The following is a 226,469-nucleotide window of genomic DNA, read 5'->3' on the forward strand; positions in this document are numbered from 1 at the left end:
GATGTTGGTGTAGACGAGTTGGCTGGAGAAATCGAGCAGCCGGTTGCCGTCACCGTCGATGAGGTAGCTGCCCTCGGCGCCGGTGAAGACCAGCGGGTCGAGCTTCCCCTGGGCCGACCACGAGTGGAATACGCGGCTGCGCTCCAGGTCATAGATCCGGCGGGCGTCAGCGTTGGCGGGCGCAGGCATGCATTCCTCCTCGAAAATGAATCAGCGGGCCGGTGTGCGGCACGGCGGCATCGCCGCTACCGATCGGTAACATTACTCGCTTCCCTGGCCGCCTCCGTCACGATGGCGCACGATGAGGACATGCAGATTCCGCAATCGGTCGCCCGTTTCAACCGTCGGGTCACCAATCCCATCCAACGGCTGTGGGCCGGCCGCGCGCCGACGTTCGGCATCCTCGAGCACGTCGGACGTAAGTCCGGCAAGACGTTCCGCACGCCGCTGACGGTGTTCACCACCGCCGACGGCTTCGCCATCCTGCTGACCTACGGCCCCGACCGCGACTGGCTCAAGAACATCACCACGTCCGGTGGCGGCCGGATAACCCGGCGCGGTCATACGGTCGACGTGGTCGACCCGCGTGTGGTGAGCAAGGAGGAGGCCGCCCCGCTCATCACCGGGTCTTTACGTAAGGTGTTTCCGCGCTTGCCTTTTGAGCAGGCGGTGCTGCTGCGGCGTGCATAGCTAACCGCCGGACACACCTCGGCGACGATGGCCGTCTGGTACGCGGATCATTCTGCCGGTCCGCCGGCGGCAACGGCAGCTGCGTTGATCTTGGTGAGCACAGCGTGCAGGTGCTCCAGTTCGGTCAGATCAACGCCCAGTTGCTTGACGACTGCCGGCGGGATTTTCAGTGCGCGGCGTCGTAGCGCGACCCCTTTGGGCGTCAGGGTTATGTGCGTGGCGCGTTCGTCGGCGGCACTGCGGGTGCGGTGGATCAGCTCAAGGGTTTCGAGGCGTTTGAGCATCGGCGAAACGGTGGCCGAATCCATCTGCAGCAACGCGGCGATCTGTTTGACGGTCAACGGGTCTTGCTTGGATTTTGCGTTGTCCCACAACGCCAGCAAGACCAGGTATTGCGGATGCGTCAGCCCGAGCGGTTCGAGTAGCGGCCGGTAGATGGCAAGTACCGCACGGTTGGTGATAGCCAGCGCGAAGCAGACCTGACGTTCCAGGGCGAGCGGGTCGACGTCTTCGGAGACAGTGGACATGCTGCCCAGTTTATTACCAGTTAGGGCCCTAACATTTTGTGCCCGCCGCGTCTGCCGAAGGCCGTTATCGGCGGCGCCCCCTCTGGCGGAATAATGGGCTAACAGATAGTGTACTAACCATTAGGGCACGAATCAGGTGGTGTCCCCTCGATCTGATCAGTCAAAGGAGTCGTCATGGCCGCCGATCGTCCGACGTTCTGGCAGCACATCACCTACGCCTACGGGCGCCGCTTGCCGGACCACCTGCAGGACTGGGTTCGTCGCGACCTCACCGACGACGGGGCGGTACGCCGGCACATGATCCGATACGCAATCCCACCGGTCTTTGTGCTGGCTCCGCTGTGGCTGCTACCGGCATCGGTGTATGTCCACTCCGAGATGACGCTGCCGATCTACTTCTGGGCCTTGGTGATGGCGTTCGTCCTCAACAAAGTGTGGCGCCGATACCGCCTCGCCCAACATGGCATGGACCCCAATCTGATCGACGAGATTCAGCGGCAGCAGCAGGCACAGATGCACGAGCGCTACATCGAGCGCTACGGCCAGCGACCGGAATCGGCCAAATGGCAGGCCAACAGCCGGCCGTTCTGACGCCATCGCGGCATCGGCCGCCCATCAGGTGATGGGCGGCCGATGCGTTTTGCGTTCGGCCGCTTATCTTTTGAGTACGTGGCGCCGCTGCGCCGGGCCTAGGAAGTCTCGTCCAGCACCTGCTGGACCACCCGCATCGCGCTCAGCGCCGCGGGCGCCCCGCAGTACCCCGTCGCGTGGATGATCGCTTCGACGATCTCCTCGCGGGTGAGTCCGTTGTTCAGACCGCCCCGGACGTGGCCGGCGAGTTCCTCGTGGGCGCGCAGGGCCGTCAGCATGCCGAGGTTGAGCAGGCTGCGGTCACGCCGGCTCAGACCCGGCCGGTTCCACACCGCGTCCCACACGTGTTCGGTGACGAAGCGCTGGATCGGTTCCGATTCGGTGCCGCTGGTGCGGGCCAGCGCCCGGTCGACGAACTCGTCGCCCATCACCTGACGGCGGGTGGTGATTCCGGAATCGAATGCCGAAGCTGTCTCGCTGCTCATCCTTGGACCGTACTTCCATCTGTTCATGCAGCGGTCCGGCGATACCGGTCGCGAGTGACCCAGCTCTCAATTAGGTTCTGCGCTATCTACTCACAGTCAACCGTCAGGAGCCCTCGGTGCCAGAAACCGACCGTCCCGAGAGGGTTGCCCCCACCGGGGAGCAGTTTCTCGCCATGCAGGCCAGCCCCGAATTCCAGGAGCTGCGTACGCGGTTGCGCCGCTTCGTGTTTCCGATGACCGCGTTCTTCCTGCTCTGGTATGCCCTCTACGTCGCGCTCGGGGCCTTCGCCCACGACTTCATGGCCATCCGGGTGTTCGGCAACATCAACGTCGGCCTGTTGATCGGGTTGGGCCAGTTCCTCACCACATTCGTGATCACCGGGCTGTACGTGCGCTTCGCCAACCGGGAACTCGACCCGCGGGCCACCGCCATTCGCGAAGAACTCGAGGGCGCCTGATGACCACCACCGTCCTGGCCGCCCAGACCGTCGGCAATCCGGCCGCCAACATCGGCATCTTCAGCGTGTTCGTCGTCGTCACGATGATCGTGGTGATCAAGGCCAGCAAGCGCAATGCCACCGCCGACGAGTTCTTCACCGGTGGCCGCGGCTTCTCGGGCCCGCAGAACGGCATCGCCATCGCCGGCGACTACCTGTCCGCGGCCAGCTTCCTCGGGATCGCGGGCGCCATCGCGGTCTACGGCTACGACGGCTTCCTGTACTCCATCGGCTTCCTGGTCGCCTGGCTGGTGGCCCTGCTCCTGGTGGCCGAATTACTGCGCAACACAGGCAAATTCACCATGGCCGACGTGCTGAGCTTCCGGCTCAGGCAGCGGCCGGTCCGCCTGGCCGCAGCCACCTCGACGCTGACGGTGTCGCTGTTCTACCTGCTGGCCCAGATGGCCGGTGCCGGCGGCCTGGTGGCCCTACTGCTCGACGTCAACAGCCGCGCCGGGCAGTCGCTGGTGATCGCCGTCGTCGGCGTCCTGATGATCGTCTACGTCCTGGTCGGCGGCATGAAGGGCACCACCTGGGTGCAGATCATCAAGGCCGTGCTGCTGATCGTCGGCGCCGCGTGCATGACGGTCGTGGTGCTGGCCAAGTTCGGCTTGAACTTCTCCGACATCCTGGGCTCGGCCCAGTCGGCGATCTCCCACGCCACCACCAAGGGCGTCTCCAGCCGCGACGTCTTGGCGCCCGGCGCGCAGTACGGCGGGTCGCTCACCTCGAAGATCAACTTCATCTCGCTGGCGCTGGCGCTGGTGCTCGGCACCGCGGGCCTGCCGCATGTGCTGATGCGCTTCTACACCGTGCCGACGGCGAAAGAGGCGCGGCGATCGGTGGTGTGGGCCATCGCGCTGATCGGCGCCTTCTACCTGTTCACCCTGGTGCTCGGGTACGGCGCGGCCGCGCTGGTCGGCCCGGACCGGATTCTCAAGGCGGCCGGTGGCGTGAACTCCGCAGCCCCACTGCTGGCCTTCGAACTCGGCGGCGTCATCCTGCTCGGCGTCATCTCGGCGGTCGCGTTCGCGACGATCCTCGCGGTCGTCGCCGGCCTGACCATCACGGCGTCGGCCTCGTTCGCGCACGACATCTACGCCTCAGTTCTCAAGTCCCACAAGGTGACCGAGCAGGAACAGGTGCGGGTCTCGCGCATCACCGCGGTCGTGCTCGGGGTGTTCGCGATCGGGCTCGGCATCCTGGCCAACGGTCAGAACGTGGCGTTCCTGGTGGCTCTGGCGTTCGCCGTGGCGGCCGCGGCCAACCTGCCGACGATCCTGTACTCGCTGTACTGGAAGCGGTTCAACACCCGCGGCGCACTGTGGAGCATGTACGGCGGCCTGATCTCGACCATCGTGCTGATCGTGTTCTCCCCCGCGGTGTCCGGCACGAAGACCTCGATGATCCCCGGCGCCGACTTCGCGTTCTTCCCGCTGGCCAACCCGGGCATCGTGTCCATCCCGCTGGCCTTCGCGCTCGGCATCATCGGCACGCTCACCTCGTCCGACACCGGGGACCCCGAGCGCACCGCCGAGATGGAGGTGCGGTCGCTGACCGGGGTGGGCGCCGAGAAGGCGGTCGCGCACTGACGGCACACAGGTCAGACGAGAGCCTGCTCAACCTGTCGGGACGCCGCCGTTCCGCCTTCTGACTCCCAACGATCTTGAGCGCCCGCCGCCTGGGTGCGCCGTTCGCGGTCGCGTGGACTGATCATGAGCAGCCCGTCGGCGGAGGCAGCGTTGCCGGACTGGGCCGCCGCCATCATCGTGACGTGGGCGTCGTCGGGATCGGTGCGTGGCGGGATCACCAGCAGTATCAGCCGGTCCCGGTCGTCGTCGAGGCCGCGAACTTCGATGGTGTTGAGCGGCTGACGCCGATACCCGTCGAGGCGTACCGCGCGACCACCGATGGTGAGCTTGCGGGGCGCATTCGCCCAGGCGTTGAGGCGATACGACACGCGGTCGATCCGGCCCAGCCGCACCGACAGCACCGCCAACAGGTCCGGCAGCTCGACGGCGAGGTCATCGCTGTGCGGCCACCATGCCCCGTCGACGTATCCGCCATGCGGCGCTTTGGCTTTCAACCGCAGCCGCGGTGTGTTCGCCGGCACGGTGCCGTTCTGGTCATTCTTGCGAGTCGGTTGTGGCGTCATGGCGACGCTCCCTTCGTTACTTCTCTGGTGTCAGCGCGATCCCATTGGGTCGTTGAGCTGTCGAGCGCGGACCGGCGCCTCGGTGTGGCGACTGCCGGCCGGTCATCTCCGGCGTCAGCCGGAGTCGGTACCGGCAGCTGGATGGGTGGCGCAGCGCGGTGCTGGTTGCGGTTGTTGCCCGCCGCCCACGCGAAAACCGCGGTGAGCGCCATCGCCAGGAAGACCACGATGGACAGGAAAACTGTGTTGCTGGTAGCCATTTCGGCTCCTAGGGGTTATCGGACGAGACGTGAATGCGTCCCCGCATCACCGCCTACCGGCCGTTGACCGCGCCGGACCCCTCGGCCAGCGCGACGAGCACAGTGGCCGATCCGACGATCACGATCATGACGGCGCCTCTATCCGGTGCTACAACTCCAGTAAACTCCCAGATCAGAGCTATGTCAACATCGTAGACCTACGATATAGGGCTACACTGAAGCGATGTCGGAGAGACGCGCACGAAGGGCGGTGCTTCACCCATGACCCCACCCTCGAGAGGGCCATCACGTCCGGGGCGAGACGCGCCCGGCGCCGACTCGATCGCAGGGGACGGCGCGAGCCGGCCGATTACTCGCGCGGCGGTCCTGACCAGCGCACTGGAGATCATCGACCGCGAGGGCGTGGACGCGCTGTCGATGCGCCGTCTCGGCGAGGCGGTGGGTCGCGACCCGATGGCGCTCTACCGGCATGTGCCCAACAAGGCGGCCGTGCTCGACGGGGTGGTCGAGATGGTCTTCGAGCAGCTTGCGCTCGACACCCTGGCGACGGACTGGGCCGCCGCATTGCGCAAACTCGGCCACGGCTTCCGCGAATTGGCGCGCGCGCATCCCCACGTGGTGCCGCTGCTGGTCACCCGTCCCCTTGCCACACCACTCGGGATGCGGCCGCCCGGCATCCTGCGACACCTCGAACAGGTGCTCGCGCTCCTGACCAGAGCCGGGTTCAGCGGAGACGACGCGCTCCACGTGTACCGGACGTTGTTCGGGTTCCTCTACGGCCACGTCCTGACCGAACTGCAGGAGATCGTCGAACGTCCCGAGGAAACCGATCACGTGCTGCGGCTCGGGCTGTACCGGCTGCCGCTCGACCAGTTCCCGCACTTGCGTGACCTCGCCCCGATCTGGGCCAGCTACGACGGGCGCGCCGAACTCGACCGGGGACTCGACATCCTGCTCAGTGGCCTGGGCACCCGATTCGGCGTGCCCGCGGCCGGACCCCCATAAATCACCACGAACGGAGGTGATCCCATGGCGATCACCGATGTAGCCGAATATGCCCATCTCAGTGAGTCGGACCTGGACGCGCTAGGAACCGCCCTGGAGGCCATCCGCCACGACGTCGAGAATTCGCGCGGCGCGTCAGACAGGGCATACATCCAGCGCACCATCATGTTTCAGCGCTGCCTCGAGATCACCGCCCGGCTGGTCATCGCGGCCACCCGAGGCAAGCTGGGGTGCGCGCTCGGCACCACCGCGCTGGCCACCGCCAAGTCCATCGAGAACATGGAACTCGGCCACAACATCTGCCACGGTCAATGGGATTGGATGAACGACCCGGAGATCCACTCCAGCACCTGGGAGTGGGACATGGCCGGCGTGTCCTCGCAATGGCGGTATGCGCACAACTACCGCCACCACGTTTTCACCAACGTCATCGGGATGGACGACGATCTCGGGTACGGCATCATGCGGGTCACCCCGGACCAGCCGTGGGGCGCCGGCAATCTGCTGCAGCCGCTACGAAATGTCTTGCTGGGCATCATGTTCGAATGGGGCATTGCGCTGCAGGGCTGGGAGTCCGAGCAGCGGGGTGCGGCGACTCTCGGCGAGAAGTCCGCCCTGACCCGGGCAATGGTCCGCAAGATGGCCCGGCAGGCCGGCAAGGACTATGTGTTCTTCCCCGCGCTGAGCATTCGCCGATGGCGCCGCACCCTCACTGCGAATGCGGTCGCAAACGTGGTCCGGAACGTTTGGGCCTACGTGGTGATCTGTTGTGGTCATTTCGCCGACGGCACACAAAAGTTCACCCCCGCGGCCTTGGACGCCGAGACCAAATCCGAATGGTATCTACGACAAATGTTGGGCACTTCGAACTTCCGCGCAGGGCCGGTACTGGCGTTTCTCAGCGGCAACCTCTGCTACCAGATCGAGCACCACCTGTTTCCCGACCTGCCGAGTAACCGCTACGCCCAGATCGCCGTAGAGGTCCAGGCCGTGTGCGCTCGCTTCGGCCTGCCGTACACGACCGGTCCGCTCGCGCGCCAGTATCTCCGCACCCTGCGCACCATCGTCACACTCGCGCTGCCGGATCATGTTGCGTCCGAACGCCATTGCGCGTACGCCGGCGCGCCGGGCTAACTCGCCAGAGGGTCGGTGCGATGCACATCGCACTCGGCGTGATCGCACCGGCGTTGGTGTGCCAGTCGGTTGTCCCAGCAGCAGTCGGCGAATCGTGCGCGGCGGCGAATCCTGTCGGTCACCCGGCGGCCGTCGGCGGCGCGGCTCGCCGCGGGCTCTCCGGTGGTCAGGAACTGCTTTATCGCCGAGCACAGCATCATCGCGGACATCAGAGCCCCGCAAGTGCGGCAGCCGAAACGTCGATCACATCATCGACACCGTGGACGGTCATTGTCCGACCTCATCAATCCCCCGATGTCCAGTACACGCCCGCCGCCACGACACTGTCAACGCCGGAGCGGCTAGCGCGCACCCAGGTTCCGGCGTAACCGGTCCACACCGGGGCCGGTGAGATCAGCGAGCGCACAAGGCCGCGCGACCATCACCATCAGGAGGGCTTCCCCGGGCCCGGACGCTTCCGGCCCGCGGCCGAACGACCAGTCCAGATCAGTGGCGACCAACCGCACTCCCCTGGCCCGCCAGGCGCCGCGCAGCAGCGCGGCGTAGCGCGCGAAGTCCAGCACCGCCACCAGCCGGTCGTGCGGTATTTCCCGGGGCAGACCCAACGGTCGACGGATGTCCTGCTGGTGAATCATCCCGTCCGACAAGGCGATCCGGCCGCCGAAGCCGGTCGTCAGACCACGTGGGACGACATGCTCAGCCAACGTGGCACACAGTTCGTCGGCGCTGCGGCCCGCATTCCGCGCCAGCACGGCGGCATTGATCCGGGGCGGGTACAGCCCACCGCGCAGGAACTCCCGGACAGTCTCCGCACCGCTCAGCTCGTCGTAGCCGATGAGGTGGCCGACGACGTCGCGCACCCGCCACCCGGTGCACAACGACGGTTGTTCCCACTGCTCGGGCGTCAGCTGCGCCAGGAACTCGACGAGGTCCTCGCGCTCGGCACGGGCCAGCTCCATTGTCGACACGATTTACCCACTTCCCAGCGAAGGACCGGCCGAAACTGATCCAAGCATGAGATCCCGCGGGCTCCTACCGCCTGCGCTACCGCATCGACCCCGCGGCCGATTTGCCCGCCTGGCCCTGCAGCGCCGGCGGCAGACTCGGCACGAAATGCCGTGCGGCAAAAGCGCGGATCTCCTCAGCACTCTCCAGCGCCTCGACACTCGGCAACAGCAGCACCATCGCGGCGTAGCGCAGGATGGTGTCGGCCAGGTCGTTGACCGCCTGCTCGCCGATCCGGTCGGCGAACCCGTCCGGGAAGATGACGCGCAGCGCCGCCGCCATCCGGCCCACCGCCGCGCCGTAGTGCTGCTGCATGAGTTCGATCACGAGCGACGGTTCATCGGTCATCATCCGGTTCAGCACCCGGTGCCGGCGGAACCGCAGGATCGACAGCGTGAACGCCTCGACATACAAATCAGATTGCGGCCCAGCATTTTTCAGCTCGCCGGCGATATCGTCGAACAGCACGACGTTCTCGCGCTCGACGACCGCGGCCACCAGCTCGTCGCGGCTCGCGAACCGCCGGTAGATCGTGGTGCGGCTGACGCCGGCCCGGCGCGCCACGTCGTCGAGCGCAACGCGGCGGAAGCCGTGCTGCTCGAACTCGATGAGCGCCGCGTCGAGGATCGCTTGCGTCGCGTCAGCGGGCACGTGCGTAACCGTTTTGCGCAAAGCTGTTGTATCGCACCGACATCGGCAATCGGTCCCACACCCAGTTCACCGGCTTGGTACGCCAGGCGGCGGCGAACAACTGGTAGGCGCGTTCCTGCCGGTCGGTCCAGGGCAGCTCCAGCAGGTCCCGCGTCCGCGGCGGCATGCCACCGGTGGTCAGGAACGCCGCGACCGGGTTGAACGCCACCGCGATGACGCGCCACACCGCCGGGTTGACGCCCTTGGGCGCCGGAAAGCCTTTGGTCACATAGCCGACGCCGTACCGAGCCGTCTTGTGCGGCACCGCGACGTCGTTGATCATCCGGTCCCAGTACTCCTCGAATTCGGCATAGGTGGCCGGCATCGGCCGGTCACTGACGCCATAGCGGCGGTACCACGTCTTGGACTCGAGGTAGATCTGTTCCTTCTCGGCGTAGCTCAGGCGCTTGACGAACGTGTCCGCGAAGTACAGCACCTGGTCGACGAACGTCGCGTGCGCCCAGTAGTAGGTGTCGGGGTCGAGCGCGTGGTAGCGGCTGCCGTCGGGCATGTCGCCCTTGATCTCGCGGTGGTAGTCGCGGACCTGCGTTCCGGTATTGGCGTCATCGGTGCCGTACACGGTGCGGAAGATCGGCGGCAGCGACCGCTTGATCCGCGCCGAGGTGTCGGCGAAGAACACCGAATGGTCCAGCACACCCTGGCCGAGCTGGGCCAGCATGTTCTGCAGGACCGCAGGCCGGGGGCCGATCAGGTACATCCGGTTGTCGCCGAAGTACTTCCACACCAACGAGTCGGGCCCCAGTGGCAGGGCATCAACCGGCTCCGAGACCAGCTCGGACTGTTCCGCAAGTTCGGTCATATGGAACAGTGTTACAAATTTTGCACTCTGTAACAAGAGCTACTTGAGCGGCAGCCCCGTGATCGCGCGGGACATCACGAGCCGCTGGATCTCACTGGTGCCCTCGAAAATCGTGAAGATCTTGGCGTCGCGGTGCCACCGCTCCACCGGATAGTCGCGGGTGTAGCCGTTACCGCCCAGAATCTGGATGGCCTCGTCGGTCACGTAGACCGCCGTCTCACTGGCGACCAGCTTGGCCATGGAGCCTTCGGCGTTCTCGAACGGCATGTTGTTGCGCGCCATCCAGCCGGCCCGCCACACCAGCAGCCGCGCCGCGTCGACGCGCGCCTTCATATCGGCCAGCTTGAAAGCGACGGCCTGGAAGTCACCGATCTTGCGGCCGAACTGCTCGCGCTCCTGCGCGTATCCCAGCGCGTACTCGTAGGCCGCGCGGGAGACGCCCAACGCCATCGCCCCCACCGTCGGCCGCGTCCGCTCGAACGTCTTCATGGCCACCTGGCCCGCAGAACTCTTGCCTTCGCGGGTGCGGGCGATCCGCTCCTCGAACTTCTCCCGGCCGCCGACGATCAGCCGGCCCGGCAGCCGGACGTCGTCGAGCACTACCTCAGCGGTGTGCGACGCCCGGATGCCGTGCTTCTTGAACTTCTGGCCCTGGCTGAAACCCTTTGTGCCAGGCGGGATGATGAAGCTGGCCTGGCCGCGCGAGCCGAGCTCCGGGTACACCGAGGCGACGACGATGTGCACGTTGGCGATGCCGCCATTGGAGGCCCAGGTCTTGGTGCCGTTGAGCACCCATTCGTCGGTGGCCTCGTCGTACCGCGCCCGGGTGATGATCGACGAAACATCCGATCCCGCACCGGGTTCCGACGAACAGAACGCGGCCAGCTTGGGCTCGTTGATGTCGCCGTACATCTGCGGCAGCCACTCGCCCAGCTGTTCCATGGTGCCGTTGGCCGCCAGTGACGCGGCGGCCAGACCGGTTCCCATGATGGACATCGAGATGCCGGCGTCTCCCCAGAACAGCTCTTCGACGGCGACGGGCATGCCGAGCCCGGTCTCCTCGGCAGTCTGAGCAGCAAAGAACTCCATGGAGTACAGACCGACCTTGGCCGCCTCCTGAAGGATCGGCCAGGGCGTCTCTTCGCGCTCGTCCCACTCCTCGGCGGCCGGACGGATCACGTCAGCAGCGAACTCGTGGACCCAGTCCCGGACCTGTACGACGTCAGCGGACAGTTCAAGCGAAAAAGACATGGGCGACACACTACTGGGCGCGCCGCCACCTCGCCGTGCCTACTACGGCGAGCACCCCGGCCAGGGTCGCCAGCAACAGCGACAACGTGATGAACGACGGGTCATAGAGCACCGACGTCTTCACCGGCTCGCCGGGAATCACCGGCGCCACGTCGGCGATCGACGATGCGGCCAGCCAACTCAGCACCGAGCCGACGGCCGCCAGCACCGCCACTACCAGCGCGCCCGCCGCCACGATCCTGCCGGTGCTCATTCGTCGTCGTCCTCGCCGAATTCGCGTACACCCAGCGCCTCCAGCTGGGCACGCAGCCCGCGATGGCGCCGCGCCCAAGCCTGCGCGGTCCGGTCACCGGTCATCTTGAGCCCGATCCCGGTGCGTCCCCGCGGAACACCGGTCAGCTCTCCGAGCGCCCGGTCGGACTGCCAGCGCGGCGCCTCGGCGCCCCGCGCCTCCGGGTAGATCCCGAGCATGTCCGCGACGCGGACCGACTCAGTGCCCTGGCGCAGGTATTCCGGCGTCAGCTCGACCGAGGTGTGCAGGCGTGCGGCCTTGATCTGCAGCCCGATGAACCCCGTCACCAGCACCAGGAACACCAGCGGCACCAGCGGGTCCAGCCGGTGGGCCGACCACAACTGCATCGCGGCGATGGAACCGCCGGAGAACGGCCCCAGCAGCAGCCACCACCAGCTGGCACCGACCTCGTGGAAGAGGACCTGTTCGGCGTCAGTGCCTGTCGGCGCGTCTGTCATGCGTTGGCCTTTCCATCGAACCAGGACTGCGCCGCAGGCCGGGTGATCGAGACCGTCCCACCGATCGCCAACGCCATGACAATCGTCAGCACCAGGAATCCCAGCGGATCCGCCCCGAACACCAGCAGCAAAAACGCAATCAGCAGAACGATCGCCATCGCCAGCGCGGTGGCGGCCCGGCGAAACCGGGCATCGCCGCGTCGCGCCCGGCCGGCGAGAAAGCCCAGAGCGAGTCCGACCGCCGCCAGCAGCCCACCGATGGCCCGGAACGAACCGGGCAGGCTCAGGCTGAGCTGCCAGGTACCGATCGCGGTGAGGAGACCCCCGGCCACCACCCAGCACCAGAAAGCAACGGTCACGGCCTGCGGTCGGGCGGGTGAGGGCGTGGGCTCAGTCATATCCGGGCCAGCCTAGCGGGCGACGTGTGCATCGACGTCGACCTGGGCGCGGCTCAGCGGACGAAGTAGGCGTTCGAGTCGGGGCGGTGCAGGAGGTACACGCCGCCGCCGATCAGTACCGTGCCGCCGATGCCGCACACCGCGTAGCCCAGCGCCGCGGCCGCGCCGTGGTAGTCGGCGAAGAGATTGGTGGTCAGGTACAGAATCGTCGCCGCGGACCCACCGGTGAGGATGCTGCGCGCCCACCGGTAGCCCTGCCGCAGCAACACCAGGAACGTGGCCACCAGGACCGCGATGATGAACAGCATCAGACCGGACACCGCGTAGGCGTAGCCCGACACCGAGCGCTCGGGCGTGGTCAGCAGGTTGATGACGTAGCCGATCACCGACACCGGCAGCGCGGCCGTCCACAGCCAGAAGCCGGTGACGACGTCCTGCGGCATCTCGTGCGGCTCGGCACCGGACCCGTCCGGGGCCGCGCCCTGATACGGCGGGTACTGCGGATGCGGGTTCTGCGGGTTTTGGGGGTTCACCGGAGCCAGCCCGCGACGTCCGTCGCCCAGTACGTGAGCACGATGTCGGCACCGGCGCGCCGAATGCTGACGAGCGACTCCAGGACCGAGGCCCGCAGGTCGATCCAGCCGTTGGCCGCGGCCGCGCTGATCATCGCGTACTCACCCGAAATCTGGTACGCCGCAACGGGGACCGGCGAGATGTCGGCGGCGGCGCGCACCACGTCCAGGTAGCTCATCGCCGGCTTGACCATCACCATGTCGGCGCCTTCGGCGAGATCGAGTTCGATCTCGCGGACCGCTTCACGGGCGTTGCCCGGATCCTGTTGGTAGGTACGACGATCACCCTGCAGGCTCGAGCCCACCGCCTCGCGGAACGGGCCGTAGAACGCCGACGCGAATTTGGCGGCGTAGGCCAGGATCGCGACATCGCTGTGCCCGGCATGGTCCAGCCCATCGCGGATCGCGGCCACCTGACCGTCCATCATGCCGCTCGGACTGACCACGTGCGCACCCGAATGCGCTTGGGCCACAGCAAGTTTGATGTACTGCTCGTTGGTGGCGTCGTTATCTACCCGGCCGTGCACGTCGAGCACGCCGCAGTGCCCGTGATCGGTGAACTCGTCCAGGCAGGTGTCGGCCATCAGCACGGTCGCGTCGCCGAGGTCCGAATTCAGGTCGCGCAGTGCCACATTGAGGATGCCGTCGGGGTTGACCCCCTCGGAGCCGGTCGCGTCCTTGTCACCGTCGCACGGAACGCCGAACAGCATCAGCCCACCGACACCGGCCTCGACGGCTTCCGCGGCGGCACGGCGCACCGACTCCCGGGTGTGCTGGACGACCCCGGGCATCGAGCTGATGGGGCGCGGCTCGGCGAGCCCGTCCGCGACGAACAGCGGCAGCACCAGATGCCGTGGCTCCAGCGAGGTTTCGGACACCAGACGCCGCAGCGCCGGGGTCGTACGCAGTCGCCGCGGCCGATGCCTCGGATACGACACAGCAATGCCTCCTAGTTCGCCGAAACCGCATCCCGGCAGACAAAGTGCGAGTGCACGCCTGCTGGAATGCCGTTTCGATCGAGTTTAGCGGCGCCGGCTCTTCTTACGCGGCGGCGGCAGGGCACCCTCGGCGCGCAGGCGAGCGGCGTGCTCGGCCAGCGCCTCGACCAGCGGGCCCACCGCGGCGGTCTCCGGCTGCACGTCCACGCGCAGGCCGAATTCGGCTGCGGTCTCAGCGGTTTTCGGGCCGATGCAGGCGACGATGGTCCGGGCGTGCGGCTTGCCGGCGATGCCGACCAGGTTGCGCACCGTGGAGCTCGAGGTGAAGCAGACGGCGTCGAAACCACCGGTCTTGATCATCTCGCGGGTGTGCGCCGGCGGCGGAGCGGCGCGGACGGTGCGGTAGGCCGTGACGTCCTCGATCTCCCAGCCCCGCTCGCGCAGGCCCTCGGCCAGCGTCTCGGTGGCGATGTCGGCGCGCGGCAGCAGCACCCGGTTCACCGGGTCGAAAATCTCGTCGTAGTCCGGGAATTCGTCGAGCAGGCCCAGCGACGACTGCTCACCGGCAGGCACCAGCTCGGGGTTGATACCGAACGCGCGCACCTTGTCCGCGGTGGCCTGACCGACGCACGCGATCTTCACACCGGAGAACGCGCGGGCGTCCAGACCGAACTCGTTGAACTTCTCCCACACCGCACGCACCGCGTTGGTGGAGGTGAACACGACCCACTGGAAGCGGCCGTCGACCAGACCCTTGACCGCACGCTCCATCTGGGCGGGGCTGCGCGGCGGCTCGACGGCGATGGTCGGCACCTCGATGGGCAGCGCGCCGTGGCCCACGAGGCGATCGCTCATCTCGCCGGCCTGGTCCTTGGTGCGCGGCACCAGCACGGTCCAGCCGTACAGCGAGCGGCTCTCCCACCAGTTCAGCTTGGCGCGGTGCGCCACCGTCTTGCCGATGGTGACGACCAGCGGGCCCGCCAGCGGTCCGACCGGCTCGGGGCCGACCGGCTTCTCCAGCACGGCCTTGTCCAGCAGCCCGGCCAGCGTGGTCTCGATGGACCGCTGCTGGCAGGTGGTGCCGTTGGCGGTCACGACGCACGGGGTGCTTTCGGTGAGGCCGTATTCGATCAGGGTGCGGGCGGCGTCCGGCAGGTGCGACACCGTCGCGTGCAGGATCAGTGGCCCGGGGGCGGCGGCCAGCGCGGCCCAGTCCACGTCACCGCGGACGTCGGCCACGGTGTGCGAGGACCCGACGGGCAGGCCCGCGTAGGTCGGCACGGCCGTCGACGATGGCAGGCCCGGCACCAACTCGAAGTGCGCCGCGGTCTTGGCCAGCGCGTTCACCTCGGTGATGACGGAGTCGACCGACAGCGGGTCGCCGGCGACCAGGCGCACCACGTCGACACCGGTCTTGGCCTCGGCCATCAGCAGCTTGGCCACCTCGGTCGGGTCACCCAGCGCGGGGCGCACGTCGACGCCATGCGGGAACGTCATCGTGGGCGCGGCAGCCGGCGCCTTTTCGGGCGTGGCCTCATCGGTCTTGGTCTCGGCAGCCGGCTCCGCCTCGGCCGGGTGCGGCCCGGACGTCGGCGGCAGATCGGTACCGATCAGCGCCAGCACCGCCTCGGGCACGTCAGGATCGGTGAAAACCAATGCCGCATGCGCCAAAACGTTCCGCGCACGCGTCGTCAACAGGCCCGGGTCACCGGGGCCGGAACCGACAAAGGTGATGCGGCCGGGCTTGTGCTTACGCACTCGGGTCGTCATCTCTCACTCCCGCTCTACAGTCCGCTGATCCAACACGTCGCGCGCCCCCAGGTCGAACAACTCCGCGGCCAGCGAGAGCCCCAGCTCTCGTGCCCGTTCGGGTGTCCCGATCCCGGACGCCCGGATCACGTCGGATCCGTCCAGCGCCGCCACGCAACCGCGCAACGACAGCTCTTCGAAGACTCGGCCGTCCTCGTCGATGGACTCGACCACTTCAGCGATCGCACCCACCGGCGCGGAACAACCCGCCTCCAGTTCGGCCAACAGGACTCGTTCGGCAGTGACCGCGGCACGCGTGTCGGGATGGTCCAGCTTTCCCAACAGCGTCGCCAACTCGGTGTCCCCCACTCGGCACTCGACCGCGAGGGCGCCCTGCGCCGGCGCTGGCAACATCTGCACCGGCTCGAGGCTCTCGGTGACGACATCGAGCCGTCCGATACGGGCCAGACCCGCTCGGGCGACGACAACAGCGTCGAGATCACCACTACTTACCCTGTTCAACCTGGTATCTAGGTTGCCTCGTAGGGGGCGGATTTCCAAACCGAGACCCAGTGCTCTAAGCTGCGCCGCCCGTCGCGGGCTCGACGTGCCGATAACCGAGCCGGCCGGCAACTCCCCCAGCACCATTCCGTCGCGCGCCACCAACGCATCCCGCGGGTCTTCGCGCGGCGGGACGGCGGCGATGACGAAGCGCTCGTCGGGCGCCGTCGGCAAATCCTTGTACGAGTGCACCGCGACGTCGATGCGGCCGTCGGCCATGGCGTGCCGCAGCTCGGCGGTGAACACACCGATGCCGATCTCGGCGACGGGCGCCTGGGAGCGGTCGCCGTCGGTGCTGATGATGACCAGCTCCGCGGGCTGCCCCAGAGCTACCAGGGCGTCGCGGATGGTGCCGGCCTGCGTGGTAGCCAAAAGGCTGCCCCTGGTGCCGATCCGGACAACGTTATCGAGGGTAGTTACCAAGTGAGATTACTCAGCCTTGTCGTGGTGGGAATGCGGCTCGCCTGCCGCCAAATCTGGTGCCATCAAGGGCAGTTCGCCGGCGGACACGGCGTCGATGGCCTGCGGGTCGAGCTCGAACAGCTCCCGCAGCGCCTCGGCGTAGGTGTCGCCGCCGGGCGCGCTGGCCAACTGTTTGACCCGCACCGTCGGTGCGTGCAGCAACTTGTCCACGACCCGTCGGACGGTCTTGGCGACCTCGTCGCGGTGGGCGGCGTCGAGCCCGGGAACCCGGTTGTCGAGCCGCAGCAGCTCCGCCTCGACGACGTCGGCGGCGCGCTGACGCAGGGCGGTGACGGTCGGGGTGACCTCGGCCATCCGCTGGCCGGCCAGGTAGCTGGCGACCTCCGCGGCGACGATCGAACGGGCCGCTTCGGCGTCCGAGGCAGCGGCCCGGGCCGACGGCTCCCGCTGGATGCGGTCCATGTCGATCATGTGCACGCCGGGTAGGCCAGCAATCGCGCTGTCCACATCGCGGGGCATGCCCAGGTCGCAGATCACCAGTTGGTGATGCTCCGGGCGGTTCATCAGTCCACGGTGCGCGTCGGCCAACGACACCACCGGACGCACCGCGCCGGTACACGCGACGACGACGTCTGAGTTGCCCAGCGCGACGGCGATGTCGTCCAGGGTGTGCGCAGCCGCGTCGACGCCCTGTGCCTTCAAATTCTCGACCATGCGCTCGGCTCTCGGCAGCGAGCGGTTGACCACCTCGATGCGGGCGATCCCGGCGCGCGTCAGATGCGCGGCGGCCAGGGCACCCATGGAGCCGGCGCCGATCACGGCGGCCGTCAGCCCGGTCAGCGACGTCAGCTTGGACGTGGCCATGTCCAACGCCACCGACACCACCGAGGCACCCGCCGAATCGATCCCGGTCTCGGAATGGACCCGCTTACCGACCGACAGTGCCCGCTGCGACAGTTCGTGCAAGGTGCGGCCGACGGTCTGGTGCGCTTCCGCGGAGGTGTAGGCCCGGCGCACCTGGCCCAGCACCTGCGCCTCGCCGATGACCGCCGAATCCAGGCCGCTGGCCACGGCGAACAGATGCTCGACAGCCGCCTCGGCGTACCGCACGTAGGCGTACTTCGTGAGGTCGTGCAGCGACATGCCCGACCGCTCGGAGAGCACCGAACCGATCACGGAGAGCCCGCCGTGGAAGGCGTCGACCACCGCATACACCTCGACCCGGTTACAGGTGGAGAGCACCATCGCCTCGGTGACCAGAGAGGACTGCAGCAGCAGCTCGATGATCTTGGCCTGTTCGGCCTCGTCGGTGCTGAGTTGTTCCAGCACGGAAACCGGTGCACTGCGGTGCGAAACCCCGAACAGCAGTACGCTCACGGCCTCTTCACCTCGTCGCACCTCCGTCGCGCAGGCATGTTTCCCGGGCCTCGAGTGGCCGCAGGAACGCATTCAAAGCTAGCCGCTCACCAGCCCGCCGACCAAATTTGCTATACGCACACCGGATCCCCGGGCACGCGCCCTGAGCGCCCTGGCCCAGCGGTCAACCCACTGCGTCAACCTGCCAAGTCGGCCCGCAGCTGCTCCTCGTCGACCTCCCAGTAGCTGTGCTCAACGTCATCAAGGAGCACCACGGGCAGCCGATCGCCGAACTCCGCGCGCAGGGCGGTATCCCCGGCAGCAGCCAGAACATCGACATCCGTGCTCGTCAGGGTGAAGCCGAGCTCGTCGGACAGCTCCGCGAGCTGAGCCGCCGCGCGCGCACACATGCTGCAGCCGGTACGGGTGAGCAACGTCACGCGGTGGCTGTTCCCTGATCGATCCACGCGCAACAGTATGGCGTGACCTACTGTTGAACCGTGTCCGAATCCAGCCCCGTGACTGCCGACGAGCCCGTGCCCGCCGACGCTGTCGACGGCCAGGATTCCGGAGCCGACGAACCCGCTGCCCCGGCGCTCCCGCCGCCGCCCGACCTCACCGCGGCCGCGTTCTTCGACGTCGACAACACGCTGGTGCACGGCTCATCGCTGGTGCACTTCGCCCGTGGCCTCGCCGCCCGCGACTACTTCAAGTACTCCGACCTGGCCCGCTTCGCCTACGCGCAGGCCAAGTTCCAGGTGACCGGCAAGGAGAACAGCGACGACGTCGCCGCCGGCCGGCGCAAGGCCCTGTCGTTCATCGAGGGCCGGCAGACCGCGGAACTGGAAGCCCTCGGCGACGAGATCTATGACGAGATCATCGCCGACAAGATCTGGCAGGGCACCCGGGCGCTGGCACAGATGCACCTCGACGCGGGCCAGCAGGTCTGGCTCGTCACCGCCACGCCCATGGAGCTGGCCCAGACCATCGCCAACAAGCTGGGGCTGACCGGGGCGCTGGGCACCGTCGCCGAGTCCGTCGACGGGGTCTTCACCGGCCGCCTGGTGGGCGACATCCTGCACGGGGTCGGTAAGGCGCACGCGGTGCGGCAACTCGCCATCCGTGAGGGCCTGAACCTGCGCCGCTGCACCGCGTACTCGGACAGCTTCAACGACGTGCCGATGCTGTCGCTGGTCGGCACGGCCGTCGCGATCAATCCAGACGCCGCGCTGCGCGACGTGGCCCGCGAACGGGGTTGGGAAATCCGCGATTTCCGGACCGCCCGCAAGGCCGCCCGCATCGGCGTGCCGTCCGCACTGGCCCTGGGGGCCGTCGGCGGAGCGCTGGCCGCCATGGCGTCCCGCAAGGGCAACTAGCTTCGCCGCGCCGGTCAGAGGCGCGGACGCTGATAGGCTCACGCGCCATGGGCATCGCGGACAACATCATCGGCACCCACTACCGGTACCCCGATTACTTCGAGGTCGGCCGCGAGAAGGTCAAGGAATTCGCGCTGGCGGTGCAGGACGATCACCCCGCCCATTTCACTGACGAAGCCGCAGCTGAGTGCGGTTCGGACACCCTGATCGCGTCGCTGACGTTCATCGCGGTGGCGGGCCGACGCGTGCAGCTCGAGATCTTCAACCAGTTCGACGTGCCGATCAATCTGGAACGCGTGCTGCACCGCGACCAGAAGCTGATCTTCCACCGCCCGATCAAGGTCGGCGACCGGCTGTGGTTCGACTCGTACCTGGATTCGGTCATCGAGTCGCACGGCACCGTGATCAGCGAAGTCCGCGCCGAGGTCACCGACGACGACGGCCAGCCGGTGATGACGAGCGTCGTCACCATGCTCGGCGAGGCGCAGCACGACGGCGAGACTGATGAGATCAGCGCGCAGATCGCGGCCGCCCGCGACGCCGCCATCGCGAAAATGGTTGCGGCACAAAAGGGTTGATGCACCCTCGCGGGGATTGAACTACAGGAACGTGCCGCGGCGATTCGCCAGCAGCTGGTACAGCGTCTGCTGAATGGTGGCGCGCACCTGGTCGGTCAGCTCGAAGGTGACCATCGGGTCGTCGGCCGCGCCATCCTCGTAGTCGGCCGTCGAGATGGGCTCACCGAACTGGATGTACCACTTCGACGGCAACGGCAGCAGTCCGAGCGGCCCGGCGAGCGGGAACAGCGGCGTCAGCGGGAAGTACGGCAACCCGAGCAGCCGGGCGAGCAGCTTCACGTCGCCGATCTTCGGGTAAATCTCCTCGGAGCCGACGATCGAGCACGGCACGATGGGCGCTCCGGTGCGCAGCGCCGCCGAGACGAAGCCACCACGGCCGAACCGCTGCAGCTTGTACCGGTCCTTGAACGGCTTGCCCAGACCCTTGTACCCCTCGGGGAACACGGCGGTCAGCTCGCCGGCCTCGAGCAGCCGGTGCGCGTCGGCGGTGCAGGCCATGGTGTGCCCGGCCTTGCGGGCGGCCTGGCCGACCACCGGCAGGTCGAAGACGAGGTCGGCAGCCAGCAACCGCAAGTCGCGGTGCTTCGGGTGCTTGTCGTGCACGGCGACCGACGTCATCAGCCCGTCGAACGGCAACACACCCGCATGATTTGCCACGACCAAGGCGGCGCCGTCATCCGGGAGGTGCTCGATACCGGACACCTCGACGCGGAACCAGGAATTGAAAAGCGTTCGGAGCAAAGGAAGAAACACCGCGTCGTTGAGATGCGGGTCGAAACCGAATTCGTCGACGACGTAATCGCCGGTCATCCGCTTACGAATGAAATCCGAAGCGGCACCGATACGTTGGGCCAGTTCATTGGGACCGTCAGCGGCCGGGGAGCCGGACGCAGCAAACCTATGCTGGTCGATCTCGCGGACCACCGCGGCAATCTGTTCAGCCGATGCGCGGGTCCCGGGGTCGGTCAACAGCGAAGGATGTCGCAGCGCCGCATCCCGTCTCGACGCGCGACGTTGCGCACCAGCGCGTGTCGAATTCGAATGTAGCGGAATGACTTTGGCTTTAGATTCGCCCGCCACGTCAATATCTCCCACCATCAAAAACTTGCGAAATCAGCGTCCCCACCGCTGCGCTGCGGCCACTGCACGACGCTCCACTGAGCCTACCCACCCTGGACTGATAATGGGCGTCAGCGCGCGGCCTGAAACGTAATCGTCAAAAGCCTCCATGGTCGTCCACTTTGGGGTATAGCCGAGTTCCCTCGTCATCCGTGTGGTGTCCATGACCCGGCCGTAGCGCATGTAGTCGGACTGTTCGCGGTCCAATTCGACACCCGCGGTCGCTCGTCGCCACGCGTCCAGGGCCCACATCGTGGGTCCGGCGAGCGGCAGCCCGATCCGGCCAGACCGGCGAATGGCCTGGCTCATCAGGATGACGCCCGACGCCCCGATGTTGAAGGTGCCGGCCCGTCCGACCAAGGTGGCGCGTTCCAGCGCCCCGAGAGCGTCCTGCTCATGCAGGAGCTGCAACCGTGCGTCGTGCCCGAAGGCGGTCGGCACCAACGGACCCGCCAGGTACCGCGACAGCGCGGTGTCCATGGCCGGACCGATCATGTTGGCGAGCCGCAGGATGGTGACCGCGATGTCGGGCCGCCGTCGCGCGAGACCGCGGACGTAGCCCTCGATGTCGATGCTGTCCCGGGCGAAGCCCTCCCCCGGTGGCCGGCGGGCGCTGCTGTCCTCGGTGAACATCACCGGATCCCGTGGGCTGGCCCCGTAGATCTCCGATGTCGACTTGAGGATCACCCGACGCACCGACGGCGCCTTCTGACAGGCGGCGAACAACTGCATCGCACCCATCACGTTGAGCTCTTTGAGCGCAGCGCGACCGGATTGCGGCACGTAAGACGCCGCCGCCGCGTGGACGACGGTGTCGACGTTGCCGTTCCGGATCACCTTGGCGATGAAGGGATTGCGGATGTCCGCGCGGACGAACTCCGCGCGGCCCATGCGTCGCAGCATGTCCTTGCTCGGCGTGATCGCGTCGACCGCGATCACGTGCTCGATGAGCTGGTTCTGCGCGAGCCTGGCTGTGAGATAGCCGCCCAGGAACCGGCACGCCCCCGTGACCAGCACCACCTTGGGGTGGTGCAGGGTCTCCGGGATGTCCGGGCCGGAATCGCTTCCGCCCGGCGCGGTGGGCCGGCTTCCAGGGCGTCCGTCGGCATCCATTTGGTCAGCCTAGAGGGCGTCGATGGATGACACAGGTCGGCGTCGCGGTTACTTACCGAGTTTTCTGCGCTGAACCCGGGTGCGACGAAGCAGCTTGCGGTGCTTCTTCTTCGACATGCGCTTGCGCCGCTTCTTGATGACTGAACCCATAGACTTTGAAGTCTCCGCTACTAGACGTCGATCCGTGAAGATCGGTGTGAAACCAACCCCGCCACTTTACCCGGCGGGGTTTCCGGTCACGAAAACGCCTGCTGGATACGCCCGCTCATCAGCGATTTCGGAGTGCCCGGTAGCGCTGACCGATACCAATCACACCGAATACGCGGATTCGGTGCTGCGCACCCAAGGTGCGCAGCACTCAGCCGGGCGCGCGGTGACTAACCCGCGTCGTGGTACGAGGACTCGAGGAGGTCGTGCACCGCCTTGGCGTGCACCCGAAATGATCGGCCGACACGCACCGCGGGCAACTCCCCGTTGTGCACCAGCCGGTATACCGTCATCTTGCTTACTCGCATCAGACTCGCAACCTCGGCAACAGTCAGGAACTGCGTTCGTGGCTGATCGCCACCGTCACGCGCCGATGGCCCGTTCATAGACGTCATCGCAACCCAATCAATCAGGCACGGCCAGCTCCAGCGGCTTCCCCTCCGCTGGCACCAACGCGTGCTTACGAGAAGGAGAATAGCGTGGCCAATGTGGTTATTGCGACGGGTGTGGGGTAATCAATCTGAAATCTTAGAACTACTCAGATGTAATTCTTAGCTGCTCAGACCGTGTTTTTGCGGCTTCGACCGCACTTGCGACCGCGGAGCGCAGCCCGCCCCGTTCGAGTTCCCGCAGCCCAGCGGCGGTAGTGCCGCCCGGAGAGGTCACAGAGGCCCGCAATTCGGCGGCGCTGGTATCCAGCGGACCGACCGTAGAACCGGTTCCCGAATCAGCCATCCGATTGAGCAACATGGCCGCCGAACCGGCCATCGTCTGGACCGCCAACTCGGTCGCCACGGCCCGCGGCAGGCCCGCCGCGACGCCCGCGTCCACCACGGCCTCGACCATCAGGAAGAAGTACGCGGGGCCCGAACCGGACACCGCGGTCACCGCGTCCATCTGCTTCTCCGGCACCGTCAGTACCGCGCCGACGGCCGAGAAGATCTCCGACACCTCGGCGAGTTGGGCCTCGTTCGCGAACCGGCCCCGCGACAGCGCGGTGATGCCCGCGCCCACCAGCATCGGCGTATTCGGCATGGCCCGCACCACCGGTGCACCGGCCGGCAGCTTGGCCTCGTAGAAGGACGTCGGGACGCCCGCGGCCACCGACACCACGACCTGCTCGACGCTGCTGCTGTCGGCGTCGGAGGCCAGTTCGGCCAGCACCTCGACGACACCCTCGACGGCATCGGGTTTGACGGCCACGATCACGTAGGCCGCGTTCTCGGCGGCGTCGGCGACATCGGTGACCCGGACGGAGTACTTCTCGGCGAGCTGCGCGGCACGCGCCGGATAAGCCTCGGCTACGACCAGATCCTTGACCTGCCGGCCTGCCTGCAACAGCCCCGCCAGCAGGGCCTCTCCGATATTTCCGCCACCGATGATCGCAATTCTCGCCACGGGAGACAGCATGCCAGGACGGCGCAGGGTCAGCGCAGCAGGTGCCGACGGGCGAATTCGAGCGACTCGACGAGCAGCGCCTCGCGCTCGGCGTTGTTGCGCGCCGCCGACGTGGTGACCTCCAGGATCACGTGCCCGGAGAATTCACTGGCGGCGAGCATCTGACAGACCTGTACCGTCGGCTGGCTGCCGCGCCCCGGCACCAGATGTTCGTCGGTGGACGCACCGTTGCCGTCACACAGATGCAGGTGCACCAGCCCCTTGCCCATCCGGCGGGCCATGTCGATCGCATCGGTCCCGGCCGTCGCCGAATGCGACAGGTCCAGGGTGTAGTGCGCGTGATTGCCGTCCAGCGGGTCGTAGGACGGCGCGAACGCCGAGATCCCAGGTCCCGGGGCCCCGCCACGCTTGCGCATCCGCTCGATGGACGGCTGGCCGGTGCCGAAGAACCGGTCCGTGCGGAACGGGAACATGTTCTCGACCGCGACCAGCACGTCGCTGGACGCCTCCAGCTCGAGCACCTGATCCGAGAAACCCTCGGCGTAGCGGCGCTGCCACCGGAACGGCGGGTGCACGACGACCGTCTGCGCACCCAGCTGCTCAGCGGCCCGCACGCTGCGTTCCAGCTTCGGGATGGGGTTGGAGCCCCACACCCGCTGCGAGATCAGCAGACACGGCGCGTGCACGCTGAGCACCGGCACGCCCCAGCGCTCCGACATCCGCTCGATGGCGTCGATATCCTGGCTGACGGGCTCGGCCCACACCATCAGCTCGACACCGTCGTAACCCAGGCGTGCGGCGTACTCGAAGGCAGCCTCGGTCCGCAGTGGATAGACCGAAGCGGTGGACAGACCTACCTTGATGGCGGGACGCACAGGGCTCCGGCTCAGGCCGAGTAGAGCAGTGCCAGGGGCCCGAACGTGACCAGGCCGCCGACCAGGATCGCGATCAGCGTGCTGGCCAGGTCGTGGTCCTTGCGGATCACCCGGATACCGGCGACCAGGCCGAGGATGACCAGCATCGACAGCATCAGCGCCACGATCTGGTTCCAGCGCCACAGCTGGTCGAAAGCGAAGAACATGCCGGCACCGAACGCCACGGCCAACAGGCTCTGGCCGACCACCCAGGCGCCGCGCTTCAGGCCCGAACCGGACTCTTCGTCCTCGTGGTCGGCTTCGTCGCGGTCGTAGTCGTGGTCGTCGCGTTCCGCTTCGTCATGGAACGCGGCCTCGACGTCGTCGCGGCGGGTGTCCTCGTCGGCGGCGAAGCCACCGAACAGGGCGTCGTAGCGCGAACTCCGGCCTTCCCGCGACGTGTCGCGCACGCCGGCGGCGTCGTCAGTGGCGTCAGCAGCCGCGGCAGCGTCGGTGTCGTCGACGACGGGGAGCTTGGCGACGGGCTCCGCGTCCTTGAGCGACAGCAGATCGTCGTCGACGTCCGCGTCGGCGGACACGTCCTCGTCGACCAGGTCGGGGCTCATCTCCTCGGCGCCGCGAACCGGCTTGAACGACCAGCGGAACGCGGGCTTGCGCGACGACGGCGCCACGAACTCCAGTGGATCGGCCTCGGCGTCGCGGCGGCGCAGGTGGTCCTCGTAGTCGTCGGCCGCGGCGTCTGCGGGCGCCGGATCGACGAGATCGGTGTGCAGCATCGTGTCGTCGACGACGTAGTGGGCGCCGGTGTCGTCGGGCTCCATCTCGTCGGCAGCCGACGGCGTCTCGTCCTCGACGGCGACGTCGTCAGCCGGGGCCTCAGGCTCGGCGACGGCTTCGGGCTCGGGCTCGGGCTCGGGCTCGGCTGCAGGCTCCGCGATGGGCTCCGGAACCGTCTCCTCCGGGGCCTGCGCCGGCTCCGCGTGCAGCGTCTCCGGCCGGATGATCGGGATTTCGCCGGTCAGTTCGGCGACCGTCACCGCGTCGCTGTTCCCCCGCCTCCGGCGCCGGCGGCCGCCGACGGGCGGCGCACCGATGGTGCCGTTCTTGGCCAGCAGCTCGGCGACCGAGATCGGTCGCGTCGCGGAGAAGTCGTCTGAATCTGTCATCGTGTCTCGCCTTTGGCGGGAGCTAAGCCCGCGAACGTTTCCACCAAGTCGGTTCCATCGGCTTCACTGTCGAGTTTCCGCAGAATGACACCCTCCCGCAATGCCCACGGGCAGATGTCCACCGCGTCGAGCGACAGCGCCCTCATGGTCGCCTCGGCCACCAACGCACCGGCCACGATCTGTGGCGCGCGGTCGGCACTCACCCCTTCCAACTCGGCTCTGTCAGCCGTGGTCATCCTAGAGATGAAAGATATGAGCTGTCTGAGGCCAGCGGCGGTCAATGTGCGCTTCACGCGCGGCCCCGCCCCGGACGGCGCCGCACCGGTGAGCCGGGCCAGCGACCGGAACGTCTTCGAGGTCGCGACCGCCAGCTCCGGGGTGCCCGCAGAAAGCACCTTGGCCGCCGAGGCGGACAGCTCGTTGTCCAGCCAGTCCCGCAGCACGGCCACGCGCCGACGGCCCGGCGGATCCTCCTGCAGCCATTCCCGCGTCAATCGGCCCGCACCCAGCGGCATTGAGAGCGCGACGTCGGGTTCTTCGTCGATACCGCCCGACAGTTCCAGCGAACCCCCGCCGATGTCGAGGTTGATGATGCGGCCCGCGCTCCAGCCGTACCAGCGGCGCACCGCCAGGAAGGTGAGCCGGGATTCGTCGACCCCGGACAGGACCTGCAGCTGGACGCCGGTCTCGGCCCGGACCCGGGCCAGCACCGCTTCGGAGTTCGTGGCGTCACGAACCGCGGATGTGGCGAACGCCATAAACTCCGCACAGCCCGAGCTGGTGGCGATCTTGGCGAACTCGTCGACGGTCGCGACCAGGCTGTCAGCGCCCTTGCGGGTCAATTTGCCGGTGTCGTCAATGGCCTCCGCAAGGCGCAGTGAGGCCTTGGTCGAACTCATCGGTGTCGGGTGCCCGCCGCGGCGCGCGTCGACTACCAACAGATGAACGGTGTTACTGCCCACGTCGAGGACGCCCAATCGCACGGAAACCACGGTAACGGGTCTACGGTTGCGTGCTGTGACCGCATCACAGATCAGTGCCGGTGGCACTGGTGCGCCCAAGAACGAGGCGCCGCCGAAGCCCGGTTCCCACGAGGTCGGACTGGACTTTGCCCGCGAGTGGGTGGAGTTCTTCGATCCGGACAATTCGGAGCATCTGATCGCCGCGGATATGACGTGGCTGCTGTCGAAATGGACCTGTGTCTTCGGGACACCGGCGTGCCAGGGCACCGTCGAGGGACGGCCCGACGACGGCTGCTGCAGCCATGGCGCCTTCATGGCCGATGACGACGACGTCGCGCAGCTCGAGGAGTCGGTCAAGCTGCTGACCGACGAGGACTGGCAGTTCCGGGAGAAGGGCCTGGGCCGCAAGGGCTACCTCGAGATGGACGAGTACGACGACAAGCCCAACCTGCGGACCCGCAAGTACAAGGGTGCGTGCATCTTCCTGAACCGCCCTGGGTTCGCCGGCGGCGTCGGCTGCGCGCTGCACAGCAAGGCCCTCAAGCTCGGTGTCGAACCGCTGACCATGAAGCCCGAGGTGTGCTGGCAGCTGCCGATCCGCCGCACCCAGGACTGGGTGACCCGCCCGGACGGCACCGAAATCCTGCGGACCGTCGTCACCGAGTACGACCGGCGCGGCTGGGGCGAGGGCGGCCACGACCTCGTCTGGTACTGCACCGGCGACCCGGCCGCGCACGTCGGCGCCAAGGCCGTGTGGGAGTCCTACGGGCCCGAGCTGACCGAGCTGCTGGGCAAGAAGGTGTACGCCGAGCTGGCGGCCCTGTGCAAGCGCAGGGCCGGGCTGGGGCTCATCGCCGTCCACCCGGCCACCGAGGCTGCCAAGGCCGCCAAGAAGTAACCGCGAGCGCGGGAACTAGCCCTCGAGCTTGTAGCCCAACCCACGAACGGTGACGAGGTGCACCGGGTTGGCCGGGTCCGCCTCGATCTTGGAGCGCAGCCGCTTCACGTGGACGTCCAGCGTCTTGGTGTCACCGACGTAGTCGGCACCCCACACGCGGTCGATCAACTGGCCACGGGTCAGCACGCGCCCGCTGTTGCGCATCAGGTACTCGAGCAGGTCGAACTCCTTGAGCGGCAGCGTGATGGCGTCGCCGTTGACCGACACGATGTGCCGCTCGACGTCCATCCGGACCGGTCCGGCCTCCAGCACCCCGTCGGCACCGACGACGTCGTCGGACTCGCCGCCGCGGCGCAGCACGGCCCGGATCCGCGCGATGAGTTCGCGGGCCGAGTAGGGCTTAGTGACGTAGTCGTCGGCGCCCAGTTCCAGGCCGACGACCTTGTCGATCTCGCTGTCGCGCGCGGTCACCATGATGACCGGGACGCCGGACCGCGAGCGCAGCTGCTTACACACGTCGGTGCCACTCATACCGGGCAACATCAGGTCCAAGAGGACGATGTCGGCACCGGCCCGGTCGAACTCGGCCAACGCCGACGGACCATCGGTCACGACGGTGGCTTCGAAACCTTCCTTGCGCAACAAGAACGCCAAGGGATCGGCCAGGGACTCCTCGTCCTCCACGATCAGCACACTGGTCATTGGTTCGGTCGCCCTCCTTGTGATGGCATCGAGTGATCATCCCCCTCGTCGACGTCAGCGTCGTCCGAATCGAGATAAGCCGGAATCGACAACGTGAACGTCGATCCCGTTCCCGGCTGACTCCACAGCCGGATGGTTCCGTTGTGGTTGGCCGCCACATGCTTGACGATGGCCAACCCAAGCCCGGTGCCGCCCGTGGCCCGGGACCGCGCCTTGTCGACGCGGAAGAATCGTTCGAAAACCCGCTCCTGGTCGGCTTTTTCGATGCCGATACCGCGGTCGGTCACCGCGATCTCGATGTTGTCGCCGTAGCAGCGCCGGCTGATCGACACCTGAGAACCCTTGGGCGAGTACGAGATTGCGTTGGACACCAGATTCGCCAGCGCGGTCGCCAACAGGGTCTCACTGCCCAGCACCTGGTAACCGCGGGGCGCGTCGGTGGTGATCGCGATGTCGGCGTTGTCGGCAGCCACCTTGTGCCGGGAAACCACTTCGGCGACAACCGAATCCACGTCCACCGCATCCAGATGAGGTAGCGGCTCGGCGCCCTGCAGCCGGGACAGCTCGATCAGTTCGCCGACCATGTTGGCCAGCCGGGTGGATTCGGTGACGATCTTCTCGGCGAAGCGGTTGACCATCTCCTGGTCCTCGGAGGACGCCAGCAGCGCCTCGGCCAGCAGCCCCATGGCGCCGACCGGGGTCTTGAGCTCGTGGCTGACGTTGGCGACGAAGTCGCGGCGACTGGCCTCCATGCGGGCCTGTTCGGACTGGTCGTTGACGTAGACCACCGCGAAGCGGCCGTCCTCCTCGGTCAGCTGACGGGCCAGGCCGCGCACGGCCACTCGGGACCGGCCCGGGTTCGCTCGTTTGGCCGGGGACAGGTCGAACTCGACGTCTTCCCCGGTGGCCAGGGTCCGCTGCGCCGCCTCCCAGGCCCGGTCGTCCAGCAGCCGGTCGCTCACCAGACCGAGATCTTTGGCCAGGGCGTTGGTGTAGACGACGTCGCGGTAGGTGTCGACCACCGCCATCCCCAGCGGGGACATGGACACGATGTGGGCGAACATCTCCGACACCGTGAGGCCGGACTGCTCCGCGGTGCGACGTTCGCGGCGGTCGTTCAGCCGCGGCACCCACCGCATGCCGATCGCGATGCCCAGGGCCAACGCGAGCAGCGCCGTGGCGGCCACCAAAGGCAGCGCTGACGACAAGCTCACGCAGAAATCGTACGCATCAGGTGAACGTCATCCCAGCAGCGAGCGGCCAGAACGGTGCAAGTCACATGAACAAATCCAGGTGTTCGGCCGGCGTTCACCGGAGTTCACCGACTGTTCTGACGCGATCAGTTCTTTTTCGCACCCTGCGCGGCGACGGCGGCGGCGCCGGCCGCGGCTGCCTCGGGGTCGAGGTACTCGCCACCGGGCACCGTCGGCTTCAGATTCTCGTCCAGCTCGTACTTCAGCGGGATGCCCGTCGGGATGTTCAGGCCCGTGATCTCGTCGTCGGACATGCCATCGAGGTACTTCACCAGAGCGCGCAGCGAATTGCCGTGCGCGGCGATCAGCACGGTCTTGCCGGCCTTGAGGTCGGGCACGATGGTCTGCTCGTAATACGGCACGAACCGCTTGACGACGTCGGCGAGACATTCCGTCAGCGGTGCGTCGATGCCGGCGTACCGCGGGTCGCTGTCCTGGCTGTAGGTGCTGCCCTTCTCGATCGGGGGCGGCGGAGTGTCGTAGCTGCGGCGCCACGACATGAACTGGTCCTGGCCGTACTTGGCCAGGGTCTCGGCCTTGTCGAGGCCCTGCAGCGCGCCGTAGTGCCGCTCGTTGAGGCGCCAGTCGCGATGCACGGGAATCCAGTGCCGGTCGGCGGCGTCGAGCGCCAGGTTGGCGGTGGTGATCGCGCGGCGCAGCAGCGACGTGTACAGCACGTCGGGCAGCACACCCTGTTCGACCAGCAGCTTGCCGCCGCGAACGGCTTCGGCCCGGCCCTTGTCAGTGAGGTCGACATCGACCCAACCGGTGAACAGGTTCTTCTCGTTCCACTGGCTCTCGCCGTGGCGCAGCAGGATCAAGGTCGGCATCGGCTGATCTTCTCACGTGCGGGTTTGTGGCTCTCGCCGCACCCGGGAGCTGTGGCTGCGCCGTCCCGCGCAGGCCTGTCCCCCACATGTTTCGCCCGGCGCCGTCAGCTTTCCTTGACCGTCAAGGAAAGCTGACCACGCCGGTACCGTCCGCCTACTCCGGCCGCAGGTGCTCGAACGCCTGCAGGTTCTTCAGCGACTCCCCGCGGGCCAGCCGCCACTTCCACTCTTTCTCGATCGACGAGCGGAAGCCCAGCTCCAGCAGGGTGTTGAAGTCGAAGTCGACGGCCTCGATCACCTGGCCGAGCAGTCGGTCGATCTCGTCGGCGGTCACCGAGTGCAGCGACATGCGCCCCACCAGGTAGATGTCGCCGATGTTGTCGAGCGTGTACGCCATGCCGTACAGCCGCCGGTTGCGGCGCAGCAGGTACTTGTAGACGCCCTCGAAGTTCTCGTCGGGCTTGCGGCAGACGAAGGCCTCCAGACGCACACCGTGGTCGCCGACGCTCAGCAGCGTGTTGGTGGTCAACCTGCGCTCGCCGGGCAGCGCCACGACGATCCCGGGCCGCCCGCCCACTCCCCCGTCGTGGTGGGAGAAGTCGAGTTCGTGCGCCCGCAGGGTGGCTTCGATCAACTGCGTGACGGCCGTCGAGGTCGTCACGCGCGCACGCCCCGACGGATCATGAACCGGCGGCTGCGGCGCGCCGCGGCGTCGCGTCGAGGCCGACGGCCGCGGTAGTCGGCGATGGCCCGCGTGTAGCCGGCCAGCAGAGCATCGACGGTATGTGCCCACGAGAACGTCGCGGCGTGCTGCAGCGCACCCTCGCGCAGTGTCTCCGGCCCCAGCTCCAGCGTCCGCCCGATGGCGTTGGCCCAGTCGCCGGGATCGTGGCCTTCAACCAGGACACCGCTCACGCCGTCGCGGACCGCGACGGGCAGCCCGCCCACCGCGGCGGCCACGACGGGCGTGCCGCAGGCCTGGGCTTCCACGGCGACCAATCCGAAAGATTCCGAATAGCTCGGCACCGCAACCAGATCCGCTGCGCGGTAGACATTGACCAGCTGTTCGCGGGACTGCGGCGGCAGGAACGTCACCCGGTCGGTGATACCCAGTTCGTCGGCCAGGGAAACCAGCCCGTCGGGCACGGCCAGGCCACTGCCCGACGGACCACCCGCGACGACGACGCGCACGTCGGGCAGCTTGGCGGCCGCGCGCAACAGCACGTCGGGGGCCTTCAGCGGCTGGATGCGGCCGATGAACGCGACCACCTGCTCGTCAAGCGAAAGGCCCAGTGCCGCACGGGCTTCGGCCTTGTCTCCGGGAGTGAAGGTCGTCAGGTCGACGCCGGGGTATGCCACGTCGATGCGGGACGGGTCCGCGTGGTGCAGCGAAACCAATTGCCGCGCTTCGTCTTCGGTGTTGACGATGAGCCGGTCGGCGGCATCGACGACCTGCTGCTCGCCGACGGCGCGCAGCGCCGGCTCCGGGATGTCGCCTTCGGCCAGCGCCAGGTTCTTCACGGCGGCCAGCGTGTGGGAGGTGTGCACCAACGGCACGGCCCACCGGTCCGACGCCAGCCAGCCCACCTGTCCGGAGAGCCAGTAGTGCGAATGCACGATGTCGTAGTACCCCGGCTCGTGGTTGGCCTCGACGCGCAGGACGCCCGCGGTGAACGCGCACAGCTGCGTCGGCAGGTCGTACTTGTCCAGGCCCTCGAACGGACCGGCGACCACGTTGCGCACCAGTACGCCGGGCGCCACGCGCACCACCGGGGCGTCGGTCGACGACGTGGCCCGGGTGAAGATTTCCACCTCGACGCCGCGGCGGGCCAACTCGAGGGCACTCTGCAGGACGTAGACGTTCATACCGCCCGCATCGCCGGTACCCGGTTGGGCCAGCGGCGAGGTATGGACCGACAGGACGGCGACACGCACGCCCTCCATCCTTACACCGTCGCGCCGGTGGCTGGCCACCCGGTCAAGCGAGCATGTTGGTGGCGGTCCGGCGGGCGACGGCCATGACGGTGATCATCGGGTTCACGCCGGAACAGGTGGGCATGCCGCTGGCGTCGGCGATCCACACGCCGGGGGTGTCGTGCAGTTCCCCGGACGGCTTGGCGACGGACGTCTGCGGGTCAGCACCCATCCGCGCGCTGCTCATCTGGTGTGCGCTGAACACCGGGGTGCCGCCGGGCCCGATCGGCAGCTGGTTGACCTGCTCGATGAAGGCCTCCAGGTCCTCGCCCCGCTGCCACGGCGCGAACGGCTGGCCCGCGGCGTAAATCTGCCGCGCACCCGCGGCGGCATGCATCCGGATCGACGTCTCGATGCCCTCCCGGAAATGGCGGCGGTCGAGGTCATCGGTGAACGGATACCAGTGCACCCCTTCACCATTGGCGTCGATGGTGACGCTGCCTTCGCCGCGGTCCTTGACCAGGACCACCCAGTCGGCCCGGTTCTGGTACTGCCGGGCAAGTTCCTTGTGCTGCGCCCCGGACAGCCACGGCACGGTGGTGGTGAACAGCCCGGGCAGGTGCTGCACACATTCGATGAGGTAGCCGTGATCATCGCGGGCCTCGGCGAATTCGTTCATCACGCCGGCCATCGCGGGGCCGAACCAGGGCTCCTGACGGTCGTCGTAGATGCCGCTGACCAGGGTCGCCGGGTGCAGCCGCAGGCCGGTGCCGACGGCCGGGCCGCCGATGCCCGAGCGCAGCAGCAGCGCCGGGGTTTCCAGGCTGCCCGCCGCGGCCACGACCTGCGGGGCGTTGATGGTGACGCGGTGGGCCTGGCCCGTGACCGGGTCGGTGTAGGTCGCCTCGACGCCGGCCGCCACCCCGTCGCGGGTGACGATCCGGTCCGCCCGGGTGCCCGGCAGCAACTGCGCGCCGGCATCGGAGGCGTCCTGCAGGAAGGTCTTCATGGTGCCCTGCTTGGCGCCGGTCTGATCACCCATCCCGCTGTAGGCGATCAGCGCTGGGTCGAAGCGTTCCGCGTCGATGTTGAGCTGGGCGACGCTGTACGAATAGTCCAGTGCCGCAGCACCTTCCGACAACCGGTGATGTGGCTCGTTCTGGACGGCGACCTTGTCGCAGCAGCCGATACGCTCGAACACCGCCGCCAGGTGCTCGTCGAACTCCGGGCCCGCCACATCGGTGAGCCCGAACTCGGTGGCCCAGGTGTTGCGCACGGTGGCCGGGGTCAGCAGCGAGTTGGACCAGTTGACGGTGCTGCCGCCGCCGACCGTCGACCCCGCGGCGATGCTGACCATGCCGTCGGCACTCGGGAAGAAGCCGCCGCGCAGGAACAGGTTGTGATAGGCCACGGGTTCGAGCTGCACGAAGTCCGATTCGTTGCGGTAACCGCCGGCCTCCAGCACGATGACCCGCTTGCCGGCTGCCGCGAGGACCGCGGCCGCGACGCCACCGCCCGAACCGGACCCGACGATGACGACGTCCGCGTCGAGGGTGGTATCCGCCGACGGGGTGAGCACCGACAGCGTCTTCGGGGACTGCGGCGGCAGCTGCGCCGGGCCGGGGTACCCCATGCCCGCCCACAGCGGGTTTCCGTCGGCGCCGCCGGGCAGGCTGTAGGAGAACAGCACCGACAGCGTGTACAGCGCCGTCATGGCCGCTTTGGTCTCCGGCGAGATGCGCGACAGATTTCCGACGATCACCTCGCGAACGTTCAGCGGCTGGTTGTTCACACCGACCAGTTCGGCGGTGTCCAGCAGCTGCTGCAGACCGGCGAACTGTTCGGCGGGCAGCTTGCCGATCAGGTACTGCTCCAGCACCGCGTCGGTGCCCAGGTCGCTGCCTTTGGCGGCGAAGAATCCGGTGGGGTCGTCGTCGCGGGGCACCGAGGCGACGTAGGTGTCGACGATGGTGGTGAGGGTCGTGCGCTGCTTGGCGGTGAAGACGTTGGCCATGAGAGGTTCTTTCGGAAGTAGGTGGGGGTCAGGGAGTTTCAGGGCAGCTGCAGGGACTTGGTCTCGAGGAACTCTTCGAGACCCCACCTGCCGAATTCGCGCCCGTTGCCCGACTGGCCGTAGCCGCCGAATGGGGCGTGGATGTTGAAGGTGCCATCGTTGATCTGCACCTGGCCGGACTGGATCCGACGGGCCACTGCGATCGCGCGCTCCTGGTCACCGGAGTACACCGCGGCGTTGAGCCCGTAGATGCTGTCGTTGGCGAGGCGGATGGCTTCGTCTTCGTCGTCGTAGGCCTGGATGACGAGCACCGGCCCGAAAATCTCCTCGCGGACGATGGCCATGTCAGGCGTGCAGTCCGAGAACACCGTCGGCCGGACGTAGAAACCGCGGTCCAGGCCGTCGGGCGGGGTCGGGCCGCCCGCCACCAGCCGCGCACCTTCGGCGATGCCCTGCTCGATGTAGCCGACGACCCGGTCGCGCTGCACCGCGGACACCAGCGGGCCCAGTTCGGTGGCCGGGTCGAAGGGATCGCCCACCCGCAGCGCCTCGGTGCCGGCACGCGCAATCGCCTCTACCTCGGCGAGTTTGGCGCGCGGGACGATCATGCGGGTCAGCGCGATACAGGTCTGGCCCGAGTTGAGGAAGCACTTACGCAGGCCGTCGCTCACGGCTTCGACCAGGTCGGCGTCGTCGAGCACGACCAGCGGCGACTTGCCGCCGAGTTCCAGCCCGACCCGCTTGATGGTCTGCGCGGCCACCGCGCCGATCCGGCGCCCGGCGACCGTCGACCCCGTCAGCGACACCATGTCCACCTGCTCGTGCGCGACGAGCGTCTCGCCGACGCCCGGGCCGGTCCCGGTGACCAGGTTGAAGACGCCGGGCGGCAGACCGATCGAGTCGAAGACCTCGGCGAGCAGGTACGCGTTGAGCGGCGCGACCTCGCTGGGCTTGAGCACGACGGTGCAGCCCGCGGCCAGCGCAGGCGCGACCTTGGCCGAAATCTGGTGCAGCGGGTAGTTCCACGGCGTGATCGCGACGACGACACCGATGGGCTCCCGGACGACCAGCGAGTTGTAGACCTGCTCCTCGAACGGGAAGCTCAGCGCCAGATCGGCGATCGACACGAACGACTGCACCGGCAGGCCCGCCTGGATCACGTTGCTGTACGCGAACGGCATGCCGACCTCTTGGCTGATCAGCGTGGCGAGCTCGGTCTGGCGGCGCTGCAGCTCCTCGGCGGCGAGCTTGAGGTAGCCGGCGCGCTCGGCCACCGACGTCGCCGCCCAGCCCGGAAACGCGGCGTGTGCCGCGGCCACCGCCGCGTTGGCGTCGTCGGCGTCGCCCAACGGGATGGTCGCGATGACGTCCTCGGTGGCGGCGTTGACGACGTCGAATCGCTCGGTGCCGTGCGACGGCTGCCAGCGGCCGTCGATGTAGTGGGCGTCGTTCATCGGGTGCTCCTGTCGGGAATTGTCACTGCGACCTATGCCATTCCCAGGGTGCGATGTGACGACCGCCATATTCTTGGTCCGGCGGGACAACGAATCGCGCGGCATTGTTCGCGCGGACAAAGGGAGCGATCGATGTCGACCGAGGCAGCCGTGGCGGAATGGCTGGCGCAGCTGTCCCTGGAGGCGGAAAGTCGGCAGGCCCTCGACCGGCTGGTCACCGTGGTCGACGACGAGATCGCCGAGGCGTTGCCGATGTTCACCGACCCGACGCTGCGCAGCGAGCTCGATGCGAGCACCCGCTCGAACTGGAAGGGCTTCCTCGCCGGCGCGACGCACCCGACCGTCGAGATACGGCCGGCCCCCGAGATCTACAACCTGGCGCGCACGCTCGCCCGCCGCGGCTTCGAACTACCGATCCTGCTGGCGGTCTACCGCATCGGCCAGCGGTCGGCGTGGCAGTTCATCACCGAAACCCGGGTCACCGACATCAGCGACCCGGAGTTGCGCGCCGCGGTGCTGATGCAACTCTGGCCGCGACTGTCGAGCTGGCTGGACACCATGGTGGAAGCGCTGATCGTCACCTTCGCCGAAGAACGGGACCAGTGGCAGCGCGGCGCCCGCGCTCGTCGCGCCGAAACCGTCCGGACGATCCTCGCCAAGCAGGCCGTCGATGTCGACGACGCCACCTCCGCGCTGTCGTATCCGCTGCGCCGGCACCACACGGCGTTCGTGGTGTGGGTGGACGACGATGTGGTCGACACCGATGTGCAACGGCTGCTCGACGCCACTCCCGTCGCGATCAGCACCGCCCTCGGCGCCGACCGGCCGTTGACGATCAGCAGCGGGGCCCGCACCGTGTGGTGCTGGTCGGCCACGACAGGACCGTCGAAAGCCCTGTCCGACAACGATGTCGCCGCACTGCCCGAGTTCGTCCACGTCTCGGCCGGCACCTGCCATCCGGGCGTCGACGGATTCCGCCGCAGCCACGCCGAAGCGCTCGCCGCGCAGACCGTCGCACATCGCCGCGACGCCAAGGCAATCCGCTATGCCGACGTCGAATTAGCCTGTCTGACAGCAGGTATCGCGGGCGAAGACGGCATGTCCACGTTGGTGCGACGCGAACTCGGCGCACTCGCCGCGGCCGACGATTCGACAGCACGGCTGCGCGACACCCTGCGGCTCTATCTGGAACACGCGGGCGACGCCAGAGCGGTCGGCGAAATCCTGAACCTGCACCCGAACACCGTCCGGTACCGAATCCGGCAGGCCGAACAACTCCTCGGACACTCCGCCGACCAGCGCCGCGTCTACGTCGAACTGGCGCTGCACATCGTCAGCGCCTTCGGGACCAGTTAGGCGGCGCGCAGCGCGCGGCGCATGGCGCCGATCGGGTCGGCGTAGAGCCCGCCGAGGGACACCACGCCGGCGCCAGCTTCCTGCACCCGGTTACCGAAGGTGGTGACCCGAATGTCCTTGACGCCCAACACCGTTCGCTCGGCGAAGGCCTGCTCGACCAGCGGCAGCCCCTCGGGGTACTCGGAGAAGGCCTGACCGCCGACGACGAGGTCGTCGGGGTTGAGCAGGTCGCGCAGCAGCGCCACCGCGGACCCGAGCACGCGGGCCCGCTCGGCCAGCAGCTCGACGGCCGCGGCGTTGCCGGACCGCGCCGCACGCAGCACCGCGGCGATGGTCGACGACGGGCCGTCCGCCGGCACGATCCGCTGCTTGCGGGCCGCGGCCAGCACGGCCTCGTCGCTGACGGTGGTCTCGAGCCGACCGGTGCCGCCGAGCAGTTCCGACTGCGCCGGCAGTCCCGAGATGGTGCCCGGGCCGCTGGCCGGCGAGTGCACCTTGCCGCCGATCGACAGCGCGTAGCCGACGGTCTCGCGGGCGTACACATACAGGCTGGTAGAGGACTCGGATGCGGCCGACGAGCGGCGCGCACCCAGCAGCAGTTCGGCACCGGCCATCGCGTCGACGTGCGACGCCAGCGACACCGGCAGCCCCAGCGTCTGGGCCAGCACGGGACCGACGGGCGCATCCACCCAGCCCAGGCGCGGGTGGTCGACGTGACCGGTGGCGCTGTCCACCACACCACCGGCGGCGACGCCGACCCACAGCGGGCGGCGCCGGTGCCAGCGGCTCAGGTAGCGCTGCGCGCTGCCGGCCAGCGATGCCAGCGCGGCGTTCTGGTCGCCGCGCGGCGTGGGCGTCTCCACCACGTCGAGGGTGCGGCCGAACAGGTCGGTCGCCACGATCGCGGTGGTGCGGGCGCCGACGTGCAGCCCCAGGGTCAAGAACGGTTCGTGGTTCACCTCGACCGGAATGCGCGGTCGGCCGATGGCACCGGCAACGGCCAGGTCGGCCCGCTCACGCAGCATCCCGGCGTCCAGCAGGGCCGTGACCTGGCGGTTCACCGTGGCGATGCTCAGGCCGGTGGCCTGCGCGATCACGTCCCGGGCGATGGGGCCGCGCAGCCGGGCCGCGCTGAAGACCGAGCCGGCGGCGGCGTCGGCGACCCGCAGCGACGGCGCGACGATGTGGTGCCGGGCCAGCAGGGTGCGCTTGGCGTGGGCGGCGGAACGAACACCGGAGGCGGTGGCAACGGTGGAAACAGAAGCAGGCATTTGGGGGTCCTAGGGAAGAAGTCGGGCTGGTGGGTCCTGAGGCCACACCTGCCGACAGCTAGGACGAAGAGATCCGTGTCGTGAGTCAGGCGCAGCGCGAAGCGCGACAACAACAACACGAACGCCGCACAGCGACGCCGGATGCCTGACTGATGATCACGGAAGGAACTTAGCACGCCCACTAAGGTCGGTCATATGCCAACTGACGAACGCTCCGTGCGCGTCGCGGTGGTCACCGGCGCCAGTTCCGGAATCGGCGCCGCCACCGCGAAAACCCTTGCCGCCCTTGGTTTTCATGTCGTTTGTGCGGCCCGCCGCGCGGATCGGATCACCGCGCTCGCAGCCGAGATCGGCGGCACCGCAGTTGTGACGGACGTCACCGACCAGGCGTCGGTGGACGCGCTTTCGGCCCAGGTCAGCGGGCTGGGACCGGTGCACATCCTGGTCAACAACGCCGGCGGCGCCAAGGGTCTGGCCCCGGTCGCGGAGGCCGATCTGGAGCACTGGGACTGGATGTGGCAGACGAACGTGCTGGGCACCCTGCGGGTCACGCGCGCCCTGCTGCCCGCACTCATCGACTCGGGCGACGGACTGATCGTCACCGTCACGTCCATCGCGGCGCTGGAGACCTACGACAACGGCGCGGGGTACATCGCCGCCAAGCACGGCCAGGGCGCGCTGCACCGCACCCTGCGCGGTGAACTGCTGGGAAAACCGGTGCGGCTCACCGAGATTGCGCCCGGTGCCGTCGAGACCGAGTTCTCGCTGGTGCGATTCGACGGGGATGCCGAGCGCGCCGACGCCGTGTATCAGGGCATCACGCCACTGGTCGCCGAGGATGTCGCCGAAGTGATCGGTTTCGTGGCGTCACGGCCGCCGCACGTCGATCTGGACCAGATCGTCATGCGGCCGCGTGACCAGGCGCCCTACAGCCGGTTCAGCCGCCGGCTGACGTAGTCGCCGGCGCCGACGAGGTCGGTGCGGCGGTCGCGGTCGACGTTGACGTCGTCGTCGTCGCGGCCGTCGTCGACGAAGTTGACGTCGACGTGGAAGTCGAAGTCGAGGTGGCCGGCCCCTGCGGCGGCGGTGTCGTCGTGGTGGTCGGGGTACCCGAGTACGTCGGCGCATCGGTCGGGGTGGCCGGCGCGCTCTGCGGGATCGACGTCTCCGCCGGTGCCGCATTCGCCGGCGGCAGCGCGGACATCGACACCCAGGTGGCCCAGTCGACCGCCCAGTCCCAGATGTCGCCGTCGGCGTAGGACAGCTGGATCGACGTGCCCGTCACCTCGACCGGGTCGCCGTAGATGGCGGTCTGGAAATACTCCTGGGCATTGTCGGTCGACAGGTTGATACACCCGTTGGTGACGTTGGTGTTGCCCTGCGCGCCCGAGCTGGCCGGGTTGGCGTGGATGAACTCGCCGTTGTTCGAGATTCGCACCGCCCAGCGTTCGTGGACGTTCGAGTACCCGGCGGCGGGGTTGGACATCCAGAAGTCCGCGTACTTCTCGGTGACGACGTGGGTACCGCTGCGGGTCACGTTGCGCGGCTTGTCGGCCTCGCCGTAGCTGCAGGGGAAGTCGAAGAGCACGCCGCTGTCGGTGAATACCTGGATGCGGTGGCTGGTCGCGTCGGCCTTGACCACCTGGCGCCGGCCGATGGTGATCTCCAGCGTGCTGTCCTGCGCGCCGTAGGCGTCGTCGCCGAACGGGACGCCGTACAACTTGGCCGAGACGCTGACCTTGGTGCCCGGCGGGTAGTACTCGCGGGTCCGCCAGTGCATGCGGGCGCCCTCGCGCTCGTCGGGCAGCCAGGCCCAACTGCCTTCGACCGGCGGATCGGTGACGACCTTGACGTTGCGCTCGACCGAGGCCTTGTCGGTGACCGAGGAGTCGAACTGCAGGATGATCGGCGCCGCCACCCCGACGGTCTGCCCGTCGGCGAGCTGGAACTGCCCGTTGACCTGCTTGGTCGGGTTCACGGTGGTGAACGTCGCGGACACCGGCACGGCCTTGCCGTCCCGGCCGACGACAGAACCGGCGAACGTGTACGTGGCGCCGAAGCCGAGCGGCTCGGCGGTGTTGAACGACGTGCGGTCCTTGTTGAACACCCCGGCGACGACCTTGCCCTCGCCGTTGGTGAGGGTCAGCTTCTGGAACCAGCCGTCGGTGACGTCGACCCCGATGCTGCTGGTCGGCACGACATCGGTGGCTCCGTTGGTGGGCCGGTAGGTGATGACGGGCGCCGCGGACTCCTTGGCAGGGGCCGAGGAGGATGAAGTGCCCGATGAATCCGAGCACGCGGCGAGCACGCCGGAAGTGCCGACGGCAATCGCAGTCAGCATCTGTCGCCGGTTCACACTCACGGGTTTGAATTTACCTACAGCGAACAGCCGATTAAGCATGGTTCCGGTGTGAGATCTATCCCGAAAGCGGCCTTGACGCCGTCCCGAACCGCTCTGGCCAGCGCTAATACGTCCGCGCTGCCAGCAAATCCCCGGTTCGTCAGAGCCAGCGCATGCTTGGTCGACAGCCGCGCGGGTGCCCCGTCACCGGGGTAGCCCTTGCCGAAACCGGCCTGTTCCACCAGCCAGCCGGCGGCCAGTTTGACCCCGTTCGGCGCCGGGTAATTGGGCACCGGCCCGTCCGTGGCGGCCCGGATGCGCTCGAAGACGTCCTGCGGAACCACGGGGTTGGTGAAGAACGACCCGGCACTCCAGGTGTCGTGGTCGGCGGCGTCGGACACCATGCCCTTGCCGCGCCGCAACGCCAGCACCGCCTCGCGGACCGCGAGCGCATCGACGCGGGTGCCCGGCKCGGCGCCGMGCCGGGTTGCCAGTTCGCCGTACCGCAGTGGTGCGCTCAGGCCGTCGGCATCGAGGGTGAACTCCACCTCCAGCACGACGGCGTGGTCGGAGTTCTTCAGCACGCTGTGCCGGTAGCCGAAATCCAGGGTGTCGGGGCTGACCCAGCTGTCCGTACCGGTCTCGCGGTCGAACAGCCGGACCCGGCTGATGGTGTCGGCCACCTCGGCCCCATAGGCACCGACGTTCTGCACCGGCGTCGCCCCGGCCGAGCCCGGGATCCCGGACAGGCATTCCAGGCCGCCGAGCCCGTGCGCCAGCGAGGCCACGACCACGTCGTCCCACAGCGCGCCTGCCTCGGCCCGCACCACAGTGCCCTCGACGGTGATCTCGGTGTTCGCCAGCAGGACGACCGTCAGATCACTCAGATCGTCGGCGACCAGCACATTCGACCCGCCCGCCAGCACCAGCAGCGGCCCCGGGTGGTCCTTCAGCGCGGTGAGTGCCGCCACCACCTTTTCGGTGGTATCGCAGGTGATCAGACGGGCTGCCACCGGTCCGACACGGAACGACGTCAGGGGTGCCAGCGGCACGTCAAAATCGACCGCAACGCCCCCGATATCCGAACTGACCACGGCCGCTAACGGTAGCGTGGCCGATTATGGCCCGCTCCTTCGACATGGTTGCCGAGTACCTCGGCAGCGTGGCGCAGGTGCATCAGGCCTTCTGCAGCAAGGACTACTGGCTGGACCGGCTCGCCGAAGGCCGCGCCGACGTGTCGACGCTGGACTCGTTTGCCGAGGACGGCCAGGGCGGGACGGACATCACCACCACCCAGACCATGCGTGCCGCGGGGCTGCCCGGCGTCGTCACCCAGTTCCACCTCGGTGACCTCAGCTTGGTGCGGGAAGAGCATTGGGGTCCGCTGACCGACGGACGCGCCGTCGGGACGGTGCGCAGCCGGGTTCCCGGTGCGCCGGCCACCATCACGGGCTCCGGTGTCCTGTCGCCCACCGCGGGCGGTGCGCGACTCGAATTCTCCGCGCTGGTCGAGGTCCGCATCCCGCTGGTCGGCGGCAAGCTCGAGGCGATGCTGGGGCAGCAGCTCAGATATCTGATCGAGCTGGAACAGAAATTCACCACCGACTGGATCGCCGCCCGCTGGTGACCCGCCCATAAACTCGGGCCCATGAATTCGCCCGTCGGCCAGCCACGGGGTTCAATTGTCGGCCAGCCGACGCGCGGCACCACCGGATACAACCGCCTGCGCCGCAGCGACCGCTGGCTGGTGCACTCGCCAAGGGTCCGGGCACTACTGCGCGACGCCGCCGAGCCACTCGTGGTCGACCTCGGCTACGGCGCGCTTCCGGTGACCACCGTCGAGCTGGCCGCGCGGCTGCGCACGGTCCGGGCCGACGTGCGGGTCGTCGGTCTGGAGATTCACCCGGAACGGGTGCGGCTGGCGCGTGAATTGGCCGGCGACATCGTCGAATTCGGTCTTGGTGGCTTCGAATTGGCCGGTCACACACCGGTTTTGGTCCGCGCGTTCAACGTGCTGCGGCAGTACGACGTCGCCGACGTGCCCGCCGCCTGGGCGGAGATGACGGGGCGGCTGGCACCGGGCGGGCTGCTGGTCGACGGCACCTGCGACGAGTTGGGACGACGCTGCTGCTGGGTGCTGCTCGACGCCGCCGGACCGGTGAGCCTGACGTTGTCGTGCGACCCGTTCGCCATCGAACGGCCCTCCGACTTGGCGGAGCGACTGCCGAAAGTGCTTATCCATCACAATGTTCCGGGCCAGCCGATCCACCGGCTGCTGCAGGCCGCGGACCGCGCCTGGGCCACCACGGCCGGACACGGCGTGTTCGGGCCACGTGTCCGGTGGCGGGCCATGCTCGACCTGCTGGTCGACGAGGGCCATCCCCTCGAGCCGCCGCGGCGCCGGCTGCGCGACGGCGTGCTGACCGTGCCGTGGTCCGCCGTCGCGCCGAACGAATAGGGTTCGCCGTATGCCGTCACCCCGCAGCCGACTGCAATCGCCGGTCGTCCTGGCTTCGGCCGCGGCAGTGATCGTCGTCGCGCTGATCGTCGCGGCCGTCATGAGCAAGCCCCGGCCCGCCCCTACACCGGCCGAACACCCACCGACGGCCGCCACCGTCGCCGTGGCGGCGCCGCCCCCATGCGAGCGGCTCGACGCCACGGTGGCGGCGCTCACGACGCGCCAGAAGCTGGCCCAGCTGCTGATGGTCGGGGTCAAGAACCTGGCCGACGCGCAGGCCGTCGTCCGCGAGCAAGAGGTCGGCGGCATCTTCATCACCAGCTGGACCGACTATTCGATGCTCGGTGCGCCCCTCGCCGCCCTGGCGCAGGAACCGCGGCCGCTGCCGCTGGCCGTCAGCGTCGACGAAGAGGGCGGCCGGGTGCAGCGGCTGAAGAACCTGATCGGCAGCCAACCGTCACCGCGCGAGCTGGTCGCCGCCGGGAAGACCCCGGAACAGATTCGCGAGATCGCGCGGCTCCGCGGCCAGGCGATGAAAGAACTCGGCATCACCATCGATTTCGCGCCCGTCGTCGACATCACGGGCGCAGCCGACGGCACCGTCATCGGCGACCGGGCCTGGGGCGACACCGCCGAAGCCGTCACCGCCTACGCCGGGGCGTACGCGGACGGCCTGCGCGACGCCGGGCTGCTGCCGGTGCTCAAGCACTTCCCCGGTCATGGCCACGCGTCCGGCGACTCACACAAGGGCGGCGTCGTCACCCCGCCCTTGGCGCAGCTGGAGACGCTGGACCTGGTCCCCTATCAGTCCTTGACGACGCAGCTGCCCGTCGCCGTGATGGTCGGCCACATGCAGGTGCCCGGGCTCACCGACACCGATCCGGCCAGCCTGTCCAGGGCCGCCTACGACCTGCTGCGCAGCGGTAGCTACGGCGGCCGGCCATTTGACGGCGCCGTCTTCACCGACGACCTGTCCAGCATGGGTGCCATCACCCAGCGCTACAGCGTGCCCGAGGCCGTGCTCAAAGCCCTGCAGGCCGGCGCCGACACCGCGCTGTGGATCACCACCAAAGAGGTGCCGGACGTCTTGGACCGCCTGCAGCAGGCCGTCGACGCCCACGAACTGGCGCAGGAACGCGTCGACGACGCGGTGCGCCACATGGCGGTGACCAAAGATCCGGCGCTGGCCTGCACCCGCTGAGGCCACGGCGATAACTACGCTGATCCGCATGCGCATCGCACTGGCCCAGATCGGTACGGGAACCGACCCCGCAGCCAACCTGGAACTGGTCGCCGACCACACCGCGCGCGCCGCCGATGCCGGCGCTGACCTGGTGTTGTTCCCCGAGGCGACGATGTGCCGGTTCGGGGTGCCGCTGGCGCCCGTGGCCCAGCCACTCGACGGCCCGTGGGCGGACGCCGTCCGGGACATCGCCGAACGTGCGGGCGTCACCGTGGTGGCAGGGATGTTCTGTCCGACCGCCGACGGCCGCGTCACCAACACCCTGCTCGCCACCGGCCCGGGCGTCGACGCGCACTACCACAAGATTCATCTGTACGACGCTTTCGGATTCGCCGAATCACACACTGTCGCAAAGGGTTTCGAGCCCGTCGTGATCGACGTGCCGACGGCCGACGGCGCCGTTCCCGTCGGCCTCACCACGTGTTACGACGTCCGTTTCCCGGAGCTGCACCTCGAGCTCGCCGAACGCGGAGCCAAGCTGCTGACCGTCCACGCGTCGTGGGGGTCGGGCCCGGGCAAGCTTGAGCAGTGGACGCTGCTGGCCCGCGCCCGCGCGCTCGACACCGGCTGTTTCGTCGCCGCCGTCGACCAGCCGTATCCGGGCGAGGAACTCGCCAAGAAGGGCCCGACGGGCAGCGGCGGCAGCCTGGTGACGTCCCCCACGGGCGACATCGTCGCCCAGGCCGGCCTCGACCCGGAACTACTGGTCACGGACATCGACCTGGCCGCGGTCGAGCGGGCCCGCGAGACCATCGCCGTGCTGCGCAACCGCACCACGATTGCGCGTAAGGCACAATCGCAAGGGTGACTGACCCCTGGGCCCGCCCCGCCAATGAGGACGCCGCACCATCTGCCGAGCCCGCGCCGCAGGCGCCGGGTGCCCAGCCCACCGAGGTGCTGACGGCCGACAACGCGTCAGTGCCGCCGGCGACCGACATCCCCGCTTACGGCGCCGACGCACCGGCCGCCCCGGCCTACGGCACCGATGTACCGCCGACGTCGTACCCGGCTCCCCAGCAGGTGCCCGCCACCGATCCGCCGAAGAAGCGCCGCGGTGTCATGGAACTGCTGCGCGACCCGATGTCGCTGATCCTGATCATCGTGATCGCGCTCGCGCTGTCGGCGGCCGGTGTCGTCGGCGGTGAGTTCTACGCCCGCAGCCGCGGCAACAGTGTCGTGTCCTCGGCCGTCCAGTGCGTGGTCCAGGACAAGGTCGACGTGCAGTTCGGCGCCACCCCGTTCCTGTGGCAGGTCGCCAACAGCAACTACGACAAGATCACCGTGACCACCGCCGGCAACCAGCTGCGGTTCGCCAAGGGCATGAAGGCCCAGATCGAGATCGACGACGTCAAGCTCGATAAGACGGCCAAGTCGGCCGGCACCATCGGGTCGCTCGAGGCCACCGTCACCTGGTCGGCCGACGGCATCAAGCAGACCATCGCCGACACCGTCCCCGTGCTGGGTGGCCTGGTCTCCGACGTCACCACCGACCCGTCGTCGGGCACCATCGTGCTCGACGCGCCGATGACCCAGATCATCGCCAAGCCGACGCTGTCCGACGGCACCATCTCGCTCAAGGTGGAGCAGCTGACCGGGCTCGGCTTCCTGCTGCCGCGTGAGTCGATTCAGCCGGCGCTGGATTTGTTCGCCTCGCAGCTGACCAAGGACTACCCGATGGGCATCCGCCCGGAAGCCCTGCAGGTGACCGGTACCGGCGTGACCGCGAAGTTCGGCACCAAGAACGCGACCATCCCGCTGGCTCAGCAGGACACCTGCTTCTCCGGCCTCTGATCTCGGTGATTTGTGCACGTTTTTMCGCGCTCACCGCGGAAAAACGTGCACAAATCCCTGACTAACCCAGCCCGTCCAGGACGGCGCGGGTACCGGACAGACCGAGCCGGGTGGCGCCGGCAGCCAACATGGCCAGCGCGTCATCAGCGGTACGGATGCCACCACTGGCCTTGACGCCCAGCGCCGGGACGGTCTGCGCCATGATCTCCACGGCCTGCACCGATGCGCCGCCCGCGGGGTGGAATCCGGTGGAGGTCTTCACGAAATCGGCGCCCGCGTCGGCCGCCGCGCGGCAGACGTCGGCCAGCGTCGGTGCGCCGGCCAGGTTCAGCAGCGCCGCGGACTCGACGATCACCTTCAGCACCGCCGTCGGGGCGGCCCCGCGGACCGCGGAGATGTCGGCGAACACCGCCGAGATGTCCCCTGAGATGGCGGCACCCACGTCGATCACCATGTCGACCTCGTCGGCTCCGCGCCGGCCGTCGGCACCGACGACCGACAGTGCCGCCTCGCGGGCCTTGATCTGCGAATCATGCTTGCCCGACGGGAATCCCACGACGGTGGCGATCTTGACGCGCTCGGGCACCTCGACCGCGCTCAGCATCGACGGGGACACACAGACCGCGCAGACGCCCAGATCGGCGGCCTCCCAGCACAGGCTCGCGACGTCCGCGGCGGTCGCCTCGGGCTTGAGCAGGGTGTGGTCGACCAATGCGGCCACCTGCTCGCGGGTCCAACTCATCAGAACGGCTCCTCTGTGCCACCGGGATTGCAACGCGCTTTCACCATCTGTCTGTCGTCGACCACCGGGCGCCATGGCTCGAGGTTCCAGCTGGTCTTGCCGGGCGCGGCGGCTTCGGCGAAGTACCAGTGGCACATGAACTGGGCACGCATCCCCGGGGTGTCGGCGTCAGGCGCCGAGTTCAGGACCTCGGACCAGGCCTCGTCTCCCGGCGCCGTGGCGCCGAGGCCGGACGCGTGCCGGCCGGCCCACGTCGGATACACCCGCAGGCTCGACGCGCCGTCCCACTGTGTCCACCGGGTGTGGTCGACGTAGGGCGGCGGCGGAACAGGTTGTGGAGTCGGTTCGGCGGGATCAACTGGGTCGGCCAAAGCCTGCGGGGCCAGCGCCAACGCGGCGGCCGCCAGGACCGCGAACCGGATCGAACGCACCGATTACCGGGATTTCCCTTGGACCTCAAGGAGTTTGGGCTTCACGTCGACCAGGTACACGCCGGCGGCACAGGCCGCGATGGCCGCGCCCACCGGCGGGCCGATGATCCAGCCCAGGACCGCGCCGCCGCCCAGGATCGCCAGCCATACCGGCTTGGTCAGTTTGTCGACAGCGGTATAGGCATCCGGACGCTGCATGGCGGCATGCACGAACGCGTAGACAGTCGTGGCGAGCACCGCGATCTGCAACGCGAAAAGGACGTAACCCACCAGGCTTCCGAGGTACACGCCCTCAGCCTATGTGGGTTACGTCCTTGACGTCGAACCTGATTACTTCTGGGTGACCTTCTTGGCCGGAGCGGCCTTCTTGGCCGGAGCCTTGGCAGCAGCCTTGGCCGGGGCGGCCTTGGTCGCAGCAGCCTTGGCCGGGGCGGCCTTCTTGGCAGCCGGAGCCTTCTTGGCCGGAGCGGCCTTCTTGGCGGCCGGGGCCTCGTCCTTCTCGGGCAGCTCGACGCCGACCAGCTTGGCGGCGCGCTCGCCGACCGCGCGGGTCTGGCTGGCAACGTTGCCCAGGGCGTCCTGGGTCAGCTCGGTGACCTGCTCGCGCACGTCCTCGACACGCTCGCGGACGTCCTCGACGCGCTCACGAACGCTCTCGATGGACGACTGGGCGCGCAGGCGCTCCAGGGCGGCCTCGCCGCGCTCGACCAGCTTGTTGTAGGTGTTCTGAGCGTTCTCGGCGTAGGTCTCGGCGGCCTTGCGCAGCTCTTCGGTGCTGAACTTCTCGCGCAGCTCCTCAACCTGGCCCGGCAGTTCTTCCTGCAGCTTGGTCAGGCGGGCACGGCCCTCTTCGACGCGCGCGTTGGCATCGGTGCGGGCCTCTTCGGCACGCTCACGCAGGCTCGCGACGATTTCGTTGACGGTGGCCAGCGCCAGGTCCGCAGCGCCGACGGCGGCGAACAGGGGGGCCTTGAGGTCCTCGATGGTGGGCTGGGCGGTCTCTTTGTTCTCTGCCATGTTCGTTGTTTCCTTTCTCGGGTACTGCGTTGGTCAGTTCGCTACTTGGTGAGTCTCAGTCGTCGTTGTCTGCTCCTCACTGGCGGCTTCCAATTCAGGCTGATCAGGAAGCGGTTTGGATTCGGCATCGTTCTGCTGCCGGAAGGATGTGTAGATATCGAGCAGCACCTGCTTCTGCCGCTCGGTGATCGAGAGGTCGGCGATGATGGCGTCACGCACCTCGCCGGCGGCACTGGGCTCCAGGATTCCGGCCCGTACGTAGAGCACCTCGGCCGAAACCCTGAGCGCCTTGGCGATCTGGTTCAGCACATCGGCCGACGGCTTGCGCAGGCCACGCTCGATCTGGCTCAGGTAGGGGTTGCTGACGCCCGCCTTCTCAGCGAGCTGGCGGACCGAGACCTGCGCAGCCTCGCGCTGGGTGCGGATGAAGCTGCCGATGTCCTGAGCTGCATTCGACATGACGGCGGCGATGTCTGCATCCTGCGCCATGTCGTTCCCCTGTCTTCATCGACCGCTTTTGGTGGGCGATCTGTACGAAAACAACGGTAAAAGAGGGTGCTAACTATTGCAAGCGCTTGCAAGCGCTCGCTAGCACGATCAGAGGAAAAGCTCTGCGATCGTGTATATGACCAGCCCGGCCAACGATCCGACGACCGTGCCGTTGATCCGAATGAACTGCAGGTCACGGCCCACATGGAGCTCGATCCGCCGGCTCGCCTCGTCGGCGTCCCAACGCTCGATGGTCTCCGTGATGATCGCTGTGATCTCCGTCCCATATTGCGCAACAAGGTGTTTTGCGCCCCTGACGAGCCAGTCGTCAACTTTGTCCCGCAGCTCCGCGTCGTCCCGCAGAGACTCCCCGATCCGCACCACCGAATCTGCAATCCGGGTGCGCAAAACTGACGATGGATCGTCCACCGATTCGAGGATGATGCGCTTGGCGGTGCTCCACGCCGTCTCTGCCGCCCGCGCCACCTCGTCGCGCGCCAGGATCTGTTCCTTGATCCGTTCGGCCCGGGCGATCGTGTCCTCGTCGTTCTGCAGATCGTCGGCGAAGTCGAAGAGGAACTTCGTGGCCGACATCCGCAGCTCGTGCTCGGGATTGCGCCGCACCTTGTCGGTGAAATCCATCAGCTCGCGGTGGATGCGGTCGCCCACCAGGTGGTCGACCCAGCGCGGCGACCACGTCGGCGAATCCCGCTCGATGACGCGCTCGATGATCTCGCCGGCATTGAGTGACCACTGGAACGCGCGGTCGGCCAACAGCTGCAGCAGCGCCTCCTGCCGTCGCTCGGCGAGCAGGCTCTCCAGCACCCGGCCGATCGGCGGGCCCCACTGCGGCTCCGCGATCCGCTTGACGATCATCCGGTCCAGCACGTGCTGCACGTCTTCGTCGCGCAGTAGCTCCACCAGCACCCGCAGCACCGTCGACGCCTCGGCGGCCACCCGTGCCGCATGCACCGGTTCCGACAGCCACTTGCCCAGCCGGCTGGCCACCTGGGCGTCGCGCAGCTTCGTCTCGACCACTTCCTGCGACATGAAGTTCTCGCGCACGAAGGTGCCCAGCCCCTCGCCGAGCTGGTCTTTCTTGCGCGGAATGATCGCGGTGTGCGGGATGGGGATGCCCAGCGGATGACGGAACAGCGCCGTCACGGCGAACCAGTCGGCCAGCGCACCGACCATGCCCGCCTCGGCACCGGCCCGGACATATCCCACCCATGGACCGGTCCAGCTGTACGCGCCGCCCCGGGCCTGTAACCATGTACACACGGCAAACAACACCGTCGCACCCAGCAGGAAGCTCAGCGCGACCGCTTTCATCCGGCGCAGGTTACGGCGCCGCTCTTCGTCGGCCGTCCGGTCGGCGCCGGCAAACGACTCCGCGAGGCTGACGTGCGGTTCGAGGGATGCCTCGTGCCTTGGATGGGGTCCAGGTCCCGGCCTGGGTCGGTGTGCCACGCTTCCATCATCCTGCATGCCCGCAACAGGCGCCCCGTATTATCAAGCTGATCTAGCGGAATGGACGTACTGCGACCGTGGCACAGCAAAACGCACCCTCGTCGGCAAAAGCCGACGGGCGCAAACGACGCTGGCATCAACACAAGGTCGATCGCCGCAATGAACTGGTCGACGGCACACTCGAAGCCGTCCGGCGCCGCGGCAGCAACGTCAGCATGGACGAGATCGCGGCCGAGATCGGCGTGTCGAAGACCGTGCTGTACCGCTACTTCGTCGACAAGAACGACCTGACCACCGCGGTGATGATGCGCTTCGCACAAACCACGCTGATCCCCAACATGGCGTCGGCGCTGTCGTCGAACCTCGACGGCTTCGAACTCACCCGGGAGATCATCCGCGTGTACGTCGACACCGTCGCCGCGGAGCCCGAGATCTATCCGTTCGTGTTCGCCAACAGCTCGGCGAGCAAGAGCAAAGCCATCGCCGACTCGGAACAGATCATCGCGCGGATGCTCGCCGTCGTGCTGCGCCGACGCATGGCGCACGCCGGGATGGACACCGGCGGCGTCGACGCCTTCGCGTTCCACACCGTCGGCGGCGTGCAGCTGGCCACCCACTCGTGGATGTCCAATCGCCGGATGACCGCTGAACAACTCATCGACTACCTGACCTTGCTGTCCTGGGGCGCGCTGCGGGGCGCCGTCGAAGTCGGCGGGTCATTGCAGGAATTCAACGCGCAACCGCATCCGTCCCCGACGATCCCGCCGCATCTGATTCACTGAGCGGCGTGACCTCCGATCTGCCGTCGCTGTGGACCCACGAGCCGCACAAGCACCTTGAGTTCAAACCCGGTCACCGGGTGGCCGACATCGATCCGGACGCCACCCCCGGGTTCCGCGGCAGCAAGGCCGACGCCCCCGATCTGCAGACCGAACGCAACGAGCGGTTCGCCGAGCTGCAGGAGCGGCTGTACGCGAACAGCCGCTCCGGGGACCGCCGGTCCGTGCTGCTGGTCCTGCAGGGCATGGACACCGCAGGCAAAGGCGGAATCGTCAAACATGTTGTGGGAGCCGGTAATCCGCAAGGGATCTGGTACTCCGCCTTCGGCAAGCCCACCCCTGAAGAGCTGTCACATCACTACCTTTGGCGCATCCAGAAGGCGGTGCCGCCGGCCGGGCACATCGGTGTCTTCGACCGGTCACACTACGAGGACGTGCTGATCGTGCGGGTGCACGACCTGGTGCCGCCGTCGGTATGGGAAGGCCGGTACGACGAGATCAACGCCTTCGAGCGCGAGCTGACCGACGCCGGGACGAGGATCATCAAAGTCGCGATGTTCGTCTCGCTCGACGAGCAGAAGAAGCGCCTCGAGGAGCGGCTCGACCGGCCGGACAAGTACTGGAAGTACAACCCCGCCGATATCGATGAGCGCCTGCTGTGGCCGAAGTACCAAGAGGCGTATCAGGCCGTGCTGGACCGCACCTCCACCGCGCATGCGCCGTGGCACGTCGTGCCGTGCAACCGCAAGTGGTACTCCCGGCTGGCTATCACCGAGCTGCTGATCGAAGCGCTCGAACAGCTCGAACTATCTTGGCCCCCAGCCGATTTCGACGTCGAGGCAGAGAAGAAGCGACTGGCGGAGGCGTAGGGCGTAGCACTGACGCCCGGCGTGGCGTGCGCGGCGTGGCGCGCACCTCCTGCCAAGTCCGATCTGAAGCCGTCAGCTTTCCTTGACCGTCAAGGAAAGCTGACAAAGCTACTTGACCAGTGTGAACTGGCCGATGTTGGTGATGCCGCGACGGAAGAAGTCGGCGCAACCGGTCAGATACTTCATGTACCGGTCGTAGATCTCCTGGCCCTGCATGGCGATGGCCTCGTCCTTGTTGGCGGCGAGGTTGGCGGCCCACATGTCCAGCGTGCGCGCGTAGTGCGGACGCAGCAGGTGGGTGCGCTCCAGGGTGAAGCCCGAGTTCGCGGCGAGCACCTCGATGTCCTCGACTGCCGGCAGCTGCCCGCCGGGGAAGATCACGTCGCCGATGAACTTCATGAACTTCAGGTCGCTGATGGTCAGCTTGATGCCGTTCTCACGGAAGAACTGCTGGGTATGCGCCAGGATGGTGTGCAGCAGCATCCGGCCGCCGTTCTCCGGCAGGATGTTGTACGCCCGCTCGAAGAAGATCGGGTAGCGCTCCTGCTTGAAGGCCTCGAAAGCGCCGATCGAGACGATGCGGTCGACGGGCTCGTCGAACTCTTCCCAGCCCTGCATCCGGATCTCGACGCTGCGGTTGGTGTCGATCTTTGCCAGCCGCTCGCGGGCCCACTCCGACTGTTCCTTGCTCAGGGTGATGCCGATGACGTTGACGTCGAACTGGGTGATGGCGCGCTCGAGGCAGCCGCCCCAGCCACAGCCGATGTCGAGGAGGGTCATGCCCGGCTTCAGGTCCAGCTTGCCCAGCGCCAGGTCGAACTTGGCGTTCTGCGACTCCTCGAGCGTCATGTCCTCGCGCTCGTAGTAGCCGCAGGTGTAGCCCATCGTCGGGCCGAGCCACAGTGCGAAGAACTCGTTCGAGATGTCGTAGATCGACTGCGACTCCTCGTAATGGGGGGTCAAATCGATATCGGCTTGTGACATATCGGTATCTATCCTTTGCGGTTACGTTCGCTGTCGCGGGAGGCGCCACGGCCTGGTGCGGCCGGATGACATATCCGTGCGTGCGCATGCCCTAACGGGCCCAGCGAAAAACGACCCGCACGCAAGGTTAACGAAAATTACTGCCAGGCTCCAACCCGGCGTCTGTCAATAGGTGTAGAAGCCTTTGCCAGACTTCTTGCCGAGCTGCCCGGCCTCGACCATGCGCAGCAGCAACGGCGGGGCCGCGTACAGCGGCTCTTTGTACTCGTCGTACATGGAGTCGGCGATCAGCTTCATGGTGTCCAGGCCCACCAGGTCGGCAAGCTTCAGCGGGCCCATCGGATGCGACAACCCGGCGACGACCGCGGTGTCGATGTCCTCGACGGTGGCGAAGCCCGACTCGGCCATCCGGATGGCTGCCAGCAGGTAGGGAACCAGCAGGAAGTTGACAACGAAGCCCGAGCGATCCGCCGCCCGAACGACCTTCTTGCCCAGCACCTCACCCGCGAAGGTCTCGACGCGCGCGGCGGCTTCGGGGGCGGTCGTCACCGAGGAGATGAGCTCGACCAGCGGCAGCACCGGCACCGGGTTGAAGAAGTGCAGACCGAGCACGCGGCTCGGGTTCTTGGTCGCGGCGGCGATGCGCATGATCGGGATGGACGACGTGTTCGACGCCAGCACGGCCTCGGGGTCGGTGATGATCTCGTCAAGCTGAGAAAAAACCTTCGCCTTGACGTTGACGTCTTCGACGATGGCCTCGATGACGAGCTGGCGGTCGGCCATGTCAGCCAGGTCGTTCGTGAAGCTCAGCCGACCCAGCGCGGCGTCGCGGTCGGCCTCGGACAGCTTGCCCTTCTTGACTGCGTTGTCCAGCGACTTGGTGATCCGCTCCCGGCCGGCGGTGGTCAGCGCCTCGGTCGGCTCGAACGCCAGGACCTGTGCGCCTGCCTTGATGCAGACCTCGGCGATACCGCCGCCCATCTGCCCGGCCCCGATGACCCCGACTCGTTCGATTGCGTTGCTCACCGCTGTCCTCTCCTCGTGATTACTTCTGAAGATATGCGACAGGCCCCGCCCAGATCCTGAGCGGGGCCTGCCATATCAAAACCAAACGGCTCAGTGACTCAAGCCCTCGGTTCCACTTCGCAAGCTCAGTGGAACTGGCCCTCTTCGGTCGAGCCCTTCAGAGCTGCGGTCGAGGTGTTCGGGTCCACGGTGGTGGCGATCTTGTCGAAGTAGCCGGCGCCGACCTCACGCTGGTGCTTGGTGGCGGTGTAGCCGCGCTCCTCGGCCGCGAACTCGCGCTCCTGCAGGTCGACGTAGGCGGTCATGCCCTCGCGGGCGTAGCCGTAGGCCAGGTCGAACATGGAGTAGTTCAGGGCGTGGAAGCCGGCCAGGGTGATGAACTGGAACGTGAAGCCCATGGCACCCAGTTCCTTCTGGAACTTGGCGATGGTCGAGTCGTCCAGCGCCTGCTTCCAGTTGAACGACGGGCTGCAGTTGTAGGACAGCAGCTGGTCCGGGAAGTCAGCCTTGACGGCCTCGGCGAACTTGCGGGCGACCTCGAGGTCCGGCACGCCGGTCTCCATCCAGATCATGTCGGCGTACGGGGCGTAGGCCTTGGCACGCGCGATGCAGGGCTCGATGCCCTTCTGGATGTTGTAGAAGCCCTCAGCGGTGCGCTCACCGGTGACGAACGGCTTGTCGCGGTCGTCCACGTCCGAGGTGATCAGGGTGGCGGCCTCGGCGTCGGTCCGGGCGATGACGACGGTCGGGGTGCCCGCGACGTCGGCGGCCAGGCGGGCCGAGGTCAGGGTGCGGATGTGCTGCTGGGTCGGGATCAGCACCTTGCCACCGAGGTGGCCACACTTCTTCTCCGACGCCAGCTGGTCCTCCCAGTGGGTACCGGCGGCACCCGCGGCGATCATGGCCTTCTGCAGTTCGTAGACGTTCAGGGCACCACCGAAGCCGGCTTCACCGTCGGCGACGATCGGCACCAGCCAGTTGTCGACGCTCTTGTCACCCTCGACGCGGGCGATCTCGTCGGCGCGCAGCAGCGCGTTGTTGATGCGGCGAACGACGGCCGGCACCGAGTTGGCCGGGTACAGGCTCTGGTCCGGGTAGGTGTGGCCGGAGAGGTTCGCGTCACCGGCGACCTGCCAACCCGACAGGTAGATGGCCTTCAGGCCGGCGCGGACCTGCTGAACGGCCATGTTGCCGGTCAGGGCGCCCAGCGCGTTGATGTAGGAGCCGTCACCCTTGGTGACGCCGTCCCACAGGATCTCGGCGCCACGACGCGCAAGGGTGTTCTCCTCGACGACGCTGCCCTGCAGCTCCTCAACCTGAGCTGCGGTGTAGTCGCGGGTGATGCCCTTCCAGCGGGGGTTGGTGTCCCAGTCCTGCTGAATCTCAGCGGCGGTACGTGGCTTTCCGACGTTGGACATTGTGCTCCTTCGTGAGGCCGCGTCGCCGTGGGCGCCAAAATTCAAGCTGATTGTTAACGCTTCGGCGACTTCGCTTGTGTGCTGTTAACGACGATGACACAGCACATACCCGCAGGTCCAGCGGTTACAAGTGCCAACTTTCGCCAACACTTGTAGCGAAGTTGCGAAGATTGCGAAGTTGCTGAGGTGCTTGACCGGTTCAGAAGCTACCGGACGGTAACCGATATGCGCTGGTCAGTACGCTCGTACTGTTAAATCGGCGCACTCAGAGCGCGAACAGGCAGGCGACCGCTTTGACCTCGTCACCGACGACATATGTGAGCGTTGTAACACCGCGGTCACACAGCTCGGGACCGAATTTGTCCGTCGATCCGGCCGGGTACTCGTGCGTGATGATCTCCAACCGCTCCCCCAGGGCCACCGCGGCGTCGTGCTCGATGGTGACCCGCAGCGGTGCCTCCAGCAGCTCGGGGCGATAGGTCTGCAGGTGGTCCTCGACCACCGACCAGTAGACGGAGTTGTTCATGTGGTCGAACAGGTCGATGTCGCTGACGCGGACCGGGTAGTCCACGATCCGGGTGGCATCGTCACGGCCGCCGGCCTTGAGGTAGCCCTTCCACCGCAGCCGATCGGTGGTGGCGGTCCGCTTCAGACCGGCCAGGAAGTCGTCCGAGATCCGCGCCGGCCCCTGCGTCTCGAGGTTCATGTTGATCCAGAACGCCTCGGATTCCATCAGCCCGCCCTTGCGGCCGTCGATGCGCACCCGCATCTCACACCACCGGTTCGAGGTGCCCGAACACCAGCGCCGCAGTCGCAGGATGTCGCCCCGCTCGATGGGGCGGATCAAATCCACCATGGTGCGCCGGACGACCCAGGCGGGGTGGACGTCTTCGTAGCCCATCTGGCGCAGCTGGTCCTGGCCGATGTCCTGGATGTGCCGGCAGGCGCCGTCGAACCGCAGTCGGCCGTCCCGATCGACGTCGGCCATCCGGAGCGGCCAGCTGGTGTCGAACACGTCGGGGTGACCTTCAGGGACCGGCATCAGGACCTTGGCCAGCCCCGTTGCCAGTGTGGCAGTGGCCTTTTCGACGGTCTTTTCGGCGGTCTCCGCGGTGGTCATGGTGTCCCTTTCCCGGCGGGTCCACTCGGCTGGATCGCCCAACTCACCCGCGGGCCCGATCCTGCCACAGCGCCAATTTGCCAATTCTGCGAAGGCGGTATTCACATCATTGTTAGGCTGTATTCGTGGCGAAGACCTTCGTTGGCTCCCGGGTGCGTCAGCTCCGCGGCGAACGCGGCTTCAGCCAGGCCGCGCTGGCGCAGATGCTCGACATCTCGCCCAGCTATCTCAACCAGATCGAGCACGACGTACGGCCGCTGAGCGTCGCCGTGCTGCTCCGGATCACCGAGGTGTTCGGCGTCGACGCGACGTTCTTCGCCTCCCAGGACGACACCCGGCTGGTCGCCGAACTACGCGAAGCGCTGATGGATCGGGATCTGGGCGTCGACGTCGACATCCCCGAGATCGCCGACCTGGTCAGCACCCACCCGACGATGGCCCGCGCCATGGTCGATCTGCACCGCCGCTACCGGTTGTCCACCGCACAGCTGGCCGCCGCCACCGAGGACCGGTTCTCCGACGGCAGCGGCAGCGGCGCCATCACCATGCCGCACGAAGAGGTCCGCGACTACTTCTACACGCGGCAGAACTACCTGCACGAACTCGACACCGCGGCCGAGGAATTCATCCTCCGCATGCACATGCGCCGGTCCGAACTGTCGCGCGAGCTGGCCGAGCGACTGAGCCGCGTGCACCACGTGCGCATCGTGCAGCGACTCGAACTCGGTGACAACGTGCTGCACCGCTACGACCCGGAGACCAGGACGCTGGAGATCGGTGGCCACCTGTCGTCGGGACAGTATGTGTTCAAGCTGGCCGCCGAGCTGGCCTACCTGGAATTCGGCGACCTGCTGGAAAGCCTGGTGGCCGAAGGCAATTTCACCAGCGAGGAGTCGGTGAAGCTGGCCCGCATGGGGCTGGCCAACTACTTCGCCGCCGCCGCGGTGCTGCCCTACGGTCAATTCCACGCTGTCGCAGAGGAATTCCGCTACGACGTCGAGCGGCTGTCGGCCTACCACTCGGTGAGCTACGAGACCATCGCGCACCGACTATCGACACTGCAGCGACCGTCGATGCGCGGGGTGCCGCTGTCGTTCGTCCGGGTCGACCGGGCCGGGAACATGTCGAAACGCCAGTCCGCCACCGGCTTTCACTTCTCCTCGTCGGGCGGCACCTGCCCGCTCTGGAACGTCTACGAGACGTTCGCGAACCCCGGCAAGATGCTGGTGCAGATCGCCCAGATGCCCGACGGCCGCAACTACATGTGGGTGGCGCGCACCGTGGAACGACGGGCCGCGCGGTACGGCCAGCCCGGCAAGACCTTCGCCATCGGGCTGGGTTGCGAACTGCGCCATGCCAATCGGCTCGTCTACTCCGAGGGGCTGGACCTGTCCGGCGGGGCCGCGACGCCCATCGGCTCGGGGTGCCGGGTGTGCGAGCGGGACAACTGCCCGCAGCGGGCCTTCCCCGCGCTGGGCCGGGCACTGGACCTCGACGAACACCGCAGCACCGTGACGCCGTATGTGGTGAAGCGGGGATAGTCGGTCGGTTCGCACCTAACATGACGCCATGGGGAACTGCCTGAGCCGCCGCGTCCAGCGCCTGTTCCGACGTCGAGCAAAGGCACCAGCCCGGGTTGGGCACGGACTGCCTTCGACGCTCTACCCCGTAGCCACCGCACTGTCGGGTACCCGGCCCGGCCACGGCGCCGATGTGGCACCGGGCGCGGTCAGGAACCTCGGCCCGATCGCCGGCACCGGAGCGCGCCGCGGGATTCCCGGGATCGGCGCGGCAGACCTCGGCGAGATCATCGCACTGCCCAATGGCCGGTTGGTGTCGGTGTTCGGCGACTCGTTCAGGGGCGACCGGGTCGGTGGCCCCGACTGCGACCACTACCGCTCGGTCGCCGTGCCGATTGCGGGTTGGGACGACGACGGCCGCGCGATCTACGGCAGTCCCTTCAACCGAACCGGAGGCCCTGGCGCGCCGAACATCCTGTTCCCGCCGCCCGCCGAAGCACTGAAACTCGATGCCGATACCAGCACCCTGCCCGGCGGCGCCATCGTGGTCGACGACACGACCTACATGCTGGTCGCCGGTACCTCCGCCCTGATTCCGACCGCGGGTTCGTGGCTGATCGAGGTCAACGACGATCCAGCGGCCGGCTGGCCGGCCGTGCCCGGTTCATGGCGACCGGGCGATGCCGCGCCGTCTCAGGTCAGTGGCTATCTCGCCGGTGACGGCATGGTGTACATCGTCGGCAATTGCTTCGATCGCAGCCGGGGCGTCACGCTGTACCGGGTGTCACCGGCAACGGTCACGGACCGGGATTCCTGGCAGCCATGGACCGGAACTGATTGGGGCACAAAGGAAGACGAGCCCCGCGTCCTCAGTGGGCAGCAGACCTTCGGTGAGCTCAGCTTGCGTGAGGTCGGCGGGCAGGTCGTGCTGGCGGCGTTCAACAGCAGCCAGAACGTCTGGCAAGTCGAGGTCCGGGTGAGCACCGACCCGACACGGCTGTTCGCGGGATCGGTGCCGGTGATCGTTGCGGCACAACAACACACCCCGGCGGCACCCAACTTCATCTTTCAGCCCTACGGCGGCTACGTCGTCCCAGGGTCGACACTGGCCAACCTCAACCTTGTCGTCAGCCAATGGAACACCGGATGCGATGCCGCAGGCGAACCGCTCGGGGCGCCCTACGATTCACAGCAAGTGATCGTCAATGCGGTCGGCACGCCATGATCAGGCGCGTGGCACCGGCTACGTTTGTGCTCGTCGCGTTCGCCTGCTGTCGACCCGAATCCAGTACTGACACAATGCGATTCCCGGATCTGGCCAACTACACCCCGGTCGATGTGGCCGGCTTCCAGGTCGACGCGTCGACACCCGGACACCGTGCGACGCAGGTCGTCTTCTTGACGCCCGACGGAATCACCTGCGCCTTCAGCGTTCCCGCCGCAGCGGGCTGCACGGGCAACAACTTCCCCGGCGTACCGCCCGCTGCCGCGGGGGTGAATTCCATTGCCACCAACTCGGCTCTGGACACCACCAACGCGCCCATCGCCCGCACGCCGGCCCTGAAAACCCTGCCGCCTTTGCACACTCTCACGGTCAACGGCGTGACCTGCGGCGTCGACGACAAGCGCACCACCGCGTGCAAGGATTCTCAGGGACGCGGATTCGTCATGTCCACCAAGGGCACTACGTGGCTGCCCCACGTGTGACGACGACTCAGACAGTCGGACTTTCTGACTCCTCGCCAGTCAAACGCTCGATCGCCGGCGCAGAGGCGCCCGGACGCGAGAAGAACGTGCCGTAGAAGCCATAGACCAGCGTCGCGAACGCGCAAATGATGAGCAGCCCGAACATGATCGGGTACGCCGCCATCCAGTCCGACAGGTAGCGGACGCACAGCATCAGACCGACGATGATGGACACGCCACCGGCGATCAGCCGTAGTCGGGCATGCGCAGTTGGCCGGACCGGTTCCCGCAGCGCCGATTCGACCGTCAGGCACAACGCCGCACCGACCACGAGGTCGACGCCGTAGTGGAAGCCGAAGCCCAGGGTCGCGGCCAGGGTGCCCACCAGCCAGCACGTGCCGCCGATGCGCAACCACCGCGGTCCCGACCGGGAATGGATGAACACAGCCAGCGCCCACGCCGTGTGCAGTGACGGCATGCAGTTACGCGGGGTCGACGTGTCGAACGCGATGGGCACAGCGGTGCCGTCGACCGGCGGCAGCAGCGCCGGCCAGAAGTCGCCGACCTGGAATCCGCCACCGGCCGAGCCGAACGCGTAGGTGGGCCCCACCAACGGGAACATCAGATAGATCAGCGGGCCGATCAGACCGAGCACGAGGAAGGTCCTGACGACGAAGTGCCGGGGCCACCGTCCACCCGTGGTCACGTTCCGTAGCTGATAGATGGCCACCACGGTCGCGGCGGCCGACAGTTCGAGATACACCCAGTGCAGCAGGAAGTAGAGCACCGAATGGTGCTGGACCAACTGCCCCAGCACCCAGGACGGCTGCCCGAGGGCGACGTCGGCCCGCACTGCGAACTCATCGAGCACGGTGGGGCGCGTCAGCGACGTGATGGTCAGCCAGGCGTCACCGGCTTTGGTGGCGAGCACGAGCAGCAGACCGGTGGCGACGCCTTTCAGCGCGGTGTCGCGCTGCGAGCCGGTCCACCGCGTCAATGCGGATACGCCCAGCCCGGTGAGCACGACCAGCGCACCGCTGCCCATCGCAGCAGGAAGACCGACGTACTCCCGGCCGACGACAAAGAGCACGTCGAGCCCTAGCGCGGTGCCCGCGATCGGCAACCGGTATTCGCGCGGCACTGCGACCAGGGCCACCACCAACGCAGCCCAGGGCACCGTGAACCCAGCCGGGGTTCCGACGTAGGCACTGATCAGGCGCTCGAGCGGGCCCCGGAAACCGCACAGCATGGCCGTGACCTGCAGCGCGCACATGAACGTCGCGACCAGCGCAATGCCGATCGCGACCTTCGTCCGGGGCGGTACACCCTCCTTAAGAAAGGGTGAATGCTCAGTGAACACGCCATAGACGATAGGTCGTCAGACGCCGCTACCAGCAATTTGCGACCAATTTGCGACTTGGCTACGTCACTGCGCCCGCTGCACCCGGTGGATGACGTAGGCCAGCTCTTTGCGCTGATCATCGATCGCGCGCTGGCGCGCTCGATGTTGGTCCTCGCCTTCGGCGCGTTGCACCACCAAGGGCGCTGCCCGCAACAAGACTCCGCGCACCCGGACCATCTGGGCCACCACAGAATCCGGCTGGCAGTACTTCGTGGTCTTCACATAGCTCTCCCCGAGCACAACCCCCTGGTAACCAGTGACCACCTCACCCTCGATCCGCACCGGCGGCGTGGTTTCGAGGTGGGCTTCATTCGCCTTGTCAGCGCAGACCTCGGGCGCGAACGGCTGTGCGCTGCAACGCTTGACCCAGTCGTTCACCGCCGTGATGCCGTCGAACCCGTCGTGCTCGCGCAAGACCGTCACGACGTCGAGCGCGTCGACCAATGGATCGGCACCCGGTCGGTGCGACGACAGTGGGTCGGCGGAGCAGTCCGCAGGCGCGTCGCTCCGCGGCTGCGCTGACAGTCGCACCACTCGGCTGCCGCTCTTGTCCGGTGGTGTCATGACCAGTGCCGACAGCTGCGCCGCGGGCCGCGACGCGATGCTGGACGTCTGGATTGTGTCAGAGGCTTGCTCGGCAGCACGCTGGACGAAGCCGTTGACCAATTGGGCTATGTCGTGGACCGTCGCTCCCAGAGGACCCCGGGAAATGAACCTCACCCGCAGCACGACTCCGTCTCGGGCCACGACGACAGTTCGGCTGTCGGGGCCGTCGTTGGATGGCCTCCAATACTTGTCACCCGTGGTCTGGGTGGTGTCGAATTGGATTGCGTCGGTGGGCATTCCGGGGATATTGCGGAATGTCTGGACAGCCCAGGTGCCGTAGACGTCGCGGTAGGTCGCGCAGCGGGTCCCCCAAGTCGCCATCTCGTCGACGACGTTCTCGCCGGGGCGGGTTCGCCACAGGTCAACGTTGATCAAGCGGCCGTCGCGATCAAGGCGGTCCCAGTAGCGCGCGGTGAGTTGCGGCCCGTCTGGGTCACCCGGTTCTGGATACCGCGAGCACTCGGTTCGCCGCTGTGCGGAAAATTCGTCATTGCGTGGCACCTCGTAGCCGACCTCGACCATTCCTGGCACGTCGGCCAACGTCGGCAGATAACGCAGCAGCGGGTGGTCAGCGGCTCGCGATATCGCCACATCTATAACACGGTCACTACAACTGACCACCATCAACGCAGCCGTGAAAATCACGGCCCCCACCCGTTTCCACCCCATTGCTCGACCCTACGACCGCCCCGCCTGTGCCAGACTCGGGAATTGTGAACAGCATCGAGCCGGCCCGCATCGAACCCGGCGGCTTCCGTGAACTGGGCCCGCTCAACTGGGTCATCGCCAAGATCGGCGCCAAGACCATCCGGGCCCCGAGGTTCGCGCTCTTCAACGTCCTCGGCCAGCATCATCTGCTGTTCCTGACGTTCCTCCCCTACTCCGGCATGCTGCTGGGCCGCAGCAAGCTGGGGCTCAAGGATGCCGAGTTGGTGATCCTGCGCGTCGGGCATCTGCGCGGCAGCGAGTACGAGCTGCAGCAGCACCGTCGTCTGGCCCGCAGCCGCGGCGTCGACGCCGAGACGCAAGCCCGGATTTTCGAAGGCCCGGACGCCGAGGGCCTGACCGACCGGCAGCGCGTCCTGATCACCGCCACCGACGAGTTCGTCATCACCCGGTCGGTGTCCGATCAGACGTGGAAATCGCTGGCGTCATACCTGGACCGCAAGCAGCTCATCGAATTCTGCCTGCTGGCAGCGCAATACGACGGGCTCGCGGCGACCATCGCCACCCTGCGCATTCCGCTCGACTTCCCGGACTGACCGCTCGGCTACAGGTAGGTGACTCCGAGTACCGCCAGCGTCATCAAAACCGGCGCGACGGGCAGGCACCACAGGAACGCGGACTTCGCAAAAGCCTTGCGCTCCTGAAACTTTCGAGCGAAGAACACGGCGGCACCGGCCACCACGAAGACCAGGCCGGACATCACCAGCACCCAGAAGCTGATCCTGGTGGTGTCCATCGCGAGTGAGATGGCCACCAGCCACAACATGTGGCCGACGACCAAACCGCCTATCGCGGCAACAACATTCGCGCGCAAGACCGACTCAGAAGTTGATCATGTGGCCGGCCAGGCCGTGGATGGCCTCCTGCAGCGCCTCCGACAGCGTCGGGTGGGTGTGCACGTTGCGGGCCAGCTCGTTGACGGTCAGATCCCACTTCTGGGCCAGCGTCAGCTCGGGCAGCAGCTCGGACACATCAGGCCCGATCAGGTGCCCGCCGATCAGCTCGCCGTACTTGGCATCGGCGATCAGCTTCACGAAGCCGGTCGGGTCGGCCAGGCCATGCGCCTTGCCGTTCGCGGTGAACGGGAACTTGGCGACCTTGACGTCGTAGCCCTCGGCCTTGGCCTGCTCCTCGGTGAGACCGAAGCTCGCGACCTGCGGCTGGCAGAACGTGGCGCGCGGCATCATGCGGTAGTCACCGAACGCCATGGTCTCAGCGCCGGCGATGGTCTCGGCGGCCACCACGCCCATCGCCTCGGCCACGTGCGCCAGCATCAGCTTGGCTGTCACATCACCGATCGCGTAGATGTGCGGGACGTTGGTGTGCATGTAGTCGTCGATCGCGATGGCGCCGCGGTCGGTGAGCGCGACGCCCGTCGTCTCGAGGCCGTAGCCGTCGACGTTGGGGCCGAAACCGATGGCCTGCAACACCTTGTCGCCCTTGAGCTCCTGGGTGCCGCCGTCCTTGCTCACCACGACGGTCACGTCCGAGCCATTGTCGGTGATCGACTCGACCTTGGTGCCGGTGAGGATCTTGACGCCGAGCTTCTTGTACTGCTTCTCGATCTCCTTGGAGACCTCGGCGTCTTCGTTGGGCAGCGCGCGCGGCAGGAACTCGACGATCGTCACATCGACGCCGTAGTTCTTCAGCACGTACGCGAACTCCATGCCGATGGCGCCCGCGCCGGCGATGATGATCGAGCCGGGCAGCTCCCGCGTCATGATCTGCTTCTCGTAGGTGACGACGTTCTCGCTCAGCGAGGTGCCGGGCACCAGCCGCACCGACGAACCGGTCGCGATGATCGCGTTGTCGAAGGTGAGCTCCTCGGTGCCACCCTCGTTGAGCTTGACCGACATCGACTTGGGTCCGGTGAAGGTGCCGTAGCCGTGAACCTCGGTGATCTTGTTCTTCTTCATCAGGAAGTGCACGCCCGCGACGCGGCCCTCGGCGACCTTGCGGCTGCGGTCGAACGCGGCACCGAAGTCGAAGCTGGCCTCGCCACTGATGCCGAAGGTCTTGGCTTCCTTGTTGAAGATGTGCGCCAGCTCCGCGTTGCGCAGCAGGGCCTTGGACGGGATACATCCCACGTTGAGACAGACGCCGCCCCAGTACTTCGGTTCGACGATGGCGGTGGTCAGCCCCAGCTGGGCTGCGCGAATGGCGGCGACATATCCGCCGGGACCGGCTCCGAGAACGACGACGTCATAGTGAGTCACATGCACACCTTATAGGCGAGCGGTGCTTGGCAGGCGGGAGACCGATTCAACCGGCTACGTTCCCGGCAGCGGGCACGCCTCCTCGGCGCGGTCGACGATCAGCGTGCCGTCCCGGACGGGCCGCGCGCCCTGCGCGTACTGGGCGCCGACGATGGGCGGCTGGGCCGCGAGCTCGGCGTTCTCCGCCTCGGCGAACACCCGCCCGCGCGACAGGAAGCGTTTACCTTCGGGCGCCTCCAGGCTGAACCCGCTGCCCCGGCCCGCGACCACGTCGATGATCAGTTGCGTGTGCTGCCAGGCCTCGAACTGCGGGCCCGATATCCACACCGGTACGCCGTCGGCTCCGACGTCGAGCACCGCAAGCAGCACGTCCCGGTCCCCCACGATGAAATCGCCGTCGGGATAACACATCGGCGACGACCCGTCGCAGCATCCGCCGGACTGATGAAACATCAACGGCCCGTGCTGGTTCTGCAGACTGCGCAGCAGTTCGGCGGCATCGGCGGTGATCAGTGCCCGTGATGGCATGCAGCCACCCTACGCCGGAGGGTAAGAATGTCCGGGTGACTTCTGATTCCCTCGGCCCCGCCGATGCCGATCCCGTCGCTCCGCTCGCCCCAGAAGCCGATCCCTACCTGTGGCTCGAGGACATCACCGGCGACGACGCGCTGAACTGGGTGCGCGAGCACAACGACCCGACGATCGCCGAGTTCGGCGGCGAGCGGTTCGAGCAGATGCGCGCCGACGCCCTCGAGGTGATGGACACCGATGCCCGCATCCCGTACGTCCGGCGGCGCGGCGAGCTGCTCTACAACTACTGGCGCGACGCCGAGAACCCCCGTGGGCTGTGGCGGCGCACCACGCTCGACAGCTACCGCACCGACGCCCCCGAGTGGGACGTGCTGATCGACCTCGACAAGCTCGCGGCCGACGAAGACGAGAACTGGGTGTGGGCCGGTGCCGATGTCATCGAGCCCGGCCTGAACCTCGCCCTGATCGCGCTGTCCCGCGGTGGGGCCGACGCCTCGGTGGTCCGCGAGTTCGACATGGAGGCAAGGCAATTCGTCGACGACGGATTCAACCTGCCGGAAGCCAAGTCCAGCGTCTCCTGGGAGACAGCCGACACGGTATTGGTGGGCACCGATTTCGGGCCCGGCGCCATGACCGAGTCGGGGTACCCGCGGATCGTCAAGCGGTGGCACCGCGGACAGCCGCTGTCCGAGGCCGTGACGATCTTCGAAGGCGCGGCGTCCGACGTCAGTGTCGGCGCGGGCTACGACAGCACACCGGGTTTCGAGCGGTTGATGGTGTCGCAGTCCACCGACTTCTTCAACCGCGAACGCTACGAAGTCCGCGGCGACGAGCTGATCCGCATCGATGTGCCCACCGATGCCGCGATCTCCATCCACCGCGAATGGCTGCTGATCCGGCCGCGCGTCGAGTGGGCGGTCGGTGACAAGACCTACGCGGCGGGGACACTGCTGGCCGCCCGCTATGACGATTACCTGGCCGGAAACCGGGATCTGAGTGTGGTTTTCGAGCCCGACGAGCACAGCAGTATGCAGAACTTCGCGTGGACCCGCGACCGGCTGCTGCTGCAGACGTTGGTCGACGTCATCGGCCACATCGAACTGGTCACCCCCGGAACCTGGGTGCGCGAGGACATTCCGGGCGTGCCGAAGCACGCCACCACCGTCATCGTCGACGTCGATGAGTACGGCGACGAAATCTTCCTGGACTCAAGCGGATTCGACAGTCCGTCACGCCTGCTGTGGGGACACGCCGGCGGCGCGGTGGCCGAGATCAAGCGGGCCCCGGGATTCTTCGACGCCTCCGAGGTCGAGGTGTCGCAGCATTTCGCGACGTCCGCCGACGGCACCCGCATCCCGTATTTCGTTGTGGGACAACGTGGCGTCACCGAGCCGCGCAAGACGCTGCTGAGTGGGTACGGCGGCTTCGAGTCGTCGATGCTGCCCGGTTATGCCGGGGTGCTCGGCCGGCTGTGGCTGACGCAGGGCGGCACCTACGTCGAAGCCAACATCCGCGGCGGCGGTGAGTACGGCCCGCGCTGGCACACCCAGGCGATGCGCGAGGGCCGCCACCTGGTCTACGAGGACTTCGCCGCGGTCGCAGCCGATCTGGTGCGCCGCGGCATCACCACCGTCGAACAACTCGCCGCCGAGGGCGGCAGCAACGGCGGGCTGCTCATGGGCGTCATGCTGACGCGGTATCCGGAGTTGTTCGGCGCTCTGGTGTGCAGCGTGCCGCTGCTGGACATGAAGCGGTATCACCTGTTGCTCGCCGGAGCCTCGTGGGTGGCCGAGTACGGCGACCCGGACAACCCCGACGACTGGGAGTTCATCTCGAAGTACTCGCCGTACCAGAACATTTCGGCCGAGCGGACCTATCCGGCGCTACTGATGACCACTTCGACGCGCGACGATCGGGTGCATCCTGGCCACGCCCGAAAGATGACGGCAGCACTCGAGGCCGTCGGCCACCGCGTCAACTACTACGAGAACATCGAGGGCGGACACGGCGGGGCCGCCGACAACTCGCAGGCAGCGTTCAAGGCCGCGCTGGTGTATTCGTTCCTGGAGCGCACCGTCGGGGCGTGATTTGTGCACGATTTTCCGCGCCGCCCGCGGATTTTCGTGCACAAATCACTGTCAGGAGGCGGCCGCCACGGGCTTGGGCTTGCGGACCACCCGGCGGCCGAGGTTGCCCAGCAGCGTCACGAGCACGCCCAGCACCACCAGTCCGCCACCGACGGCCAGGGTGATGTTGAGCCACTCATGGGCGTTGGCGATGGCGGTATCGACCATGACGTCGGCCACCTGACGGACGTTGCCGGTGGTGCGGTTGAGCCCGTCGTTGATGTAGCGCCGTCCCGCCTCGATCCCGGCCCAGCCGGCGGCACCGACGATCATGGTCGAGATACCGAGGGCGGCAACGGTTTTTCCGCGGGAGCGAGTCACCGCAAGTGTCAGCAGGGCGAAGATGCCCGTCAGCACGCAGATGCCGATCCGCGCCCACGGTCCCCACGTCGTCGCGGCCCGGAACTGGCCCGGCCGTACCGACTGGGCCGAATCGGTAATCGGTACTTCGATTTTCGACGGCACGCGGATGCCCAGCGCCGACAGCGTCGCCTTGAACGACCGGTCCGACAGCATCGGCGACAGATCGATGGTCCAGCGGCCGGACGCATCCGAATGCGCCATGGTGTCGGTGAACAGCCAGTCGTGCGCAAAGCCGTTGGCGGTGCCGAACTGGCCCGGGAACACCGAGCTGGAGGTGTAGAGACCGGCGGCACTCGACATGGTGCTGGTGCTCAGGTCATATCCCGCGCTGGTGGCCAGCTTGTTGATCTGGATGCCCAGCTCGCTGGCCGTGGCCTTCTGCAGCTCGTGGTTCTTGGCTGCCGTGGTCGCCAGGGCGACGTAGCCGCCCCGGTCGACAAGTGTGTGCTGCGCCCAGCAGACCGGCACAGCCACCGCCACAGCGACGGTGGTGACCAGCCACAACAGCAGTGTCGCGACGAATCGCAAGCGCCCTCCTACGTTGGTGGGCGCCGCCTCAGTCCGACAGCGCCCGTCCCACGATCAGCGGGTCGGCGTGTCCGACCACCTCATGGTCCTTGTTGTCGTAATCGAACTTACCGAGAACATGGCGCATGGCGTTGATCCGGGCACGCTTCTTGTCGTTGCTCTTCACCACAGTCCACGGCGCGACCTCGGTGTCGGTCCAGGCGAACATCTCTTCCTTGGCCGCGGTGTAGGCGTCCCACTTGTCCAGCGAGGCCAGGTCCGTCGGGGACAGCTTCCACTGCCGCACCGGGTCGACCTGGCGGATGGTGAACCGGGTGCGCTGCTCGGCCTGGGTCACCGAGAACCACAGCTTGGTGAGGCTGATGCCGTCGTTGGCCAGCATCTGTTCGAAAAGCGGTGCCTGGCGGACGAATTCAGCGTGCTGCTTGGGCGTGCAGTAACTCATGACGCGTTCCACACCGGCCCGGTTGTACCAGGAGCGGTCGAACAGCACGATTTCGCCGGCGGCCGGCAGGTGCGTGACGTACCGCTGGAAGTACCACTGGGTGCGTTCCCGCTCCGTCGGCTTCTCCAGCGCGACGACGCGGGCGCCGCGGGGGTTCAGGTGCTCCATGAACCGCTTGATGGTGCCGCCCTTGCCGGCGGCGTCGCGGCCTTCGAAGACTATGACGTGCCGCAGCCCGTTGGCCTGGCTCCACTTCTGCAGCTTCAGCAGCTCGATCTGCAGCAGACGCTTCTGCTCCTCGTACTCCTGCCGGTTCATCCGGTCTTCGTACGGGTAGCCCTCACGCCAGGTGTCGACCACTTCTCCGCTGTGCACCAGCACCAGTTCAGGATCGTCGTCGTCATCATCGCGGACTGCGTAGCCGTCAACGGCAGCGGTGTCGAGGGTCACCGGGTGAACGTAACCGCCGGGCCGAACCTGGCGGTGACGTCACGGTGAACACCAGGTGCTACTTGGCGGTGCGCTTCGACCGGATCAGCGACACCTTGGTCAGCACGTTGTTCATGCGGGCCAGGGCCTTCATCGAGTTGTGGTAGTAGTTGCCGCCGGTGCCCTTGCTGGTGCGCGGCTCCACCACGGTCTCCTGGCGGCAGAACTTGCGGATGCCCTCGGCCCCGCCGAAGCGCGCGCCAATGCCCGACGTCTTCCAGCCACCCATCGGGGCGGTGGTGCACATCAGGTTGGCCAGCACGTCGTTGATGTTCACCGCACCGCAGTCGAGCTGCAGTGCAACATCTTTGGCCCGCTGCACGTCGCCGGAGAACACGGTGGCGCTCAACCCGTACTGGCTGTCGTTGGCCAGGCGGACCGCGTCACCGACCGTGGCGACCTTCATGATCGGCAACGTCGGGCCGAACGTCTCCTCGGTCATGCACGCCATCGAATGATCGACGTCGACGAGCACCGTCGGCGGGTAGAAGCTGCCAGGGCCGTCGGGGCGCTTGCCACCGGTCAGCGCCCGGGCACCGGCCGCCACGGCCTCGTTGACGTGCCGCTCGGTGATGTCCACCTGGCTGGCGTCGATCTGCGCGCCCAGGTGGTAGCCCTCGCCGGCGCCCACCTTGAGGTTCTGCACGGCCTTGACGACGGCGTCGACGAACGCGTCGTAGGCCGGCTCCAGCACGTAGACGCGCTCGACGGACACACAGGTCTGCCCCGCGTTGAACATCGCGCCCCAGACCGCGGCGTTCGCGGCCAGCTCCACGTCGGCGTCCTCGAGGACGATCATGGGGTCCTTGCCGCCGAGTTCGAGGCTGACCGGGGTGAGACGACGGGCCGCGCGCTCCATGACCTTGCGGCCGGTGGCTGTCGAGCCGGTGAACTGGATGAAGTCGGAGTTGTCGATGACGGCTTCGGATATCTCGCGGGCACCCTGCGCCAGGGCCAGCACCTCGGGTGCACCGGAGTCGGTCCAGCCGCGCAGCAGCAGTTCGGCGGTCAGCGGGGTCCGCTCGGACGGCTTGAGCAGCACGGCACAGCCGGCCGCGAGCGCCCCGATGGCATCCATCAGCGCGTTGGCCACCGGGTAGTTCCACGGCGCGATGACACCGACGACCGCACGCGGGCGGTAGTGCACGGTGATCTTCTTGACCGACAGCATCGGCATGGGGGCCGGCCGGGTATCGGGCGCCAGCGCCTTCTCCATGGTCTTGACCACGTACGAGATGATCAGGATCGCCAGCGGGATTTCGGCCTTGGCGTCGACCATCGACTTGCCGGTCTCACGGACCAGCAGGGTCTCGATCTCGTCGCGGTGGTCGTTGAGCCACACCGCGAAACGTGCCAGCACCTTCGCCCGGCCCTGCGGCCCGCGGGCCTCCCACTCTCGCTGCGCGGCTCGCAGGCCCGCGGCGATCCGTGGTACGTCAGCCGGGTCCGTCCAGCGCACGGTCCCAGCGATGGCCCCGGTGGCGGGGTCGTAGATGGTGCCGGAACCGGGCGATTGGACGTCAGACGTAGCGGTCATACGGCCATGGTAACGACCAGGTGTGACGCGGGTCGCACCCGGCTTGACGCGTGTCAAAAAATCGCCCCGGCGGCATCGCGGCCGCGCCTCAATAGACCGCGGGCGGAGCTTTAGCCGTGGCCAGGCGAGCAGCCAGGCACACCACACTGGACCCGAACAGCAACGCGCCCAGGGTGTCGGTGAAGTAGTGGTAGGTGAAGGCCTGACCGAGCATGCCCAGCGGGACGAAGACGCCCGCCAGCACCCGGGTCCACAACACCGCCCCGGCCGCCACGACGATCACGCCCAGCACGGTCACCATCAAAACCGTGTGCCCACTGGGGTAGGCCAGTGCCCCGCCCTTGTGCCGGCCGAACAGCTCCTTGAGTCCGCGCTCGACGAACACCGCCAACTGCGGCGTCAGCGCGATGACCGCGGCGAGGCGCCAGCGCTTCTGCCACAACGTGATTCCCACCGCGATCACCAGCATCACCATGAGCACGCGCGGATCCGTGAAGAACAGCAGCCAGCCCGAATACGGCTGACCGGCCCGTCCCGCATGCTGGAAGACGTCGTCGACGGGCGTGGAGCCCGTGCCGACGCCCCACCCCAACAGGGCCATCATCGCCAGCCCGACCGGCGGCCACCAGCGGACGAACTTCTCGACCGTCATCTGTGCGCGGCGATGCCCCGCACGTACGCGGCCTGACCCAGGTGCTGCGCGCAGTCGTCGACGATGCTGACCAGGCGCACGCTCGCGGTGACCGGCGGATTCCAGCGTCGGTCGACGATGCGCTCGAGCTCCGCCGGCGTGACGGTCGCGACGTACTCCAGCGTGACCTTGTGCACCGCGCGGTAGTAGCCGACCAACAACTCGACCGGCGGCCGCACCTTGCCGACATCTTCGGGAGTATGGCCGTACCCGATGTCGTAGCCGGGCGCATCACTGTGCGGCAGGTCGAGCGCGAACCGCTGCTCCCAGCCTTCACTCGTCCACACCTGCTCGACACCCGCGACGTCGCACAGCTGCATGTCCTGGCACCGCGCGCTGTGCCACAACAGCCACGCAATGCTGTTGGCCTCCGGCGTCGGACGCCAACACGACACCTCTTCAGAGAGGCCGTCGGTGACCTCGTCGACGTGCTCGATGAGCCGAGTGAACGAGTCGCGCAACAGTTCTCGCGCCGCCGCGGTGTCAGACATCTATCCGGCCGCGCCGTGGAAGACCGCCTCGACGTTGTTGCCGTCGGGGTCACGGACGAACGCACCGAAGTAACCGGGGTGGTATTCGGGCCAGAGCCGGGGCGCGTGCAAGGACTCGGCACCGAGTGCGACTGCCGCGTCGTGGAATGCGCTCACCGCATCGACATCGGCGGCCTGAAAAGCAAAGTGCACCTCGCGGTTCGGACCCGACGCCTCCCCAGCGCTGGCATCGGCGATCCAGAAGTCCGGCTTGCCGTCGCGGCCGTAGCCGATGGCGATTCCGAAGTCCATCTGCCGGCTGAACCCGAGCACACCGAGTACTCCGTCGTAGAACTGCTGAGATTTGGCCCAGTCACTGCAGTTGATACCGAAATGGTCGATCATGCCCCGATCGTGCCACGGGGCACCGACAACATCGCCAGCGACGAACCCGAAGGCCCGCCGCTGGCGATTGTTCAGTCGTCGGTCAGTTGTCGGCCAAGGTGCGGTAGAGCGCCTTCTTGGCCTCGGCGACCGCTGCGGACAGGGTCGTGACAGCTGCCGACAGGTCGGCCTTCTGCGCGTCGTTGCCGGTGAACTTGATCGTGCGCGCCAGCCCGGCGAGCTCGAACAAATCCTTGCGCAGCTTGATGACGTCGCCGAACTTCCCGGCCTGCCCGAGGAACGCCTGCACCGTCTCGCTGCTGACGCCGCGCCAGGCGAGCAGCTGCTCACCGAACTCGGTCAGCGTCGCGACGCCGTCCTCGACCGTGGCCACGCCACGAGCCGCGAGCAGCGAGAGGACGAACTCGACCTTGTCGACCGGCGGGGTGAATGCGCCGTCGGTGATCTCCGAAACCCGCTGCGCGAGCTGCTCGGCGGTGGCCGGGCCTTCCTGTAGTAGCGCGGCCGCCGCAATCGCGGCACGCTTGATGCGACCCCGGAAGAAGTGGTGTCCGGCACCCGGCCCGAAGCCGCCGCCGAAACCACCGCCGAAGCCCGGGCCGCCGGGGCCACCCGCGCCGGGACCGAAGCCCCCGAATCCCGGGCCGAAGCCCCCACCGAATCCGGGACCAAAACCAGCTGAGAACATCGCAATTCCTTTCATTGTTTCGATGCATCTTGTACCTATCACGATACATCGGTTTTGCAATGCCTAGCCGTTCTAATCTTCAACTCAAAGCCAACTCACAGATCTGATGAGGGCCTGAGTCGTACGTTGTTCACATGAACGCAGCGGGCGCGGCCTACGACATCGTCATTCGCAACGGACTCATCGCCGACGGGCTGGGCGGCGCACCGTTCCGGGGCGACGTCGCAGTTCAGGACGGGTTTATCGCCGCGGTGGGCACCGTCGAAGGATCCGGCGCCCGCGAGATCGACGCCACCGGCCTGCTCGTCACGCCCGGCTTCGTGGACCTGCACACCCACTACGACGGACAGGCCATCTGGTCGGATCGGATGACCCCGTCTTCCGCTCACGGCGTAACCACCGCGGTCATGGGCAACTGCGGCGTCGGCTTCGCACCGTGCCGGCCCGACGACCACGACGTGCTCGTCGACGTGATGGCCGGGGTCGAGGACATTCCCGGCGTGGTGATGGTCGACGGCCTGCCCTGGACCTGGGAGACCTTCCCCGAATTCCTCGACGCGGTTGATGCGGGACGCCGCGATATCGATGTGGCCGCGTTCCTGCCGCACTCCCCGCTGCGGGTGTACGTGATGGGCCGGCGCGGCGTAAATCGAGAGCCCGCGAACGCGGAAGATCTGGCCCTGATGCGCAAGCTGGCGGCCGAGGCCGTGGAGTGCGGCGCCCTGGGGTTCGCGTCGTCGCGGCTGACGCTGCACAAGACCTCCGGCGGGCAACCCATCCCGAGCCACGACGCGGCGCAAGTCGAGATCGAGGCCATCGCCCGCGGCGTGGAAGACGGCGGCGGCGGACTGATCCAGTTCGTGCCCGATCTACTTGCCGGCGACTACGAGGTCGCCCTGAAAACCGTGTTCGACGTGGCGGCCGACGTCGGCCTGCCCGTCACGTTCACCCTGGCCGTCGGCAACGCCGGGCCGGCCACGTTCGAGGACGCGCTGCGGATGGTCGAGAAGGCCAACACCGACGGCGGTTCGATCTCGGCACAGATCTTCCCGCGCCCCATCGGTCTGGTCATCGGGCTGGAGCTGTCCGGCAATCCGTTCGTGCTGTATCCGTCGTACCGCGAGATCGCCGATCTCCCGCTGGCCGAACGTGTCGCCGAGATGCGCAAGCCTGAAGTGCGTCAACGCATTCTGAACGACACCGCGGCCGCCGACGGCCACCCGCTGATGTTCGCGGCGCAGGCGTGGGACTACATGTTCCCGCTGGGCACTCCCCCGAATTACGAACCGGCACCGTCGGATTCGATCGCCGCACGGGCCGCCGCCCGCGGCGTCAGCCCGCTCGAAGAGGCGTATGACCGGGTACTCGACGACGACGGCCACGCCATGCTGCTGGTGACGCTCGCCAACTTCCGCGACGGGTCACTCAACACGGTGGCCGAACTGATCCAGCGCGACGACGTCATCCTCGGCCTCGGCGACGGCGGCGCCCACTACGGAATGATCTGCGACGCTTCATTTCCCACGTACCTGCTGACGCACTGGGTGCGTGACCGCGCGGCCGGCCGGCTGGACCTGGCGCACGCCGTGAAGGAGCTGACGTCGGTCCCGGCTCGCGTTGCGGGCCTGGCCGACCGCGGCCGAATCGCGGTGGGCTACAAGGCCGATCTCAACGTGATCGACCATGACGCACTGACGTTGCACAAGCCGACCATCGCGCACGACCTCCCTGCCGGTGGGCGTCGCCTGGATCAGACCGCCGACGGTTACGTCGCGACCATCGTGTCCGGCGAGATCATCGCGGAGAACGGTGTGCCGACCGCGGCCCGGCCAGGCCGGTTGGTCCGCGGCCGGCAAGCGGCGCCGGCCTGAGGCTGCGGCGACCTATCCTGACGTCATGAGCGTGAAGGTGGATCTCGATAAGCTCGGCGGCACCCTGGCCGACTTCCCGTTCGGCTTCCTGATCACCGTCGGTGATGATTTCCGCCCGCACACGGTGGCCGTGACCCCGGTGTTCGGCGGCGGCGCGCTCACGATCGAACCCGTCGGAAACACCACCCGAGGCAACGCCGGCGCCCACCCGGTCGTGACGGTGCTGTGGCCGCCGCGCGAACCCACGGGCTACTCGCTGATCGTCGACGGGACCGCCGAAGCCACGGACGCGGGCCTGCGGGTGGTACCGACGCGAGCGGTGTTGCATCGCAGCCCCGAAGGCGTGCACGACTGCGTTTCGCTCAAAGAGACCTGAGTTATCCACCGGCTGACGCCCCTGCGTCAGCCGTCGCGAAGGTCAGGCAGCTGCATCCGCGCCGGTCGATTCGGAATGCGCACCGCCGGCGGGCTTGTCCGCGGTCTCGGACACTGACGGCTTGTCGACGCTGCTGGGAGCCGTCGACTTGCCCGCGCCGGTCTGCGCAGACTTGGCACCCGGCCGAACCTTGTTGCCGGACTTGACCTTGTCGGCCTTCTTATCCGGCTTGCCGGTTGCGCTGCCCTGGGTGTCCGGCTTTGTCTCCGGAGCCTTGGCGGTCTCAGGGTCCTTGGAGGTGTCCGGGGTCTTCGGGGCGTCAGAGGTCTTCGGGGCGTCGGAGGTCTCCGGGGCTTTCGTGGTGTCGGGAACTTTCGCGGTGTCAACAGCCTTCGCGGCGTCGGGAACCTTCGCGGCGTCAACAGCCTTCGAGGTGTCCGGAGCCTTCGACACGTCCGGCACCGAGAGCGTGACGGCGTTCGCGCTCGGCCCGTTGGCCGCGGGGATGTCGCCGGCCGCTACCCCCGAGACCGCGGCCGTCGATACCGGTCCTACCCCCGCGGCCGTTGTCGCGGCCAGGGTCGGCGGTGTCGGCGTCGGAAGGTTCGACAGCAGATTCTCGAGCCCCTGCTGGATGTTCGCTTCCAAATTGGTCGCGAACTGGCCGACAGGTCCCGGAAGCGTGGTCAGCGGATAGCCGAGATCGTGGATCAGGAAGCCGGCCAGTCCGCCCTGCGCGTCGGAGCCGAGGAGCCCGTAGACCAGATTGCTGACCAAGCCGGCAATGTCCTGCGGGGATTTGATGGCCGACTCGATGGTTGCGGCCACGTTGTACGGCAGGAAGCCGACGTAGTCGGCCACATCCCACAGCGCCCACACCGGAGCCAACGGAGCGTAATTCACCGAGCTGATGAGGCGCCCCGGGATGGTCGCCCAGAACGCATCGGTCACGGCGACGCCGGCGAACGGATCGGGCAGCCCGCCAAGCGCGCTACCGATGAGATTGGCGATGCCGTCGGCGATGCCGTTGATCGCGCCCGGAGCAGTGGTGCTCGGCCCCAGCGGATAAGGCAGCGCATAGGCGATACCTCCGATGGCGTTCGCTCTGAAATCCGCCGGGAACGTGTAATACGGATACGACTCGGCCGGGTTGACGTACCGATTGACCAGCCAGCTCAGCACCGAAGCGGCATAGTTCGGCTGTTGCACGGCGACCGCGATGGCGGTCAGCGCGTCGAACGGCAACGAGACCACCGCTTCGATCGGAATGACAACGCTTGCGGCGACTCCGTCGACGAACCAGCCCACACTGCCGAGCGCATCGGTGATCAACGAGGTGTTGACCACGTTGGCCTCGATGGCCGGTAGCGCGCGTTCCGCCGCCCCCAGCGATGCGCCCGCCGCGACCACTCCGGCGGCCAGAGCCGCCGCAGCCAATTTGGTCGGCATCAACCGAATCGAAGCATTCATGGCAAGCGACCCCCTCGGAAGTGTCGGGCAGCTGGAGGATGCAGCGCCGCGAAGGAACCCAATATTGACTTGTATGTAAATATTTACCAGATTCCCAGCAACTTCGTAGGTTGTTCAGCAGCCAACTCGCGGTGGGCGCCGTAGTGGCCAGCTACGAAATGCGTGCAACAACTGGCCAGTGAGCGGACGCGAAAAAGCCCCGACTCGCCAAGCGAGCCGGGGCTTTCCCGTAAAAGAGCTGGACTTAGAAGTCCATACCGCCCATGCCACCGGTCGGGTCGCCCGCGGGCGCTCCGGCCTTCTCCGGCTTGTCGGCGACGACGGCCTCGGTGGTGAGGAACAGCGCCGCGATGGACGCCGCGTTCTGCAGCGCCGAGCGGGTGACCTTGACCGGGTCGGCAACGCCGGCGGCCAGCAGGTCCTCGTACACGTTGGTCGCGGCGTTCAGACCGTGACCGGCGGGCAGGTTCGACACCTTCTCGGCGACGACGCCCGGCTCCAGACCACCGTTGAAGGCGATCTGCTTCAGCGGAGCCGACAGCGCGACGCGCACGATGTTGGCACCGGTGGCCTCGTCACCCTCGAGCGACAGGGCGTCCAGGGCCGGAGCCGACTGCAGCAGGGCCACGCCACCACCGGCGACGATGCCCTCTTCGACGGCAGCCTTCGCGTTGCGAACGGCGTCCTCGATGCGGTGCTTGCGCTCCTTGAGCTCCACCTCGGTGGCAGCGCCGGCCTTGATGACTGCAACGCCACCGGCCAGCTTGGCCAGGCGCTCCTGCAGCTTCTCGCGGTCGTAGTCGGAGTCGCTGTTCTCGATCTCGGCGCGGATCTGGGCGACACGGCCCTGGATCGCGTCGGCGTCGCCGGCGCCCTCGACGATGGTGGTCTCGTCCTTGGTGACCACGATCTTGCGGGCGGTGCCCAGCAGGCTGACGTCAGCGGTGTCCAGCGACAGGCCGACCTCTTCGCTGATGACCTGGCCACCGGTGAGGATCGCCATGTCCTGCAGCATCGCCTTGCGACGGTCACCGAAGCCCGGGGCCTTGACGGCGACGGACTTGAAGGTGCCGCGAATCTTGTTGACGACCAGGGTCGACAGGGCTTCGCCCTCGACGTCCTCGGCGATGATCAGCAGCGGCTTGCCGGACTGGATGACCTTCTCCAGCAGCGGCAGCAGGTCCTTGACGGTCGAGATCTTCGAGCTGACCAGCAGGATGTAGGGATCCTCCAGGACGGCTTCCTGACGCTCGGCGTCGGTCACGAAGTAACCCGAGATGTAGCCCTTGTCGAAGCGCATACCCTCGGTGAGCTCCAGCTGCAGGCCGAAGGTGTTGCTCTCCTCGACGGTGATGACACCCTCGTTGCCGACCTTGTCCATGGCCTCGGCGATCAGGTCACCGATGGACTGGTCACCGGCCGAGATACCGGCGGTGGCAGCGATCTGCTCCTTGGTCTCGATGGCCTTGGCGGAAGCCAGCAGCGAGGCGGTCACGGCCTCGACGGCCTTCTCGATGCCGCGCTTCAGGCCGAGCGGGTTGGCGCCGGCAGCGACGTTGCGCAGGCCTTCGCGAACCAGGGCCTGGGCCAGCACGGTGGCGGTGGTGGTGCCGTCGCCCGCGACGTCGTCGGTCTTCTTGGCAACCTCTTTGACCAGCTCAGCGCCGATCTTCTCGTACGGGTCCTCCAGCTCGATCTCCTTGGCGATGGACACACCATCGTTGGTGATCGTGGGGGCGCCCCACTTCTTCTCCAGGACGACGTTGCGACCCTTGGGGCCCAGCGTCACCTTTACCGCGTCGGCGAGGCTGTTCAGGCCACGCTCGAGGCCGCGACGGGCCTCTTCGTCGTACGCAATTGTCTTGGCCATTGCGAAGTAATTCCTCCGGTTGGGAATTGCACGTCTTTGGTCAGGCGCAGCGCCCGCGACGGACGACCTGGGGCTGTGCTCGCAGATGCGGCCCCGGCCTCACTGTCCCGACCTAGCACTCACCTATCGAGAGTGCCAAGGTTGTTTTTAGCACTCAGCTAGGGCGAGTGCAAGGTCGTTCACCGTCCGCGAACCGCGGTTTCCGCCTCAGCGCGGTCGCAATCCGTCCATCATCAACTCGACAACCCGCTCGGCAGCGTCGGTGTTGTAGCGCTGCGCGGCCTGCGCCGCCACGAGCAGCGTCTTGATCTCGGGCACCGAGACGTCAGTGCGGACGGCGCCGGAGCGCTGGGCCGCCGTCAACAATTCACCGAGCAACGCCAGGAATTCATCCTCGACATGGGGCACCAGGGCGTTGACGTCGATCCCGAGGCCGGCGAGCGCGTCGACGAGGCCCTGATCGGTCTCTCCCCACTGGACCAGTGACCGCAAGAAATCGAACAGCGCGTCATTCGGAGCGTCCGACACCAAACATGCCCGACCGACATCCATGACCGACTGCAACCGATCCTCGATCACCGCGCGGTAGAGATCGTCCTTGGTCGGGAAGTGTCGGTAGACGGTGCCGGCACCGACGCCCGCCCGCCGGGCGATCTCGTCGATGGGCACCGAAAGCCCCTCTTCAGCGAAGGTTTGATAGGCGACTTCCAGCACGCGCGCCCTGTTCCGGGCCGCGTCAGCACGCAGCGGCCGCTTCGGTTTGCAGATCATCACGCTCCCGGGAACAAATGAAACGGGGCGACCGTTCCGGATATGTGAAACATCCGGGGCGCTCGCCCCGGATGAGGCCCAGGCTACCGAGGAACCGTCATGACCAAGTGGACAACCGCCAGCATTCCCGACCAGACCGGACGTACGGCCGTCATCACCGGCGCCAACACCGGGCTCGGCTACGAGACCGCAGCCGCACTCGCCGCCAAGGGTGCGCACGTCGTACTCGCCGTCCGCAACCTCGACAAGGGCAAGGACGCCGTCGACCGCATCCTGCAGGCCACCCCCGACGCCGACGTCGCCCTCCAGGAACTCGACCTCAGCTCACTGCAATCGGTCCGGGAGACCGCAGAACAGCTGAAATCGGAGTACCCGGCGATCGACCTGCTGATCAACAACGCCGGCGTGATGTGGACGCCGAAGCAGACCACTGCCGACGGTTTCGAGATGCAGTTCGGCACCAACCACCTGGGCCACTTCGCGTTCACCGGCCTCCTGCTCGACCAGCTGCTGACGGTGCCCGGCTCCCGCGTCGTGACGGTCAGCAGCCTGGGTCACCGGATTCGCGCCGCCATCCATTTCGACGATCTGCAATGGGAACGCAGCTACAGCCGGGTGGCGGCCTATGGCCAGTCCAAGCTCGCGAACCTGCTCTTCACGTACGAACTGCAGCGGCGGCTGACCGGCGCGGAGACCGTCGCCCTGGCCGCGCACCCGGGCGGATCGAACACCGAGTTGGCTCGCCACGTGCCGCTGCCGCCCGCCGTCGTGACACCCATCGCAGAACGGCTCTTCCAGAGTGCCGCCATGGGCGCCCTGCCCACGCTGCGCGCCGCGACCGACCCGGCCGCATACGGCGGCCAGTACTACGGGCCGGACGGACTGTTCCAGCAGACGGGCCACCCGAAGGTCGTCGGCTCGAGCGATCAGTCACATGACACCGCGCTGCAGCAGCGGCTGTGGGCGGCGTCCGAAGAACTGACCGGGGTGACGTTCCCGGTCTGACCATGGCATAGCCCTGTGGGTTTGCGCGACAAGGGGTTTCGCGCAACCCACAGGGCTGCCGTGCTCAGGCTTCTCGGTACGAGGGTCAGTAGCCGATATTCAGCAGGCCGTTGCGCCCGTCGCCCACCGTGACAACACCGCCGCTCCCGTTGCCGATGTTCACCAGGCCGGTGCTCCCATTGCCAATGTTGGCGACGCCGGTGTTGCCGTTGCCCAGGTTGAGGATGCCCTTGTTTCCGACACCGAAATTGAGGACGCCGGTGTTGAAGGCGCCGCCATTGAGCACACCGTCGTTGCTGCCGGGCCCGAGGTTGATGCCGGATTCGGCGGAAGCAGCGCCTGCGCCGAGCAGCGCGATTGCGCCGGCACCGGCTACTGCCGCTCCCAAGAGGACGGTTGAACGGATGATCGACATGACTTCTCCTTCGCTAGCCCGAATATGGATAGACCAAGGGTAGACAGTTGACCAGTGATTGAAAAGGATTTCGGCAAATAACGTCACTTAATTGAGCGTATGCCCGAAACAAATACTCGATCAGCGCTCCATCAGGCAGATCAGCCGAACGATGCGACTACACGATCAGCCAATCTCATTTATTACCAACATTATTCATAGCCATCCCGAGTGCGTTCAATATTGACGATGCAAATCAATTTCAAACACAATTGCCAAACCATCGCCTGCGAACGTCGTAAATACAACTGATGTGGCAAATTTTGATCCACACAGAGTATTTACGTGACCGGGCAATTATGTAATCCACTGAAGCCCTGTATCCATTTGCTGCCAGATCCCGGCAGAGCCACCTTCACGCCAGGTCCAACAGCCCGTCACGGAACGCGCCCGACCTCAGGCTGAACAAGTGCGTCCGCGACGCGACCGCAGGCCCACCAGGCGCCGTTGAACGACCGTCCCGAGCGGCCCAAAGGCGCCAGATCGGTTGACCACAACCGAAATGAACGTGTTCTAAACATATTCTCCGCACCATCCCGCCACCTCCGCCGGCCACGACCACGGCGGCTGCGGTCACCGGCCCGGCAACCCGTCAAAATATGCACGACAGCCGACTTTTCCGCAGGTGAGAATGCCTTTTCCAGATTGATCCCGGTACCCGCGGTCCGCCGATATGAACGGACGCACACTTTCCGCAAGATGTTCACAGCTTTGGATTACGGGTGTTAGTCTCCTCACGTTTATTTACTGGGGTGTCATATCTCACACCCGACGCGCGAGGAGGATCGTGGGCAAGCACAGGGCAGTGGGCACGAACAGCTGGTGGAGTGCGGCCGGGCCGCTCGCGGCTGCGGGATTGACGAGTGCGGCTTTCGCCAGCGCGGGTGTGATGCTGCTGCTGGGTCCCGATTCGCCGACGATGCAGTCGGTGACCGCGGACATCAGGCTCGTCAACACCGAGAGCTCGAGCGGCGACAGCGGCGCCAAGTCTGGCAACTCGAGCCCCTCCAAGGCCACGGACGGCAAGACCAAGAGCCCGACAAAGCCCAAGCCGCCGACCAAGCCCAAGCCCCAGCCCGGTGAGACGCCGGCCTCCGGCGGCACCGGCAGCACCGGCAGCACGACCGACACCCCGCGAACCCCACGCCAGCAGGCGCAGGACCGCATGCGCCAGTACGCGGACGATGCCAGAAAAGCTCTCAGCGACCTGGCGAAGGGTCCCAAGGTAAAGCCTGCTCCGGGCACCAAGCCAAAACACGCCAGCACCGCAGGCGACACCTCGAGCGCCACGACCGGCAGCTCCAACACGGGCACCCCGGGTACCCGCCCCGCGCGGGGTCCGCGGTCGACGGCCGGTGTGGTCACCGACGGCCCAACCGGCGGGCACAAAGCCACCGAATCGGGCACCAAGCCGACGACACCGAACACCACGACCAACCCGACCGGCGCCACGACCCCGACCGGTCCGAGCAGCCCGTCAGCCCCGTCCGCACCGGGAACCGGGGCGGTCATCACCGCCCCGACGACCAAGGCGTTCAACCCGATCAGCAGCCTGCTGTCCGCGGTCAACCTGGGCGCCATGCTGGTCCCCCACACACCGACCAACCCTGACCAGATGCCCGGCGTCTGGGCCGTGATGGCCTGGGTGCGCCGCCAAGTCGAGTACGGCGGCGCCAACAAGCGAATGCACCCGGCCGCCCCGGCCTCTGCGGCCGCCACGGCCCCACCGGCCACCAACCCGTTGGCCAAGCCCACTCCCCTGGGCGCCGTCAACCCCTTGGCCGCGCCCGCTCCTCTGGCAGCTGTCGGCCCGCTCGCCGTCCCCACCATCGTTCTGCCCACGTTCGTCGACCCGACTGTGCTGGTCGCCAACTGGATCTATGGGAACGTGCACTTCGGCGTGCAGAGCTGGATCAACAGCCCCATCGGCTGGGTGGTCGACACCGGGATCAACCTGTTGGCCGGCCAGTACCTGATCGGCAACGGCGCCAACGGCAACGTGATCAACCCCAACGGTGGCAACGGCGGCCTGTGGTTCGGTGACGGAGGTAAGGGCTACTCGAGTGGCCTTCCCGGCGTGACCGGCGGCAACGGCGGCAACGCCCGCGGCTTCGGCAACGGCGGCTCGGGCGGCAACGGCTACTCGGGTTTCGGCATCTTCACCCCGACTGCCGGTGGTAACGGTGGCAACGCCGGCGGTATCGGCAACGGCGGCAAGGGCGGCGCGGGCGGCAACGGTGCCAATGGCGCCGATGGCCTTGCCGCGCTGGGCCAGAACGGTGGCAACGGCCAGACCGGCGGCAACGGCGGCATCGGTGGCAACGGCGGCCACATCTTCGGCATCGGCGGCAAGGGCGGCGCCGGCGGCAAGGCCGGCAACGGCGGTCACGGCGGCTCGGGTGTCCTCGGCGGCGGAGCCCTCGGCGGCGGCGGCAACGGCGGCAACGGCGGTAACGGCGGCGTCGGCGGCAAGGGCGGCAAGAAGGTCGGGTTCATCGGCACGGTCGGCGCCGGTGGCACCGGTGGCGCTGCCGGATACGCCGGCAACGGCGGCAACGGCTCCGACGGCAGCTCCTCGTTGATCCCGGACGGCGGCAAGGGCGGTGACGGCGGCAATGCCGGCACCGCGGGCGCCGGCGGCTTCAACGGCAGCGGCAAGAAGCAGGCCGCGACCGGTAACGCCAGCGCTACCGGTGGCAACGGCGGCAAGGGCGGCAACGGCTTCGACACCATCACCGCGATCGGCGTCGCAGGCAACGGCGGCGCCGGCGGTAACGGCGGCTCGGGTGGAACCGCGGGCAACGGCGGCAGCGGCGGCGCTGGTGGCACCGGCGGTAACGGCGCCAATGGTCTTGCCGCACTTGGCGAAAACGGTCCCAACGGCGGACACGGTGGCGCCGGCGGCACCGGTGGCGCCGGTGGCACCAACTCCGGCAACGGCGGCACGGGCGGCGCCGGCGGTGGCGCCGGCAACGGTGGTTCCGGTGGTTCCGGTGTCCTCGGCGGCGGAGCCCTCGGCGGCGGCGGTAACGGCGGCAGCGGCGGTAACGGTGGTGGCGGCGGCAAGGGCGGCGCCGCAGCACACGGCACCGTCGGGGCCGGCGGCCAGGGCGGCGCGGCCGGGACCGGCGGCAATGGCGGCAACGGCTCGGACGGCAGCTCGTCGCTGATCCCCGATGGCGGCAAGGGCGGTAACGGCGGCAACGCGGGCACCTCGGGCGCCGGCGGCTTCAACGGCGCGGGCCTCAACCAGGCCGCCAGTGGCGCGGGCGGCAACGGCGGCAGCGGCGGCAAGGGCGGTAACGGGTTCAACACGATCACCGCGATCGGCGTTGCAGGCAACGGTGGCGCCGGCGGTAACGGTGGTTCCGGCGGATCCAACGGCAACGGTGGTAACGGCGGCGCGGGCGGCATCGGCGGTAGCGGCGCCGATGGCCTTGCCGCGCTGGGCCAGAACGGCCCGAACGGTGGCCATGGTGGTGCCGGCGGCACCGGTGGCGCGGGTGGCACCCAGGCCGGCAACGGCGGCAGCGGCGGGACCGGTGGAGCGGCCGGTAATGGCGGCAGCGGCGGATCCGGTGTCCTCGGCGGCGGCGCTCTCGGCGGCGGCGGCAAGGGCGGCAACGGCGGTAACGGCGGCGCCGGCGGCAAGGGTGGCGCCGCGGCGCACGGCACCGTCGGCAACGGCGGCAAGGGCGGAGCGGCCGGTAACGGCAGCAACGGCGGCAATGGCTCCGACGGCAGTTCGTCGCTGATCCCCGACGGCGGCAAGGGCGGTGACGGCGGCAATGCCGGTAACGCAGGTGCCGGCGGCTTCAACGGCGCGGGCGTCAACCAGGCCGCCAACGGCGCAGGTGGCAACGGCGGCAACGGCGGCAAGGGTGGCAACGGCTTCGACACCATCACCGCGATCGGCGTCGCGGGCAACGGCGGCGCCGGCGGTAACGGTGGTTCCGGCGGCACCGACGGCAACGGCGGTAACGGTGGTTCCGGCGGCACCGGCGGTAAGGGCGCCAATGGCCTTGCCGCACTTGGCGAAAACGGTCCCAACGGCGGACACGGTGGTGCGGGCGGCACCGGTGGCGCCGGTGGCACCAACGCCGGTAACGGCGGCAGCGGCGGGACCGGCGGCAATGCCGGCAACGGCGGTAGCGGCGGTTCGGGCGTCCTCGGCGGCTTCACCGGTGGTTCCGGTGGTGCGGGCGGCAACGGCGGCGGCGGCGGCAAGGGCGGCGCGGCAGCTCATGGCACCGTCGGCAACGGCGGCAAGGGCGGCAACGCCGGAAACGGCGGCACCGGCGGTGCGGGCTCGGACGGGATTTCATCGATCCAGCGCAACGGCGGCACGGGCGGTACCGGTGGCACCGCCGGTAGCGCCGGGGCAGGCGGCTTCAACGGCGCCGGCGCCAACCAGGCCGCCAACGGCGTTGGCGGTAACGGAGGTGACGGCGGTCGGGGCGGCAACGGCTTCGACGCCCTCACCATCCTGGGCACCGCCGGCCGCGGTGGAGACGGCGGCGCCGGCGGCTCGGGTGGCCTGACCGGGAACGGCGGCGCCGGCGGCGCGGGCGGTACCGGTGGTAACGGCGCCAACGGAACCATCGGGGCCTCGCTGGGTGCCACCGGCTTGTCCGGCAGCAACGCCGGCGCAGGCGGTAACGGTGGCGTCGGCGGCGCCGGCGGAACCGTCTCGGGCGTCGGCGGCGGAGGCGGTGCCGGCGGCACCGGCGGCACCGGTGGGTCCGGCGGCGTCGGTGGACTCCCGGCATTCGGGTCCAACAACGCGGCCGGTATCAGCGGCGGCGGTGGCTTCGGTGGCACCGGCGGCGCAGGCGGTGCCGGTGGCACCGGTGGTGCCGGCGGATTCTCTGCGAACGGCCTCGACGGTGCCGGCGGTACCGGTGGCATCGGCGGCAATGGTGGCACCGGTGGCGACGGCCAGACCGGCGCGAACGGCACTCCGTTCATCAACGGCAATGCCGGTTCCACGGGCGGTGTCGGTGGCCACGGCGGCGCAGCGGGCGTCGGCGGCAACGGCGGAACCTCCGGCGACAACGTCGGTGGTGCCGGCGGCAACGGTGGCGTCGGTGGTTCCGGCGGCACCGGTGGTGACGGCGGCAAGGGCTACAACGACAACGTGACCCAGTGGGGCAACGGCGGCAACGCCGGTGCCGGCGGCACTGGTGGCGCCAGCGGCAACGGCGGTAACGGCGGCACCGGTGCGGGCACCGGCGCCGGTGGCAACGGTCCTGCCGGCGGTGCCGGGGGCGCGGGCGGTTCGGGCGGCGCCAACGGCGGCCACGGCACCCACGACGGCAGCGACGGTGCTACGGGCAGCACCGGCGCCAGCGGTACCGGAGGCACCGGCAATCCGGCCGGCGGCACCGGAATCCTGATCTAGCCACAGATGCCGAATGCGGTGTGGSGCCAATCGGCGCCCCACCCCTCCGCAGGTCCAACAACTCCTCCTGGAACCCGCCGAATCGCCGACCGGGCTCGACGAGATGCACTTCCAGAATCCAATGGCACTGCCGCCCTTGGGAATCCATCCGCCGCATCGGTAGGTCCGAGCCGGGTGCGACATAGGAGTCGATCTCGTGGCCACGGATCTTCTCGTGCGGAAACTCCCCCACGAGGTGTCCGGCGATCGCGCCACCGAATTCCCAGCCGGCAGCTCGACTCAACCCGACGACGTGGTCGAACAACTGCGCGCCGGTGATATCCGGAGTCGACTCGAAGTGCGCCCGCGCCGCCTCCCACACTTTCGGTAGATCATTGCGCAAGGCCAACTTTCGCGGATCGTCACCGAGCACGAAGGTACGGCCGAAGTCGGCTTCCCATTCCTCGAAGAGCGGGCCGAGGTCGACGAACACGATGTCGTCGTCGGCGATCACCCGGTCGGGCGGGTTCTCCCGCGCCGTCGCGAGCGTGTTCTCGCCGCCATGCACGATCCGCTTGTGCCAGTGCCGGGTGACGCCGAGGATTTCGGCCGCGAGATCACGGATCTCGTCGGTCACCTGACGCTCGCCGACGCCGGGCCGGATCAGCCCACGTTCTTCGATCGCGACGAACAGTTCCGCCGCCTTGTCCTGAGCATCCAGAAGCCGCGCGGCCCGCATGCCCTCGTCAAACTTCTCCACCGCACCGATGCTAGGCGGGCCGCACGAACTCCCACCCAGCCGCCCGCATATCGGCGATGGCCCCGGCGTAGCCGGCCGCGGTACCCGAGCCCGGGCGGTTCATGTGGGAGATGACGACGGAACCAGGTTGCGCACCAACCACATTCGCGCGCACCCGAGCAGCGGGCAGCGTCGCGCCACAATCGCCGTTGACGCTGAAGCCGAGCGGCTGGAGCCCGAGGTCATGCACGATCTGCACGGCCACGTCGTCGTAGTGGGCCGTGCCCGGACGGAACCAGGTGGGCGCCTTCCCGGTCAGTGCGGTGAGCTTCATCTGGTTGCCCCACACCTCGTCGACGACCTCGGCAGCCGACCGCGTGCCCGCGATGCCGTAGGCGGCACGGCCGCTCACCGACAACGGCACGTGCCGGGTGCCGTGATTACCGATCTCGAAGAGCGGATTTGCCGAGAGCTGCGCCGCCCGGTCAGGGTGCTGGTCGACCCACCGGGAGTTCAGGAACAGCACCGCCGGCACGTTGTTGCGCTGCAGTGTGTCGAGCAGTGCCTCGTCGACGCCACCGCGGCAGGCATCGAAGGTCAGGGCGATCTGCCGACCGTTCGGCGGGAACGACGTGACGATCCCGGGCAGTGCCATTCCCCACTGGGTCGGCACCCGGCGCGCGTACTGGCCCGCGACCGCGGCCGGATCCAGTGCGGCGGACGCCCGCGCAGCCAATGCCAGCGAACCGGCGGCAGCGGCCCCAGCAGCCAGGAAAGCGCGTCTGGTTATCACGGCACGGACGCTAGGCCGGGACTCTGAACAACGAGTGTCCGGAGCCTGTGAGTTCGCCGCGAACCATGTGAACGGCGGCCCGCCCTATGGTGAGAGTCGAGGAGCCGATGCCCGAAGGCCACCAGGAGTCGATCATGTCGTTGGTAGTACCGTCTTATCCCCCGGCCCGGTACACATCCGATCAGCCAGAAGTCAGTGCCACGCTGCGGCGCGGTGACGAGCCGGCCGACTACGACTCCCACGGCGTGATCCAGTACCACTACCTGGCGAACCAGAAGAAGACCGCGGGCGACTACGGCCTGTACCGCGTCGACATCGCCCCGCGTGGCGGCGGCCCGGGACCGCATTTCCACCGTGCCATGTCCGAGGCCTTCTTCGTGTTGTCCGGCACCATGACGCTGTACGACGGCACGGACTGGGTGCAGGCCGGCACCAACGACTTTCTCTACGTCCCGCCAGGCGGCGTCCACGGCTTCCGCAATGAGGCCGACGAGCCCGCATCAGTGCTGATGCTGTTCGCTCCGGGAGCCCCGCGGGAGGCGTACTTCGAAGGATTCGGCCAGCTCGCCGAGATGACCGACGACGAACGCCGCGAGTGGTTCATCCAGCACGACAACTTCTTCGTCGAGTAACACCGCTGCCCCCCGACCGCGCACGCTCGCGTGCGCGGTCGTTTTCTGCGTCTTCCTGCACCGCTGCTGTGCACATTGAGTCATTTGTCTCTACCGGCCAGTAACACAAACATCCCATGATGTGCGTTGCCGTCAATTTTTGCTCGATCCGTGATCGAACCGACGGTTTAGTCAGGTACACGCTGCGCCATGGACCGGCTGCAGCGAATGAGAGGAAACCATCTTGCACGCCGCCGTTCGATCGTCCGTCCTTTCCGGAGCCACACTGCTGACGGCAGGAGCCATCGCAGTCACTCCGATCCAACCGCTGGCCCACATGCCGTCGATGCCCTCGATCAGTCACGCAATGTCAACGGCCGCCGTCAACCTCACCAGCAGTCCGTTCGACCTGTACGGCCAGGTTCTGAAAACCGCCGCAGGCAATCTGCAGGCTGACGTCAAGTCCTACCTGGACATGGGACTGTTCCCCATCCTGCGCCAGATTCTGACCAACCAGGTCGGCACCATGACCGGTCTGGTCAACGCCCTCGGAGAGAGCGGCAAGGCCGTGGTCACCGCGCTGACCACGCAGGTGCCCGGCTACCTCGGGGCCGCCGTCGGCGACCTCGGCAAAGCCAACATCGAGGGCGCGCTGAACAACCTCCAGCTGGCGATCGTGCTCCCCATCTTCGCCGCGATCAACCCGATCGGGCCCCTGCCGAAAGCACTGGGCAACCTGATTTCGCAGCCGCTGCAGAGCGTGATCAACATCGCCAACGATCTGCCGAACATCATGCTCGAGCTCGGCGTCGGCCTCATCGGACCGGTCGCCAGCACCCTGGGCGCGATGGGCACCGCGGCCCAGAACGTCATCAACGCGGTGAAGGCCGGCGACCTCGGCAAGCTGGCGACCGCCGTCATCCAGGCGCCGGCCACTGTCATCGACGGCCTGCTCAACGGCGGCTACGGACCCAACCTGGGGGCGCTGCTGGGACTCAACATCCCCGGCTTCAACATCTATGGCGGCGGCCTGTTCGGCGGCGGGGCAACCGTCCCCGGCGGCACCACGATCGCCGGCACGGTGCAGGCCATCGTCGCGGTCGTGAAGTCGATCCTCAACGACATCACCCCCGCCAAGACACCGGCTGCGACCGCCGCGACGACGACCACCACCAAGGCCGTCTCCGATGTGGCTTCGGTGCCGTCCACCACGGCCGCGACGGTGACGCTGAGCACCGCCGCGACGACGAAGGCCGTGACGGCGGACCCGACGAGCACCGACAAGACCAAGACCGCCGGCTCGACGAGCGAGTCCACCGGTACGACGACCGAGGGCACCACCAAAGCCGGCGGTTCGACCACCGATGCCACCGGTTCGACCACCGGAACGTCGAGCGAGGGCACGTCCACCGGCTCGGCCACCGACAGCGGCACCAAGACCGGCACCTCGACCGGCTCGGCCACCGACAGCGGCACCAAGTCCGGCACCTCCGCCGGTGACACCAAGACCGGTTCCGGCTCCGGCAGCTCGACCTCCAACTCCAGCTCCGGCAGCTCCAACGCCGGCAGCAACAGCAGCTCGGGCTCGGCGTCGGGCAGCGATGGCACCAAGACGACCACGCCCGGTCGCAAGGGCCATCAGGGCAAGTCGGGCTCCGACTCGGGTTCGGGTGCGGGCGCAGGTTCGACCTCGGGCTCGGCGTCCGGATCTGACTCGGGCGCCAAGGGCGGTAGTGCCAAGGGCTCGCACACCGACTCGAAGACCAAGTCGAAGTCGCACAGCGCGGCCTGACGCGTAAGGCCAGTCGGCGGCGGCGGCTTCTCCGTCGCCCCCGCCTTTCCATTTGGGGCCACCGGCGGTTCTCAGATCAGCGCGGAAAGATCCGTCGTCCAGGTCGCAGGGCGCGCCACGTCATGAATCTGATGACGGCTGGTGACGCCGAGCTTGGGAAACGAGCGATACAGATGGTTGGACACGGTTCGCACCGACAGGTTCAAGATGGCCGCGATCTGTGGATTGGTGTACCCCTCGCTGACGAGGTAGACCACGTTGTGTTCCTGCGAGCTCAGCGCGCCGGTCTGCACCGATGACGAACGCGGACGCACTCCGGCCGCCCGCAGTTCACGGGCGCACAGCTCGACCCACGGCGCCGCGCCGAGATCCTGCATGACGGTCAGCGCCGCGGCCAGCTGATGCTGGCAGTCCCGGCGCCGGCGGTGCCTGCGCAGCCATCCGGCATAACTGATGCGCAGCCGCGCCCGCTCGAAAGGCCAACGGCTGCCGGCCGGATCGGACAGCGCCTCGGCATAGCGTGCACCCGCGGTGTCTGGATTGAGTACGGCGTCCGCATGAGCGACCAGCTGGGTCAACCGCGGTGACACCGATCTGGGCAGATGCCGCAGAATCCGGGTCAGTTGTACGCGGGCCTGATCGATTCGCCCGGTCAACACGGCGGCCTCCGCGTAATCCGCCAGCGCCAGATACGACGCGCTGGTGTGCAGCGGCAATCCGGATTCGTCGAACAGCTCCGACAATTCGGCGTAGGCGGTGGTGTTCTGGTTCTCGGCCAGCGCGATCGAACCCGCGACATGGTGCATCCAGGCCGCCAGCACGGGCCGGTCCCGGAAGTCGGCCAACTCGGTGGCCGACTTCAGGCGCGCACGGCTGGTGGCGGCCTGCCCGCGCCGGGCAGCCACCGTGGCGATCACCAGGTCCGCGATCCGGGCCACCACGGGCACATCGGCGACCGCCGCCGAAGAGCTCATCGAGGCCGCCGATTCGACGGCCTCGTCCCAACGGCCCGAGTCGACGAAAGCCCAGGACAGCGCCGTTGAGGCCAACCCGCCGAAGCGCGGCGCCAGCGCACCGGTGTGCGCGCCGCGCAGGCAGCGCACCGCCAGGTCCGGTTCCCCGGCCAGCCAGGCCGAGGCGCCGACTGCGGTGAGCCCGACGGAGTCGCCGACCTGACCGGCCAGCCCGATGATGTCCGGCAACTGCAGATGTGCCAGGTGCGGGTCGGTGGCGGTTCGGATCCAGACGCTGTCGGCGCGCGCAGACACCGAGACCGGCGGCTCGGCGTCCTCCAGCTGCCTCAGCAGGCGTGCGACGCCACACCGCCCCGCGGCATCGTCGGCGATGAAAGTGACCGTCGCGGCGACCCGAAGCGACTCCCAGGCGACCGCGGGGGCGATATCGACAGCCAGGCCGGCCGCCTTGAGCAACATGTCCAGCACCTGCTGATTGTTGGCGTCCCAGCAGCGCGCCGACCCCAACTCCGTATGGGCGCGTACCTGAGATATGAGGTCGTCGACACCGTTGAGGGCGCGCCGGCTCAGCTCCGCGGACCAGTTGGGATCGCCGGCGTTGCGCGCCAGGGGCGCCGCCCGCACCAGACGCCGGGCGTGCTCGCCGACATCGCTGGTCAGCATCGCCGCGCGGTGCATGACGGTCGCGGCCGCCAGATAGCCGTCCCGGCGCAGCACCTCGTCGCAGGTGTCGGCCAACTGCGCGGCCAGCGCGTCGTCGGGTGTGAGTGCCGCTTGCGCGCGATGCCATACCTGCCGGTGCGGTAGCGCCACCAGGGCCTCGGCCAGGCGAAGATGCGCCGCCGAGCGCGCCGCCGACGGTGCCCGGTGATAGGCCGCCGACCGCATCAGCGGGTCCAGGAACTGCACCCGGCTCGATTCCACCCGGATGATCCCGGCGACCTCGGCCGGCGCGAGGGTGTGCGCATCCGCGAGCGCCGCGGGCATCAGGTGCCGCAGATCTTGTTCGGAGGCCGACGCGAGCACGAGCAGCGCGGCGCGGGTCGGCGCGGGTAACCGCGCGAGACGGCGACTGAAGATGCCGAGGCTGGGTGCGGGCAGCGCCAACGGTTCGGCGGCCGGCCCCGCCGTGAGCACATCGGCCGCGGCCGTCTCGGCGAAGGCGATCACGGCTGCCGGGTTACCCGCGGCCGCGGTCAGGATCTGCTCTCGCCGCAGTCCGCGCGGCACGTACGGCTGCCGCTCGAGCAGCGCGGCAGCATCGTCGCGCTCCAGCGGCCGCAATTCGATCTCGACAGAGCGGCCGTCACCGCTGAGCACCTTTCCGGCCGTGGCCGGGATCGCCAGCACGACGGTCAACAACCGGCCTGCGCTGCGGCGGGCGGCGAACATCATCGCGGTGCGCGACGGTTCGTCGAGCCACTGCCCGTCGTCGATGCAGACCAGGACCGATTGCCGCTTCTCGACGGCGTCGAGCAGCCCGAGCAGGGCCATGGCGACCCGCACGGTGTGGAGTTGCTCCCCGCTCGGCGACTGCAGGGCGGTTTCGATGACCCGCTGGTACTGGTGGGCCTCACCACCCCAACAGCCGAGCGCGTGGACGAGTTGGTGCACACCGGCGAACGGGGTAGTCGATTCGCCCGGGGTGCCGGCGATCGACAGCACCCGAAAACCAACGGACCGGGCATGCCGGCAGGCCACCTCGAGCAGCGCGGATTTGCCGGACCCGGCAGCGCCGGACACCACCACCGTGTGTCCGCGCGGGGTGTCGCTGATCGCGGACATCAACCTCGAAAGTTGTTCACCGCGACCGACGAGTTCCGGCGTCAGCGTGGCCGACCGTTGCGGAAAGGGCTCGGCGACCACACCACCTCCTGTGACCCACATCCCACCCGATTCGGAACGTTAGGCAGACCTCACGGCGCTGTCAACTATCCGGTTAGTTAGCAAACTGGCCGGGGTCGCTAAGATCTCGCAAATGGGGCACCCGCGAGATTCCGACGCCACTCGAGCGCGGCTCATCTGCGCGGCAACTGCCGAATTCGCCGAGTACGGCATTGCCGGAGCGCGCGTCGATCGCATCGCCGCCAACGCGGGCGCGAACAAGGCACAGATTTATCACTACTTCGGCAGCAAAGATCAGCTGTTCGACGCCGTGTGGGCGACGATGACGCAGAGGTTCTTCGCCGACAGCCCGGTCGTGGCCGACGACCTGCCCGGCTACGCGGCCCATCTGATCGACGTCTATGCCAGCCAGCCCGAGGTCGGCCGGCTGATCGCCTGGCACCGGCTCGAGAGAGCCGACGATTCCAGCTCGGGCTTTCCCGGCGAGACGATGCACGAGCAGATTGCGTCGATCGCCGCCGCCCAGGCCGACGGCAAGCTCACCAGTGAGCTTCCCGCGCCGGTGCTCTTCACGCTCGTCCTCACCATCGCGTCGATGTGGCACAACCTCAGCCCCACCTTGCTGGCCGTGATCGGCGTCGACGACCATGCCCAGCGCAAGGCGATCGTCTGCGACGCGGTGACACGGCTGATCACGACCTCGCGCGGCGACACCACCCAGGGGCGCGCCGGGACACGCCGGACAAATGTGCATCCGCCAAACCCGTTGCCCTAAACTGCCCTTCGACCAAGGAGGAGTCTTCGGGTGCGGGCATATGCAGCGCCCAGCACCCAGGCTTTACGGGGCTGGCAACGTCGGGCTTTGGTGCGGTATCTGACCGCCAAGCCGCGGGATTTTCTTGCTGTCGCGACCCCTGGTGCAGGCAAGACGACCTTCGCCCTGCGGATCGCCGGTGAGTTGCTGACGGAGCGCACCGTCGACCAGGTGGTGGTCGTCGTCCCGACCGAGCACCTCAAGACCCAGTGGGCCGAAGCCGCGGCTCGCGTCGGCATGTCCCTTGACCCCAAGTTCAGCAACTCCGTCGGGCACACGTCCTCGGACTATCACGGCATCGTCGTCACCTACGCCCAGGTGGCCAGCCATCCGACCAGGCACCGGGTGCGCACCGAGAATCACAAGACGCTGGTGATCTTCGACGAGGTCCACCATGGCGGCGACGCGAAGAGCTGGGGCGAGGCCATCCGCGAGGCCTACGACGACGCGACGCGACGTCTCTGCCTGACCGGGACCCCGTTCCGGTCGGACGACAGCCCCATCCCGTTCGTGCAGTACGCGCCCGACGGCAGCGGACACCAGCAGTCGGTGGCCGACCACACCTACGGCTACTCCGACGCCCTCGCCGACGGCGTGGTGCGGCCGGTGGTGTTCATGGCGTACTCGGGTGAGGCCCGCTGGCGCGACAGCGCCGGCGAGGAGCACTCGGCCCGCCTCGGCGAACCGCTCAACGCCGAACAGACCGCCCGCGCCTGGCGCACCGCGCTGAACCCCGAGGGCGAATGGATGCCCGCGGTGATCGCGGCGGCCAACAAGCGCCTGGGCCAGCTCCGCCGGCACATCCCGGACGCCGGCGGCATGATCATCGCCACCGACCAGACCACCGCCCGCGCCTACGCCAAGTTGCTGCAGTCGATCACCGGCGAGGAAGCGACCATCGTGCTGTCGGACGATCCGACGGCGTCGGCCCGCATCTCGCAATTCTCGGAGAGCAGCAGCCGCTGGTTGGTCGCGGTGCGCATGGTGTCCGAAGGCGTCGACGTGCCCCGGCTGGCGGTCGGGGTGTACGCCACGAGCGCGTCGACTCCCCTGTTCTTCGCGCAGGCCATCGGCCGGTTCGTGCGCCTGCGGAAGAAGGGTGAGACGGCCAGCATCTTCCTGCCGTCGGTGCCCAACCTGCTCGAGCTCGCCAGCGAGCTGGAGCGCGAGCGCAACCACGTGCTGGGCAAGCCGCACCGCGTGTCCGACGGGCTCGACGATGAGCTGCTCGAGCAGGCGCAGAAGAAGGAAGACGAGAAGTCGGAGCTGGAGAACGGCTTCGAGATGCTCGGCTCGGACGCCGAGCTGGATCAGGTGATCTTCGACGGTTCGTCGTTCGGTACCGCGACGGAGGCCGGCAGCGACGAGGAGGCCGACTACCTCGGTATCCCCGGTCTGCTGGACCCCACCCAGATGCGTGACCTGCTGAGCAAGCGCCAGGACGAGCAGCTGCAGAAACGCAGCGCCAAGGCCGCCGCCAACCCGGGCATCCCGCAGCCGCCGCTGACCACGCACGGCCAGCTCCGCGAGCTACGTAAGGAGCTGAACCTGCTGGTGGCGGCGTTCCATCACCGCACCGGCAAGCCGCACGGCTGGATTCACAACGAGCTGCGGCGCCGGCACCCCGGCCCGCCGGTGGCTGCCGCGACCCGCGAGCAACTGCAGGACCGCATCGCCGCGCTCCGGAACATGCAGCGCGAGCTGACGGCCTGAAGCCCTAAAGCCCGAGCAGCTCCGGCAGATCAGCGACCGAGTCGACCACGTAGTTCGGCTGCATCGCGAATTCGTCTGCGGCCCAACGGTCCAGCGTGTCCTGCCGGAACTTGCCGGTGCGCACCAGCACGCCGGTCATCCCGACGACCTGGGCCGCGAGCACGTCATTGTTGAGGTCGTCGCCGACCATGTACATCTCTTCGGGCTCGACGCCGAGCCGTGCGGCCGCGGCCAGGAACCCGGCGGGTGCGGGCTTGCCGACGGCGGTGCCCTGATAGCCGGTGGTCTGTTCCAGGCCGGCCAGATAGAGCCCGGTATCCACCCGCAGGCCGTCGGCGGTGTTCCACGCGTTGCTGCGGTGCATCGCCACCACGGGGACGCCGCGGGCCATCCAGTCGTAGACCCAACTCAGGGTCAGATGCGTGTAGTCGGGTCCCGCGCCGCCGAGGAGCACCACGTCGGGCGTGTCGGGCTGCTGCGGTCCAGCGAAGTCGGCGGCGTACACCAGATCGACGCCGGGCATGTCCGCACCGATCTGGCCGTTGTTCACCAGGAAACATCGGGCACCCGGGTAGCGGTCGCGCACGTAGTCAGCGGTCAGCACCGCGGCGGTGACGACCTCGTCGGAGGCGACGTCAATGCCTGCGGCACAGAGCAATTCGGCGATCTGCTGGCGGGTCCGGGTGGTGGTGTTGGTCAGGAACGAGCGGGCGATCTGACGCTCCTCCAGCGCCCGCAGAGTTTCGGCCGCACCGTCGATCGGACGCCACGAGGTCACCAAGACACCATCGATGTCGAAGAGGACCCCGCCGATTGCCATGCTGCCGACAGTAAACGCCCGCCGCTCCCGCGCAACTCAGGCGGTCCGCTCGGTAGTGTCTTCGGCCATGACCACCAAGTGGACCGCCAATGACGTGCCGGACCAGACGGGGCGGGTGGCGATCGTCACCGGCTCCAACACCGGGTTGGGCTATGAGACGGCGCGCGTATTGGCCGGCCAGGGTGCGCGCGTGGTGATGGCGGTGCGCGACACCGCCAAGGGCGACGCGGCAGCCGCCCGGCTCCGGGCGAGCACCCCGAACGCCGACGTCACCGTGCAGAAGCTGGACCTGGGTTCGCTGACCTCGGTCCGCGCCGCGGCCGACGACCTGCGGGCCGCCTACCCGCGGATCGACCTGCTGATCAACAACGCCGGCGTGATGTACCCGCCCAAGCAGATCACCGCCGACGGCTTCGAATTGCAGTTCGGCACCAACCATCTGGGTGCCTTCGCGCTCACCGGCCTGCTGATCGAGAACCTGTTGCCCGTCGCGGGCTCGCGGGTGGTGACGCTCGGCAGCATCGCCCACCGCATCCTCGGCAAGATCGACTTCACCGACCTGCAGTGGGAGAAGCGCCGCTACAACCGCGTCGCCGCCTACGGTCAGTCGAAATTGGCCAACCTGATGTTCGCCTACGAGCTGCAACGCCGGCTCGTGGCCACCAACGCCGAAACCATCTCGGTCGCGGCCCATCCCGGCATTTCCAACACCGAGCTGATGCGCCACATCCCCGGCTCCAGCCTGCCCGGCTTCAACCAGATCAGCGGGCTGGTCGCCAACAGCCCCGAGGTCGGCGCCCTGGCCACGTTGCGGGCCGCTGTCGACCCGGCCGCCCGCGGCGGTGAGTACTACGGCCCGTCCGGGATTCGGCAGCTGGTCGGTCACCCGGTGCTGGTCCAGTCGAGCGCGCAGTCGCACGATGCCGGCATCCAGCGCCGGTTGTGGACGGTGTCCGAGGAACTCACCGGCGTCACCTTCGCGATCTAGCCCGATGCGAACTGTCGAGGAACATCAGCAGGTCGTCGCCGGCCTGATCACCGCCCGGCCGGCCCTCACCGTGCCGCTGGCCGACGCCCTCGGGCTGGCCCTTGCCGACGATGTGGTGGCGCCGCTGTCCCTGCCCGGTTTCGACAACTCGGCGATGGACGGCTATGCCGTGCTGGCCGTCGACGTGGCCGCGGCCTCTGCCGAGAACCCGGTGAAACTGCCTGTCGCCGAAGATATTCCGGCCGGTCGCACCGACCTGCTGACCTTGGCGCCCGGCACCGCGCACCGGATCATGACCGGCGCGATGCTGCCGGCCGGCGCCACGGCGGTGGTACCCGTCGAATCCACCGACGCGGCGACGGACATCGTCTCGATCTTCTCCTCCAGTTCGGAGGGCCGGCACATCCGGCGCGCCGGCGAGGACGTCACCGCCGGGATGACGGTGCTGCCGGCCGGTGAGGTGCTGTCTCCCGCGGCACTGGGCCTGGCGGCGGCCCTCGGCTTCGCCGAACTGAAAGTGATTCCGCGGCAACGGGTTCTGGTGCTGTCCACCGGAACCGAACTGGTCACGCCGGGCACCCCGCTGCAGCCCGGCCAGATCTACGAGTCCAATGCCGTCATGCTGGCCGCGGCGCTGCGCGAGGCCGGAGCCGACGTCACCACCGCACCCGCGACGTCCGATGACGTCGCGCTGTTCCGGGAAACCCTGGCCGGTCACGCCAGGGACGTCGACCTGATCATCACGACGGGCGGCGTCAGCGCCGGCGCCTACGAGGTGGTCAAAGATGCGCTCTCCGGAGATGTCGAGTTCGTGAAGGTCGCCATGCAGCCCGGGATGCCGCAGGGTGCAGGCACGGTCAATGGCACCCCGATCATCACGCTGCCGGGTAATCCGGTTTCGGCGCTGGTGTCGTTCGAGGTGTTCATCCGGCCGCCCCTGCGCGCGGCGATGGGGCTGACGGCCGAAAGGCCGCGCCGCTCAGCGACCCTCACCGAGAAGCTGACGTCCCCCGCCGGGAAACGGCAGTTCCGCCGCGGCGTCGTGGGCACCGATGACGAAGTGAGCAGCTACGGCCCGCCGGCGTCGCACCATCTCCGGTGGCTGGCGACGGCAAACTGCCTGCTGGACATCGGCGAGGACGTCGTCGAATTGGCAGCCGGATCTCCCGTGCCCATCTGGGATCTCAGTTAGAGCCCCCCTAAACCGTAGAATCGAGTCCCGATGGCCAGACCTGCGCGCCCCCCAGCTGACACTCCAGATTCCGAACTGTCTCGTTTAGTCGATCTGGTCCGCTCGACCGTTCCCCCGATCCACCCGGCCGGCCTGCCGTTCGTCGGCGGTGCCCTCGGCGTCGCCGCGCTCGGTGCCCGCAAGCCGTGGATCCGGGCGGCCGGCCTGACCGCGGCCGCCGCATGCGCCGGGTTCTTCCGGCATCCGTCGCGGACACCACCGAGCCGGCCCGGCGTCGTCGTCGCACCGGCCGACGGTCAGGTGACGCTGATCGACGAGGCCGTGCCGCCCGCCGAGCTGAACCTGTCGGACGAGCCGCTGCCCCGGATCAGCATCTTCCTGTCGGTGTTCGACGCGCACGTGCAGCGCGCGCCGGTGGCCGGCGAGGTCATCACCGTCAAGTACAAGCCGGGCCAGTTCCTGTCCGCCGACAAGGCCGAGGCCAGCGAGAACAACGAGCGCAACAGCATCTGGCTGCGCACCGCCGACGGCCACGACGTCGTCGCGGTGCAGCTCGCCGGACTGGTGGCCCGCCGCATCGTGTGCAACACCCACCCGGGTGCGCACCTGGCGCTGGGTGAGACGTACGGCCTGATCCGCTTCGGCTCGCGCCTGGACACCTACCTGCCCAAGGGTTCGGTGATCGGCGTCGAGATCGGCCAGCGCGCCGTCGGCGGCGAGACCGTGCTGGCGGAACTGCCCGGCGGGTCGCCGGCATGAAACCGCGGATCAAGACTCCGCAGGTAAGCCTGCGGAAGCTGGTCCCCAGCGCCCTGACCGTCGCTGCCATCTGCCTGGGTCTGACGGCGGTCAAGTACGCCCTCGATCACCGTCCGACCGAGGCCATGGCGCTGCTGGCGGGTGCTGCGATCCTCGACGCGCTCGACGGGCGCGCGGCCCGCATGCTCAACGCCACGTCCAAGATGGGCGCCGAGATCGACTCACTGGCCGACGCGGTGAACTTCGGTGTGGCACCGGCGTTCATCGTGTACGCCACCCTGCTGGAGCACAACACCTCGCCGCTGGCGTGGATCGTGGTGCTGCTGTACGCGGTGTGCATCGTGCTGCGGCTGGCACGGTTCAACGCCATGCTCGACGTGGAGGGCCCGGCGTTCGAGAAGGAATTCTTCACCGGCATGCCTGCCCCGGCCGGCGCGATCGGCGCCATCGGTCCGCTGGCGGCCAAGATGCAGTTCCCCGGGCCGTGGTGGGATTCGCACTGGGGTCAGGTGTTCATCTGCGTCTGGCTGATCGGCGTCTCGCTGCTGGTGGTCAGCACCGTGCCGATGCGCAAGGTGCACACCTTCGCCATCCCGCCGAACATGGTGCTGCCGCTGTTGGCCTTGCTCGCGATCCTGGTCGCTGCCTCGGTCATGTACGGCTACATCGTCATCCTGGTGATCATCGTGGCTTACGTGCTGCACATCCCGTTCGCCATCCGCACCAAGGCGTGGCTGCGCGAGCACCCCGAAGTGTGGGACGACAAACCCAAGGAGCAGCGGCAGGCGCGCCGGGCCATCCGCCGTGCGCAGCCGCGGCGCACCGACCGCCAGCACCGCCGCTCCACGGCCCGGCTCCGGTTGCGTAGGCCGGGTCCGCGGCGATGACACAGGCCCTGCAGCCTGCTTCCGACCCGACCGGCGCGCAGCTTCAGCTCACCGCCCGGCTCAACACCTCAGCACTGGACGCCCGTCGCGGCGTGGTGATGCTGCACCCCGAAGCGATTGCCGCCCTGGGTATCCGCGAGTGGGACGCGGTGTCGCTGACCGGTACCCGCGCCACCTGCGCGGTAGTCGGCGTCGCCGCCACCGGGACTCCTCCTGGCACCGCGCTGCTCGACGACGTGACGCTGTCCAATGCCGGCGTGCGGGCCGACGCCCCGGTCCTGGTGTCCCCGGCGACGGTGTACGGCGCCCGGTCGGTGACCGTCAGCGGTTCGCGGCTGGCCAGTGGCTCGATATCGCCCGCGACCCTGCGAATGGCGTTGCTGGGCAAGGTGATGACGGTCGGCGACACGGTCTCGCTGCTGCCGCGGGACCTGGGTCCGGGCACCTCGACGTCCGCGGCCACCTCCGCGCTGGCCACCCAGGTCGGCATCACCTGGACCTCGGAGCTGCTCACCGTGACGGGCGTGGACCCCGCCGGCCCGGTCAGCGTGCAACCGAATTCGGTGGTCTCCTGGGGTGACGTAACCGTCGTCACCGCGGCCGCGCAGCCCGTGATCTCCCCGGCGGAAACCGTTGAAGTCCAAGCCCTTTCGATCGACGATCTGAAAGGCATGTCGGCCCAGGTGACCCGGCTGACGGAGTGGCTCAAGCTCGCTCTCGACGAGCCCGAGTTGCTCGAAACACTGGGCGCCACAGCCAATCTCGGCGTGGTGGTGTCCGGGCCCGCGGGCGTCGGCAAAGCCACGCTGGTGCGCGCGGTCTGCCGCACGCGTCGCCTGGTCGAACTCGACGGTCCGGAGGTCGGGGCCTTGCGGGCCGAAGACCGATTGGCCGCAGTCGCCGCTGCGGTGAGTTCTGTCCGCGATGGCGGCGGCGTTCTGCTGATCACCGACGTCGACGCACTGCTGCCCGCGGTCACCGAGCCCGTGGCCACGCTGATCCTGACCGAACTTCGCAAGGCCGTCGCCAGCCGCGGTGTGGCATTCATCGCGACGTCCGCCGTGCCCGACGGCGTGGATGCCCGGCTGCGCGCCCCCGACCTCTGCGACCGCGAACTCGGGCTGACCCTGCCCGACGGCGCCACCCGCAAGGCCCTGCTGGAGGTGCTGCTGCGGTCGGTGCCCGCCAAGGAGCTGAACCTCGACGAGATCGCCGAGCGCACACCGGGATTCGTCGTCGCCGACCTGGCCGCGCTGGTGCGGGAAGCCGCGCTGCGAGCCGCTGCCCGCGCCAGCTCCGACGGCGCCGAGCCGGCGTTGACCCAGGCCGATCTGACCGGCGCACTGTCGGTGATCCGGCCACTGTCGCGGTCGGCGACCGAAGAGGTCGCCGTCGGGTCGGTGACCCTCGACGACGTCGGCGACATGGTGGCCACCAAGCAGGCGCTGACCGAAGCAGTGCTGTGGCCGTTGCAGCATCCGGACACCTTCGAGCGGCTCGGCGTGGAACCGCCGCGCGGTGTGCTGCTCTACGGCCCGCCCGGCTGCGGCAAGACATTCCTGGTGCGTGCCCTGGCCAGCTCCGGCCGGTTGTCGGTGCACTCCGTCAAGGGCGCCGAGCTGATGGACAAGTGGGTGGGCTCCTCCGAGCGCGCCGTGCGCGAGTTGTTCCAGCGCGCACGCGATTCCGCGCCGTCGCTGGTGTTTCTCGACGAGATGGACGCGCTGGCGCCGCGGCGCGGGCAGAGCTTCGATTCGGGCGTCACCGATCGCGTGGTGGCCTCACTGCTCACCGAACTCGACGGCATCAATCCCCTGCGCAACGTCGTGGTGGTGGGCGCCACCAACCGGCCGGACCTCATCGACCCCGCGCTGCTGCGCCCGGGCCGGCTGGAGAAGCTGGTGTTCGTCGAGCCGCCCGATGCCGATGCCCGTCGCGAAATCCTGCGTACCGCAGGCAAATCCATTCCACTGGCGCCCGACGTCGACCTCGGCGAATTGGCCGGCGACCTCGACGGCTACAGCGCCGCTGATTGCGTGGCCCTGCTGCGCGAGGCCGCACTGACCGCGATGCGCCGGTCCATCGACGCGGCCGCCGTCACCGCGGACGACGTCGCCAAGGCCCGGGAAACCGTGCGACCGTCACTGGATCCCGCTCAGGTGCAATCACTTCGGGAGTTCGCCGAGAGCCGGTAGGCGACTACCGCCTACTACCCGGCCAGGTTCAGGACCGCCTGGATCGCGGCGCGGACGCGGCGTTTCAGCTCACCGGAATCCGCACTGTCGAACTTGCCGTCCAGGAACAGGAACGCCAGGCCGTGCACCAACGCCCAGACGGCGTCGCTCAATGCGTCGGCATCCGCGTCCGGAAACGCCCGGGCGATATTGGCCCGAAGGTAGGTGGAAATCGCCGCAACCGCCTCGGCGCGCTCGGGGCTGGTTGCGTCGCCTTGCTCGGTGAACATCGCGCGGAACAGGGCGGGACGCCGGAGCGCGAACTGGACGTAGGCGATGGCGACGTCGGCGATCTCGTCGGCCGTCGACGGGGACGGGCTCACCGCGACCAGATCCTGAGCCAGCTCGCGATAGCCGACGGCCGCCACGGCTGACATCAGCGCGTCCCGGTCCTGGTAGTGCCGGTAGGGGGCGGCGGCGGTGACGCCGGCGTGGCGGGCGACGGCGCGCATCGACAGCGCCGCGGCACCCTCCTCCTCCAGCAGCGCGAGCGCCGAGTGCACCAGCGCGGTCCGCAGATCGCCGTGGTGGTACGTCGCTTTCGACATCGAACCAGCCGCTGTCATGAGTCCTGCCTCACAAATGTTGACACTGTTTACATTGCCCCATATAAATGTGAGCAGCGTTCACATCATACCGACCTGAACTCCGCCATCGCATTGAAAGACCGCCGATGAACCAGCCCATCCCCCACAACCACGTCGCGATCATCGGCACCGGCGTCGGCGCCCTCGCGGCGGCCGTCCGGCTGCACCAGTCCGGCATCGACGACGTCGCGCTGATCGAACACACCGACGACGAAGTGACGGCATTGCACTGGCAGGCGAATCGGCAGCGGTGGCACATCACGACCGCCGCCGGCGAGCGGACGGCGGCCCACGTCGTCGTCGATTCCGACGCTCCGGCCAAGCCCGAGATCCGGACCGCGCGACGAATCATGCCCCGTCACTTCCGTGCGATCTCCAGCCTGTCGGACAAGTACTTTCCCCTCGACAACCAGGAGACCGGCTCCGAATACCGCCAATTGCCGCTGACCGACCGGCTGTTCGGTACCAAGGGCGTCTCGATGGCCGAAAGTTGGAACGGTGAGCCTGTCGCCTATCTGGGAACGTCCGTCCATGGTTTCCCGAACTGCTACTTGATGCACGGCCCGAACATCGGCGTGCGACACAACTCCATGGAGCAGATGCTGGAGTCCCAGGCGAACTACATCGCCGCATCGGTGACCTACGCCCGCGACTTCGGCTTCGCCGCCGTCGAGCCGACACCAGCCGCGCAGCAGAACTACACCGATATCCGACAAAGCAGCACGGCCGACTTCCGCCGTCGCACAAGCCGTTTCATCCCGATCGATCACCTGGTCCAGCGCCCGGTGCGGGATATGGTCAGCGCGGCGGTTCGTCCCGCCACTGAAAGCTGTTGACATACTTGCCCATATCCGCGGCCAGCTCCAGGCTGGCACCCGTCGGCGGGCCGGACCCGGGGCCGAATTCCTGGAACGGCCCCGCTGCGGCGGCGACGAGCGCCAGATCGTCTTTCACGGCCACCATGACCAGGATGCGGGTCCGTGAGGCGACCACGTTCTGGCCGTCCGGCCAGTCGTCGGCGGCAACGCCGTATCCGGGCTGGTAGCCCACCAAGGCGTTGGGCAGCTCGTAGGCCACCCGTGAATCCGGGAATGCGTCCGTGAGCAGTGTCGTCGTGATGTCCTTGGCGTCGCGTCCGCGTGCCGGTTCACCCCAGAGCCGCATGACCCCGCCACTGCCCCCGGTGTATTGGGCCGTCACACCGTTGTCGTTCATGGTCACCGAGTACGCCGTACCCGGTGCCGGATAGGAGACGCTGAAGGCGCCGTCGGGTGCGGTGAATCTGGGGTTGGTGACCACGGGCTTACCCATCAGCGGGTGACCACAGTTCGGCGGACACTGGTAGCGAGCGACCGGTTTCGTTGTGGCAGCGGCTGTCCCGACCAATCCGAGGGCCACCACGATGATCACTGTGGTCCAGGTAGCCACCAGCCGTCGCGTGGTCATCGTGCTTGTTCTCGGCGCCGCGTCGTCGGTGCCTTCGTGCCGCGACGTCAACTGCAGGACCAGCCGCAGCAGCAGCAACCCCAGCAGGGTGAACCCGACGTGCCAGGCCATCTTCGCCCACTGCGAGATACCTGCTGAGTCCTCGTCACCGAGCCACACGTGTGCCAGCACCGGAATGATCGCGATCAGCAGCACGCGCAACCAGACCCGCCGGCCGCGGGGCCGGAACCACAGTGCGGCGCCGAGCATTCCGGCTGCGGCGGCTGCCGTGATGGGGATGGTGATGCCACGAATCGCGGCCTCGATGAAGAAGTCCGCCAACGGCTGGTCATGGTCGACCAGCCCGGAATCCAGCTGGGCGAACATCCGGACCATGGTCGTCGCGGCCGTCACGCCCAGCGCGCCGGTGGCGCCGATCACATAGCCGTACAATGACTTTCGATCGCCTGAGTTGAACAGCCGGATGAGCAGGGTGGGCGCGATCACCACCAGGGCCTCCACCGCCGAGAGCCCGGCCTCCACCGTGCGCAGATGCACTGCGGCAACGCCACTCTCGAGCGGGACGCCGTATGCGCGCGCAACCACCGCGCCGGACCCGAAGGCGAACGCGACGCCGAATCCGATACCCAGACCCGCGCTGACGAACACCCGAGCCCGCGCCGGTCCGCGGTAATCGAGCTGCCGGACGTAGAGCGCGAACAGCAGCGGAATCCCCACGGCCACAGTGGAGATGAACAATCCGAGGAGACGCAACGCCGACGCGCCGACCAACGCGACGAAGAAGACGGCCAGCCCGATCTGGAACGACCGGTGGGTGCGCGCCGGAAGCTGCGGAAAGAGCGAACTCACCAACCCGATGCGGCTCATCCGGACGTCCCCTGAGCTACCAGCAGGCTGCGCGCCAGCCTGTCGACATCGGGTGTGCCCAGACCGGTGACGGAGTCGAAGCCGGGACCGGCCATCGCCACCGCGTTGCCGCCGACAGTGACGTCGTGCAGCGCCGACAGCCGACCGGCCCGCTGCACCCGATACAGCAGCTGATTCAGATCGCCGAGCAGTCGTCCGCCATGGTCGAGCAGGTACTGGTCGATCACGGCAGCCATCCCGGCCCAGACCGGCGCAGACATCGAGGTGCCGCCGGCGAGCACTGTTTCGCCGCCGAACACCATGCGGGCGCCGGTGAAGAAGTCCGCGACCGCGGCGACGTCGGGGATGAGCCGCTTGTTGCGTCCGCGTTCCGACGGGACACCCCGCTGCCACGCCGGACGGTCGAACAGGGCGGACGTCCCGCCGCCACTCCCATGGGTCAGCGGCACGTCGAACCAGGCCAGCTCACCGAGCCACTGGCCGTGTTCGTCAGTGGACAGTGTGGTGCCGCCGACGGCCGTCATCTCGGGCACCGAGGCCACCGAATCCAATCCGATGTCGTCGATGCTCGGCGGTGCCGACCAGTCCTGCCCGCCTTTGCATTCCAGCCCGGCCAGGTCGCCACTCGCGTCGAAGGCGGTCGTGCCGCTGCGGTGTGCCCGCGACAGCGCCGAGCGCACCGGCGCCAGATCGGCTGCGGTCAGCATCTTGTCGCAGCCCCAGCCGATCGACAGGCTCCACTCGGCGCCGGGGAACCGCCGGTCGGCGTCGGCCATCATCTCGCCGATCTTGCGGTAGGCGCCGTCGCCGGACACGGTCGGCCGGGCATTGACGTAGACGGTCTGGGCATCGGGGGCGATGGCGTGGGCCATCTGGAGATCCATCGTCGTCTCGCCGGTGCGCTCGGACGGCATGTCCCCCACCACGATGGGCGTGAAGCGCGGCAGCTGATTCAGCTCGGCGAACTTGTCGAGATCAGATTGATCGAAGCCATCGAAACCGAAGATGACGATGGTGCGGCCCTTGCCGGTGTACCCCTGGTCGGTCAGCGGCATGACGTTGTAGGCCCGGCGCAGATCCTGCGCGGTCAGTCCGCCGGCGGGAACGTCGCGGGACACGATCAGCGGCCGCGACTCCCGGAACGGCGTGAAGCCGAGAAGCCTGCCGAATCCGGTGAGCTCGGCGGCCAACGACGGCGGCAACTCCGGTTGGCTGGTCGCCGCATAGAAGGTCTGCCCGCGGCGCCCGCGGTAGTCGCGGACGTCGACGCCCAGCGCTCCGGCCATGGCGCGCGCCGTGCCTTCGACGGTGGCCCAGTTGTCGCCAGGGCGCCACTGCACCGAAAGCCCTGCGTCCCTTGCCCATTCGATCAGCCCGTCGGGCCGGGTGGCATGCGTCAGCGCAGCGGTGAGTTCGACGTGCGCTGCCGCCGACGGCCCCAGATCGACCGAGGCCGTCAGCAGATGCGCCAGTGGGCCCGACAGCGCCAGCTGTCCACCGTGCTCAGCAGGTGAGCCGGCGGACGCCAGCACCGTCAGCCCGGCTGCTACCAGTACTGCGCCCATGCGCCGTATGGCGCATCGGCGACCTACTGGGATGGGGCTCCCGTTCTAGTGCGGAGCGGTGACGACGTTGCCCGGCAACGCGGTCTGCGGTCCCGGAGCCTTGACTGTCGGGGAGAACGAGTTGCCACCCTTGGTGGGCCCGCCCTTCTCGCTCGGCGTCACCGGCGACGACGAGGCCGGTGCCGACGTCGTCGTGGTGGTGGTCGTGGTCGTGGTGGTCGGCTCTTCCTTCGCCTTCTCGCCACAGGAGGCGAGCAGGCCCATCGCGAGTCCGGCGGTCACGGCGATACCGGCCACCATCTTCTTGCGGGTCGAGTTACGAACGGTGGTCATACCGGTTCTCCTTTTGTCCATTCCGTTCGCCCCGACAGCCTTAGCTACGAAGAAACGGGCATCGCGATCGTAATCCCGATTCGCTTCTTACAGCATACCGAAAGGTGAGTTCCACAACTGGGATATCTAGCCCAGCAATGGGACATGATGCTTCGCTGGCAAACACCCGCCGGGCATCGGCGGCACCCGCCGGCGCGACTCCTGAGGCTGGTGCGACGGGAGATGACGAGGTTCGAAAAACGTTCAGCAGAAGTAGTACATGACGTACCAGTAGCCCATACGGTCAGAACCGTTCGGGACTTCGCTCCGGTGAAGTCGTTTTGGTATCGAATACAAGGGGAAGTTTGACGTGATCAACGAGTTGCTCTTTCGTCGTACCGCTGCCGCCATCGGCATTGCAGCCGTAACCGGTGCTGCTGTCGTCGCCTGCTCACAGGCCAAAGAAATCGGATCCACCGCCTCGTCGGCCGCCAGTTCTGGCGCCAGCGCCGCATCGTCTATCGCGAGTTCGGGAGCCAGCGCGGCATCGTCTGCCGCCAGCTCCGCATCGAGTGCCGTCTCGTCGGCGATCGCCGGCTCGCCCACGACGGTCAACGTGCCGGGCGTCGGAGACGTGAAACTGGACGGCCCAATCGCCGACGCGTACACCAAGGCCGGCGGCGAAACCGCCCTCGGCCTGCCGACCGCTCAGCCACAGAAGGTGGGCGACGGAACGGTGCAGGCGTTCGCCAAGGGCACCATCTTCGACTCCCCCGCGACCGGCGCGCACCTGGTGCAGGGCGAGATCCTGCGGGAGTACACCGAAAAGGGCGGCGCCGGCGGCGAATTGGGCTTCCCCACCACCGACGAAGCCCAGACCGCGGGCGGTCCTGACGCGCCCAAGGGCGGCTGGATCAGCGAGTTCCAGAAGGGCACCATCACCTGGCTGAACCAGGGCGACGGCACCTTCAAGGGCACCATCACTCCCAAGCAGTAGTCACCGCTCTTCAACGATCCCGGCGAGCCGGGCCAGCGACGCCTGCAGCCAGTCGGCCGACGTCCGCCTGGCCCGGTTCAGCCGCTTCTCGTCGGTCAACGCGGTCCAGTCGTAGGTATGGGTGACGCGGGTGTGCCCGTCGTCGATGGGCTCGAGCTCCCAGCGCCACAGGTGCCCCGGCTGCGGGAGTCCGGGTTCGGACGGCTTCCACGCGATGCGCCGCCCCTCGACGAATTCCACGACGTGGTTCTCCCGGTTGGCGCCGAGGGTCAGACCCATGACGAACACATCGCCCACCGCGTGGACGCGTTGGCCGGCGGGCGCCTCCGCCAGGTTGTCGTTGCCGTCCCAGCGCGGCTGCTGGGCGGGATCGGCGATCAGTTCGAATATCCGCGCCGCTGGGGCGGCGATGTCACGACTTGCGCTGACGACTCGAATTTCGTTGTCCACAAGTCATATTCAACCCTAAGTCGGCAACCGCCGATTGATGAACAGCGCGGAGATCACCGCGCAGGTCAGGGCGAAGACACCCAGCCGCAGCCACGCCGTCCCACCGGGCCCGCGGATGATCTCGTAGCCGATCTGCTGCTGGATGGCGTCGTAGCTCTTGTTCAGGTCCTCGATCTTCGCCGCGGTGTACATCTGCCCGCCGGACAGCTCGGCGACCCGCTTCATCGTGGTGTCGTTGACCGGAACGTTGACGCTCTGGTCGTCGACCTTGATCTTGCCGCCCTTGGTCCCGAACGCGATCGTCGAGATCGGGGTGTCCGACTCCTTCGAGGTCCGCGCCGCGGTGTACGCGCCGTGCGGGCTGTCCGGGTTGCCCGGCCGGTTCTCCGCGCCGTCGGACAGCAACACGATGCGTTTCGGCGGTTTGTCGGTGTTACCGCTGCCACCGAGCACGTCGGCCAGCGTCGAGATCGCACGCAGGGCCGCGAAGATGCCGTCGCCGGTAGCGGTGCCGTCGTCCACGGACAGGTGATCGAGGGCAGTGATGGTCGCCTGGTGGTCCGGTGTCGGCGACACCAGCAGGTTGGTGTTGCCGGAGAAGGTGACCAGCCCCAGGTTCACGCCGGGGGTCAGTTTCTTCGCGAACTGCTTGGCGGCATCCTTGGCCGCGGCCAACCGCGTCGGCGAGACGTCGTCCGCGGTCATGGATCGTGAGACATCCATCACCAGCATGATCACCGCACGGTTGCGCGGAGTCTTGATCTCGTGGGTGGGGGCCGCCAGCGCGACGGTCAGGGACAGCAGCGCAGCCACCGAGAACACCATCGGCACGTGCCGCCAGCGCGTCGGCTGCAGCGGCACCACATCGGTGCGCGGCTGGTCTCCGGCATAACTGCGGAGTCGGCTCGCACGGTTGCGCTGTGCCGCCAGATAGACCGCCACCAACGCGATGGGCAGCAGTGCGGTCAGGAGCAACCAAGGGTGGGCGAAGCCCGACAACGACACCGATCCGATTCCCGGAAGACTCATCGGCGCCCCGTCGCGTTCGTCACCATAAGTGAAAAGTGTAGGAGTCGGTGCAGTGTGCACCCGGTAGCGGGCCTGTGGCCTGCGAGAACCGCCAGACCACGGCACTGGTGGGCGCCCCGTAAGCTGGCCGCGGACCGTCCCCGACACCTGCCGGAGGCCCATGCTCACCGTTCTGTACGTGCACGCTATCGCCACTGTGCTCGCTCCGCTGTTGGTACGGCGCTGGGGACGGCAGGCGTTCTATCCCCTTGCCCTGGCGCCCGCCGGCTCGCTGGTCTGGCTGACCCTGAACTGGCCCGGCACCGGCGAGCAGACACTGCACATCGACTGGGTGCCGCAGCTGTACATGGACATCACGCTGCGCCTGGATTCGCTGGCGGCGATCATGTCCGTGCTGGTGCTGGGCGTCGGCACCCTCGTGCTGCTGTACTGCGCCGAGTACTTCCACCACGCCGACGGGCACACCGAGAATCGGTTGCCCAGCTTCGCCGCCGAGCTCGTCGCATTCTCCGGCGCCATGTTCGGACTGGTGTGCAGCGACAACACGCTGCTGCTGTACCTGTTCTGGGAGCTGACGACCGTGCTGTCGTTCCTGCTCGTCGGTCACTACGCCGAACGCGCCACCAGCCGGCGCGCCGCGACCCAGGCGCTGCTGGTCACCACGGCCGGCGGTCTGGCCATGCTGACCGGCATCATCATGCTGGGCACGCTCGCCGGCACCTACCGGCTGTCCGACCTCGTCGCCAACGCGCCGACCGGTACCACCTCGTCGGTGGCCGTCGTGCTGGTGCTGATCGGTGCGCTGTCCAAGTCGGCCATCGTGCCGATGCATTTCTGGCTGCCGGGCGCCATGGCGGCACCGACGCCCGTCAGCGCCTACCTGCACGCCGCGGCCATGGTGAAAGCCGGCGTGTATCTGATCGCCCGCATGACGCCCGGTTTCGCCGATCACCAGCCGTGGCGGCCGACGGTCGTGGCACTGGGGCTGGCGACGCTGCTGCTGGCCGGTTGGCGCGCCGTCCGCGAGTACGACCTCAAACTGATCCTGGCGTTCGGCACGGTCAGTCAGCTCGGCTTGATCACGGTGATGGTCGGGGCCGGCGGCGGAGATCTGATGCTGGCCGGGCTGGCCATGCTGTGCGCGCACGCCATGTTCAAGGCCGCGTTGTTCATGGTGGTCGGCATCATCGACCACGCCACCGGCACCCGCGACATCCGGAAACTGGCCTGGCTCGGCCGGCGCAGCCCCGTGCTGCTCGGCATCGCCGTCGCCGCTGCCGCCAGCATGGCCGGGCTGCCGCCGTTCCTCGGTTTCGTCGCGAAGGAAGCCGACTTCGAAACCCTGTGGCACAGCCCGACGTTGGGCGCGTCGGCTCCGTTCGTGCTGGCCTCCGTGGCGTTCGGCTCGGTGTTCACCATGATCTACAGCCTGCGGTTCCTGCACGGGGCATTCGCCCGAAAAGGCTTGCCGAATCCGACGATTCGCGTCGCGGAGATGCACCGCCCCAGCATCGGTTTCCTGCTGCCGCCGGGCATCCTGGCGGTCGCCGGCCTCGGGTTCGGGCTGCTGCCGAACGCGCTGGACCACGCCATCGCCGATTACACCGCGACCATGCCGGGCGGGTCCGGGTATCACCTGGCGCTGTGGCACGGCGTCAACTTCCCGCTGGTGTTGTCCGCCGCGATCGTCGCCACCGGCGCGGCGGCATTCGGCCTGCGGCACCACCTCGAACGAATCCGGGTGCCCTATCTACCGCTCGGCAACGCCGACCGGATCTACGACGCGGCGATCCGGGGCGCGGACCGGTTCGCCGTGCGGCTGACGGCATTCACCCAGCGTGGCTCGATTCCGACGACTCAGGCCATGATCCTGTCCACCCTCGCCGTGCTGCCCATCGCGGTGCTGCTCCTGGGTGAGCGCGACCACCCCGAGCTGCGGTGGTGGAACTCGCCGATCCAGGTGGTCGTCGGCCTCATCGTGCTGGCGGCGGCGATCAGTGCGACGGTGATGCGCAACCGGCTGGCGGCGGTGCTGGTGGTCGGTGTCACCGGCTACGGCTGCGGCACGCTCTACATCTTCTACGGGGCGCCCGACCTGGCACTCACCCAATTCCTGGTCGAGACACTGACTTTGGTGGTCTTCCTGCTGGTGCTGCGCACCCTGCCCGCCGAATCCGACGCCACCCACATGAAGCGGCACCGGCTCCCCCGCGCACTGCTGGCCACGGCGGTCGGCTCGTCGGTCACCGCGCTGGCGGTCTACGCCATGGCCGCACGCAACACCCGGCCGCTGGCCGAACTGCTGCCCGACGCGGCCTACTACCGCGGGCACGGTGCCAACACCGTCAACGTGCTGCTGGTGGACATCCGGGCCTGGGACACCCTCGGCGAAATCTCGGTGCTGCTGGTCGCCGCGACCGGCGTGGCGTCAATGGTGTTCCGGCACAGGCGTTTCGGATCGGCGCCCCGGGTCCCCAAAGACCATCCGTCGACGCCCGACACCACCTGGCTGCGCGGCAGCGACCTGCGCGATCCACGGCACCGTTCCCTGGTCCTCGAGGTCGCGACACGCATGATCTTCCCGCTGATCATGGTGCTGTCGGTGTACTTCTTCTTCGCCGGGCACAACACGCCCGGCGGCGGTTTCGCCGGTGGCCTGACGGCCGGCCTGGCGTTGGTGCTGCGGTACCTGGCCGGGGGCCGCTACGAATTGGGCGAGACGCTGCCGCTGGACGCAGGCAAGGTGCTGGGCGCCGGCCTGACCCTGTCCGCCGGCACCGCCACGGCCTCGCTGCTGCTGGGTGCGCCCGTCCTGTCCAGCGCGGTGGTGAAATTCACGCTGCCCCTGCTGGGTTCGGTGAAGGTGGTGACGGCGCTGTTCTTCGACCTCGGCGTGTACCTCATCGTCGTCGGCCTGGTGCTGGACATCCTGCGCAGCCTGGGCGCCAAAGTCGACGAAGAGTTGTACGCACCACGTGAGGTGGCCACCCGATGACGACCTATCTCGTTCCCCTGGTGCTCATCGGCGGCCTCACCGGCACCGGTGTGTACCTGCTGCTGGAGCGCAACCTGACCCGAATGCTGTTGGGCCTGTTGCTGATCGGCAACGCCGTGAACCTGCTGATCCTGGTGATGGGTGGCGAGTCCGGCAATCCGCCGGTGCGCGGCCGCACCAGTCATGGCCAGACCGGGACCGCCGATCCACTGGCGCAGGGCATGGTCCTGACCTCCATCGTCATCACCATGGGCGTCGCCGCGTTCGTGCTGGCGCTGATCTACCGGGCCTACCGCCTGACCACCGTCGAAGAGGTGGGCAACGACCCCGAGGACAGCCGCCTGGTGGAGCTGTCGTCCACCGACGCCCCGGCGGTCGAGGAAGACCGGGGCGAGCCGGCCGTCGTCACCGACACCGACGCACCCGCCGAACTCGACGCGCTGCCAACCGAATCGGAGCCGGCGTGACGACGGGCGCGGTGCTGGCGCCGCTTCCTGTTCTCATCCCGATCCTCGGCGCCGCCGCGACGTTGTTCGCGGGACGCCGTCCCCGGTTGCAGCAGATCATCGCGCTCGTGGCACTCACCGCGATGACGGCGGTCTGCGCGGCTCTGGTCTACGTCGTCGACCACAGCGGCACCGTCGCGGTCCACGTCGGCGGCTGGGGTCAGACCGAACCCGGGATGGGACCGCTCGGGATTGTCCTGGTCGTGGACCGGCTTTCGGCCCTGATGCTGGTGGTGTCCGCGATCGTGCTGCTGGCGGTGGTCTGGTACGCCATCGGGCAGGGTATCCGCGACGGCGGCGACGAGCAGCCGGTGTCGATCTTCCTGCCGACCTACCTGGTGCTGTCGGCGGGCGTGTGTATCGCCTTCCTCGCCGGCGACCTGTTCAACCTGTTCGTCGGCTTCGAGGTCCTGCTGGCCGCGAGCTTCGTACTGCTGACCGTCGGCGCCAGTGAGGAGCGGGTGCGCGCCGGTATCGGCTACGTCATGGTGTCCATGGTGTCGTCGGTGATCTTCCTGATCGGCATCGCGCTGATCTACGCGGCCACCGGCACCCTCAACCTGGCAGAGTTGGCGAACCGGTTGGACGGCATCACACCGGGCACCCGGGCGGCGCTGTTCGCGGTGCTGCTGGTGGCGTTCGGCATCAAGGCGGCAGTGTTCCCGCTGTCGGCGTGGCTGCCCGACTCCTACCCCACCGCCCCGGCGCCGGTCACCGCGGTGTTCGCCGGCCTGCTCACCAAAGTCGGTGTGTACGCGATCATTCGGGCCCATACCCTGCTGTTCCCGGGCGGCGCACTGGACAACGTATTGATGGTCGCGGCGCTGCTGACCATGTTGATCGGCATCTTCGGCGCCATGGCCCAGAGCGACATCAAGCGGCTACTGTCCTTCACCCTGGTCAGCCACATCGGCTACCTGGTGTTCGGCATCGCCGTGTCCAACCGGGTCGGCATGGCCGGCGCCATCTACTACGTCGCGCACCACATCGTCGTGCAGACCACGCTGTTCCTGGTGGTGGGACTGATCGAGCGGCAGGCCGGCGCGTCGACGCTGCAGCGCCTCGGCGGACTGGCGGCGGCCAGCCCGCTGCTGGCGTTCGTGTTCATCATCCCCGCGCTGAATCTCGGTGGTATCCCGCCGTTCTCGGGATTCATCGGCAAGGTGGCGTTGCTGCAGGCCGGCGCGACGAGCGCGTCGGTGCTGGCCTGGGCGCTGGTCGCCGGGTCCGTCATCACCAGCCTGCTGACGCTGTACGTGATGGCGCGGGTGTGGACGCTCGCGTTCTGGCGCGCCCGCGCCGACGCACCCGAAAGCCTGGTGACGGGGGCGCCGGCCGGACTGTTGGTGCCGACGGCGGACGTGGCCGTCGACGATCGGGCGGACGTCGGCCGGATGCCTGTCGGGATGCTGGCTCCGACCGCGGTCCTGATCGTGGTGGGGCTGGCCCTCACGGTGTTCGCCGGGCCCATCTTCGGGTTCGCCGAACGCGCGGCCGACCAGGTCGCCGACCGCGGCCAGTACGTCTCGGTGGTGTTGACGCCATGAGGCAGTGGTTACCGCGCGCCGGCATCCTGGTCTGGCTGATGGCCGTGTGGATTCTGTTGTGGGGCAACGTCTCCGTCGCCAACATCCTCGGCGGCCTCGCCGTAGGCCTACTGATCACCGTGCTGTTGCCGTTGCCGCAGGTTCCGGTGGCCGGCCGGCTGCATCCGCTGTCGCTGGCGTGGCTGGCCCTCAAGGTCGCCTACTACCTGGTGCTGTCGTCGGTCCAGGTGGCCTGGCTGGCGATCAGGCCCGGTCCGCCTCCGCTGACCGCGGTGCTGCGAGCCCGGCTCGAGCTCAAGTCGGACTTGGTGCTGGCGCTCGCGGTCAACGTCATCAACCTCATCCCCGGCTCGATCGTGCTGGAGATCGATCAGGCCCGCCGGTTCATCTACGTTCACGTCCTCGACGTCGGGTCCGAACGTGCGGTACAGCAGTTCTACCGCCAGATCGCCGAAGTGGAGCGGTTGATGATCGCCTCATTCGAACGTGAATCCCATTGGCAGCCAGTGGAAGCGGACCCCGCATGAACACCATTTGGATCATCGCCGCGGTCATGCTCGTCACCGCCGCGGCCATCACCGTGTTCCGGCTGCTGGCCGGTCCCGGCACCCTGGACCGGCTGGTCGCGCTGGACACGTTCGTCGCCGTCACCATGTGTGGCATCGGCACCTGGGCGGCCTACAGCCTCGACACCACGGCGACCTACAGCTTGACGGCGCTGGCCCTGATCACCTTCGTCGGCTCGGTCAGCGTGGCCCGGTTCCGCGTCCGCGATACCGATATCGACACTGAAGCCGAGCCGCCACGATGAATCTCTTCGACGTTGTCTCAGGCACTTTGGTGCTCTGCGGTTCGGCACTGGCGCTGACCGCCGCGATCGGCGTGGTGCGCTTCCCGGACACCTTGACGCGGATGCATGCCGCCTCCAAACCTCAGGTGCTGGGACTGCTGCTGGTGCTGACCGGCGCCGGGCTGCGGCTGCGCGGGCACGCCGACGTGGGCATGCTGATCCTGGCCGGTTTGTTCACCCTGATCACCGCGCCGGTAGTGGCCAACCGGGTCGGCCAACTGGCCTACCGTGAGCAGAGTTTCCGCGACGACCTGCTGATCCGCGACGAATTGGAAGACCATGGCGCGAACTGACGACGACTCCTGGGACATCACCGAGAGCGTGGGCGCCACCGCCCTGGGCGTGGCGGCGGCCCGCGCCGCCGAATCCGGTTCGGAGCGCCCGTTGTTCGACGATCCCTGTGCCCGGATCTTCGTCGATGCCGCGATCGCGCGGGGCTGGTCGTCACCGTTCACCGCGGCCGACCCAGGTCCGGCGCAGGCCGGCCGCATGCGCATGCTGATGGCGTACGTGCCGTCCCGCACCAAGTGGTTCGACGAGTACTTCGCCTCGGCCGGCGCCGATGGCATCCGGCAAGTGGTCATCCTGGCCGCCGGATTGGATGCGCGCGCCTGGCGGCTCCCGTGGCCGGACGGCACCGTGGTTTTCGAGATCGACCAGCCGAAGGTGTTGGCGTTCAAGGAGGAAACCCTGGCTGCCCATGGGGTCGAGCCGGCCGCCCGGCATGTCGGCGTACCGATCGACCTGCGCCAGGACTGGCCGGAAGCATTGCGGCAGAGCGGTTTCGACCCCACTCGGCCGACGGCCTGGCTCGCCGAAGGGCTACTGCCCTACCTGCCCGCCGAAGCCCAGGACCTGCTGTTCGACCGCCTCCATGAGCTCAGTGCACCCGGCAGCCGGGTCGCGGTCGAAGGGTTCGGCCCCGAGTACTTCAGCGCGGCCAAGCAGCGCATCCGGGAGGAGCGGATGGACGCGGTCCGCGCCGAAGCGGCCCGCAGCGGCAAGCCGATCTTCGACGTCAGCGACCTGTTCTACATCGAACCGCGCGAAGACATCGCCGAGTGGCTGACCCGCCACGGCTGGCAGACCAGGTTCGAGACCTCCGCCGAGGTCACCGCCCGCTACAAGCCCGAGGTCGCCGGCGAGGTGCCGGACGTGGGCAGCGAGTTCGTCGACGCCAAGCTCAATTGAACTTGAGCTTCACCTGCTCGCCGCTGACGTCGGCAGTGGTTCCGGTGACGTACGAGGTCACCGTGCCACTGGTGGTTCCGCCGCGGCGGCCCTGACCGCTGACCTGGTAGTGCACCTCACCACTGATCCGGACCTCCATCCGGTATTCGTCCAGATCACCGAGTTTGACGGCGCTCATGTCGGGTTGACTCCACGTCACGGTGCCGTCGACCAGCTCGCGGTCGCTGATCTTCACCGGGCACGGTGACGGCGGGACCAGCGAGCGCGACGACGAGCAGCTGCCGTACGCCGCGTCGAGCAGCTTGGTGATGGTCTTGGTGCCGGAGTCGTTGAGCGCGAACTTCGGCTGCAGGTAGGAGCTCGACGAATATCCTCCGATGGCGTCGAGCAGCAACGGCTTGGTGTTGGTGACCGACACGTACGGGCTGGTGCTGCCGAGCTCCAGGAAGCCCGGGAACACGTAGATCGCGGATTCGTCGCTGATCTCCTTGCCGAACACCGTCATCGTCTTTTCCGCTGCGTTGTTGGAGCTGCTCAACGTTGACAGATCGAGCTTGATGGCGGCATGGGCCAGCTGCCACTTGCCGCCTTCCTTCTTCACGTTGATCGTGGCGTCGGAATTCTTGTCACCGAACTTGGCCGCCACGTGGACATCGCCGCGCCCGATGGATTCCATGGTCTTGTCTTCGTTCAGGATGCGGATCTCGCTGATCGGCCATTCGGCGATCTGCTTCTTCAGCACGTCGCTGGAGAGGAACTCCTTCGAGGCCGGCTGGTCGCTGCTGAAAGACAGCGCGGCCTCGGCGTTACCGTTCGACAGCGCTTCCAGGTAGCCCTTGACCACTTCGCTGGCCGAGCTCGATTCGCCGCTGCCACCCGAGCCGAACGAGTCGTAGACGTAGTAGATGCCGCCACCCACGACGACGAGCACCACCACGATGGCCGCGATGATCAGCGGCACCTTGTTCTTCTTGGGCGGGGTGGCGAACGGCTGGGCGCCGTAGCCACCGGGCGCTGCGGGCGCACCCGGCCATCCTTGTCCGGCTCCCGGCGCCGCCGGCGGGGTCCCCCACCCCTGCGGCGCGGCACCTGGCGCGCTCGGCGCCTGGCCCCAGCCGCCGGTCTGCGGCGCGGCCGGCTGGCCCCATGCCGGTGTCTGCGGATGACTGGCCGGAGGCTGGCTCAACGGCGGCGGCGTCTGACCCGGCCACCCCGGCGCGGCCGGTGGCTTGGTCTGGTGAATCGCCGTCTCTTCTTCGTCGGACGACCTACCGGCGCCCCCACCTGGGTTGGGACCGTTGTAACCGCTCCCCTGCCAACCCGTCATTAGCCCTCCCCGTAACGCATGAACTGTGTCCAGGATAGGGGGTGTGGCACCACCCTGGCTGCACGGAAGTGCTGAACCCTGTCATTCCTCCGACAGTTGGAACTCCACCATCGCCGTGATGCTCTCGACCGCCTCGTCGAGCGCGTCCAGCCGGGCCGCCGCATTCGGCGCAGCCAGCACCGAGTACTTGTCGGCCTGACCGATCGGCAATAGGGAGGCCAGGGCGTACAGGCGTTGTCCCACATCGGGTTTGACGGTCCTGGCCAGGATCGAGCCCCGATCCCGCAGCCGAGCGCCCTGAATCGAGGCGATGCGTTCGAACAGCGCGATGATCCGGTCCTCGATCGCCACGATCGACGACTCGGGCACCACCGGCCCCGGCTCGTCGGGCCATCGCTCGATCTCGGCGCGCGGGTACGGATCATCGTTGTGCCACTGCAGGATTCGGATGCGATCGGTCACGCTGCAGCTCAACATGTACCGGCCGGTCCCCTGCGGCTGACACCGGTCGATGCGCGCCAGCGCCCCCACCGAGCACCGGGCTTCGCCGCCGCCGACCTCACGGCCGGCCGAGATCAGCACCACACCGAACACCTGCTCCGCGGCGGCCATACAGTCCCGCACCAGTTCGCCGTACCGCGGCTCGAAGATCCGCAACGGCAGTTCGTCGCCGGGCAGCAGCGCGGATTCCAGCGGGAACATCGGCGTGACGGCCACGGCTACAACTCCAGCTCCGACACCAACGCGTCGACGACTTGCAGCAGGTCCCCGTCGGTCTCCTCGGCGACACGGCGCTGCCGTTGATAGGACCCGCCCAGGGTGTAGATATCGGCGACGCGGGCCAGCTCGTCGGCGCAATTCAACGATGCCGCAACAGGTTCCAGCCGGTTCAGCAGGTCGTCCAGGTCGTCGGTGACGAGCCGCTCATTGCTGTCGGCATCGAGGATGATCTCGGCGTCCAGCCCGTAACGCGACGCGCGCCACTTGTTCTCCTGCACATGCCAGGGCGGCATGGTCGGCAACTGCTCGCCGGCGTCGAGCCGGCGGTCCAGGTCGACGATCAGGCAGTGCGTCAGCGCAACCAGCGCACCGAGCTCGGCGATGTTGGACACGCCGTCGAAAATCCGGACTTCGATGGTCCCCAGATGCGGCGACGGCCTGATGTCCCAACGGATTTCGTTCATGTGGTCGATGATGCCGGTCTTGCGCTGGTCGTAGACGAAGCGCTCGAAGTGCGACCACTTCTGGAAATGGAACGGCAGGCCCGCGGTCGGCAGCTGCTGGAACATCATCGCCCGGTTGCTGGCGTAGCCGGTGTCCTCACCGTCCCAGTACGGCGACGACGCCGACAGCGCCAGCAGGTGCGGGTAGTGGTTCAGCAGCGACGTGATGATCGGCATCACCTTGTGCGCCGACGAGATCCCGACGTGGACGTGCACGCCCCAGATCAGCATCTGCCGACCCCACCACTGGGTGCGCTTGATCAGCTCGGCGTAGCGCTGCCCTTCGCTGAGCTGCTGGCTCTCCCATTCCGCGAACGGGTGTGTCCCGGCGCAGAACAGCTCCATACCGCGTTCCCGCACGATCCGGCGTACCGGACTCAGCGTGGAGCGCAGATCGTCCATGGCCTCGCCGACGTTGTCGCAGACGCCGGTGACCACCTCGACGGTGTTGCGCAGCAGTTCCTTGTGCACGTGCGGTGTCTCGCCGATCTCGGCGATGACCGCGGCGGCCTCGTTGCTCAGGTCACGCGTGTGGGCATCGACGAGAGCGAACTCCCATTCGACGCCGAGGGTCGGTCGTGGCGACCCGGCGAAATCGATCCGCGGTGGGGTGTGGCTGTCCGCGCTACCCGGCAGAGATGACACCGCACGCCACGCGCTTGCCGGAGTCACCGGTATTCATCGAGGTCTCGTCGGCGCCCGGGACGGCACCCTGAATCTGGGCGTACCGATCGGCCGGGATGTTGCCGAAGTTGTCGGCCTTCTCGTGGATGATCAGCGCGGTCTTGTTTCCGGCGAGCAGCTGCTCGGCGGTGACGGCGTCGGTGGTGGTCACCAGCTGCGCGGTGCCGTCATTGCGGACCTGCAGAGAGGCCAGGTCGCCGCTCATCGGGTGCGCGGTGTGGCCCGGAGCCTGGTAGTGCCCGCCGGCGGACAGGAAGTCGCCGGTCGCGCCGCCGGCCGGTGCGACCGAGTTCGGCTCGCACTTACCGGTGGAGTGGATGTGCAGACCGTGGAAGCCGGGTGTCAGCACGCCGCCCTCGGTCGTCTTGACCGTCAGGGTGGCAAAGCCGCCGTTGAACAGGAACTCAGCGGTCGCGACCGTCGCACCGTCGGGGGTCTTCAGCTCGGCGACCAGCTTCTCGCCGATCGGCGCCGCCTGCGGGGCAGCCTTTTCGCCGGCCTTCTCACCATGGCCCTGCGGGGCGTGCTCGACACCGGTCCAGACCGCCGGCGTGGTGCCGGGCACGGAGCTGGGAACCTGTCCCGGAGGGGCACACGCAGCCACCACGGGCGCGATGACCGCAGCGGCGGCAAGGAAGCGAATCGGAGCTGAGATCGGCATGCCCGAGAGCCTAACCGGTCACCAAAACGATCACGCCCGGTCCCTTGTCATTGAGCGCCGGGATACGCGGTTCGACCGGCGCCTCGAGGATTTTGCCGACCGCCTCGGCGGCTTCCTTCTCCCCGGCCGCGTCACCGAAATACACGGTCGTGGCGGCCGGCGGGGCGTCCACGCTCAGGTTATCGGTCTCCGTCACGTTCCACTGCGCCTCGTGCAGCTTGGTGGCGACGGTCTGCGCCGCGCCGGCAACCTCGGAGATGTTGAATACCTTCACGTCGGCTTTGGCCGGCGCGGGCGTCGTCGACGTCGTCGTCGCACTGGCGGACGCGGCGCTGCTGGAGCTGCTCGACGAGCTCGACTCCGAGCTGCTGTCCGAACTCAGTGACTGGAACGCCACGAGCAGGAACACGACACCGAGGAACAGCAGCACCATGACCATGGCGCGCAGGGGTAGTCCGGAAGACTCTCGCTGATTCATTGCTCCCCACCTTATCGAGGCGGACCCTCAGGGCAGAAAAGCTAGGTGATTTCGAAACCGAGCCGACGCGCAGCCTTGGCCTTCTGCCGGCTGGCCCGCTGCCGGCGCAGTCGCTTGACCAGCATCGGGTCCGCGGCCAGCGCCTCAGGCCGATCGACCAGTGCGTTGAGCACCTGGTAATACCGGGTCGCCGACATCGAGAACAGCTCCTTGATGGCGTCCTCTTTGGAACCCGCGAACTTCCACCACTGACGTTCGAAACCAAGAATGTCGTGTTCGCGGCGGGTCAACCCGTCGGCGAGCTCAGAGTCGTCCCCGGATCGCTCAGTACGCGCCATAGCGCCGTCCATTTCGCCCCTGGACCCTTTCTCTGATCTCGGTATATGCCAGCCTGTTTCGTACGTCACAACGGATCTGGGACACACCAGGTGGTTCGGCGAACATTCAACCACGGCGGACGGTATTGAGCCGTGATCGTTACCCGCGAGTCGGATCACGGTTACATTTGCCGGACTCCTCAACGCGGCTGGCGCCTCAACGCTGGATCGTCGTCCGCCTAAGATTGCTCCTCATGGCTGTACGTCCAATCTGCATCGTCGGTGACCCTGTTCTGCACACCGCGACCACTCCGGTGACCGTCGGCGCCGACGGATCCCTTCCCTCCGATGTCGTCGCGCTGATCGACGACATGTACGAAACGATGGACAAGGCCAACGGCGTGGGCCTCGCGGCCAATCAGATCGGTGTCGGCCTGCGGCTGTTCGTCTACGACTGCGCCGACGACCGCGGCCAGACCGAGCGCCGGCGCGGCGTGGTCATCAACCCGGTACTGGAGACCTCGGAAATCCCCGAGACCATGCCCGACCCCGACTACGACGACGAGGGCTGCCTGTCGGTCCCCGGCGAATCGTTCCCGACCGGCCGCGCCACCTGGGCCAAGGTCACCGGCGTGGACGCCGAGGGCAAACCGGTCGAGCTGGAGGGCACCGGACTGTTTGCTCGCATGCTGCAGCACGAGACCGGGCATCTCGACGGCTTCCTGTACCTCGACTGTCTGATCGGCCGTAACGCGCGCGCCGCCAAGCGGATGGTGAAGTCGAACAAGTGGGGCGTGCCCGGGCTGAGCTGGATGCCGGGCGAGGTCGACGACCCGTTCGGGCACTGATGCCCGCTGGCGGGCGCGTCGGTAGCCGCGTCTCGCTTCGCTACCGGTTGCCCGAGCCGGAGGTTGAGGCCTTCACCGACGTCGTCGGCCACATCGAGGCACTGAGCCCGCTCGTGGTGGTGCGCACCAAATCGGGTGAGCGCGTCGAGATCAGGCCGACTGACGTGATGTCGGTCCGGGAACTGTCGCACGCCCCGGTGCGCAATTCGGAGATTCGCGCGGTCGAGCATGCCGCCGCACTGGCCTGGCCGGGTACCCAGCAACATTGGATCGACGGCTGGCTGCTGCGGGCGGGTGGACCGACCAAACGAACCAACTCGGCTGTGCCACTGCTCTTTTCGTCGGATCTGACGGCGTTGCCGGCGATCGCCGACTGGTATGCCGCACTCGGGTTGGAACCGTGGGTGGCGCTGCCGGAACGGTTGCTGCCGGTCCGCGCCGAGGGCGTGGAGCCGAATCGGGTGTTGACCCTCGCCTTGTCGGGCGGTTCGGATGCCGCGCTGCCGTCGCACCCCGACGACCAGTGGCTGCGGATTCACGGAGCCGACGTGCCTGCCGAGGTACTGAGCGCCGTCGTCGACGGAGAAGTGGCGTTCGCCACGGTGGGCGATGTCGCGATCGGGCGTGCCGCGGTGACCACGGCGCCCGGCGGCAGGGTGTGGGCGGGGTTGTCGGACGTCGTCGTGCTCGAGTCGGAGCGTCGGCGCGGACTGGGCCGCGCCGTCTGCGCGGAGATGCTCGCCTGGGCTGCGGGCCGCGGCGCGACGCACGCCTACGTTCGGGTCCCCGACGACAACACCGCGGCGATAGCGCTGGCCGAGTCGATCGGTTTCCGGCTGCATCACCGCGCCAGGTACGTATTGCTGTGACGCCGAAACTACGGTTTCTCGCGCGGCATCGTCGGCACACGAGAAACCGTAGTCTCGGCAGGTTCTAGCTAGTGCGCGTCAGCACCTGCGTGGGTCGAACCACTTTGGCTTGCAGTGGATTTCGCCGGGGCCGGCTTCTTGACAGGCTTCGGCTTCTCCGACTTCTGCTTACTCGGCTTGGTCTCGGACTTCGTCTCCGACTTCTTGGTCTCGGACTTCGTCTCTGACTTTGTGTCCGACTTGGTCGAGTCCGGCTTCGTCGTCTCGGGCTTGGTCGTCTCGGGCTTGGTCGTCTCGGGCTTCGTCGCCTCAGGCTTCGTCGCCTCAGGCTTGGTCGTCTCCGACTTCGTCGCCTCCGGCTTGGTCGCCTCCGGCTTGGTCGCCTCCGGCTTCAAGTTGTCCGACTTCGCGGGCGTAGCGGGAGTCTCCGAGCCGGCCTGGGTGGCGGGCTTCACCTGGGTAGCCGGCTTCACCGCGAGTGCAGTCTGCGGGATCGAGGTGACCGAGTTGTCTGTCGTCGCCTTGGTCACCGACACCTCGGTGGCGGCGGTCGGATTCACGGCGGGTGCCTTGGGGGCCAACGGGTTTCCGGTGCCGCTCCAGCCGATGGCCTTGGCCAGAATGTGCCCGAGCGACATCAGCGCACCGATCGGTCCGACGCCTTGGCCGGTGATCGGCAGGTCGAGCGGGAACCCCATGACGCCGGTGGTGACGACCTGACCGAGCGAGTTGAGGATCGAACCGCCGATGTTGTTGGCGGCGCCGGTGACGGGGTCCACCCCGGTGACGCCGGGCGTGAGCAGCCCACCGAACTGGATGCTCAGATCGTGCAGGGTCGTCTCATGGGTCAGGAGTCCGGAGCCGTTGATCAGTGGCGCCAGCGCGCCGAGGTTGAGGTTGGCTCCGTTGAGGAAACCGCCGACCACCTTCGCCGGAATGTTGATCACGTGCTGCAGTGCGGCCATTGCGTCACCGGTGGACAGCGCCGCTCCGGCCGCGGTGAGGCTGTTGACCAGCGCCACCACTGGGCTGATCGCCGGACCCGCCAAGCCGATCAGGACGCCGCTGAGCGGCGAGGCAAGAAAGTTGAGGACCTGGGTGATCACCTGTGTCGCCCGCGGGTCGTTCTCCGTCGGGAGCAACTTCGGCATGATGTTGAGCGCCATGTAGTGCCAGCCGTCGAGCGATCCGAAGGCCTGGCCGGTGTTGTAGTCGGTGTTCAGGAGCGTGGCGGCCTGAACGACGGACTGCACGTTCTTCACCACCTGACCGAGCACCGTTCCGATGCTGCCCGGGTTCTTCAGAATTGCTCCGAGGTGGCTCACCTGGTTGGCCAGAATCTGCTGGAGCAGCACGGCGGGCGCCGCGGCGAATTCCTTGCCGAGTCTCTGCGCACTGGCACCGGCCGTCTCGAATACGTCCTGCCACGGCTGCAGCGGGTTGTACGCGGCGGTCAGCTGCACCGCGGCCGTGCTGACCGAAGGCAGCGCCGGCAGGTGGGTCGTGGCGGGTGTCGACGCCAGCAGTGGGCTGACCACGATGGCCGCCGTGGTCGCTGCGCAGATACCCGCCTTGGTATGGCGACGGACCGCTGAATGCATGAGAACGACTCCCTCTTTCCGAGCTGATTGGGGTTGATGTGGGTACGACAAAGCGCTCGGTTGACTGACGGAGAGTTCCGGGCGGGAATCRGTGGGTCTCCCCCGAGCAGGGAGACCCACCGACAACTGACTACTTGCTCGAAGCGCCCGAGGCGTGCGAGCTGGCACCACCATCGGCACCGTGCGACGAACCACCTTCGCTTGCAGTGGATTTCGCCGGAGCCGGCTTCTTGACGGGCTTCGGCTTCTCCGACTTCTGCTTGCTCGCCTTTGTTTCGGACTTCTTGGTCTCGGACTTCGTTTCCGACTTCGTGTCGGACTTGGTATCCGACTTGGTCGAGTCGGGCTTGGTCGAGTCCGACTTGGTGTCCGACTTGTGGTCATCGGCCTTCGTCGGCGTCGCCGGTGTTGCGGGCGTAGCCGGGGTCGCCGGCGTGGCAGGCGTCTCCGGGGTGGCCGGCGTGGCCGGGGTCGCGGGCGTGGCCGGAGTTGCGGGAGTCTCCACCTTGGCCGGGGTCTCAGCCTTGACTGGCGTCTCTGCCTTGGCTGGGGTCTCCGGCTTGGCCGAGGCCGGGGCGACGGCCTTCACCGGGGTCACCGCCAACGCGGGCTGCGGGATCGAGGTGATCGAGTTGTCCGTGGCCGCCTTGGTCACCGACACCTGGGTGGCGGCAGTCGGATTCGCGTCGGGCGCCTTGGGGGCAAGCGGATTACCGGTGCCGCTCCAGCCGATGGCCTTGGCCAGCAGGTGGCTGAGGTTCACCAGCGCACCGATCGGCCCGATGCCCTGACCCGCGATGGTCAGAGGATCGTTCGGGGCAAGCGACGTGAGAGCGGTCAGCCCGAGGGAGTTCAGGATCGAGCCACCGATGCCACTCATGTCCATGCCGGTCACGCCGGCAGTGAACAGGCCGCCGAACTGGATGTTGAGTTTCTGCAGCTCGTTGCCGGCGGGCATGGTCTTGGTGATCAGCGGTGCCAGCACATCCAGGTTGAGGTTGGCTCCGTTGAGGAAGCCGTTCACCATGGCAGCCGGGATGTTGATGGCAGCTTGCGCCGCTGCCATCGCGTCACCACTGGCCAGTGAGGTGGCAATCTTGGTGATGCTGTTGACCAGCGCCACCACCGGGCTGATGCCGGGACCCACCAAACCCATCAGCACGCCGCTGAGCGGTGACGCCAGCACGTTGACCACCTGCGTGACGATCGCGGACGCCTGCGGGTTGCCGGCCGTCGGGAGCATGTTCGGCAGCATCTGCGCCACCAGGCCGTGCCAGACGTCATTCGAATCGGCGATGGTCCAGTCTTCTGGCTTGGTACCCAGCAGCGTGGCGGCGGTGATCGCCGACTTCACGTTCTGGCCGACGTCCTGGAGCACGGCGCCGATGTTGCCGGGGTTCTGCAGGATCGCCCCCACATGGCTGATCTGGTTCGCCAGGAACTGCTGCAGCAGCACGGCCGGCGCCTCGGAGACCACTGCGCCGATGCGCTGCGCGTTCTGCGACGCGGTGTTGAACGCGGCGAGCCACGGCTGCAGCGGGTTGTACGCCGCGGTCAGCTGCACTGCCGCGGTACTGACCGAAGGCAGCGCCGGAAGGTGGGCGGCGGCAGGCATCGAAGGCAGCAGCGGGCTGACCACAATGGCCGCCGTGGTCGCTGCGCAGATACCCGCCTTGGTATGGCGACGGACCGCAACATTCATGAACAAACTCCTTCAGTTGTCTGCTTACTGGCGGGTAATTTACCGACGAGTAACTCAGTTAATCCAGAGTTTTTGACGAAGTCGTAACGAATCAATAGCGACCGCCGTTACTTCGCGGCCCACACCATGCCGGTCGCGGTCTTAGCCGGTAAACCACCATTAATAGTCCGGCTAACCTTCCGGGCAAATGGCCAGTCGGCAAACCCATTTAGGTGGCCGAGCGACCGCTCCGCGAGGCCCCGAGCGCACGGGTTCACCACCTCGATATATTCCGATTAGTAATGCTCAGGCGCCATATTTACGTCGTGACCGGCAACACATCACATCGTGATCGTGACTCGGATCTCACATGCACCAACCGTGGCCGGTGAGGCTCGCCTGGGACGCCCCGTACCCGTCCCGAGCAAATCGGATACGGGCCGGATCGGCGTCTCGGAGCAGTTGCTGCACCCGCCCGCGCCGGAGGCGGTGCGGGAACCGGCCGGTGTCCACATACTGAGACCAAATGTGGGACGGGCCGTCCCCGGCAATATCAGCAAGCACCTTTCGGGCCTCAAACCGGAGCCACCGCTGACGCCGACCGCCAGTTCGCCAAGTATCTTGGACCGGCGGTGGAACGCACCGAAGAGTCAGGTTGGTCAGGGGTTGCGGGTGCAAGAGAATGCGGCGCTGTCGGCGGCCGAGTTGCTCGAACTCAACCGCGACGTTCAGGGCTCGCGCGCAGTCCGGCTGCTGGCCACCAACAACCTCGGGGTGTACGCCACCCTGATGGAGCGGCACCTCAGTGACGGCATGGTCGCCGAGACCGAGCTGGTGGTCCGGCTGGAACGCGATCTGGCGGCCCTCGGCGAGACCGACGATCAGCTCGGCCAGTCCGGCCTCGCCCTGATCAAGTTGTGGGCCAGCCAGGGCTGGCTGCATCGGGTGGCCGAGAACCGTGCCGGAGCAGAACGCAACGTCTGCTATCTGACGCAGGACGCGCGACGCGCACTCGACTTCGTCCGCGGCATGCGCCGGGGCGACAGCATCGCCACGGGCGGCTCGATCAGCGGCATCGCATCCCGCATGCGCCAGATCGCCACCCGCGCCGGCAATGACCCCGACCGCATCCGGGCCGGCATCGAAGCCGACATCGCCGCGCTGCACCGCGAGCTCGACGAGCTGGAAGCCGGCCTGCGGCCCGAGCCCGACGTCACCGACATGTACGACGAGGCCCGCGCCATCGCGCTGCAGATGGAACGGTTGATCACCGACATCGGGCTGTACGGCACCATGATCGAGCAGGCCACGCAGGCGCTGGACGATCCCATCGACACCAACATCGAGTACCGCGACCGGCAGCGCCAGATGTACGCCGACTATCAGGCGGCGTGGGATTCGGCGGGCCGCGATTCGCACCGGGCGTTCCTGCGGATGATCAACGACCCCGACCAGCGCGCCGAATTCGAGACCGACATCGCCACCGTCGCGTCTGCCCTCCCGGAGCTCGACCCGGCGTTGCGCAAGGTGATGGCCGGGTTCTTCGAGCTGATCGGACATCAGATCGACGAGGTCGAACGCATCCAGCAGCGCTGCGCGCAGCGGGTCAAGCGGTTCACCGCGGTCGGCACCATGGAGTCCAGCCGCGGCGTCGCCCGGCAGCTCAACGAGGCGATCGGCGCGGCCCGGGCGCTGCTGAAGTCGTCACTGACCGACTCCCGGCTGGACATCGAAGTCCCGCTGGCGCGTCACGCGATCAGCTCGATCGGCGCGCTGAGCTTCAAGATCGGTGACCTGTCGGCGCCGAGGCAGGCTGAAGCGGCACAAGGCGACGTCGACCTGTCCAGCTTCGCGGCGCTGACCACCCAGGTCGATGCACCGGCGATGTCCGAGATGCTCAATTCCGCGGTCGCCCGCCGACCGGTGTCGCTGGCCGAGGCCGTCGCACTGCTGGATTCGGCGTACCTGGGCCACGTCATCGTGTTGTGGTCGTGGGCCCTCAAGCAACCCTCGGGACCAGGCGACCCGGGTGACAACACAATGTCGGTGCGCTTCCGTTCGCTCGACGGCCGAGACCGCGAGATCGAGGTGCCGTATCTGATGTTCACGGAGCCTGTTGCGGTGGCGGGAGCCTTACATGACTAGCCCTGGCGGAGGCCAATAATGACCGACAGCCCAATCGATTTCGCCTCCCTTCCCGAGGTCGACGGCGCCAGCCGGGTGGCGCAGCAGCGTCGGCCCCGGTTCGACGGCGACGTCAGCGCCATGCCGGACCGGGCCTGCTGGGCACTGCAGCACCTGCTGACCCGCCGCTATATCAGCAGCGAATCCGATCGCGACATCTACAGCTGGATCCTGGAGTACCGCAACGAATTATCGGTGCGGCTGTCCGAACTCGACCTGCAGCTGCGCATCTCCGAAGGCGTCGACATCGCGTTCATCGAGCAGGCCCGCTACGAGTCCGCCAAGGGCATCAAGGTGTTGCGGCGCGAGCCGCTGGGCACCTACGACTCGATTCTGGCGCTGCACCTGGCGCAGATGATGCGCGCCGGCGGCGACCAGAGTTTCCTGATCAGCCGCGACGAGATGCACGGCATGTTCACCGGGGTGCTCAACGAAACCGACCGCGACGCCGTGACTTTCACCGCCCGGATCGACGCTGCCATCGCGCGTCTGACCGGTCTCGACATCCTGCGCCGCAGCCGCGACGACGAAGACAGCTACACCGTGAGCCCGGTGATCACCGCGGTGATGACGGCCTCGGTGATCACCGAGTTGCAACAGCAGTTCGAACAACTCACGGGCACTGGGGGATCCGATACAGATGTCTGAGCAGTTCCACCTGTCCCGGCTCCAGATCATCAACTGGGGTGTGTTCGACGGCTACCACACGATTCCGTTCAGTGCCGGCGGTTCGCTGGTCGCCGGTGCCTCCGGCAGCGGCAAATCGTCACTGCTGGACGCCATCTCACTCGGCTTCCTGCCGTTCAACCGGCGCAATTTCAACGCCTCCGGTGACAACACCGCGGCCGGCTCGAGCGCCGGCCGCCGCACCGTCGACAAGTACGTCCGCGGCGCGTGGGGTCAGCGCAGCGACGCGGGCACCAGTCAGGTCATGTACCTGCGCGGCGACGGCACCACCTGGTCCGCGGTCGCGGTCAGCTACACCAGCAACACCGGCCGCACCATCACCGGCCTCGTGCTCAAATGGCTTACCGGAGAATCACGTTCGGACTCCTCGAGCCGGTTCGTCATCGGCGACGGCGATCTGGACATCGAGGACGTGTGCAACCGGTGGGCCGCGGGCCGGTTCGACACCGGGGTGTTCAAGGAAAACGGCTGGCGGTTCACCACCAAGGTCGAGTCTCAGTACCTCGCGCAGCTGTACGCCTCGATCGGCATCCGGGCCTCGGACGCCGCGCAGCAGCTGCTCGGCAAGGCCAAGTCACTGAAAAGCGTTGGTGGACTGGAGCAGTTCGTCCGCGAGTTCATGCTGGACGAGCCGGACAGCCTGGCCCGGCTGCCCGAAGCCCTCAAGCAGATCGACCCCCTCGTCGAGGCCCGTGAACTGCTCGCTGTGGCCCAGCGCAAGCGCAAGATCCTCGGTGACATCGAGGCCATCCAGGTGCGCTACGCCTCCGAGTCGACCGACCTCGGCATCATCGATCTGGTCGACCTGCCGATGGTGCGGGCCTACACCGACCACGTCCGGCTGCGGCACTGTCCCGCCGAGATCGAGACGCTCGACGCGACCATCGACCAGCTGGAGCACGAGAACGCCGACCTGACCCGGCAGCTGAATCTGGCCAAGGCCGAGGGCGATTCGCTCAATGCCCAGATCAACGGAGCATCGGCGAATGTCGCCCCGCTGCAGTCGCAGGTAACTGCGGCCGAGGCGCAGGCCGACGATGTGGCCCGCCGGCGTGCGGGATACGAGGAGATGGTCGCGGCCCTTGGCGTGGAAGTGCCCGACAGCGCCGACGAATTCTGGAATCTGCGCGAGGAGTTGACCCGCCAGGCCACCGAGATGCTGGGCAAGTTGGAGTGGGGCCGCGATACCTCCACCGACGCCGAGTACGCGCAGAAGTCGGCGCGAATCCTGCGCGACAACGCGGCCAAGGAGCTCAAGCGCGTCGAGCACGTGGGCTCGGCGCTGCCCGAGTCCGCGGTCACGATGCGCGACCAGATCTGCGCGGGTGTGGGCATCGACCCCGCCGAACTGCCCTATGTCGCCGAGCTTTTCGATCTGCAGCCCGAGCACACGCGGTGGCGCCTCGCGGTGGAGAAGGTGCTGCGCCCGGTCGGCCTGCGGCTGCTGGTGCCGGATCAGCACTACGCCAAGGTGCTGCGGTTCGTCAACGAGACCAACATGCGCGGACGCCTGGCGCTGCACCACGTCCGGGCCGGCTCATCCGGTCGCGAGGCAGAACCGAACACGTTGGCGGGCAAGCTGTTCCTGGTCAAGCCGAAGCATGCCTGCGCTGCCGAGGCCGTAGATGTGATCGCCGCGGCCGGTGACCACATCTGCGTGGACACCCCCGACGTGTTCGTGCGGTTCCGCCGCGCCGTCACCGATACGGGTCTGTACAAGGACTCCGACCGGCTGGCCATCAAGGACGACCGGCGCCCCATCAAGCCGTCCGAGTACATCTATCAGGGCGACATCAGCTCCAAGCTGGAGGCGCTGCACACCGAGCTCACCGAGGCCGAGGAGGCCTTCGGCGCCGCCCGTCGTGCCGCGGATGAGATTGCGGCGCAGCGGCAACGCTGGCGCGACCGGGCCGCGGCCTGCAAGGCCGTCTACGAGCAGTTCCCGCAGTGGAGCCAGATCGACACCGACACCGCCGAAGGCCATGCCGACCGGCTCCGCGAACAGTACGACCTGCTGCTGGCCGACCACCCCGACATCGAGGCGCTGTCGGCCCGCGCCGAGGAATGCTGGGTCGACATCCAGACCCTGATGACCCGGCGCGGCGCCATCCAGACCCGGCGCGACGATCTCGACGGCCGTCGTACCAAGCTGATGGACCTGCAGGACCGGCTGTCCCCCGCCGACGTGTCGGAGCACGCGACAGATCTGTTGCGCCGCTACGCCGCTGACGTTCCGGTGCCGCTGGAACTGCTCAACCCCGAGCCGCACCGTGAAGCGTTGTTCGCGGCCATCCGCCGCGAACGCGACCAGCTCACCGAGAGCCGCCGGCGCTCCTACGAGGAACTGTCGCGGATCGTCGCGACGTTCGACACCTCGTTCCCGGACGCCATCCCGAACGACTCGGATGACTTCGACGAGCGCATCTACGACTACGTCGCGGTCTGCCGCCACATCGACGAGCGCGAGCTACCCGACGCCTACGACCGCATGATGCGGCTGATCACCGAACAGGCGCCCGACGCGATCCTGACGCTGCACCGCGTCGCCGAGCAGGAGACCCGGCGGATCAGCGAGCAGATCGACCGGGTCAACACCGGTTTGGGCGCAGTGGAATTCAACCGCGGCACGCGGCTGACGCTGCGCGCCAACCCGCGCAGCATGGTCGCCGTCTCCGAGCTGACCGACATCGTCAAGGCCATCTCGCGGCGCATCGCCGAGGTGGGGCTGGGCGACAAGAAGGCCATCCTCGATCAGTACGCCGACATCCTGCGCCTGCGGAACCGGTTGGCCGGCAACAACCCCGAGGACCGGGCCTGGACCCGCGACGCACTCGACGTGCGTAACCGCTTCACGTTCGACTGTGCCGAGTGGGATGTCGCCAACGACGAACTGATCCGCACGCACAGCAACGCCGGCGACAATTCCGGCGGCGAGCAGGAGAAGTTGATGGCCTTCTGCCTGGCCGGTGCGCTCAGCTTCAACCTGGCCAACCCCGAAAGCGGCGACAACAAACCGGTTTTCGCGCAGCTGATGCTCGACGAGGCGTTCTCCAAATCCGACCCGCAGTTCGCCTCGCAGGCCCTGCAGGCGTTCCGCAAGTTCGGCTTCCAGCTGGTGATCGTCGCAACGGTGCAGAACGCCACCACCATTCAGCCGTACATCGACGGTGTGGTGATGGTGTCCAAGTCCGAGGCCACCGGTCGCAATGCCCGGCCCGTCGCCAACGTCGCCACCAAAACCATCACCGATTTCACCGCCCTGCGTCGGGAACTGAAAGTCCCCGAACCTGTCTGATCGGAGCGTCATGCGTATCGCCACCTGGAACGTCAACTCCATCCGTACCCGGGTCGACCGGGTCACGGACTGGTTGTCCCGCGCGGACGTCGACGTGCTGGCCATGCAGGAAACCAAGTGCAAGGACGACCAGTTCCCGACCATGCCGTTCGCGGCGCTGGGATACGAAGTGGCGCATGTCGGACTCAGCCAGTGGAACGGTGTGGCGATCGCGTCCCGCGTCGGACTCGATGACGTCCAGGTCGGTTTCACCGGCCAACCTCAGTGGCAGGACGCCGACGAGGCCCGCGCCATCGGCGCCACCTGCGGCGGGGTCCGGGTGTGGAGCCTGTATGTGCCCAACGGCCGGACGCTGGACGACCCGCACCTGCCGTACAAGCTGAAATGGCTTTCCGCCCTGCGGGATACCGCGACCGGCTGGCTGGCGGACAACCCGTCGTTGCCACTGGCCCTGATGGGCGACTGGAACATCGCGCCGACCGACGAGGACGTCTGGGACATGGCCGAGTTCCAGGATTCGACACATGTCTCCGAGCCGGAGCGCGCGGCGTTCCGCGCCATGAACGACGCCGGATTCGCGGACGTGGTGCGCCCGTTCACCCCGGGTCCGGGGGTCTACACCTACTGGGACTACACCCAGCTGAGGTTCCCCAAGAAGCAGGGCATGCGCATCGACTTCGTGCTGGGCTCACCGGAATTCGCAGCCCGCGTCACTCACGGCGAGATCGTCCGCGAGGAACGAAAGGGCAAGCAGCCCAGCGATCATGCACCCGTGCTCGTGGAATTGGAGAAGTAGATGGCAGCCCTCCCGATTGTCCATGCCACTGAACCGGCCAGCCTGCGCGCCCGCATCATCCACTTCTTTGCGTCATTGTTCTTGGCCCGCATCCTGATTCGCGCGCTGACCAAGGCTGGGTACGAGGCCACGTCACGCCGGATCGTGCGGGTGGGGCAGAACGTCAACCGGCTCGCCAGTCTGCAGCGGCGTCGACTGCCGCGCGGCGTTCGATTGGTCGCCGAACCCTGGAACGATCTGCCGGCCGAGTGGGTTTCGCCCGCTGACGTCGACGCGCCGATCACCGACGGGGTCATCCTCTATTTCCACGGCGGCGGATTCGTCCTCGGTGATCTGAACACCCACCTGCGTGCCGTCGCCGCCCTCTCGCGCGTCACGCGATTGCCGTTGGTACACATCGAGTATCGGCAGTACCCCGAGGTCGATCTGGAGACCACCATCCAGGACTGCCTCGGCGCCTACCGCGAGCTGCTGAGCCGGGGCGTCGATCCAGCCAAAGTGATCATCGCCGGCGACTCGGCCGGCGGATTCCTGGCGTTCGCCACCGCGCAGCAGGCTCCGAAGCACGGGCTCCCGAGTCCCGCAGGGGTGGTCGGCATTTCGCCCCTGCTGGAATTGAACAACGCCGCGCGCGCTGCGCATTCGACCGCGTCGACGGACGTCTTCGGGATTGCCGCCGGCTTCCCGGTTATCACCGAGCGCATCTGCCCCACTGGAAATCTCGACCAGTTGGAGCCGGTGTCCGGCCCCATGGATGCGATGCCGCCGTCCCTGATCGTCGTCTCCGCAACGGAATCACTGCTGTGCGACGCCGAGCGGATGCAGGACAGGCTGCACCACGCGGGGCGCTCCTGCGAGGTCATGGCCTGGCCCAGTCAGCTCCACGCGTTCCCGGCCATATTTCCCGGGCTGCCCGAGAGCCGTCGGGCGTACGCGCGGATGGCCAGTTTCATCGACGAGTGCCTTTCGGGCACGGCCACCGACGTACCACCCGCGCAGTCCGCCTAACGCAGGAGTTGCTCCACCGACTCGACAAGCGCTTCCTCGACCCGGCGTAGCGGCAGTTCTGACTTGGTCGACTGCGACATCACAATGGCGCCCTCCACCGCCGCCACGGTCAGCGTCGCCTGACGGGCCGCATCGTCGGCTGACAGCCCAGCGGATTCCAGCCCGGCAGCGATCCGGCGCTCCCAGTCGAGGAAGACCTCACCGGCGGCGTCGGCCGCTCCGGGTGCCTCACTGCGGCCGAGCGCGGCCGCGACGATCGGGCAGCCGATCTCGAAGTCGCTACTGGTCAGATTCGCGATCCACATCTCGACGAAGGCCCGTACGGCGCCGACCGGGCCCCGCTCACCGATCAGCCGGTCGATGCCGTCTGCGAGCATGTTGCCCGCCGTCACGGTCGCGTCAGCCACGAGTTCGGCCTTGCCGCCAGGGAAATTCAGGTAGAGCGACCGGCGTGCGGTACCGCTGCGTTCGAGCAGCTGACTGAGTCCCGTACCCGAAACGCCCTGGCGCCGAATCAGATCGATGGCTGTGACGACGAGCCGGTCGCGGGCACTCATGTGATGCATCTCCCTGTCCTACGGCATTGTTCGCATACCGTTCGGTCTACTAGCGTCTCCCTCCAATAGTAGACCGAACGGTGTAGTTCCGGTCTCGAATCGAGGGGGTCCCGGTGGGGCACAACAGCAGGTTTTTCGCTGCAACCAGCCGTTTCTGTGCCAAATGGGCGTGGTTGGTCATCGGCTTCTGGATCGCGGTGGCCGGGCTTCTCAACGTGGCCATCCCCCAGCTCGAACAGACCGTCGCAGCCCACTCCGCGCCGTTCATGCCCACGAACATCAAGGCCGCGCAGACGCTGCGCGAGATGTCCGACGCATTCGGCGTCCCGCGGTCGTCCGCCGTGGGCAGCGTGGTGCTGGTCGACGAGCGTGGCATCAACGCGGCTGACGAAGCCCTGTACCGGGACATCGTCGCCACCCTGCAGCGCGACAAGGCCAACGTCGCCTACGTGCTCGACACCTACGACAACCCGCAGTTGCGCGACATCGCGCTCAGCCCGGACCACAAGGCGATCAACCTGGTGATGGCCGGCACCGGTGACGTCGGGTCCACCAAGGCACACAAGAACACCATCGAGGTCCGCAATCAGCTCCAGGCCCTACCCAAACCGCCCGGGGTCGGGGTGTACCTCACGGGACCGTCACCGACATTGGCCGATCTGTTCAGCGCCATGGACTTTTCGCTGCTGATCATCACCGCGGTGTCCGTCCTGCTGATCACCCTGGTGCTGCTGATGGTCTATCGGTCCCTGGCCACTGCGATGGTTCCGTTGCTGACCATCGGCATCGCCCTCGGCGTGGCCCGCCCGATCGTGTCGCTGCTTGGCATGGCCGGGGTACTCACCGTCTCGAACTTCACCATCTCCCTGATGACCGCGATGCTGCTCGGCGCCGCCACCGACTACGCCATCTTCATCCTGGCCGGCTATCACGAAGCGCGGCGCGCCCAGGTGCCCGTCGACGATGCGATAGCTCAAGCCGGACAGCGGGTTTCGGGCATCCTGATCGCGTCGATGTTGACCATCGCAGCAGCCGCCACGGCCATGGGGTTCACCGAGCTGGGCATGTTCAAGGCCGCGGGCCCACCGATCGCCATCGCGATCGTCGTCGGCCTGGCCGTCTCGATGTCCCTGCCCTACGCCCTGCTGTCGATCCTCGGCGGGCGTGGCCTGGCCGAACCACGGCCCCTCAACGACCGCCGCTGGCGCCGTATCGGGTCGACCATGATCCGCCGGTCGGGAGTGCTGGTGGCCGCATCGCTGGTGATACTGCTCAGTTCCGCAATGGTTCTCACGACTTTCCGGGTGAACTTCGACGAGAACTCCATGCAGCTCGACGACACCGAGAGCGCCATCGGCTACCAGAAAACCTATGCGCACTGGGGTGTCAACGAGGCGGCGCCGGAGTACCTGATCGTCTCGGCCGACCATGACATGCGGAACACCGACGACCTGGCCGCACTCGACCGCGTCGCCGGCCGCATCGCCGGCATGCCCGAGATCGCCTACGTGCGCTCGATGACCCGGCCAGCCGGAAAGCAGTTGCCGCAGACCACCATCGGTTACCAGGCCGGCATTGTGGCCGACCGGCTGGGCGATGCCAAGAACCAGGTCAACAAGGCCGTCCCCGATATACACCGGCTCGACTCCGGTGCGGCTCAGCTGCGCGATGGCGCCGCCTCCGCGGTGACCCAGATTCCCCAACTGGTCTCGGGCATAAAGCAAGTGACCGGGCTGGCCCATCAGGTACTCGACGGATACCAGGCCGCCGGTGCGGGGCTGTCGACGCTGACCGACGGCACCGTGGATGTCCGCTCGGCATTGGCCGATCTCAGCTCCTCCACCGGATTGCTCGATGCCGCGTTGCAGGCCATCGACGGCAACGCACAGGTCGCCGACGCCGGCCGGCTGGTGAGTTCGGCACTCGGCGCCGCGCTGGATCCGCAACCCGGACCGGACTGCCTGATGAACCCGGTGTGCAGCCGCGCCCGGGCGGACATCGCCGACCTCGACGCCATCTCCAACGGCGCGGTCAGCCGCGCACTGGTGCAGACCCAGCGCCTCAGCGCAATCCCCCAGGTCACCGTCGAGAAGGTGCGCGCCGCCGAGCCGGCCATCCGAGATGCCTTGGCCACGTTGCAGAAAATGGTCTCGAACCTGCCGGGTGGTTCGCCGGCGCAGGCGCGCGTCCAGCTGACCGAGCTGGTCCGTGGCGCCGATCAGCTCAGCGCCGGGATGACCCGCCTCGCGGTCGGGCTCGATCAGGTCAAGGGCGGCGTCGACCGGGTGGTCGACATGTCAGGCCGGCTCACCGACGGACTCGGCCAGGCGACGGACTACCTGACAACCCTGAGCACGCACACCACCGACGGCCCGGCGAGCGGCTTCTACCTGCCGCCGCAAGGCTTTTCCGACCCGAAGTTCCGGGCCGCGCAGGACCTGCTGTTCTCCCCCGACGGCAAGACGGCGCGCATGCTGGTGGTCTGGAAGATCAATCCGTACAGCGCCCAGGCGCTGGACGCGTCGCGTGCACTGGCTCCGGCCGCGGTTCAGGCCGCCTCTGAAACTTCTTTGCAGAATGCACATTTCGCCAGCACAGGACTGGCTACACTCTCGGCCGACATGCGCGACCAGGTGTGGCACGACTTCGCCCTATACGGCGTCGTGGCGATCCTGGGTGTGCTGCTGGTGTTGATCGCGCTGTTGCGCAGCATCCTCGCGCCGGTGTTCATGGTTGCCGTGGTGACGCTGTCGTTCGCTGCCGCCGCCGGATTCAGTGTGCTGGTGTGGCAGCACCTCATCGGGGTCGACGTGGACTGGTCGGTGTTCCCGGTGTCCTTCATGGCGCTCATCGCCGTCGGCGCGGATTACAGCATGCTGTTCGCCGCACGCATCCGCGAAGAGTCCGGCGACGGCATGATCCGCGGCATCATGCGCAGCTTCGGCAGCACCGGCAGCGTCATCACCACCGCCGGAATCGTCTTCGCGCTCACCATGTTCGCGTTGATGAGCGGCCGAGTGATGAACCTGCTGCAGATCGGGTTCACCATCGGCGTCGGCCTGCTGATCGACATCACCCTGGTGCGCACCGTGCTGGTGCCGGCAGCCATGGCCATGATCGGCAACCGCATCTGGTGGCCGAGCAAGCCCATGGCCGCGACGACACACTCGACGCCCGTTCCCGCGACCGTCGACGCTTAGGTGGGCTGGGCCGCCTGCTATTCGCCGAGTGCGGCGGGGTTTTCGAAATGTTCGGCGATGATCGTGCGCGCGAAGGTGAGCAGCCGTGCACGCGTGAAGATGCCGGGTTCGGACAACGACAGGCGGCCCGCCTCCCACAACAGGGTGAAAACGACGTGGGCGGTCACCTCGATATCCATTGCCGGCGGCAAGGACGCACGGCGCAGATAGTTCGCGAAAAGCTGGGTGATCGCCGTGCGCTGACCGTCGATGCGCCGGCTCAGTTTCGGGGTGGAGCTGTCGACCAGACTGCGGCAGCTAGTCATGTTCGCGACACCCCTACGCCGAGTGTGTAGCTTTCGAGGCCCAAACACGAAATCTGCGTACAAATCCCGCACACTCGACGTAGCACTGGAATCGGGAACCGTGTTGTCCTCAGCCCTGCCGGTCGTAGCTACGGGCACCCCAGGAATTGGCAGGTCGCGTTGGTGTTCTCGCCCGCGACTGTGCGGTAGTGGGGGTGGCCGCCGTACCAACCGTCTTCCGCGGTCATGCCAACGACCTGGGGTGGCATTCCGCGGTGTACCAAGTTGTAGCGGTGGCAGGTCGTCCAGTCCCAGTCAACCTCGGTGAAGCCTCCGGGGACCGGCTGGCCCGGACACCAGGTACCCGAGGAGGGCTCTGCTTGGGCGGTGCCGATGCTAAATCCGAAGGCGGCCAGACTCATCCCGCTGGACAACAGTGCCGCCGCGGCCAGTCGTGCGATTCGTCGCGTCATGGAACTCAACCTCTCTGCTTGGTCGTCGACGCTGTCGTCGATCTGCTGCTGATTTGTGAATGAAGCATGCAGCCCGGCGCTTGGGAGATTCTTGGCTCGCACCCACGGGGCAGCCGAACGCGACCCGGCACCGTTCTGATCCGGTCCTCGGGTCGGTTCGGCGCCTATGCCTAAACCAGTTCAGGCACCCGCAGATGGGCGAAGGCCACGTCGAACTCGCCCTCGTCGAGTTCGGTCGCACCGGCTTCGGGCAGTCTCGATTCTTTGATCGTCTGCGCCTGGGCGCGGTTGCGCGCCATGGCTTCTCGGCTGTCGAACGTCGTGCATGACACGCCGCGACCGGTGGCCCGATCGACCATCAGGCTGACGCTGCAGAAGCCTTCGAGTGCCTCGGTGTCGGGCACGATGTTCGACCTGAAGTAGTCGATCGCGGCATCGGCGTTCGCCGGATCGGCATGTCCCCAGGTCACCCGCGCGCACGCGCCCTCGGGGATTTGGTGCGCGCGGTGCATGACGGCGATGTCCCACTCGTCGACGGTCGCTGCGCCGCCGAACATCTCGATGGCCCGTGCGCGGATCGGCCGAACCCGCTCAGCGAGGGCGTTCATGGCCTCCTCGGACTCATATGCCGTGGTGGCGATGCACCGACCCGATTCTCGATCGGTGAGCAGCGACATACCGACGAACCCTTCGAGCTCTTGGAGTTGGGGCATCACTTCATCGCGGAGGTGAGCCACTCCTGCGTCGATAGCCGAGGGTTGTGCATGAATAGTGGTAGAGCGTGCGTACACGACCCACCCCCTCTATATATCGGGGCAGCGCCCCAGCGGCGCCGCCGGTCCACCGATATACGTTCCTCCGATGTCCGGCGGGTGGCAATAGCCGATCGGCACGGGTATCGAAATTGACGACCCCGGACGAATTCCGTTCTGCCAGAACGGGAATTGACGACTAGCTACGTTTTCCGCCCGGAATCCGGTCGACGAACCACCCGAGCCGGGCCACGGTGTTGTCCAGCGGTTCGACGACCTCGGCGAGCCGCTGCAGACTCGGCAGCGTGGCGGCGATCGAATTGGCACCGAAGGCGATCTTCTCGGCGGAGGTGTCGATACCGGCCGCGGCCTCGGTCAGGCTGGTGATCTGGCTGGCGATCAGTTCCGCGTGCCGGTCGATGCCCGCAGCGCTCACGCTCAGCTCGGCGATATTCTCCGCGATGAACTGAGCCGACTTCCGTAGCTCGGCTACGTCCTCCATCAACGCGAACACCGCTTGGACGAGCGTCCTCGGCCCGCGCCTGGGCTTGCCTGGAGACTGCTCGTGCTTGTTTGCCCGCGCCATCACTCACGCCTTCCGTTCTAGGGGTGCGCCGTGATTTTTCGCCTCCTCTTGGTATTGCCGCAACTCGGCACGCACAGCTTCATCCAACGCGCGATCAAGGCTGGCGTGAGCGGAACGGCGAGATACCCGCCGCATGGCATCGATCAGGTCGGCAGCCCAGGCAAGTTCGACGTCGTTGCTGGGATACCAGCCCGTCCCCCGTTGCCGGACCACCTCGGTATGACCGGCCCGGGTCATGGCACGGGCCGCGTCGTCGAGCTTCTTGTCGACCGCCGTGGTGGTCTTCAGGATCGCGGCCAACGGCATGCCGCGGGAGATGAGCCTGGCGAAGTCGTCGATCACCCGGCGGTCGGGCACCAGGAACGAGTCCTTGTCGTCCGTCGGCTCGATGATGCCGCCGGCGACCAGCCGTTTCTCCGTCGCGCCGTCCAGCCGGCCGAGCTGCATCTGCAGCTCTTCGCGCGTCATGGTCTGCGACTCGGGATTCGACCACGGCGAGATCACCAGCTCCTCGAGCTCCGCCAGGTCCAGCACCTCGACCAGCCCCTCGCCGCGCTGCAGGCCGGTGATGAACTTCAAGATGTGTTTGACGGTGAAGCCCTCGCTGAGCAGCCGGACGATGGCTTGCAACTGGCTCAGGTGCCGGTCGGTGTAGATAGCGACCCGGCCCCGGCGCTGAGGCCGGGGCAGCAGGCCGTTCTCCTGGTAGACGCGGACGTTCCGGGTTGTCGTCCCCGCTTCGCGTGCGAGGTCGTCGATCCGGTACTCAGCCACCAGCGGATTCTATGCGGTCGCGGCGGTCGCACCGACGGTCTGCGTCGGGTCGTTTTCGCGGCTCGCCGCGGCCGTGATCTTGAAGTCGTGCAGATTGACCGCCTTCAGCTGGTTGACGTACTGGGTGGCGAACCCCGGGAACATAGTCGCGTTGAAGCCGTCGTCGGTCACGTACCAGCTCTGGCAACCGGAGTTCCACGTCGTCGACTGCAGCCGCTGCTGGATGTCCTCGTTGTAGCGGGCCTGCACCTCGGGACGCACGTCGAGCGATTTCCAGCCGAACTGCAGCAGCTTGGAGATCGCCTCGACGATGTAGTCGATCTGCGCCTCCATGTACACCAGCGCCGAGCTGTGGCCGGGGCCCGAGTTGGGTCCGAAGGTGAAATACAGGTTGGGATAACCGGATACCGCGACGCTGCGGTAGGCGTAGGCGCCCCGGCTCCATTCCGCGCTGAGCTCCCGGCCGTCGATGCCGATGACGGGGAACGGGGTGCCCTGCTTGGACACCTCGAAGCCGGTGGCGAACACGATGGCGTCGAATTGGTGCTCGATGCCTTCGACGGTCCGAATTCCCTTGGGCGACAAACGGGAAATGGGCCAGGTCACCAGCTTGCAATTGTCGGCCTGCAGCGCAGGGTAGTAGTCGCGGGTCATCAGTAGCCGCTTGCAGCCGGCCGAGAAGTCGGGTGTGAGTTGCCGCCGCAGCCACGGATCCTTCACCTGCATACGCAGATTCGCCAGGCTCAGCGCTTCGACCACCCGGGTGAACGGGCTGTCCCACACCACGCCGAGCGCGACCGACTCATGGCCCCAGAACCAGGCCGACCGGGCAATCTTCTCGGCGAACGGCACGTCCTTGTAGATCCGCTTCATCCAGCCGCTGGTGGAGCCGTTGATCCGGGGGATCACCCAGCCGGGCGTGCGCTGGAACACCTTGACCGACTTGGCGACCTTGACCAGTTCCGGGACGATCTGCACGCCGCTGGCGCCGGTGCCGACGACGGCGACCTTCTTCCCGGTGAAGTCGTAGTCATGATCCCAACGGGCACTGTGGATCTTGTGGCCCTCGTAGGTCTCGATGCCGTCGATCTTCGGGAAGCTCGCGTTCGCCAGCGGCCCGGAGGCGACGATGACGGTGCGCGCCCGGACCGGTTCACGACCTTCGAAGTTGACGGTCCACTCCCCCGCCACCTCGTCGAACTCGACGCCGGTCACGTTGTGGCCGAACCGGATATGCGGTGCGATGCCCGAGGATTCGACCATGCTGTCGATGTACCCGAGGATCTCATCGCTGGCCGAGTAGGTGTGCGACCAGTCCGGGTTGGGCGCGAAGCTGTACGAGTACAGGCGCGACGGAATGTCGCACGCCGCACCGGGATACGTGTTGTCGCGCCAGGTACCGCCGACCCGGGTGCCGCGTTCGAAGATCTCGAAATCGGTGATGCCCTGGTCTTTGAGCCGGATGGCGGCGCCGATGCCGGCGAACCCGGCACCGATGATGGCAGTAGAGATGGTCATGATCAGGCCACCGGCTCGTAGGTCATCTCGTCCGACCAGGTCGGCGTGTTCCGAATCAGCGGCATCGGGATCACGCCCGTCACCTTCACCAGCGAGTCCGCCAGCCAGTGGTACTTCGAGGTGCGGTCGATCACCTTCTTGCTGTGCCAGGAGATGAACCGGTACATCGGCACCCGGTGCACGTATTCGCTTCGCTCACCGACACTCCGGAAGCGGCGCATCGCCTGGTACAGCCGCTCTTCGTTGACGCCCATGGCAACGATGTTGTCGCGCATCTTGTTGAGCAAGGGGAAGTAGCTCAACGTGCCGATCACCAGCGCCGGGTTCAGCCAGCTGCCGACAAAGTCGACCAGCAGCTTGCGCGTACCGGCATGCCCCAGGATGTCCATCACCTCGAAATCGACCGCGAGGTGACGGGATTCATCGGAGTTGATGCGCTTGAAGACCTCCTGCGCCACCGGATCTCTGACCTCTTCGGTGATGAATTTGATCAGCGCACCGTCGAGAGCCACCTCCAGCATGGGGATGACGGTGCCGAGGATCGACAGCGCCATACCGTCCGCGAACTTGTCCAGCCAGGTGATCACCAGCTGTACGTTGACACTCGGCGGCGGGACCTCGTCATTGTCGAGCATGCCCCAGCGCCGCATCAGCGCCAGTTCGGCGTTGGCGTGCTTCTGTTCCTCCGCGTGGAAGTGCTCGTAGATGCTCTTGAGCGTCGGGGTCGGGGCCTTCTTGGCCAGCGCGGCGAAGCCACGGGCGCCGACGTTCTCGATCCACATCAGATCCGTCATGAACGGCTTGAGCTTGGCCCACAGTTCGGGCTCGATCAACTCGGCTCCCGGTGCGTCCCAGTCGATGTCGACCAGGGCCCACTGCTTGTCCTTGATCTTCTGCAGCATCTCATCGAGATCCATTGCCATGATCGGTTCCTTTCAGTTCTCGGGGAGGATTCGGTTCAGCAGTCCGGCGCCATGGGTGTACAGCGCGGGGAAATGACGTTTGAGATGCCAGATGACGTTGGCGTCGAACTGCGGTACCACGTACAGCCGGCCGCCGTCGTGGGCATCGAGAGTGCGGGCGGCGACGTTGTCGGGAGACAACCCGGTCCATCGCATGAGCTGCTCGGCGAGGTTCGACGATCCTGGCGTGATGCGCCCGTCTCGCGCGACGTTCGTCTTCACGAAGGTGGGACACAGCACCGTCACCGCGACGCCTGTGCCGTTCAATTCCGCCGACAACGTTTCGGACAGCGACATCACGCCGGCCTTGGAGACGTTGTAGGCGGCCATCGACGGTGCGGCGGCGAATCCGGCGGCCGAGGCCACGTTGATGATGCCGCCCTTGCCGGCCTCGCGCAGCAGCGGGGTGAAGACCTCACAGCCGTACACCACGCCCCACAGGTTGATGCCGAGTGCCCAGTCCCAGTCCTCGAAACCGATGTCGCCCACCGGTTTTCCACCGATGCCGACGCCGGCGTTGTTGATCACCAGGGTCGGTGCGCCGCCGAAAATCTCCTGCGACTGCTTGGCCAGCAGCTCGATGGCGGTGCGGTCGGCGACGTCGCACTGCACGGCGTGGCCCTTGCCGGTCGGCAGCTGGCCGATCAGCGCCACGGTTTCCTGCGCCCGCTCCATGCTGATGTCCGCGCAGATGATCTCACCACCGCGCCGGGCGAGTTCGAGGGCGAACGACCGCCCGATACCGCTGCCGGCGCCGGTGACCACCGCCTTCGCCTTGTCCGAGCGGCGTTGGCCGCGAAAGACATTGAGTATCGTGTCGATGCCGATCATCAGCACACCTCTTCGAGTTCGTTGCTTCGCTTGTAGGCATCGGCGATGAAGGCCGCGGCACGGCGCAGTGCCGGTGCGGCTTCGGGGGCCAGATGCGGCAGTGCCTGGAAGACATGGACCATGCCCGGCCAGACCTCGAGCGTGCTGGTGCCACCGGCCCGGCGGAGTTCGGCATCGAGGTAGCGGGCGTCGGCGCGCAGCATCTCGAAACCACCGACCTGAATCAGCATGGGCGGCAACAGATCAGCTTTCGCGAAGTCGAGCCGCAGGCGCGGATCGGTCAGGTTCTGCCCCTGGGTGTACAGCCCGACCATGCGCGCGGCGGCGGTGGCGGACATCGCCGGATCGCGGTACGTCGCCTTTTCCTGCTCCAGCGCGAGCCCGAGCGTCACGTCGATCAGCGGAGAGAACAGCACGACGCCCGCGGGCCGGAAGTCCGCGTCGCCGGCGTGCGCCAGCAGCATGTCGCAGGTGAGGTGGCCGCCGGCCGAGTCGGCGCCCATGACGATGTCGGAGGCCGCATAGCCTTCCGACAGCAGCCACCGGTAGCCGGCTTCGACGTCTTCGGCCGCGGTCGGGAAGCGGTGTTCGGGGGCCAGTCGGTAGTCCACCACGAACATCGGCAGGCCGGTCGCCTCGGACAACCGCGCCACCAGCTTGCGGTGGGTACGCGCCGAGCAGATGACATACGCACTGCCGTGCACGTAGTAGCCGGCACGGCTGCCGAATTCCACCCCCGGCCCCAGCACCCATTCGCCCCGCATATCGGGCGTACGAACCGGGATGATCCTGGTGCCGCCGGGCATGGAACCGAAGGTCTCCATGATGGTGGCGATGAGCCCGCGCCCGAACCAGACACCGGGCTGGTTCATGGGGATGACGCTGGTCAGATTGCCCAGGGTCCAACGGGCCACGGTGGCCGAGAGCGTCGAGCGCAACGTTGCGCGGCTGGGTACCTCGGGCAGCGTTGCCCGGTCAGTTTCCGTCACGCCGACTAGATCACCACCAACTGTGCCATTTGTCAATGGCACAGTCGCGGCCGTCGCCCTGACCAGCGACGAGTGGCCACCTAGGGCACGGTTTCTGTCAGATTCCGTGCTCTAAGTGGCCACTCGGCGGTGGGAAAAATCAGGCCTCGTTGTCGGCGCCGGGCTCCGTGGCGTAAGTGCCCGGATTGAACATCGACGCCACCGCGCCGAGCAGCATCATGATCGCCGCCGCACCGAACACCACGGCCAGTCCGGAATGGAACGGTTCGGTGATCAACTGCGGGAAGAATGACTGGCCGGTCAGCGTGGCGGCATTGACGCCGGGCTGCTGCAAGGCATGGAACGGGGCCAGCAATTCGCCGATGGGGTTGTAGCCGAGGAAGGCCGCGAACAAGCTGCCCACCGGCGGCAGTTCGGCCACCTGGCGCGCGACGTCAGCCGAAACCCCTTGCTGCTGAAGGCCGCTGGACAGTGCGGACGGCAACGTGTTGGCCAGCCCCACGATCATGAGCGAGAAGAAGATACCGATCGACAGCGAGTTGCCGGCGTTGAAGAACGTCGACCGAACGCCCGACGCCGCGCCCCGTTGAGAGGCCGGCACGCTCGACATGATGGCCGCGGCGTTGGGCGCGGTGAAGATGCCGCCGCCGACGCCGTTGAGGAACACCAGCAGCGCGAATTCCCAGTACTCGAAGTTGACCGGGATCATCAGCAGGGCAACGAAAGTCACCGCCATCAGCAGCATGCCGCCGACCGCCAGGGGCCGGGCGCCGAGCCGGTCGGACAAGGTACCGGCGACCGGCGCCGCGACCAGGAAGCCGACCGTGGCCGGCAGCAGATAGATACCTGCCCACAGCGGGGTCGATTCGAAGTCGTAGCCGTGCAGGGGCAGCCAGATGCCTTGCAGCCAGATGATCAGCATGAACTGCAGCCCGCCGCGGCCCACCGACGACATCAGCCCGGCCAGGTTGCCCATGCCGAACGTCGCCGACTTGAACAGCCGCATGTCGACCATCGGCGACTCGACTTTGAGCTCGACGACGCAGAAGGCGACCAACAGCAGCAGGCCGACGGCGATCGATCCCAGCACCGCCGGGTTGCCCCAGCCCGTCGGCGAATTGCCGTACGGCTGAATGCCATACGTGATGCCGAGCAGCAGCACCGTCAAGCCCACGCCGAACGTCGCGGTGCCGGCCCAGTCCATCCGGCCCGGCGAGCGGGAGCCCAATTCATGCAGCGAGCGGTAGCTCCAGATGGTGCCGATGATGCCGATCGGGACGCCGACCCAGAACACGGCCTTCCACTCCCACTCCGAGAGGAACCCGCCGATCAGCAGACCGAGGAACGAACCGGCCACCGCAGCCACCATGTTCACGCCGAGTGCCATGCCGCGCTGGTTGGCCGGGAAGGCGTCGGTCAGGATCGCCGATGACGACGCCATCAGCATGGCTCCACCGATGCCCTGAATCACGCGCCAGGCGATGAGCCACACCGCGCCGCCGCCGAGATGGAACGGATCGAATGACAACGCCACCGCAGCGAAGGTGAAGACGACGAAACCGATGTTGTAGATACGGACCCGGCCGTACATGTCACCGAGGCGGCCGAACGGCACCACCAGCACGGCCGTCACCACGAGGTAGCCCATCAGCATCCACAGCAGGTAGCTGACGTTGCCAGGCGCCAGCGGGTTCAACCCGATGCCCCGGAAGATGGCCGGCAGCGAGATCAGCACGATCGACGCGTTGATCGAGGCCAGCAGGATGCCCAGCGTGGTGTTGGACAGCACCACCCACTTGTAGCGGGGATGGTCGTGGTCCATCTGGACGCGCCGGCGCGCGGTTGCTCTGAGCTCGGTGTCAGTCGTCATCAGTCGGTCTTCGCTCCAATATCAGAAAAACATATGTTAGCTATACAAACGACCTCATGACAATTCGATTCACCGACCAACGACGCACCCTTGCCTTCCTGCGGCGATCGGCTACGGTGAACAACGTCCGCGCGGGAGCGCACACCTTGGTGCGCTGAGAGGACGGCTGTATGGCGCCGTCGACCGTATGAACCTGACCGGGTAATGCCGGCGTAGGGAGTAAGCAGATGACTGCAATTGCCGTATTCAACGAGCTTTCGTGCGGCCCGATCCAGGGCAGCACCAAGGTTTACCGGGAGCTGCCCGACGGCGGAAAGGTCCCGTTCCGGCGGGTCAACCTGACCAACGGCGAGCACCTCGACCTGTACGACACCTCGGGTCCGTACACCGACGAGACCGCCACCATCGACCTGGAGAAGGGCCTGCCCGCCCGTCCCGGCGTCGTCAAGGACCGCGGCACCCAGCTGGAGCGCGCCCGCAACGGCGAGATCACCGCCGAGATGGCCTTCATCGCGGTGCGTGAAGGCATGCCCGCCGAGTTGGTGCGCGACGAGGTGGCCCGCGGTCGCGCGGTGATCCCGGCCAACCACAACCACCCCGAGAGCGAGCCGATGATCATCGGCAAGGCGTTCAAGGTCAAGGTCAACGCGAACATCGGCAACTCGGCGGTGACATCGTCGATCACCGAGGAGGTCGACAAGATGGTGTGGGCCACCCGCTGGGGTGCCGACAACATCATGGACCTGTCCACCGGCAAGGACATCCACTTGACCCGCGAGTGGATCCTGCGCAACTCCCCCGTCCCGGTCGGCACCGTGCCGATCTACCAGGCGCTGGAGAAGGTCAACGGCGATCCGACGCTGCTGACCTGGGAGCTCTACCGCGACACCGTCATCGAGCAGTGCGAGCAGGGCGTCGACTACATGACGGTGCACGCCGGCGTGCTGCTGCGCTACATCCCGCTGACGGTCAAGCGCGTCACCGGCATCGTGTCGCGCGGCGGCTCGATCATGGCGGCGTGGTGCCTGGCGCACCACCAGGAGTCGTTCCTGTACACGCACTTCGAAGAGCTCTGCGAGATCCTGCGGCGCTACGACGTCACCTTCTCCCTCGGTGACGGCCTGCGTCCCGGCTCGATCGCCGACGCCAACGACGAGGCCCAGTTCGCCGAGCTGACCACCCTTGGCGAGCTCACCAAGATCGCGAAATCCCATGGCGTGCAGGTGATGATCGAAGGCCCCGGCCACGTCCCGATGCACAAGATCGTCGAGAACGTCCGGCTGGAAGAAGAGCTGTGCGAGGAGGCCCCGTTCTACACCCTGGGGCCGCTGGCGACGGACATCGCGCCGGCGTACGACCACATCACCTCGGCCATCGGCGCGGCGATCATCGCTCAGGCCGGGACCGCGATGCTGTGCTACGTCACCCCGAAGGAACACCTGGGCCTGCCAAACCGCAAGGACGTCAAGGACGGGGTGATCGCCTACAAGATCGCCGCGCACGCCGCTGACCTGGCCAAGGGCCACCCCGGCGCGCAGGACCGCGACAACGCGCTGTCTCAGGCCCGCTTCGAGTTCCGCTGGCACGACCAGTTCGCGCTGTCGCTCGACCCGGACACCGCCCGCGAGTACCACGACGAGACGCTGCCGGCCGAGCCCGCCAAGACCGCGCACTTCTGCTCGATGTGCGGGCCGAAGTTCTGCTCGATGCGCATCACACAGGACATCCGCGACGCGTACCCGGATGGCGTGGCCCCTGACGACATCGAGCGGGGCATGGCCGAGAAATCACAGGAGTTCGCCGACAACGGCAACCGCGTGTATCTGCCGATGGCCTGACGCGCCCGATGTTCAAACAGGCTGCGACTCTTGCACTTACGGCGGTTGTCGCAGCCTGCACCAACACCCTGGGCAGCCCTCCCGGAACGTCACCGACAACCACCCCCAGTACTTCGCACAGCACGGCGGCGCAACAGGCGGTGGTTGTCGGTGAAGTACCCGGCCAGCCGGCAGCGGCCGTTGCCTTACGCCGTTGGGTTGGCGACCTCGTGTCCCTCAGCACCGGCGACGTCGTCGCGAAGTGCTGGACCGTCGCTCCGGACCGAGCCAACCACATGTACGCAGACCGAGCTCCGATTCTCGCTGCGGTCGCGCAGCCGGGCATCGATGGCCAATTCGCGGTGATCTGGCAGGACGAGACCACGAGCGTCTCGGTGCGGCGCAGTGAGATCCGGTCGGGTTACGCCTGCCCGTACGTGCACCCGGCCGGCGCGGGAAATCACCTGACACCCGAGGACGCCGAGTACATCGTGCAGCGGTACCTGTCTCGGGTCGTCGGCAAACCCGTCAATCCCGACGATGTCGAGTCGAAGTACCGATTGAAATGCAACAACTTGTCGGTGGTCGCGGAACAACTCCTCGGAAAAGTGACGTCGTTCGAGGCCAATTCCATAAAGTCGAACGGCGACACCGACAGCCCGGTTGTCACCGTCGCCGTCCACCGCGCCGGCAGTTCCGGCGACATCCACGTGTCGCTCAGTGGCGGCATCGACGGCTCCGACAGCATCTACTGCATCAGCGACAGCGACTGAGGGGAGCACGCTAAGTTGGCTTCCATGCTTCCGCTCACCCCCGCCGGCGAGACCCCACTGCGGGTGATGACCATCGCCGGCTCGGATTCCGGCGGTGGCGCCGGTATCCAGGCCGACCTGCGTACCTTCGCGATGCTCGGCGTGCACGGCTGCGTCGCCGTCGCGGCGGTGACGGTGCAGAACTCGGTGGGGGTGAAGGCTTTTCACGAGCTGCCGCTGGACATCATCAGCGGGCAGATCACCGCGGTCGTCGAAGACATCGGTATCCAGGCCGCCAAGACCGGGATGCTGGCGTCGGCCGAGATCATCGGTGTGGTCGCCGAGACCTGGCAGAGCCTCGACGGTGACATCCCGTTGGTCGTCGACCCCGTGTGCGCGTCCATGCACGGCGACCCGCTGCTGCACCCGAGCGCGCTGAATTCGGTTCGCACCCAGCTGTTTCCGATCGCCACCCTGGTGACGCCGAACCTCGACGAGGTCCGGCTGATCACCGGCATCGAAGTGGTGGATGCGTCGACTCAGCGCGACGCGGCCAAGGCCCTGCACGACCTGGGCCCGAAGTGGGCGCTGGTCAAGGGTGGTCATCTGCGGTCCAGCGACCACAGCCCGGACCTGCTGTACGACGGCACGGAGTTCTACGAGTTCACCACCGAGCGCATCGACACCGGCCATGACCACGGCGCCGGCGACACCCTCGCCGCCTCCACGGCTTGCGCACTGGCACATGGTTTTTCGGTGCCTGACGCGGTGGCGTTCGGCAAGAGCTGGGTGACGGAATGCCTGCGGGCGGCCTACCCGTTGGGCCACGGCCACGGTCCGGTGAACGCGCTCTTCCGGTTGAGTCATGGATCTTGACGCCATCGCGGGCGTCGCGCACGAACCCGACGGCACGCCCAAAGGTACGGTGCTGCTCACGCACGGTGCGGGCAGTAACCGCGACGCCCCGCTGATCATCCGACTCTGCGATGAGTGGGCGCGCCACGGCTGGCTGGCCATCCGCTACGACCTGCCGTATCGCCGTCGCCGGCCGAAAGGCCCGCCGTCGAACTCGGCGGCGTCCGACCAGCAGGGCATCGCCGAGGCCATCGAGCTGGCCCACACCCTGACCGCCGGCCCCGTGATCGCGGGCGGCCATTCCTACGGCGGCCGGATGACCTCGATGGTCGCGGCCGACGGTGCCGATCTGGCCGTCCTCGCCCTGTCCTCCTATCCCCTGCACCCGCCCGGCAAGCCCGAGCGGGCCCGCACCGAGCACCTGCCCCAGATCGCGGTCCCGACGGTCTTCACGCACGGCACCGCCGACCCGTTCGGCACCATCGCCGAGCTCACAGCCGCCGCCGCCCTGATCCCCGCGCCCACCGAGATCGTCGAGATCACCGGCGCCCGCCATGACCTCGGATCCAAGACCCTGGACGTGCCCGCACTGGCGGTTACTAGAGCCATTGGACTCATTACCCGAAGCGGTACCTGAGGTACCGTCTGAATATGACGACGCAGCAGTTCGACGCGGTCATCGTCGGCGCGGGATTCGCCGGTATCGGCGCGGCCATCCAGCTCAAACGCCTCGGGATCGACAATTTCACCATCCTCGAGCGTGAGGACGACCTCGGCGGCACCTGGTACGTCAACCACTACCCGGGCCTCGCGGTCGACGTGCCCACCACCACCTACTCGTACTTCTTCGAGCCCAACCCGAACTGGTCGCGCCTGTTCACGCCGGGCCCGGAGATCAAGCGGTACGCCGACGACGTCGCCGCCAAGTACGACGTGCGCCGGCACATCCGGTTCAACGTCGTGGTCGACGGCGCCCGCTGGGACGAGGACGCCTCGCTGTGGCGCATCAACGTCGACGGCGGCGAGACCCTCAGCGCCCGGTACCTGATCACGGCCACCGGCTTCCTGTCCCAGCCGAACATCCCCGCGATTCCGGGCATCGAGACGTTCACCGGCCGCGTCATCCACACCACCGACTGGGACGACGACTACGACCCGGCGGGCAAGCGCGTCGCGGTCATCGGTACCGGCGCCACCGCGGTGCAGCTGATCCCCGAGCTCGCCAAGACGGCCGCCGATCTGACGGTGTTCCAGCGGACGCCGATCTGGGTGGTGCCCAAGATCGATCCGCGTTTCGGTGCCCGGGCCAAGAAGATGTTCGCCCGATTCCCGTTGACGCAGCGCGTTCTTCGCTGGCTCACCGACTCCATCTATGAGGTCATGGTGTCCGTCGGGGTCCGGCACTACGGCATGTTCCGGGGCCGCTTCAACGTCTCGGCCTCCGACCTGTCGAAGATGCACCGGTTCTTCGTCATCCGTGACAAGGACCTGCGGCGCCGGCTGACCCCGGACTACGACTTCGGTTGCAAGCGGCCGACTTTCAGCAACGGCTACTACCAGGCCTTCAACCGGCCCAACGTGCACCTGCAGGATGCCGGCATCGACCGGGTCGAGGCCGACGGGATCGTCGGCAACGACGGCGTCAAGGTCGAGATCGACACGCTCGTGCTCGCCACCGGTTTCGACCTGTGGGAGGCCAACTTCCCCGCCATCGAGGTGATCGGCCGCGAGGGCCGCGATCTCGGAAAGTGGTGGCGCGAAACGCGTTTCCAGGCCTACCAGGGTGTGTCGATGCCCTACTTCCCGAACTACCTGAGCCTGGCCAGCCCATACGCCTTCCTTGGGTTGAACTTCTTCAACACCATGGAGTACCAGATGCGCCTGATGGACCGGCTTTTCACCGAGGTCAAGGCGCGCGGCGCGACGACGTTCGAGGTCACCGAGGAAGCCAACACGGCCTTCCTGGACCGGATGACCGAACTGCTCGGCGACTCGCTGTTCACCCTCGGCAACTGCGCCAGCGCCCACTCGTACTACTTCAACCCCGCGGGTGAGCCCACGCTGCTGCGTCCGTCGTCCACCGAGACGGCGATCCGCGAAGCGTCCGAATTTCCGTTGAGCGACTACAAGATTTCGTGATCAGAGAGGACCACAGGTGACCAACGCCGCTGAAAGTGCCCCGGGGAAGAAGGGCCTGCTGGCCGGGATCGGATTTCTCCTGGCCGGGCTGGCGCACTTCGTCAAGCCGGAGCTGTTCCAGTCGATCACCGCGACGGCGTTCCCGCAGGACACCGACAAGCACCTCAAGGTCAACGGATCGATCGAGACGGCGCTCGGCGTCGGGCTGATCGTGCCCCAGACCCGCAAGGTGGCGACGGTCGGCGTGCTCGGCTACGTCCTCTACCTGGCCGCTAACGCCGCCCGTAACCGCTAAAGCCCGCGATTTGTGCACGATTTTCCGTGGTGACCGCGGAAAATCGTGCACAAATCTCTGTCTAGGCGCGAGCCGGCAGGTGCTTGGACCAGCCGGCTGCGCAGATCACGGTGCACCCTGCGGCCAGTAGGCCGACCACGGTGAGCATCGCCGGGTAGCTGACGTAGTGGGCCAGCGCGGCCAGCACCGCCGGCAGCAGGAAGCCGACATACGCCAGCGAGTAGTACACGCCGGACACCCCGGCCAGCTCGTGAGGTTTGGCGATGCGCTGAATCTCGAGCAGCCCGGACACGATGGCGATGCCGTAGGCGCTGCCCAGCAGCATCGCCACCAGCACCGCGATGGCCGGTGAGCGCGTCACGGCGGTGGCGACTGCGGCGAACACACCCGCCGACATCAGCACCATGGACACCACGACGGCGCGGGCGCTGGAATGGTCGTCCAGGCGCCGGGCGATCGGCTGCACCAGCACGCCGCAGGCCAGGGTCAGCACCGTCAGGCCCGCGGTGTACAGCAGTGCCCAGGAGCCCAGGCGATCAGCGACCAACGCCGGCACGATGGCGTACGCGATGGCTGCAGAGCCGAACACCCACGGCGCCATCGGGGCCACCACGCGGACGAAGCGGCGGTGCGTCGCGGCCGGAACCCGCAACTGGGACAACAGGTCTCCGCTGACGCGAGCGCCCCGCGTCTCCACGGTCCGGGTCAGCACCAGCCAGAGCGCCGGTGCGCACAGCGCGGCCTGCACCAGGTAGGTCAGGGTCAACGGCAACGGGGCGAACTGCGCCAGCAGGCCCGAGCACAACGGCCCGATCGCCAGCCCCAGCGACAGCCAGATCGAGGCCCGGCGCGCTCCGGCCCCGGCCGCGGCCGTGTCATAGGGCGGCGCGGACAGCTCCGCGATCCAGGTCGAGCCGACGGCCATCGCGACGCCGACACTCAGCCCACAGAGCAACCGTCCGACGAAAAGTGCTGAGAATCCCCCTAATTCGCCGGTCGCGAGGATCAGGCTGCCCACAGCCGAACTGATCAGCCCGGCAATCATCAACGGGCGGCGGCCGTAGCGATTCGACATCGCCGCGGCGATCAGCAGCCCGGGGATCAGGCCCAGCACGTAGGCGCCCAGCAGGACGTCGACATCGACGCGGGAGTATCCGGCGCGGTGCACATATTCGATCAGCATTGGGGTGAACTGGTTTCCGCCCCAACCGATGCAGAACACACCGGCGGCGACGGCGAGCCACGGCCTCATCGCAGCACCACCTCGTACGTCGATTCGAGGTGCGCCACCAGCCGGGCATCGAACGCCGCCGCGTCGCGGGCGCCGATGGCGTGGGCCAGCTCGGCGTGCTCGGCGATGAGCCGATCGACGAGGGTCCGGTCGGCCTGCACAGCGTCGGCCATCATCCGGCGCTGCCGGTCCCCCAGCGAGCCGTAGAACCGCTGCGCGATGCAGTTGCCGGCGGCATCGACGATGTGCCGGTGGAAGGCGTCATCGAGCTCGGCGAAGCGCACCAGGTCGGCGGCGGCACCGCGCTGCTGGTCGATCAGCCGGGCGAGTTCGGCGGCCGCGGACTGCGCGGCGGCCTCGGAGCGGCAGAGCCGGCGCACGGCGCTGCCCTCAAGCGCCAAGCGCATCTCGAGCAGGTCGGTGGCTTCCCGCGGCGGGATCGGCACGACGACCGCGCCCCGGCGCGGCAGCAGGTCGAGCAGGTCCTCGGCAGCCAGCCGCAGGAAGGCCTCGTGCACCGGGGTGCGGCTCACGCCGAGTTCCGCGGCCACCTCGACCTCGCTGAGCAGCTGCCCGCCTTTGACCGCGCCGACCAGGATCTTGGTCTTGGTGTCCTGGTAGGCGCGCTCGCTGGCGGGCGTCTGCTCGATGGCCATCTGACGACCGTACCAACTTGCATGCAAGGTTGCATACAAGTAGTGATGGAGTTAACGCCGCGCGGCGGTCAGTGCCCCTGCTGCGGCTGCTGCCACTGTTGTTGCTGCTGGCCACCGTTGTAGCCGCGCCGCTGCGGCTCCTGCGTGACGGTCTGCGTCGACGTCTGCACCGAGGTCGACGTCTCCGTCGAGGTCTGGACCGACGTCGAAGTCTCGGTCTGCGTTTGGGTGGCGGTCTCGGTGTTGGTCACCGTCTCGGGAGCCGGCGCGGGGGCCTGCTGCTGCCCGCCGCCGTTCCCACCGCCGCCACCACCGCCGCCGTGGTGCTCCTTGGCCGTCGTCGTCGTGGTGGTCGTGGAACTCGACGGGGTGACCGTGACGGTGGTCGGCGCGTTGTTGCCCTGCGAACCGCAAGCGACGGTCAGCTCGCCCATGGCCAGGACGGTGAGGGCGCCGGCAGCCGCCGACCAACGACGATGGGTGCTTTTCATGGGCACCATTACTAACTCGGCAACCTGGCAACCAGACTCACAGAAAGGGCGATTCTGGTTATGAGCTCGCTTTGAATCCTCCCGATCCTGAACGATCGGGATTTCTGGCTCAGGCTGCCTGCCCGCTCGGTGAGCGCTCAGGTCTTAAGCCATCAGCACCAGCCGGGTTGAAACCAGCCCGGTTGAGCATGACGTGCGCGGAGTTCTTGTCGCGGGGCGCGAGGTGTCCGCATGTTTCGCACCGGTAGGTGCGCTGCGACAGCGGCAGGCGGTGTTTGGTTCTCGCACCGCACATACTGCAGTCAGTTGTCGTGTGTTTCGGGTCGACCAAAACCAGCTGGCGACAGTGCTTGCCGGCTTGCTCGTTCAACGCGCGCTTGGTGGCCGCGATCGCCCCGTCAGCAGCCTTTCGCGCCATCGTCGATTTCGCGAGAAACTTTGGCCGGAAGTCCTCGACAGCAATCTGATCGAAATCGGTGACGATCCTCTTAGCCCATTTACGGCCAGCATCGGCGCGCTGGGCCGCGACGTGAGCGTGCTGTTTGGCCGCAGCCTTTTTCGCGGTCTTGTAGCCGCCGGACGCCGGCTGCCCTTTCGCGGGTTTGCGGCGGGCCATCATCCGCTGATACCGCGCCAGTCTCGCTGCTCCGGCGCGGCCGTACTGCGGGTGCGGCAGGTCATGGTCGTCGCTGGTCGTGGTCGCCACATCCGTGACGCCCCAATCGATCCCGATCGAACGACCAGTCGGCGGCAGCTGTTGTGGTTCTGGCCGCGGAACGACGAACGAGCACCACCACCGACCCAACGCATCGCGGAAAATCCGGACACTCGACGGAGCGTACGGCAGCTCACGTGACCAGACCGGCCGCACCACAATCCCACCAGCGAGCTTGAGGAGGGTTCCGCCGACACCGAATCCACGCAACGTGTAGTTCAGGCTCGGCGACGCTCGGTGCTTAGCCTTGAACCGCGGCATCCCCCGCCGCTGCGGCGGCGGGAGTGCTTTGTCTTTGCGGTCCTTGAGAGCCTTTGCGCGGGCCTGGCCGAAATCGCGGATCGTCTGCTGCTGAGCCACGCTGGAGCCTTCCGAGAGCCAGTCGTGCTCGCCACGCCACCTGGTCAACCGCTTGTCCAGCTGCGCCGGGCCACATTCGGTCTTCACCCCAGTCGTGATCGTTTCTCGGTGCGCGGCGTTAGAGGCCTCGACGCACTGATTCCACACCCACCGGCACCGGTCCCATTCGGCCAGCAACATCCGCTCCGCAGTGCCACCGACGCGCAGCCGGTAGGTGTACCGCACCTTGCCCGCGTCGCTGGCCGAACCCATAAACCGAACCGTAACGCCCGCCACCGACAAATCCCGTCCCGCCGAATGTGTCGGACACTTCCGCCGAAAAGGGTTGGTGAACCTTCGCTACTTGCCTGGTTGCCGGTGTCGCTGGTCGCGCGGCGGCACGCCGTTGGGTCCGGCCAGCGACTGCGCGTAGGTGCCGACCGCAAACGCGACCGCCGGCCCGGTGACGGCGAGTGCGGCCCGGTTCAGCTGTTCGACGGTGTCTCCCGTCGGCCCGTGCGCGGGATCGAAGGCGACGCCCGCCTGCCCGCCCCACAATCGGGCCTGCAGGGGCGTCTTGCGTTGCGACGTCCCCGTCGAGATGCCGCCGACGGGAACCCCGGCGGTGAGGAACGGGCCGTAGCCGCTGCCCAGATCCATCGTCATGTCCGCGGGCCGTTTGCCGCCGAGGTAGAGGTATCCGGCCAATGTGCGCTCGACGCCGGCCGACCCGGCGGGCACCGCGTCGAGCGGAATCTCGGCGTTGGCCTGACCGGACTGGTCCCCATCGAAGGTGAAGAACCCCGCGTTGGGCGAGCCGAGGATGTCGAAATCCAGATACAGCGCAATGTCATTCAGCGGTTCGGCAGCCAGCCCGCGCACGTACTTGGTGGCGCCTTCCTGGCCCACGGCCCCCGAACCCCAGAAGGTGAACCGGACCGCGTTCTCGATCTTGGGCGAACCGCCGAGCGCTGCGGCCGTCTCCAGCAGTGCGGACACTCCGGTCGCGGCATCGTTGATGCCCGCGCTCGTCGGCGCGCTGTCGAGGTGCGCACCCGCCAGCACGACGCTGTGCTGATCACCAGTCTTGGTCTGGGCCAGGACGTTTCGCGACTTCACGCCGGTGTTCTTGGCGTCGAGGGTGAGCTTGACCGGGGCATTGGTTTTCAGCAGGACGGCATCGGCGTCCTTGCCGATGATGCCCATCGGCGTGTTGAGGTGCTCGTAGTAGCCGGGGCTGAACAGCCCGCGCGGGGCGCCGTTCGCATTGGGCGGACTGACCACCAGCACTGCGACGGCTCCGCGGGCCACCGCCGCGTTCTGCTTGTCGACGACCGAGCAAGTGGTGTCGTCGACCACCGCGATGGCTCCGCGCAGATTGAGGGTGCCGTAGTCGTCCGGTGCGCATCCGGCCGGCTTGACCGCGTGCAGCGTCGGCGCGCTCAGGCCACCGGGCGCGGTGGACGTCAGCAGTGAGGCCTGCACCACCGACCACCTGCTACCGCCGACATCGAGCACAGGATTGCCGGGGGCGCCTCGCAGCACGCGCACGTACTCCGGGGTCTGGACATCGAAACCTTTGTCCCGCAAGAGATTTGCCACGTAGTCCACGCTGGCCTGGTAACCGGGCGTGCCGTCGGCACGGGTGCCCTTGTTGTCCGCGGCGATGGCGGCGAACTTCTTCAGGTGCGAGTAGATGCCGTCGGCACCCACCTTGGCCGCCAATGAGTGGCCGAGATCGGGGTCCGGCGCGGGCGGAGGCGGGACGGGTGCCTGCGCGGGCGACGCACATGCCGTCAACGCTGCCGCCAGCAGACCTGCGACGAGTGCCCGCCTCATGATGCGGAGACCACGTGCCGGGTCCGGTCATCCCGGACCGGAACGCCGTTGCGGCCGCCCAGATCCTGGGCGTACCTGCCAACCCCGAAAGCCACGCCCCGGCCCATGATGTCCATTGCCGTGCGGTTGATGTGCGCCAAAGTGTCCGTCTTCTTGTGATAGTTGGGGTCGAAAGGTTTTCCGGCGATGCCGCCCCAGAGGCGGGCCTGCTCGTCGTTCATGTTCTCCTCATCGCCGGTGCCCAGTCCACCCGCCGGAATGCCGGCCTTGGTGAAGGCGTCGTAATCCGACCGCCCGTTGAAGGGGTAGTCCTGAGGCCGTTTCCCGGCGCCGGCCAGATATCTCGTCAGCGTGCGATCGATACCCGCGGAGCCCTCGGGGATGCGTGGCACCAGGTCGTCGGCCAGCGGCGCGCCGGACAGGTCACCGTCATAGCTGAAGTAGCCGGCGTTCTCCGAGGCGAGCATGTCGAAATTCAGATACAGCGCAATGTCTTTCAGCGCTTCGACGTCGAGGGATTCGATGTATCGATCAGAGCCGATCGTCCCCTCCTCTTCGGCGCCCCAGAACGCGAACCGCACCGCGTTCGCGACCTTTGGCTCGCTGCCCAACTGCAGCGCCGTCTCCAGGACCGCGGCCACCCCGGACCCGTTGTCGTTGATGCCGGGCCCTTCCTTGACGCTGTCCAGATGCGCGCCGACCATCACGACATCGTGCACGGAACCGGTCTTGGTCTGCGCAATCACGTTGCGGGTGCGCTCAATCCGCACTCCGGCATCAAGCTTGAGGGTGATCGGCCCCGGGGCGGAGCGCAGCCGCGCCCCGTCTGCCTTCGGGATGAGTACCGCCGGAATCTTCACCGTCGCCTTGGCGCCGAGGGTGCCGCCGCGTACGGGCACCCCCGCCTCGTCGACGTCGTCCTTGTTGTCCGCCACCACCAGCGCCACCGCACCGTGGACCGCTGCGGTCGCTTCCTTCACCGCGAACGGACACGTGCCGCGGTCCACCAGCGCCACCGCGCCCTTGATCGGCAGGCCGTCGTAATCGGCACTGTTGCAGCCTGATCCGGCCCCGCCACGAACCGGGACCAGCGGTGCGGTGAGTCCTGGAGTGCCGACCGAGTACTCCAGCGCCCGCGCCGGTACCCGCTTGCCGGCAAAGGTCAGCTCGGGCGTGTTGTTGTACGCCACCTTGACTTCCATATCCGGGGTAGCGACCTCGAAACCTTTGGCGCGCAGTGCATTCGCCACGTAGTCCACGCTCGCGTCGTAGCCCGGAGTGCCGAACGCCCGGTTCCCGCCGTTGGCGTCGGCGATGGCCTGCAGCTTGGCCAGGTGACCGGTCGTCGCATCGACGGTCACGGCCCTGGACAGATCCCCGGCGAACCCATCAGCAGCGGGTGACGACTGCGCGCAGCCCGAGATTCCGACCGCCAGCACCAACGCAAGCGGGAGCAGGGTGCGGGCCATGGGCACCACCGTAGCGTGAAGGCGAAGCGCTCGGGCCCACCACGCTAATCGTGCCGCGAGCCTGGTCGGCGCAGCACGTATCGCAGGAGGGTTGCCTCCGCATCGATCGAGCTCAACCCGTACGCGGAGTGCACCGTGATACCGCGGAGCGGTTCGTTGATGATGCCGCATTCGACGATCTCGAAGCCGGCCTCCGTAAAGATGGCGTCCCATTGCTGCCGCTGCACCCGGTTCACATATTGAACGGTGCTGTTGAACCACCGCTCCCAAGTACTGGGCGAGTAGCGCAGATAGTTCTTCGCCGGCATCGCCGGATCGAAATACGAGAGGTGATCGGCCAAGTCGATCTGATGGATCGCATATCCGCCGGGCCGCAGCAGCCGGTGGGTCTCCCGGATGACTTGCGGGAGCACGCCCCGTTCCACATGCTCGAGGGTGTCGGCACTGACGACGAGACCGTACGACTCCGACTGGAGTGGGGCCAGCGAGGCATCCCGCTGCAAGCAGTACTCGGCCCCCATCACCTGGTAGGCACTGTCGAAGGAGTCGGTCGCCAGCAGATCGTCGATCAGCTCCGCCCCTGCCAGCCGACGTTCGTCAGATAAATTCAACTCGGGCAGAGCAATTCGCAGGTCTGACAGGTAGCGGCGGAAGACCGGCCACAGTCTCATGTCGTCCACATCGAACATCGTGGGCCGAACGTCCGCCAGCAACCTCATGACCACAGATTCGAAATGCACCCAGCCGGTACCGAGTTCGAGAACGCGATCACCCGCGAGAACGGGGTGGTGCACGGCGATGAGATTCGACAGGGCGACGGCACGGTCCAGATAGCGCTCTGGCAGGCCGGACCGCATCCGGCGCATCGTCTCGACGGCATTGCCGAGCCTCCGGTAGGCGGTCCGGGTCTGTGGGGTGAGCGAGAATCCTTTGGCTGCGGTGGCCACGAGCGCGTACCGGATCACCTTGACGCCTCTCGAGAATTGATTCGGCGGGATCGCCAGCGACTCAGGCCGTAGGCCAGCGGGCCGGACAGCATGCCGAGCTTCTCCCACCGGGCCAGTTCAACCGGCCAGTCGTCAGACGGTTGCCGATCTCGCGTCGACACCGAGGACGCAGCGAAAGCGAGACCCGCGGGCAGCCGGCGCAGCAGAGTCCCGAGCATCCTGGGCTCGTGCACGATGGAGCTGGTCATGTACGCGCCGAAACCGACGCCATACCGAAAAGCCTGCTGGCGCAAGGCCGACATCTCTTGCGGATGCCGATGCCAGACCACCGCGGCAGGCTGATAGACCAATTGGTGGCGCACGACCACGCGGAAGAACGCGGCCAGGTCATCGCCCCCTTTCGCGGTCGTTCCGATCCCGATCGCCGGGTCGAACCCGCCGAGCTGGCGAAGCACACTCGTATCGAAGGCCATGTTGGCTCCCGAACCCAGACGACCGACCGCGAACGGGAACAGCGGGTCATCCGGTCGGTTGTTGCTCATGTCGTACGTGCGGCGCGCGAAGCCTTTGGAAAATCCGCCATGCCACTCCAGATTCAGCTGGGCAGGCGTTTCGAGTTCGGACGGCAGAATCAGGCCGGTGACGCACCCGACGTCCTCGCCCGCGGCGAATCCTTCGGCGATAGCGGTCAGCCAATGCCGGTCGACGATGACGTCGTCGTCGGCGAAAGCGACGACGTCGGTCGCCGTCTCCTCGAGCCCCCGGTTGTGCGCCCACGACAAACCTCGTCGGCCTTCCCGGATGTACCGGACCCGGTGGGCGAATTCCTCGGCGATGACGATCTTCGTGGCATCACTGCTGGGATCGTTATCGACCACCAGCACTTCGAATTTCGGATAGTCGACGGCCAACAAAGTCCGCAGACACGCTCGCAGCGTGTCGGGCCGATCGCGCGTAGCCACGATGACGGTGATGGCCGGTGGATCGGTCAGGACTGCGGTACGTTCCCGGCGGCATCGCGGCTCGGCTGACGGTTCGGCGCGGAGCGCATCGATGCTGTCCGCACCCGGCAGGCCGTCGGCCACGAGATGCGCGTTGATCTGCTCGCGCAGCGATGCCCAGACCGCGGCTGAGTGCGCCTGCCAGGCAAGACCTTTGGCCCCGTCGAGGACCAGCGTGCCGATGGGCTGCGCATGCAGGAGCACCAGCGCGTAGATGCCCTGGCCCGGCCGCGTGGCGTTCGTCAGAGCGATCTCGGCCGGCGGGTCACTGAGCTCGATCTCGGTGCGCGCCAAGGGAAGTTCGGTGGTGGCGACTGCCCGCAACGGCAGGTGGTTACCTCCCATCACCACGCCTTCTCCCCTGCCGAACGCAACATCGAGTAGCCATAGCCGACCGTGGTGACGACGAGGCCCACCAGTACCGCCGCGCTGCGCGCGCATGCGGCGCGCCGACTGCCATGCCCGACCAGGGCATCGCGCAGCCCTCGGAAGAATGCCAGCGGCAAAACACTTGTGACGTACCGGCGTTCGGTGCTCAGTGCATCCGACGACCCGACCATGCCGCTGACCCGATGCTTCGACAGCCCCTCGGAGAAACAGCGGTCCAGGAAGTACCCCAGTCGTGCGCGCTCCGGCGTCACCGAGTGCCGGACGGCAATCGAGGGATCGAACAACAGCCGGGCAGTCGGACGCGCCTGGGTGAGCCGGATACACAATTCGGTTTCTTCGCAGCCGATCGGGCGCGACCCGACTCGTCCGACATCGACGTTGAAATCACCAACCTCCGCGAACACCGAATTGCGAAAGGACATATTGCATCCGATGAAATTGCGGACGGGGGTGACCGCGACCGGCAGACCACGATGGCTGCAGCCGACCACCCAGTCGTATTCGTCGGGGAACCACGGCGGCCGGCCGGCACCGGGCCACACCGGTTCGGCATAACCTCCAACGCCGGCGACAGCGGGATCGCCGTAGTGGGCGCGCAGCCCGTCGGCCCATCCGGGCTGAATCTCGGCGTCGTCATCGACAAATGCCAGAACATCGCGGCAGGCACGCTCGATACCACTATTTCGTGCACCGGACAGTCCTTGCACCCTCGAGTTCGCGATCACACGGTCGCCATATCGGTCCGCCATGAATTCGTACAACTCGGTGTTGTGATCGATGACCACGACGACCTCGTCGCAGGAATGCAGCTGATCCAGGAGTGCGTCAACGCATTTCACGAGCTGAGCAATTCTCTCGGTGGTGTACGCGCAGACGATGGCGGACAGCGACACCTCACAGTCAGGCGTGGTTGCTGTACTTCCTGGCAAACCATCGTTCCTACTCGGCATCGACGACCCCCGTCGGCTTTCATCGCACATACCCGCGACCGGCGCCCTGCCTGTGCGGATCGATGGCGACGCATGGTCATCTCAGCAACTTGGCTACTGTTTCAGATCACATAGTAGCTACAAGACCTCGTCAGTGGGCAGAACTGGCAAATATTTCAACAGGTGTAGACGCGCCCGCATCTCTTTCCCGGAAGGCTGCCATTCACCCCCTCGGACAGACCCGCGCGGTGGTAAGGTCAGCCGCGACGCGATAACGGGGTCGGATGAACACAGCAAACTTCCACCACCTTCACACGGCGCGGCGCCGCGGGGTGCGGACGGCAGTCGGAAGCGACGGCCGTAACCGTCCTCCGGCCAGCCGCTTTACGGGTGAGTTGTAATTGATGACAAACCTGCGTGTGCAATTCCGCGACGTCGTCCGCCGTCTCCTGGATACGCACCTCGCAGTGCATTCCGCAGCTTTGGTCACCACCTGGATCATTACCGCCGCCACCGGAATCATCTTCTGGTCGATTGCCGCCAGAGTGATGTCGCCACAGCGACTCGGCGTCGATACAGCCATAATTTCGTTGATATCGACCGCGGGGATCGTCGCCGCGACCGGCACCGGAAACTCCTTCATCGCGCTTCTCCCCGTACGCGGCTGCGACCGTGAAAGGCGATTGGCCGACGGCTACTTCATCGTCTGCCTGCTTTCGACAGCCATCGGCGCGGCGACGGGCATCGTCGCTGCCGCGACGCTGCATCTGGAAGTAATCAGCGCTGTCTGCTGGACGACAGTCGGCTCTGTGGCAACCGCCGCGTACATGTTGAAGGATTCGGCGCTCCTCGGACTCAGCGGAACGCCTAAGCTGCTCGGCCAGAACCTGGGAGCGAGCCTCGCCAAAATCGCGCTGGTTGTCCTCCTGGCGTCCCACGTATCGCATCCAGCAGTCGTAGCGACCATCGCTTCTTCGGCCATTGTTGGCGCCATCGCAATTTTCGTTGTGATTCCCCGGCTTCTCGCGGCAAGCCCCTCGGCGCCACCGGCTACACCTACCGGTGGCCCGACCAGAAGAGATCTCGCGATCTTCTCTCTGCGTGACGGGGCCGGCAGTGCGATGGCGAACGGCGTGTTCTTGATATTGCCGTTCCTCACCACCTGGATAGCCGGAGCAACTCAGGGAGCGGTCGTCGCCTTGACGCTCTCGTTCTCACTGTCGCTCGAGTTGGTCTCCAGTGGCGTTGGAGCGGCGTTGACCGTAGGCCTGTCCGCATCGCCCGAGCGGTTGTGGGAACGCGGACGCCAGGCATGGCTCATCACCCAGGCCATCGTGATCATCGCAGGCCTCGGGCTGGTGGTGGCCGGTCCCGCAGTCGTAGCGATCCTCGGGTCCCAATATGAGAACCTGCCCGTCATATCTGTCCTGGTCATACTTGCCGTCGGCTCCGTGGCGCGCGTCGCGTTTGTCATCTGGACGTCGGTCATGCGAGCGATCAGCTGCACCGGAGCGATCTTGGCCGCCAATGCTCTCGGCACGGCGCTTGCGATACCGCTCATCGTCTTGTGCACCGCGCGGTGGGGTGCGGTAGGCGCCGCCGTGGGCTTGAGCATCGCTTCCGCTGCGACCGGCGTGATCGGCGCCATCGGAATTCTGAACAGAGGACGGCCTGTGGTTCCTCCCTTGAAGAACGACACATGAGATGGGGCTACCCGTGACGAAATCCAATCCGTTTCCACGGATGTGGCACTTCTTCAAGAAGCCCGATCCGCCGTGGTGGGTCCCGGCTGTGACCACAGCACTACTGATTGTGGTTGCGGTCGTCGGCGCGATGACGATCGCAGACAATCGTCGGGCCGATCGAGAAAGCCTGCGGCACGATGCCGACCTGAACCAGGCCCAGGTACTCGAGAACTTGCGGTTCGTCCGCGACTACGCCAACTCGCAGCGGCAATTCGCCGCCGCGCAGACGGGCGGCGCGACCGGTGCCGGTGGGACGTGTCCGCCGTCGCGCCATCCCAGCGCGGCGGTCCGGCAATCATTCGAAAGCATCAACCTGTCGGGCCAGAACCTGGCGTTCCTTCAACTCCCGAACACCAACTTCGCGAGAGCCAACATGGATGGCGGTCGTCTCGTCGGCGTGGTGCTCACCCCCAATTCCGACCTGGCGGGCGCTTCTCTGATCGAGGCAATCCTCGTCGACGGCGATCTCAGTGAAGCCAGCTTGATCAACACCGACCTGACCAACGCCGATCTGCATGGGGCGCGATTATGCGGCGCGAACCTGGCCGGGGCGAAACTTTCAGGGGCGAACCTGAGCAATGCGGTGCTGACGGGCATTGATTTCAGCGACGCGAACGGCACGTGGATTGCGCAGGAGGGTGCGCCCGACGTCGGTTTCGTCGTCCGCGGGAAGGTGAACCTCAGCCGCGCCGACCTCGCCGGCGCTGATCTCACCGGTGCGACGAACCTCGACGCCGCAATGCTCTACGACATCTACTACGACAGTGCGACGAAGTGGCCGGCAGGCTTTTCCCCGCAGCCGAGCCGCGAGAAGCGTTGCGTCCGAGCCGATAAGTTCTCCAATCCCGACAGTCCTTGCCTCGAGGGTGAAGAGGGGGCTTCCCGTTAGCCCGGAATCGGCCCAGATACGCCGGCCGTTGTCGCGGCCGGCGACAGGCCGGCACCGCTCGATTCAAGATTCGGCTGGGCGGCCCCAAATGCTCGCGCAGTTGGCGGTGCTTGCCGGCGCCTCGGGAGCTCTGTCGTCGATACCGACCGCTCCGGTGTTTCAAGCTGTGCTTCTCGTCGTCTTCTCGGTGGCGGGCATAGGAAGCGCGGCGTTGTGTTGGCTGGATCTGCCGGCACCGGCCGCCATCGCCGGCGTGATAGGGCTCAGCATTGCCGGCGTCATCGCACTGGCAACCTCGATGGCCTGGCTGAGGTTCTGGGCGCCGACCCCTTCGTGTGTGGTGATCTCGCTCTTGGTCGCCGCGGCCGGGTTGCTGCGCTTGTGGCACCTGAGAAAAGACAGCGACATCCAGGCGCCATCGAAAACCGTTGAGGCTCAAGATGTGAACTTCGGGCTGGGCGATTCTGCGCGGCCGCCGCGCCAGGGTGGGATCACCGGTGTGTATGTCGTTCCCACGATATTGGTTGTCGCGCTATGCATTTGGGCACTTGCGCTGCCGGGACTACGGCGAGTGACCGCAGGACAGTGGGGATTGCTCTTTTCCCAGAGTGGAGTGCTGCTGCTCCTTGCCCTCCTCCTCACCATCACCGGCTTTGTCGTCGCGATCGTGGTGCACCGCGAACTCATGGCAGCCGTAGCCATTCTCGTCGCGCTCATCGTGGATCGGGTGACCGTTCCGATGATCACCGAGGTGCCGATCTACACGTGGACGTACAAGCACATCGGGATTGTCGACTACATCGTCAAGAACCATGGACTCCCACCAACGGGTGTAGACGTATACAACCAGTGGCCGGGGTTCTTCACCGGGATGGCGTGGTTCAGTTCGATCACCAAGTCGGAGTTGGTCGTCACCGCGCACTGGTTCGGAATCGTCAGCGACGCACTGCTCATCGTGGTGGTGACAGCGCTGTCGTTGAGTTTCAACGCCACGTTGCGCTCCGCGTTGGTCGCCGGAATGCTCGCGCTGCTGGTCAATTGGGTTGGGCAGGACTACTACTCGCCGCAAGCCACCGCCATCGTCCTGGCCGCTTCGATTCTCACCCTCCTATCCTGTTCCAGAACTGCGCCCGCGGCCGGCTATATCACGGTACCGATCTTCGCGGTGCTGGTGCCCACCCACCAACTCACGCCGGTCTGGGTGGTGGCGGTGACTGCCGCATTGGCCGCCCTCAAGCAACTGCGGCCCCGCTGGCTGGCGATTGTTTACATCGCGATCTTGGCGGCATATCTGATACCCCGGCGGCACGTCATCCTCAAGAATGGCGGCCTGGCGAGCTTCAACCCATTCAACAACACCAAAGCCGTTGGGCAGGGCCGTGGTTCAGACGGCCGCGTCTTCAGCGTGATCATCGAGCAGGGTCTGTCGCTGTCGATCTGGGTGGCGGCCGCCGTCTGCTTTGTACTGATCTGGCGCCGCGGCCGTCCGCCCTGGGAACTGGCCCTGGTGGCGTTTTCGCCGCTCGTTTTGATCTTGGCACTCAACTACGGCGGCGAGGCGATTCTTCGCGTGTTCCTCTACTCGTTGTTGGGATCGTGCGTCTTGGTTGCACCGTTCATCACCAAGGCACTGGATTTTCGGCCGCCGCAACGCCTGGGTGGGCTGATCGTGGCCTGGCTGGTGGTGGTGCTCGCGGGAGCAGCCGGGATGCAAGGCTATTACGGCAGCTGGACGTACATCACGGTCACCCGCCACCAATTGGAGCAGAGCCGCAATCTGCTCGCCCAGAACCACGCTGGCACCACCATCACGGTCATGGCACCACCCGCGGGCTGGCCCGAGCGCAGCAGCGCGGACTACGTGAAGTTCGCACTGGCACAAGGTAACTACGACAATCCGCTGGACGACCTGCGGACATCATTGCTCAAAGGGCTACCGACGCCGGAGGCAATCGACAACCTCGAAGCGGTTCCCGCAAATGGGTCGCTCTACATCGTCCTACCCGAACAGGTCTGGGCCTACAACGCCTACATTGGGCTGTTCCCCCCTGGCGCACTGGAAAGTCTCGTCGAACAGCTGTCCCAGCGTCCTAACTGGGTCCGAGTCATCGACGACGAAGACACCTTGGCATTCAAGTACATGCCACCGCGGAGATGATGGGAGTGCGTAATGGGTGACCGATATTCGCGAAGCGCGACAGCATCGCTTCTCATGATGGCGTTGCTGGTCGTGCTGTTCGTATCGCTTGGGATCTACGATGCCGTCGTCGGACACTGACATCCGGCGCAAGCTCCGGGCGATGCGCTACGCGACGCTCGCCGCGGTCACCCTACTGACCTCATCGTGCCTGGCCGACCCGACGCCGAGTGATCCGGTGACGAGTAATCCGATCAACAGCACAACCTTGTCCGGACTGCTGCCGACGCTCACGCTCTCTGCTGAAGATGACTTCAAAGGCGCGGTGGACGCGCCCCCCGATTCGCGCATGTGGAACATCGACATCGGCAATCGCTGGGCCAATGGCAAGGAGACACAGGCATATACGACCGACCCCGCCAACATCCGCCAGGATGGCGAGGGGCATCTGGTCCTGGAGGCGACCACCACGGACGGGCACGTCACCTCTGCGCGCGTGAACACCGAAGGCAAGGTGCAACTGACGGACGGATTGATCGCGGCACGCATCAAAATTCCGGCGGGACAAGGACTTCACCCGGCATTCTGGATGCTCGGGAGTTCTCTGCGCACTGCCGGATGGCCGGCTTGCGGGGAGATCGACATCGTGGAATTCGTCAACGATGGCTCGACAGCCTATTTCACCATCCACGGTCCGCCCAGCGATGCCCGGCAAGCGGGACCTGACGGCGACGTCCAGCTGCAGTCGACAAAGGTATCCGCCAACCTCGTCGACGAGTTCCACACGTACTGGATGTACAAGAAATCACGGCGCGTGATCATGGGAATCGATGACAGCCAGGTCGCTGCGTTCAGTGCCGATCACCTCCGGCAGGGCTGGAAATGGGTGTACGACGGACCATTCTTCGCCGTCCTGAATCTGGCGGTCGGCGGCGACTGGGCCGGTGCACTCGCGCCCGGGATACTGCCCAAACAGATGATCGTCGACTGGATCAAGCTCTATCATTGAATTTGCTGCGGCGCGTGATGTCAGTGCACAAATACAGCTTTCCGGATCACTGGCGACGTTCGGCGAGTACCCTGAATGACCTGACGACTAGCTCTGCGTGGGGGCCATGAAACACGACGACTTGGTAATTGACGTGGGGTTTCATCGCGGCGAAGACGCGCGCTTCTACCTCGACAAGGGCTTTCGTTGCGTGGCGGTCGAAGCCAACCCCGCGTTGGTCGAGCGAGCCCGCGAGCAATTCGCCGACGAGATAGCCGACGGCCGCCTCCGGCTCATCGAAGCAGCGATCGCCGAACAATCGGGCACAGTTCAGATGGCGGTGTCGGATCAAGCGACCGACTGGTCATCACTATCACCCGAATTCGTCACGCGGAATCAGGCCCTGAGCGGAACGCGCTACAACACGGTCGAAGTGCAGGCCCTTCGCTTTGAAGAGGTCCTCGCCGAGGTTGGTTGTCCCCGCTATCTCAAAGTCGATATCGAGGGCATGGACATGCTCTGCATTCGAGCACTCCGCGCATTCGACGAACGACCTGACTTCATCTCGGTCGAGTCCGCCGTGTCCAGCTTGGACGCCCCGCTGCCGAAGATCTTCGACGAGCTGGCCGAGCTGTGGAATCTGGGATACCGAAAGTTCGCGTACGTCAACCAAAACGGGCATCCGTTCCGGCGGCCAGCCTTCCCCGCCCGCGAGGGTCGATATGTAGACACACCACTAACGTTCGTCCAGAGTGGTTACTTCGGGGAAGAGATGCCGGAACGATGGTCAACGATCTGGCCAACTCTGTTGCGAGCAAGGGCAATACGCCTGCACCACAACCTGTGTGGCTACGGGGGCGGCTGGACGAGCAATCGGCTGACACGTCCCTACGCGCTGGCGTCGAACATTGCCTGGCACCTGCGCCATCCATCCAGTCGCGCCGGATACCGCGGCTGGTGGGATTTGCACGCGCGCCTGGGCTGACCGCGCACGGCCAACAACTCAGACGACGGCTTCGAGGATCAGCGACTCGACCCGGTTGGGGATGTCGCCCACGAGCACGGCATGCCGATCGGTGCCCCGCAACTCCGAGTACTCGGATTCACCTGGCCCGCATCGCACAGCGTGATCGAAACCTGAGAGATGCAGCGCACGCCGGAGGGTGTCTTCGTCGTAGATGTAGGTGTGCCCCCACGCCCGCATCACCCTGTTCAACGCGTGGACGGGGCTGTCGATCTCGTCACGTTCAGCAGGTGATCCGAAGGTGCGGTTACTCCAGCGAACATATTCCCGCACGTCAGGATCCTTCGAATCTGGCAGCAGACGAATGACATTCAAGTCGGGCGTCGACAGCCGCAGTACTCCCCCGGGTTGCAGAACGCGCCGCACCTCTTTGAGCACCTGCAGGCCGACGTCATAGCCCACTTGCTCAAACATGTGCTCGCACAGCACATATCGAAATGACGCCGTGGGAATCGGCCAGGGTTTCGCAGCATCGAGGTACATGACCGACGGTTTCACCGGCACCAAGTCTGTGCACAGCCACCCCGGAAGCGTCATCGCGCCGGCACCGAGTGACAATTTCCGCTTGTCCGGCGGCACAGCTCGAAGGTATCGAGCCAACTGAGCGGGTCGTCGTGCCCGCCCGGCGAGCTGTAGCCCCAGCACTGCCGCACTATGCGCGGCAGGAATCTGCTGGAGTGCTTGTCCAGCCCGCTGTATCGCCGTTATCTGCCCGTCGCCGTGCACTCGAACACCCTTCATCCAGGACTGTCGCAAGGTCCGACGCGTCGACTGTCCAGCGGACGCGCACGACGGTGCTGGCGGCGCGATCGCGCATACGCCAACGGCCCGCGCACCAATCCGACGAACTGCGTGCGCTGCAGCCCAGCAGGCTGCACCACGCCTTCGGCTTCCGGGGCACTCATCATCCCGCGCACGTGTAATGCCGCATCCCACAACCTTTTCAGTGCCATCGGCCGCAAGGTTCGATCGCAGGCCACCTTGGTGAGCCAGGCACCCAGTCCAAGTCCGTATCCATGCGCCTGGGCCGCGAGTGCAGGCAGGTCGGATCGGTGGCGGTGCCACGCGATCGCGGCCGGCTCGTAGATCAGCGGGCGACCACCGAGCAATACGCGAACGAACATGTCGATGTCCTCACCGCCACCAGCCGGCGATCCGATCCCCAGACCCTCATCGAATCCGCCTAGCTCGAGCAACACTGACCGCGGCATCGCGAAGTTCGCACCGGCGCCATACACCCCGACCTGAAACGGAAAGAGTCGATTGCCCTGGGGCGGGTTGGAGATGTGGAATCGTTCCCTCGTCAAATTCGACCAGTGCACCTGCTTCTCGAAAAGCCACTGGGTAGGTGTGCGCAACTCCCCGCTGGGAACCAATCCGGTCACACAGCCGATCTCAGGCTCAGATCGCATCACCGTGCTGAACCACTGCAGCCACATCCTGTCGACGACGACGTCGTCGTCCGTGAAGGCGATCAATTCCCCACGGGCAGCGCTGATTCCGGCATTCCGCGCACCGGATAGGCCCGGGATGGGCTCAGTGATGATCCGTACGCGCGGATCGGCCAGGCCCGCGACATATTGCACCGTCGAATCGTCATCCGACGCGTTGTCGACCACGATGACCTCGAAGCTCGCATAGTCGCACAGCAGGACTGACGCAAGAGCTTCTCGTAGGAGGTCTGCTCGATTGCGCGTACAGATCACCACGGAGATGAATGGAAGGCGGTCCGGCGACTCGGAGGATTGGGCCGGGGGCCGCTCCGAGTTCCATCTCGACACCAACCCATCAAGCGCGGCACCGTTGATCTGACTGTCGGCGACGTCGACCTCCACGAAGGCGACCGGCCGACGGTCTTTCCGCACGAGTAGCCGCGCGGTGCCGTATCCATTCGCGTCGACGAGCTTGACGAACGACGCAAAGGTCGCCGGAAGATCCAGCGCCCCAACCCACTTCGCAGATTCCCAGGTCGGCGCAACACGGGCTTTCATGGCGGGCTCCAGCGCCGAAACGACGGGTGTCACGCGATCACCGCCCTCGGTCAGCGCGTAGTGAACGCTTGCCAAGGACCGCGCCGTCCGCAATCGGTCCACCGATTCGTCTGGCCCACCGCCATAGAGTCGTTCGAAACATCTCACGGTAGGGAGCGATTCGCGCACCGGCGCCGGACAGCCAACCCGCCATTAGTTCAGGGGTGGTCGTCGACCCGACTGTCAACCTGGCGAGCGCAAAAATGTCGTCGCTGTCCGAACTGAACGCGTTCATCACCGCGCAAGCCGACGTATGGCCGGCTGCGGCAATCAACCTGCGGGTCTGTCCACTCTGAAAGCCGTGCGGATAAGCAAAGCTCGGTATCGACCTGCCGCAGGCTTGCTCGAGTAAGTCCTTCGACTGCCGGATCTCCTGGGCCACGTCAGCCGCGCGCATGGTGTCCAGCTGACGGTGGGTATGGGTGTGCGCACCGATTTCCACGTCCAGCTTCGTCACGTGATCAAGCTGTGCCCAGTCCAACATCGGTGCGGGCGGCAGTGCCATCTTCGGGGGGCGAGGGCTTCCTCGCAAGGCGCCCGTCGTGACATACAACGTGCTGGATAACCGGTGCTCCGCCATCATCTCCGCCGCACCCACAAAGTCGGCGAAACCGTCATCGAAGGTGATCACCACCGGGCTTGGCGGCAGCGGGGCCCGTCCCGCCAGCGCAGCGCCCAGCTCAGACACCGTCAACGCCGTGCGCCCACTTTCCACGACAAGGTTCAAGTGCCGCGCGAACGTCGCCGGCGACACCGAATAGGGCGCGATCCACGGCTCCGGGGCATCGGAGATCGAGTGATAAAGCAGAATCGGTATCACTGTCACCGGCTCACCCCGACACTCTCCAGCAAATTCGGATACATGCGCGATCGTAGCGTGACAGCATGGTTTCTATCGCCGCCTCGTGCAATTGATATGACATTTCACCGGGCTGCGGGCCACGATGGGAGGGCTTGTGGCACCACGAGAAAGCCACAGCGTTGAGCCGACGGCCACCGCCGGGCCTCCCATCATGGAGCCGGTGGCGAGCTCGACCGACGATCGCGGTCCGAGGTCGGTCGCTCCCACATTCCGCAAAGACATCCACGGGCTGCGCGCGGTGGCCGTGGCCCTGGTTGTCCTGAGTCATGCCCACGTCCCTGGCTTCACCGGCGGATTCATCGGTGTCGACATCTTCTTCGTGATCTCGGGCTACGTCATCACCGGTGTGCTGGTGCGCGAAAGAAGCTCCAGCGCAGGGATGCTGTTGGCGCGCTTCTACGCACGACGCGCGCGACGCATCCTGCCGGCTGCCGGCGTCGTCACGGTGCTCACGGTTCTCGCCACTTACGGCATTCTCGGTTTCATTCGAGGTTTCGCGACCGGCAGAGACGCGGTGTCGGTCGCCTTCTTCACGACGAATTACCACTTCATCTCCGTCGGTACCGACTATGCGCTCGCCAGAACGCCGCCGTCCCCACTTCAGAATTACTGGTCGCTCGCTGTCGAGGAGCAGTTCTACATCCTTTTCCCTGCACTGTGCCTCGTGGCGGCCCGATTTGGAAAGCATCGCTTCGCCGTGACGCTCGGCGCCGCAACGACAGCAGTCATCGCCGGTTCATACGCGTGGTCGATCCATCTGACCTCTACCAACGGGACAGCTGCTTTTTTCTCCAGCGCTACGCGGGCAGGTGAGCTCGGTGTCGGTTGCCTGACGTTTTTGGTCGTCCCGTGGGTGCGGAGCCGGATGAGGAGTGAACTGGCCTGCGCCTGGGGCTGGCTAGGGGTTGGGTTAATCGGTTGGGCAACAACTCAATTCCACCCAGGTACGCACTTCCCGGGCGCGCTCGTCGCGCTACCTGCAGTTGGGACCGCTCTGATAATCGCCTCCGGCCCTTCACTCGGACCTCGCGGTGTGACAGCCCTGCTGCGCAGCCGTTGTTTTCAGTGGATCGGTTCGCTGTCATACAGCCTCTACTTGATTCACTGGCCGGTATTCACGATTGCCGAGCAATATGCGACCACGCCATTGTCTGCACTCACACGCCTCGGGTTGATCGGGGCCGCAGTGCTACTGGCGTCAATCAGCTACGCGTCGATCGAGAAGCTCGTGTGGAAATCGCGCTATCTGTCGACGCGTCCGTTTCTGTCGCTGTGTATCTTCCCGGCTTTCGTCGTCGCCATCCTCACGGTGGTGCTCGTCGAACAAGCCCGTGTCGGCCTGCCGCTCACCGTCTTCTGACCCCTACGACGGCTCGGTGGTCACGCCATCGCGGGTTTGAGCGCTACCTGGAGCACACCCGATAGATAGCGGGCATAGTCATGCGTCGTGTGGTAGATGCCGGAGTACGCGACGACACCCGCGATCACCACCGGGCACGTCTGCGCACAGAACCAACGGGTTACGTCCACGTACAGCGCACCGGCGGCAGCTGCCGCGTCTTTGAGGGCATTGTTCGCATAGGCCGGAACGACGTCGTCGGCTTTCTCGGCGCAACGCGAAATGTCGCCCGAATTCTGCGCCAGGCATTCCCCGGCCGGTTTGGTGATGTGCGGAATGTTCCCGAGTAGGACCGTTCTGATACCAGGCGGCACCTGGTGGATGGTGTCCACCAGGGCGTCGCGCCACATATCCGGCGTGAGCGTCCGGTCGGGGCCGGCGATCCCCTTGTCGCCGTCGTACCAGCCCGCCAGCAGCACCACGTCGGGCTTCAACGACCTGACCTGATCCATCCGCCACTGCTGCCAGGCATTGCACTCCGTCAGGTCCCGTTTGAGCTGCCACTGGTAGTACGTCATGGTCGCGGGACCGCAATTGTCCTTGGCCAGCAAGATGATTCGCCATCCGGTCCGCCGACCGACGAAGTCCAGCCCAGGTGCCCACATCGACGCATTCGAGTCGCCGAGCACCACCATCGTGTGCGCACCTGACACTGCGCCCAGTGTGCACGGTTTGATATCCGGGAGGGAACTGACTTCGTAGTCCGAGTTGCAGTCGGGAAGGGCCCACAAACCGCTGTCGTCTTCTGCTGACTTGACGAGCTGCTCGGGCGTGATCCAGGACGGCAGACCCTTCGCCGTTTCCGCGTCCTTCACCGCTGCGGAGACTTGGGCTTCGGTGGCCGGAACACTGTCGAAGGTCAACGATGGCGGTTTGGCAACGGTACCCGAATGACCACAGCCAGCAATCATCGTCAGCAGCGCGATGAAGGTCACGAACCGCGACGCCCAACCCTGTGCAGAAGATCTGCTCACGCATTCCTTCCTGGAAACAACACGGTGTGAGTAGTCTATTCGGATGCTGGCAAATTGCCCACGCCGCTTCATATCAAGGTAATTCGTCAGTCATCCAGCTGACGTGCTGCACGCTGATACAGCCCGATCATTGTTCGGCAATCGCGAGGAAAGAGATAGCGATGCAGATTCTGGAGCAGATCGCCAACACGCGAGCAACGGCCGAGGTGCTGGCTGCAGCAAACCGCGTATTGGAAGGACGCGGTGGTCGAGCCGCGCTCAGCCTGCCGGGCGCCGAGAATTATGTTTCGTATTCACGGACGGTTCCCGGGTGGTTCTCCGCAACCGACTTCCGCCTGTTCGACTTTGTTCTGGGCCGTCAACTCGCCGATTCCACCGAAGGCGACATTCTCGAGATCGGCTCATATCAGGGCCGAAGCACAATCCTGCTCGGGTACGCACTGCGCGACGACGACCGACTTGTCGTCTGCGATCTGTTCGGAGTCGACCCCGACGATTTCGGAGTCCCGCAAGAAGGCATGGCAGCCTACGACGGGCTCACCGTGGACCGCTTCTATCACCACTACGGCCGGTTTCACGGAGGCCGTCCGCAGGTTGAGATCTGCCCGTCCACGCACCTCCGCAACCGAATAGCGGGCCGGTCATTTCGCTTCCTTCACATTGACGGAAGTCACGCGTACGACAGTGTCTGTGCGGATATCGCATTGGCCGTTGAACACGCCACGGAGGGCGCGGTGGTGGTCCTCGACGACTACCGGTCACCACACACTCCCGGAGTGTCCGCTGCGACCTGGGAAGCTGTCGCCGCAGGCCTTCTCTATCCGTTTTGCATATCGGAAATGAAGTTGTACGCCACGGTGGCAGCCGGTGAGCATGCCCACTGGATGGCTGCCTGCGTCCGGCTCGGCGCCGACCGCATCTGGGAGTCCGAGGTTCATGAGGTGCGCGGACGCGGAATGGTCCGCCTGCGTTACCGCAGTCGTATTCCCAGCTAGCGCAACTCTCCGCGGCGATAGCGAAGGACGAACCGTAGCGGGTGTCAGCGAAGGTCTCGCCCTGATGCGGGGATTTTCGCGGCCTCGCGGGTAACTTGGTTTCGGTGAGTGGCAGCGTCTGCATTTGTGGTCATGACCGCGGCTGTCACGAACACTACCGAGCAGGCACTGACTGTGCCTTGTGCAGCGACTGCCGCCGCTACCGTTCCGCCGGCACCAGGAAGCTGCGCTGGAAATGGGCGAACATGCTCACTCGACGTTGACCCGGTGGCTTGACACGGACTCACGCTCCGCGCACGAACACAAGGTCTCCCGCGTCCGGTGGCTTTACCGACTGCAATCTTGCGACCCCGGCCGATATCGAAGTGCGATGAACGTGGCGGTTCCGGAATTCGGAGCCGATGGTGCTCAGCACCCGCAATCCATCGGATACTGCATTGAGATTGCTGATCCCATGAATTCGGCTGTACTCGTGGCTACATACCTCGATCACGTTCAGCTTGCTGCCGGCCACCCGCACGTTGATAAGGGTCTCTATCTCGAAGCCGTCGCCCCATTGTGTGCACTCGCCAGCGGTGCTGGGCAAGTCCATTGCAGCGAGGCACCGGCGCCAAAACGCGTTGTAGCCGTAACACAGATCGGTGTACTTGGTACCGAACAGAACGTTGACCAAGCCATTGAGTGCCTTATTGCCCAGCTTGCGGAACTTGGTGATGTCCTCGCTGCCACCGCCCTGGATGAAACGCGACCCTTTCGCAAAATCTGCTCCCGACATCAGGGCCCCGACGTAGCTGGGGATCTCAGCGGGATCTGTACTTCCGTCCGCGTCGATCATCACGATGATGTCGCCGGACGCGGCCGCAAAACCGCATGCCAACGCGTTGCCTTTTCCGGTCCGCGTTTGGTCGATATGCACTGCAGCCGGCCACAATTCACGTGCGACAGCAGCCGTGTTGTCGATCGAGCTCCCGTTCACGAAGACAATCTCGTCCACATCGAACGGCATCCGCGACGCTACGTGCGGGAGGTTTCGCTCTTCGTTGAGAGCGGGGATGACGACTGAGACCGTCGGCCGAACCGAGGGTGGTGACGACGCGTCGCGAATACAGCTGACGTTATCCATCGAGATCTCCTGAGCGCCGCGGGAACACGTTCCGAGGTGCGTTCATCCGGCCCAGACCTACAGCCCCGCGACCGACCGTCGAGACTCCAGCCCAGAAAAAGGTAGCTGATATTGCGGTCGTACATACCGCACCCACCGAGTGTGACGGCGCCACCGGACGCCGGTTGGACACTGATGAGAGGAAGTCAATTTCAGTCATCATCGGACCTCTTTTCCGGCCACCCCGATGCAGCCGGTGAACTCATGTTGATCCTATTCTTCGATTAAGTCAACGTTCGCTGAACGCGCAAAACGGTGTCGAGAAATCTCGGTTAACACGTCGAAATTCACGCTGGTTTCAATAGCCGCATTGCAGGCAATTTTCAGAGTCGACAAATTATAGCCACGAGTCGGGGCGTAATCGACTGAGAGCACCCGCCTTGATTGATACATACCTGCAGCTCATAGCTGATTTTTGACAGAGAGCTGACGGACCCGATGCATTTTCACCAGTACAGGAAGATAATCGCCTCGCGCGGCGCCGGCACCTGAATTATTCTCACCCCAGCAATGCGGGCTCATAAGCCTGTCCAATTAACGTATTTGCTGTATTTGCGGATGTCACAAAAGTTCATACCTTCGGACTACCCGGATTCCGGGTTCTGACATCCGGAATACCAGCACCGCGACCGGCATGGGAAAAGCGGCCGGCAACTGAGCACTTCATCCGCCGCAAATCCTTGTCCCGTGGCACTGCATGCATCCGGACACCCGACAAAACTCATTTGCTGGTGATCGAGCTGGATCGCCGATCCCACGTGCGCGGCGCACAGTCGCGAGAAAGAGCGTCAGGAGCGGAGAACCGCTACGGCGACATCGCCGACGCGTCGGTAGCGCCCCGCACAGCCTGGGCAGCATCGTTGCCGTTCAGCCGAACACGAGGTGCCTCATCGTCATCCAAGGCGTGCCGACCGCCGGGTGAGGCATCGTTGTCATCTTCACGCGCAACGCATTCCGCGGATGCCGCGGCGTCGACCTCAGCGGCAGCACTGCCGCCGGGCTCAGGTTCAGGGGCGTCGGCATCAGCTTTGCGACGAAGGACCCGCTGCATCACCGCACTGAGCCGGCTGTGTATGTCGTTCGCTACCGCCTTGGACCGTTCCCACGGCACGAACGACAGGTACAGCACGAAGATCGCCAGTGAGAAGAACCCGACGACCATCGTCAAGAGGATGGTCAGATGCAGGAATACGCCGGCGATCAATACCTTTGTGCGCCAACGTTTGTTCCAGACGAAAACCCCGATCGAGAACTCGACCAGCAGGGTGCCCCACGTCATCGCATTGCCGATCATTGGGCTGGTGGACATCCAGGCCGGGCTCGGCAGCAGCAGCATGTCGTCGAGTCGCAACGTGTAGGACACGGCAGAGCCGTTCTGCCACGTATCGCCATGCAACTTCGCGATCACCGTAGTGATGTAGATGATCGATATCTGGACCTGCATCAGACGTAGCGGCCAGACCTTGATGTCCTGCGCGGACCAGAAAGATCCGAAGCGGCGACGCTGGTCCAACGACAGCGCCGCACCACACGGCGAAAGTGCCAAATACAGTGACAGGATTCGGATCAACCCGTCACCCGAGTTGAAGATCCAGGGATTACGGCGTTCGAACGACATGATCATCACGAACACCAGGAAGGTCGCCAGCTTGGTGTGCCAGCCGACGATCATGACAAGCGAAGCCACCATCAGCACGATCCAGCCGGCCAGCAAGGCGGTATCACCCGGCCACCGATAGAACACGCCCCACAAGAATTGGTACGTCGGCGGCTGCGGCACAATGCCGTTGACGCTGAACTTGTCATACAAGTCGAACCCGAGCTCGAGCGACCAGAGGAAAGCCAAGACGCCGAAGGCAATCCTGATTATCCCCAGCGTGTACGCCGGCTCCGTACTGAACCAGAAGGTCCGCCAACCCTGCACCGCGCTGCGGCCCGATTCACGCAACATTGCCACCGGAGCGATCATGACGCAGGCCCAAACTTCCAGTCGTACAAGATCTTTTGTTCGTGCTCCTCCGGCGCATTGGATCCCGGAGGCCGAAGCTTGCGCGTATCGGAGAAGATCGTCACACCGACCGGGTGCTCGCCCGGCTGCATCAGTTTCCGAACGACCCACATCGCATAAGCCGGACGAGTAACCGGCTCATTGATCAATGCTTCTTTGAACTTCCGCCACCGATCCCAGTAGAACTGGCCCACCAATGACCGGTCGCCTTCGAGTTTCCATACCCGCCGCGCACCACTGTCGTAGAGCACAGCAGTCTCCACTTCGGGCACCGACAGCGGCGGATTCGGGGAGAACATTCCCCACGTCTGATCCAAGCCGGTGAATCGAGCAATCGGCTGCAGCTCCGGCATCATGGTGTCCTTGATCGGCGACCCAGGAATAGTCCAGATCACAGCCACCATCAGCATGACGATGATGCCGAAGCTGGCGAAAGCCTCCCGCAGGTTAGACCTGCGGGAGGCGTGCCGCCCCAGCGACTTTTCTGCCAAACGTCGCGAACGGGACATTCTCAGCATCGTAGAACCGATGAACCTAGATCTGGACGTTTCCGCCAGTGAGAATGCCTAGGACACCGTTGGAGACGCTGACCACCAGGTCCAGGATGCCCTGCAGCAAACCGAAGAGGAAGCTGAACAGGTCACCCGCGGGCGGAGGTGTTCCGGTCGTCGAACTGGTCGTGGATCCGGTCGTGGTCGAACCAGTCGTGGTCGAACCGGTCGTGGTCGAACCAGTCGTGGTCGACGGGCCGGTGGTCGACGAGTTGCCATTCGAGCTGGACGACTGACCATTCGAAGACGACGACTGCCCGTTGGAACTCGAGGACTGGCCGTTCGACGAAGACGACTGCCCGTTAGAACTCGAGGACTGGCCGTTCGACGAAGACGACTGACCGTTAGAACTCGAGGACTGGCCGTTCGACGAAGACGACTGCCCGTTAGAGCTGGACGACTGACCATTCGAAGACGACGACTGACCACTCGAACTGGACGACTGCCCGTTCGACGAAGACGACTGACCGTTAGAACTCGAGGACTGCCCATTCGAAGACGACGACTGACCACTCGAGCTGGACGACTGCCCGTTCGAGCTGGACGACTGCCCATTCGAAGACGACGACTGGCCGCTCGAGCTGGACGACTGCCCACTCGAGGACGACGACTGACCACTCGAGCTCGAGGACTGGCCGTTCGAAGACGACGACTGCCCACTCGAGGACGACGACTGACCGCTAGAGCTGGACGACTGACCACTCGAGCTCGAGGACTGGCCGTTCGACGATGACGACTGGCCGCTCGAGCTGGACGACTGACCGGTGGACTGACCAGTCGACGACGAAGACTGACCATTCGAACTCGAGGACTGACCAGTCGTCGTTGACTGACCGGTGTTACCCGTCGTAGTCGACTGCCCATTCGAGCTGGACGACTGACCGTTCGTCGATGTACTACCGCTCGAACTCGACGACTGACCGTTCGTCGACGACTGTCCACTCGAAGACGACGACTGACCGGTGGACTGACCAGTCGACGATGAAGACTGGCCACTCGAACTGGACGACTGACCACTCGAAGACGACGACTGACCGGTGGACTGACCAGTCGACGACGAAGACTGACCACTCGAACTGGACGACTGACCACTCGAAGACGTCGACTGACCAGTGGACTGACCAGTCGACGACGAAGACTGACCATTCGTCGTGCTGGGCGCCAAGGGAAGGTCGCTGACCGTCCCGTAACCCGCCGATGCAAGTTCCACTCTGTAGTCATTGGTTGGCAGCTGGCAGTAAACGCCAGCGGTGATTGCTAGGGAGCCGGCGAGCAGCCTGGCTCCCGCTCGACGAACCGGGTACGTCGGTCGCACCTTGGATCCCGCCGAAGTTGATTCTTTTTGACTCATCATCAGGCTCCTCTCCGGCTGCCCCGATGCCGCCGGAATTCCAATGTTGGACCTGCAAATGCCAATAGTCAATGTTCGCTGTAAAAGCAATGTGATATCTACCACTGTGGAATATTTCCGCCGAACGTGGCCAAATTCAGCACCTTCGATGAATCAAGATCGTCAAATGCAAATAATTTACAGCAACTGATAATTAACGTACGAGCAGTATGATATCGCTGTTGTTCACAATAAACTTGCAGGTAACTGGCACTTTTTAGGATCGAAGTGACGGAACTGGAAGATTATTAGCAACGTTTTAAGGCTGCTCTCAGGAACGCAATTGCGCACAATCGCCGCGCCGACCGTTGCCTCAACGCCAATCCCGACGATCGATATTGACATGTTTGCCAAAATAGCGGACGTACGCGAAAAGTTAACCCACAAGCCTGGCGTGATGCCGCAATCCACTACCCAAAGACCACCCGCCGCGCCACCGAGTGCCCCCGGAACGCGGCCGCACTCGGGCAGGCCTGAAACCACCAGGACCCGCCGAGTCACCGATACGGGCTGTACCAATAATTTGCGTTTGCTGAAACCGAACGCCGACTACGGATCGCGGCGAGTGACCACCACAAGCGCCAGCGCGAACACGCCTGCCGCCACGGCGGCGAAATAGAGGGCCGCACCAAGCGGTCCCCACCACAACGAGAAGGTCTGGAACCAGGGGGTCTTGGTGAAGGTATAGGCGTTCCCGAACGGCAGCCACGGTCCCACTCGCGCGCCGACCTGGGGCAGCGCGCCGAGCACCGGTTCCACGACGAACGGCATCAATAGCACCACCGCAACCACTGCCGCCGCGTGCCGCAACAACCCGCCCAAACCGACGGCCAGCACCGCTCCCAGCACGGCATACAGCGACATCGCACCGATAGCACGCCATACCTGGGCGTTGGCGAAAGACAACTCCACGCCCTGCTGCGCGTTCACCAATGACGCGGCAAACGCGATCGAGCCCGCCACCATGATCGCGGTGACGACGGCGGAAAGCGCCGCCGTTACGATCGCTTTCGCCACCAGCGCCCACGCTCGGTGGGGGGTGGCCAGGAACGTCGTACGGATCATGCCGGACCGGTATTCGCCCGTGATCGACATCGCGGACAAGATCATCAGCACCGGCACACCGAAAACACTGACGCCGATCGCCGCGCGCTCGGGCTGGAGCACCCCATGGGGACCCAGCGCCGCCGCTTGTATCGCGGCGAATCCCAGGCCCACAACCACAACCGTCAAGATGAGCCAGATCGGTGAACGCGTGGTCTGCAGCTTGATCCGTTCGGCGTTGATGGTCATGGCGCACCGACTGCCCGGTAGTCGACGGCGTCGTCGGTCAGTCGCATGTACGCCTCCTCCAACGAGGCCTGCTGGGCGGCCAGTTCGTGCAGCACGATTCCGTGGCCGGCAGCCAACTCCCCCACCTGCTCTGCCGAAACTCCGCGAACCAGCAGCACACCGTCGGAAAGCTGGGCCGACGCATCGTGTTCCGTCAACAACTCCCGCAGCCGATCCAACTGCGGGCTGCGCACCCGGATGGTGTCGCTTCCGGAGCTCGTCAGGAACTCGGCCATGGTGCTCGAGCTGATCAACTGTCCCCGCCCGATCACCAGCAGCCGGTCTGCGGTGTTCGCCATCTCCGCCAGCAGGTGACTCGAGACCAAGACCGTCCGGCCCTCAGATGCCAAGTCCCGCATGAGCGTCCGAATCCACCGAATGCCCTCCGGGTCCAGCCCGTTCACCGGTTCGTCGAACAGCAGCACCTCGGGATCGCCGAGCAATGCCACCGCGATACCCAACCGCTGCGACATCCCGAGCGAGAATGTGCCGGCCTGTTTCCCCGCGACTTCGGCCAGTCCGACGATGTTCAGCACTTCATCGACGCGCGCCTTCGGCAGTTTGTTGCTGGCGGCCAGCCACCGAAGATGCGCCCGAGCCGTGCGGTTGGGATTCACCTGCCGGGCATCGAGCAGCGCGCCGACGCTGCGCAGCGGATGCTTCAGCTCCCGGTAGGTCTTGCCGAGCACCGTCGCGGTGCCGGAGGTCGGGCGGTCGAGCCCGACGATCATGCGCATCGTGGTGGACTTGCCCGCGCCGTTCGGGCCCAGGAAACCGGTGACGAAGCCCGGCTCGACGGAGCAGGTCAGATCATCTACGGCACGTTTGCGCCCGAAAACCTTTGTCAATCCGGTCAGCTGGATCATCGCCGGACAACCCCCTTGCCTGGTGGCAGCACCATCAGGCGCACGATACGCGTTCGATCACCATCCGCGCGACGGCGCGCATACCTGCGGCATTGGGGTGCAGCGGCGCCACCCGGCCCGGCAGCGGCAGGTGAAACGCGGTGGTCCAGGGATCGGTGGACCAGGCATGGTGATCGCGGCTGGCGTCGGCCGCCCGCACCAGTTCGCAGCCGGTGTCCGCGGCGGCCGCGGCCGTCAGCTCGGCCAGCCGAGCGGCGACGTGCCGGCCGAGGTCGGCTTCGGTGGCACCGATCGGCGGCGCGGGCACACCGGCCGGCGGCAGCAGCGTCAGGTAGTCGACGAACAGCACCCGGGCCAGCGGCGCACGCCGACGCACTTCTCGCCCAACGGTTTTCAGTGATTCAGCCACGACATCGAGCGCCTGATCCCGCGCCGTCGTATCGAGTAGCCCACGCAGCAGCCCGCCGGCGACCGGCACCGACCGCAGGAAGCGGGGCAAGCAGGCGGCCCCGAGCATCGGGACGTAGCCGGCATCGTTACCGCCGATGGTGATGGTGACCAACGACTCCGATCCGTCGAGAGCATCCACCTGCGGCGGCTCGCCGAACTGCCGTTCGGAGAGCACGTGTGCGGTGGTGGCGCCCGAAAAGGTCACGTCGACAAGGTCGTAACCGAGGTGCGCGGCAACGAGGTGCGGATAGTTGACCGCCGACCTGCCGGACCGCTTCGGTGCGCCGGGCGCCCCCGGCGCGATGCCGGGTCCGGCGGCCATCGAACTACCGAGGGCGACGTACCTCGCGGTCATAGCGCCGGGCTGGAGGCCTGCGCCCAGAACCGCTTGGGGACGCGGCCTGCCCGCGACGCCAGCCGACCGGCGGTGACCGCGGCAGCCATCGCGGCGGCCATCATCGGCGGGTCCGAGGCCCGCGTCACCGCCGTTGCGAGAAGCACTGCGTCGCAACCCAGTTCCATCGCGAGTGCGGCATCGCTTGCCGTGCCGATGCCGGCGTCGAGCACCACCGGCACCCCGGCAGCCGCGACGATCATCTCGATGTTGTGCGGGTTGGAGATCCCCAGCCCGGTGCCGATCGGCGCGCCCAACGGCATCACCGCGGCGCAACCGGTGTCCTCGAGCCGCCTGGCCAGCACCGGATCATCGTTGGTGTAGGGCAGGACGACGAAACCATCGTCCACCAATTGCTCTGCCGCGCGGACCAATTCGATCGCGTCCGGCAGCAGGGTGCGCTCGTCGGCGATCACTTCGAGTTTCACCCAGTTGGTCTGCAAGGCTTCGCGCGCCAGCTGCGCGGTCAACACCGCTTCGGCCGCACCGCGACAGCCGGCGGTGTTGGGCAGTGCCGCGATGCCGAGCTTGCCCAGCAAATCCAGTACCCCGGTGCCGGTTTCGGCATCGATGCGCCGCATCGCGACAGTGGTCAGCTCGGTACCCGAGGCGACGAGCGCCTCCTCCAGGATCGCCAGATTCGCCGCGCCGCCGGTACCCATGATGAGCCGGGAGCCGAACTCCCGGTCCGCGATGCGCAGGATGTCCTCAGCCACCTTGCACCGCCGTCACGACCTCGATCTTGACGCCCTCGGTCAGGACGTCGTCCCACTCCGACCGCGGCAGCACCGACCAGTCCACGGCGACGGCGATGCCCTTGTCCGGAAAGCCCAGTGTGTCAATCAATTCGGCTACCGTGGTGCCTTCGCGGATATCCACGCTCTCATCGTTGACTGTGATCAGCACAGTGCCACCTTCTCTCTCGCATCGCCGGTCAACAGGTCCGAAATCCGTTGTGCGGTCCACGGGGCCAGCAGAAAACCGTTCCGGCCGTGACCGGTGGCCGCCAGGGTGCGGTCGTCGAGCCAGCCCACGATGGGCAGACCGTCCGGTGTCATCGGCCGCAGTCCCGCAGCACATTCGGCCAGTTCGTATTCGCCCAGCGCCGGCATCACGGCACAGGCGTCATCGAGAATGTCGCGCACACCGGTGACCGTGGGGGCGGTGTCGCGGCCGTGCTCGTACTGGGTGGCACCCGCGACCACACCGTCCGCACGTGGCACCAGATACACCTGCCGGCCGTGCACGCGGGCACGAACCACCCGCTGCGGCACCGGCATACATCCCTTACGCCACCGCAACCGCAGAATCTCGCCCTTCACCGGACGCACCGGCAGACCCGGCCACAGTGTCGGGGCGTCGATTCCGTTGGCCAGCACGGTGATATCGGCGTCGCGCGTCTGATCCAGCGAGTCGACCGACCCGGCCCACTGCACGCCCAGGCGGTCGCAGTGCGCCATCAGCCCCTCGACCACCAGCCGGTTGTCCACGGCCAGTTCGGTTTCCGCGTGAAAGCCATGCCGAATCCCCTGCGCCAGCAGCGGTTCGAGATCGCGGGCAGCGGTCGTGAGTGTCACGGGATAGCCCTGCGCCGCCAGCCACTCGGCGACCGTGCGGACGTCGGCCGCATCTGCCCGGTCGACCGCCACCACCAGCGAGTCGCGGGCCGTCACCACGTCGTCGGGCAGTCCGTCGAGGAAGCCGCCGTGCCACAGCGCCAGGGAGTCCAGCCCGAGTTGCAACTGGTCCTGCTCCCCCGGCCAGCCCTCGGAGTGCGGTGCGAGCATGCCGCCGGCGACCCACGAGGCACCGGGCGCCTCGGTCCGGTGCACGCGCACCGACCACCCGTCGAGCGCGGCGCGGCGCGCCACGGCCAGACCGATGACGCCGCCGCCAACTACAGCCATGCCAGCCGGCACGATAAATCCTCTCCCTTCGCCGGCATGATCCGGATCAGGTGTGACGGTAAGGGTAGGACGACCCCACTCTCAGCCCCCGGTCCTGGGACTCCCGTGTTGCGGCGTCCACGGTAGTCGCTACCGTCGCGCTGTGCCTAAAGCCACCCAGCGTCTGCAGTCCGCATCCCTCTACCTGTGCACCGACGCCCGCCGGGAACGCGGTGACCTGGCCGAGTTCGTCGACGCGGCGCTGGCCGGCGGCGTGGACATCATCCAGCTGCGGGACAAGGGCTCGGCCGGTGAAGCGCAGTTCGGTCCGCTGGAGGCCAAGCAGGAATTGGCGGCGCTGGAGGTGCTGGCCGACGCGGCACGGCGGCACGGCGCGCTGTTCGCGGTGAACGACCGGGCCGACATCGCCCGCGGCGCGCATGCTGACGTGCTGCACCTGGGCCAGGACGATCTGCCGCTGTCGCTGGCCCGCGAGATCGTCGGGCCCGATCCGCTGTTCGGTCGCTCGACGCATGACGAGCAGCAGCTGGCCGTCTCGGTGACCGAGGACGTGGACTACTTCTGCGTCGGCCCGTGCTGGCCGACGCCCACCAAGCCGGGGCGCACGGCGCCCGGGCTGGACCTGGTCAGAGCAGCAGCAGCATCCGGGACCGACAAGCCGTGGTTCGCGATCGGCGGTATCGACCTGGCACGTGTCCCCGAGGTGGTGGCCGCCGGCGCCCGCCGCATCGTGGTGGTCCGGGCGATCACCGCTGCCGAAGACCCGGCCGCGGCGGCCCGGGCGCTCAAGCAAGCGTTGCCGCACGCCCCTACGAACTGAGCGGGATGGCCGCCGTCACGCTGCGCAGCTGTTCCCAGCTGGCGGCGAACCCGGGATGCAACGGCAGCGAGTCGACGTCGTCCTCGGAGACCCAGCGCAGCTCGACGCTCTCGCGGTTGGGCACGGTCGCCAGTTGTTCGGGCGCGTCGGCGATGACCGTGGTGTACGTCCACACCTCGCCGATCGCGGTCGCGGTGACGACCGTGGTCCGCACCGTCAGCTGCTCGGCCAGCAGGCCGGCTTCCTCGTAGGCCTCGCGGACGGCGGCTTCCTCGACAGTTTCGTGGCTGTCGCGCGCCCCGCCCGGCAGCGCCCAGGTGCCACCTTGATGACTCCACGGCGCGCGGTACTGCAGCAGCACCGCCGCTCCGCCACCCGGCTGCGGCGCCCGCAGCAGAAGTCCGGCCGCACCATGGCGACCCCAGAAGTGGGAGCCGTCAGCCGCGAGCACCCATCCGTCACCGTCGCCCTGCACGGAACCCACAATAGGTCCATCCCCATCGATGCCAGGTTCTGATGTTGGCAGAGTCGGCGCGTTTCGCTTGGAATCTGGAGAACATTTGGGGCCGGGCCGACCGGGAATCCACCCCCTACGCGCCGCAAGCTCTTAGACTTCTTTTAAACGAGTTCGGCAGGGTCAACGGGTACGGAAAGTTGAGGTCGGCGCACACGTGACGGTGGAGTTGGCGCACCCTTCGACCGAGCCCGTCGTGTCCCGGTCACCCGGAGCTCCCGCGCACACTCGATGGTGGTTCATGTGGACCACGCCCGGCCGCATCCTGCTCATCGGATTGATGCTGGCCAGCCTGGTGCTGGCCTGCGCCTTCGCCACGTCGACCACGATCCACGCCCGCCAGCAGGCGCTGACCACGGTGCTCGATCACACCGAGCCGCTGGCATTCGCGGCCGGCCAGCTCTACACCACGCTGTCTGTCGCCGACGCCGCGGCCGCGACGGCCTTCATCGCGGGCTCGGAGCCGCAGGATGTCCGGCAGCGCTATGAGCAGGCGATCACCGACGCCGCGGTCGCGGTCACCGCCGCGTCCAGCGGTCTGACCGACGAGCCCATGGTGAAAGTGCTCGGGCACATCAATGCCGAGCTGGCGGTCTACACGGGCCTGGTGGAGACGGCCCGGACCAACAACCGCGCGGGCAACCCGGTGGGTTCGTCGTACCTATCCGAGGCGTCGTGGCTGATGCAGACCCAGATCCTGCCCGACGCGCAGCGGCTCTACGAGAACACGTCGGCACGCGTGAATTCGGAGACCAGCGGCTCGTCACAGGTGCCCGCGCCGGTGATCCTCGTGGTCGCGGCGACACTGATGTTCGGCTTCTTCTCCAACCGCTGGCTGGCCCGGCACACCCGCCGGCGCGTCAACATCGGATTCGTCGCCGGGGGCATGGCGGTGCTGATCATGATCGTCTGGATAGGTGCCACCCTCATCATCTCGACGGCGGACACCCGGCATGCCCGCAACACGGCGGCATCGCTGCAGACCGTGACCAGCATGGCCATCACGGCGCAGCAGGCGCGTGCCGACGAGACGCTGTCGCTGATCCGGCGCGGCGACGAGAGCGTCCGCAAGCAGTCGTACTACCACCGCATCGACGCGCTGCAACTGCAGCTGGCGGAGTACATGCGCCGGCCCGATGCGATCGGCAAGAAGGACCTGACGGGCGCCGATCAGCTGATCCGCCGCTGGCGCGCCGCCGACGACCGGATCAACGCCTACATCTCCACCGGCAACTACCAGTCCGCCACCCAGGTGGCCCTTGGCACCAGCGAGGACGATTCGACGCCGGCCTTCGACAAGCTCGACGAGGCCCTGTCCAAAGGCATCGACGAAAGCCGCAAGCAGCTGCGCAGCGACATCCTGAACGGACGTCAGGCCCTATCCGGAGCGACGGTCGGCGCGGCGGCGCTGAGCCTGGCCGCGGCGCTCGCGGTGGCGCTCGGGCTGTGGCCGAGGTTGAGTGAATACCGATGAGTTTTTCGATGCGTGCGCGTTTGGTCCCGGTGATGGTCGCGGTGCTGGTGGCCGCCGGCTGCGGCGAGGCCGCACCGCCGGTGGCGCCGCAGAGCATCACCATCGCACCGCCGACACCGGCGGGCATGGAGGTGCAGACCGCGGTTCCGGACCTGGGCCCGGAGGACAAGTCCGACTGCACCGCGAGCCTGCGGCCGTTCCCGACGCCCGAGGCCGCGGCGGCGGCCGTCACCAACATCAAGGACCGCGGCCGGCTGATCGTAGGGCTCGACATCGGCAGCAACCTGTTCACGTTCCGCGACCCGATCACGGGGCAGATCACGGGCTTCGACGTCGACATCGCCGGCGAGGTGGCGCGCGACATCTTCGGCACCCCATCACAGGTCGAATACCGGATTCTGTCGGACAACGACCGGATCTCGGCGCTGCAGCACAACCAGGTCGACATCGTGGTGAAGACCATGAGCATCACCTGCGAACGACGCAAACTGGTCAACTTCTCCGCCGAGTACTTCTCCGCGAAACAACGGATCCTCACCACCCGGGGCTCCGACATTCGCCGGCCGACGGACCTGTCGGGCAAGCGGGTGTGCGTCGTGAAGGCCACCACCTCCAAGGCACGACTGCAGCGCATCACCCCGCCGTCGGTCCTCGTGGAAGCCATCACCTGGGCCGACTGCCTGGTGGCATTGCAACAACGACAGGCCGACGCCGTGTCCACCGATGACGCCATCCTGGCCGGCCTGGTGGCCCAGGACCCGTACCTGCACATCGTCGGCCCCAACATGGCCGAGGAGCCCTACGGCATCGGGATCAACCTGAACAACACCGGGCTGGTCCGGTTCGTGAATGGGACGCTGGAGCGGATTCGCCGCGACGGCACGTGGAACACGTTGTACCGCAAGTGGTTGACCGTGCTGGGCTCGACGCCGAACCCGCCTGTGCCGAGGTACAGCGACTGATGCCCGAAAGCGAAGCGACGACCGGCCCCGTGGACGCGAGTCCGGGGCACGCGGGCCCCGTGGACGCGGGCCCTGTCGACGCGGGTCCGGACACCGACCCCGGCACGCAGGCCGTTGAGGTGACGTGGGATTCGCTGGCCACCATGCGGCCGATGGGCACGCAGGCGGTGTTCCGGCCGCTGTTCGACGACTCGATGAGCATCCCGGTGCCCATTCCGCCCGAACGTGAATCGGCGCCCACCAACGTCGCCACCGCCACCACCCGGGTTTCGCCCGTCCGGCGACTCGGTGGCGGTCTGGTCGAAGTGCCGCGGATGGTGGATCAGGATCCGCTCGCGGCGTTGATGACCAACCCCGTGGTGGCCGAGGCCAAACGCTTCTGCTGGTCCTGCGGCAAGCCGGTCGGCCGCTCCGAAGACGGCAAGCCCGGCCAGTCGGAAGGCTCATGCCCCCATTGCGGAAGCGCGTATTCGTTTCTGCCACAACTGAGTCCGGGCACCATGGTGGCCGATCAGTACGAGGTCAAGGGTTGTATCGCCCACGGTGGGCTTGGCTGGATCTACCTGGCGCTGGACACCAACGTCAACAACCGGCCCGTGGTGCTCAAAGGCCTGGTGCATTCCGGGGACGCGGAGGCACAGGCGATCGCCATGGCCGAGCGCCAGTTCCTGGCTGAGGTCACGCATCCCGCGATCGTGAAGATCTTCAACTTCGTCGAGCACGCCGACAAGCACGGCGACCCCGTGGGCTACATCGTGATGGAGTACGTCGGCGGCACCTCACTGAAACAGGTGAAGGGCGCCAAACTGCCGGTGGCCCAGGCGATCGCCTACATGCTGGAGATCCTGCCGGCGCTCGGTTACCTGCATTCGATCGGTCTGGTCTACAACGACCTCAAGCCCGAGAACATCATGTTCACCGAGGAACAGCTCAAGCTCATCGACCTCGGCGCGGTGTCGCGGATCAACTCGTTCGGATTCCTGTACGGCACACCGGGTTACCAGGCACCGGAAATCGTCCGGACCGGGCCGACGATCGTCACCGACATCTACACCGTCGGCCGTACGCTGGCGGCCCTGACCCTGGACCTGAAGACCGACAGAGGCCGCTACGTCGACGGGCTGCCCGAGGACGATCCGATTCTGGCCCAATACGATTCGTTCGGCCGGCTGCTGCGCCGGGCGATCGACCCCGACCCGCGCCGGCGGTTCGGCAGCGCCGAGGAGATGTCCGGGCAGCTGCTCGGTGTGCTGCGGGAGGTCGTCGCCCAGGACACGAGGACGCCACGGCCCGGCCTGTCCTCGGTGTTCAGTCCGTCGCGGTCGACGTTCGGCGTCAACATGCTGGTGGCCCACACCGACGTGTACATCGACGGGCAGCAGCACACCGAAAAGATCACCGCCCCAGAGATTGTCCGGGCCCTGCAGGTGCCACTGGTCGACCCGGCCGACGTCGGCGCGACGGTCCTGTCGGCCACCGTGCTGAGTCAGCCGGTGCAGACGCTGGATTCGTTGCGCGCCGCCCGGGAGGGGTCGCTCGATTCGGAAGGCGTGGATCTGTCGCAGTCGGTCGAGCTGCCGCTGATGGAAGTGCGCGCCCTCCTCGACCTGGGCGACGTGGCCAAAGCGAACCGGAAACTCGAGAACCTGGCCGACCGGGTCGGCTGGCATTGGCGGCTGGTGTGGTTCCGCGCGGTCGGCGAGCTGCTGGCGGGCAACTATGACGCGGCGACAAAGGATTTCACCGAAGTCCTCAACACCCTGCCGGGCGAACTGGCCCCCAAGGTGGCGTTGGCGGCCACTGCCGAGCTGTCCGGATCGGCCGCAGAGCGCGCCTTCTATCAGACCGTGTGGAACACCGACAACGGCGTCATCTCAGCCGGATTCGGCCGCGCCCGCGTGCAGGCGATGGCCGGAGACCGGGAAGCCGCCGTCCATACCTTGGACGAAGTGCCCGCCACCTCAAGGCATTTCACCACCGCACGACTGACCAGCGCCGTCACCCTGCTGTCGGCGCCCACCACCGCCGACATCACCGAACGCCAAATCCGTGACGCCGCACGCCGAGTCGAGGCGCTGCCGGAATCCGAGCCGCGGGTGCTGCAGATCCGGACACTGGTGCTCGGCACGGCGCTGGACTGGCTGGCCGACAACACTGCCAGCACCAACCACATCCTGGGCTTCCCGTTCACCGAATACGGCCTGCGCCTCGGCGTCGAGGCATCGTTGCGCGGGCTGGCCCGCGTGGCGCCGACCAAGGCGCACCGCTACGCGCTGGTCGACCTCGCCAACAATGTGCGGCCGATCAGTACCTTCTAGCTCGGCGCGTTGCGCGGCGGCGTGTCGCGCCTGGCGTGTCGCCTCTCCTTCGGCATGTCCGATCCGGAGCCGTCAACTTTCCCTGACCGTCAATGAAAGTTGATGCCTCCCATTCGAATACGCCAAGAGAGAGAGAGAGAGAGAGAGAGAGAGAGAGAGAGAGGACCGCGCAGCGGGCCGGCTCACCGGTAGCGGTCACGCAATTGCGGATCGTTCTGCCACCAGAGGCCGCTCGACGGAACGTCTTCTGTTGACTCGACATCGGGCTCGGCGGCGCCGGCCGCGTCGAGCTCCGCATCGACCTCGGCGGCCTTGCGCCGTTCGTCAGAACCCAAGGCGCGCATGAGCAAGAGGATGAATGGTACGCCGAGTACGTCACCCAGAATCCACAGGATGCCGGCGCCGAATGTCTGGTCCTGGCGGATGCCCGGCCCGAAATCGCGGTGCAGACCGGCGTAGTAGTCGTAGGCGATCACCGGGCCCAGCCACAGCACCAATCCGAGGATGCCGTCGCCGAGGCCCTCGGCCACGCTGATCCCGATGGACAGCAGCGGCGGGTAGCGCCGCGGCACCGGGTCGACCTGCAACCTCGCGTAGAAGTAGCCAAAACCGATGCCCAGCAGCACAAGTCGTGTCAGCGACGCGAGCGGTCCGGTCATCGATGCGACGTACCAGGGCGTCAGGTACAGCAGCCACGGCGTCGCCAGCATCAGCACCGACGTCACCGGAGGCGACAGGAACACCCGCGCGACAACGGAATTCAGCACCGCATCAACTCGCTCTCCAGCCGCCGGGCCGAGCGCCGCGCGCACCGTCGCGACCGGGCGACTGAGCGCCAGAAAGAACGGCACCACGTACAACAGCAGCAGGAGTTGAAGCGCACGCAGCCAGAACAGCGACGGCGCGTAGACCGCGACGGCGCTGAGCGTCGACAACGCCCACACCGTGATGGCGACCCCGAAGGACCACCACTGCGCGCTCGGCACCGGCGCCCGTCGATGAGCCCAGACCATGGCACCGATGGCGAGCAGCATCAGCACCACAGCTACGGGGTCGAACGTCCCGGTCAACAAGGGCACGAGGCGCAAGCTACGCCTCAACCCTGGCAGGTTCCTTCAGGCAACCTTGCAGAGGTCGACGCAGGCTCGCGCGATGGCCAGCTCTTCGTTGGTGGGAATGACCAATACGCTCACCGGTGAGGTGTCCGTGGAGATCCGCCGGGGCCCGCGGTTCGGGGACAGGTTGCGCTCCTCGTCGAGCTCGATCCCGAGCGCCAACAACCCGGCGAGCGCATCGCGGCGGACCGCGGCGTCGTTCTCCCCCACGCCGGCGGTGAAGGTGATGACGTCGGCGCCACCCAGCAGCGCGAGGTACCCGCCGATGTACTTGCGCAGCCGGTGGATGTACACGTCGTAGGCCAGCTGGGCTGCCGCATCTCCGGCATCCATCCGCTTGTGCAGCTCACGGAAATCGGTGGCGCCGCCCAATCCCGATACACCCGAATGGCGGTTCAGCATGACGTCGATGTCCTCGACCGACATCCCGGCGGTGCGAGACAGGTACATGATGATGCCGGGGTCGACGTCGCCGGAACGGGTGCCCATCACCAGGCCCTCCATCGGCGTCATCCCCATCGAGGTGTCGATCGGCCGGCCGCCGGCGATCGCCGAGGCCGACGCGCCGTTACCCAGATGCAGGACAATCTGATTCACCGATTCGAGGGGCAGGCCGAGGAACTGCGCGGCCTGTTCGCTGACGTACTGGTGCGACGTACCGTGGAAGCCGTATCGCCGAATGTGCCACTGCTCAGCGACATCCCGGTCGATCGCGTACTCGGCGGCGGCTGCCGGCAGGTCGTGGAAGAACGCCGTGTCGAACACCGCGACGTGGGGCGCATCGGGCAAGAGCGCGCGAGCCTCGGTGATGCCCAGCACCGCGGGCGGATTGTGCAGCGGTGCCAGTGGGGCGAGTTCGTCGAGCTTGGCGACCAGCGCGTCGTCGATCATTGTGGGCCGGTAGAACTTCCGTCCGCCGTGCACCACGCGGTGCCCGACGGCCATCACGTCGTCGGGGGAAACTCCCACCGAGCCGACTGCGTCGAAAACCTGCTGCAGCGCCGCGCGGTAGTCGACGACGCGTTCGACGATGCCGTCGACCAGGGACTCGCCCGTATCCGGCTGCACCAAGCGGTATTTCACCGAGGACGAACCGGAGTTGAGCACCAGGACCGGCTGACTCATTTCGCCCCCTGCGCCTGGATGGCCGTGATCGCGACGGTGTTGACGATGTCCTCCACCAGCGCACCGCGCGACAGGTCGTTCACCGGTTTGTTCAGACCTTGCAGCACCGGTCCGATCGCGATGGCACCTGCGCTGCGCTGCACCGCCTTGTAGGTGTTGTTACCGGTGTTCAGGTCCGGGAAGATCAGCACCGTCGCGCGCCCGGCCACCGGCGAATCCGGCATCTTGGTCGCGGCCACCGACGGCTCCACCGCGGCGTCGTACTGGATCGGCCCTTCGACCAACAGCTCCGGCGCGCGCTTGCGGACCAATTCCGTTGCCGCCCTGACCTTGTCGACGTCGGCACCGGTGCCCGAATCGCCGGTCGAGTAGGACAGCATGGCCACCCGCGGCTCGATCCCGAACTGCGCGGCGGTCTGCGCCGAACTGATCGCGATGTCGGCGAGCTGCTCGGACGTCGGGTCGGGCACGATCGCGCAGTCGCCGTAGGCCAGCACCCGGTCCGCCAGGCACATCAGGAAGATGCTCGACACCGTCGAGATGTCCGGCGCGGTGCGGATGATCTCGAACGCCGGGCGCACGGTGTGCGCCGTGGTGTGCGCCGCGCCGGACACCATGCCGTCGACCATGTTGTTGTGCACCAGCATGGTGCCGAAATACGAGACATCGTGGATGATTTCGCGGGCCTGCTCGAGGGTGACGCCCTTCTTCTTGCGCAGTTCGGCGTACTGCGCCGCGAACTGGTCGCAGAGCTCACTGGTGCGCGGATTGAGCACCACAGCGGCCGACAGGTCCAGGCCCAGCTCGGCGGCCCGCGCCCGCACCGTCGACTCGTCACCGAGGATCGTCAGGTCGGCAACCGAGCGGGCGAGCAGCCGGCCCGCCGCCCGCAGGATCCGGTCATCATCGCCTTCGGGCAGCACGATGCGCCGGCGATCGGCCCGGGCCCGGTCCTGCAATTGGTGCGTGAACATCTGCGGCGTGACGACCGACGGGATCGGAACAGCCAGCTGGGCAAGCAGATCCGCGACGTCGACATGCTCGTCCATCAAGGACAGTGCCGTGTCGACCTTGCGCAGCGACGTAGCCGTCACCCGGCCCTTCGCCGTCGACGCGGCGCGGGCGGTGTCGTAGGTACCCAGCTCTGTGGCCACGATGGGCAGCCGCAGGCCAAGACCCGCAACCAGTTTCGCGATCGCCGGATGCAGTGGCAGGCCGCCGTTGAGGATGAGGCACGAGATCGACGGAAAACCTTCCGCCGCATGGGCACTGGCGATGGCCAGCACCACGTCCGAACGGTCGCCCGGCGTGATGACCGCCATTGACTCGCGCAGCCGCTCCAGACAGTGCTCGGCTGTCATGCCGGCGACCATCATCCCCATGACCTCGCGGGTCAGCAGCTCTTCGTCACCGCTGATCAGTTCGCCCTGTACCGCGTCCCGCAGCTCCGCCACCGTCGGCGCGGCCAGCAGCGGCTCCTCCGGCAGCACATAGCTTTTCGGCGAAAACCGCTGCAGTGCGGCGGCGACGTCGGCCAGTTCGTCCGGGTCGCACCGGTTGGCGACCACTGCCGCGGTGTGCGCGTGCTGGGCCGTCAGTTCCGCCAGGCACAGCTCCACGACATGGGCCACCTCGCCGGGCGTGCGATCGGCGGCCCGCACCGAGAGCAACACGGGCGCACCGAGATTCACCGCGATGCGGGCGTTCATCGACAGCTCGCTGGGCGAGGCGACGTCGGTGTAGTCGCTGCCGACGATCACCACCGCGCCGCATTTGTCGGCCACGCGGTGGTACCGGTCGACGATGTCCGCGATCGCGGCGTCGGGATCGTCGTGCAACTGCTGATAGGTGACCCCGGCGCAGTCGTCGTAGTCCAGGCCGGCCGTGCTGTGCGCGAGCAACAACTCGAGGATGTAGTCACGGCCGGTGCCGGCCCGCACGATCGGACGGAACACCCCGACATTGGCGACCGTGGCCGCCAGCCGGTGCAACAGCCCTAGCGCAATGGTCGACTTACCGGTGTCGCCTTCAGGCGAGGCGATGTAGATCGCGGTGGCGTCAGGCACTGCGTCAGCCTACCGAGCCTGGCCGACCGTCAGCCGAGTTTGCGGAGGCGCGGTTCCAGGTCGGTCTTGAACAGCTCCAGGAACCGGCGCTGGTCCTGCCGGGGGTCGTGGAACACCAGGTGGTTCAGGCCCCAGTCGACGTATTGCTTGACCTTCTCGACGGCTTCGTCGGGGTCGGAGGCGACGATCCAGCGCTTGGCGACCTGCTCGATGGGCAGCGCGTCGGCGGCCGCTTCCATCTCGATCGGGTCTTCGATGGAGTGCTTCTGCTCCGCGGTCAGCGACAGCGGCGCCCAGAACCGGGTGTTCTCCAGAGCCAGTGCGGGATCCGGGTCGTACGAGATCTTGATCTCGATCATCCGGTCGACGTCGTCCGGGTTCTTGCCGGCGGCCTCGGCGCCCTCGCGCATGGCGGGGATCAGCTTGTCCTTGTAGAGCTCTTCGCCCTTGCCGGAGGTGCAGATGAAGCCGTCTCCCGCGCGGCCCGCGTACTTGGCCACCTGGGGCCCGCCCGCGGCGATGTAGATCGGGATGCCGCCCTCGGGCACGTCGTAGATCGAGGCGCCCTTGGTCTTGTAGTACTCGCCGTCGAAGTCGACGCGGTCGCCGTTCCACAGCTCACGCATCAGGCGTACCGATTCGCGCAGCCGAGCGTAGCGCTCCTTGAACTCGGGCCATTCGCCCTCGTAGCCGGTGGCGATCTCGTTGAGCGCCTCACCGGTGCCGATGCCCAGGAAGACCCGGTCCGGGTACAGGCAGCCCATGGTCGCGAAGGCCTGCGCGATGACGGCCGGGTTGTAGCGGAACGTCGGGGTCAGCACCGAGGTGCCCAGGAGCAGCCGCTCGGTGCGCTCGCCGACCGCGGTCATCCAGGCCAGCGAGAACGGCGCATGGCCGCCGGTATGGCGCCACGGCTGGAAATGGTCACTGACGGTGGCGCTGTCCATGCCTGCCGCCTCGGCAGCCACTGCCAGCTCCACCAATTCACGCGGCGCAAACTGCTCCGCCGACGCCTTGTAGCCCAGTCTGAGTTCAGCCATGAGGTCTTTTCTACCCCCTTGCCTACACTCGTCGACATGGCGGTAGTCCTAAGCGCGATCACCGAAAATGTGCACTTCGCCCAGACCGACCTGGTGAACTGGACCCTGGTCAGCGACGACAGCGGGGTGATCCTGATCGACGCGGGCTTCCCCGGCCAACGCGACGATGTGCTCAGCTCGCTGCGTGACCTTGGCTTCGAGGCCGGCGACGTGCGGGCGATCCTGCTCACCCACGCTCATGTCGACCATCTCGGCGCGGCCATCTGGTTCGCCAAAACCCATGGCACGCCAGTGTTCTGCCACGGCGCCGAAGTCGGCCACGCCAAACGCGAGTACCTGGAACAGGTTTCACCGGCCGACCTGCTGGCGCGGGCCTGGAACCCACGGTACCTGGCCTGGTCACTGAATATCGTCGGCAAGGGCGGGCTGGTTCGCGAGGGCATCCCGACGGCGCAGGCACTCACCGAGGACGTCGCGGCGACGCTGCCGGGCAGCCCGCAGGTGATCCCCAGCCCGGGGCACACCGGCGGGCACTGCTCCTACGTGTTCGGTGACGTGCTGGTGGCCGGCGACGCCGTGGTCACCGGTCACCCGCTGATCACCAAGGGCGGCCCCCAGCTGCTGCCGCACATCTTCAATCACGACCAGGCGGCGTGCGAACGCAGCCTGTCGGCGCTCGGCCTGCTGGACACCCAGGTACTGCTGCCCGGCCATGGCCCGGCGTGGCGTGGGCCGGTCCGGGAGGCCACCGAGCTCGCACTTCAGCGGAGCTGAAAAAACGACGCAGTAGCGGCGCTGACGCCCGTCGGCGTCACCCGCCGTGCTTGACCAGTTCCAGGAACAACACGAACAGGCCGGCCAGCAGCAGACCGCCCGCCACCACGACGGCCGGCAGGAACAGCATGTGATCGAGCTCTTCGTCGTCAAAGATGTTGTTGCCCTGAGCATCACGATTGATGGGACCGTAGAACACCTTGCCGAAACCCGACCAGCGCACCGCACGTGCCCGGCGGCGATGCGGGTTATCTTCGGGCAGCCGGCCGATGTAGGTGCGCGCCACCATCCCGGCGCCCAGGACGAGCACCGCGGCGACCAGCAGCAGACACCCGACGGTCCAACCGGTAAGCACGATTAAGCGTATCCACCGGATCGCTTGAGCGACCCGAATTCTGCAGCCTCTATGCGGGGATTCGACCCGCGGTGAGGTTGCTGACGTCGGTGGAGAATTCGGCGGCGTCAGTTCGGCCGGTGGTCACGACTAGTGGACGTCCGGGGTACGCACGTGCTCGGGACGGAAACCGCGGCCGACGAGCAGCGGCGGAATGTATTGCAGCGGACCCTTTCCCACGAACGACGGCACCGAGATCGGTGACAGGTCGCCGGCCAGATTGGGCTCGATCACGCGGTTCTGGGCCAGTACCTGGCCGGCCTGGATGATGCGGGTCGGCAACTCCCGGCGGCGCTGTACCTTCGCCAGGTCGGCGTCTGCGAGCAGGCCGTTGCGCAGGGGGCCGCACAGGATGTTGGCGGCGGCGACCGCGTCGGCCACCGCCAGGTTGATGCCGACCCCGCCGGCCGGCGACATCGCGTGCGCGGCGTCGCCGATGCACAGCAGCCCGGGCCGCCACCAGGTCTTGAGCCGGTCCACGCGCACATCGAGGTGGCTGGTGTCGTCCCAGGAGCGCAGATCCTCGACATGCTCGCGGAGCTGCGGCCGCACCGAAACCAGCCGGGCCTTGAAGTCCTCGAGCGATCCGCCCTGCGGATTGGTGCCTTTCGGCATGAGATACGCGACCTGCCAGTAGTCGCCGCGGTAGATCATCGCCATCAACAGGCCCTTGCGGATGATCCCGAACAGCTCCTGCGGGTCGCCTTCACGCCAGCCGAGCCGGAACCACAACACGTCCATCGGGCTGTGCGCGCTCGCCATCTCGAGCCCGGACGCCTCACGAACCGCGGACTTGCGGCCGTCAGCGGCGACCACCAGGTCGGCGCGGACCTCCAACTCGGGTGTGCGCACTCCGACGACCCGACCGTCCTCGACGATGAGGTCGGTCACCTCGGCGTTGCGGATCAAGGTGAATTCCGGGTAGGTGGCAGCCTTCTCTGCCAGGAAGTCCAGGAAGTCCCACTGCGGCATGAGCGCGATGTAGGGCTCGGGGAAGCGCAGCAGCCGCAGGGCCCCGAAGTTGCCGAAGGTCCGGAGGGTGCCGTCGGCGTCCATGCAGATCCGGTTGATCTTGGTGTGGGGCAACTTCAGGAACTCGTCGACGAACCCCAGTTCGTGCATGATGCGCAACGTGGTGGGGTGGACGGTGTCGCCGCGAAAGTCCCGCAGAAAGTCGTTGTGCTTCTCCAGCACGACGACGTCGATCCCGGCCCGAGCCAACAGCAGCGCATGCACCAGACCCGCAGGTCCACCACCGGCTACACAAACCTGAGTCCGCAGGGTGCGCGTCATGCCCTGACAGTAGCCCGCCGGGGCGGCCGAATATGGGCTTCATTTCAAAACTTGACACGTGTAAAGTTTGCGGCCATGGACAACATCAGCGGCAAGACCATCGCGATCACCGGAGCCGCGCGGGGCATCGGCTTCGCCACCGCCAAGGCCCTTCTCGCCCGCGGCGCGCGCGTCGTCATCGGTGACCGGGACGTCGCCGTGCTCGAATCGGCGGTCTCCGACCTGGTCAAACTCGGCCAGGCCACCGGGTACCCACTGGACGTCACCGACCGCGAATCCTTCGAGGTATTCCTGGACAAGGCCCGCAGCGACGGCGCCGGTCACCTGGACGTGCTGATCAACAACGCCGGCGTCATGCCCATCGGCCCATTCCTGGACGAGTCGGAAAAGTCCATCCGCTCGGCGATGGAGGTCAACCTCTACGGGGTCCTCACCGGCTGTCAGCTGGCGCTGCCCGAGATGATCGCCCGCCGCCGCGGCCACATCATCAACATCGCGTCGCTGTCCGGCCTGATTCCGCTGCCCGGCCAGGTCGTCTACAACGCCACGAAGTTCGGCGTGGTGGGGTTGACCACCGCCCTGGCCGACGAGGTCGCGCCGCACGGAGTCGAGGTGTCGGTGGTCATGCCACCGTTCACCCGCACCGAATTGATCTCGGGCACATCGGAAACCATGGCCATCAAGCCCGTCGAACCGGAAGCCATCGCCGAGGCGATCGTCAAGACGCTGAACAAGCCCAAGACCCACGTCTCGGTGCCCGCAGCGCTCCGATTCACCGCCCAGGGCGCACAGCTGCTCGGCCCGCGGGGCCGCCGCTGGATGAACAAGGTGCTCGGACTCGACACCGTGTTCATGACCTTCGACGCCGCCAAACGACAGAGCTACACCGACCGCGCGCAGGCAGCGTTGGGCGTCGTGGAAAAAGATCCGAACTGACCCACCCGCTACCGCCCCGGCAGGCGCGTGGTGATCTCCTGCAGCACCCAGCCGTTGCCGTCCGGGTCCTCGAACGAGGCGAATGACGCATAACTGCGGCGCTCCGGATCGGGACCGTCGACGCGTCCGGCGGTGCCGGCGCGGTGGAATACGCCATCCTCGTCGTGAAAGACCTCGCTCACCTCGATGCCCCGGCTGACCAGTTCTGCACGCGCCGCGACAACGTCGTCGACAATCAAGTACAGGCCCTGGACGGACCCGGGCGCAGCAGCTGAGACACCGGCACCGAATATCACCGACGCGGCGGAGCCAGGCGGGGTCAACTGGATGACCCGGAAATCCGCGGTGGTCGCGACGTCGGCGTCCAGCCGCCACCCCAATGACTCGTAGAAGTCCTTGGCGCGGTCGACATCGGATACGGGCAATACCGCGATCTCGAATTTCATGTCCATGGTGAAGCTCCTTCGTTCCAGGTATTTCGCTGTGCCGCCTTCGTACGGCAAAGGTGGGAGCGCCGCAGCCGGACCGGGAATTCCGGTGGATCCTGGGACCAACAGGGCCAGGCTCGACTGCGAGGCGATTCCTTTCAGCTGCAAGGAGATAGGTCGTGGCCGGGGACGGCCCCGGCACGCACCATGGGGCCATGCGCAGCTCAGCCTGGCTCTCGATCGCCCGCGCCGCGGCGGCGCTGGCCGCGGCGATGGGCATCGGCCGGTTCGCCTATACGCCGATCCTGCCGTTGATGACGGCCCACGCCGACCTCACGGCGCAGGCCGCGGGACAGCTGGCCACCGCCAACTACGTCGGCTACCTGATCGGCGCGGTGGGTGCCGCTGCCTCGCCCCGGCTCGCCCGTTCCGTGGTCGCCTGCCGGGCGTCGCTCGTGGCCCTGGTCGCGACGCTGGCGGCAATGCCATTGAGTACCAACGTCATCGAATGGAGCGCCCTGCGCCTGGTCGCCGGGATCGCCAGCGCGCTGGTGTTCGTGATCGCCGTCAACACGCTCATGGATCACGGCCATCCGGCCCACCACGCCGGCTGGGCATTCAGTGGCGTCGGAATCGGTATCGCCCTGTCCGCTGCCCTGCCAGCCACCAAAGACTGGCAGGGCGCGTGGTGGGCGGCGACCGCATTGGCCGCACTGCTCAGTGCTTGCGCCTGGCACATGCACCCCGGCACATCCGGCGAGACAGCGACAGCTCCCGCGGAACGCGAAGCGGGCGCCCGCGGTCCACTGGTCCTGCTGATGGCCAGCTATTCCCTCGAAGGCGTCGGCTACATCATCGCGGGCACGTTCCTGGTCGCCGCCGTCACGCAGCAGTCACCGGGCGGGCTCGGCAGCGCGGTGTGGCTGCTGGTCGGCCTGGCCGCAGCACCGTCAGCAGCGCTCTGGGCACGCTTCACCGGCCGCTTCTCGTACGCGGCGTTGCTCGTCGCCGCGTTGTTGCTGCAGGCCGCCGGAATCGCCTGGGCGGGAACAGGTAACAGCGCCGCCGCGCTCGTCGGGGCGGTCCTGTTCGGCGGCACCTTCATCGGCATCAGTACCTTGGCCCTGGCCGCGGGCCGCGCATTGCAGTTCCCGGGTGCCGTCGCGCTCCTGACGACGGGCTACTCGGTGGGCCAGATCGTCGGACCGGTCGCGGTGGCGCCCCTGCTGCACAACGGATTTCAGCAGGCGCTGCTCGCCGGTGCGGCCGTCGTGCTACTGGCTGCCCTGGCCGCGCTGCTGATGTGGATCAGTGGCCGGCAGCCACGCCGCGGCATCGATGCCCAGGGCGGCGGCGTCACGCGTGAGCGCGTCGACGACAGCGTGCACGGCCGGGTTGTCTTCTCCCCGCCGCCACACCAGTGACCAGGTCCACAGCGGTGTCGGTTGAATCACCGGACGGCGCACCAGGTCTCGCGGCAGCGCATCCGTCTGGCCCCGGGGGTTGTTGAGCACCGGCCGGCCCAGCTGCCGGACGTGCTCGAAGAACGTCGGACCCGTGACGCCGCCGTCGTCGGTGCGCATCACCCGCGCGCCGGTATCCGCGGCGAACTGCTCGCCGTAGCGGTTCCACGACTCCCAACTCGCCGTGTCCGAATCCACCAGCACCAGAGTGTCTTTCGCCGCCACCGGCGACTCGTCTGTGCCGACGCACAACGCGAACAGCCGGTCCACCCCCATCAGTCGCGCCTCCAGCGACAACGCTTCCAGGTCGGCGTTCTGCACCCAGCAGATGGCCAGGTCGAGGACACCGTCCGCGACCCGGGTCGCCTGCGTGTGTGACGGCATCACCCAGGTGTCGACGCGCAACTGCGCGACGCCCGCCGCTCGTTCCGCGAGATCGGTCGGGCACCAGTTGACGTAGCCGATGCGAATGGGCTCCGAGTTCGACAAACCGATTGCCCGCCTCCGGAATTCATCGGCCTGGGCCACCAGCGACCGGGCGTGGGGCAACAGCGACGCCCCCGCGGCTGTGAGGCGCACCGACCGGCGATCGCGATCGAACAGTTCCACCTTGAGGTCGCGTTCGAGCGCCTTGATCTGCTGGGACAGCGACGGCCCGGCGATCCGGAGCCGCTCGGCAGCACGACCGAAATTCAGCTGATCGGCAACGGCGACGAAGTACCGAAGTTGCCGCAGTTCCATGGCCACAGCGTAGTAGGCAGCACCTACCAGTAAAGAGCCAATGCGTCCCGTGACGCGGGCATCGGCCCGGCCCCGGCCGCGGTTGTGGAGGGCAGCAACATCAACCGAAAGGAACCACCCCATGAGCACAACGCCCCGCGTCGCGATCATCACCGGCGCATCCCAGGGCATCGGCGAAGCCCTGGTCGACGGATACCGCAAGCTGGGCTACGCCGTCGTCGCCAACTCCCGCACCATCGCGCCGAGCGACGACCCCATGGTGCACGCGGTCGCGGGTGACATCGGCCGGCCCGGTGTCGGCCAGCAGCTCGTCGACGCAGCGGTCGAACAGTTCGGCCGCGTGGACACCGTGGTCAACAACGCGGGCATCTTCATCGCCAAGCCGTTCACCGAGTACACCGACGAGGACTACGAGGCCATCACCGGGGTGAATTCACGCGGATTCTTCGAACTGACCCGCGCCGCCATCAGGACGATGGAAGGCCAGGGCGACGGCGGCCACGTCGTCACCATTTCCACCAGCCTCGTGGACCAGGCCAACTCGCAGGTGCCGTCGGCACTGGCGTCCCTGACCAAGGGCGGCCTCAACGCCGCGACGAAGGCGCTGGCCGTCGAGTACGCGACCCGCGGAATCCGCGCCAACGCAGTCGCTTTGGGCACCATCCGGACCCCGATGCATGCGCCGGAGACCCACGAGTTCCTGTCGGCGCTGCACCCCGTCGGTCACATGGGCGACATCTCCGACGTCGTCGACGGCGTGCTATATCTGGAGCACGCCAAATTCGTCACCGGCGAGATTCTGCATGTGGATGGTGGTCAAAGTGCCGGGCACTGAAGGAACTGCAGCAGCGGCGACGGTGCGTTCCGTCCTGGACCGGTGGCAGGCGGGCATCGCCGCCCACCGGCCGGACCAGGTCGCCGCGGTGTTCACCGAAGACGCGATATTCCAAGGACTTCGGCCCTACACCGTCGGGCGCCAAGGTGTCTTCGACTACTACGACTCCCAGCCCGTCGGGCTGACGGTGGGCTACCGCATCAACGAGATCCGGGAACCCGCCGACGGTGTCGTTCTGGCCTACACCCGGGCGGATTTCACCCTGCCCGACGGGAAAGTCATCAGCCTCAACCTGAGTGTCCTTGTCACACAAGACGACAACGGCTGGCAGATAGCGCACTATCAGGTCTCGCCGGCCTGATGAGTCGCAGACTCACCGTGCGCGTTGAGTGTTCATCCACGCAGACCAAAGCCGAGTAGGCGTCTGCGTAGATTCACAGTCAATCAGTGAGCGAAGGGCCGACTACGGCTTACAGATGGCGACACCGCATGTTCCCCGGGAGCACTATGTCGAATGTGCAGCTTTTGGCACGGAATTCGCGGTTCGAGCGACTAAAGCTGCACGCTCGGCGTAGGCCCGCGCTCCACAGTGGTCAACAGCTGGGCCCGGCCACCCAATAGCCGGGCACTCGACAAGCAATTACCCAGGGCGCGTCGAGTGTTCATCCACGCGGACAGAGTCCGAGTAGGCGTCTGCGTAGACGCACGCTCAAACACCTAGCGTCAGCTGACCGAGATCAGAACTGCGGCGCGGGATCCCCGACGCGGTAGGCCTCGATGACGTCCAGGTTCGCCATCAACTGCTCGACGGTGAAGCTGTAGATCGCGCCGTCCTCTTCGGTGCCGACGAGGATCAGCTGTGGCTGGTCCGGATCGGAGACCCAGATCCTGGTCACCAACTCGCGCGGATCGTCCTCGGTGGATTCGAAGCCCGACGGCGGGTAGTACCAGATCAGGTATTCGTCGTTGGAGTAGTCGGAATCGAATACCCAACCGCGCGGCAGGATTTCGCCCGCGATCCGCCCGACGGCCTCGACCTCGGCATGCACCTCGTCAGGCAGCCAGTTGGCGTTCCGCGTGGTCTGCCGCTTCTTCCGCCGGGCCTTCTTGGTTGCGGACTGCTTGGACATCCGAATCCCCCCTAGCTCAGCGCCTGGTCCAGGTCGGTGATCAGATCCTCGGTGCCCTCGAGCCCGATGGAAATCCGCACCACACCGTCGCCCAGCCCGATCGCGGCCCGACCCTCCGGCCCCATCGCCCGGTGCGTGGTGGTGGCCGGGTGGGTGATCAGCGTCTTGGAGTCACCGAGGTTGTTCGAGATATCGACGACCTGCAGCTTGTCGAGCACCTCGAATGCCCGGTCCTTGCCGCCATCGAGTTCGAACGTGACGACGGTGCCGCCACCGCTCATCTGCCGCTTGGCCAGGTCGTGCTGCGGATGTGACTGCAGGAACGGGTATTTCACCCAGTTCACGCCGCGCACACCTTCCAGGAATTCGGCCACCCGCTGCGCGGAACGGTTCGAGTAGTCGACCCGAATAGCCAGCGTCTCAAGACCTTTCAGCATCGTCCAGGCGTTGAACGCGCTCATCGCCGGACCCGTGTGCCGCATCAGCTGCTGCACCGGTCCGTTGATGAACTCCTTGTCGCCCAAGATGGCGCCGCCGAGCACCCGGCCCTGGCCGTCGATGTGCTTGGTTCCCGAGTACACGACGATGTCGGCACCGAGCTGCATGCCCTGCTGCAGCAGTGGCGTCGCGAAGACGTTGTCCAGCACCACCTTCGCACCGGCCGCATGCGCCAGCTCGGAGACCGCGGCGATGTCCACCAGCGACTGCATCGGGTTGGACGGCGTCTCGAAGAACACCGCGGTCGTCGGCACCGACAGTGCTTCCTCCCACTGCGACAGGTCATCACCGTCGACGAAGACTGTCTCCACACCCCAGCGCGGCAGGATCTCGTTGCACACCACGAAGCACGACCCGAACAGGCTGCGCGCCGCGACCAACCGGTCACCGGAGGCGAGCAGCGCACCGAGTGCGGTGAACACCGCGGCCATGCCGGTCGCGGTCGCAAAAGCAGCGGGCGCGCCTTCGATGAGCCGCAGCCGTTCCTCGAACATCTGGATGGTCGGGTTGCCGTAGCGCGAGTAGACGTAGCGATCGATCTCGCCGGTGAACGCCTGCTCCGCGGCAGCCGCCGACTCGTAGACGTACCCCGAGGTGAGGTACATCGCCTCGGCGGTCTCCTCGAACTCGGACCGCAGCAGTCCGCCGCGCACGCCGATGGTCGCCTGGCCGACGCCGTCCGGTAGCGGCGCCGGGACCCGGACCGAGGGCACACCGTCGGCGTTGAGGCCCCTCACGACTGAACCCACGGCAGTCCGATGGCGCGCCAACCGCTGCCACCGCGATGCCGCTGTCCGTCGAGGTTGCCCTCGAAACCGTCGAGCACGTTGTACGACGGGCCGATGCCCGCCGCGGTCGCGGCCTCGGCGGCACCGATGGAACGGTTACCCGAGCGACAGAGGAACACCACCGGCCGCTCGCCGGGTGTCACGCCGGCGGCCAGCAGGTCGTCGACGAATCCGTCGTTGCGCCTGCCGTCGCCGGACACCCACTCGATGTACACAACGTCACGACCGAGGCTGGAGATGTCAGGCACGCCCACCCAACGCCATTCGGCGTCGGTCCGGCAGTCGACAAGCACCGCCTCGGGGTTGTCACTGAGCAGGTCCCAGGCCTGCTGCGGCGTGATATCTCCCGCGTAGCTCACGGATGCGAGTCTGTCACAAACTAGCTCGGGACCGGCGAGCACACCTTCCATGCGCCGTCCTCGTTCACCAGCACCACGGGCGCCGTGGGCTTCTGGTCCGGCGTCTTGTCGAAGTGGTACATCAGCACCGCGGTGGCCTGCTGGCCGTCGAACTTGATGTCCGTCACTTCGTCGACGTAGCGCTGCCCGTTCTTGGCCGCCGAATCCTGTTGCTGGGCAAGCACATCCGCCTCGGTGCCGGCTTGCGCCTTGCAGGTGTACGTCTGGAAGCGCGCATAGTCCTTGCGCTGCAGCCCGTCGTTCTGGCCGACGACCGCGGTGCGCACCAGCTGCTCCGGCGTCGGATCATTCCGGCCGAACACCCCGATCGCGTTCAGCACCGCGATTATGACCACGAGGACCACAATGAGCGCCAGCGCGGCCAGGAACGGCCCCAGGGTCTGGCGCGGGTGCGATTCCGATTCGGTCATATCACTTCCCTGTCTGGTTGATCGCCGCTGCATGGTTGAGCACGGCGGCCACCTGATGCGCACGGTCACGCGCCCGAACCACGTCCGGCGCCGTCGCCAAAGCCACACACACCTCGCCGGAGAGGCGTACGTCGCTCTCGGCGACAGCCAGCGCGTCGGACAGTGCGCGCCCGACCGCCGCCTTGTCCGACGACGGGCGGCTGACCTCACCGGCCGCCGGCGAGATCATGATGGTGTCGACCGGCAGGCCGAGGATCGCCCGCGCGTGCAGATCGAACTGCGACAGCCGCTGCGACCGCGTCGTCACGAACCCGGCGCCGGTGAGCATCGGATGGACCGTCGCGAAGTACACCTCCTCGGCCCCCGATTCCGCGTCGGTGCCGAGCAGCAGGTCGACGGTGAACAGCCCCGTGCCACCGAGCTTGTTGACGATCCGGGCCGCGATCGAGCGGGCCGCGTCCAGCGCCGACTCCGACAGCAGCTGCGGCTGCCACAGCTCCAGCGGACCGCCGTTGTCGCGGCGGTGACCGATGGGCTCGCAGAACTGCACCACCGGGCCGGCCGGGCCCTGGGTCCGCACCGTCAGCATGGTGAACTCGACGGCCACGTCGACGGCCGTCTCGGCCATCACCCGGTCACTGCCCGCCGCCACCGCACGGTGCCAGGCGACGTCGACGTCTTCGGGGCGGGACAGCACCGAGCGGCCCGCACCTTCGGTGTTCGCGGCCGGTGACACCGTGAGCGGCAGCCCGGCGTGCTCGGCCACCGCGGTGAGCTCGTCGACCGATCCGGCGAACCAGAACGGCGCCGTCGGCAGCCCCAGCTCGTTGGCCGCCAAGGTGCGCAGCGCCTCGCGATCGGACGCGAGCCGCAGAGCAGTCGGCGTCGGGAACACTGCAACCTCGTCGAGCCCGGCCAACCCCGCCACGACGTCGGCCGCCAGGTCCGCCACCGCCGACTGGACCACCACCAACTGCGGCGTGTGCCTGTCGATCAGGGCCCGCAGTGCTGCCGCCCCGGCGGGCGCGGCCACCGCGGTCGCCCGCGTCCCCAGCCGCTGGAAGGACAGCACCAGCTCACTGCTCAACTCACCGGTGCCGAGTACCAGAACCGTTGTCCGGTCTACCAACTCATCAGCCAATCTCCCCGTCGCTTCGCTCGCCGCGTCAACCCAATCTGATGTCGACGTAGCACCATCGCCAGCTCTCCCCCGGCTCGACCGACCGCATCACCGGATGACCGGTGCGGCGGTAATGCTCATTGGCGTGTTGGTGCGGACTGGAATCGCAACAGCCGACCTGTCCGCAGGTCAGACACATCCGCAGGTGTGCCCACGTATCCTCCCCAAGTGCCGCACAGTCACCACAGCGCCCAGGCGTCTGCGGCTCCGGTTCAGCTTGACCGACCGCGTCGGCGAGGTGCGCGCAGGTGGTCGGGGAATTTTCTTCGCGCGGACGTGTTGCCCGTGACTGCATCCATTTCCCCAGCATGTTGAACAAGGATAGGGCTGGCTGACCGAGGAGGTTTGAGGACATGGGTGCCCCACTGCTGGCAGTGCTGGTGGCCTCGGTGTTGTTGGCTGCGCTGGCCCGCCGATATGACGTCTCGGCACCGTTGGGACTCGTCGTCGCGGGACTCGCCGTCGGGCTGATTCCGGGCGTGCCGGCGATCGAGATGCAGCCGCAATTGGTCATGTTCGTGGTGCTGCCGCCGCTGCTGTGGTCGGCCGGGCTGGAGAGCAGCTACCTGGCCCTGCGCAAGAACGTCCGCGCCATCGGGCTGCTGGCGGTCGGCCTGCCGCTGGCCACCACGTTGGTGGTCGGGTTCGTCGCTTTCCATACCGTTCCGGAGCTGACGGTCGCAGCAGCTCTCACTCTGGGCGCGATCGTCGCGCCGCCCGACGCGGTGTCTGCCGCGGCCATCGGCCGCCGGCTGGGACTGCCGCGCCAGATCATGACGCTGCTCGGCGGCGAGAGCCTGCTCAACGACGCGACGGCACTCACCGCGTACAAGGTCGCGCTGGCCGCTGCCATCGGCGCAGCGGCGACGTGGCAGGGCGCGCTGGGCACCTTCGCGCTGGCCGCGGTAGGCGGCGTCGTGATCGGCGGACTGATCGGGTGGTTCATCGAGTTCATCCGGACCTGGCTGGACGATCCACTGGTGGAGAGCGCCATCGGGCTCGTCGCGCCGTATTTCATCTACTGGGTGGCCGAGGAGGTGCACGGCTCCGGGGTGATCGCAGTCGTGGTCGCCGCGCTGCTACTCGGACAGCGCGCCACGCGGGCGTCCTACGCCACCCGGCTGCAGGACGACGCGGTCTGGAAGTCGATCCAGCTGGTGCTGGAGTCCTTCGCGTTCCTGATGATCGGCCTGCAGCTGCCGACCGTCGTCGACGAGCTGACCGGTATCCGTGCCGTCACCCTGGCCGTGGCGTCGGCCGCGGTGCTGGCCACGGTGATCGGGGTCCGCATCGTCTGGGTGTACGTCATGGCCTACACGCCGCGCGTCCTGTTCCGCGGCATCCGGGAACGGGAACCCAGACCGACGGCGTCGCAGGTTTTCATCGTGGCCTGGGCGGGGATGCGCGGTGTGGTCTCACTGGCCGCGGCGTTCGGTGTGCCACTGGTGACCATGAGCGGCGAACCCTTCCCGGGGCGCGCGCAGCTGGTGTTCCTGACCTTCGTCGTGGTGATCGGCACGCTGCTGTTGCACGGTCTGACGCTGCCGTGGCTGATCCGAATGCTCGACGTCCAAAGCGAAGCCGAGGCCCATCAGGACGCTTTGGAACAGGCCGCGGCGTCGAGTCGCGCAGCCGCGGCGGCCGCCGACCGGCTCGACGAATTGCTGGCCCGCAGTAGCGATTCCAGCGCCCAACAGCACGTCGGCGAGGTACTGCAGAGCTGGAACGACCGGCGTCGCAACGCGGTCTGGGAGCGACTGGGCCGCAGCGACGACGACATCGGCGAAAGCCCGGCGTCGGCCATGCGGCGCCTGCGGTTGGAGATGCTGGCGGCCGAGCGCGCGACGTTCATCGCCGAACGCGACGCCGGGAACATCGACGACGAAGTCCTGCGGTCAGTGCTGCACGGGCTGGACCTCGAAGAGGCTGCGCTGAACCGGGAGTGACGCTCGCTTGGCGTGGGCAGTGCGCCGAAGCTCGCTCGGCGAACCTGAGCACACGGCGATTTCCCGAGGTTTCGCGCCACCCAGCCAGACTCGGCGCTGGGCATTTGACTAGCAAAAGCGTTGTGGCCGTTGACTTTGCGTCTACGCACCCCGCTACTCGAACTTTTACGCCCTCAGTTCAGAGTCAACGGCGTCGGGCCGCCGATCCGGGTTGAGTCGGAAATGAGGGCGCAAGCCACTCGCACAAGTGAGCCAAGGATTCCGGGTGAACGCGTTTTCGCACCAGCCCTTGACGCCGCCACCCAACCGTCCTAATCTACAACCAAATGGTTGTAGATACTTTTCCAGACTCGTTCACCGATGCGGAGATCGACAAGATCTTCCACGCATTGGCGGATGCCACGCGCCGCGACATCGTCGCCCGGACGATGCGCAGCGACCAGTCGGTGAGCGCACTCGCGCGCGGCTACGACATGAGCTTCGCCGCGGTGCAGAAACACGTTGCCGTACTGGCCTCCGCGGCGTTGGTGCATAAAGAGCGCCGCGGCCGGGAACAACTCGTCCGTGCGGTGCCCGAAACCCTGCACCGCGCGGGCGTGCTCCTGGAGCGTTACGCGGCGCTATGGCACGACCGCGCCGCGACCATCGAGGCGATCCTCGCCGAAGACGGTTACCCGCCCCACCGAACATCAAGCAGCACAAAACGAAAGGACCACCGATGACGGTGCTCAGCAGCGCAGCCGACCCGCAAGCCCTCACCATGACCTTCGTGGCCGAGTTCGCCGCGCCGCCGGCGCGGGTCTGGCAGGTGTGGGAAGACCCGCGCCAGCTGGAACGCTGGTGGGGCCCGCCGACCTGGCCGGCCACCTTCACCCGGCACGCCCTCACGCCGAGCGGTCAGTCGCGGTACCACATGACCGGACCCGAGGGCGAGATCGCGCCGGGCTGGTGGACCACGCTCGAAGTCGACGCACCGAACCGGCTGCTCATCGAGGACGGCTTCTCCCAGCCGGATGGCGAGCCCGACCCCGAGATGCCCACCATGCGCTTGGAGGTGTCGTTCGACGCGATAGACACCGGCACCCGGATGACGATCGTCACCCGGTTCACCGATCTCGAACAGCTCGAGAAGGTGACCGCGATGGGCATGGTCGAAGGCATGACCGGCGCGCTCGGCCAGATCGACGCACTGCTGTCCTGATCCACCGAAAACCACTGGAAGGAAACGACATGCCGACAGCCATCCAGCCGTGTCTCTGGTTCAACGACCAGGCCCGCGAGGCCATGGACTACTACGTCGAGGTGTTTCCGAATTCGCGGATCATCTCGGTGGAGGAATACCCGGACGAGGCCCTCGACGAACACTTCGCCGGCATGGCGGGCAAGGTGCTCAATGGCCGATTCAGCTTGAACGGCGTCGATTTCGTCTGCCTCGACGGCGGACCGCTGTTCACCTTCAACGAATCCATCTCGTTCGTCGTCGAATGCGCCGACCAGGACGAGATCGACCGCTACTGGTCCAAGCTCTCGCACGTACCCGAGTCCGAGCAATGCGGGTGGTGCAAGGACCGCTTCGGGATCAGCTGGCAGATCATCCCGGCGAACATGGATCAACTGCTGGGCCGGCCCGCACAGATCCAGACGATGATGCGGCAGAAGAAGATCGTGATCGCCGAGTTGGAGAACGCCTGACCGAACCCGGCAGCGGAGATCGCGCTATCGTGGAAAGTGCCCTTCGACACTGAGCGTCAACGAGAATCGAAGCGGGACAATGCTTCCACGGCAGAATGCGAGGATTCGCCATCAACACCGCGGGCAAACCCGAAGCCCTGGGCGAGGTATACGAACAAGCGGGCGCGATCGCCACGTCAACGCATGATCCCGACGGCTTGCTGCAATGGACGGTGCAGCTGAGCGACGGATCCACCGCCGACACAAAAGCTTTGGCGAGCACGACGAGCTGGACACTGGTGGATCAGGGGCCGACGTCATGACCCTGTACGGACCGGACACATCGAACAACAACTTTCGTTCGGCCGGCGACGCCATCGCCTTCGTCTCCGCACTGCCCGGCCAGGGCTTTTCCTGGATCGAGCAGAAGGTGTCCGAAGGCAGCTATTACCGGGACCCGTACTGGCCGGTGATCGCACAGTGGTGCCGGGACAACCACTTTCCGCACATCGGCTATCACTACGTCACCACCAACAGCCCGGCCGCGCAGGCCCAGACCTGGCTCAGCAATCATGGCGGCGAGTACGCGATGCTCGACTTCGAGGCGAATTCCGGTGACATCAACAACTTCTGGGCGGTGGTCAACGCCTTCAACAACGTCGGGGTGACCATCTCGCTGTCGTACATCCCGCACTGGTACTGGCAACAGATCGGCTCCCCCGATCTGTCCAAAGTGCCCGGACTGATCGCGTCGAACTACGTCAACGGCACCGGCTATGCGTCAAACCTCTATCCCGGCAACGACAATCAGCGTTACTGGTTCCCGTACGGCGGCGCCACCCCGCAGATCCTGCAGTTCACCGACGCCGCCCAGATCGGGAGCCTGTCGGTGGACTGCAACGCATTCCAGGGCACCCTCGATCAACTCATCTCACTCCTGCAAGGAGGAACCGTGACCCAGCCCGACCCCACCACCGCAACCCTCAACCAGATCCTGGCCATCGTGCAGGACATCCAGACCCAGCTCCGCGGCCCGAACCTGAAAGGCTGGCCGCAGCTCGGCCATAACGCGGCCGGCCAGAATCTCACCGTGGTGGACGCACTGGCCGCGCTCAGAGCCGACGTGGACGCCCTCAAGGCCTCGTCCGCGGTGTGATCACGGCTCACCGGGGGCGCTGTCGGCACGGAACGCCCGCATCGCGCCGGTGAGCGCCACGAAGACCCGGTGTGCCGCCGCCAGGTCAGCATCGGGCAGGTCGGCCAGGGCCTGGGTGTTGAGCCGAGCCAGCGGGCTGAAGAACTCCCGGCCGGTGGCGAGGCCCTTGTCGGCGTTCCGCAGGATGACCTTGCGCCGGTCGGCGGGATCGGCGTCGCGGCGCAGGTGTCCCGAGCCGATCATCCGCTCCACCAGGTAGGTGATGGCCGCACCAGAGGTGCCCATCAGCTTGCGCAGCTCGCCTGCCGTCAACGGCGTGCCCGCGGATTCGGCGACCATGATGTGCAGCAATGCCCGAAAGTCATTGGCGCCCAGTTCGTTCTGGACAGCGAAGGCCCGGCCGATCTGGTCGGATTCGGCCGTCAGCGCCCGCACGTCGGCCGAGATCTGCGCTTCCAGGTCGGAGCGGTCCGGCGGCGTTGGCACGCGGAGAGCATAGCGTCCATGAAGTTCATTTGATTAATAGTTAAGTATCTGAAATATTTTCGGGGTGTCCACTCGTATCGCATGGGCATCAGCCCTGATCGTCCTGGTGCTCTCCGGTCTGGCAATGGCCCTGCTCGGCACCGGGGAGTCATCGTCGAAGTCGCCGGTGGCCGTGCCGGCCAGTGCCGAGTCCGCCCGCGCCGACGCGTTGCGCGCCCAATTCCCGGGTGGCGAGACCGCGCCGGCGATCATCGTGGTGACCCGCACCGACGACGCACCCTTGACCCCGGCCGATATCGCCGCCGCAGGTGCCGGCGCGCAGGTATCGACCGACGGCAAGGCGGCGCTGCGAGTCGCGCCGCTGGCGACGGACCTGTCCGGCTTCGACCTCCGCGACGCGGTCCACGACCTGCGGTCACAGGTATCGACGTCGCTGCCCGACGGACTGCGGGCACAGGTCACCGGCGGACCGGCGTTCGGCGCCGACATCGCCAATTCCTTTGCCGGAGCGAACTTCACGCTGTTGGCGGTGACCGCCGCCGTGGTGGCGCTGCTGCTGATCGTCACCTACCGCTCCCCCGTGCTGTGGCTGATCCCGCTGTTGGTGATCGGCTTCGCCGATCAGGTGGGCGCCGTCGTCGGCACCGCGGTGGCCGCCGCGACGGGACTGAATCCCGACGGTTCGACGGCGGGCATCACCAGCGTGCTGGTGTTCGGAGCGGGCACCAACTATGCGCTGCTACTGATTTCGCGCTACCGCGAGGAGCTGTCGCTGCGCCGTGACCATCGGGATGCGCTACGGGTGGCATGGCGAGCCGCGGCCCCGGCGATCCTGGCCAGCAACGCCACCGTGGTGCTGGCACTGCTGACGCTGTTGCTCGCCTCGGCGCCGACCAACCGCAGCCTCGGCGTGCAGGCCGCGGCCGGCCTGGTGGTCGCCGCCGTGTTCGTCTTGCTGGTGCTGCCGCCGCTGCTGGGATTGTTCGGCCGCCGGCTGTTCTGGCCCTTCATCCCCGAAACCGGTTCGCACGCCATGCCACTCACCGAAAGCGGCGTCTGGCACCGCATCGCCGCGGGGGTCTCCCACCGGCCCGGCCGCGTCGCCACACTGGCGCTGGCCGGCCTGGCCGTGCTGTGCGCCGGGCTGGTGAACCTGCCCGTCGGCCTGTCGCAGACCCAGCAGTTCCGGGTCCAAGCCGAGTCCGTCGCCGGCTACGACACCCTCGCCGCGCACTTCCCCAGCGGCCTGACCAACCCGACCACCGTCATCGCAGCTGCCCCCGAGGTCGCCGAGGCCATCACCCGCACGCCCGGCGTGGTGTCGGCGACGCCGGCGGGGCACTCGGCCTCGGGCCTGAATCAATGGTCGGTGGTGCTGGCTGCCGCACCCGCGTCCCCAGATGCATTCACAACCGTTGATGCCCTTCGTAATTCGGTGCACCAACTCGACGCTGACGCCGTGGTCGGTGGCCCCGACGCGCAGGCCCGCGACGCCGCGGCGGCAGCGCAGCACGACCGGCGGATCGTCATCCCGGCGATCCTGTTGGTGGTGCTCGCCGTCCTCTACGTCTTGCTGCGCTCGGCCCTGGCACCGCTGATCCTGGTGGCGGTGACGGTGCTCAGCGCGCTGGCCGCGCTCGGCGTCGGCGGCTGGGCCAGCGTGCACCTGTTCGGATTCCCCGCACTAGACAACGGGACTCCGCTGTTCGCGTTCCTGTTCCTGGTCGCGCTCGGCGTCGACTACACCATTTTCCTGGTGACCCGGGCCAAGGAAGAAACCCCGGAATTCGGCAACCGGCAGGGCATCGTGCGGGCGGTCTCGGCGACGGGCGCGGTGATCACCAGCGCCGGCATCGTGCTGGCCGCGGTGTTCTGCGTGCTGGGCGTGCTGCCGCTGATCGTGCTGACCCAGCTGGGCATCATCGTCGGCCTCGGCATCCTGCTGGACACCTTCGTGGTGCGCACCGTCATCATCCCGGCGCTGTTCACCCTGATCGGCCCCCGCATCTGGTGGCCCGGACTACGCGCCGACCGCTAAGGCTGGCCGGGCAGCAGGCTGACCATCAGGCCATTGGCCTCGGCCAGCAGGTTGCCCTCGGGGTCGAACAGGTCGGCAGCGACGAACGTCTTGCGGCCCTCGACCTCGGTGACGCGTGCCTTGGCGGTCAGCACCGTGTCGATCGGGGTGACCTTGCGGTAGTCGACATGCAGGTACGCCGTGCGGCTCATCGGCCGACTGACCGCGTGGATCAGCATGCCGAAAGCCTGGTCGAACAGCAGCGGCAGCACCCCGCCGTGCACGGCGTAGTTGCCGCCCACGTGATAGCGGCTGAACTCGACCTGCATTTCGACGCCCTCAGGCGAGAACTTCGTGACCTTCCACGGCGGCATCAGCAGGCTGCCGGCGCCCGGCAGCGACGGCACCCGGATGGCCGGGCCGACGCCTTCAGCTGCCTGGAACGGCGCGAGCAGCTTGACCAGTTCCTCGACGCGGTCGGCGGCGTCGTCCCAGGTGTCGCTGTCCGGATTGGCCGAGACCGCCAAATCCTGCAGCCGCCGCATGCCCTCGAGGAAGCGGCCGAACCCCGGGCCGGGGTCGGCAACCTCGAATCGTGGGAACCCGCCGTGCTGGTCGATGAATCCTTCGGTCACCCGAGGATGTCCCGGCGCACGATCGTCTGGTCCCGGCCGGGACCGACGCCGATGCACGACACATGCGCTCCGGCGAGTTCCTCCAGCCGCAGCACGTAGTCCTGCGCCTTGGCGGGCAGATCCGAGAACTCGCGGGCCCCGGAGATGTCCTCCCACCAGCCCGGCAGTTCCTCGTAGATCGGCTCGGCGCGGGCGATGTCGGCCTGCGTCATCGGCATCTCGTCGGTGCGCTTGCCATCGACGGTGTAGCCGACGCAGATCGGCACCGTCTCCAGGCTGGACAGCACGTCCAGCTTGGTCAGGAAGTAGTCGGTGATGCCGTTGACCCGGGTCGCGTACCGGGCGATGACGGCGTCGAACCAGCCGCAGCGCCGGGCCCGGCCGGTGGTCACGCCGACCTCGCCGCCCGTCTTGGACAGGTAGGCGCCGTACTCGTCGAACAGCTCCGTCGGGAACGGGCCCGAGCCCACGCGCGTGGTGTACGCCTTCAGGATGCCCAGCACCGTGGTGATCCGGGTCGGGCCGATGCCCGAGCCGACCGCCGCGCCACCCGCAGTCGGGTTGGACGACGTCACGAACGGGTAGGTGCCGTGGTCGACGTCGAGCAGGGTGCCCTGCGAGCCCTCCAGCAGAACCGTCTCGCCGCGCTCCAGCGCCTCGTTGAGCAGCAGCCGGGCGTCCGCGATGCGGTGCTTGAAGCCCTCTGCCTGCTCCAGCAGGCTCTCGACGACCTCAGCCGGGTCGAGGGCCTTGCGGTTGTAGATCTTGACCAGCACCTGGTTCTTGAACTCGAGAGCGGCCTCGACCTTGTTGGCGAGCTGCTCCTCATCGAGGACGTCGGCCACCCGGATGCCGATGCGCGCGATCTTGTCCTGGTAGCAGGGACCGATACCGCGACCGGTGGTGCCGATCTTCTTGCTGCCCGCGTACCGCTCGGTGACCTTGTCGATCGCCACGTGGTACGGCATCAGCAAGTGCGCGTCAGCCGAGATCATGAGCTTCGAGGTGTCCACACCGCGGTCCTCGAGCCCTGACAGCTCGCTGAGCAGCACGCCCGGATCCACCACGACACCGTTGCCGATGACGTTGGTGACCCCGGGTGTCAGGATGCCCGACGGGATGAGGTGAAGAGCGAAGTTCTCCCCCGTGGGCAGTACCACCGTGTGCCCGGCGTTGTTGCCGCCTTGGTAGCGAACCACCCATTGCACACGTCCACCGAGTAGATCGGTGGCCTTACCTTTGCCCTCGTCACCCCATTGGGCCCCGATGAGCACGATTGCCGGCATCGTTTTGCCTCCCGCATCACCTGCCTGAATACAGTGGCAGCCGGTGAGCAACCTTATCCCAGCAGGACGAGAGGAGAGGCCTTGACCGCCAGAGAGGCCTCCGGTGATGTCGTGGCGCTGGTCTTCGGCGACCGCAGGATCCCCCGTGCGCTGGCGGATCTGACGGCCGTCACCGTGCCGTCGGCAGGCGCTCCGACGATCCCCGATGACGCCGTCCGGGTGATCGTCGTCGGCGGTCATGCCGACCTGTCGGCCACCCTGGCCCGGCTGCTGCGCGACGACCGGCTCGACGTCGAGGTCGGCTTCGTCCCACCCCTGTCCCGCGGCGGCTGGGGTGCCGCACGCCGCGCCAGAGGCGGTGTCGCCCAACGTGTTCCACTGATCCGGGACGAGACCGGCGCGGTGATCGTGCGGTCCGCGCGCTGGCTGCCGTCGGCCGCCGACGCCATCACCGGAGAGGCCGTCGTCGACGACACGGTGCTGTTCGACGGCGAGTCGAAGGGCGTCGTGATCGAACCATTGCCAGGCATGCCGGGACTGCGGGCGCGGGCCCTCGGGGCCGGGCGTTCGGGGCTCGGGCGGGGCTGGGTGGCAGGCCGCGCCGCGCAACTCGGGAGCACCGGAGTTTTGGTGGAACGCGACGGCGTGGCGACCGCCCGCCCGGCGCGGCGGTCGGCGTTCTACCGCCACATCCAGGGTTGGCTGCGAGTCGGCTAGTTTGCAGTCATGACCATGCCTGTGCGGCGCGCAGTCCGTCCCAGCCCCGTCTTCTGGGCGATCGTGGCCCTGACCATCGCCGGTGGCGCCGTTGCCTGGTTCTGCGGTGCCGAGGTCCGGCCACTGGCCTACGCGGGCGTCTTCGTGTTCGTCATCGCAGGCTGGACCGTCTCGCTCTGCCTGCACGAATTCGGCCACGCCTACACCGCCTGGCGGTTCGGTGACCGCGACGTGGAACTGCGCGGCTACCTCACGCTGAACCCGGCGAAGTACGCCAGCCCGCTGCTGTCCCTGGGCCTGCCCGCGCTGTTCATCGCCCTCGGCGGCATCGGCCTGCCCGGCGGCGCGGTGTACGTGCGCACCGAGTACATGACGCCGCGCCAGCGCACCCTGGTCAGCCTGGCCGGCCCGTTCGCGAACCTGGTGCTGGCCGTCGTCCTGCTGGTCAGCACCGCGGCGCTGTTCGACAGCGACCATCCGGTGTTCTGGGCGGGCCTGGCTTTCCTGGGGTTCTTGCAGGTCACCGCGCTGTTCTTGAACCTGTTGCCGATCCCCGGCCTGGACGGCTACGGCGCGCTGGAACCGCACCTGAGCCCCGACACGCAGCGCGCCCTGCTCCCCGCCCGGCAGTGGGGCTTCCTGCTGCTGATGCTGCTGCTGATCATCCCGGAGCTGAACCGGTTGTTCTTCAACGTCGTCTACTCCGCCGTCAGCCTGACCGGGGTGCCGCCGCGCCTTGCGATGATCGGCAGCGCGCTGACCAGGTTCTGGTCCGCCTGGTAGCACCCCCGCGAGGCGTAGGCCTTGCGACATATGCGTAGTTCTGCATATATTTCTGGCATGGGTGCCGGACACGACCACAACCACGGGGCGAACACGCGCGCCAGTCGCATGATCATCGCCGCGGCAGTACTCGGCGTCTTCTTCGTCATCGAGCTGACCACTGCGTTGATGATCAACTCGATCGCGCTGCTGGCCGACGCCGGCCACATGCTCACCGACCTGGTCGCGATGTTCATGGGCCTGGGCGCCGTCCTGCTCGCCCGCCGCGGATCGACCTCGGCCGCCCGCACCTACGGCTGGCACCGCGCCGAAGTGTTCACCGCGGTGGCCAACGCGGCGCTGTTGATGGGCGTCGCGGCGTTCATCCTCTACGAGGCGTTCGAGCGCCTCGGGAACGCGCCGGAGATTCCCGGTGTGCCGATGATCGTCGTCGCGCTCGCGGGGCTGCTCGCCAACCTCGTCGTCGTCCTGCTGCTGCGCTCCGACGCCGACAGCAGCCTCGCGGTCAAGGGCGCCTACATGGAGGTCGTCGCGGACACCGTCGGCAGCGTCGGCGTCCTGATCGCGGGCATCGTCAACGTCACCACCGGCTGGCCGTACGCCGACGTCGTCGTCGCCGTCCTAGTCGCGCTGTGGGTGCTGCCGCGGGCCATCGCGCTGGCCCGGGCCGCCCTGCGCATCCTGTCGGAGTCCTCACCCAGCCACATCGACGTCGACGAACTGCGCTCCGCGCTGGCCGCCGTCGACGGCGTCACCGATGTGCACGACCTGCACGTGTGGACCCTGGTGCCCGGCAAGGACATGGCCACCGCGCACCTGACGTCCGCCGAGGATTCGGCGCGCGTCCTGGAGTCGGCCCGCGCCGTGCTGGCCGCCCGCGGGCTGGACCACGCCACCGTTCAGGTGGAACCGCCGGCCGACGGCGCCTGCCACTGTGAGATGGACTAGCTAGAGACCCAGCTCGCCACGGGCTGCCGGATCGCAGTCGTCCAGCAGGTCCAGGCAGCGCAGGTGCTCGTCCTGCTCCCCGATCGCCCCCGCGGCCTTGGCCAGCACGGCCACACAACGCAGGAAACCCTGGTTCGGTTCGTGTGCGAACGGCACCGGGCCGAAGCCCTTCCAGCCGTTGCGGCGGAGCTGGTCCAGGCCGCGGTGGTAGCCCGTGCGGGCGTAGGCGTACGCGGTGATGGTCTGGCCGTCGGCCAGCGCGGCCTCCGCCAGGGCGGCCCAGGCGATCGACGCGGTCGGGTGCGCCGCAGCAACGTCGGTCGCGGACGTGCCCGCGGCCAGAGCGTCCTCAGCCTCGAAGTTGGCAGGCAGCAGCACCGGCTCCGGACCCAGCAGATCACCCATTCGCGTCATGGCGCCATTGTGCCGTGCGGCCGCTCGCTGAGATCCCGCAGGCGGGCGATTAAGCTCCAGGTAGGACGTCGCGGCCGGCAACGGGCGCATCGGCCCCAGTGCGCGACTTTGATCGGGAGGACAGACACCCCCATGTCGAACCCAGCCGCCATGTCGAATCCGACGGGACCGGACGACCGTCGCGACGCGAATCCGCGCACTGCCTCGACAGCCGACGACGACGCCGCGGCGGCAACCGAAATCTTCGAGCCCGCCGATCCGGCGACGGACCCGACCATCCCGGTGCGGCGCTTCACCGCGCCGTCGAGCTTCGACGGCAAGACGCAGATCATCACCCCGCTCCCGGACCCGGAAACCGAGCTGATGCCGCCGGCCGCACCGCAGCTGATCCCGGGCGCCGTCAAGGCCCCGAAGGACCGGCGCAGCTGGGGCTGGGTCATCGCGCTCGTGCTGGTGATCGCGGCCATCGCGGCCGTGGCGGTGCTGGGGACGGTGCTCCTGACCCGCGGCCATTCGGCCATGAACGCCGAATGGCCAGCTATGACACGGAATCTCGCGATTCTCGTGTCGTAACTGGCCAGTCGGCGGTGTTGATCTAGCTGGACAGGCCCGCCGAGACGCTGCGCCCGGTGCTGTGCAGGTCGTTGCACGCTTCGATGACGCGCTGGGTCATCGAAGCCTCGGCCTTCTTCAGGTAGCTGCGCGGGTCGTAGACCTTCTTGTTGCCGACCTCGCCGTCGATCTTCAGAACGCCGTCGTAGTTGGTGAACATGTGCGCCGCCACCGGACGGGTGAATGCGTACTGGGTGTCGGTGTCGACGTTCATCTTCACCACGCCGTAGCGCAGCGAGTCCTCGATCTCGGACTTCAGCGAGCCCGAACCACCGTGGAAGACGAAGTCGAACGGCTTGGAGCCCTCGGCCAGTCCGAGCTTGGCGGCGGCCACCCGCTGGCCCTCGGCCAGCACCTCGGGCTTGAGCTTGACGTTGCCCGGCTTGTAGACGCCGTGCACGTTGCCGAAGGTGGCGGCCAGCAGGTACTTGCCGTTCTCGCCGGAGCCCAGCGCATCGAGGGTCTTCTCGAAGTCCTCGGAGCTGGTGTACAGCTTCTCGTTGATCTCGGCCTCGACGCCGTCCTCTTCACCGCCGACGACGCCGATCTCGACCTCGAGGATGATGTTCGCGGCCGACGTCAGCTTCAGCAGTTCCTGTGCGATCTGCAGGTTCTCGTCGATGGGCACCGCGGAGCCGTCCCACATGTGTGACTGGAACAGCGGGTTCTCGCCGCGGGCGACGCGCTCGGCCGAGATGGCCAGCAGCGGCCGGACGAAGCCGTCGAGCTTGTCCTTGGGGCAGTGGTCGGTGTGCAGCGCGACGGTGATGTCGTACTTGGCGGCGACGACGTGGGCGAACTCGGCCAGCGCCACCGACCCGGTGACCATGTCCTTGATCCCGAGTCCGGAGGCGAATTCGGCACCGCCGGTGGAGAATTGGATGATGCCGTCGCTACCCGCGTCGGCGAAGCCCTTGATCGCCGCGTTGACGGTTTCCGACGACGTGCAGTTGATGGCCGGGAACGCGAAGGAGTGCTCCTTGGCGCGGGCCAGCATCTCCGCGTAGACCTCGGGGGTGGCGATGGGCATGTTTTTCCTCTCGGGCGAACCTGCAGTCTGGGCCAGTATGTCAGTCAATCTCAGCTCAAGTGCGACACCGGGTCAGGCAGCTGTCTAGGTCAAACGGTCAGGACCATCCGGTAGTGCGCGTGGCCGCTGTTCATGCGCTCGAAGGCCTCGGCGGCCTGCGCGAGAGGTCGTTCCTCGATGACGGCCCGTACGCCCGTGAGCGCGGCGAAGTGCAGCGTCTCCTCCACGTCGCGCGAGGTGCCCGACGGATGCCCGGTGATCGAGAAGCCGCCGTTGATCAGGTCGAGTGGACTGACCGGCAGGGGCTCGGGAGTGACGCCGACGGTCACGAGCTCGCCCTCGGGCCCGAGCCCTGCGACGGTGTCGGCCATCGCCTTCGAGCTCGCCGCAGTCGCGAGTACAACCGCCGCCCCGCCGAGACGCTGTAGTTCGGCGGCGACATCCGAGGCGTTCGAATCGATGTAGTAATGGGCACCGAGTTCCTTCGCGGCGGCCTCCCGCTCGGGGCCGCGAGCGATCGCGACCGTCTCGAAACCCATCGCTCGGGAGAACTGCACCCCCAGGTGACCGAGTCCGCCGATGCCGATCACCGCGACCAGATCACCGGCCTTGGCGCGCGTCTTGCGCAATCCGTTGAACGTCGTCACGCCCGCGCACCCCATCGGGGCAGCCTCGGCGAACGAGAATTCGTCCGGAATCCGAGCCAGCGCCGTTGTCGGCACGATGACCGATTCGGCGTAGCCGCCCGGGTAATGCCAGCTCGGCACCTCCATGCGGACGCACTGCATGAAGTAGCCCCGGCGGCACGGCACACAGCGGTTGCAATTGCCGCCGAACCAGCCGACCGCGACCCGATCGCCGACGAAGAAATCCTCGACACCGTCGCCGAGTTCGGCGATGGTGCCCGCGATCTCGTGGCCGAGGGTGATCGGCCACGAAAGTCCGGGGAAGTGCCCTGCGTAGAACTCACGGTCGGTGCCGCACACGCCGCAGGCGGCGACGGCGATCCGAACGTGATCGCGGGGCGGAGAAACAGTGTCGACTTCTACGAGAGTGAGCGGCGCGTTGGCTTCCGCAACGTGAATTGCCTTGTGAGTCGCCATGGCCCTGACCCTATGAGGGATGTGCAGTTAATGGAACGGCCAGCACGCACCGGTATGTTGACCCCATGATCAGCACCCTGTCCCTCATGCCGGACTTCATGGATCCGGTCAAGCTCATCGCCTATTTCGGCACCTGGGCCCTGGTCGGGTTGTTGGTCGTCATCTTCGTCGAGTCGGGCGTGCTGTTCCCGATCCTGCCCGGCGACACCCTGCTGTTCGTCGCGGGCATGCTGGCTGCCGGCACCGCCGCCCAGGCCGAGGTCGCCGCCGAGGCCAACTTCAACATCTGGCTGCTGATGGTGACCATTCCGCTCGCGGCCATCCTGGGTGGGCAGGCAGGGTACCTCATCGGACGCTTCCTCGGCACTTCGATGTTCAAGCCCGACGCCCGCGTCCTGAAGCAGAAGTACCTGGACGAGGCGCACACCTTCTTCGAAGAACGCGGGCCGTTCGCGATCCTGCTGGCCCGCTTCGTGCCGATCGTGCGCACCCTGGCGCCGATCACCGCCGGCGCCGCCAAGATGGGCTACGCCGCCTTCACGCTGTACAACGTCATCGGCGCGATCGTGTGGGGCTGTGGCATCACGCTGCTGGGCTACTGGCTGGGAGGGTTCCCCATCGTCCAGAAGCTGCTCGAACCGATCTTCGTCCTGATCCTGGTCGCGTCCATCACGCCGATGATCTGGCACTGGTACCAGCGCCGCAAGGCTGCCGCCGAGGGCGTCACCGAGGGCTGAACCGGCCCTCTCGAAAAAACTTTGGTCACTTTGTTTTCGCTGGTCACGGTAGGTAACTAGCGTCACATTTCCCGCGGTCTCTTGTCGGCGGTTCGAACTATTGTTCGAAGTATGGGAAGTGATCGCGCCGCCATCTTCGCCGCGTACGCGGCGGCCGAGGATGCGGTCGCCGAGCTCAACGCGTTCGACTACAGCGGCCTATCGGTCGCCGACCAACTCGAACTCCTGTCACGCAGGGAAACGCTGATGCGCCGCTTCCCGGTCGCCGGTCATGCCCTGCTGGCCGGTCTGCAAGCTCAGAGCACCCCGCGCGACATCGGCGCGAAAAACTGGGCTGATGTCCTGCGGATCCGGCTGCACATCAGTAGTGAGGATGCTCGGCGGCGGGTCCGCCACGGTGAACACCTGGGCCCCCGCAGGGGCCTGACCGGGGAGGCCCTGCCGCCGCTGTGGGAGCAGGTAGCCGCCGCCCAGGCCGCTGGCGAACTCAACACCGAACACATCGAAGTCATCGCCAACGTTCTGGCCGCGCTGCCGTTGTGGGTAGATCTGGCCACCACGGTCCAGTGCGAGCAGTCGTTGGTGGCCGGGGCGCGCCACCAGACCCCCGAAGAACTGCGCGCCGCAGCGAAGAAACTGATGGACGAACTCGATCCGGACGGTCCCGAACCCGACGACTCCGAACCCGAACCCAAACGCGGGATGAAGACGGGTAAGCAGCGCTCGGACGGCACCAGCGAGGTCAGCGGCACCGTCGATGCCGAGACCCGCGCCTACTGGGATGCGATCAACGAAAAGTGGGCCGCCCCCGGCATGTGCAACCCCGCCGACCCACAGCCCTGTCTCTCCGGCACACCCACCCAGGAACAGATCGACAACGACACGAGGACTCTGGCCCAGCGGCAGCATGACGCGTACAGGATGGTCGGCCGGATGATGCTGCAAACCGGGATGCTCGGTGCGCACAACGGCCTTCCGGTCACGGTCGTGGCCACCTGCACGGTGGCCGACCTCGAGCGCCGGGCCGGTGTCGCGGTCACCCACACCGGAACGAAACTGCCCATTGGGGACCTGATCAGGATGGCCGGTAAGGGTGCCCGTCACTATCTGGCGGTGTTCGACCAGCACACCAGCATCCCGCTGCATCTGGGCCGGGCGAGGCGCACCGCCACACCCGGGCAGCGCCTGGCCTTGTTCGCCGCGCACCTGGGTTGCACCCGACCGAACTGCACCGCCGCGGCCTCGCGCTCCCAGGCTCATCACCTGGTCCCGTGGAAGCACGGGGGCGGCACCGACATCACCAACCTCACCCTGGCCTGCGGACCGGACAACCGGGCCGCCGACACCGGCGGCTGGAGCACCACCATGGGCCCCGACGGCCGCACCCGCTGGACCCCACCACCACTGCTCGACGTCGGCCAACCACGAACAAACCAGTACCACCACCCGACGCTGTATCCCGCGGAGAGCGGTGATGGCGATGCTGAAAGTGACAGTCCCGCAAGCTGATCCGGCGCGCAATGGCGCGCCAGTCATCCACAACGCCTCGCCGCGTCGCGGGGCGGCGCAGCCGGCAGCTGGGACTACAACCCCAGGACGGTGGCCAACTCCCGCAGGCCTGGCCGCGGGTCGGCCGTCGGGTGCTCGCCGAGTACCTGCACGACCACGTGGTCGGCACCTGCCTCCAGATGCGCCTGCACCTTGGCCGCGGCGTCGTCGACGCTGCCCATCCCGACCAAGGCGCGGGCCAGTCGCTCGGACCCGCCACGGACCAGATCGCTCTCGTCGAAGCCCTGGCGCAGCCAGGAGTTTCGGTAGTTGGGCAGGCCGCTGTAGACGTTCAGGTGATCGTGGGCACGACGCAGCTGTTCAGCGTCATCACCGCCGACGACCACCGCCTGCTCGGAGACGATCCACTTGTCCGGCCCGAGGATGTCCCGTGTCGTCTGCGTCGCGGCAGGCAGCACCAGGTACGGATGCGCGCCATCGGCCTGACTGCCCGACAACTCGATCATCTTGGGGCCCAATGCCGCGAGCAGCCGAGGCGGCCGGCCGACCCCAGGCTCGATGGCGTCCGGTACGGCGGCCATCCGCTCCAGATAGCTGCGCATCGTGGCGAGCGGCTTTTCGTA

At 67.0% G+C, this 226,469-nt stretch carries 220 protein-coding genes, 4 pseudogenes and 1 riboswitch (2 of these 225 cut by a window edge); of the genes and pseudogenes, 88 read left to right on the top strand and 136 right to left on the bottom strand.

From position 1 onward, the window contains the following. Positions 1-189 carry the 5' portion of an aspartate aminotransferase family protein gene (locus AC1U2B_RS16235; protein WP_133761065.1) on the bottom strand. It extends 1,140 nt beyond the left edge of the window, so the window shows 189 of its 1,329 coding nt (coding positions 1-189); its start codon is at positions 187-189; its stop codon lies beyond the left edge, outside the window. 120 nt (positions 190-309) lie between these two features. Between AC1U2B_RS16235 and AC1U2B_RS16240 the strand changes: the two genes are divergently transcribed. Beyond that, positions 310-690 carry a nitroreductase family deazaflavin-dependent oxidoreductase gene (locus AC1U2B_RS16240; protein WP_260937030.1) on the top strand — a complete coding sequence of 127 codons (381 nt, stop codon included), beginning with the start codon at positions 310-312 and terminating at the stop codon, positions 688-690. A 47-nt stretch (positions 691-737) separates the two neighbouring features. Here AC1U2B_RS16240 and AC1U2B_RS16245 read toward each other — a convergent pair whose 3' ends face one another. Then, a complete protein-coding gene (locus tag AC1U2B_RS16245; protein WP_480217550.1) occupies positions 738-1,217 on the bottom strand; it encodes a MarR family winged helix-turn-helix transcriptional regulator in 480 nt (159 codons plus the stop codon). A gap of 174 nt (positions 1,218-1,391) precedes the next feature. On the opposite strand from AC1U2B_RS16245, the gene AC1U2B_RS16250 reads away from it, so the two are divergent. After that, the gene (locus AC1U2B_RS16250; protein WP_480217551.1) at positions 1,392-1,808 is read left to right on the top strand and encodes a DUF5313 domain-containing protein; all 417 of its coding nucleotides are present in this window, start codon (positions 1,392-1,394) and stop codon (positions 1,806-1,808) included. Between the two features lie 98 nt (positions 1,809-1,906). Here the strand turns inward: AC1U2B_RS16250 and AC1U2B_RS16255 are convergent, their stop codons facing one another. After that, positions 1,907-2,293 (bottom strand): carboxymuconolactone decarboxylase family protein, encoded by a 387-nt coding sequence (locus AC1U2B_RS16255; protein ID WP_133761061.1) that lies wholly within the window; start codon positions 2,291-2,293, stop codon positions 1,907-1,909. Positions 2,294-2,409: 116 nt separating this feature from the next. Here AC1U2B_RS16255 and AC1U2B_RS16260 point away from each other — a divergent pair, with 116 nt between their 5' ends. Together AC1U2B_RS16260 and AC1U2B_RS16265 are read left to right on the top strand one after the other, a co-directional pair. Then, positions 2,410-2,751, top strand: coding sequence for a DUF485 domain-containing protein (locus tag AC1U2B_RS16260; protein WP_377042037.1), 342 nt, complete (start codon positions 2,410-2,412; stop codon positions 2,749-2,751). Then, positions 2,751-4,382 carry a monocarboxylic acid transporter gene (locus AC1U2B_RS16265; RefSeq protein WP_480217552.1) on the top strand — a complete coding sequence of 544 codons (1,632 nt, stop codon included), beginning with the start codon at positions 2,751-2,753 and terminating at the stop codon, positions 4,380-4,382. The genes AC1U2B_RS16260 and AC1U2B_RS16265 overlap by 1 nt, the downstream gene beginning before the upstream one ends. 11 nt (positions 4,383-4,393) lie before the next feature. Here the strand turns inward: AC1U2B_RS16265 and AC1U2B_RS16270 are convergent, their stop codons facing one another. Then, positions 4,394-4,945, bottom strand: coding sequence for a DUF5994 family protein (locus AC1U2B_RS16270; protein ID WP_480217553.1), 552 nt, complete (start codon positions 4,943-4,945; stop codon positions 4,394-4,396). Continuing rightward, complete coding sequence (locus AC1U2B_RS16275) at positions 4,942-5,205, bottom strand: hypothetical protein (RefSeq protein ID WP_480217554.1); 264 nt, start codon at positions 5,203-5,205, stop codon at positions 4,942-4,944. The genes AC1U2B_RS16270 and AC1U2B_RS16275 overlap by 4 nt, the downstream gene beginning before the upstream one ends. A gap of 261 nt (positions 5,206-5,466) precedes the next feature. Between AC1U2B_RS16275 and AC1U2B_RS16280 the strand changes: the two genes are divergently transcribed. Continuing rightward, positions 5,467-6,210: a TetR/AcrR family transcriptional regulator C-terminal domain-containing protein gene (locus tag AC1U2B_RS16280; protein ID WP_480217555.1), complete on the top strand. Its 744-nt coding sequence runs from the start codon at positions 5,467-5,469 to the stop codon at positions 6,208-6,210. Positions 6,211-6,234: 24 nt separating this feature from the next. Further along, positions 6,235-7,344, top strand: a complete 1,110-nt coding sequence (locus tag AC1U2B_RS16285; RefSeq protein WP_480217556.1) for a fatty acid desaturase family protein — start codon at positions 6,235-6,237, stop codon at positions 7,342-7,344. Here AC1U2B_RS16285 and AC1U2B_RS16290 read toward each other — a convergent pair. From AC1U2B_RS16290 to AC1U2B_RS16355, 14 genes are all read right to left on the bottom strand, one after another. Next, entirely contained in the window at positions 7,341-7,553 is a 213-nt protein-coding gene (locus AC1U2B_RS16290; protein WP_480217557.1) for a hypothetical protein, read from the bottom strand. The two genes, AC1U2B_RS16285 and AC1U2B_RS16290, sit on opposite strands and share 4 nt — an antisense overlap. A gap of 132 nt (positions 7,554-7,685) precedes the next feature. Beyond that, positions 7,686-8,303: a maleylpyruvate isomerase family mycothiol-dependent enzyme gene (locus AC1U2B_RS16295; protein WP_480217558.1), complete on the bottom strand. Its 618-nt coding sequence runs from the start codon at positions 8,301-8,303 to the stop codon at positions 7,686-7,688. Positions 8,304-8,388: 85 nt separating this feature from the next. Continuing rightward, entirely contained in the window at positions 8,389-9,000 is a 612-nt protein-coding gene (locus AC1U2B_RS16300) for a TetR/AcrR family transcriptional regulator (protein WP_480217559.1), read from the bottom strand. Continuing rightward, a complete protein-coding gene (locus tag AC1U2B_RS16305; protein ID WP_480217560.1) occupies positions 8,990-9,859 on the bottom strand; it encodes an oxygenase MpaB family protein in 870 nt (289 codons plus the stop codon). The genes AC1U2B_RS16300 and AC1U2B_RS16305 overlap by 11 nt, the downstream gene beginning before the upstream one ends. Positions 9,860-9,898: 39 nt before the next feature. Then, the gene (locus AC1U2B_RS16310; protein ID WP_043401390.1) at positions 9,899-11,110 is read right to left on the bottom strand and encodes an acyl-CoA dehydrogenase family protein; all 1,212 of its coding nucleotides are present in this window, start codon (positions 11,108-11,110) and stop codon (positions 9,899-9,901) included. A 10-nt stretch (positions 11,111-11,120) separates the two neighbouring features. After that, positions 11,121-11,363 (bottom strand): hypothetical protein, encoded by a 243-nt coding sequence (locus AC1U2B_RS16315; RefSeq protein ID WP_071286561.1) that lies wholly within the window; start codon positions 11,361-11,363, stop codon positions 11,121-11,123. Then, complete coding sequence (locus AC1U2B_RS16320; RefSeq protein ID WP_480217561.1) at positions 11,360-11,860, bottom strand: transport-regulating membrane protein Mce1N; 501 nt, start codon at positions 11,858-11,860, stop codon at positions 11,360-11,362. The genes AC1U2B_RS16315 and AC1U2B_RS16320 overlap by 4 nt, the downstream gene beginning before the upstream one ends. Next, positions 11,857-12,258 carry a hypothetical protein gene (locus AC1U2B_RS16325; protein WP_480217562.1) on the bottom strand — a complete coding sequence of 134 codons (402 nt, stop codon included), beginning with the start codon at positions 12,256-12,258 and terminating at the stop codon, positions 11,857-11,859. Before AC1U2B_RS16325 ends, AC1U2B_RS16320 begins: the two co-directional genes overlap by 4 nt. Before the next feature lie 53 nt (positions 12,259-12,311). Further along, positions 12,312-12,791: a hypothetical protein gene (locus AC1U2B_RS16330; RefSeq protein ID WP_236737253.1), complete on the bottom strand. Its 480-nt coding sequence runs from the start codon at positions 12,789-12,791 to the stop codon at positions 12,312-12,314. Next, positions 12,788-13,768 carry a porphobilinogen synthase gene (gene hemB / locus AC1U2B_RS16335; RefSeq protein WP_480217563.1) on the bottom strand — a complete coding sequence of 327 codons (981 nt, stop codon included), beginning with the start codon at positions 13,766-13,768 and terminating at the stop codon, positions 12,788-12,790. Before hemB ends, AC1U2B_RS16330 begins: the two co-directional genes overlap by 4 nt. A gap of 84 nt (positions 13,769-13,852) precedes the next feature. After that, a complete protein-coding gene (locus tag AC1U2B_RS16340; RefSeq protein WP_260936989.1) occupies positions 13,853-15,538 on the bottom strand; it encodes a bifunctional uroporphyrinogen-III C-methyltransferase/uroporphyrinogen-III synthase in 1,686 nt (561 codons plus the stop codon). Between the two features lie 3 nt (positions 15,539-15,541). Continuing rightward, complete coding sequence (hemC, locus tag AC1U2B_RS16345) at positions 15,542-16,501, bottom strand: hydroxymethylbilane synthase (RefSeq protein ID WP_043401375.1); 960 nt, start codon at positions 16,499-16,501, stop codon at positions 15,542-15,544. Between the two features lie 6 nt (positions 16,502-16,507). Next, positions 16,508-17,878, bottom strand: a complete 1,371-nt coding sequence (locus AC1U2B_RS16350) for a glutamyl-tRNA reductase (protein WP_043401372.1) — start codon at positions 17,876-17,878, stop codon at positions 16,508-16,510. Between the two features lie 176 nt (positions 17,879-18,054). Then, complete coding sequence (locus tag AC1U2B_RS16355; RefSeq protein ID WP_043401369.1) at positions 18,055-18,324, bottom strand: glutaredoxin family protein; 270 nt, start codon at positions 18,322-18,324, stop codon at positions 18,055-18,057. 33 nt (positions 18,325-18,357) lie between these two features. Between AC1U2B_RS16355 and AC1U2B_RS16360 the strand changes: the two genes are divergently transcribed. Together AC1U2B_RS16360 and AC1U2B_RS16365 are read left to right on the top strand one after the other, a co-directional pair. Next, positions 18,358-19,233 carry an HAD family hydrolase gene (locus tag AC1U2B_RS16360; RefSeq protein ID WP_377042038.1) on the top strand — a complete coding sequence of 292 codons (876 nt, stop codon included), beginning with the start codon at positions 18,358-18,360 and terminating at the stop codon, positions 19,231-19,233. Between the two features lie 47 nt (positions 19,234-19,280). Then, complete coding sequence (locus AC1U2B_RS16365; protein ID WP_043401363.1) at positions 19,281-19,811, top strand: FAS1-like dehydratase domain-containing protein; 531 nt, start codon at positions 19,281-19,283, stop codon at positions 19,809-19,811. Positions 19,812-19,832: 21 nt separating this feature from the next. Here AC1U2B_RS16365 and AC1U2B_RS16370 read toward each other — a convergent pair whose 3' ends face one another. From AC1U2B_RS16370 to AC1U2B_RS16405, 8 genes are all read right to left on the bottom strand, one after another. Beyond that, positions 19,833-20,891 carry a lysophospholipid acyltransferase family protein gene (locus tag AC1U2B_RS16370; RefSeq protein WP_043401360.1) on the bottom strand — a complete coding sequence of 353 codons (1,059 nt, stop codon included), beginning with the start codon at positions 20,889-20,891 and terminating at the stop codon, positions 19,833-19,835. Between the two features lie 33 nt (positions 20,892-20,924). Then, positions 20,925-22,043, bottom strand: coding sequence for an SDR family oxidoreductase (locus AC1U2B_RS16375; protein WP_043401358.1), 1,119 nt, complete (start codon positions 22,041-22,043; stop codon positions 20,925-20,927). Positions 22,044-22,091: 48 nt separating this feature from the next. After that, positions 22,092-22,193, bottom strand: a complete 102-nt coding sequence (locus AC1U2B_RS16380) for a 30S ribosomal protein bS22 (protein ID WP_003402602.1) — start codon at positions 22,191-22,193, stop codon at positions 22,092-22,094. Positions 22,194-22,420: 227 nt separating this feature from the next. After that, a complete protein-coding gene (locus AC1U2B_RS16385; protein WP_029105159.1) occupies positions 22,421-22,645 on the bottom strand; it encodes a cell division/environmental response transcriptional regulator in 225 nt (74 codons plus the stop codon). A 139-nt stretch (positions 22,646-22,784) separates the two neighbouring features. After that, positions 22,785-23,648, bottom strand: a complete 864-nt coding sequence (proC, locus tag AC1U2B_RS16390; protein ID WP_480217564.1) for a pyrroline-5-carboxylate reductase — start codon at positions 23,646-23,648, stop codon at positions 22,785-22,787. Positions 23,649-23,677: 29 nt separating this feature from the next. Further along, positions 23,678-24,523 (bottom strand): sugar phosphate isomerase/epimerase family protein, encoded by an 846-nt coding sequence (locus tag AC1U2B_RS16395; protein WP_043401352.1) that lies wholly within the window; start codon positions 24,521-24,523, stop codon positions 23,678-23,680. Between the two features lie 11 nt (positions 24,524-24,534). Then, on the bottom strand, positions 24,535-25,689 hold the full coding sequence (locus AC1U2B_RS16400; RefSeq protein ID WP_480217565.1) for an Rv0497 family membrane protein: 1,155 nt from the start codon (positions 25,687-25,689) through the stop codon (positions 24,535-24,537). Next, positions 25,686-26,672, bottom strand: a complete 987-nt coding sequence (locus tag AC1U2B_RS16405) for a Ppx/GppA family phosphatase (RefSeq protein WP_043402100.1) — start codon at positions 26,670-26,672, stop codon at positions 25,686-25,688. The genes AC1U2B_RS16400 and AC1U2B_RS16405 overlap by 4 nt, the downstream gene beginning before the upstream one ends. Before the next feature lie 49 nt (positions 26,673-26,721). Between AC1U2B_RS16405 and AC1U2B_RS16410 the strand changes: the two genes are divergently transcribed. Continuing rightward, positions 26,722-27,549, top strand: a complete 828-nt coding sequence (locus AC1U2B_RS16410) for a DUF3109 family protein (RefSeq protein WP_480217758.1) — start codon at positions 26,722-26,724, stop codon at positions 27,547-27,549. Positions 27,550-27,564: 15 nt separating this feature from the next. Here AC1U2B_RS16410 and regX read toward each other — a convergent pair whose 3' ends face one another. From regX to AC1U2B_RS16445, 7 genes are all read right to left on the bottom strand, one after another. Beyond that, positions 27,565-28,251: a two-component sensory transduction protein RegX gene (gene regX / locus AC1U2B_RS16415; RefSeq protein ID WP_043401347.1), complete on the bottom strand. Its 687-nt coding sequence runs from the start codon at positions 28,249-28,251 to the stop codon at positions 27,565-27,567. Next, complete coding sequence (locus AC1U2B_RS16420) at positions 28,248-29,465, bottom strand: sensor histidine kinase (RefSeq protein ID WP_260936962.1); 1,218 nt, start codon at positions 29,463-29,465, stop codon at positions 28,248-28,250. The genes regX and AC1U2B_RS16420 overlap by 4 nt, the downstream gene beginning before the upstream one ends. A 125-nt stretch (positions 29,466-29,590) precedes the next feature. After that, positions 29,591-30,334, bottom strand: coding sequence for a phosphoglyceromutase (locus AC1U2B_RS16425; RefSeq protein WP_480217566.1), 744 nt, complete (start codon positions 30,332-30,334; stop codon positions 29,591-29,593). Positions 30,335-30,488: 154 nt separating this feature from the next. Further along, the gene (locus AC1U2B_RS16430; protein ID WP_480217567.1) at positions 30,489-30,995 is read right to left on the bottom strand and encodes a type III secretion system chaperone family protein; all 507 of its coding nucleotides are present in this window, start codon (positions 30,993-30,995) and stop codon (positions 30,489-30,491) included. Next, positions 30,992-32,278: a D-inositol-3-phosphate glycosyltransferase gene (gene mshA / locus AC1U2B_RS16435; protein WP_260971165.1), complete on the bottom strand. Its 1,287-nt coding sequence runs from the start codon at positions 32,276-32,278 to the stop codon at positions 30,992-30,994. The genes AC1U2B_RS16430 and mshA overlap by 4 nt, the downstream gene beginning before the upstream one ends. Positions 32,279-32,312: 34 nt before the next feature. Continuing rightward, positions 32,313-34,262: a GMC family oxidoreductase N-terminal domain-containing protein gene (locus AC1U2B_RS16440; RefSeq protein WP_480217568.1), complete on the bottom strand. Its 1,950-nt coding sequence runs from the start codon at positions 34,260-34,262 to the stop codon at positions 32,313-32,315. Between the two features lie 38 nt (positions 34,263-34,300). Then, entirely contained in the window at positions 34,301-35,716 is a 1,416-nt protein-coding gene (locus AC1U2B_RS16445) for an aldehyde dehydrogenase family protein (protein ID WP_480217569.1), read from the bottom strand. Positions 35,717-35,848: 132 nt separating this feature from the next. Between AC1U2B_RS16445 and AC1U2B_RS16450 the strand changes: the two genes are divergently transcribed. Beyond that, positions 35,849-37,072: a PucR family transcriptional regulator gene (locus AC1U2B_RS16450; protein WP_480217570.1), complete on the top strand. Its 1,224-nt coding sequence runs from the start codon at positions 35,849-35,851 to the stop codon at positions 37,070-37,072. Here AC1U2B_RS16450 and AC1U2B_RS16455 read toward each other — a convergent pair. Next, a complete protein-coding gene (locus AC1U2B_RS16455; protein ID WP_480217571.1) occupies positions 37,069-38,343 on the bottom strand; it encodes an ROK family transcriptional regulator in 1,275 nt (424 codons plus the stop codon). The two genes, AC1U2B_RS16450 and AC1U2B_RS16455, sit on opposite strands and share 4 nt — an antisense overlap. Positions 38,344-38,538: 195 nt before the next feature. Here AC1U2B_RS16455 and AC1U2B_RS16460 point away from each other — a divergent pair, with 195 nt between their 5' ends. Beyond that, complete coding sequence (locus tag AC1U2B_RS16460; protein WP_480217572.1) at positions 38,539-39,300, top strand: SDR family oxidoreductase; 762 nt, start codon at positions 38,539-38,541, stop codon at positions 39,298-39,300. A gap of 106 nt (positions 39,301-39,406) precedes the next feature. Here the strand turns inward: AC1U2B_RS16460 and AC1U2B_RS16465 are convergent. Then, positions 39,407-40,744 (bottom strand): annotated as a pseudogene (locus tag AC1U2B_RS16465) (L,D-transpeptidase); the annotation flags it as partial. Then, positions 40,720-41,778, bottom strand: a complete 1,059-nt coding sequence (locus tag AC1U2B_RS16470; protein WP_480217573.1) for a UDP-N-acetylmuramate dehydrogenase — start codon at positions 41,776-41,778, stop codon at positions 40,720-40,722. The gene AC1U2B_RS16470 and the pseudogene AC1U2B_RS16465, both read right to left, overlap by 25 nt. Before the next feature lie 26 nt (positions 41,779-41,804). Between AC1U2B_RS16470 and AC1U2B_RS16475 the strand changes: the two genes are divergently transcribed. Genes AC1U2B_RS16475 through AC1U2B_RS16495 form a run of 5 tightly spaced genes read left to right on the top strand, consistent with a single transcriptional unit; the run spans position 41,805 to position 46,176 of the window. Beyond that, positions 41,805-42,311 (top strand): DUF2505 domain-containing protein, encoded by a 507-nt coding sequence (locus AC1U2B_RS16475; protein WP_260936936.1) that lies wholly within the window; start codon positions 41,805-41,807, stop codon positions 42,309-42,311. A 21-nt stretch (positions 42,312-42,332) separates the two neighbouring features. Then, entirely contained in the window at positions 42,333-43,142 is an 810-nt protein-coding gene (locus tag AC1U2B_RS16480; RefSeq protein WP_480217574.1) for a class I SAM-dependent methyltransferase, read from the top strand. Positions 43,143-43,152: 10 nt separating this feature from the next. Further along, complete coding sequence (locus AC1U2B_RS16485; protein ID WP_480217575.1) at positions 43,153-44,343, top strand: glycoside hydrolase family 3 N-terminal domain-containing protein; 1,191 nt, start codon at positions 43,153-43,155, stop codon at positions 44,341-44,343. Between the two features lie 28 nt (positions 44,344-44,371). Continuing rightward, positions 44,372-45,193, top strand: coding sequence for a carbon-nitrogen hydrolase family protein (locus tag AC1U2B_RS16490; RefSeq protein WP_480217576.1), 822 nt, complete (start codon positions 44,372-44,374; stop codon positions 45,191-45,193). Continuing rightward, entirely contained in the window at positions 45,190-46,176 is a 987-nt protein-coding gene (locus AC1U2B_RS16495; protein ID WP_480217577.1) for an LmeA family phospholipid-binding protein, read from the top strand. The genes AC1U2B_RS16490 and AC1U2B_RS16495 overlap by 4 nt, the downstream gene beginning before the upstream one ends. Positions 46,177-46,237: 61 nt before the next feature. Here the strand turns inward: AC1U2B_RS16495 and deoC are convergent, their stop codons facing one another. The 6 genes from deoC to AC1U2B_RS16525 all read right to left on the bottom strand — a co-directional run bounded on the left by deoC (position 46,238) and on the right by AC1U2B_RS16525 (position 50,325). Then, positions 46,238-46,918, bottom strand: coding sequence for a deoxyribose-phosphate aldolase (gene deoC, locus AC1U2B_RS16500; protein ID WP_480217578.1), 681 nt, complete (start codon positions 46,916-46,918; stop codon positions 46,238-46,240). Then, positions 46,918-47,340: a DUF2599 domain-containing protein gene (locus AC1U2B_RS16505; RefSeq protein ID WP_480217759.1), complete on the bottom strand. Its 423-nt coding sequence runs from the start codon at positions 47,338-47,340 to the stop codon at positions 46,918-46,920. The genes deoC and AC1U2B_RS16505 overlap by 1 nt, the downstream gene beginning before the upstream one ends. 12 nt (positions 47,341-47,352) lie before the next feature. Further along, entirely contained in the window at positions 47,353-47,637 is a 285-nt protein-coding gene (locus tag AC1U2B_RS16510; RefSeq protein WP_043401317.1) for a DUF2516 family protein, read from the bottom strand. 42 nt (positions 47,638-47,679) lie between these two features. Further along, positions 47,680-48,366, bottom strand: coding sequence for a YhgE/Pip domain-containing protein (locus AC1U2B_RS16515; protein ID WP_043401314.1), 687 nt, complete (start codon positions 48,364-48,366; stop codon positions 47,680-47,682). 33 nt (positions 48,367-48,399) lie between these two features. Then, positions 48,400-48,855: a helix-turn-helix transcriptional regulator gene (locus AC1U2B_RS16520; RefSeq protein WP_043401313.1), complete on the bottom strand. Its 456-nt coding sequence runs from the start codon at positions 48,853-48,855 to the stop codon at positions 48,400-48,402. A gap of 108 nt (positions 48,856-48,963) precedes the next feature. Continuing rightward, the gene (locus tag AC1U2B_RS16525; protein ID WP_480217579.1) at positions 48,964-50,325 is read right to left on the bottom strand and encodes a DUF445 domain-containing protein; all 1,362 of its coding nucleotides are present in this window, start codon (positions 50,323-50,325) and stop codon (positions 48,964-48,966) included. Positions 50,326-50,402: 77 nt separating this feature from the next. On the opposite strand from AC1U2B_RS16525, the gene AC1U2B_RS16530 reads away from it, so the two are divergent. Beyond that, complete coding sequence (locus tag AC1U2B_RS16530; protein ID WP_043401309.1) at positions 50,403-51,107, top strand: TetR/AcrR family transcriptional regulator; 705 nt, start codon at positions 50,403-50,405, stop codon at positions 51,105-51,107. A gap of 5 nt (positions 51,108-51,112) precedes the next feature. Continuing rightward, the gene (locus tag AC1U2B_RS16535; protein WP_480217580.1) at positions 51,113-51,973 is read left to right on the top strand and encodes a polyphosphate kinase 2 family protein; all 861 of its coding nucleotides are present in this window, start codon (positions 51,113-51,115) and stop codon (positions 51,971-51,973) included. A gap of 108 nt (positions 51,974-52,081) precedes the next feature. On the opposite strand, the gene AC1U2B_RS16540 is transcribed toward AC1U2B_RS16535, so the two are convergent. The 4 genes from AC1U2B_RS16540 to AC1U2B_RS16555 form a co-directional block, all read right to left on the bottom strand. Next, complete coding sequence (locus tag AC1U2B_RS16540) at positions 52,082-52,957, bottom strand: cyclopropane mycolic acid synthase family methyltransferase (protein WP_480217581.1); 876 nt, start codon at positions 52,955-52,957, stop codon at positions 52,082-52,084. Positions 52,958-53,122: 165 nt separating this feature from the next. After that, the gene (locus tag AC1U2B_RS16545) at positions 53,123-53,983 is read right to left on the bottom strand and encodes a 3-hydroxybutyryl-CoA dehydrogenase (RefSeq protein ID WP_133761020.1); all 861 of its coding nucleotides are present in this window, start codon (positions 53,981-53,983) and stop codon (positions 53,123-53,125) included. A gap of 125 nt (positions 53,984-54,108) precedes the next feature. After that, a complete protein-coding gene (gene aceA, locus AC1U2B_RS16550; RefSeq protein WP_043401298.1) occupies positions 54,109-55,401 on the bottom strand; it encodes an isocitrate lyase in 1,293 nt (430 codons plus the stop codon). Between the two features lie 265 nt (positions 55,402-55,666). Then, a complete protein-coding gene (locus AC1U2B_RS16555) occupies positions 55,667-56,521 on the bottom strand; it encodes an acyl-ACP thioesterase domain-containing protein (RefSeq protein WP_051955251.1) in 855 nt (284 codons plus the stop codon). A 125-nt stretch (positions 56,522-56,646) separates the two neighbouring features. Here AC1U2B_RS16555 and ramB point away from each other — a divergent pair, with 125 nt between their 5' ends. From ramB to AC1U2B_RS16570, 3 genes are all read left to right on the top strand, one after another. Beyond that, positions 56,647-58,062, top strand: a complete 1,416-nt coding sequence (gene ramB / locus AC1U2B_RS16560) for an acetate metabolism transcriptional regulator RamB (RefSeq protein ID WP_260936893.1) — start codon at positions 56,647-56,649, stop codon at positions 58,060-58,062. Between the two features lie 28 nt (positions 58,063-58,090). Beyond that, on the top strand, positions 58,091-59,266 hold the full coding sequence (locus AC1U2B_RS16565; RefSeq protein ID WP_480217582.1) for a DUF4185 domain-containing protein: 1,176 nt from the start codon (positions 58,091-58,093) through the stop codon (positions 59,264-59,266). 74 nt (positions 59,267-59,340) lie between these two features. Then, positions 59,341-59,748 carry a hypothetical protein gene (locus tag AC1U2B_RS16570; RefSeq protein ID WP_480217583.1) on the top strand — a complete coding sequence of 136 codons (408 nt, stop codon included), beginning with the start codon at positions 59,341-59,343 and terminating at the stop codon, positions 59,746-59,748. A 7-nt stretch (positions 59,749-59,755) separates the two neighbouring features. On the opposite strand, the gene AC1U2B_RS16575 is transcribed toward AC1U2B_RS16570, so the two are convergent. Continuing rightward, positions 59,756-61,087, bottom strand: coding sequence for a phosphatase PAP2 family protein (locus AC1U2B_RS16575; protein WP_480217584.1), 1,332 nt, complete (start codon positions 61,085-61,087; stop codon positions 59,756-59,758). Positions 61,088-61,153: 66 nt separating this feature from the next. Continuing rightward, on the bottom strand, positions 61,154-62,326 hold the full coding sequence (locus AC1U2B_RS16580) for a hypothetical protein (protein WP_043401286.1): 1,173 nt from the start codon (positions 62,324-62,326) through the stop codon (positions 61,154-61,156). 122 nt (positions 62,327-62,448) lie between these two features. On the opposite strand from AC1U2B_RS16580, the gene AC1U2B_RS16585 reads away from it, so the two are divergent. Next, on the top strand, positions 62,449-62,997 hold the full coding sequence (locus tag AC1U2B_RS16585; protein WP_480217585.1) for a carboxymuconolactone decarboxylase family protein: 549 nt from the start codon (positions 62,449-62,451) through the stop codon (positions 62,995-62,997). Between the two features lie 8 nt (positions 62,998-63,005). Here AC1U2B_RS16585 and AC1U2B_RS16590 read toward each other — a convergent pair whose 3' ends face one another. The 3 genes from AC1U2B_RS16590 to AC1U2B_RS16600 form a co-directional block, all read right to left on the bottom strand. After that, the gene (locus AC1U2B_RS16590) at positions 63,006-63,215 is read right to left on the bottom strand and encodes a hypothetical protein (RefSeq protein WP_480217586.1); all 210 of its coding nucleotides are present in this window, start codon (positions 63,213-63,215) and stop codon (positions 63,006-63,008) included. 67 nt (positions 63,216-63,282) lie between these two features. Further along, positions 63,283-64,677: a dihydrolipoyl dehydrogenase gene (gene lpdA, locus AC1U2B_RS16595; RefSeq protein WP_480217587.1), complete on the bottom strand. Its 1,395-nt coding sequence runs from the start codon at positions 64,675-64,677 to the stop codon at positions 63,283-63,285. A gap of 54 nt (positions 64,678-64,731) precedes the next feature. Next, the gene (locus AC1U2B_RS16600; RefSeq protein ID WP_260936875.1) at positions 64,732-65,205 is read right to left on the bottom strand and encodes a DUF779 domain-containing protein; all 474 of its coding nucleotides are present in this window, start codon (positions 65,203-65,205) and stop codon (positions 64,732-64,734) included. Here AC1U2B_RS16600 and AC1U2B_RS16605 point away from each other — a divergent pair. Then, positions 65,199-67,295, top strand: a complete 2,097-nt coding sequence (locus tag AC1U2B_RS16605; protein ID WP_480217588.1) for a prolyl oligopeptidase family serine peptidase — start codon at positions 65,199-65,201, stop codon at positions 67,293-67,295. The two genes, AC1U2B_RS16600 and AC1U2B_RS16605, sit on opposite strands and share 7 nt — an antisense overlap. Before the next feature lie 51 nt (positions 67,296-67,346). On the opposite strand, the gene AC1U2B_RS16610 is transcribed toward AC1U2B_RS16605, so the two are convergent. From AC1U2B_RS16610 to AC1U2B_RS16640, 7 genes are all read right to left on the bottom strand, one after another. Beyond that, positions 67,347-68,225 carry a hypothetical protein gene (locus AC1U2B_RS16610; protein WP_480217589.1) on the bottom strand — a complete coding sequence of 293 codons (879 nt, stop codon included), beginning with the start codon at positions 68,223-68,225 and terminating at the stop codon, positions 67,347-67,349. A 28-nt stretch (positions 68,226-68,253) separates the two neighbouring features. Further along, positions 68,254-69,120 carry a polyphosphate kinase 2 gene (gene ppk2 / locus AC1U2B_RS16615; RefSeq protein ID WP_480217590.1) on the bottom strand — a complete coding sequence of 289 codons (867 nt, stop codon included), beginning with the start codon at positions 69,118-69,120 and terminating at the stop codon, positions 68,254-68,256. Positions 69,121-69,178: 58 nt separating this feature from the next. Next, a complete protein-coding gene (locus AC1U2B_RS16620) occupies positions 69,179-70,696 on the bottom strand; it encodes an aldehyde dehydrogenase family protein (RefSeq protein WP_480217591.1) in 1,518 nt (505 codons plus the stop codon). Between the two features lie 88 nt (positions 70,697-70,784). Then, entirely contained in the window at positions 70,785-71,348 is a 564-nt protein-coding gene (locus AC1U2B_RS16625; RefSeq protein WP_480217592.1) for a phosphatase PAP2 family protein, read from the bottom strand. Continuing rightward, positions 71,345-71,878, bottom strand: coding sequence for a mycothiol transferase (locus AC1U2B_RS16630; RefSeq protein ID WP_480217593.1), 534 nt, complete (start codon positions 71,876-71,878; stop codon positions 71,345-71,347). Before AC1U2B_RS16630 ends, AC1U2B_RS16625 begins: the two co-directional genes overlap by 4 nt. After that, positions 71,879-72,262 carry a VOC family protein gene (locus tag AC1U2B_RS16635; RefSeq protein ID WP_043984863.1) on the bottom strand — a complete coding sequence of 128 codons (384 nt, stop codon included), beginning with the start codon at positions 72,260-72,262 and terminating at the stop codon, positions 71,879-71,881. It abuts the gene before it with no gap. A gap of 82 nt (positions 72,263-72,344) precedes the next feature. Continuing rightward, positions 72,345-72,950, bottom strand: coding sequence for a hypothetical protein (locus AC1U2B_RS16640; RefSeq protein WP_260936862.1), 606 nt, complete (start codon positions 72,948-72,950; stop codon positions 72,345-72,347). A 134-nt stretch (positions 72,951-73,084) separates the two neighbouring features. Between AC1U2B_RS16640 and AC1U2B_RS16645 the strand changes: the two genes are divergently transcribed. After that, positions 73,085-74,821 (top strand): N-acyl-D-amino-acid deacylase family protein, encoded by a 1,737-nt coding sequence (locus AC1U2B_RS16645; protein ID WP_480217594.1) that lies wholly within the window; start codon positions 73,085-73,087, stop codon positions 74,819-74,821. A gap of 25 nt (positions 74,822-74,846) precedes the next feature. Then, positions 74,847-75,197 carry a pyridoxamine 5'-phosphate oxidase family protein gene (locus AC1U2B_RS16650; RefSeq protein WP_480217595.1) on the top strand — a complete coding sequence of 117 codons (351 nt, stop codon included), beginning with the start codon at positions 74,847-74,849 and terminating at the stop codon, positions 75,195-75,197. 42 nt (positions 75,198-75,239) lie between these two features. Here AC1U2B_RS16650 and AC1U2B_RS16655 read toward each other — a convergent pair whose 3' ends face one another. The 3 genes from AC1U2B_RS16655 to AC1U2B_RS16665 form a co-directional block, all read right to left on the bottom strand. After that, positions 75,240-76,646 carry a hypothetical protein gene (locus AC1U2B_RS16655; RefSeq protein WP_480217596.1) on the bottom strand — a complete coding sequence of 469 codons (1,407 nt, stop codon included), beginning with the start codon at positions 76,644-76,646 and terminating at the stop codon, positions 75,240-75,242. Positions 76,647-76,911: 265 nt separating this feature from the next. Next, entirely contained in the window at positions 76,912-78,537 is a 1,626-nt protein-coding gene (gene groL, locus AC1U2B_RS16660) for a chaperonin GroEL (RefSeq protein ID WP_043401237.1), read from the bottom strand. A gap of 207 nt (positions 78,538-78,744) precedes the next feature. After that, the gene (locus AC1U2B_RS16665) at positions 78,745-79,305 is read right to left on the bottom strand and encodes a TetR/AcrR family transcriptional regulator (RefSeq protein ID WP_480217760.1); all 561 of its coding nucleotides are present in this window, start codon (positions 79,303-79,305) and stop codon (positions 78,745-78,747) included. Positions 79,306-79,407: 102 nt separating this feature from the next. Between AC1U2B_RS16665 and AC1U2B_RS16670 the strand changes: the two genes are divergently transcribed. Continuing rightward, positions 79,408-80,313: an SDR family NAD(P)-dependent oxidoreductase gene (locus tag AC1U2B_RS16670; RefSeq protein WP_480217597.1), complete on the top strand. Its 906-nt coding sequence runs from the start codon at positions 79,408-79,410 to the stop codon at positions 80,311-80,313. Between the two features lie 85 nt (positions 80,314-80,398). Here AC1U2B_RS16670 and AC1U2B_RS16675 read toward each other — a convergent pair whose 3' ends face one another. Next, the gene (locus AC1U2B_RS16675) at positions 80,399-80,728 is read right to left on the bottom strand and encodes a pentapeptide repeat-containing protein (RefSeq protein ID WP_480217598.1); all 330 of its coding nucleotides are present in this window, start codon (positions 80,726-80,728) and stop codon (positions 80,399-80,401) included. 826 nt (positions 80,729-81,554) lie between these two features. Here AC1U2B_RS16675 and AC1U2B_RS16680 point away from each other — a divergent pair. Beyond that, complete coding sequence (locus tag AC1U2B_RS16680; RefSeq protein WP_480217599.1) at positions 81,555-86,168, top strand: PGRS repeat-containing protein; 4,614 nt, start codon at positions 81,555-81,557, stop codon at positions 86,166-86,168. Between the two features lie 49 nt (positions 86,169-86,217). Here AC1U2B_RS16680 and AC1U2B_RS16685 read toward each other — a convergent pair. Together AC1U2B_RS16685 and AC1U2B_RS16690 are read right to left on the bottom strand one after the other, a co-directional pair. After that, a pseudogene (locus AC1U2B_RS16685) lies at positions 86,218-86,886 on the bottom strand (M24 family metallopeptidase); the annotation flags it as partial. A gap of 31 nt (positions 86,887-86,917) precedes the next feature. Beyond that, positions 86,918-87,679, bottom strand: a complete 762-nt coding sequence (locus AC1U2B_RS16690; RefSeq protein WP_480217600.1) for a polysaccharide deacetylase family protein — start codon at positions 87,677-87,679, stop codon at positions 86,918-86,920. Positions 87,680-87,813: 134 nt separating this feature from the next. Between AC1U2B_RS16690 and AC1U2B_RS16695 the strand changes: the two genes are divergently transcribed. Then, positions 87,814-88,311 carry a cupin domain-containing protein gene (locus AC1U2B_RS16695; protein WP_480217601.1) on the top strand — a complete coding sequence of 166 codons (498 nt, stop codon included), beginning with the start codon at positions 87,814-87,816 and terminating at the stop codon, positions 88,309-88,311. A gap of 346 nt (positions 88,312-88,657) precedes the next feature. Further along, the gene (locus tag AC1U2B_RS16700) at positions 88,658-90,082 is read left to right on the top strand and encodes a hypothetical protein (protein ID WP_480217602.1); all 1,425 of its coding nucleotides are present in this window, start codon (positions 88,658-88,660) and stop codon (positions 90,080-90,082) included. Positions 90,083-90,153: 71 nt separating this feature from the next. Here the strand turns inward: AC1U2B_RS16700 and AC1U2B_RS16705 are convergent, their stop codons facing one another. After that, positions 90,154-92,943 carry a helix-turn-helix transcriptional regulator gene (locus tag AC1U2B_RS16705; RefSeq protein WP_480217603.1) on the bottom strand — a complete coding sequence of 930 codons (2,790 nt, stop codon included), beginning with the start codon at positions 92,941-92,943 and terminating at the stop codon, positions 90,154-90,156. 91 nt (positions 92,944-93,034) lie between these two features. Between AC1U2B_RS16705 and AC1U2B_RS16710 the strand changes: the two genes are divergently transcribed. Together AC1U2B_RS16710 and AC1U2B_RS16715 are read left to right on the top strand one after the other, a co-directional pair. After that, positions 93,035-93,676: a TetR/AcrR family transcriptional regulator gene (locus AC1U2B_RS16710; protein ID WP_480217604.1), complete on the top strand. Its 642-nt coding sequence runs from the start codon at positions 93,035-93,037 to the stop codon at positions 93,674-93,676. A gap of 30 nt (positions 93,677-93,706) precedes the next feature. Continuing rightward, a complete protein-coding gene (locus tag AC1U2B_RS16715) occupies positions 93,707-95,428 on the top strand; it encodes a DEAD/DEAH box helicase (protein ID WP_480217605.1) in 1,722 nt (573 codons plus the stop codon). A 4-nt stretch (positions 95,429-95,432) separates the two neighbouring features. Here AC1U2B_RS16715 and AC1U2B_RS16720 read toward each other — a convergent pair whose 3' ends face one another. Next, a complete protein-coding gene (locus AC1U2B_RS16720; protein WP_260936834.1) occupies positions 95,433-96,248 on the bottom strand; it encodes an HAD-IIA family hydrolase in 816 nt (271 codons plus the stop codon). 67 nt (positions 96,249-96,315) lie between these two features. Here AC1U2B_RS16720 and AC1U2B_RS16725 point away from each other — a divergent pair, with 67 nt between their 5' ends. Genes AC1U2B_RS16725 through AC1U2B_RS16745 form a run of 5 tightly spaced genes read left to right on the top strand, consistent with a single transcriptional unit; the run spans position 96,316 to position 102,269 of the window. Then, positions 96,316-97,236 (top strand): SDR family NAD(P)-dependent oxidoreductase, encoded by a 921-nt coding sequence (locus tag AC1U2B_RS16725; RefSeq protein ID WP_043401219.1) that lies wholly within the window; start codon positions 96,316-96,318, stop codon positions 97,234-97,236. Between the two features lie 4 nt (positions 97,237-97,240). Next, positions 97,241-98,428, top strand: coding sequence for a molybdopterin molybdotransferase MoeA (moeA, locus tag AC1U2B_RS16730; RefSeq protein ID WP_480217606.1), 1,188 nt, complete (start codon positions 97,241-97,243; stop codon positions 98,426-98,428). Between the two features lie 30 nt (positions 98,429-98,458). Continuing rightward, positions 98,459-99,187 carry a phosphatidylserine decarboxylase gene (locus AC1U2B_RS16735; RefSeq protein WP_480217607.1) on the top strand — a complete coding sequence of 243 codons (729 nt, stop codon included), beginning with the start codon at positions 98,459-98,461 and terminating at the stop codon, positions 99,185-99,187. Continuing rightward, positions 99,184-100,074 (top strand): CDP-diacylglycerol--serine O-phosphatidyltransferase, encoded by an 891-nt coding sequence (pssA, locus tag AC1U2B_RS16740; RefSeq protein ID WP_043401210.1) that lies wholly within the window; start codon positions 99,184-99,186, stop codon positions 100,072-100,074. Before AC1U2B_RS16735 ends, pssA begins: the two co-directional genes overlap by 4 nt. After that, positions 100,071-102,269, top strand: a complete 2,199-nt coding sequence (locus AC1U2B_RS16745) for an AAA family ATPase (protein ID WP_480217608.1) — start codon at positions 100,071-100,073, stop codon at positions 102,267-102,269. Before pssA ends, AC1U2B_RS16745 begins: the two co-directional genes overlap by 4 nt. A gap of 14 nt (positions 102,270-102,283) precedes the next feature. On the opposite strand, the gene AC1U2B_RS16750 is transcribed toward AC1U2B_RS16745, so the two are convergent. Continuing rightward, positions 102,284-102,874 (bottom strand): TetR/AcrR family transcriptional regulator, encoded by a 591-nt coding sequence (locus AC1U2B_RS16750; protein ID WP_480217609.1) that lies wholly within the window; start codon positions 102,872-102,874, stop codon positions 102,284-102,286. A gap of 107 nt (positions 102,875-102,981) precedes the next feature. Between AC1U2B_RS16750 and AC1U2B_RS16755 the strand changes: the two genes are divergently transcribed. Continuing rightward, positions 102,982-103,731, top strand: a complete 750-nt coding sequence (locus tag AC1U2B_RS16755; protein ID WP_480217610.1) for a hypothetical protein — start codon at positions 102,982-102,984, stop codon at positions 103,729-103,731. Here the strand turns inward: AC1U2B_RS16755 and AC1U2B_RS16760 are convergent. Genes AC1U2B_RS16760 through AC1U2B_RS16770 form a run of 3 tightly spaced genes read right to left on the bottom strand, consistent with a single transcriptional unit; the run spans position 103,694 to position 107,106 of the window. Beyond that, entirely contained in the window at positions 103,694-105,208 is a 1,515-nt protein-coding gene (locus AC1U2B_RS16760) for a zinc ribbon domain-containing protein (RefSeq protein ID WP_480217611.1), read from the bottom strand. The two genes, AC1U2B_RS16755 and AC1U2B_RS16760, sit on opposite strands and share 38 nt — an antisense overlap. Next, positions 105,205-106,773 (bottom strand): S53 family peptidase, encoded by a 1,569-nt coding sequence (locus AC1U2B_RS16765; protein WP_480217612.1) that lies wholly within the window; start codon positions 106,771-106,773, stop codon positions 105,205-105,207. Before AC1U2B_RS16765 ends, AC1U2B_RS16760 begins: the two co-directional genes overlap by 4 nt. Before the next feature lie 45 nt (positions 106,774-106,818). Next, complete coding sequence (locus AC1U2B_RS16770; protein WP_418004787.1) at positions 106,819-107,106, bottom strand: hypothetical protein; 288 nt, start codon at positions 107,104-107,106, stop codon at positions 106,819-106,821. Between the two features lie 352 nt (positions 107,107-107,458). On the opposite strand from AC1U2B_RS16770, the gene AC1U2B_RS16775 reads away from it, so the two are divergent. Further along, complete coding sequence (locus tag AC1U2B_RS16775; protein WP_480217761.1) at positions 107,459-108,082, top strand: LGFP repeat-containing protein; 624 nt, start codon at positions 107,459-107,461, stop codon at positions 108,080-108,082. On the opposite strand, the gene AC1U2B_RS16780 is transcribed toward AC1U2B_RS16775, so the two are convergent. Continuing rightward, on the bottom strand, positions 108,083-108,532 hold the full coding sequence (locus AC1U2B_RS16780; RefSeq protein WP_480217613.1) for an SRPBCC family protein: 450 nt from the start codon (positions 108,530-108,532) through the stop codon (positions 108,083-108,085). 15 nt (positions 108,533-108,547) lie between these two features. Next, positions 108,548-109,561 (bottom strand): VWA domain-containing protein, encoded by a 1,014-nt coding sequence (locus tag AC1U2B_RS16785; RefSeq protein ID WP_043401193.1) that lies wholly within the window; start codon positions 109,559-109,561, stop codon positions 108,548-108,550. A gap of 160 nt (positions 109,562-109,721) precedes the next feature. On the opposite strand from AC1U2B_RS16785, the gene AC1U2B_RS16790 reads away from it, so the two are divergent. From AC1U2B_RS16790 to AC1U2B_RS16820, 7 genes are read left to right on the top strand one after another with little or no spacing between them, the layout of a single operon-like run. Beyond that, positions 109,722-112,556, top strand: a complete 2,835-nt coding sequence (locus AC1U2B_RS16790; protein WP_480217614.1) for a Na+/H+ antiporter subunit A — start codon at positions 109,722-109,724, stop codon at positions 112,554-112,556. Continuing rightward, positions 112,553-113,023, top strand: a complete 471-nt coding sequence (locus AC1U2B_RS16795) for a Na(+)/H(+) antiporter subunit C (RefSeq protein ID WP_043401188.1) — start codon at positions 112,553-112,555, stop codon at positions 113,021-113,023. Before AC1U2B_RS16790 ends, AC1U2B_RS16795 begins: the two co-directional genes overlap by 4 nt. Then, positions 113,020-114,609: a Na+/H+ antiporter subunit D gene (locus tag AC1U2B_RS16800; RefSeq protein WP_480217615.1), complete on the top strand. Its 1,590-nt coding sequence runs from the start codon at positions 113,020-113,022 to the stop codon at positions 114,607-114,609. The genes AC1U2B_RS16795 and AC1U2B_RS16800 overlap by 4 nt, the downstream gene beginning before the upstream one ends. Beyond that, positions 114,606-115,136, top strand: coding sequence for a Na+/H+ antiporter subunit E (locus tag AC1U2B_RS16805; RefSeq protein ID WP_133760971.1), 531 nt, complete (start codon positions 114,606-114,608; stop codon positions 115,134-115,136). The genes AC1U2B_RS16800 and AC1U2B_RS16805 overlap by 4 nt, the downstream gene beginning before the upstream one ends. Then, positions 115,133-115,420: a monovalent cation/H+ antiporter complex subunit F gene (locus AC1U2B_RS16810; RefSeq protein WP_480217616.1), complete on the top strand. Its 288-nt coding sequence runs from the start codon at positions 115,133-115,135 to the stop codon at positions 115,418-115,420. Before AC1U2B_RS16805 ends, AC1U2B_RS16810 begins: the two co-directional genes overlap by 4 nt. Further along, the gene (mnhG, locus tag AC1U2B_RS16815) at positions 115,417-115,752 is read left to right on the top strand and encodes a monovalent cation/H(+) antiporter subunit G (RefSeq protein WP_480217617.1); all 336 of its coding nucleotides are present in this window, start codon (positions 115,417-115,419) and stop codon (positions 115,750-115,752) included. Before AC1U2B_RS16810 ends, mnhG begins: the two co-directional genes overlap by 4 nt. Next, positions 115,739-116,650 (top strand): class I SAM-dependent methyltransferase, encoded by a 912-nt coding sequence (locus AC1U2B_RS16820; RefSeq protein WP_480217618.1) that lies wholly within the window; start codon positions 115,739-115,741, stop codon positions 116,648-116,650. The genes mnhG and AC1U2B_RS16820 overlap by 14 nt, the downstream gene beginning before the upstream one ends. Here the strand turns inward: AC1U2B_RS16820 and AC1U2B_RS16825 are convergent. From AC1U2B_RS16825 to AC1U2B_RS16850, 6 genes are all read right to left on the bottom strand, one after another. Further along, a complete protein-coding gene (locus tag AC1U2B_RS16825) occupies positions 116,643-117,977 on the bottom strand; it encodes a hypothetical protein (RefSeq protein WP_480217619.1) in 1,335 nt (444 codons plus the stop codon). The genes AC1U2B_RS16820 and AC1U2B_RS16825 overlap by 8 nt on opposite strands. A gap of 81 nt (positions 117,978-118,058) precedes the next feature. Then, the gene (locus AC1U2B_RS16830; RefSeq protein ID WP_480217620.1) at positions 118,059-118,694 is read right to left on the bottom strand and encodes an LON peptidase substrate-binding domain-containing protein; all 636 of its coding nucleotides are present in this window, start codon (positions 118,692-118,694) and stop codon (positions 118,059-118,061) included. Between the two features lie 2 nt (positions 118,695-118,696). Further along, positions 118,697-119,845, bottom strand: coding sequence for a glutamate--cysteine ligase (locus AC1U2B_RS16835; RefSeq protein ID WP_043987978.1), 1,149 nt, complete (start codon positions 119,843-119,845; stop codon positions 118,697-118,699). After that, the gene (gene sodC / locus AC1U2B_RS16840) at positions 119,826-120,545 is read right to left on the bottom strand and encodes a superoxide dismutase[Cu-Zn] (protein ID WP_480217621.1); all 720 of its coding nucleotides are present in this window, start codon (positions 120,543-120,545) and stop codon (positions 119,826-119,828) included. The genes AC1U2B_RS16835 and sodC overlap by 20 nt, the downstream gene beginning before the upstream one ends. A gap of 10 nt (positions 120,546-120,555) precedes the next feature. Then, positions 120,556-121,023, bottom strand: a complete 468-nt coding sequence (locus AC1U2B_RS16845) for a LytR C-terminal domain-containing protein (RefSeq protein ID WP_480217622.1) — start codon at positions 121,021-121,023, stop codon at positions 120,556-120,558. A 41-nt stretch (positions 121,024-121,064) separates the two neighbouring features. Next, positions 121,065-121,373, bottom strand: coding sequence for a nucleoid-associated protein NapA (locus AC1U2B_RS16850; protein WP_029105136.1), 309 nt, complete (start codon positions 121,371-121,373; stop codon positions 121,065-121,067). Between the two features lie 221 nt (positions 121,374-121,594). Between AC1U2B_RS16850 and AC1U2B_RS16855 the strand changes: the two genes are divergently transcribed. Next, positions 121,595-122,188, top strand: coding sequence for a peptide deformylase (locus AC1U2B_RS16855; protein ID WP_043401167.1), 594 nt, complete (start codon positions 121,595-121,597; stop codon positions 122,186-122,188). Continuing rightward, complete coding sequence (locus AC1U2B_RS16860; protein ID WP_480217623.1) at positions 122,188-123,057, top strand: N-acetylglutamate synthase, CG3035 family; 870 nt, start codon at positions 122,188-122,190, stop codon at positions 123,055-123,057. Before AC1U2B_RS16855 ends, AC1U2B_RS16860 begins: the two co-directional genes overlap by 1 nt. A gap of 68 nt (positions 123,058-123,125) precedes the next feature. Here AC1U2B_RS16860 and gjpA (AC1U2B_RS16865) read toward each other — a convergent pair whose 3' ends face one another. Both gjpA (AC1U2B_RS16865) and gjpA (AC1U2B_RS16870) read right to left on the bottom strand, forming a co-directional pair. Beyond that, the gene (gene gjpA / locus AC1U2B_RS16865) at positions 123,126-124,658 is read right to left on the bottom strand and encodes an outer membrane porin GjpA (RefSeq protein WP_480217624.1); all 1,533 of its coding nucleotides are present in this window, start codon (positions 124,656-124,658) and stop codon (positions 123,126-123,128) included. Between the two features lie 130 nt (positions 124,659-124,788). Next, positions 124,789-126,360: an outer membrane porin GjpA gene (gene gjpA, locus AC1U2B_RS16870; RefSeq protein ID WP_480217625.1), complete on the bottom strand. Its 1,572-nt coding sequence runs from the start codon at positions 126,358-126,360 to the stop codon at positions 124,789-124,791. 651 nt (positions 126,361-127,011) lie between these two features. Between gjpA (AC1U2B_RS16870) and AC1U2B_RS16875 the strand changes: the two genes are divergently transcribed. Genes AC1U2B_RS16875 through AC1U2B_RS16895 form a run of 5 tightly spaced genes read left to right on the top strand, consistent with a single transcriptional unit; the run spans position 127,012 to position 134,309 of the window. Beyond that, entirely contained in the window at positions 127,012-128,484 is a 1,473-nt protein-coding gene (locus AC1U2B_RS16875) for a DUF3375 domain-containing protein (protein ID WP_480217626.1), read from the top strand. A gap of 18 nt (positions 128,485-128,502) precedes the next feature. Then, positions 128,503-129,171: a DUF4194 domain-containing protein gene (locus AC1U2B_RS16880; RefSeq protein ID WP_043401156.1), complete on the top strand. Its 669-nt coding sequence runs from the start codon at positions 128,503-128,505 to the stop codon at positions 129,169-129,171. Continuing rightward, positions 129,164-132,505 carry an ATP-binding protein gene (locus AC1U2B_RS16885; protein WP_480217627.1) on the top strand — a complete coding sequence of 1,114 codons (3,342 nt, stop codon included), beginning with the start codon at positions 129,164-129,166 and terminating at the stop codon, positions 132,503-132,505. The genes AC1U2B_RS16880 and AC1U2B_RS16885 overlap by 8 nt, the downstream gene beginning before the upstream one ends. Positions 132,506-132,515: 10 nt before the next feature. Then, positions 132,516-133,301 (top strand): exodeoxyribonuclease III, encoded by a 786-nt coding sequence (locus AC1U2B_RS16890; RefSeq protein WP_480217628.1) that lies wholly within the window; start codon positions 132,516-132,518, stop codon positions 133,299-133,301. Further along, on the top strand, positions 133,302-134,309 hold the full coding sequence (locus AC1U2B_RS16895; RefSeq protein WP_480217629.1) for an alpha/beta hydrolase: 1,008 nt from the start codon (positions 133,302-133,304) through the stop codon (positions 134,307-134,309). It begins immediately after the preceding gene. Here the strand turns inward: AC1U2B_RS16895 and AC1U2B_RS16900 are convergent. Then, a complete protein-coding gene (locus AC1U2B_RS16900) occupies positions 134,306-134,866 on the bottom strand; it encodes a TetR/AcrR family transcriptional regulator (protein ID WP_043402029.1) in 561 nt (186 codons plus the stop codon). The two genes, AC1U2B_RS16895 and AC1U2B_RS16900, sit on opposite strands and share 4 nt — an antisense overlap. A gap of 113 nt (positions 134,867-134,979) precedes the next feature. Here AC1U2B_RS16900 and AC1U2B_RS16905 point away from each other — a divergent pair, with 113 nt between their 5' ends. Beyond that, the gene (locus tag AC1U2B_RS16905) at positions 134,980-138,066 is read left to right on the top strand and encodes an MMPL family transporter (RefSeq protein WP_480217630.1); all 3,087 of its coding nucleotides are present in this window, start codon (positions 134,980-134,982) and stop codon (positions 138,064-138,066) included. Positions 138,067-138,083: 17 nt separating this feature from the next. Here the strand turns inward: AC1U2B_RS16905 and AC1U2B_RS16910 are convergent, their stop codons facing one another. The 10 genes from AC1U2B_RS16910 to AC1U2B_RS16955 form a co-directional block, all read right to left on the bottom strand. Then, on the bottom strand, positions 138,084-138,371 hold the full coding sequence (locus AC1U2B_RS16910; RefSeq protein ID WP_480217631.1) for a hypothetical protein: 288 nt from the start codon (positions 138,369-138,371) through the stop codon (positions 138,084-138,086). Positions 138,372-138,499: 128 nt separating this feature from the next. Further along, the gene (locus AC1U2B_RS16915) at positions 138,500-138,823 is read right to left on the bottom strand and encodes a hypothetical protein (RefSeq protein WP_480217632.1); all 324 of its coding nucleotides are present in this window, start codon (positions 138,821-138,823) and stop codon (positions 138,500-138,502) included. A 170-nt stretch (positions 138,824-138,993) separates the two neighbouring features. After that, positions 138,994-139,614: a hypothetical protein gene (locus tag AC1U2B_RS16920; RefSeq protein WP_480217633.1), complete on the bottom strand. Its 621-nt coding sequence runs from the start codon at positions 139,612-139,614 to the stop codon at positions 138,994-138,996. Positions 139,615-139,774: 160 nt separating this feature from the next. After that, entirely contained in the window at positions 139,775-140,161 is a 387-nt protein-coding gene (locus AC1U2B_RS16925) for a hypothetical protein (RefSeq protein WP_480217634.1), read from the bottom strand. 3 nt (positions 140,162-140,164) lie between these two features. Further along, the gene (locus AC1U2B_RS16930; RefSeq protein ID WP_480217635.1) at positions 140,165-140,935 is read right to left on the bottom strand and encodes a MerR family transcriptional regulator; all 771 of its coding nucleotides are present in this window, start codon (positions 140,933-140,935) and stop codon (positions 140,165-140,167) included. 9 nt (positions 140,936-140,944) lie between these two features. Then, positions 140,945-142,453: a flavin-containing monooxygenase gene (locus AC1U2B_RS16935; RefSeq protein ID WP_480217636.1), complete on the bottom strand. Its 1,509-nt coding sequence runs from the start codon at positions 142,451-142,453 to the stop codon at positions 140,945-140,947. Between the two features lie 2 nt (positions 142,454-142,455). Next, complete coding sequence (locus tag AC1U2B_RS16940; protein WP_480217637.1) at positions 142,456-143,376, bottom strand: ferritin-like domain-containing protein; 921 nt, start codon at positions 143,374-143,376, stop codon at positions 142,456-142,458. A gap of 12 nt (positions 143,377-143,388) precedes the next feature. After that, the gene (locus tag AC1U2B_RS16945; protein ID WP_480217638.1) at positions 143,389-144,246 is read right to left on the bottom strand and encodes an SDR family NAD(P)-dependent oxidoreductase; all 858 of its coding nucleotides are present in this window, start codon (positions 144,244-144,246) and stop codon (positions 143,389-143,391) included. Next, positions 144,246-145,235 carry an alpha/beta hydrolase gene (locus AC1U2B_RS16950; protein ID WP_480217639.1) on the bottom strand — a complete coding sequence of 330 codons (990 nt, stop codon included), beginning with the start codon at positions 145,233-145,235 and terminating at the stop codon, positions 144,246-144,248. Before AC1U2B_RS16950 ends, AC1U2B_RS16945 begins: the two co-directional genes overlap by 1 nt. Before the next feature lie 139 nt (positions 145,236-145,374). Then, the gene (locus AC1U2B_RS16955) at positions 145,375-147,105 is read right to left on the bottom strand and encodes an MFS transporter (protein WP_480217640.1); all 1,731 of its coding nucleotides are present in this window, start codon (positions 147,103-147,105) and stop codon (positions 145,375-145,377) included. Positions 147,106-147,226: 121 nt separating this feature from the next. After that, positions 147,227-147,341, top strand: a riboswitch (TPP riboswitch). Here AC1U2B_RS16955 and thiC point away from each other — a divergent pair. The 6 genes from thiC (at position 147,333) to AC1U2B_RS16985 (ending at position 152,963) form a co-directional block, all read left to right on the top strand. Continuing rightward, positions 147,333-148,943 (top strand): phosphomethylpyrimidine synthase ThiC, encoded by a 1,611-nt coding sequence (gene thiC, locus AC1U2B_RS16960; protein WP_480217641.1) that lies wholly within the window; start codon positions 147,333-147,335, stop codon positions 148,941-148,943. Its footprint overlaps the riboswitch before it by 9 nt. A 209-nt stretch (positions 148,944-149,152) precedes the next feature. Then, positions 149,153-149,695 (top strand): hypothetical protein, encoded by a 543-nt coding sequence (locus AC1U2B_RS16965; RefSeq protein ID WP_480217642.1) that lies wholly within the window; start codon positions 149,153-149,155, stop codon positions 149,693-149,695. Between the two features lie 24 nt (positions 149,696-149,719). Next, a complete protein-coding gene (gene thiD / locus AC1U2B_RS16970) occupies positions 149,720-150,550 on the top strand; it encodes a bifunctional hydroxymethylpyrimidine kinase/phosphomethylpyrimidine kinase (RefSeq protein WP_480217643.1) in 831 nt (276 codons plus the stop codon). Continuing rightward, a complete protein-coding gene (locus AC1U2B_RS16975) occupies positions 150,540-151,166 on the top strand; it encodes an alpha/beta hydrolase family protein (RefSeq protein ID WP_480217644.1) in 627 nt (208 codons plus the stop codon). The genes thiD and AC1U2B_RS16975 overlap by 11 nt, the downstream gene beginning before the upstream one ends. A 14-nt stretch (positions 151,167-151,180) precedes the next feature. Next, entirely contained in the window at positions 151,181-152,668 is a 1,488-nt protein-coding gene (locus AC1U2B_RS16980) for a flavin-containing monooxygenase (RefSeq protein ID WP_480217645.1), read from the top strand. Between the two features lie 16 nt (positions 152,669-152,684). Then, on the top strand, positions 152,685-152,963 hold the full coding sequence (locus tag AC1U2B_RS16985; RefSeq protein ID WP_480217646.1) for a DoxX-related protein: 279 nt from the start codon (positions 152,685-152,687) through the stop codon (positions 152,961-152,963). A 61-nt stretch (positions 152,964-153,024) separates the two neighbouring features. On the opposite strand, the gene AC1U2B_RS16990 is transcribed toward AC1U2B_RS16985, so the two are convergent. The 9 genes from AC1U2B_RS16990 to AC1U2B_RS17030 form a co-directional block, all read right to left on the bottom strand. After that, positions 153,025-154,215, bottom strand: a complete 1,191-nt coding sequence (locus AC1U2B_RS16990; RefSeq protein ID WP_480217647.1) for an MFS transporter — start codon at positions 154,213-154,215, stop codon at positions 153,025-153,027. Further along, positions 154,212-154,850 (bottom strand): GntR family transcriptional regulator, encoded by a 639-nt coding sequence (locus AC1U2B_RS16995; protein WP_480217648.1) that lies wholly within the window; start codon positions 154,848-154,850, stop codon positions 154,212-154,214. The genes AC1U2B_RS16990 and AC1U2B_RS16995 overlap by 4 nt, the downstream gene beginning before the upstream one ends. 68 nt (positions 154,851-154,918) lie before the next feature. Beyond that, positions 154,919-155,341, bottom strand: a complete 423-nt coding sequence (locus tag AC1U2B_RS17000; protein WP_480217649.1) for a hypothetical protein — start codon at positions 155,339-155,341, stop codon at positions 154,919-154,921. Between the two features lie 109 nt (positions 155,342-155,450). Beyond that, the gene (locus AC1U2B_RS17005; RefSeq protein WP_480217650.1) at positions 155,451-156,668 is read right to left on the bottom strand and encodes an RNA-guided endonuclease InsQ/TnpB family protein; all 1,218 of its coding nucleotides are present in this window, start codon (positions 156,666-156,668) and stop codon (positions 155,451-155,453) included. Positions 156,669-156,755: 87 nt separating this feature from the next. Beyond that, positions 156,756-158,234, bottom strand: coding sequence for a M28 family peptidase (locus tag AC1U2B_RS17010; protein WP_480217651.1), 1,479 nt, complete (start codon positions 158,232-158,234; stop codon positions 156,756-156,758). After that, a complete protein-coding gene (locus AC1U2B_RS17015; RefSeq protein WP_480217652.1) occupies positions 158,231-159,703 on the bottom strand; it encodes a M28 family peptidase in 1,473 nt (490 codons plus the stop codon). The genes AC1U2B_RS17010 and AC1U2B_RS17015 overlap by 4 nt, the downstream gene beginning before the upstream one ends. Positions 159,704-159,747: 44 nt before the next feature. After that, complete coding sequence (locus tag AC1U2B_RS17020) at positions 159,748-160,668, bottom strand: methyltransferase domain-containing protein (RefSeq protein WP_480217653.1); 921 nt, start codon at positions 160,666-160,668, stop codon at positions 159,748-159,750. After that, a complete protein-coding gene (locus AC1U2B_RS17025) occupies positions 160,665-161,996 on the bottom strand; it encodes a glycosyltransferase family 2 protein (RefSeq protein ID WP_480217762.1) in 1,332 nt (443 codons plus the stop codon). Before AC1U2B_RS17025 ends, AC1U2B_RS17020 begins: the two co-directional genes overlap by 4 nt. Further along, positions 161,996-162,970 (bottom strand): glycosyltransferase family 2 protein, encoded by a 975-nt coding sequence (locus AC1U2B_RS17030; RefSeq protein WP_480217654.1) that lies wholly within the window; start codon positions 162,968-162,970, stop codon positions 161,996-161,998. The genes AC1U2B_RS17025 and AC1U2B_RS17030 overlap by 1 nt, the downstream gene beginning before the upstream one ends. A gap of 404 nt (positions 162,971-163,374) precedes the next feature. On the opposite strand from AC1U2B_RS17030, the gene AC1U2B_RS17035 reads away from it, so the two are divergent. The 5 genes from AC1U2B_RS17035 to AC1U2B_RS17055 all read left to right on the top strand — a co-directional run bounded on the left by AC1U2B_RS17035 (position 163,375) and on the right by AC1U2B_RS17055 (position 169,714). Next, on the top strand, positions 163,375-164,673 hold the full coding sequence (locus tag AC1U2B_RS17035; RefSeq protein ID WP_480217655.1) for a lipopolysaccharide biosynthesis protein: 1,299 nt from the start codon (positions 163,375-163,377) through the stop codon (positions 164,671-164,673). A 109-nt stretch (positions 164,674-164,782) separates the two neighbouring features. Continuing rightward, positions 164,783-165,604: a pentapeptide repeat-containing protein gene (locus AC1U2B_RS17040; protein WP_480217656.1), complete on the top strand. Its 822-nt coding sequence runs from the start codon at positions 164,783-164,785 to the stop codon at positions 165,602-165,604. 88 nt (positions 165,605-165,692) lie between these two features. Then, positions 165,693-167,762 carry a hypothetical protein gene (locus AC1U2B_RS17045; RefSeq protein ID WP_480217657.1) on the top strand — a complete coding sequence of 690 codons (2,070 nt, stop codon included), beginning with the start codon at positions 165,693-165,695 and terminating at the stop codon, positions 167,760-167,762. Between the two features lie 142 nt (positions 167,763-167,904). Then, positions 167,905-168,750, top strand: coding sequence for a glycoside hydrolase family 16 protein (locus AC1U2B_RS17050; protein ID WP_480217658.1), 846 nt, complete (start codon positions 167,905-167,907; stop codon positions 168,748-168,750). A 106-nt stretch (positions 168,751-168,856) separates the two neighbouring features. Beyond that, positions 168,857-169,714: an FkbM family methyltransferase gene (locus tag AC1U2B_RS17055; protein WP_480217659.1), complete on the top strand. Its 858-nt coding sequence runs from the start codon at positions 168,857-168,859 to the stop codon at positions 169,712-169,714. An 18-nt stretch (positions 169,715-169,732) separates the two neighbouring features. On the opposite strand, the gene AC1U2B_RS17060 is transcribed toward AC1U2B_RS17055, so the two are convergent. From AC1U2B_RS17060 to AC1U2B_RS17070, 3 genes are read right to left on the bottom strand one after another with little or no spacing between them, the layout of a single operon-like run. Beyond that, positions 169,733-170,479 (bottom strand): class I SAM-dependent methyltransferase, encoded by a 747-nt coding sequence (locus AC1U2B_RS17060; RefSeq protein ID WP_480217660.1) that lies wholly within the window; start codon positions 170,477-170,479, stop codon positions 169,733-169,735. An 11-nt stretch (positions 170,480-170,490) separates the two neighbouring features. Then, positions 170,491-171,777, bottom strand: a complete 1,287-nt coding sequence (locus AC1U2B_RS17065) for a glycosyltransferase family 2 protein (RefSeq protein ID WP_480217661.1) — start codon at positions 171,775-171,777, stop codon at positions 170,491-170,493. Positions 171,778-171,781: 4 nt separating this feature from the next. After that, positions 171,782-172,609 (bottom strand): polysaccharide deacetylase family protein, encoded by an 828-nt coding sequence (locus AC1U2B_RS17070; protein WP_480217662.1) that lies wholly within the window; start codon positions 172,607-172,609, stop codon positions 171,782-171,784. Positions 172,610-172,805: 196 nt separating this feature from the next. Between AC1U2B_RS17070 and AC1U2B_RS17075 the strand changes: the two genes are divergently transcribed. Beyond that, positions 172,806-174,005: an acyltransferase family protein gene (locus AC1U2B_RS17075; RefSeq protein WP_480217663.1), complete on the top strand. Its 1,200-nt coding sequence runs from the start codon at positions 172,806-172,808 to the stop codon at positions 174,003-174,005. Positions 174,006-174,025: 20 nt separating this feature from the next. On the opposite strand, the gene AC1U2B_RS17080 is transcribed toward AC1U2B_RS17075, so the two are convergent. Further along, entirely contained in the window at positions 174,026-175,018 is a 993-nt protein-coding gene (locus tag AC1U2B_RS17080) for an SGNH hydrolase domain-containing protein (RefSeq protein WP_480217664.1), read from the bottom strand. A gap of 161 nt (positions 175,019-175,179) precedes the next feature. Between AC1U2B_RS17080 and AC1U2B_RS17085 the strand changes: the two genes are divergently transcribed. Then, positions 175,180-176,013: a class I SAM-dependent methyltransferase gene (locus AC1U2B_RS17085; protein WP_480217665.1), complete on the top strand. Its 834-nt coding sequence runs from the start codon at positions 175,180-175,182 to the stop codon at positions 176,011-176,013. 283 nt (positions 176,014-176,296) lie between these two features. Here the strand turns inward: AC1U2B_RS17085 and AC1U2B_RS17090 are convergent, their stop codons facing one another. The 9 genes from AC1U2B_RS17090 to thiO form a co-directional block, all read right to left on the bottom strand. Continuing rightward, a complete protein-coding gene (locus AC1U2B_RS17090; RefSeq protein WP_480217666.1) occupies positions 176,297-177,136 on the bottom strand; it encodes a glycosyltransferase family 2 protein in 840 nt (279 codons plus the stop codon). A gap of 844 nt (positions 177,137-177,980) precedes the next feature. Then, complete coding sequence (locus AC1U2B_RS17095) at positions 177,981-179,126, bottom strand: HTTM domain-containing protein (RefSeq protein WP_480217763.1); 1,146 nt, start codon at positions 179,124-179,126, stop codon at positions 177,981-177,983. 14 nt (positions 179,127-179,140) lie between these two features. After that, positions 179,141-179,692: a hypothetical protein gene (locus AC1U2B_RS17100; protein ID WP_480217667.1), complete on the bottom strand. Its 552-nt coding sequence runs from the start codon at positions 179,690-179,692 to the stop codon at positions 179,141-179,143. A gap of 1,981 nt (positions 179,693-181,673) precedes the next feature. Beyond that, entirely contained in the window at positions 181,674-182,417 is a 744-nt protein-coding gene (locus tag AC1U2B_RS17105; protein WP_480217668.1) for an ABC transporter permease, read from the bottom strand. Continuing rightward, complete coding sequence (locus tag AC1U2B_RS17110; protein WP_480217669.1) at positions 182,414-183,322, bottom strand: ABC transporter ATP-binding protein; 909 nt, start codon at positions 183,320-183,322, stop codon at positions 182,414-182,416. Before AC1U2B_RS17110 ends, AC1U2B_RS17105 begins: the two co-directional genes overlap by 4 nt. Positions 183,323-183,356: 34 nt before the next feature. After that, positions 183,357-184,127, bottom strand: coding sequence for an SGNH/GDSL hydrolase family protein (locus AC1U2B_RS17115; RefSeq protein ID WP_480217670.1), 771 nt, complete (start codon positions 184,125-184,127; stop codon positions 183,357-183,359). Then, positions 184,124-184,882, bottom strand: a complete 759-nt coding sequence (gene thiG / locus AC1U2B_RS17120; RefSeq protein ID WP_480217671.1) for a thiazole synthase — start codon at positions 184,880-184,882, stop codon at positions 184,124-184,126. The genes AC1U2B_RS17115 and thiG overlap by 4 nt, the downstream gene beginning before the upstream one ends. Continuing rightward, positions 184,875-185,072: a sulfur carrier protein ThiS gene (thiS, locus tag AC1U2B_RS17125; RefSeq protein WP_071289580.1), complete on the bottom strand. Its 198-nt coding sequence runs from the start codon at positions 185,070-185,072 to the stop codon at positions 184,875-184,877. Before thiS ends, thiG begins: the two co-directional genes overlap by 8 nt. After that, complete coding sequence (thiO, locus tag AC1U2B_RS17130) at positions 185,066-186,073, bottom strand: glycine oxidase ThiO (RefSeq protein ID WP_480217672.1); 1,008 nt, start codon at positions 186,071-186,073, stop codon at positions 185,066-185,068. Before thiO ends, thiS begins: the two co-directional genes overlap by 7 nt. 142 nt (positions 186,074-186,215) lie before the next feature. On the opposite strand from thiO, the gene thiE reads away from it, so the two are divergent. Then, positions 186,216-186,893: a thiamine phosphate synthase gene (thiE, locus tag AC1U2B_RS17135; protein ID WP_480217673.1), complete on the top strand. Its 678-nt coding sequence runs from the start codon at positions 186,216-186,218 to the stop codon at positions 186,891-186,893. On the opposite strand, the gene AC1U2B_RS17140 is transcribed toward thiE, so the two are convergent. Further along, complete coding sequence (locus AC1U2B_RS17140) at positions 186,883-187,368, bottom strand: NUDIX hydrolase (RefSeq protein ID WP_260971105.1); 486 nt, start codon at positions 187,366-187,368, stop codon at positions 186,883-186,885. The two genes, thiE and AC1U2B_RS17140, sit on opposite strands and share 11 nt — an antisense overlap. A 196-nt stretch (positions 187,369-187,564) precedes the next feature. Between AC1U2B_RS17140 and glnX the strand changes: the two genes are divergently transcribed. The 3 genes and pseudogenes from glnX to AC1U2B_RS17155 form a co-directional block, all read left to right on the top strand. Continuing rightward, positions 187,565-188,881: a protein kinase G-activating protein GlnX gene (glnX, locus tag AC1U2B_RS17145; RefSeq protein ID WP_480217674.1), complete on the top strand. Its 1,317-nt coding sequence runs from the start codon at positions 187,565-187,567 to the stop codon at positions 188,879-188,881. Between the two features lie 8 nt (positions 188,882-188,889). Beyond that, on the top strand, positions 188,890-189,843 hold the full coding sequence (locus tag AC1U2B_RS17150; RefSeq protein WP_480217675.1) for a glutamate ABC transporter substrate-binding protein: 954 nt from the start codon (positions 188,890-188,892) through the stop codon (positions 189,841-189,843). A gap of 254 nt (positions 189,844-190,097) precedes the next feature. Next, positions 190,098-192,161 (top strand): annotated as a pseudogene (locus tag AC1U2B_RS17155) (serine/threonine-protein kinase PknG); the annotation flags it as partial. A 182-nt stretch (positions 192,162-192,343) separates the two neighbouring features. Here AC1U2B_RS17155 and AC1U2B_RS17160 read toward each other — a convergent pair. From AC1U2B_RS17160 to fgd, 4 genes are all read right to left on the bottom strand, one after another. Continuing rightward, complete coding sequence (locus AC1U2B_RS17160; RefSeq protein ID WP_480217764.1) at positions 192,344-193,195, bottom strand: cytochrome c oxidase assembly protein; 852 nt, start codon at positions 193,193-193,195, stop codon at positions 192,344-192,346. Positions 193,196-193,276: 81 nt separating this feature from the next. Continuing rightward, positions 193,277-194,401 carry an acetate kinase gene (locus tag AC1U2B_RS17165; RefSeq protein ID WP_480217676.1) on the bottom strand — a complete coding sequence of 375 codons (1,125 nt, stop codon included), beginning with the start codon at positions 194,399-194,401 and terminating at the stop codon, positions 193,277-193,279. After that, entirely contained in the window at positions 194,398-196,467 is a 2,070-nt protein-coding gene (gene pta / locus AC1U2B_RS17170; RefSeq protein WP_480217677.1) for a phosphate acetyltransferase, read from the bottom strand. The genes AC1U2B_RS17165 and pta overlap by 4 nt, the downstream gene beginning before the upstream one ends. A 29-nt stretch (positions 196,468-196,496) precedes the next feature. Further along, positions 196,497-197,507: a glucose-6-phosphate dehydrogenase (coenzyme-F420) gene (fgd, locus tag AC1U2B_RS17175; RefSeq protein ID WP_480217678.1), complete on the bottom strand. Its 1,011-nt coding sequence runs from the start codon at positions 197,505-197,507 to the stop codon at positions 196,497-196,499. Positions 197,508-197,543: 36 nt separating this feature from the next. Between fgd and AC1U2B_RS17180 the strand changes: the two genes are divergently transcribed. Next, positions 197,544-198,281, top strand: coding sequence for an MBL fold metallo-hydrolase (locus AC1U2B_RS17180; protein WP_480217679.1), 738 nt, complete (start codon positions 197,544-197,546; stop codon positions 198,279-198,281). Between the two features lie 37 nt (positions 198,282-198,318). On the opposite strand, the gene AC1U2B_RS17185 is transcribed toward AC1U2B_RS17180, so the two are convergent. Both AC1U2B_RS17185 and AC1U2B_RS17190 read right to left on the bottom strand, forming a co-directional pair. Next, entirely contained in the window at positions 198,319-198,636 is a 318-nt protein-coding gene (locus AC1U2B_RS17185) for a hypothetical protein (RefSeq protein WP_480217680.1), read from the bottom strand. A gap of 129 nt (positions 198,637-198,765) precedes the next feature. Beyond that, on the bottom strand, positions 198,766-199,968 hold the full coding sequence (locus AC1U2B_RS17190; RefSeq protein WP_480217681.1) for an FAD-dependent oxidoreductase: 1,203 nt from the start codon (positions 199,966-199,968) through the stop codon (positions 198,766-198,768). A 75-nt stretch (positions 199,969-200,043) separates the two neighbouring features. Here AC1U2B_RS17190 and AC1U2B_RS17195 point away from each other — a divergent pair, with 75 nt between their 5' ends. Continuing rightward, on the top strand, positions 200,044-200,904 hold the full coding sequence (locus AC1U2B_RS17195) for an SDR family oxidoreductase (RefSeq protein ID WP_480217682.1): 861 nt from the start codon (positions 200,044-200,046) through the stop codon (positions 200,902-200,904). A gap of 8 nt (positions 200,905-200,912) precedes the next feature. Here the strand turns inward: AC1U2B_RS17195 and AC1U2B_RS17200 are convergent, their stop codons facing one another. Beyond that, complete coding sequence (locus tag AC1U2B_RS17200) at positions 200,913-201,356, bottom strand: VOC family protein (protein WP_260936673.1); 444 nt, start codon at positions 201,354-201,356, stop codon at positions 200,913-200,915. Between the two features lie 248 nt (positions 201,357-201,604). Between AC1U2B_RS17200 and AC1U2B_RS17205 the strand changes: the two are divergent. After that, positions 201,605-202,567: pseudogene (locus AC1U2B_RS17205) on the top strand (YbfB/YjiJ family MFS transporter); the annotation flags it as partial. Between the two features lie 39 nt (positions 202,568-202,606). Here the strand turns inward: AC1U2B_RS17205 and AC1U2B_RS17210 are convergent. Beyond that, positions 202,607-203,536: a LysR family transcriptional regulator gene (locus tag AC1U2B_RS17210; RefSeq protein WP_480217683.1), complete on the bottom strand. Its 930-nt coding sequence runs from the start codon at positions 203,534-203,536 to the stop codon at positions 202,607-202,609. Positions 203,537-203,657: 121 nt separating this feature from the next. Here AC1U2B_RS17210 and AC1U2B_RS17215 point away from each other — a divergent pair, with 121 nt between their 5' ends. Beyond that, the gene (locus AC1U2B_RS17215) at positions 203,658-204,371 is read left to right on the top strand and encodes an SDR family NAD(P)-dependent oxidoreductase (protein ID WP_480217684.1); all 714 of its coding nucleotides are present in this window, start codon (positions 203,658-203,660) and stop codon (positions 204,369-204,371) included. Further along, positions 204,358-204,732, top strand: coding sequence for a YybH family protein (locus tag AC1U2B_RS17220; RefSeq protein WP_480217685.1), 375 nt, complete (start codon positions 204,358-204,360; stop codon positions 204,730-204,732). The genes AC1U2B_RS17215 and AC1U2B_RS17220 overlap by 14 nt, the downstream gene beginning before the upstream one ends. Positions 204,733-205,108: 376 nt before the next feature. Here AC1U2B_RS17220 and AC1U2B_RS17225 read toward each other — a convergent pair whose 3' ends face one another. From AC1U2B_RS17225 to AC1U2B_RS17250, 6 genes are read right to left on the bottom strand one after another with little or no spacing between them, the layout of a single operon-like run. Further along, a complete protein-coding gene (locus AC1U2B_RS17225; protein ID WP_071285597.1) occupies positions 205,109-205,501 on the bottom strand; it encodes a hypothetical protein in 393 nt (130 codons plus the stop codon). Between the two features lie 11 nt (positions 205,502-205,512). Continuing rightward, positions 205,513-206,736, bottom strand: a complete 1,224-nt coding sequence (locus AC1U2B_RS17230; RefSeq protein WP_480217686.1) for an O-succinylhomoserine sulfhydrylase — start codon at positions 206,734-206,736, stop codon at positions 205,513-205,515. Then, positions 206,733-207,146, bottom strand: a complete 414-nt coding sequence (locus AC1U2B_RS17235) for a rhodanese-like domain-containing protein (RefSeq protein ID WP_043398286.1) — start codon at positions 207,144-207,146, stop codon at positions 206,733-206,735. The genes AC1U2B_RS17230 and AC1U2B_RS17235 overlap by 4 nt, the downstream gene beginning before the upstream one ends. Positions 207,147-207,166: 20 nt before the next feature. Further along, on the bottom strand, positions 207,167-207,616 hold the full coding sequence (locus AC1U2B_RS17240) for an Rv0361 family membrane protein (RefSeq protein WP_260936659.1): 450 nt from the start codon (positions 207,614-207,616) through the stop codon (positions 207,167-207,169). 1 nt (position 207,617) lies between these two features. Then, positions 207,618-208,745, bottom strand: a complete 1,128-nt coding sequence (locus tag AC1U2B_RS17245; RefSeq protein WP_480217687.1) for an ATP-grasp domain-containing protein — start codon at positions 208,743-208,745, stop codon at positions 207,618-207,620. A gap of 37 nt (positions 208,746-208,782) precedes the next feature. Then, positions 208,783-209,091: a UBP-type zinc finger domain-containing protein gene (locus AC1U2B_RS17250; protein ID WP_081936770.1), complete on the bottom strand. Its 309-nt coding sequence runs from the start codon at positions 209,089-209,091 to the stop codon at positions 208,783-208,785. A 58-nt stretch (positions 209,092-209,149) separates the two neighbouring features. On the opposite strand from AC1U2B_RS17250, the gene AC1U2B_RS17255 reads away from it, so the two are divergent. The 6 genes from AC1U2B_RS17255 (at position 209,150) to AC1U2B_RS17280 (ending at position 213,569) form a co-directional block, all read left to right on the top strand. After that, positions 209,150-210,742 (top strand): Na+/H+ antiporter, encoded by a 1,593-nt coding sequence (locus AC1U2B_RS17255; RefSeq protein WP_480217688.1) that lies wholly within the window; start codon positions 209,150-209,152, stop codon positions 210,740-210,742. 326 nt (positions 210,743-211,068) lie between these two features. Next, positions 211,069-211,464: an ArsR/SmtB family transcription factor gene (locus tag AC1U2B_RS17260; RefSeq protein WP_480217689.1), complete on the top strand. Its 396-nt coding sequence runs from the start codon at positions 211,069-211,071 to the stop codon at positions 211,462-211,464. Then, positions 211,461-211,943: an SRPBCC family protein gene (locus tag AC1U2B_RS17265; protein ID WP_480217690.1), complete on the top strand. Its 483-nt coding sequence runs from the start codon at positions 211,461-211,463 to the stop codon at positions 211,941-211,943. Before AC1U2B_RS17260 ends, AC1U2B_RS17265 begins: the two co-directional genes overlap by 4 nt. A gap of 29 nt (positions 211,944-211,972) precedes the next feature. Further along, complete coding sequence (locus tag AC1U2B_RS17270; protein WP_480217691.1) at positions 211,973-212,434, top strand: VOC family protein; 462 nt, start codon at positions 211,973-211,975, stop codon at positions 212,432-212,434. Positions 212,435-212,529: 95 nt separating this feature from the next. Next, a complete protein-coding gene (locus tag AC1U2B_RS17275; protein ID WP_480217692.1) occupies positions 212,530-212,736 on the top strand; it encodes a hypothetical protein in 207 nt (68 codons plus the stop codon). Beyond that, the gene (locus AC1U2B_RS17280; protein WP_480217693.1) at positions 212,733-213,569 is read left to right on the top strand and encodes a GH25 family lysozyme; all 837 of its coding nucleotides are present in this window, start codon (positions 212,733-212,735) and stop codon (positions 213,567-213,569) included. The genes AC1U2B_RS17275 and AC1U2B_RS17280 overlap by 4 nt, the downstream gene beginning before the upstream one ends. On the opposite strand, the gene AC1U2B_RS17285 is transcribed toward AC1U2B_RS17280, so the two are convergent. After that, a complete protein-coding gene (locus AC1U2B_RS17285; protein ID WP_480217694.1) occupies positions 213,570-214,055 on the bottom strand; it encodes a MarR family winged helix-turn-helix transcriptional regulator in 486 nt (161 codons plus the stop codon). Between the two features lie 64 nt (positions 214,056-214,119). On the opposite strand from AC1U2B_RS17285, the gene AC1U2B_RS17290 reads away from it, so the two are divergent. After that, positions 214,120-216,093: an MMPL family transporter gene (locus AC1U2B_RS17290; RefSeq protein ID WP_480217695.1), complete on the top strand. Its 1,974-nt coding sequence runs from the start codon at positions 214,120-214,122 to the stop codon at positions 216,091-216,093. Here AC1U2B_RS17290 and AC1U2B_RS17295 read toward each other — a convergent pair. Further along, positions 216,090-216,707 carry a PaaI family thioesterase gene (locus AC1U2B_RS17295; RefSeq protein ID WP_480217696.1) on the bottom strand — a complete coding sequence of 206 codons (618 nt, stop codon included), beginning with the start codon at positions 216,705-216,707 and terminating at the stop codon, positions 216,090-216,092. The genes AC1U2B_RS17290 and AC1U2B_RS17295 overlap by 4 nt on opposite strands. Then, positions 216,704-217,993 (bottom strand): adenylosuccinate synthase, encoded by a 1,290-nt coding sequence (locus AC1U2B_RS17300; protein WP_043398255.1) that lies wholly within the window; start codon positions 217,991-217,993, stop codon positions 216,704-216,706. The genes AC1U2B_RS17295 and AC1U2B_RS17300 overlap by 4 nt, the downstream gene beginning before the upstream one ends. An 81-nt stretch (positions 217,994-218,074) precedes the next feature. On the opposite strand from AC1U2B_RS17300, the gene AC1U2B_RS17305 reads away from it, so the two are divergent. The 3 genes from AC1U2B_RS17305 to AC1U2B_RS17315 are packed head-to-tail and all read left to right on the top strand — an operon-like array spanning position 218,075 to position 220,441. Then, positions 218,075-218,710, top strand: a complete 636-nt coding sequence (locus AC1U2B_RS17305; RefSeq protein ID WP_480217697.1) for a peptidase M50 — start codon at positions 218,075-218,077, stop codon at positions 218,708-218,710. Positions 218,711-218,719: 9 nt separating this feature from the next. Next, positions 218,720-219,493 (top strand): site-2 protease family protein, encoded by a 774-nt coding sequence (locus tag AC1U2B_RS17310; RefSeq protein ID WP_480217698.1) that lies wholly within the window; start codon positions 218,720-218,722, stop codon positions 219,491-219,493. A 57-nt stretch (positions 219,494-219,550) separates the two neighbouring features. Further along, a complete protein-coding gene (locus AC1U2B_RS17315) occupies positions 219,551-220,441 on the top strand; it encodes a cation diffusion facilitator family transporter (RefSeq protein ID WP_418004717.1) in 891 nt (296 codons plus the stop codon). Here the strand turns inward: AC1U2B_RS17315 and AC1U2B_RS17320 are convergent, their stop codons facing one another. After that, positions 220,442-220,855: a DUF3151 domain-containing protein gene (locus AC1U2B_RS17320; protein ID WP_043398243.1), complete on the bottom strand. Its 414-nt coding sequence runs from the start codon at positions 220,853-220,855 to the stop codon at positions 220,442-220,444. A gap of 132 nt (positions 220,856-220,987) precedes the next feature. Between AC1U2B_RS17320 and AC1U2B_RS17325 the strand changes: the two genes are divergently transcribed. After that, positions 220,988-221,428 (top strand): hypothetical protein, encoded by a 441-nt coding sequence (locus AC1U2B_RS17325; protein WP_480217699.1) that lies wholly within the window; start codon positions 220,988-220,990, stop codon positions 221,426-221,428. Between the two features lie 22 nt (positions 221,429-221,450). Here AC1U2B_RS17325 and fbaA read toward each other — a convergent pair whose 3' ends face one another. Continuing rightward, the gene (fbaA, locus tag AC1U2B_RS17330) at positions 221,451-222,497 is read right to left on the bottom strand and encodes a class II fructose-bisphosphate aldolase (RefSeq protein WP_043984624.1); all 1,047 of its coding nucleotides are present in this window, start codon (positions 222,495-222,497) and stop codon (positions 221,451-221,453) included. 89 nt (positions 222,498-222,586) lie between these two features. Continuing rightward, on the bottom strand, positions 222,587-223,600 hold the full coding sequence (locus AC1U2B_RS17335; protein WP_480217700.1) for an alcohol dehydrogenase catalytic domain-containing protein: 1,014 nt from the start codon (positions 223,598-223,600) through the stop codon (positions 222,587-222,589). Between the two features lie 65 nt (positions 223,601-223,665). On the opposite strand from AC1U2B_RS17335, the gene AC1U2B_RS17340 reads away from it, so the two are divergent. Both AC1U2B_RS17340 and AC1U2B_RS17345 read left to right on the top strand, forming a co-directional pair. After that, positions 223,666-224,337 carry a VTT domain-containing protein gene (locus AC1U2B_RS17340; protein WP_480217701.1) on the top strand — a complete coding sequence of 224 codons (672 nt, stop codon included), beginning with the start codon at positions 223,666-223,668 and terminating at the stop codon, positions 224,335-224,337. A 111-nt stretch (positions 224,338-224,448) separates the two neighbouring features. After that, positions 224,449-225,846: an HNH endonuclease signature motif containing protein gene (locus AC1U2B_RS17345; RefSeq protein ID WP_480217702.1), complete on the top strand. Its 1,398-nt coding sequence runs from the start codon at positions 224,449-224,451 to the stop codon at positions 225,844-225,846. A gap of 74 nt (positions 225,847-225,920) precedes the next feature. Here the strand turns inward: AC1U2B_RS17345 and AC1U2B_RS17350 are convergent, their stop codons facing one another. Beyond that, a protein-coding gene (locus tag AC1U2B_RS17350; protein ID WP_480217703.1) for an LLM class F420-dependent oxidoreductase crosses the window boundary here: on the bottom strand, positions 225,921-226,469 show its 3' portion. The gene runs 354 nt beyond the window's last position; 549 of the gene's 903 nt are visible here — the last part of the coding sequence; its start codon lies off the right edge, out of view — the gene reads right to left on this strand; its stop codon occupies positions 225,921-225,923.

The organism is Mycolicibacterium sp. P4_G11, assembly GCF_056555145.1.

Coding starts and splice junctions, on each gene's coding strand:
- AC1U2B_RS16240 (WP_260937030.1), top strand. CDS start 310: ATGCAGATTCCGCAATCGGTCGCCCGTTTCAACCGTCGGGTCACCAAT.
- AC1U2B_RS16245 (WP_480217550.1), bottom strand. CDS start 1,217: ATGTCCACTGTCTCCGAAGACGTCGACCCGCTCGCCCTGGAACGTCAG.
- AC1U2B_RS16250 (WP_480217551.1), top strand. CDS start 1,392: ATGGCCGCCGATCGTCCGACGTTCTGGCAGCACATCACCTACGCCTAC.
- AC1U2B_RS16255 (WP_133761061.1), bottom strand. CDS start 2,293: ATGAGCAGCGAGACAGCTTCGGCATTCGATTCCGGAATCACCACCCGC.
- AC1U2B_RS16265 (WP_480217552.1), top strand. CDS start 2,751: ATGACCACCACCGTCCTGGCCGCCCAGACCGTCGGCAATCCGGCCGCC.
- AC1U2B_RS16270 (WP_480217553.1), bottom strand. CDS start 4,945: ATGACGCCACAACCGACTCGCAAGAATGACCAGAACGGCACCGTGCCG.
- AC1U2B_RS16275 (WP_480217554.1), bottom strand. CDS start 5,205: ATGGCTACCAGCAACACAGTTTTCCTGTCCATCGTGGTCTTCCTGGCG.
- AC1U2B_RS16280 (WP_480217555.1), top strand. CDS start 5,467: ATGACCCCACCCTCGAGAGGGCCATCACGTCCGGGGCGAGACGCGCCC.
- AC1U2B_RS16285 (WP_480217556.1), top strand. CDS start 6,235: ATGGCGATCACCGATGTAGCCGAATATGCCCATCTCAGTGAGTCGGAC.
- AC1U2B_RS16290 (WP_480217557.1), bottom strand. CDS start 7,553: ATGTCCGCGATGATGCTGTGCTCGGCGATAAAGCAGTTCCTGACCACC.
- AC1U2B_RS16295 (WP_480217558.1), bottom strand. CDS start 8,303: ATGGAGCTGGCCCGTGCCGAGCGCGAGGACCTCGTCGAGTTCCTGGCG.
- AC1U2B_RS16305 (WP_480217560.1), bottom strand. CDS start 9,859: ATGACCGAACTTGCGGAACAGTCCGAGCTGGTCTCGGAGCCGGTTGAT.
- AC1U2B_RS16310 (WP_043401390.1), bottom strand. CDS start 11,110: ATGTCTTTTTCGCTTGAACTGTCCGCTGACGTCGTACAGGTCCGGGAC.
- AC1U2B_RS16315 (WP_071286561.1), bottom strand. CDS start 11,363: ATGAGCACCGGCAGGATCGTGGCGGCGGGCGCGCTGGTAGTGGCGGTG.
- AC1U2B_RS16320 (WP_480217561.1), bottom strand. CDS start 11,860: ATGACAGACGCGCCGACAGGCACTGACGCCGAACAGGTCCTCTTCCAC.
- AC1U2B_RS16325 (WP_480217562.1), bottom strand. CDS start 12,258: ATGACTGAGCCCACGCCCTCACCCGCCCGACCGCAGGCCGTGACCGTT.
- AC1U2B_RS16340 (WP_260936989.1), bottom strand. CDS start 15,538: ATGACGACCCGAGTGCGTAAGCACAAGCCCGGCCGCATCACCTTTGTC.
- AC1U2B_RS16365 (WP_043401363.1), top strand. CDS start 19,281: ATGGGCATCGCGGACAACATCATCGGCACCCACTACCGGTACCCCGAT.
- AC1U2B_RS16375 (WP_043401358.1), bottom strand. CDS start 22,043: ATGGATGCCGACGGACGCCCTGGAAGCCGGCCCACCGCGCCGGGCGGA.
- AC1U2B_RS16380 (WP_003402602.1), bottom strand. CDS start 22,193: ATGGGTTCAGTCATCAAGAAGCGGCGCAAGCGCATGTCGAAGAAGAAG.
- AC1U2B_RS16385 (WP_029105159.1), bottom strand. CDS start 22,645: ATGACGTCTATGAACGGGCCATCGGCGCGTGACGGTGGCGATCAGCCA.
- AC1U2B_RS16400 (WP_480217565.1), bottom strand. CDS start 25,689: ATGACAGATTCAGACGACTTCTCCGCGACGCGACCGATCTCGGTCGCC.
- regX (WP_043401347.1), bottom strand. CDS start 28,251: ATGACCAGTGTGCTGATCGTGGAGGACGAGGAGTCCCTGGCCGATCCC.
- AC1U2B_RS16425 (WP_480217566.1), bottom strand. CDS start 30,334: ATGCCGACCTTGATCCTGCTGCGCCACGGCGAGAGCCAGTGGAACGAG.
- mshA (WP_260971165.1), bottom strand. CDS start 32,278: ATGGAGGGCGTGCGTGTCGCCGTCCTGTCGGTCCATACCTCGCCGCTG.
- AC1U2B_RS16440 (WP_480217568.1), bottom strand. CDS start 34,262: ATGGCCAACGTCTTCACCGCCAAGCAGCGCACGACCCTCACCACCATC.
- AC1U2B_RS16445 (WP_480217569.1), bottom strand. CDS start 35,716: ATGAACGACGCCCACTACATCGACGGCCGCTGGCAGCCGTCGCACGGC.
- AC1U2B_RS16450 (WP_480217570.1), top strand. CDS start 35,849: ATGTCGACCGAGGCAGCCGTGGCGGAATGGCTGGCGCAGCTGTCCCTG.
- AC1U2B_RS16455 (WP_480217571.1), bottom strand. CDS start 38,343: ATGCCTGCTTCTGTTTCCACCGTTGCCACCGCCTCCGGTGTTCGTTCC.
- AC1U2B_RS16460 (WP_480217572.1), top strand. CDS start 38,539: ATGCCAACTGACGAACGCTCCGTGCGCGTCGCGGTGGTCACCGGCGCC.
- AC1U2B_RS16475 (WP_260936936.1), top strand. CDS start 41,805: ATGGCCCGCTCCTTCGACATGGTTGCCGAGTACCTCGGCAGCGTGGCG.
- AC1U2B_RS16480 (WP_480217574.1), top strand. CDS start 42,333: ATGAATTCGCCCGTCGGCCAGCCACGGGGTTCAATTGTCGGCCAGCCG.
- AC1U2B_RS16485 (WP_480217575.1), top strand. CDS start 43,153: ATGCCGTCACCCCGCAGCCGACTGCAATCGCCGGTCGTCCTGGCTTCG.
- AC1U2B_RS16490 (WP_480217576.1), top strand. CDS start 44,372: ATGCGCATCGCACTGGCCCAGATCGGTACGGGAACCGACCCCGCAGCC.
- deoC (WP_480217578.1), bottom strand. CDS start 46,918: ATGAGTTGGACCCGCGAGCAGGTGGCCGCATTGGTCGACCACACCCTG.
- AC1U2B_RS16515 (WP_043401314.1), bottom strand. CDS start 48,366: ATGGCAGAGAACAAAGAGACCGCCCAGCCCACCATCGAGGACCTCAAG.
- AC1U2B_RS16520 (WP_043401313.1), bottom strand. CDS start 48,855: ATGGCGCAGGATGCAGACATCGCCGCCGTCATGTCGAATGCAGCTCAG.
- AC1U2B_RS16540 (WP_480217581.1), bottom strand. CDS start 52,957: ATGTCACAAGCCGATATCGATTTGACCCCCCATTACGAGGAGTCGCAG.
- aceA (WP_043401298.1), bottom strand. CDS start 55,401: ATGTCCAACGTCGGAAAGCCACGTACCGCCGCTGAGATTCAGCAGGAC.
- AC1U2B_RS16555 (WP_051955251.1), bottom strand. CDS start 56,521: ATGACCACCGCGGAGACCGCCGAAAAGACCGTCGAAAAGGCCACTGCC.
- AC1U2B_RS16565 (WP_480217582.1), top strand. CDS start 58,091: ATGGGGAACTGCCTGAGCCGCCGCGTCCAGCGCCTGTTCCGACGTCGA.
- AC1U2B_RS16570 (WP_480217583.1), top strand. CDS start 59,341: ATGCGATTCCCGGATCTGGCCAACTACACCCCGGTCGATGTGGCCGGC.
- AC1U2B_RS16605 (WP_480217588.1), top strand. CDS start 65,199: ATGGCATGCAGCCACCCTACGCCGGAGGGTAAGAATGTCCGGGTGACT.
- AC1U2B_RS16600 (WP_260936875.1), bottom strand. CDS start 65,205: ATGCCATCACGGGCACTGATCACCGCCGATGCCGCCGAACTGCTGCGC.
- AC1U2B_RS16620 (WP_480217591.1), bottom strand. CDS start 70,696: ATGACCGCTACGTCTGACGTCCAATCGCCCGGTTCCGGCACCATCTAC.
- AC1U2B_RS16625 (WP_480217592.1), bottom strand. CDS start 71,348: ATGACGGTCGAGAAGTTCGTCCGCTGGTGGCCGCCGGTCGGGCTGGCG.
- AC1U2B_RS16630 (WP_480217593.1), bottom strand. CDS start 71,878: ATGTCTGACACCGCGGCGGCGCGAGAACTGTTGCGCGACTCGTTCACT.
- AC1U2B_RS16635 (WP_043984863.1), bottom strand. CDS start 72,262: ATGATCGACCATTTCGGTATCAACTGCAGTGACTGGGCCAAATCTCAG.
- AC1U2B_RS16640 (WP_260936862.1), bottom strand. CDS start 72,950: ATGTTCTCAGCTGGTTTTGGTCCCGGATTCGGTGGGGGCTTCGGCCCG.
- AC1U2B_RS16645 (WP_480217594.1), top strand. CDS start 73,085: ATGAACGCAGCGGGCGCGGCCTACGACATCGTCATTCGCAACGGACTC.
- AC1U2B_RS16650 (WP_480217595.1), top strand. CDS start 74,847: ATGAGCGTGAAGGTGGATCTCGATAAGCTCGGCGGCACCCTGGCCGAC.
- AC1U2B_RS16655 (WP_480217596.1), bottom strand. CDS start 76,646: ATGCCGACCAAATTGGCTGCGGCGGCTCTGGCCGCCGGAGTGGTCGCG.
- groL (WP_043401237.1), bottom strand. CDS start 78,537: ATGGCCAAGACAATTGCGTACGACGAAGAGGCCCGTCGCGGCCTCGAG.
- AC1U2B_RS16670 (WP_480217597.1), top strand. CDS start 79,408: ATGACCAAGTGGACAACCGCCAGCATTCCCGACCAGACCGGACGTACG.
- AC1U2B_RS16675 (WP_480217598.1), bottom strand. CDS start 80,728: ATGTCGATCATCCGTTCAACCGTCCTCTTGGGAGCGGCAGTAGCCGGT.
- AC1U2B_RS16695 (WP_480217601.1), top strand. CDS start 87,814: ATGTCGTTGGTAGTACCGTCTTATCCCCCGGCCCGGTACACATCCGAT.
- AC1U2B_RS16700 (WP_480217602.1), top strand. CDS start 88,658: ATGTCAACGGCCGCCGTCAACCTCACCAGCAGTCCGTTCGACCTGTAC.
- AC1U2B_RS16705 (WP_480217603.1), bottom strand. CDS start 92,943: ATGTGGGTCACAGGAGGTGGTGTGGTCGCCGAGCCCTTTCCGCAACGG.
- AC1U2B_RS16710 (WP_480217604.1), top strand. CDS start 93,035: ATGGGGCACCCGCGAGATTCCGACGCCACTCGAGCGCGGCTCATCTGC.
- AC1U2B_RS16720 (WP_260936834.1), bottom strand. CDS start 96,248: ATGGCAATCGGCGGGGTCCTCTTCGACATCGATGGTGTCTTGGTGACC.
- AC1U2B_RS16725 (WP_043401219.1), top strand. CDS start 96,316: ATGACCACCAAGTGGACCGCCAATGACGTGCCGGACCAGACGGGGCGG.
- moeA (WP_480217606.1), top strand. CDS start 97,241: ATGCGAACTGTCGAGGAACATCAGCAGGTCGTCGCCGGCCTGATCACC.
- AC1U2B_RS16735 (WP_480217607.1), top strand. CDS start 98,459: ATGGCCAGACCTGCGCGCCCCCCAGCTGACACTCCAGATTCCGAACTG.
- pssA (WP_043401210.1), top strand. CDS start 99,184: ATGAAACCGCGGATCAAGACTCCGCAGGTAAGCCTGCGGAAGCTGGTC.
- AC1U2B_RS16745 (WP_480217608.1), top strand. CDS start 100,071: ATGACACAGGCCCTGCAGCCTGCTTCCGACCCGACCGGCGCGCAGCTT.
- AC1U2B_RS16750 (WP_480217609.1), bottom strand. CDS start 102,874: ATGACAGCGGCTGGTTCGATGTCGAAAGCGACGTACCACCACGGCGAT.
- AC1U2B_RS16755 (WP_480217610.1), top strand. CDS start 102,982: ATGAACCAGCCCATCCCCCACAACCACGTCGCGATCATCGGCACCGGC.
- AC1U2B_RS16760 (WP_480217611.1), bottom strand. CDS start 105,208: ATGAGCCGCATCGGGTTGGTGAGTTCGCTCTTTCCGCAGCTTCCGGCG.
- AC1U2B_RS16765 (WP_480217612.1), bottom strand. CDS start 106,773: ATGGGCGCAGTACTGGTAGCAGCCGGGCTGACGGTGCTGGCGTCCGCC.
- AC1U2B_RS16770 (WP_418004787.1), bottom strand. CDS start 107,106: ATGACCACCGTTCGTAACTCGACCCGCAAGAAGATGGTGGCCGGTATC.
- AC1U2B_RS16785 (WP_043401193.1), bottom strand. CDS start 109,561: ATGAGTCTTCCGGGAATCGGATCGGTGTCGTTGTCGGGCTTCGCCCAC.
- AC1U2B_RS16790 (WP_480217614.1), top strand. CDS start 109,722: ATGCTCACCGTTCTGTACGTGCACGCTATCGCCACTGTGCTCGCTCCG.
- AC1U2B_RS16795 (WP_043401188.1), top strand. CDS start 112,553: ATGACGACCTATCTCGTTCCCCTGGTGCTCATCGGCGGCCTCACCGGC.
- AC1U2B_RS16805 (WP_133760971.1), top strand. CDS start 114,606: ATGAGGCAGTGGTTACCGCGCGCCGGCATCCTGGTCTGGCTGATGGCC.
- AC1U2B_RS16810 (WP_480217616.1), top strand. CDS start 115,133: ATGAACACCATTTGGATCATCGCCGCGGTCATGCTCGTCACCGCCGCG.
- mnhG (WP_480217617.1), top strand. CDS start 115,417: ATGAATCTCTTCGACGTTGTCTCAGGCACTTTGGTGCTCTGCGGTTCG.
- AC1U2B_RS16820 (WP_480217618.1), top strand. CDS start 115,739: ATGGCGCGAACTGACGACGACTCCTGGGACATCACCGAGAGCGTGGGC.
- AC1U2B_RS16825 (WP_480217619.1), bottom strand. CDS start 117,977: ATGACGGGTTGGCAGGGGAGCGGTTACAACGGTCCCAACCCAGGTGGG.
- sodC (WP_480217621.1), bottom strand. CDS start 120,545: ATGCCGATCTCAGCTCCGATTCGCTTCCTTGCCGCCGCTGCGGTCATC.
- AC1U2B_RS16845 (WP_480217622.1), bottom strand. CDS start 121,023: ATGAATCAGCGAGAGTCTTCCGGACTACCCCTGCGCGCCATGGTCATG.
- AC1U2B_RS16850 (WP_029105136.1), bottom strand. CDS start 121,373: ATGGACGGCGCTATGGCGCGTACTGAGCGATCCGGGGACGACTCTGAG.
- AC1U2B_RS16855 (WP_043401167.1), top strand. CDS start 121,595: ATGGCTGTACGTCCAATCTGCATCGTCGGTGACCCTGTTCTGCACACC.
- AC1U2B_RS16860 (WP_480217623.1), top strand. CDS start 122,188: ATGCCCGCTGGCGGGCGCGTCGGTAGCCGCGTCTCGCTTCGCTACCGG.
- gjpA (WP_480217624.1), bottom strand. CDS start 124,658: ATGCATTCAGCGGTCCGTCGCCATACCAAGGCGGGTATCTGCGCAGCG.
- gjpA (WP_480217625.1), bottom strand. CDS start 126,360: ATGAATGTTGCGGTCCGTCGCCATACCAAGGCGGGTATCTGCGCAGCG.
- AC1U2B_RS16880 (WP_043401156.1), top strand. CDS start 128,503: ATGACCGACAGCCCAATCGATTTCGCCTCCCTTCCCGAGGTCGACGGC.
- AC1U2B_RS16885 (WP_480217627.1), top strand. CDS start 129,164: ATGTCTGAGCAGTTCCACCTGTCCCGGCTCCAGATCATCAACTGGGGT.
- AC1U2B_RS16890 (WP_480217628.1), top strand. CDS start 132,516: ATGCGTATCGCCACCTGGAACGTCAACTCCATCCGTACCCGGGTCGAC.
- AC1U2B_RS16895 (WP_480217629.1), top strand. CDS start 133,302: ATGGCAGCCCTCCCGATTGTCCATGCCACTGAACCGGCCAGCCTGCGC.
- AC1U2B_RS16900 (WP_043402029.1), bottom strand. CDS start 134,866: ATGAGTGCCCGCGACCGGCTCGTCGTCACAGCCATCGATCTGATTCGG.
- AC1U2B_RS16910 (WP_480217631.1), bottom strand. CDS start 138,371: ATGACTAGCTGCCGCAGTCTGGTCGACAGCTCCACCCCGAAACTGAGC.
- AC1U2B_RS16915 (WP_480217632.1), bottom strand. CDS start 138,823: ATGACGCGACGAATCGCACGACTGGCCGCGGCGGCACTGTTGTCCAGC.
- AC1U2B_RS16925 (WP_480217634.1), bottom strand. CDS start 140,161: ATGGCGCGGGCAAACAAGCACGAGCAGTCTCCAGGCAAGCCCAGGCGC.
- AC1U2B_RS16935 (WP_480217636.1), bottom strand. CDS start 142,453: ATGACCATCTCTACTGCCATCATCGGTGCCGGGTTCGCCGGCATCGGC.
- AC1U2B_RS16940 (WP_480217637.1), bottom strand. CDS start 143,376: ATGGCAATGGATCTCGATGAGATGCTGCAGAAGATCAAGGACAAGCAG.
- AC1U2B_RS16945 (WP_480217638.1), bottom strand. CDS start 144,246: ATGATCGGCATCGACACGATACTCAATGTCTTTCGCGGCCAACGCCGC.
- AC1U2B_RS16955 (WP_480217640.1), bottom strand. CDS start 147,105: ATGACGACTGACACCGAGCTCAGAGCAACCGCGCGCCGGCGCGTCCAG.
- thiC (WP_480217641.1), top strand. CDS start 147,333: ATGACTGCAATTGCCGTATTCAACGAGCTTTCGTGCGGCCCGATCCAG.
- thiD (WP_480217643.1), top strand. CDS start 149,720: ATGCTTCCGCTCACCCCCGCCGGCGAGACCCCACTGCGGGTGATGACC.
- AC1U2B_RS16975 (WP_480217644.1), top strand. CDS start 150,540: ATGGATCTTGACGCCATCGCGGGCGTCGCGCACGAACCCGACGGCACG.
- AC1U2B_RS16980 (WP_480217645.1), top strand. CDS start 151,181: ATGACGACGCAGCAGTTCGACGCGGTCATCGTCGGCGCGGGATTCGCC.
- AC1U2B_RS16990 (WP_480217647.1), bottom strand. CDS start 154,215: ATGAGGCCGTGGCTCGCCGTCGCCGCCGGTGTGTTCTGCATCGGTTGG.
- AC1U2B_RS16995 (WP_480217648.1), bottom strand. CDS start 154,850: ATGGCCATCGAGCAGACGCCCGCCAGCGAGCGCGCCTACCAGGACACC.
- AC1U2B_RS17000 (WP_480217649.1), bottom strand. CDS start 155,341: ATGAAAAGCACCCATCGTCGTTGGTCGGCGGCTGCCGGCGCCCTCACC.
- AC1U2B_RS17005 (WP_480217650.1), bottom strand. CDS start 156,668: ATGGGTTCGGCCAGCGACGCGGGCAAGGTGCGGTACACCTACCGGCTG.
- AC1U2B_RS17010 (WP_480217651.1), bottom strand. CDS start 158,234: ATGAGGCGGGCACTCGTCGCAGGTCTGCTGGCGGCAGCGTTGACGGCA.
- AC1U2B_RS17015 (WP_480217652.1), bottom strand. CDS start 159,703: ATGGCCCGCACCCTGCTCCCGCTTGCGTTGGTGCTGGCGGTCGGAATC.
- AC1U2B_RS17025 (WP_480217762.1), bottom strand. CDS start 161,996: ATGGGAGGTAACCACCTGCCGTTGCGGGCAGTCGCCACCACCGAACTT.
- AC1U2B_RS17035 (WP_480217655.1), top strand. CDS start 163,375: ATGACAAACCTGCGTGTGCAATTCCGCGACGTCGTCCGCCGTCTCCTG.
- AC1U2B_RS17045 (WP_480217657.1), top strand. CDS start 165,693: ATGCTCGCGCAGTTGGCGGTGCTTGCCGGCGCCTCGGGAGCTCTGTCG.
- AC1U2B_RS17050 (WP_480217658.1), top strand. CDS start 167,905: ATGCGCTACGCGACGCTCGCCGCGGTCACCCTACTGACCTCATCGTGC.
- AC1U2B_RS17055 (WP_480217659.1), top strand. CDS start 168,857: ATGAAACACGACGACTTGGTAATTGACGTGGGGTTTCATCGCGGCGAA.
- AC1U2B_RS17085 (WP_480217665.1), top strand. CDS start 175,180: ATGCAGATTCTGGAGCAGATCGCCAACACGCGAGCAACGGCCGAGGTG.
- AC1U2B_RS17090 (WP_480217666.1), bottom strand. CDS start 177,136: ATGGATAACGTCAGCTGTATTCGCGACGCGTCGTCACCACCCTCGGTT.
- AC1U2B_RS17095 (WP_480217763.1), bottom strand. CDS start 179,126: ATGTTGCGTGAATCGGGCCGCAGCGCGGTGCAGGGTTGGCGGACCTTC.
- AC1U2B_RS17100 (WP_480217667.1), bottom strand. CDS start 179,692: ATGTCCCGTTCGCGACGTTTGGCAGAAAAGTCGCTGGGGCGGCACGCC.
- AC1U2B_RS17105 (WP_480217668.1), bottom strand. CDS start 182,417: ATGACCATCAACGCCGAACGGATCAAGCTGCAGACCACGCGTTCACCG.
- AC1U2B_RS17110 (WP_480217669.1), bottom strand. CDS start 183,322: ATGATCCAGCTGACCGGATTGACAAAGGTTTTCGGGCGCAAACGTGCC.
- AC1U2B_RS17115 (WP_480217670.1), bottom strand. CDS start 184,127: ATGACCGCGAGGTACGTCGCCCTCGGTAGTTCGATGGCCGCCGGACCC.
- thiO (WP_480217672.1), bottom strand. CDS start 186,073: ATGGCTGTAGTTGGCGGCGGCGTCATCGGTCTGGCCGTGGCGCGCCGC.
- AC1U2B_RS17150 (WP_480217675.1), top strand. CDS start 188,890: ATGCGTGCGCGTTTGGTCCCGGTGATGGTCGCGGTGCTGGTGGCCGCC.
- AC1U2B_RS17160 (WP_480217764.1), bottom strand. CDS start 193,195: ATGCTGCTCGCCATCGGTGCCATGGTCTGGGCTCATCGACGGGCGCCG.
- AC1U2B_RS17165 (WP_480217676.1), bottom strand. CDS start 194,401: ATGAGTCAGCCGGTCCTGGTGCTCAACTCCGGTTCGTCCTCGGTGAAA.
- fgd (WP_480217678.1), bottom strand. CDS start 197,507: ATGGCTGAACTCAGACTGGGCTACAAGGCGTCGGCGGAGCAGTTTGCG.
- AC1U2B_RS17180 (WP_480217679.1), top strand. CDS start 197,544: ATGGCGGTAGTCCTAAGCGCGATCACCGAAAATGTGCACTTCGCCCAG.
- AC1U2B_RS17190 (WP_480217681.1), bottom strand. CDS start 199,968: ATGACGCGCACCCTGCGGACTCAGGTTTGTGTAGCCGGTGGTGGACCT.
- AC1U2B_RS17195 (WP_480217682.1), top strand. CDS start 200,044: ATGGACAACATCAGCGGCAAGACCATCGCGATCACCGGAGCCGCGCGG.
- AC1U2B_RS17200 (WP_260936673.1), bottom strand. CDS start 201,356: ATGGACATGAAATTCGAGATCGCGGTATTGCCCGTATCCGATGTCGAC.
- AC1U2B_RS17210 (WP_480217683.1), bottom strand. CDS start 203,536: ATGGAACTGCGGCAACTTCGGTACTTCGTCGCCGTTGCCGATCAGCTG.
- AC1U2B_RS17215 (WP_480217684.1), top strand. CDS start 203,658: ATGAGCACAACGCCCCGCGTCGCGATCATCACCGGCGCATCCCAGGGC.
- AC1U2B_RS17225 (WP_071285597.1), bottom strand. CDS start 205,501: ATGTCCAAGCAGTCCGCAACCAAGAAGGCCCGGCGGAAGAAGCGGCAG.
- AC1U2B_RS17240 (WP_260936659.1), bottom strand. CDS start 207,616: ATGACCGAATCGGAATCGCACCCGCGCCAGACCCTGGGGCCGTTCCTG.
- AC1U2B_RS17250 (WP_081936770.1), bottom strand. CDS start 209,091: ATGCAGTCACGGGCAACACGTCCGCGCGAAGAAAATTCCCCGACCACC.
- AC1U2B_RS17255 (WP_480217688.1), top strand. CDS start 209,150: ATGGGTGCCCCACTGCTGGCAGTGCTGGTGGCCTCGGTGTTGTTGGCT.
- AC1U2B_RS17260 (WP_480217689.1), top strand. CDS start 211,069: ATGGTTGTAGATACTTTTCCAGACTCGTTCACCGATGCGGAGATCGAC.
- AC1U2B_RS17265 (WP_480217690.1), top strand. CDS start 211,461: ATGACGGTGCTCAGCAGCGCAGCCGACCCGCAAGCCCTCACCATGACC.
- AC1U2B_RS17270 (WP_480217691.1), top strand. CDS start 211,973: ATGCCGACAGCCATCCAGCCGTGTCTCTGGTTCAACGACCAGGCCCGC.
- AC1U2B_RS17275 (WP_480217692.1), top strand. CDS start 212,530: ATGCGAGGATTCGCCATCAACACCGCGGGCAAACCCGAAGCCCTGGGC.
- AC1U2B_RS17280 (WP_480217693.1), top strand. CDS start 212,733: ATGACCCTGTACGGACCGGACACATCGAACAACAACTTTCGTTCGGCC.
- AC1U2B_RS17300 (WP_043398255.1), bottom strand. CDS start 217,993: ATGCCGGCAATCGTGCTCATCGGGGCCCAATGGGGTGACGAGGGCAAA.
- AC1U2B_RS17310 (WP_480217698.1), top strand. CDS start 218,720: ATGACCATGCCTGTGCGGCGCGCAGTCCGTCCCAGCCCCGTCTTCTGG.
- AC1U2B_RS17315 (WP_418004717.1), top strand. CDS start 219,551: ATGGGTGCCGGACACGACCACAACCACGGGGCGAACACGCGCGCCAGT.
- AC1U2B_RS17320 (WP_043398243.1), bottom strand. CDS start 220,855: ATGACGCGAATGGGTGATCTGCTGGGTCCGGAGCCGGTGCTGCTGCCT.
- AC1U2B_RS17325 (WP_480217699.1), top strand. CDS start 220,988: ATGTCGAACCCAGCCGCCATGTCGAATCCGACGGGACCGGACGACCGT.
- fbaA (WP_043984624.1), bottom strand. CDS start 222,497: ATGCCCATCGCCACCCCCGAGGTCTACGCGGAGATGCTGGCCCGCGCC.
- AC1U2B_RS17335 (WP_480217700.1), bottom strand. CDS start 223,600: ATGGCGACTCACAAGGCAATTCACGTTGCGGAAGCCAACGCGCCGCTC.
- AC1U2B_RS17340 (WP_480217701.1), top strand. CDS start 223,666: ATGATCAGCACCCTGTCCCTCATGCCGGACTTCATGGATCCGGTCAAG.
- AC1U2B_RS17345 (WP_480217702.1), top strand. CDS start 224,449: ATGGGAAGTGATCGCGCCGCCATCTTCGCCGCGTACGCGGCGGCCGAG.